This is a genomic window from Pseudothermotoga sp. U03pept, assembly GCF_051235805.1.
In the GTDB taxonomy this organism is placed as follows: domain Bacteria; phylum Thermotogota; class Thermotogae; order Thermotogales; family DSM-5069; genus Pseudothermotoga_B.
This window is the reverse complement of the sequence record NZ_JBPNXV010000001.1, coordinates 1,844,317-2,035,185: the sequence shown is the minus strand read 5'-3', so window position 1 is coordinate 2,035,185 and position 190,869 is coordinate 1,844,317. Positions and strand designations below refer to the sequence as shown.

Below are 190,869 nucleotides of genomic sequence, written 5' to 3'. Positions count from 1 at the left end.
CAGCCTTCTCTACTACATTCACCGTCTCGTTCGTCGCTACACTCGCCTGCTGTGCCCCTTGTTGTATCTGATTCAAGATCTGCCCTATCTTGTCTGTTGCCTTTTTACTCTCCTCTGCAAGCTTTCTTATCTCGTCTGCTACTACAGCAAAGCCTCTTCCTGCTTCTCCTGCTCTCGCTGCCTCTATCGCCGCGTTCAACGCCAATAGATTCGTCTGCTCTGCTATAGAGTTTATCGTCTGTACTATCTCTCCTATGTTCTTTGCCCTCTCACTCAGTTCTTTGACTGCCTTCTCTGTCTGCTGTGACTTTTCCTTCGTCTGTGCGATTATCTGTACTATCGACTGTACTGCCTTTTCCCCTTCTTTCGCTGCGTTGTTCACCTGTGAAGCTTTCTCTGTCAATTCTTGTGCAGACTTTGATACATTCTGTGCACTGGCTGCAACTTCTTCTATACCACTGGTTACCTCTTGTATCGATGCAGATGCGTTCTGTGCAGATTTGTTCACCTCTTCCATCTGTGAGGCAAGTTCTTCACTCGTAGCGCTGACTTCTTCTGCTGTGCTTGCAAGATTTTCTGCAGAAGCGTGTATCTGGTTTGAACCTTCTGTTATTGCCTTCATTGACTCTTTCAATGACTCAGCCATCTGTTCGAGTGCCTGCGCCATCTGGGCTACTTCGTCTTTGCCTTTCGCTTCGAACTTCACAGTCAAATCTCCTTTGCCAAATTCTACTGCACTTTTCGCAAGTGCCTTGATCGATCTAGAAATCGAAGAACTGAAGAAAAAGATCAAAATCGAGAGACCAATAAAGGCTGGAATAGTAACTAAAAGGTAGTTTAAGAACTCTTTTACAAAAGATCGTTGAATGTCATCGATATAGACACCACTTCCTATGATCCAGCCCCAGGGCTTAAACTTCTTGACAAAGGACAATTTTGGATAGAGCTCTTTTGACACCGTACCGTCTTTCAAAACCTTTGTCCACAAGTACAGTACATAACCACCATTTGGATCTGCGTTTGCAACCTCTACGAAAGCCTGGAACAGGTTCTTCTTTCCATCGGTCTTAGTAATCTTTCGATCGCTCACAGTTTCCATGGATGTTGCACAGTTGTACTTGGGATCATCCAGTACCTTTCCCTCTAAGGTAGGTGTGGTGGCATGCATTATCATCTTTGGATAAGGCAGAGTATCATCGTTGATCCAGAAGTACTCTGTGCCTTCGTAACGTAAGAACCTGATGATCTCCTTGACAGTGTCTTTCGCTTGCTCCTCTGTCATGGCTCCTTGCTGAGAGAGTTTGTAGTATCTTTCAATAACAGAATATGCCGTCTCTACAACATGCTTCTGTTTCAGTTTTCTTTCTTCATCAATAGTTGTTCTAACGAGAGTTGAGCCGTAAAAAACCAAGAAGGCAAGCACGACAAATATTGGCAGAGCTACAAGAAGCAACAATTTGCTTCGCACTGTCTTCACAGTAGCACCCCCGCAGAAGCAGATTTACTTATGAGTTTACACAAAAGTCTCGATATTGTCAAATCGGAAGTAATTTTCATCTTTAGTTTTCAATTCTCTTTTAGGATTAAAAATATCTCTAATATATTTTCATCTGAATGACAAAGTATCGATTAACTATCCAGAAAGTCATTAATAAGATGCAGTTTCTCTGATTCTTGTGCATTAGATAAATGTAAACTAATCATCGTTTTGAACTTGAGAACAAGACAAAGACAATGGTATCGGCAGTGCGCAGAAAATTATGAGTTTTTTCACCGACAATGATTAAATCCCGTAACTCAGAAAGGCTGTGTGGAATATTGTTATCCTGATGGAAAAATAAAGTTGAAAATGAACCTATCCAATGGAGTTAGAAAAAGTGAGAAGAGTAGAGACGCAACAGATCTCTACTCTTTGAAACTAAGAGGTTAGACACTGAGGTATTTTCTAATCTCCCAATCTGTCACAGATATGCTGAAATCTCTGTACTCTCTTCTTTTGAGCTCTATGAATTTTCTAAAGACGTGTTCACCAAGGACTTCTTTAACGAGATCTGATTTTCTCGCTTCATCGAGAGCTTCTTTGAGTGAACCTGGAAGAGATTCGATCTTAAATTCTGCACGTTTTTCTTCAGACATAGAGTAGATGTTTTCTTCGATAGGTAGTGGAGGTTCGATCTTCTTTTCAATTCCATCCAAGCCAGCTGCTAATACTGCCGCAAAGGCAAGATAGGCATTGCATGAAGGATCTGGTGCACGATATTCAATTCTTGTCGATTTACCACGAGCCGCAGGAACTCTTATTAAAGCAGACCTGTTTGCCTTTGACCAAGCGATGTTTACAGGTGCTTCATAACCTGGCACGAGCCTTTTGTAACTGTTCACCGTTGGATTAGTCACTGCCGTTATCTCGCGTGCATGAGACAATACTCCAGCCACAAAACAACGCAGAACATTCGAAAGACCATCAGGTGAAGCGGCATCGTAAAAGGCATTTTCGCCGTTCTTGAAAAGACTCATGTGCGTGTGCATACCAGAACCATTTATACCGAAAAATGGCTTAGGCATGAAAGTCACATGGAGTTTGTGTTTCACGGCGATGGTTTTAAGAACAAGCTTTACAGTTTGAGTGTTGTCTGCTGCTTTGAGAATATCAGCGTAGCGGAAATCTACCTCGTGTTGCGAAGGTGCCACTTCATGATGAGATGCTTCGACATCTATACCCATAGTTTTCAAAGCCACAGCAACTTCACTTCTGAGAGACTCAACTTCGTCAAGAGGTAAAAGATCAAAGTAACTTCCGAAATCTAAGAGTTCAGGTTTCGGGAAGCCTTTTTCATCCTTTGGAAGAACGAAAAACTCAATCTCAGGACCAGCAAAGGCTTCGAATCCCATTTTCTTTGCTTTCTCAACAACAAGTTTCAGACGGTAACGTGGATCTCCCTCAAAAGGAGTTCCGTCTGGTTTGTAGACATCGCATATTATTCTGGCACTCTTTGTTCCATTTGTCGACCATGGAAGGATCGCAAAGGTGGAAAGATCTGGCTTCAAGTACATATCAGACTCTTCGATTCTGACAAAGCCTTCAACTGAGGAACCATCGAACATGATGCCTCTGTTGAATGCCCTTTCGAGTTCGGCGGAAGGAATCTCAACGTTTTTCAAATTTCCGTTGATATCAGAGAATTGAAGACGTACAAACAAAACCTGTTCCTTGGCTACCAGATCAAAGATCTCCTCTTGGTTCATCAAAATCCCCCCAGTCACGAGAATTTTATATGCATATATGATAAAGAGTTCATACTGACAACAGGTAATAGAAGGGTTAAGATCCAAGAAAAAGAAGATTTCAACTTTTTTGATGACAGGTTTTCTCGTGTTATTGAATAACCTGAAGCCTGTCTACTCTATATATTGGGTGGTAGAAAACTTCACACAAGATATTGTATGGGTGGTAGAAAACTTCTTAAATTGGCTCTACGAAAGAAAAACAAGGTGGTAGATATCTGTAAATTGGCATAGAATCAAGAAAGAGATGAGCTTATGCAATTTAGATAATTTCTCTCCGATATGAGAATTTTACTGTATACAACGGTAACACACGATTTCTACCACCTTGAATTCCTCTTTAGAAAAGCTTTTTGGAAGTTTTCTACCACTTATCTACCACCTATCTACCAGGTTATCTACCACCCCCCTCGAAGGCGGAAACGCTTACCAGAAAAGAAATTTCGATCGTAATGTTACAGAATCTACCACCCCTATTACTACTACTAATACTATATAGATAGATATAACTTATAGTAGTATATAGTGTCGGTACACTCTTGCGAAACAGTGTAATACTGCACTTTATTCAAATTCAGCCTTTTGAGGTATGATTGAAATGAAATACTTAGAAACAAGAAGGAGGCGAGAGCATGTTTGCGGCAAATTGGATGAACACAGACTTTCCCAAAGTCAAAGTAAGCGCTACAGTTCAGGAAACCTTATCAACGATGAGAAAGTATAGAGTTGACTACTGCGTGGTGACAGATGAAGAAGACAAATTCGAAGGTTTAGTCTACAAAAACAGCTTGGCAAACCTGCAACTTGAAAGTACAGTAGGTGAATATGTGGTCTTTCCAGACTTCTACGTTTTTGAAGACAGCTACATCGAAGAAGCGGCACTGACCTTCAGAGAATCTCAAGAAGCAAGTTTGGCAGTTGTCGACAAAGATCTCAATGTAAGAGGAGTCATAACTCTCACAGAGATACTTGAAGCCTTTGTTGCAATCACGGCAATGGATGAACCGGGTTCGAGAATTCTCCTGAAGTTAGAGGATAGACCAGGCCAGCTGAAAAGAATCTTCGATGTACTCGCCCAAAACAAGATGAATGTTCTTGCTGTGAACACCGTTAAGGAAGATAAATACAGAAGAGTCTCGATCAAAGTTGATCTTTTGGACACTCAGGAAGTTGCCAAAGTCTTAGATATGTACAGCATAAAGTACGACAAAATAGCGAGGGAGGAAGGTTTTTGAACAACGTACTTCTTGCTATCACCCAGGGAATCACCGAGTTTCTCCCTGTTTCAAGCTCTGGGCATCTTGTTTTCTTAGGTGAATTGCTTGGCATTAAAGCAGAACTGCCTTTTGCCGCAATGCTTCATCTTGGAACACTTTTAGCAGTCTTTCTCTTTGCTGTTAACTCACTACTGAGGGCTTTGAAAAACGTGAAAGTGGTTCTCAATCTTGTGGTTTCAACGATTCCTGCAGTTGTAGTTGGATTCACCATGAACGAGAAAGTTGAGGAGATCTTCAGCAATACGAAAGTGCTGCCAATATTCTTTTGTATAACCAGCTTTTTGCTGTTAATTTCGTCCTTTAGAGATGGAAACAAAATTCTTGAAGAAATGAAGTTTTCTGACGCATTGATAATAGGCCTTTTCCAAGCATTGGCGATCTTGCCGGGTGTATCGAGAAGCGGCGCGACTTTGGCTGGTGCTCTGCTACTTGGTTTCAAAAAGGATGATGCCCTCTCCTACTCATTTCTGTTAGCGATACCGGTGATTGGTGGTGCAGGACTTTTGGAATTTTCACAGATGGATCCAAGTTGGTTCTATTTGGGCGTTATCTCTTTCGTAGTTGGCCTCGGCTCACTCTTTGTGCTCAAAAAGATTGTTCTTTCCCAAAAACTCAGAATTTTTGCTGACTACTGTCTTTTGATCGCCGTAATCTCTTTCTTTTTGGGGTGATTTCTATGAAATTTGAGGTCTTGGTCATAGGTGGAGTTCTAAGGGCAATGCCTTATGTGATGGCTCCGTATTCTACCGTATCTATGCTGTACGATGAAAATGCAAAAATACTCATAGATCCTGGGAGCTTTGTAACCTGGGAAGCCCTTGAAAAGAAACTATCAGAGATGAAACTACCAACAGACGAAGTAACAGACATTATTCTAACGCATGTTCACATGGACCACATCTTTTCGTCGATCTTTTTCAAACATGCGACTTTTCATGTACATGAGAAGTATGCAGAAAGGGACTACTCATCTTTCGGGAATCTTTCGGGTCAACTGTACAGCATGGTTGTTTCAAGCTGGAAGAATGTTCAGAGACTAAAAGGCAGTGAAAGATTATTTGATTGTATTGATGTTTTCTACACACCCTACCATTCCTCTGATCATATTTCGCTGGTGATTGAAACACAAAACATGGGCAGAATATTGATGCCAGGAGATATATGTTACACAAAAGTTGAATACTATGAGGCAGTCAAAGGTTACAAGAACGATGAGGCAGCGCGGTTCGTCAGAGAGACTTCCAAGAAGTGTGATTGGGTGATTTTCACTCACGATGAACCTTTACGGATTTCGAGGTGATTGAATTGATCGAAGAATTCATTGATTATAGAGCAAGGTTGAACAAACTGATAAACGAAAAGGGTAATCTGCACACAAAGAGATTCATGAATTTGGATTCTCAGGTCTACGAAGAGCATGCTTTGAGTACGAAGACAAAAGAGATGCTTGGTCTTGTGGCGTCTATGGTTTTAAGGTGCAATGATTGTATTACCTACCACATGATAAGGTTATTTCAACTTGGCACGACAGATGAAGAGTTTTTCGAGATCTTCAACGTTGCACTCGTTGTTGGTGGATCGATAGTCATACCGCATTTGAGGAAGGCAGTTGAAGCCCTTGAAGAACTCAGAAAGAAGGAGAGAGATGGCGAGACTGTTTCTCTTTGATGGTACTGGAATTGCCTACAGAGCTTATTATGCAGTGGACCAGTCCCTTTCGACCAGCTCTGGTATTCCCACAAATGCCACATATGGTGTTTTGAGGATGTTGATAAGGTTCCTTAAGGACCACATAAAACCTGGTGATTGTGTTGCTTTTGCTATGGACAAGAAAACCAGAACCTACAGGCATGAATTGCTTGAAGAGTACAAAGCCCAAAGACCTCAAGCGCCAGATGCTATGATACAACAACTGCCGTATATAAGAAAGGGAGTTCAAGCGCTTGGAGTAAGGGTACTGGAATACGAAGGCTGCGAAGCAGATGATGTGATAGCAACTCTCGCGAAAAAGGGTGAAGAGGTCTTTGAAGAGATTTTCATCGTCACTGGCGATAAGGACATGCTTCAGCTTGTAGGATCAAAGGTCAAGGTGTGGCGTCCCACAAAGGGTATCAGTGATTTGGAACTGTATGACCCAGCTAAAGTCAAAGAAAAATTTCAGGTTGATCCATCTCAGATAGTCGATTTGCTCGCTCTTGCAGGTGACACCGCCGACAATGTTCCTGGTGTAAAAGGCATAGGAATGAAAACAGCTGTTGAATTGATTCAGAGATATGGTGATCTCGAAAAGATTTATGAAAGGATCGACAAAAACACCAGAGTAGGAAAGCTTTTGCTTGAAGGACAGACAGAAGCTTTCAAGAGCAAACAATTGGTTACCCTGATGAAAGATATAGAACTTGGAATAGAATGGAAGGATTTGGAATATCACGGATACAAAGAAAGTGAATTGGTTCAGTTCCTTAAAGAAATGGAATTCTCGAGTATAATGAAGGAACTTGGATTATACACTCAACAGAGCTCTCAGAGTCCTTATGTGTGTGTGAATGACGAAAGAACTTTGATAGATTTGATGCAAAAGATGAAGAGAAGTCAGTATGTCGTGATAGATCTCGAGACAGATTCTTTGTCCCCCTTGGATGCCAACATAATAGGCTTTTCCGTCTCTTTACCTGATAAGACCAGCTACTATGTTCCATTGGCTCACAAGAATGGTCCGAATGTGAACTCAAGTCAGGTTTTGACTTATCTGAAGGAAATACTCGAAACCCCGAACACTAAGATCGTTGGGCAGAATCTCAAATACGACTACAGTGTTTTCAAGGTGCACGGGATAAATCCAGTTAAACCAACCTTTGATACGATGATAGGTGCATATCTTCTGAATCCAGATGAGAAGAGGTTTAATCTCGACGAGTTGGCGATGAAGTTTCTAAACTATAAGATGATCAGCTTCGAAGAACTCATCAAGAATAACTCACCTTTGTTCAGTTCACAGACCTTCGCCGATCTTTCAGTAGAGGACGCAACAAGGTATTCTGCTGAAGATGCAGACATAACTCGTAGATTGTATGAAATGCTCAATTTGAAGCTGCACGAAGCTAATTTGTTGGATGTATTAGAAAAAATCGAGATGCCGCTAATACCAGTTTTGGTTGATATGGAACTAACAGGTGTTTACATGAACACTGAGTATTTGAAAGAGCTATCTGTGAAATACTCTGTCAAGATGGATGAGCTTTCCCGCCGGATCTTCGATTACACAAAAGAGCCTTTCAATTTGAACTCTCCTAAGCAAGTGGCTAACGTACTGTTCGAAAAGTTGAAGATACAAGGATCGAAGAGGACTTCTACAGGTGAGTTTTCAACGAGAGCTGATGTTCTCGAAGAATTGTCAGACAAACACCCTGTTGTTCCTTTGATACTCGAGTACAGAAAGTATCAAAAGCTCAAATCTACCTACCTGGACGTGCTCCCAAGACTTGTTCACCCTAAGACTGGAAGAATACACTCTTCGTTCCATCAAACAGGTACTGCTACGGGAAGATTGAGCAGCAGCGAGCCAAACCTTCAGAATCTGCCAACAAAACAGGAAGAAGGAAGGGAGATAAGAAAGGCAGTAGTTCCACAAAGATCTGGCTGGAAGATTGTGAGTGCAGACTACTCGCAGATAGAATTGAGAGTCTTGGCTCACTTGAGCGCAGATCAAAGACTCATAGAGGCGTTCCAAAAGGAAGAAGACATACATACATTTACTGCAAGCAAGATCTTTCAGGTTTCACAAGATCAGGTGACACCACAGATGAGGTCTGTGGGAAAGATGGTGAACTTCTCTGTAATTTATGGTGTTTCACCGTTTGGATTGTCCCAGCGAACTGGGCTAACATACGATCAGGCACAGCGCTTTATAAACGAGTACTTCTCCCTATATCCATCTGTGAGAGAATATTTCGCGCGTGTGATAGCCTATGCCAAGACCTATGGACATGTCAAAACGATCTTTGGGAGAAAAAGAGAGATTCCTCAACTTAGATCGAAAGACGCAACTGTAAGGCAAGAAGGAGAAAGAATTGCTATAAACACACCCATACAGGGTACTGCTGCAGATATAATGAAACTTGCCATGGTAGATTTGCACGAAAAGATGAGGAAAGCACAGATGCGATCCAAAATGGTATTACAGGTTCACGATGAACTCGTTTTTGAGGTGCCAGACGAGGAAGTTGAAAAGATCTCAGCTATGATTAGAGGATCCATGGAGGGCGTGGTAAAATTATCAGTACCGTTGAAGGTAGATCTGGTAGTTTCGGAAAACTGGGACTAAGGAGGGATTATCATGGATGCAAGGGTTTTGAATGCGTTAATTGCCGCCATTGTTAACACTCTTGAAGTTCTGCTTGGGAGAAAACCAGAGATTGGGAAACCTGGTGTGTTGAAAGAGATAAAGCCGAAATTCGACTTAGTGACGGTCATAGGTTTTACTGGAGGTGTCGAAGGAAATTTGATATATTCCTTCAATCCAGGGACGGCTTTGGACGTAGTTTCGAAGATGATGAACATGCCGTACGAAGCTCTTGATGAACTTGCAATGAGTGCTATTGGTGAACTTGGAAATATGATTGCAGGTGCGCTTGCCATGAATCTTGAAAAGATCGGATGCAAGATAAATATCACTCCACCAACTGTGGTAATTGGTAAGGATATGAGAATAACCGTCGATGGGCTTGCTTTACAGTTGCCAGTTGGTATCAAAAACGAAGGGGATGTAGAGACGATTCTCTCGGTGAAAGGAACGGTTAAGTGCACCAAGGCTTAGGTAAGTACAGTATTGTACTGAATTTCGGTGTGACCGTTCTTTCAAACATAGCGGTTGGTGCTTTTCTTGGTTATTACATCGACAAATGGACGTTCAAGAACGGCGTATTTTTCATAGTTTTTATGCTGCTCGGTGTAGCGTCTGGTTTGTACAACGGTTTTAAATATCTGTTGAAAGAAGCCGATAAATATGATAAACATGATAAAAAAAATGCTGATAAGCATAACAATACTGGGCACAACTGAGCTGGTGGTATTTTGGTTTCTTTTTGGATACAGAAGTGCATTAGGTGTGTTATTGGGCACAACTGGGGCAATCATAAATGTGTTGAGTCTTTGGCGAGATGTTGAAAAGTGCGTTGCGAGAAAGAAAAAGATGTCGGTGATTGGGTATCTGTCGCGGTATACTTTTAGTGGAGCAATTATGGCTTTGGCTGCAATTTTGTCTGTTCAGGCAGTTTTTGGAGCATTTTTTGGTCTTTTGAACGAAAAGCTCGCAGCCTTTTTGTCATGGAGGTGACTCGGTGAAGCTGAGTCTTGACAGAAGAACGAAGATATTACTGGTTGTCTTCTTGGCAATTTATGTAGTCGTGGGTGTCTTGAATGCAATATATCTTTCTAAGCAAAGCATGAGTGAGGCTTTCAAGAATGTTGCAAACAGATGGGTTGTAAAACTTCCTTTTGGAGAGGGTATGTTTTCGCGAGTTAATCCTTTGACTATCTTCATGACTTGGGGCATAATGCTGATCATAATCGTTATCGCTTTGAGATTCAGAAAGCCACAGATAATACCGGATAGAAAGCAGTCTGCTTTGGAATCTCTTATGGACTTTGTTTACCAGATGGTAGAGGAAGCAATACCAGATCAACGTTTTGTCAGACCGACTTTTTACTTAGCCTGTACCTTGTTCATATTCATCGTGTTCTCAAACATCTTAGGTGGAGCAATTCCAGGAATTTCTGTTGAAGCCAACGCTCAAGGAAATGTGGAAAAGGTGTATTTGTTCTCTGACACGTGGTTTTCACCCACCGCAGACATTAACACGAACGCATTTTTGGCAGTTTTTGTTTTCGTGATAAGTCAAATATTCGCGATCAAATCAAAAGGTTTCAAAGCATGGGGTAAATCGTGGTTTGAGCCCATTCCATTTATGTTTCCAATGAATGTCATTGGAGAGCTCTCAAAACCCATATCCCACTCTTTGAGGCTTTTTGGAAACATCGCAGGTGGAGCGCTGCTGACATACTTACTGGCGTATATGGCAAAGTACTTTTTCTTGCCTGTAATCCTCTGGGGATTTTTCGGTCTCTTTGTGGGAGTCATTCAAGCTTTGGTTTTCACCGTGCTTGCAATTGCTTACATATCATCAGCTCTGTCGTAAAGAGGAGGGATTTTTGTGGAGAACGGACCAACTCTTGCTGAGGCTTTGATTCAGATGGGTAAGTTCATAGGAGCAGGTATTTGCATGGGTGCAGGAGCCATTGGACCAGGTATTGGTGAAGGTCATGTCGGTGATGGTGCCATGCAGGCAATGGCTCGTCAACCAGAACTGATTGGAGTTCTGACCACAAGAATGTTACTTTCACAGGCTGTGTGTGAAACCACTGGTTTGTACTCTTTGCTCATCTCCATACTGATGCTCTTTGTTCTCTGAGGAGGACGGGCCATGGGATTTGTCGAACTTAACCTCACGGGCATAATACAGCTGCTGAATTTTCTAATATTGCTTTTTGCCCTTTATAAACTACTCTACAAACCATTCACACAGATAATGGACAAGAGGCGTGAGAAAATTGAAGCTGATCTTGCACAAGCTGAAAGGGAGCGAAAAGAAGCGTTGGAGATGAAAAAGGAAGCTGAACAGATCCTGGCTAATGCAAGACAGCTTGCAGAGAAAATCTTATCAGATGCAAAGCAGAGAAGTGATGAATTGATAAACCAGGCGAGAAATCAAGCCCGTGAGGAAGCAGACAGAACAATTGCATCAGCACGTGCTGAGATTGAGAGAGAGAAACAACAAGCTATGGATGAAGTTGAGAAGAGAGCAGGAGAACTTGCCATAGCACTTTCTATGAAAATTCTTCAGGGTATTCTTGATGAAAAGGCGAAAAAAGAGTATCTCATCAATGTACTGAAGAAGGAGCAGGCAAAATGAGGCATTCTCATATTGCTCCAAAGTATGCCAGGGCACTGCTGAACGTCGCACTGGAGCTCGGTAAGGAAGAGGAATATGGGCAGTTGTTGACTTTGGTTGTCACACTCTATGAAAGTGCCAAGTTGTTCTTTGATGACCCAACACAGAACTCAGCAAATCAGGTCGAAAAAATCGTCAAATTTTTGAACAGCGCAGGTGCTGTCGTTGACACACCATTCTGGGTCTTTTTGAAGATTGTTTTCGAGAAAAAAAGGCAAATGGCTCTTTCAACGATCTTGGAATACTACAGAAACATGAAGATAGAAGCTCAGATGAAAGTACCTGTTCATCTGACTGTGCCATATGATCTGACAGACGATGAACTGAAGACAATCTCGGATTTTGTAAGACGTTTCACAAAGAGGGAACCAGTTTTCGATATAAAGAATGACCAATCATTGATAGCTGGTGCAGTCATAGAATGCGAAGGCAGAACCTTCGATGTGTCGGTATCTGGAAGGGTTAGGAGTATCGCTCGTGCTGTTTTCCAAAAGGGGTGATGTAGTTGCGAATTAGTCCTGGTGAGATAACAAAGGTTCTGGAAGAACGGATAAAGGAATTCAAAGAAGAAATAGATCTTCAAGAAACAGGAAGAGTTATACAGGTTGGAGATGGTATAGCTCGAGTCTATGGTTTGAACAATGTTATGGCGAACGAGTTGGTTGAGTTTGTTGAAACAGGTGTAAAGGGTTTGGCTTTCAACTTGGAAGAAGATAATGTCGGTGTGATATTGCTTGGTTCATATTCTAAGATCAAGGAAGGACATATAGTTCGCAGGTTAAAACACATCATAGAAGTTCCGGTTGGAGAAGAGCTTCTCGGTAGAGTCGTCAATCCTTTGGGAGAGCCACTCGATGGACTTGGTCCAATAAATGCGAAAAATGCCAGGAGGGTCGAGATAAAAGCACCTGGAGTCATATACAGAAGACCGGTTAACACGCCTCTTCAAACTGGTATCAAGGCTATCGATGCGATGATACCAATCGGACGTGGTCAGCGTGAATTGATAATAGGTGACAGGCAAACGGGGAAAACAGCCATAGCAATAGACACTATAATCAACCAAAAGGGAAAGGATGTATACTGCATCTACGTGGCTATTGGGCAGAAAATTGCCGCTGTGGCTCGCATAGTCGATAAATTACGTGAATTTGGAGCAATGGATTACACAACGGTTGTTGTTGCTTCCGCATCTGATCCTGCTCCTATACAATACCTTGCGCCTTATGCGGGATGCGCTATGGGTGAATACTTCATGTACAGCTCAAGAGACGCGTTAGTGATATACGATGATTTGTCAAAACACGCTGCCGCATACAGGCAGCTATCACTGTTGCTCAGAAGACCACCGGGAAGAGAGGCATACCCTGGCGACATATTCTATCTGCATTCCAGACTCCTCGAAAGAGCCGCAAGGCTTGATGAAAAAATGGGTGGAGGTTCTCTAACGGCTCTGCCGATAGTCGAAACTCAAGCAAATGATGTCTCTGCGTACATTCCAACGAATGTGATATCGATAACCGACGGTCAGATATATCTTGAACCCAGTTTGTTCTACTCGGGATTTCGACCTGCAATAAATGTGGGACTCTCTGTATCACGTGTGGGTGGTTCTGCGCAGATAAAGGCGATGAAACAAGTAGCTGGAATGTTGAGGATAGACCTTGCACAATTTAGAGAATTGGAAACCTTTGCCCAGTTTGCTTCTGAGCTTGATTCTGCAACAAGGGCTCAGATTGTCAGAGGTCAGAGACTTCAAGAGTTGCTAAAACAAGATCAGTATAGCCCGATGCCTGTTGAGGAACAAGTAGTCGTTTTGTATGCTGGTATCAGAGGATACTTAGATGATCTTGCGGTAGAGTCTGTGAAACGCTTTGAGACTGAATTCTTGAAGTACATGCGTACGGCACATAGCCTGTTATTGAAGGCAATAGCGGAGAAAAGAGAGTTGACTCAAGAAATAGAAAACGAGTTAAAAGAAGCCATTCAGGAGTTTTTGAAGGGATGGCATGAGTAATGAGTAGAGGGAAGCTCAGATCGGTCAAAGCACGTATTCAATCTACATCTTCGTTGATGAAAATAACTCGCGCGATGGAAATGGTAGCGCGCGCAAGAGTCAGAAAACTTGAAGAATCTTTTTCGCGAGTCAAGAAATTCGCAGCTGCCGTTGAAGCCATACGTGAGCATGTTGATTTCTCTTCTTGTGAACATCCGTTTGTGACTGGAAAAGGCGATCCTATTCTGATCGTGATAACTTCTGATATGGGTTTGTGTGGTGCTTTCAATGCTGAGATACTCAGAGAAGCAGAACGCAGATTGAAAGATTTCAGTGGCCTAATAACTATAGGTAGCAAAGCAACGGCGCATTTTTCAAAGAATAAGAAACTCATAAGATCGTATCAAAGAATGTACGATGTGCCGTCACTTAATCTTGCTGGAACTTTGATGGAAGACGTTCTCAAAATCACTGGTAATATTCATGTTATATATGCAAAGTTCATCAACAGACTCGTTCAAAGGCCTGTCCTCTTGCAACTGGCTCCAATCACGCTTGGTAAAAAGATAGAAAGGTATGAGTACGAGCCAGAATCAGAAAAACTTGCAGCGAACTTCGTGAGTTTTTATGTTGCAACAAAGCTGTACTCTCTGTTGTTTGAGACGAAAGTCAGTGAGATGTATGCTCGGCAAAACGCTATGAGAAACGCTACTGAAAATGCTAAAGAGATGATAAGAATTCTAACTCTGGATTACAACAAAGCAAGACAGGCATCGATCACTCAAGAATTAATAGAGATAGTCACTGGCGCAGAAGCGTTGAAAGAACAATGAGGAGGCGATCTTCTTGGCTGGCAAAGGTTACATAGTCAGGGTTATAGGACCTGTTGTCGACGTGAAGTTCAGCGAAAATGAGCTGCCTGACATATACAACGCGTTGGAAGTAGTGAACCCACAAACAAGTGAAAAGCTGGTATTGGAAGCCGAACAACTGATAGGTGATAACATAGTCCGTGCAATAGCGCTTGATTCTACAGATGGCTTAACAAGGGGATTAGAAGTTGTTGATACAGGCAAGCCAATAGTTGCGCCAGTTGGACGAAGCGTTTTGGGAAGAATGCTCAACGTCGTTGGCAAACCAATTGACGAAAACGGTGAAATAACAGCGCAAGATTATTGGCCCATACACAGACCGGCACCGAAGATCACCGAGCAGAAAACGCAGATAGAGATTCTTGAAACCGGTATAAAGGTCATTGATTTGCTTGCCCCGTTTCCGAAAGGTGGAAAGATAGGATTCTTCGGTGGAGCTGGCGTTGGGAAGACCGTGCTCGTCATGGAACTCATAAGAAACATTGCGATCGAACAGAAAGGTTTTTCGGTCTTTGCGGGTGTTGGAGAGCGAACAAGAGAGGGTAACGATCTTTGGCTTGAGATGCAAGAAGCAGGCGTATTGAACAACACGGTTTTGATCTTTGGTCAAATGAATGAGCCACCAGGAGCAAGATTCAGAGTTGGTCTAACAGCGTTGACGATTGCTGAATACTTCAGAGACGTTGAGGGAAGAGATGTTTTGCTCTTTATTGATAATATCTTCAGATTTGTTCAAGCTGGTAGTGAGGTTTCTGCATTACTTGGCAGAATGCCTTCAGCGGTGGGATATCAGCCCACTCTTGCAACAGACATGGGTGAGTTGCAGGAGAGAATCACTTCGACTCAAAAAGGTTCAATAACATCAGTTCAAGCTATCTATGTGCCTGCTGATGACATAACAGACCCAGCTCCTGCTACAACTTTTGCTCATTTGGATGCTTCAGTTGTGCTTTCAAGAAAGATTGCAGAGCTTGGAATCTACCCAGCTGTAGACCCGCTCGACTCTACCTCGAAGATACTCGATCCAAGTGTGGTTGGTTGGGAACATTACCAAGTTGCGAGAGGTGTTCAGGAGGTTCTGCAGAGATACAAAGATCTCCAAGACATAATAGCGATACTCGGAATGGAAGAACTCAGCGAGGAAGATAAGTTGATAGTCCAAAGGGCGAGGAAAATACAGCGCTTCTTGAGTCAGCCGTGTTTTGTCGCAGAGAGATTCACTGGTGCTCCTGGTAAGTACGTGCCCATTTCAGAGACAGTTCGAGGTTTCAAAGAGATACTCGAAGGTAAACATGACTCTTTACCAGAACAGGCATTTTTCATGGTTGGTACTATAGAAGAGGCTGTGAAAAAGGCTGAAAGGTTGAAAGGAAGTGTTGCATGATAGAGGTCGAGATCCTTTCACCCTCAACTGTTTGCTGGAGTGGTGAAGCAAAGTTAGTGAGCCTCAGGACAGTTGAAGGGTCCATGGGAATACTTCCAAAGAGAGCGCCTATAGTGACTCAGTTGGCGATAGATTACGTTCGCATTGTCACAGAAGATGGAGAAAAAAACTTTGCAACTTATGGTGGTTACATGCACTGCGATGGTAAAAAAATCACAGTAGTGGCAAGCATAGTTGTTCCTGCTGAGGAATTAGACCCTCATGTTTTCAAAGATGCACAAGAAAGAGCAAAAAGACTTTTGGAATTTCAAGATAGGCTTTTCAAGAACACAAAAGTTGAAGCCAATATCAAGGCAGGAAGATAGTGATGATTTACTGGCTCATGATAGGAGGACTGGGTTTGCTGGTCGTTTCCTTTTTGCTTTTCAGAAGGTTACGTGAAATCTCTATGAGTTCTGTCTTTATGATCTTGCTGTGTGTTGTGCTCTTCTTTGTGTCAGTTCTGGTATCATCGTTGTAAGGGGGGATATTTGTGGATAAGTATTTTATGCCTTTTGTGAGTGGTTCGAAGTTGCCATCGAGAGACTTTTTTTCATATGCTCTCATTTGTTTCTTCGTTTCGTGTGTTTTAGGACTGATCGCGTCAATAATCTCAGTTGCTGCTAACTTCCTTGTGGCGTTAACTTCCTTTCGCTTTCTCGGTTTCACAGAAGGTATTTGCCTTGTTTCAGGACTTGCGCTTGTATTCACGCTGGTGAGATGGCGTTCGGCTGTAAAAGAGCTCCATCGAAAGATTGCAGAAAAGTTTCCAAATTATGCCGCCGTTGCCTTGAAGATGGATGAAACAATGGTGAATCTTGGTGTTGCCATCGCAGCTGCTGGTCTTATCATCAATCTCTTTGTTGTGTTTGGTTTTATGGTAGTGGTAGTTGGACTTGCATTGGCATACCATTTCTTTTTCAAGTCAATGAAGGATTTTGAGGATGAAGAAGCGAAGTTCCTTTCTTCGATTGTCGATAAAGAGATGAGATCCTTCACTTTCTCATTGGACACGAACACACTTCTCTACATGATGATAACTCTGTTTGGTTACGCGATATTGCATCAGGAAGATTGGTTCAACGCAGTTGAAGATTATGTCAGAAAGAGAAAGGCTTTAGTTGAGGAGGTGACCAAGTGAACTACAAATTTGTTACAAGAGGTTTTGACTCAACCCCAGCCATGGAGGAATACCTTTCCAAGAGGCTCGAGAAGGTGGATAGAGTCCTCAAAGAAAATGATGTGATTTCTGCGGAAGTGAAAGCAGAGAAGGACGCTTTAAACTATGTTTTGAAAGCAAACGTGAACCTGAAAGGTAACATAGTCGTTGTTCAGGAAAAGGATCCAGATCTCTACACTGCAATCGACAAAATGTCAGATGCACTCGAAAAGAAAGTGAAGAAGATAAAATCGACGATACGTGAGAAACACAGAACGGCAAGCGAAAAGGTCCCTCAGATCAATCCATCACTACTTGAAGATGAATCGGAGATATCTGAGACAAAAAGACTGACATTATCGGTTATGCCTTTGGAAGAGGCCATACTACAGTTCAAGACGATGAACAGACAGTTCTTTGTCTATCGGAACTCTGAAACCAACGAGATAAACTTGCTCTACCTTCGCAAAGACGGTAAGATAGGTTTACTCGAATTCGTTGATTAGCTGGTGAAAATTCTGTGTCTGGTCAGCTTGTCATAAATGTACAAGAAAACAGAGTGAACGGGGCTATACTGATTGACGGAGTTCTACAAGAACTCTTTACAGAAGAGAACGAGTTTATATCTGGAAATATCTATGTTGGGCGTGTTCAAAAGATCGTTTCAGGTCTCAATGCGGCATTTGTAGACATTGGGGAGAACAAAAACGCTTTCTTGAAGTTAGGAGACCTTCCCAAGAAGTATCTGAAAGAAATCATTGGTGCAGAGAATATCAAAGAAGGAAGCAAGGTTTTGGTTCAGGTGAAGCACGATGCCATAGGTACTAAGGGGCCGCAGGTGACCGGCAAGCTTTCGTTTGCCGGAAGATTTTTGGTTTATTTTCCCCTCTCGCGTGCGAGAGGTGTTTCCAAGAAGGTACACGATTCAAAAGAACGTGAGAGACTGAAAAAACTCATCAAAGACCTTTTGAAAAACGAAGGGATAGTCGTCAGGACTGCAGCTGAGTTTGTTCCTGAAGAGTTCATCGTTGAAGAATTTAGAGAACTTCAAAAAGAATGGTATGGAATACTCACATCGTTCAAAAGAGCAAAAAAACCTAAACTCATACGCTGTGAACCTACAGCTGCAGAGTACATCATAAGGGAACGTTTGAATAAAGAAATCGATGAGGTTTACGTCAATGATGAACTACTCTACGAGAAGATAAAAGAAGTCTCCAAAAAACTCAGTAAGAAACCCTTTATCCACTTCGAAAAAGAAGATCTATTTGACAAACTTGGTGTCTACAATCAATTGGGTCAATTGCAGAACAGAGTTATTGACTTGCCAAGTGGAGGCTATGTCGCATTGGACACGACAGAAGCTATGACTGTTTTCGATGTAAATTCCGCGAGTTTTGTGGCTGAGAAGAGCCATGCCGAGCTTGCTTTCAAGATAAATGTTGAAGCTGCCCGTGAAATTGCAAGACAACTGCGACTGAGAAATATCGGTGGAATCATAGTGATCGACTTCATAGACATGCCATCAAAGGATTACTACGACAGGCTCATGAGAGAGTTTCAGAACGTGATGAAAAATGATTCAGCTCATGTTGAGTTGATGGGGTTCACAAAACTTGGTTTGCTCGAGATGACGAGAAAGAGAAAATCACCATCTGTAGACCAATTGTTGTTCACCTCTTGTCCTGTGTGCAAAGGCACAGGCAAAGTAGTTTCTCCACTTGTTGTTGTTAAGAGAGTTATAAATGAACTCTCAAAGATAGGGAATACCAACGAGTACACTTCTGTAAAAGTCGTGCTTCATCAGAGATTGTCTGGTTACATAGAGAAAATAAAGCAGTCTCTTCCCACAACACTGTTGAAAAAAGTGAACTTCACTTTTGAAGGCGCGAATCCAGGAGATTTCACCGTGATCCTGAGCAAGAAAACCTCTTAAGAACTACTCTTAGTTGATATATTGGAAAGGTAAGTGCTCATAGATTGCATCTTCGCAACAGCTTCTTCCATAGCTGAAAATTTCGTCCAGAGATCTTGTTCCTTCTTCTGAATTCTTTTGATCCAATCAGTCAGTTGTTGTGCAAGCACTCGCTTTTCTCTGTTCAGACTACCGTTCAAGCCAACAACGGAATCTATTTGTCCGCCGATTTTAGTCAAATCTCTTATGTACTGCTGAAGCTGTTGTGCCAATCCCTGAGTGCTTGTGTCTGTACTACCAAAAAATGCCCATACAGCCTCTGGGTTCTCGGTCAGCTTAGCTCTGAGCTTGTCTTCGTCGATCTCGAGTGCTCCAGAGATCATATTCTGATAACCGTAAGAACCAGTGGTTATTCCCAACTCCCACAAATACTTCACATCGCCAGAAACACTTGTCGTTATGAAACTCCTCATTTTTTCAAATATTCTTCTGAGCAAAGAGTCATTTTTAAGAATTCCCTGCATCCTCTCTTCGTCGGTCATTTCACTTTCTTCTTTACCAGTAACTGCGCTCTCGGTGAGTTTTGTACGCATGTATTTCATAACTTCATTCCATTGGTTTACAAACTCTTTGATCTGCTCAACTATCGCATCTGTGTCATTGGTGACATTCACAACTTGAGTTGAAGTAGAAAGGTCTTTAACAGTTATTGTTAAACCACTGTAGCTGAAGGTATTGGACGACGAATATAGATCTGTCCAGTTCACTCCGTCGTTGCTCACCTGAATATGAGCAGAACTACCAACATTGAAAGTACCTATATCAAGTCCAAGGAGTTGTGATAGCCCAGTGCCATTGTCTTCAACAGATATGGTGTTCGAACCAGTTGAAGTAGAGGTGAGAATGATTTTATCGGAGTTTTCATCGTACCGCGCAGTGACTCCCGCCGCACTTTTGTTTATGGCGTCTATAAGCTGCTTCAAGGTTGTCGAGTCGGTGAAAGATATACTCACATCGTTTATCTTCAGTTCGCCGCTGCTCACGCTCAGTCCACGGTACGACGCGATTTCAGACAAACTTTTGCTTGTAGATATTGCACCAACGTGAGCTGTGCTTTGAATCGAATATGTTGAACCATTCTGAGTTATCGGCGCATCTGAGAGGTTGAATACTCGCATAAAAGTGCCGCTCGTTTCTCTTATTGCGAAGGCTTCATTACTATCAATTTTGAGCTTTCCTTGAGTGAAGGTTACATTGCCCGATCCAAAGACAGTTTCAAGCTTTGAGATTATATCGTTTATGGTATCGCTGGTACTAATAGATATTGTTTGTGTAGTTGAGCCTTTCTGAATCCTCAATTGTGAATCTTGCGCCACATACCTGTAGTTTAGGGTTCCAAAGGTGGTCGAACCATCTATGTTGTCTGGTCCAATGGTTCTGCCGCTTACAAGAGAACTGTTCGTTGCCGTTGAGAGTGTCTTGATATAGTACGTTCCATTGATAGAACTTGCATTTGCAGAAACAGATAAAATTTGTGAGTCTGTGCTCACCTTTTTGGCTAACAGAGTCGACTGTAGTTTAAAAGTGCTCAGAAAACTCATGAAGCTCTCAAGTTTGTCATCCAGTTCTTGGTACGCTTTTTGCTTTAAGTCGAGTTTCTTGTACTTGGTATTTAAAACTTCTGCCCGTTCTACTTCTTTCGAGAGTAGTGCATCGATGATAGAAGCTGTGTCAAGACCAGAAAAGATACCACCGAATTGAATCTTACTCGATGTGCTTTGGTATTTGTAATTTATAGTATTTGCTATTGAAGACAGATCCATTTATCTCACGCCCTTTCGTCAAACAAAACACCTATCAACTCCTGCAGATTCTTGGCTATCTTCACGGCGACTTCTGGCGGTATCTGTCTTATGATTTCTCCTGTGTCAACATTCTTGATTTTGATTATAATCATGTTTAACTCCCTATCTATGGTGAATTGTGCCTCGGCTCTCAGAAAGTTTCTGATCTTCTCGAGCGACTTCTTCAGATCGTCAAGTGTTTCTTCTATTTTCTTGTTTTCGGGAGCTCCCTCATCTTCATTAACATGGTTTTGGACACGCACAATTTGAGGCTTTGCTGAAGAAAGCTTCTGGGTGCTCTCTATTGGATTGATCCGATCCGTCGGATCGATTCTCATTAAGATCACCTCCGAACATCCTTGTCTCTATATTATTAATCGTCCATCCTGCTAAATCCTTTAAGATGATATAATTAAACCATGAGAAGAACTCTGATAGCCTTGTTCTTTGTGTTGTTTTCTTTGTTTAACTTTGCGGCAGTTGGTTTGAAGATCAACATCTTAGGTTCAGAAAATTCGAAAAAACTGATCGACGATCTTACTCGGTCGTTGATCTCTCTTTTGCCGAGTGAAGTTTACATGGAACTGACCACCGACGGTTTGATTGTCTTTGCTTCTCCTGTGACGCTGAATGTGGAAGAATCATATGAGTTGTTCTTCAACGTGACTTATGATGCAACCCAAGAAAGGTTTGATGCTTCTTGGGTTGAGAATAACCAAATTGTCTATTCGTGTTCTTATTCAAAAAAAGATCAAAGACCATATTCTGAGTTTGTGAGGGAATGTACGCATTACCCTCTTGAAAAGGCTTCCATGTGGCTTTTGAAAAACAACAAATTCGACAGTTATCTAAGGATTACCTATCATCCCTCGGTCGATGAATATGCCACCTTCAGCCCTGATGGCAGATATTTCGCTTTTATAACAGACAGGCTCTCGGGAAACAGAAATATAGCACTGCTTGAACTGAACGAAGGAAAAATGAGTATTTTGCCTGTTGCTGGTAGTAGTGAATATTTTCCGAGATTTTCACCAGATGGAAAGCGTCTTGCCTTTCAAGGTTCTTTGCATGGTTTCTGGAATGTTTATGTTATGCCGATTGAAAATTACTCAAGGAATATCTCTTTGATCTCTGCGGGTAACAATCCAGCTTATTGTCCAAATTGGTACGATGAAAACACCGTTGTGTACGTGCAAGATGCAGAAAGGTCCAATGCACTCTATTCGGCAACTCTTGCCAAGAAAAGGACTAAATTGAACATACCTTCAGAGTTCGACATGGTCTTTTCTCCTACTGTGTACAAGGGAACTATTTACTTTGTTGGCTTGAAGGATTCTGATTTCGGCATCTACGCTCTCACACCGAATGGAAGTGTCGTAACGATAGAGAACAGTTTTTTCAACGAACATGATCCAGCGATCTCACCAGATGGTAGATATCTTGCTTATTCTTGCAATTCAACAGGCTATTACACTATTTGGGTAAAAGACTTGTACACAGAAGAAAAATGGTGCGTCACGAAGGATATTCCTCATGACGCTTTTTACCCTGCTTTTTCACCTGATGGCAAGCTCATAGCATTCAGCGTCTACGAAGGTAGCTATGAGCCAGACATATGGATCTTGAGGTTCACGCCAGCTTCGTCAAACCTTGAAGCTCAATCTGCTCCTGGGTCGTGAGTAACTCTTTGGCGTTCAGAATGATCAGAAGGTCTTGATCGAGCTTGGCGATTCCAAGGAGAATATTTGTTTTTGACTTGCCGAGGTCTGCTGGGGCTTGTTCGATTTGTTTGTCTGTGATCGTCAGCACTTCGTGAACTTGATCAACAAGTAGACCAACTTTTCTGTCGTCCAAATTGATCACGATGATCTTCGAAGAAGGTTTTCTTTCAGTGTCTCTCATTTTGAACTTCTTCTTGAGATTTATCACTGGTATCACAGTTCCTCTGAGATTCATGATGCCTTCGACATAGTCATTCGACTCTGGTATCCTTACTATCTTACCCAGTTCGACTATGCTGTCAACGTTCATGATGTCTAAAGCGAATTTTTCTTCACCCAACATGAAGCTAACCACCTTCAGTTCCACAAGGGTCACCTCACTCTATGATCAGAAGTGTTTGTTGTGTTTCAACGTTGTCTCCTTGCTTTACAAGTATCTTTGAGACTTTTCCATCGTGTTCAGAGAGAATGTCATTCTCCATCTTCATCGCTTCGAGCACCACCAATTTCTGGCCGCGCGTTACGCGTTGTCCTTCACTCACATGGACCTTGACTATCAATCCAGCCATTGGTGATTTGACCTCAATTCCTGTTGTTGAAACGGGTGATTTGGAAAAAGTCTGTGCTTGAGGCTGCTCAACTACCTTTGGCTTTTCAACTGGTTTTTCCACCTTCGGTTGTTCCATTAAGGGCTTCTCAGCCGGAAGGCTGACGGGCTGGGAACTTTGAGCGTTTGTTGTTCCACCAAGCTCTTCTACCTCGACGATGTATTCTTTTTGATTCACTACCACCCTGAACTTGCGCGCCATCCTCTCGCTCCTTTCCAACCACTTTTTCTCCATGTCGTTGTTCTATCTTCTAAGTCATAATTTCTTGATTGATAGACCTTTTTCACCAACACGGGTTTTCCCAAGATCTCAGTGATCACGGCACTTATGATGGCTATGTGGGTATCATCTTGATGGTTCTCAGCTTGTTGTGGCATTTGCGGTGGTGTGGGGACCTCTTTCTTTCTCGACCCCTTGTCACGAAAGACTAAGCTCATCAAGATGAAAATGATATACAGGATGACAAATATGGAAAAGACTGCCAAGATACCTGTCAAGACGAAAGAACTTATAGACAATCAAATCACCTCACAGAGGTATGTTACCATGCTTTTTCTTTGGTTGGGATCGTACCTTCGTCTTACAGATGTCCAGTGATTGTGCGATCCATTGACGCGTTTGCCTTGGATCAATTACAGCGTCTATGTAACCTCTCGATGCTGCAACGTATGGATTTGCGAAGGTGTCTCGGTACTGCTGAACCAATTCCTTTCTTTTTTCTTCCGGGTTCGGTGCACTTTCGATCTCCTTCTTGAAGATGATGTTTGCAGCACCTTCTGGTCCCATAACCGCAATTTCTGCCGTGGGCCAAGCAGCGACAAAATCGGCTTCAAGGTGTTTACTGCCCATAGCTATATATGCTCCACCATATGCCTTTCTCAGAATTATCGTTATCTTTGGTGTGGTTGCTTCACTGTAAGCATACAACAGCTTTGCACCGTGTCTTATAATGCCGCCGTGCTCTTGTTGCACACCTGGTAGATAACCAGGCGTATCGACAAAAGTCACGATTGGCATATTAAAGGCGTCAAGGAATCTGATGAATCTTGCGGCTTTGTCAGAAGAATCTATATCGAGAGAACCAGCCAAGACAGATGGTTGATTTGCCACGATTCCCACACTCATACCAGCAATTCTCGCAAATCCAACGACAATGTTTCTCGCATAATGTTTGTGCACTTCGAAGAAGCTTCCTTCATCTACTACCAGCTTTATGACATTCCTCACGTCATATCCTTTGTTCGGTTCCACGGGCACGATTGAGAGTATTTCTTCGCCAGTTGAAAGATTGTACTCTCCAGGTATGTGCTGTGGCTCTTCAAGGTTGTTTTGCGGTATGTACGAAAGGAGAGTTTTTATTAAAGTTGCCGCTTCTTCTTCGCTTTCTGCCAAGAAGTGTGCGTTGCCGCTCTTGGTATTGTGAACGTATGCACCACCAAGATCTTCCTGATTTATATCTTCACCGGTCACCGCTTTGATGACGTTGGGACCTGTTATGAACATCTTTGCCGATTTGTCTATCATCACAACGAAGTCAGTTATCGCTGGCGAATAGACAGCACCACCAGCGCAAGGACCTGCGATGAGTGTTATCTGGGGTATCAAACCAGAGGCAACGGTGTTTCTGTAGAAAATTCCTCCATAACCATAGAGCGAATCTACTCCTTCTTGAATTCTCGCTCCGCCTGAGTCGTTGATACCTATCAACGGTATGCCGAGCTCCATTGCCAGATCCATCACCTTCATAATCTTTTTCGCGTGCATTTCACCGAGTGAGCCACCCATAACGGTGAAATCTTGTGAGAAAATTGCAACAGGCCTACCTGCGATCTTTCCAATTCCTGTTATGACTCCATCGCACGGCAGATCTTCTTTGTCCATGCCGAGAAGTGTAGATCTGTGTTTTACGAATTTGTCAATCTCAAGGAAAGTACCCTCATCTACCAACAATTGGATTCTCTCACGAGCTGTCAACTTATTTTGTGAGTGCTGTTTCTCTATTTTCTCTGCACCGCCACCTTGTTCAATCTTCTCGTTCATTTGCTGCAATTTCATTATGAGTTCGTCCATCCTCATTCCCCCTCAGTGAATACCTTCAACGAGCTCAACCAGAACCCCACCGGTTGTCTTTGGGTGCAGGAACAAAACTTTTGTGTTGCCTGCACCAGGCTTTGGGGAATCCGATAGGGCTTGCAGACCATATTTCTTGGCAAGATCTACTGCTTGGTCGATTCCTTCAACTGTGAAGGCTATGTGGTGAATTCCCTCACCTTTACTTTCGAGAAATTTACTGATCTCAGATTGCTCGTTCATGGGTTCAAGCAATTCTATCTTACTCTCCCCAATCTTTATCATGTAAACCTTGATACCACGCTGTGGGAGCTCTTCAACGTGTATATCGCTTATACCGAGAAAATCTCTGTACAGCGAGAGTCTTGTAGAAGCATCCCTTACTGCTATTCCTATGTGGTCTATCTTTTTGGTGATCAAGGTATCACCTCCTGCTCAGAAAAAATCTGGGGCAGTATGCCCCTTCATGCCACTTTTTCAGATTCCGACTTAGATTCAGCTGGTTTCGAGCCGTTCTTGTTGTCTGTACAGTAAAAGCCACTTCCTTTGAAGACGATTCCCACTCTTGAAATACCGCGTTTCATCTTTTCACCACAGTGCTCACATGTGATCGCAGGATTCTCATTGATTGAATGAAATACTGTTTTTTGTGCGCCGCAATTGTTACACACATACCTGTAGAATGGCATATCATCACCTCCTGCGTCTGTCTGCGCCTCACAATTGATATCTTAACCTTTGAAGGTTGCGAAACTGTTAAAAATGGTCAAAATGCGCGTTTGATTACCTGTAAAAGATCCTCTTCACCGAGTTTTTTCGGTGATTTTGTAACCACTCCTTTCATTGTGTTAAAGGCAACATGGGCAATCTTCTCAAGATCCTCTTCCTTGAACCCCAAAGTTGAGAGTTTTGGATTCAACTTGAAGTTCTCCTGAAATTCGTAGAGCTTTTCTATGAAAAGCCTTGCAGATTTTCTCACGTCAAATTCTTGAATGTTGAAGATCTCTCTTGCCAGTGTGGACAATCTTTCGTAACACTCATCGAACATGTATTCAAGCAGATATGGACCAGTTATGCACAAACCTAAACCATGGGCAAGTTGTGGGTTGAAACCGCTCAGTCCATGCTCGATAGCGTGGTTAGCTATGACACCTGTCAGTGTTTCGGTTATGCCAGCCTCTGTACTCGCCCATGCAAGGTTTGTACGGGCATACATGTTGTCTGGATGATCAAAAGCGGTTTGAAGATTTGCCACTATCCTTTTCATTGAATCGATTGCAAGTATGTCTGAATAGACATTCGCGTCGATGTTAAGGAAGGCTTCCAATGAATGGTAGAAAGCGTCCATAGAGGTATATGCCGTTTGATCCTTTGGAAGAGTTGTCATGAGGGCTGGATCTACTATCGAAAACTTTGGAAAGATCACATCGTAACCTATTCCAACCTTTTCATTTGTTCTGGGATTAGTTATCACGGCAAAAGGATCTGCCTCAGTACCTGTGCCATGTGTAGTTGGTATCGCAATAACAGGTAGGGCTTTGGTTGGTTTTTTACCACCACCCACTGGCACATACTCCCAAAACTTTCCACCCATTGCTGCAGTTATCGCTATTGCTTTTGCCGAGTCAATAGCACTTCCTCCGCCCAATCCGACCACAAATTCTACTCTTTCTCTAATGGCGATCTGTGCTGCTTCATCAACATCGTCGTTGATCGGGTTCGGCTGGATTTTGTCATAGACTATTGATTCGATACCCACACGCTTGAGCAAATCTATTACGCGGTCGAGTAAACCTGTTTTCTTCGTACTCTTTTTGCCTGTTACCAGTAAAGCCTTTGTGCCCAAGTTTTTTGCCAATGATGAGAGTTTTTCGATACTACCCTCTCCAAAAACAATTTTTGTTGGTAAGAAGGCACTGAACATAAACACACCTCCTCAAATGAGAACGAGTTGTTTTTCAAGATAAGTTTTCACAAGCAGTAGCATCTGTCCCCAACCATAGGCACAACCAAAAGCTATGGGAAGCTCAGAGAAATCTGCTGTAAATACTCTGTCCTGTACCTTCACCCAGGTGCCTTTTTCTCCGTCTGCCTGAAAGGTCATCAGAACGTGTGATCTAAAACCATCTTCGTATTCATACCACCAGAACTCCCATTTCTTGTATGGTTCAAGAGTTATTGTAACGCCCTTATCCTCTACTGTTTCACCTTGGGTTAATCTAACCCAGCGGAAAAATATTCTTCCACCTTCTTCAACTTCCATCTTCATACCATCGGTAAACCACGGATCCCAACCATTCGGGTTGATGAAAGTCTTCCAGACAATTTCAACCGGTTTATTGATATATTCTATGAATTCCATTGGCGGTATCTCGAGCAACCTTGAATCACCTCATCATTTTTGCTGTTCGTACTCAAGATAATTCTACAATATCAACGACGAATAAGATGCTCATCTCGTTTGTAGTGGAATTTGATTTGTTTTGTACAGAACTTCTTAGATGAAACGGTCATCTTCATCAGCAAAGTTCTTGCTTTATGTACAAGAACTTGAATGATTTGAATCCTCGACTTGGTTCAAAATACTGCAAGGATTTAGAAGCATAGGATCAATCTTGATAGATCGAGGCAATACTCGGAAGGTTCTCTTTCTTTAGCCTCTGTGAAGACATCTTGTGGTTGGAAAGAGTTGGATTTGCCACATGGAACTGCAATTGAAAAAGAAAGAGGCAAATAGCTCAACTGTGAGATGCGAGCAGAATTTTCACAGCGATTATAAGGAATTTGTGGTATAACAAAAAAGTCATGGGGGGCTGAAAATTTTGGCTTGACAATTTTTCTTTTTGTGGTATAATATACTAAGCAGGGTCTAACCCTGCTTTTTTGTTATTTTTTCCGTGAGGTTAGATTTTCTCAGTATACCAAACTACTTGGGGAGGTGTGGTTGGTGGAAGGCAGCTTTTGGTCGGTTTTACCACCACTTGTCGCTATTGTTCTGTGTTTTGTGACCAAGAACGTCCTTCTTTCGCTTTTCCTTGGCATTTTCACAGGTGGTTTGCTTCTGAATGGTTTCAATCCGATTGCTGGGGTTGGTTATTCTCTTGAAAAGATCATCGGCTCGATGGCAGATGAGTGGGACGCAAAACTGCTCTTGTTCAACTTATTTATGGGTGCAGGTATAGCTTTTATATGGAAACTCGGTGGCAGCAAAGCGCTTGCAGATTGGGCAAGAACAAAGATCAAAACCCGAAGATCTGCAAACATATGGGCATGGCTCTTGGGTGTTATCGTTTTTTTCAACGATTATATCAACGCAGCGATTGTTGGAAATGTCACAAGGGATATCTTTGAGCAACACAAGATTTCTAAGGAGAAACTCTCTTACATACTCGACTCCACATCTGCTCCTGTGGCTACTTTTTTCATATCTGATTGGATAGCTTACCAGTTAGCGATGATTCAAAAAGGTATGGAGGGTGCAGGTATAACAGGCATTTCTCCTTTGTCCGCCTTTCTGGGAAGTATTCCATTCAACTTTTATTGTATCTTCACTGTGATCTTCGTTGGAATCATAGCTATTACGAACTGGGATTTTGGGTCGATGTTGAAGGCAGAGATGAGAGCGCAGAAGGAAGGTAAGACTTCCAGAGATGGTGCATCTCCGATGCTGAATGTTGATTTTGAACTCGGCAAGCCTATAGAAAAGCGACCGATGATAATTACTTTTGTTCTGCCAATCTTAGCGCTGGTTGTTGTTACGATATTTGGATTTTATTATACTGGCGCAAAGGTGGGTGGGGAAACTCTTATCGAAAAACTTGGTAATGCTGATGCTGCAACAGCTCTTTTGTGGGGCGCCTTTGCGATGACGTTGACTGGTATAGTAATTGCTCTTGGCTTCAAGCTTATGACCGTCTCAGAAACCATGAAGACGATTTTGGAAGGTTTCAAACTCATGCTTCTTGCGTGTGCGATCTTGGTACTCGCTTGGTCTATTGGTACCGTTACAAAAGATATGGACCTTGCGGGTTATGTGGTGTCAATGGTTGGAGAGAATGTTTCTTTCGCTTTGGTACCAACTATCATCTTTGCTGTTGGAATGATGATCTCTTTCGCTACGGGCACCTCTTGGGGAACCATGGCAATTCTCACACCGATTGCGATACCCATAGCTTACAAAATCACCGGTAATGCATGGATTTCTGTGACAGTCATGGCTGGGACTGTCTTCGCTGGTGCGATCTTCGGCGATCATTGTTCACCGATTTCTGATACGACCGTTCTGGCTTCGATCTTTTCTGGAAGTGACCATTTGGATCACGTAAATACACAAATACCTTATGCACTTACCTGTGCTTTCGTTTCTATCATCATGTATCTGTTGTACGGCTTCTTGAAAGCGACCCCCTTACTCCTTTTACCTATCGGCATACTCTTGCTGATTGTTATTGCGAGATCTTTCAACAAGCTCTCTGCTAAGCAATATGCTTAAAAGGTGGGCACTTGCCCACCTTTCATTCCTTCAGATCGAAGGATTTCTTGCAGCTCTGACAGTACAACACTTCTTTTGAACGAACCTTCTTGTAATAAAGACTTTCTGAGCAGTCAGGACATTTTTCATCTGATGGCTCAAGCCAACTGATGAAGTCACAGTTTTCATTTGTACATTTGAAGAAGGCTTTCTTTTTCTTGCTCATCTTTCTCTCGACTACAGAAGAACACTTTGGACATTTTCCTCTGGCAAAAGCCGTGTAAGTTCTACCACATTTCTTGCATTTGAAGTACCTTCCAAACTTGCCGTCCATTGCCTCCAGTTGGTCACCACAGGCTGGACAATTTATCTGTAATGAATCTTGTTTGTCCATTTGAAGATACAGTTTGTCATCGAGTACAGCTGGAGTATCAAGTGCTATCGATGAAGTTTTCGAGCATTTCGAACACGATAGATATAGGCCATATCTCCCAACTCTTAACTGATAATCACCACCACAATCACATTTCAGACTTGTTGGGATGTCTATCGAAAGCCATTGTCTTTGGGCATCCTCTAAGTATTTAGAGAACTGTTCGTAGAACTCCTTGAGCAGTTCTTTGTAATCCTTCTTACCTTGTTCCACTTCGTCTAAACCTTCTTCCATGTGAGCGGTGAATTGCAGATCTATTATTTGTGGGAACCTTTTTTCCATATAATGGTTGACCACAAAACCCATGACTGTTGGAACGAGTTCTTGAGAGTTCTTGACAACGTACTTTCTCTCAAGGAGCGTTGAGATAATAGTCGCATAAGTACTTGGCCTGCCAATGCCTCTGTTTTCAAGCGCACGTACCATTGTGGCTTCTGTGTAGCGTGAGGGAGGTTTTGTCTCATCTTCTTCTATTTGCCATTTACTTACCAAGACTTCACCAGATGGAATTCGAAGCTCTTGTTCCTTTTCTTTCTTGAACAACACCTCAAAGCCATCGAAGATTCTGCGCTCGATTTTGGATTCAAAGGTATACCGTCCAGATTCAAAGATTACTGTGGTCTCCTCGTAGACAGCTTCACTCATCTGTGAAGCGAGAAATCTTTCCCAGATGAGTTTGTAAAGTTTCGAGTGATCTTTCGAAAGCTCTTTTTCAGCTTCACTCGGTGTGAGATTCACTTCAACTGGTCTGATAGCCTCATGTGCATCTTGAACATTCTGTCCTTTCTTTTGTGAAACTGCCTGCTTTGAGAGGTATTTCTTGCCGTAGTTGTTCATTATGTAATCCTTAGCCATCTCTTTGGCGAAATCTGATACTCTTGTTGAATCGGTTCTCATGTAGGTTATGAAAGCTCTGTGCCCATTTGGAGTGTCTATTCCTTCGTAGAGCTGTTGTGCGATTTGCATTGTTTTTCCTACGGTGAAGCCCAATCTGTTTGATGCTTCTTGTTGTAGTGTACTGGTTATGAAAGGCAAGGGAGGCTTCTTATGAACCTCTCTCTTCTTGATCTGCTTGACCTTCAGGGTCTTGACGTTTTTTTCGATCTCTTGAGCTACTTCCTTGGTGACGTCTTGCATCTCTATTCTTTTTCCATCTATGTGCGTGAGATAGAATCTCAGTGAGTTCACATAACCTTGAATCTTCCAAAACTTTCTTGGTACGAACCTGTGCCTTTGAACTTCTCTTTCGCAGATGATCTTCAATGCTGCTGACTGGACTCTTCCAGCACTCAGGTTCGCCTTGAGCATCTTCCAAAGTAATGGACTTATCTTGTATCCAACGATACGATCGAGTATGCGTCTTGCTAATTGTGCCTGAACCTTTTTCATGTCTATGTGCTTTGGAGATTTCACCGCACTCTGTATTGCTTTTGGGGTGATCTCACTGAACACAATTCTGTTTTTCTTGCCCAGAACTCCAAGAATGTCTGCAAGGTGCCAGGCGATCGCTTCACCTTCTCTGTCCATATCAGATGCGAGTAAGATTTCTTTACCTTTTGCCTTTTCAGAGAGTTCTTGAACTACTCTTTCTTTTCCATCGATGATCTTGAACTGTGGTTCGAAGTCATTCTCTATGTCGACTCCGAACTCCTTTTCTGGCAAGTCGCGCACATGTCCCTTTGAAGAGATGACATCATATTCACCTTTGAGTATCTCTTTTATAGTCTTTGCCTTTGCTGGTGATTCGACGATTATGATCTTCTTCATCTTTTCCCTTCCTATCTACTCAGCTTACGAATCGCTGTGATCATACTTTGCAAAGTTGAAGTATCTTTCGCCTCAAGGTATATCCTCACTACGGGTTCTGTCCCCGAAGCTCTCGCGAGCATCCATGCCCCTGGTCTGTCAAAGAAATATCTCATACCATCAACGGAGTCTTGATCAGTTATCTGAATGCCAGACAAGTAATCCTTTATGTTTTTGAACTTCGTCAGAAGTTCTTGTTTTTCTTTTTCATCCTTCAGTTCAAAATCTATTCTCGTGTTGAAAAACTCACCATAATTTCTTCTGAACTCTTCCCTTATCTCAGACAAAGCCTTCTTTTCGTAAGCCATCATCTCCAAAATCAACAAACAAGCTAATATCCCATCTTTCTCTGGTGTGTGGTTTTGTATGGTAAGACCTCCACTCTCTTCTCCGGCGATGACCACGTTTTCACTCAAAAGTGTGGCTGCAAGAAATTTAAAGCCCACAGGTGTCTCTATGACTTTCTCATTGAAGGTATGTGCAACTGCATCAAGTGCATGTGAGGTGGCAACGGTCCTTGCAACAGGTCCTTTAAGGTTTTTGTTCTTGTACAGATGGTGTGCTAAGAGAGCAATTACTTCATTGGGCTTCACAAAATCACCTGTGTCGTCAACGATCCCAAATCTATCTGCATCGCCATCTGTTGCAACTACTACATCCCATCCACGATTCTTAACTCTCTCGGCGAACTCTCTTAGGCGCGTTTCATCTGGTTCAGGTCGTCCTCCTCCAAAATATGGATTTCTGTAGTTGTGGAATACCTCAAAGTCACCACAAATCGATTTACACAGATCGTCTAAATATCCTGCTGCGGTTCCGTACAGAAGGTCGGCGATAACCTTCAAACCAGCCGACTTGATCCTTTCAAGATCAACCTTCTTTGCAATTGCTTTCATATAGTCGGCTCTTGGCTCAAAGATCTCGAACAATTCCTTTGCGCTCGCTTCGCGAATACTCATCATAGGTACTTTGCTTTCGTCTATCTTTTCAATCAAACTCTCTATTTGTTTTGTAATCTCGGGTGATGCTGGCGAACCATCAGCTGGATTGAATTTTATACCGCAGTATTCAGGTGGATTGTGCGAAGCTGTAATGTTTATTCCACCAGACAAACCGTAATGTCTTATAGCAAAGGATACGACTGGTGTGGGTGTCGGATTCTCTGGCATCAAAACCTTTATGCCATTTGCAGCCAATACTTGAGCCACCAACTGTGCGTAGTGTTCAGTCATGAACCGGGTATCGCGTGCGACAATCAGAGTCTTTCCACCCATTTTCTTCACGTATTCGGCTATGGCTTGGCTCACTATTTTCACGTTGCTGAAGGTGAACTGGTCACTGATCACTGCTCGCCATCCTGATGTGCCGAATCTGATCTTCATCAGTCAATCCCTCCAAGCCAAAGACGTCTTTGTAAATGCCTATCATATTCACTCCACATCTTGTCTGTGCCATTTCTTTTTTCCTTTTCTCCAATTGCTCTAAACCGCGCCAATTTCGCATCCATATTTTCGAGCATGTGAATCACAAAAGCCTCTGCTGTCTTGGGAACAACTGGTGAACCCCATTCGAGTTCTCCATGATGGGAAAGAATGATGTGTTCAAGTTGCATCGACTTGCTTTTGCTCAACGCCACTTTCTTTGCTTGTTCTAAAAACATCTCTGTGCCGAGTACTATATGACCTATCAATTCGCCTTCATCTGTGACCTCAAAGCCTTTCTGAGTCACCCTGTATTCTTTTACCTTTCCAATATCGTGTAAGATTGCTCCGCAGATTAGAATATCTCTGTTGATGAACTGCTCATAGACAGTAGAGAGTGCTTTGCACAGAGAAGCTACATCTAAGGTGTGTTCCAGTAGACCTCCCAGGTATGCATGATGAACGTTTACGCCAGCAGGAATTTGAAGAAACTGCTTAACGAACTGAGAGTCTTCAACGAATAGACTTTCCAAAAGTATTCTCAGTTCATCGTCTAAGATGTCTTTTATCAGTGCCTTTAGATCGTTGTACATCTTGTCTATATCGCGAGTGGCTACATCGACGAACCTTCGAAAATCGTACTCAGAATCTTTCAAGGGTTTGACAGATTCTGGATCCTTGTCTAAATTCAGTTGCACGTGATCTTCGAAGTAAACGACGCGACCTCTTGCCAAAACGACATCACCTTCGTTGATCTTACCAAAGTTTCTATCTGCATTGTGCCAATCGACAGCTCTTATACTTCCTGTTTTATCTGAGAGGGTCATCAGCAGAAACCTCTTTTGATCTTTTGCTTCTTGAAGTTTTCTGCTCAAGACTTTTGCTACAATCTCAACATTCTCATTTACCTTTTGGTTCAGTTGCTGAATGAATGGAAGAACTGAGAAAGTACTCGCTTCGAGCTCGTTGAAGATGTCTCTGGGTATCTTGTCACCGAGTTTCACAGAATCACTCCTCTCACTTGCACAATAATTTTACAACATGTTTTTGGTGTTGAACAATTTGATGACCTTGCAATCATCTACACCAGCTGTGGTAAAATAAAATTGCAAGTGAATACCATGCAGGGGAGCTTCTAATCCGAGGCTGAGAGGAGGGCGGAAACCCTCGACCCTTGAACCTGATCCGGGTAATGCCGGCGTAGGGAGCAAAAAGGTGATAAATTACCCCGCCGGTGGCGGGGTTTTAACTTTGGGGAGGTGGTGTATATGAGAAAGTTGTTATTTATTGTAGCACTAATTCTCGTAGTGTCAAGCTTTTCTCAAGAACTGGTCGTTTACACTTACAGCAGCTTCGCTTCGGGCATTGCGCAGAAGACGATACCGATCTTTGAGAAGCAGTACAATGTCAAAGTGAAGATCTTGTCATTTGGCGATGCAGGCAACGTCCTATCACGCATGATCTTGGAAAAGGACCAACCCAAGGCAGATGTGGTTGTCGGATTAGATCAACCGTTATTACGGAGAGCGATTTCGGAAGGACTTCTGATGCAGTTTGTTCCTGAGAATATTTCAAAGGTGAAAGACCGTAGCCTACTCGATACACAAGGTTATGGTACACCATATGATTTTGGCGCAATTGCTTTGGTGTACAACACCGAGAAGATAGCAAATCCACCGAAGTCGTTCAAAGATCTGCTCGATAAGAGATTCGCAAAGGAATTGGTCGTTCAAGATCCTCGTACATCGAGCACAGGACTTTCGTTCTTACTTTGGACAATAGCAGTCTTCGGTGAAGACGGTTTCTTGGATTACTGGAAAAACTTGAGGAACAGTATACTCACAATCACACCTGGTTGGGATGAAGCCTTCAGCATGTTGGAAACTGGTGAGGCTGACATAATGGTGAGCTATGCAACCGATGGTGCGTACAGCTATCACGAGTATGGGAGTTTGAAGTACTTACCTGTGGTGATGGAGGAAGGTGCTTTTGTTCAAATCGAATATGCAGCCATCGTAAAGGGCACCAAGAATCTCGAGATGGCTAAGAAGTTCATAGAGTTTCTCCTTTCGGAGAGTTTTCAATCTGAAGTGCCTTTGAATCAGTGGATGTACCCGGTGATCGAAATAGAACTTCCTGAGGCTTACAAGCATGCCAGCAAGATCGAAAAAGTCTTACCATTTGATTATGAGCTCTTCGACAGAAATGGAAAGAAATGGCTCGAAGAATGGGCAAAGGTAATGATAGCTAAATGAGAAAACCTTTCTTGCTGTCGTTGGTGCCGACGGTTTTCGTCGGCACTTTTCTGATATACCCACTGATCTTGTTGGTTGTGAGATTTCCACAGATAGATCTTGTGAGAGTACTATCACTGAACTCATCTGTTGTGAGATTCACGGCCTTTCAAGCACTTCTCTCGGCGTTGTTGACGATGCTCCTGGGCATACCGGGCGCTCATTTAATGGCAAGGACAAAACTCCCGACAGCGGTCAAGAGTCTCATGAAATCTGCGAGTATGGTTCCATTTGTTCTTCCAGGAATATCTATGGCAGTGGGATTCTTACTAACCTTTGGTAACAACGGCTTACTCAACGCATTTCTATCGGTTTTCAACATCAAAGTTAGGATACTGTATACCTTTACTGCCGTTCTCATCGGACATGTTTTCTATAACTTTCCATTGTTCATAAGAATAGTCGGTGATGCGTTTGAAAGAATAGACAAAGCCATATTGGAGATGGCAAACTTAGAGGGCGCTTCAAGATTCAGACGCTTTTGGTACATCGAACTCCCCTTGGCTCTACCTGCTATAGGATCAGCGTTCGCACTTTCCTTTTTGTATTGCTTCACAAGTTTTGCCGTTGTCTTGATTTTGGGAGGCATAAAGTACTCGACGATTGAGGTTAATATCTACATGTACTTGAAAGTTTTACTAGATTTTGAGAGTGCACTTTCTCTGACCCTTATTCAGATGGTCTTTGTCGCACTTGCGAGTTTCATATTTCTGGTTTTGTCCACAAGGACCGGGGAGTTTTCTGGTGAGACACTCAAAGAGGACCTTCCAAAATGGACTTATCTGTACGTGTTTGTAGTTGTTTTGTTTGTCTTTCTTCCTCTGTTCATGTCCTCACTCGGAGGATTCCTCAGATATGGTGGCACTTTCACCTTCCAAAACTTCAAAGGATTGTTCAGTCAGACCGTTGAATGGATAGTAGGAGCCGATGTCAAATCCATACTCTTTTTCAGTCTCGTTTTGAGTGCATTAGCTTCTGTCACTGTTTGCGTAATAGGTTTGATGACCTCTTACATTTCGGTCAGATACAACAATCTTATTTCTGTGATGATAAACCTACCAATATCGATATCACCAGCCACGATGGCTTTTGGCATGATTCTAATGACCTTACTACCATTACCCGTCAAACTTGGTGCAATCTATGCTCTCATATCTCTTCCGTTGGCGCACAGTTCACTGCAGAATTTGTGGAGAAACCTTCCAAGAGAGATCGAGGAAGCAGGTAAAATCGATGGATGTGGAGCTTTGCAAAGTCTCTTTTTCATTACACTGCCTATCTTCAAAAAAGAGCTGCTTGGAATCTTCACTTTCTCTATGGCAATTGCGCTTGGCGAGATCACGGCAACTGTGATTCTTTCAGAAGGCAGATTCACTACCGTTTCAGTCGCAACTTACAAACTGTTCAGCACACGTCACATCGGCGAAGCACAGGCACTCAATTCTATCTTGATGTGGATTGTTCTTCTTTTGTTTTTTGTAGCTGAGCATTTCACTGAAACACCTTCAAGGTAGTACCCAGCTAAAACTTGCAAAATACTGTGCTGGCAAGAAAGGTAATTCAAAGTTGGGGTAGAATAAATTTGTAGGTGGTAGTTTGCCGGATTATCCAGTACAGTATAACAACCCTGGTCCTGAAACTGAGTTAAAAGCCAAGAGAGGTTATCCGAGGCTTGGTGCAACACCAGATGATACAGGTGTAAATTTCGGTATTTTCACCCGAAATGGACGCAGAGTAATACTGGAACTCTATCAAAATCACTACGATGAGAAACCATCCCACAGATTTGTGCTCGATCCTGTTCACAACAGAACAGGCGATATCTGGCACGTATATGTTTACGGCATCGGACATGGACAGTACTATGGTTGGAGAATCGATGGGGAATATGACCCTTTGAATGGCAAGAGATTCAACGTTTACAAACTGTTGAGTGATCCTTACGCTAAGGCGATATCTGGATCGTACGAGTGGGATGAAGACAGCGTCTATGGATACAACAGGAACTCGCCATTGAAGGATCTTTCTTTTTCTAACATCGATTCTGCGCAAAGTCCTACGAAATCGATAGTAATAGATGATTCCAAATACGATTGGACGTCAGATAAAAGACCAATGATTCCATGGAAAGACACGATTATCTACGAAATGCATGTGAGATTTTTCACCGTGAGCCCTACATCGAAGGCGAGCTTTCCAGGGACCTTTCTTGGAATACTCGAAAAACTCGATCATTTGAGAGAACTTGGCGTAACGACTGTCGAACTGATGCCGATCTTTGAATTCTGTGCCAACGCCAATAGAAACATCAACCCCTACACGGGCAGGACACTCAAAGACATGTGGGGATACAACCCACTGGGTTTTTTTGCTGTAACAGGCAACTACTCTCTGGGAATGAAACTTGGAGAACAGGTCTTTCTTTTCAAGGACTTTGTCAAAGAAATGCACAGAAATGGTTTTGAGGTGATTCTCGACGTTGTTTACAACCACACGGGTGAAGGCAATGAAATGGGTCCAACGCTTTCTTTCAGAGGTATAGACAACGAGATATACTACATTCTGAATCCATCGAACAAGAGATTTTACATGAACTACTCCGGTTGCGGCAATACACTCAATTGCAATCATCCTGTTGTCAAAGAGATGATAATAGACAGTCTTAGATATTGGGCAACAGAGATGCATGTAGATGGCTTTCGCTTTGATCTTGCATCTATTCTTGGCAGAACACCCGATGGGAGATGGATTGGTGACTTCTCGCTCTTGAAGGATATTTCAGAAGATGCCATACTGCATGACTTGAAGCTCATAGCAGAAGGTTGGGATGCCGCGGGAGGGTATTTTCTGGGTCAGTTTCCACAAGGCTGGGCTGAATGGAATGGAAGATATAGAGACACTGTCAGGAGATTTGTTCGTGGCGATGAAGGTACGGTGCAAGATCTTGCTATGCGAATAGCCGGAAGTCAGGATCTCTATGGTACTCGTTCTCCTCATGCAAGCATAAACTTTGTTACCTGCCATGACGGCTTTACACTCAGAGATTTAGTGAGCTATCGCTACAAACACAATGAAGCGAATGGTGAAGATAACAGGGATGGCAGTGATGAGAACTATAGCTGTAATTGTGGGATAGAAGGTGAAACAGATGATCCGCAGATAGTTCGTTTGAGAAAGCAACAGGTGAAGAACTTCGTGGCTATTCTAATGGTGTCTCATGGCACACCGATGGTCTTGATGGGCGATGAGATCTATCGAACTCAAAAGGGAAACAACAACGCTTACTGTCATGACGACGAGACCACATGGCTTGATTGGTCGCTGAAAGAAAGGTACGAAGATATCTTCAGATTTTTCAAAAAGATGATTCACTTTCGAAAATCACATCCTGCTCTGAGAAAACCGCATTTCTTCAGTGGTTTACCAACGAGCGCGGGGCTTCCAGACCTAACGTGGCATGGTGTCAAGCCTTTTGAACCTGACTTTTCACATTATTCTCATTCATTGGCTTTCATGATAAGTGGTGAAGCAACTACGCAGGAACACGACAAAGACATATACGTCATTTTGAATCAATGGAGAGAACCTCTTAGATTTGTTCTACCATATATACACGGCAAGAGTTGGTACAGGGTTGTTGATACTTCGAAAGATTCTCCTGAGGATTTTCTGGACAACCCTGAAAAAGCTGGTTACGTTTATATTGCGCAACCGAAAAGCACTGTGATTTTCGTTGGAATGTGAATTGCCCTTGGCTTTTACAATAAACTTGCACATCTCTTAGGGGGTGTCAGAATTGAGCTTTATAATGATTGTTGTCAGCATCATTGGAGTTTTCTTTTTGTGGTTGAAGTTGTTCTGGTGGCAATATGTTGTATCGATCTGCTTTTTTTCTGTTATCTTGATCTGTCTTCTTCAAAAGATTAGGTCAAAAAGACAGTTCAAGCTCGAAAGCCAACAGGATCGGGAGAAACATATCGATGATCTGTTTCGTGAGCTTTTTGTTTCTTCAACTTCGTTGAAAAGAGATGCAGAAGCTCTCACGAACGCGTCTGAAAAGATGAAAGAGAGTTCAAACCAACTGAGCCAGAGATCTAAAAGGATATCAGAGTTAGTTCAGTCTCTGACTGCATCTCTTGAAGAAAGTAGTTCTGGAGCAAGCGAAATAGCCAACAACGCGCAGGTCGTAGGACGCAACGCAGACCAACTTCGAAGTAAATTTGAACAACTCGACCAAAATGTCTCAACGCTGAGGACAAAGATCGGTGACTTACAAAACGAGAACATAGCGGCGCAGGCAAAATTGACCGATCTGGTTCAAACCATGGACAAGCTCGGTGAGGTCTCCGAAGGTATAAGAGAGATGGTGCAGACTATCCAGCAAATATCCCAGCAAACCAACCTCCTGGCACTGAATGCGGCAATCGAAGCGGCAAGAGCCGGTGAGCACGGAAGAGGCTTTGCCGTTGTTGCGGATGAGGTTAGAAAGCTCGCCGAACAATCACAGCAATCTGCCGAGAAAATAGCACAGCAAGTTGGCAATATTGAAGTGAGAATCAAAGATTCGGTTCAGAAAGGTAATGCAGTCGCACTATCTGTGGAGAGAACCATCAAAGTCAACGAAGACTTCGCTGTGAGTTTGGTCAGTCTAAGAGAAAGTGTTAGCCAATTCCAAAAGATGGTCGATGAGATCTCAATTTCGATACAATCCCAAATACAGTCGACAAAAGAGATAGAGTCGGCTGTAAATAGCAACACAACAGCCGCATCGGAGATTTTGAATTTTGTCCAAGAGACAGACGAGGCTGTAAAGACCTTGAGCACGATTTCTACAAAACTGTTGCAAGATGGTCAGGTACTTGCTCTGAAGTCTCTAAAGTTGAGAAGTCTTACTGGGGCAAGGGAATGGCTTTCCCAGCAGATCAAAGATTTGAACGAGCTGTTACAACTTCCAGAGTGCCAAAGTCTAAATTGGCAGGCATTTGAACCACATGCGAAGGAATTTCTCAAGGCACATGGTGACACATACGAACTTCTCTTCATGGCTGACGCAAATGGCAACTTCATAACTACTACTGGTGCAAAAGGGAATATCGGAGACAGAGATTATTTTTTGTATTTGAAGCAAAACAACCATGTTCAGTGGACAATTTCGGATCCTTTACAATCTCGCGTTACTGGAAAGATGACCTTAAGGTTGGCCTTTGCCATAAGAGAAGGCAGTGTTTTTAAGGGAATCTTTGCTGCAACACTGATGCTCAAAAAACTTGAAGAAGAGCTGGAGAAAGAAAAAGCATAGCCGATAGATAATTTGACTGATTAAAAAGTCCAAGGGAGGGATGTTCATGAAAAAGGTTGTTTTGTTAGTCAGTTTGCTGGTATGTGTTTACCTTTTTGCTTATGTTCCAGCTACCTCAGATTACGTACTGTTGTTGAGAGATCTTGAGACTGTCAACTCATTCTTACCACCAATCAGTCGTTTCCAGAGCACCACAAAAGGATTTGTCTGCTTTTTCGGTAAACTTTCACTGAACTTATCCAGCCTTGTGGGTCTTTTTGAAACAGAGGAGTTTGGAGAAGTACAAGATTTACTCAGTGTCTCCATAGTGACCGATGATCCAAATTGGGTGAAGACAAACCTCTCAGAGCTCGTTGAAAGCCACGAACTCATTCAAAGTGGAGATCTTTACTATTTTGTCACACCATCAATGTTAGAAGACGTTAGAGCGATGATTGACGGAGAAATACCTGCCTTTGAGCTGCCAGAAACTCAAAGTATTTATGTAAAGATCCGCACCATCCCAATCTTTGGTATCATTTTCCACTTGCTTGGCTTCAACGAAGGTGTACCCGTTGAGGACGAGATAAGCGTAAATCTTGAATCAGAAACGGCAGTGATTCTCATTAAAGCTGTCAAGGAGGGTAAGTTCGATTGGGAGATCAAAAAGATTCGCTACAGCTCTGTTCCTGACGGGCTCAAAGTCCTAAGAGATGCGCAGTTCTCATTGATCATGCCGACCACACTGCTCAAACAACTACCGACTGAGATATTGGAAGAACTCGAGATAGATTTTGAAGAACTTGACTTCATCTTCTCGAAAGCAACGAGCATCGCTTTAAGCTTTTCTGAAGAGATGTCAAAGTTTGCAGTATTCTTTGATCTCAAAAATGAATTTCTCGATGATCTTTTAGAAAAATTCAAAGAATGGGGTGTTTCAGTAAAAACGACAGAAGATTTTGTTTACGTAGAACTCGATGAACTGACTGCGGTACTTCCTACCAAAGGAGGTATTGCGCAGATTCTCTCTTCCAACGTTGCTGAGAAAGACCTCGTGAAGATCGAAGGTGGCATGATTGGGAAGATCTCCTTCAAGGAAGCAGATATGTTTGTTGACCTTTCACTTTCAAGAGAAGGTTGTTCGGTGATCGTGAATGCTACGGTCTCAAAGAACGTGATCTCGGAACTCTTGAAGCAAATACTGTCAGAGTTTTTACCCAAGCTACCTGAGATGAAACTGATCATAGATATAATTCAACACATCGATGAAATGACCGACTACATGTACTTGGATCCACCAGAGACTATTGAAGAACTTGCAGACATAATACCAGCAGAATTTGTAGACAGGTTAAGTTATGAGAGAAAGGAAGAAGATGGAAAGTGGGTCGTCTCAATAGGTGTGAAGAGTGATCTTGTGGATTATCTTACAGAAAATGATGTAATGGAGGTTCTTAGCTACTACAGCTACGTCGATTCTGTTCGATTTGATCTCGATAATAAGATCATCTATGTGACAAAGACCTATAAAAAAGCAGAACCGTTCCCTCTGTACAATTTAGTGGAGGATCTTGTAACAGGCATAAGTTGGTACTACGAAGACTTTGGATCAATGCCAGAGAATTTGAAAGACTTAGTCTACTGGTACTTCGATTCCCCAGAGTGGTTATTTGATTCGGTTACGTACGATCATACAACAGATGGTGAAACAATAACTGTAAGACTTGAAATCACCACAGACCAAGAAACGGATTTGGAAGAACTTATTCAAGATCTCGATCTGAAGGAAGCATTTTACGAGAATGGTAAACTCATAGTGATCTTTGAAATCCCTTGAAGGATCCAGAAGGCGGGAGATATTCCCGCCTTCTCATTTGTGAAGATGAACTTCAATGCCCAGATATCTTTCCATTGCTTCCTTAATTGCCTTTGCCACTTGAGAGAGATTTATTGCAACATGATGTTCAAAGCCTTCGAGACAAATGTTTTTCATCAATTCTTCAAGATTACTTATCTTCGCAATGGCTCTTGATCCAAAGGTCTTTGGATCTTGTGAAAGTATTTCTCCTTCTCCAACATAGCCTCTAAGCTTCCCGCTAATATCATCGGTCGAGAGCCTGAAGAAGGTGAAAGGTCCACTCTTTATCTTTCCTGCACAGGCGCCGTATGCGTTTTGATTGCCAACAGTTGTTCCAATCACATCGGCATAGCGTATCTCTGCCGTTTCGTACACCGAGCGCGGGAAATTGCCACAGTGGAACAAAATGCATTCGTCTTCTGCTCTGTAATTGTTGTTCCAGTCGACAAGTGCTGATGGCTTGCCAGAAGCGCTCTGCAAAGCGTACATAGACAGAGCACCCATTACATCAACTTCGCATGCACTCGGTCTGAGCTCTTCACTCATCATACTCATCACAGTGCACGGTGTGATGTGCAACCTTCTTTCCATTATTGTCCAACACTGAATAGCCGTGGCATTCAGATCGTTTTCTCTTATCCATTCTTCTATGACAACAGCCAATTTTGCCATCGTGACAAGTGCCTCGTTGGGGACTATCTGAACGAGATAGTTTTTCATGATCTTTTCGATTTTGTTCCTCACCCTATCATCTTCATCGCGGATCTCATTGATCTTTGACATGATCTCTGAAAGATCTATTGTCTCAACGCTCACCTTCATTCTTTCAAGTATCTTTTCAGAAAACCTCACTGTGTTGAAAGCGTTTGGTCTCGCACCGATAGCACCTATTCTCACCTTCTTGAGATCCTTGACTACTTGACAGACGGCGGCAAACCACTCCAGATCCTTGCCGAAAGTCTGTGAATCAACTTCTTCAATATGGTGTGTGGTGAGAGAAAAGTTTATTCCAAACTGCTTCAGGTTATTACAAACCGAGATCTTCCCGCAAAAGCTGTCTCGACGGTGTAAAAGATCGAGTTTATCTGGCTCATCTGGAAATGCGTGGATCAATACTGGAACTTGTAATTCACTCATTCTGATGGCTTGAGCAACAGCTTTTTCATCGCCAAAGTTTGGTAGTGTCACAATGATTCCATCTATTCGATCGGCGTTTTCTTTGAAGAGATTGGCGCACTTTTTTGCGTCCGATAGAGTTTCCACAGCTCCAAGTTTTGTTTGAGACGGCTCGAGACAAACTGTTTCATAACCAAGGCTTTCAAGAATCTTCAATATCTCTTTTCTGCCCTCTTCAACGAGACTATCCGGGAAGAAATCTCTGTTTCCCACTATTAAGCCAAAACACAGCTTTTTCATCTTATCACCTCGGTTTCTCAATGTAGAATTGCACGTTTTACAGCCATTCGCCAGCCATTGATGTACTCTTCTCTGAGTTGTTGATCTATATTTGGTATGTACTTCGTGTAATGCATAGAGATCTGTTCTTCGTCCAGAATACCGATCGACTTTGCTGCTATAAGGGCAACTCCACGCGCAGAACATTCTTCTATGTTATTCACATAGATAGGTAAGTCCAATATGTCTGCCTGGAACTGCATTAGAAATCTGTTCTTGGTTGCACCACCGTCTGCCTTCAGTTCATCTGGTCTCATGCCCGTTTCCCTTACAAGTGCTGAGAACAAATCGTAAACTTGGTAAGCTATCGATTCCAGAGCTGCTCTGACAATGTGTGCCCTTGTGGTACGCTTAGTCATACCACACATGAGAGCCTGGGCATCACTGTCCCAGTACGGAGCGCCAAGCCCATAGAAGGCAGGTACAAAATAGACTCCACAACTGTCTGAGACACTCGCAGCGAGATCTTCTAATTCTTCAATGCTGTTTACCAGTTGAAGTTGTTCGACAACCCATTTCAACGTGTCAGCAGAGCTGTGGATATTACCCTCTGCAACGTAAGTGATCTTCTTGTCAGTGACCCAACCAATAGAAAGCACACCACTAACAAGTTCTGCCTTCTTTTCGCCTAAGTTGATCATCATAGAAGTTCCCGTACCATAGGTCGCTTTGGCATCTTTGGGATGAAACCCCATCTGCCCATAAAGTGCGGCACTTGAATCTCCCATCACACCAATCACTGGAAGCCTTCTCGGTAGTAGACCGTTTAGATCTGTATAACCAAATATCTCATCTGAGCAAAGCAGTTTCGGAAGGATCTTGGATGGTATATTGAACAGATCAAGTAGTTCCTCATCCCATCTCAGTGAGTGAATGTTCAAAAGCAGTGTGCGGCTTGCGTTCGAGTAGTCTGTAACATGAGGATGACCCTCACAGAGGTTCCAAATTAACCATGAGTCTATTGTACCGAAAGATATCTCTCCATTTTCTGCATTTTTCCTGATATCCTCTACATTTTCAAGCAGCCAATTTATTTTGCTCGCGGAGAAATATGGATCAATCAAGAGACCGGTTTTCTCTCTAACCATTCGTTCGTAGCCGTCTCTTTTCAATTTCTCACAAAGATCTTTACCACGTTGGCACTGCCAGACTATCGCGTTGTAAACGGGCTTGCCACTTTTGTCCCATAATACGGCTGTTTCTCGCTGATTGGTGACAGAAACTGCAATGATCGAATATGGATCTATGCGATCGATCACTCTTCGACATGCAGTAAGTGTTTTATCAAGAATCTCCTTTGGATCGTGTTCGACCCAACCGGACTTTGGGTAATACTGTTTGTGATATTCTGTGGTACGTTTCACGACGTTCAACGTTGAATCGAACAAGACAGCCTTTGTCCCTGTTGTGCTCTGATCGATCGCCAGGATGTACTTTTCCAAGATCAATACCTCCTCAAAAACTCTTGTGCTCTCTTAGCGATTCCGGCAAAATCGAGACCATAATGAGAATAGACTTGACTTTGATTACCAGTAACTGGATATTCATCTGGAAATGCGATGATTTCGACTGGAACAGGATGAGATCTACACAGTAAGCTGCATATGGCTTCACCAAGACCTCCGTGGATGCTGTGTTCTTCAGCTACTAAGATCCTTTTTGTGGCACGTGCTATCTGCAGTACCAAATCTTCGTCAAGAGGTTTCACACAAGGTAGATCCACTACAGTTGCATTGATTCCAGAGGAGGTGAGAATCTTAGCTGCTTCAAGTGCATGCCAAACAACCTCACCGGTAGCAAAAATCGCTATGTCTTTTCCCTCTTTCAAGACATTCCCTTTTCCAAATTTGAAGGAGTCGTTTTCACTGCTGTAAACAAAAGGCACTGGATTTCTCCCAGTGCGCACATAGACAGGTTGGTTCGTCTCTACAATCTGGTCGACCATTGCCGCGGCTTGGTATGCATCGGATGGAAGTATCACAGCGATATTAGGTATAGCCCTATAAACAGCCACATCGTGTAGGGAATGATGGGTACTCCCGAGAGGCCCATAGCTCACTCCACCGCTCACCGCTATGATCTTCACATTTGCCCCACTGTATGCGATATCGTTCTTCACTTGTTCCAGACTTCGTGCAGAATAGAAACATGCAGGTCCAAAGAGAAAGACTTTCTTATTCGAAAAAGCCAGACCAGCAGAGATTCCCGTGGCTGTTTGTTCAGCTATTCCCGTCTCAATTGATCTGTCTGGAAAGGTTTCGAAAAATTTCTCTATAGCTGCCGAACCTCTTGCATCCGAAGTTACAACAACGATCTGTGGATCCTTCCAAGCAAGTTGCAAAACCCTTTCGGCTATCGCTACTCTGACTGGCATCTTATCAGGCATCATTTCTCAGCTCCTGTAGAGTTTTATCAAGCTCTTCCATAGCCTTTCGAAGTTCTTCTTCGCTGGGAACATGGTGGTGCCATTCCTTTTTGTTCTCTATGAAAGAAACCCCCTTGCCTTTGACTGTGTGCGCAATGACGATATGAGGAAGGTATGGAGCCGTTGGTATGCTCTTGAACACGTCGATCAAACCGTCAATGTCATGGCCGTCAACCTGCAACACCTTCCAGCCAAAAGACTCCCACTTTTTCTCCAGATTTTCAAGTCTCACTACTTCTTCAGTAAATCCGCTTATCTGTAGCTTGTTTCTATCCACAATGGCGATCAGGTTATCAAGTTTATAGTGTGCCGCTACCTGAGCAGCTTCCCACACAGAACCTTCATCGAGCTCTCCGTCGCCCATCAAGACATAGACTTTGTAGTTCTTCTTATCGATCTTCCCTGCCAAAGCCATTCCAACTCCAACAGCCAGACCGTGTCCCAGCGCTCCAGTATTGACTTCGACTCCCGGTACCTTTGTTGTGGGATGCCCAGTCAAACGAGAATTGAACGCGCAGTAAGTTCCCAATTCGTCTTCGCTGAAAAATCCAGCTTGTGCAAGTACTGCGTACAGAGCTTCGACGCTGTGCCCCTTGCTCATGACAAAACGATCTCTGTCGGGCAGATGTGGGTTTTTTGGATCAATTCGCATTACTCCGAAATAGAGACTCACCAAGATGTCTACGCAGGAGAGAGAGCCACCTGTGTGTCCTGTTTTGGCTTGGTAGATCATCTGCAGGAGTTTCTTTCTTATTTGTGCTGCTTTTATCTTCAGACTCAGTAGATCATACATTTCAACCACGCCCTTTACCAATCCTTTCAGCCACAACAGCGGCTATGATTATGAACCCTTTTGCAACCTGTTGCCAAAATGGTGAAACACCTGTGAGCACCAAGCCATTGTTCAGAACACCAATGATTAGAGCACCTATGAGTGTACCTTCTATTGCGCCCTTACCGCCAGAAAGCGAAGCGCCACCGATTACAGTAGCAGCAATGGCATCGAGTTCATACATTAGACCTGCATTTGGCTGAGCGGAGTCAAGTCTCGAAGTGATGATCAATCCTGCAACTGCAGCCAAAGTACCCGAGACCATGTAGGTTATCAGTTTGGTCAGTCTTGCATTCACACCAGATAAGATTGCAGCCTTTTCATTTCCACCCACCGCATAGACGTATCTACCAAAGCGTGTTAATCTGAGAAATATTGAACCAAGGGTTGTCACAATCGCGGCGATCCAGACCGGTACGGGGATTCCCAGCAGCCAACCTGAACCAATCGTATTGAATGTCTCACCCAGTTTGGTGATCGGATAGCCTTTGGTCCAAAGCATTATAAAACCTCTGACTGCAGTCATAGTGCCAAGGGTTGCTACAAAAGGCGGCACATTGAAAAATGTTATGATGGCTCCATTCAACCAACCGATTGCCAAGCCAACGAGTATTCCAATGAGAGAAGCACCAACGACACCAAACTGAAGTACGACACCAAAGATCGCGAAAGTAAAACCGTATTTCAACAGTCTTGCTGTCACTGCTCCGGCAAAACCTAAGATGGAACCGACCGACAGGTCTATGCCACCTGCAAGAATGACATAGGTCATGCCTACTGCTATGCACAAATTAACAGCTGTTTGGCGCAAGATTGTCCACAGATTGCCAACCGTTAAAAAGCGATTGCTCAGGAGTGCAAAGAGTAAGAAAAGACCAAACAAGATGATCAAAGACTGGTATTTCGCAAGAGTTCTCAAGCCCATCTTTTGTTTCTTTTCCTCTTTCAAAAGATGTGTACTCTGTGTGATCTCAACGTTCTGAGTGCCTTTCTCATTCTCTGGATGTGCAGTCATCTATTGTTCACTCCTTCCGCATTTGTCTTCACCGGTCTGAAACTTTTCGGAATTGCCGCTTTAAGGAGTTTTTCCTCTGTGACATCTTCACGCAAGAATTCAGCGGTCTTTTTTCCTTCGGACATCACGAGTATCCTGTCAGACATCGCCATGACCTCTGGGAGCTCAGATGAAACTAAGACTACCCCTACACCCGATTTTGCGAGATCATTTATTAAACCGTAAATCTCTGCCTTCGCATTGACGTCTATTCCTCGTGTTGGCTCGTCCAGCAGAATTACTTTTGGTTTGAGAGACAACCATTTTGCCAAGACAACTTTTTGTTGATTTCCACCACTCAGGTTTTCCACGATTTGATTGACCGAGGGTGTTTTTATGTTGAGTTTTCTCACATAATCAGTTGCCATGTTCTTTTCAGCTGTACGATTTATAAATCCCAGCTTTGAGGCGTATCTCAGACCTGGTAAACTCATATTGTGAAGAACAGTCATTTGAAGGATCAACCCAGAGAGCTTTCTATCCTCGGGCACGTATCCAAGACCTGACTTTATCGCGTCTGAAGTCTTTTTAATCGATACTAATCTGCCGTCGATGAAAATCCTTCCTGTCACGCGTGCTTGAGAATAAAACCCGAACAGAGCCTCCATGGTCTCTGTTCTACCAGCACCGATCAGTCCATAGATCCCCAAGATTTCGCCTTTGCGAACAGAAAAAGAGACGTTGTCAACGATAGTCTTACCTCTCTCATCTACTGCGGAGAGATTCTCCACTCTGAGAATCTCATCACCTATCTGACACTTTTCCCGTACGAAGAATTTGTCGATGCTTCTTCCAACCATCAATCTGACCACGTCATCATAACTGAATTGGTCTGTCCTACCTTCTGCCACCACTTTGCCGTCTCGCATTACTACAATTCTTTGAGCGATTGAAAATACCTCGTCCAGTTTGTGCGATATGTAGAGAATCGAGGTACCGTTACTCTGAAGATCTCTGATTATCTCAAAAAGATTTTCTATTTCTTTCTCACTTATTGCTGAAGTAGGTTCATCCATTATGATGATCTTCGCTTTGCTCAAAAAAGATTTTGCTATGGCAACCAATTGTTGTTGTCCCGTGCTGAGTTCTTCTACCTTTTTCTTTGGGTCCACATTGAGTCGGACTCTCGTTAAGACGTTCTTTGATTCTCTAAAGAGCTTTTTGTAGTCAACGAAACCCCAGAAATTCAGCGGCTCTCTACCAAGCCATATGTTCTCAGCGATTGTGAGATTTGGCACTAAATCGAGCTCTTGCGGGATCAAGAATATGCTGGAATCAATTGCTTCACGTGGATTTTTAAAACGAACCTCTCTGCCTTCGAGAAGAACCTTCCCCGTGTAATCAGAGTAAACTCCGGCAAAGATTTTCATAAGGGTTGATTTACCTGCACCGTTTTCCCCAACTATTGCTGTGACCATTCCTCTCTGAATCGACAATGAAACATCGTTTACCGCTATGACACCTGGAAAAACCTTGGTCAGATTCTTTGCTTCAAGAACAGGGGTGTTTTCACTCATTCAGTAACCTCCTTGACTCAACTCAAGCTTCAATGGAATGACTGATATTGGATATCTGACTGGGTCATCACGAAGAAGATTGAAAAGTCCTATGAATTTGACCATCAAATCAGAGGTGCTGGCTTTTTCTCTCATAGATTCGATAAAAGGTGTCGCAACTTCCTCGCTCACTATGTCGTTGAGAGCCGTAGAGACAAGGTTAAAGTCCATTATTCTGTCAAAATCCTCCATTTTGATTATTCCTGTGGCCATCACTATTGTGTTACCAAAGACACGCCTTGTTATGTAAAACTCAGGTTGTTTTGCCTCTTCTCTTATTTGTATAAGTATTCCATCTTCGTTGAATGAAACGACACGACCTGAACCTTCAACGATGTAGTATCTATAGTTGGAGATACCCACAATCTTGGCATATTTCTGGTGAGCTTCCTCTGGATTTAAGTTCAGCAGCTCAAGTACTTCGTAGGAGTCGGCTTTTGAGAGGTTCGCGAGTTGAGTCTGAAGTTTAAGCCAGACATTTTGTGCATAGCTTTTAGGATCAAATGTCTTTCTAACTTGGTCTATAGGAACAATCTTACAAGATCTGTTGATCAGCACCGCTACGATGACTGCAAGTGACAAAAGGATAATCTTTTTTCGCACGTAGATGCCTCCCCAAAGCCCCGGGCAAAGAGCCCGGGGAAAAAAGATCACTTACGACCATACGGTGCGTACTTATCGATGTTTTCTCGGCTCACCAATTCAACGGTGACAGGAACAATCTCTGGAAATTGTCTTTCGCCTCTCAGATACTGGTCTGCCCATTCTGCGGCAAGCCTGGACATCAATTTCGGGAATTGCATCACTGTCGCAACGATCAGTCTTCCTTCGTTGATCGCATAGATAACATCTTCTGCGCCGTCAAAACCAAATATGAAGATATCTTTTCTGCCCGCAGCTTCAACAGCCATCAGAGCACCAAGTGCCATCGCATCGTTTCCACACCATATTGCTTTAATCTCTGGATGACCTTGCAGTATTTGTTCTGTGACCTTGAACCCGGTGTCTCTGTCGAATTCTGCAGACTGCTGGGCTACCATGGTGAACTCTTTGTATTTGTCAACAACTGAGTGGAAACCATTTGACCTGTCCCAAGTAGGTTGTGCACTGAGTATACCAAGCAGTTCAGCGTAAGGTATTTTGTCTGCTTTGACCTTTTCTTTCATGAACTTAACGAAATACTCGCCCATGAGAACTCCACCATAGTAGTTGTCAGAGTAGATCTGCGAGACAGCAATACCTCTTGCGTTGATGCCTCTGTCGATGCAAAAAACTGGTATGCCTGCATCTTTTGCGCGGCGTACGTTCGCAATTGATCCATCGGCGTCTGTCGGGTTGAAGAGTATAGCCTTAAAACCTGCGGCTATTATCGTGTCGAAGTGTGATGATTCTTTGGCTGTATCGTTCTGAGAGTCAAAAACGGTGACTTCATAACCCAGCTCTTGAGCCCTCAGTTTGGCGGCATCTGCAAGCACAACAAACCACGGATTGTTGAGGGTGGAAATCACAACTGCGATCTTCCCCTTTGTTTCGGCAAAAACAGTGAATCCAACTACGAGAATTGCCACAGCAACCACAACAGTGAGAAACTTTCTCATAAAACCACCTCCACCTTGAGTTTTAACCCCTCCTGGGGTTAATTGTTCCTTGGCTTAGCAGTTTCTCTCAAAACTATATCTGTCTGAAGTATCGTAGAGTGTTTCCTGACACTGCCTTTAGTGAGAATTTGGTATAGTATCTTACCGGCAGTGTATCCCATTTGATATATGGGTTGTCTCACCGTCGTCAAAGCAGGTTTGGAATACTTACTGTAAAACATGTCATCGAAACCAACCACGCTGACATCTTCTGGAACAGAATGTCCCATTTCCGTGAGTGCCTCGATGGCACCAAGCGCGACCAAATCGTTACCACCGACTACTGCCTGAGGAATTTTCTTGAGCCTTTTCACAAGTTCGTACCCACTCTCAAAGGTAAATTTTCCATACAGTACCTGAAAATCTTCTATACGGTGCTTTTTAACGCTGTTTATGAAACCGCGTAGTCTTTCCTTAGCGCTCGAAGTATTTCGTTCACCGCTCAGATAAACAAGCGATCTGTGCCCGGTCTCAATCAAATAATCTGTGATCCTTTCCACACCAGCCGTGTTATCGACACCTACGTATGGAACGTTCAAATCTTCGTAACGTCGATCCATGAAGACCAGTTTTATCTTTGTGGAATTTACTAATCGTGAAAAATCTGAGTTCTGCCCACCAGAACAAGTGACGATCATTGCGTCAACATTTTGGGATAGAAGTGCTTTAAGCAATTTGATTTCCTCACGGACGTTGTGATCTGTTCCACACACCATGAAGGTGTAACCTTTTCTTTTCAAGAAATCCTCCGCACCTTTCACCATCATTAGAAAAGCGGGGTTTGTTATGTCTGGAATGATAAAGCCTATCAATCTTGTCGAACCAGTCCTCAAACTACGAGCAACTTGGTTGGGTTGATATCCAAGCTCCTGAATCGCTCTTCTCACCCTATTTCTCAGTTCTTCACTCACACTTTCTGGTTTGTTTATGACCCTTGAAACCGTAGAGATGGAAACACCAGCTATCTGAGCAACGCTTTTGATATTTGATGAGCCGTTTTCCAGCTTATTTTTCAAGATTTTTAGCACTCCCTTTTTGAAAACGTTTTTGAAAACGTTTTCAAACCTGATACAATCTTGCACTTAGATGCCAACAGAGTCAATATCGAACTTTCCGTAAAGATCGTCCTGAGAATTGATTCTTAGGCATTAGGCTTGAGAATAATACTGATTCTCAATTTATCTCTTGTTTTTTGCAATTATCTTCCCTTATCTTTTGTTTTCATTTCTGAATCCCCCTGGTTCGATTTTCGTTAACACACAGACTGTGAAACCACCAGGAGGTTTACATACTTTTGAAAGTATCACTGTTTGCACGAGTAACTGTTTGAATGCATTCACAGTTCGCTTCACAGTTTTGTTGAGATCTGATAATATTCTCAGTGAATATGTTTCTGCCGACAACTGTTGAAGAAGTTGAAAGACTTGGTTGGAAAGAACTCGATGTGATACTCGTTACAGGTGATGCTTATGTTGATCACCCATCTTTTGGTGTCGCGCTGATAGGGCACTATTTACTCTCGAAAGGTTACAGAGTCGGTGTCATAGCACAGCCTGATTGGCATAGTGGTGAAGATATCACACGTTTGGGAAGACCAAGGCTATTTTTTGGTATCAGTGGTGGCAACGTTGATTCAATGGTTGCCAACTACACAGCTTCAATGAAGAAAAGAAAGACAGATGACTACTCACCTGGAGGTATTGGAGGTAAGAGACCAGACCGAGCTGTGATAGTCTACTCGAATTTAGTACGAAGATTTTTCCCAAAAGTCCCGATTGTCTTGGGTGGTCTTGAGGCGAGCTTAAGACGATTTGCACAGTACGATTGGTGGTCTGACACGCTCAGAAAGTCTATCTTGCTCGACGCCAAAGCCGATCTTCTCGTCTACGGTATGGCAGAGAAAGCTGTTCTTCAAATCGCGCAAACTTTGGAGAAAACAAAAGATATTACCTCTTGCCATGGCATTCCGGGCACGGTATTTTGGACATCGCAGAGACCAGAAAATGGCATAGAGCTACCAAGTTTTGAAGAAATATCGCAAGATAAAAGCAAGTATGCTAAAGCAACAGCGCTCTTACAGTTTTGGACTGATCCGTATCGAAATGTTTTGATCTATCAGAAACAGGACAATCGCTATGTAGTTCAAAATCCACCACAATTGCCACTTGAGCAGGAAGAACTCGACAGACTTTACTTACTGGACTTTGAAAGAAGAACTCACCCATACTACGCAAGAATGGGAACTGTCCCTGCATTAGAGATGATTCAATTTTCCATCACTGCTGTGAGAGGTTGTTATGGAATGTGTAGTTTCTGTGCACTCACACACCATCAAACGACACATGTACTTTCACGAAGCATCGATTCAATCATTGAGGAAGCAAAAATGCTCACGAAACACCCTGACTTTCGCGGAACCATCTCAGATGTCGGTGGACCAACGGCGAATATGTACAATTCAAAGTGCCAAAGAAGAGAAACCCAAGGGCAGTGTAAGAAGTTCTGTCTTCACCCAGCGGTGTGTGAAAACGCTAAGGTAACTCACGAAGATTACCTTGAACTGCTTGAAAAGGTCAAATCTGTAGAAGGTGTGAAGCATTTGTTTGTTTCATCCGGTATAAGACACGATTTGATCTTGATGGACAAAGATGCAGACAGAATCATAAAAAAACTGGTCGATTTCACACCAGGACAACTGAAACTTGCTCCAGAACACGCACATCCCAAGGTGCTCAAACTGATGAGAAAGCCTCCTGCTGAACTTTTTCTTGAGTTCAAACGAAGGTTCGAAAGTCTTTCGAAGACTTTGAGCAAGAAAAGGTATGTGATAGGTTATTTCATTGTCGCACACCCCGGTGAGTCGATGCACGAGAACGATTACCTTAAAAAGTTCATTCAAAGAAATCTTGGCTATCACCCACAGCAGATTCAAATCTTCACACCTTCTCCTGGTACGCTGAGCACTGCGATGTATTATACTGGCATAGACCCAATCACCGGTGAAGAAGTCTTTGTAGAAAGATCTCTCAAGCACAGAAACAAGATGAAGCAGAATGTGAATACGAACGGCTGAAGAACATACGTACCGATGTAGTCAACAAGGTATGTTCGATTTTGTACAGATACAGTGCAGTGGAGTATACTACCAAGACGACAACATATCTGGTTGGCACAGCAAAAATTTTCAAAATCTTTGAACTCCAGCGTTTATGTTGGATAGATACATACTAACATCCAGAACATGCTTAGCTTGTAGGTACAAGCATGAAGGGTTAACACTATACGACAGGGCGTAGAAATGTCCTGTTTGTGGTAATCAAATGGACAGAGATTTAAACTCAGCGATTAATACCGCTGTCGCAATTCTGGGAGGCAATATCCATGCTGCGATAAGTTTCCTCCGATGAAGCGTGGAGCCTGACTTTTTCTTACAAATTTGGTTCTACTTGCGCACCAACCCATTATTTCAAATCTATCGGGTTCTAACATGTCTGAAACCATCCCGATAAAAAACATTGATATATCTCAGGTTTCGTACAAAGTCTTCAAGGAAGAGAACTCTTTTCTCTGGATGACGTTTGAAGGTTAGGTCCGGGTTTCTAAGGGTTGATTGTTTGTCATTATGGAAGGATTGGAAATCTCTTTGTTGCTTTTGGAAAGAAAGAACGATTCACACTGGAGGATATAGTTAACGTTTTCAAAATCCTGCCTAAAGGTTATGGCTTTCTACGGACTTTCTGGATTGCCAAAGTCTTGAAATCAACCGGATTCAGAAGCATTTGGAAATCACGGCATAAATCGCTGTACGTGGTGTCTTTCTTGTCCCCCTTAGATTCTTCATGTACATGGTATCCAATCATGCGGGCTATAAAGGAATTGGAAATTTGGCGCTTTTCGCTTAAAAAATATGTGCAAAGCTGAAGCGAAACTGATGTAATATTTTCTTTCCCTTAGTCACATTGCTTTTCGAGAAAACAACGGACAATTCATCTACAAATTCAGGTTCAACAACAATACCATCCCGTGCGATAACTTCCGAAATACGATATCCCATACGTATACTCGAAAGATATCTGTGTTGTAGAGTGAGTTTACAACTGCAACCTTGACAAGTATTGATTAAAGGGCCGAATCTGGAAAAGAATTTTTCGCCTTATTAAGCATCTGCTCAATGTCTTTAAAATATTGAACGAATTCGCAACTTTGTAGAACAACATCAACCTGCCCTTGAAAATACTTAGCATTTCAAATCGCATCTTTTTGAAATTATCCGCTACTATTTAGTCTTTCAATTTCTTCACGAATTTGCTTTAGTACATTTTCTTCATCGTGAATTATCTTTCTTCCATTTTTATCCTTGTATGAAAATATAACAAAAACTTTACCACCGTATTTCTTATGGAACTTTTCATGCGAGTCTGAAAGCCACTGAAGCCATTTATGTATTTCTGGTGTATGTTCGTAGCTTATGGGTTTGATTTGCAAGCCAATATATTTGTTTCCAACTTGAATGTAGAAGTCAACGTTATAAGTTCTATCCCATTGATCAGGCGCTGGCAAGATTTTAATGTTTAGCTTCTTGTCCAAATGTTCGAATATTGTTTCCTTTTCGGTTAAGTAACCTTTGAAAGTCCTGCTGAGAACTAATTCTTTGATATATTGTATACAGTCTTCATCACTAACTTCGCAAATCTCAGCTTTAATCACTTCACTTATCTTTACATAAAGTTTTCTTCCTAAGTTCTCTAAGTAGTCTTGAGGATTTTCAAATGGTAGCTTTTTCGGCTCGAGGATTTCTTCCTTAAGTTTATTATAATAATACTTCTCCCAATCACGAATGGTTTTTGGTGCAGCTTCTCTAATCCACTTTGCAACAGGTCCCACTTTGTCCTTTTTATTTAATCCCCAGCGGTTTGTTGCCATGTTCAAAATCCATTCTTTGCTCATTTTCAAGCCTCCGCTTCCAATTTTTCAAACTCTTTTCTATACTTGTGTACTCTCGTCTTATCTGCAGATGCTAATCCGCTTTTTATCAAGTACCGATTAATAAAGATTTTGTTTTTCAAATATACATAAGCTTCCACGGCGTTTTCCTTAACTCGGGAAGATGTATCATAATTTAGAAGAACTTCTTTGTTCAAAACATATTTTTTTAAATACTCGATTACGTCACTTTCTTTATCTTTTTTAATTTTTACCCCAAGAAACTTGACGATTAAGCCATTGCTCAGAACAAGAGTGTCTGGGGATATAATCTCAGAAGCTTTTAAGCACTGGTTTTTGGATGTCTCAACTAATTTTGGTTCTATGACAGGAGCTGCATCTTTTATTCTTGGCTTATAGGGAACATCTTGAGCATCTTGGTCAATTGATTCATCTTGTCTTACCACAATTTTGATCTCGTGGAACAGCGAGCTGTTAACACCACTTATCTTCTTTTTTATAAGATCCAAGAATTTGGGATTAATTTCATATCCTATACAGTTTCTATTAAGGTTCAAAGCTACTTTCATGGTTGTTCCGCTTCCAAGAAACGGATCCAAAACAGTATCCTGGGTAAATGAAAACATCCTGATAAGTCTGTATGGAAGTTCTTCAGGGAACATAGCTTCGTGATCGGTTTGTTTTTCGCCTTTGAAATACCAATGACCACTGAAGTATTCTTTCCATTCATCCTTGGTGAGTATAGAACTTTCTTTGTTCTCAGGGGCTGTTTGTATTGAATTTCCAGGTTTTTTAAATATGAGAATGTATTCGTAGTCGATCTCTATCATTCCATTTGGTGGATATGGATAAGAGCCCATTACATTTGCACCACCACTGGTGTTCATGGTTGTCTTTTTCTGCCATATGATTGCTCCCATATAATCAAATCCGATATCCTCACACTGAGCTATAATTTCAGCGTGTAAGGGAATGATTTTGTATCTCCCGTATACTATTGAACGTGCAAATTGATCTCCGATATTAATGCATAGTCTACGTCCCTTTTTCAGTACTCTAAAACTTTCTTTCCATACGCGATAAAGATCTTTTAGATACTCATGCAGTGTCTGTCCATAGCCTATCTGATTTTTCACACCATAGTCCTTTATATGCCAATAAGGTGGTGACGTAACTATTAAATCCATTGACTCTTCAATTAATTCAGACATATTTCTGCTATCACCGATAATAATTTTTCCAAACATGTTAATAAATGCACTCCTTTTCAGTTTGTTGGATGCTATTGACGACTACTTAATTATTTCTTCCCGCGCTTTGTTGTAGAGGTCAATATCCTTCCCAAGGTAGTCGATTATCTCGCAATTTGAAAGTTCTTAAAGTATAAACTGGTTCAACTTCTTTGTACTTAGCAGCTCCTGCTATAGGAGATGGAATCATCAAATAACCGGATATCTTTGCAGCGATTTCCGATCTTATTATGAAATCGAGAAAATTGTACGCAACTTCTTTGTTATTGGCATCTTTTAGTATAAACATACTATTGTATTCTTCATTCAAATTCTTTAATTACTTCTTCAGGTATGTAATCTACCCATTTGCAAATATGGAGGCTGTATTGACTGTTATACCCACCTAAAAGCGTAATCAAGAACAAAAATACTCCACTAATAGTAACAGCTTGACTATATGGTTTGTAACCTTCTTCTTAGTCTCCTCCTCCTTCTTTCTGATTTGGCATATTCGTCAAACAATTATATCATGGGAAACCTGCAGCGAAAATTCATATCTTGATGCTTTAAATGCATCATCCAGAAAGTTCCACGAACAAGACGTGCGCATTTTTAGATATCATAAAGACTGCGAGCGATAAACATGTACAAAAGATATCTTGGACAAGTTCAGGCGGAAGTTCGATTGGCACCAGCTGGAGGTGTGAATTACAAGGCGCACCTCTGTAGCCATAGAGTAAGTGCTTTTTATGGAAGTTAGCCTTGGGCTACTGAGAATTCCATCCCGTTCAGGAGATTGTCAGGAATGGAGCATAGACACACATTAAAGTAGATATGGGCGGTATAATATAGCTGTGTTTAGTTGATTAAACATACGGTGATACGATCGGAAAAAGTACAAGTAGTTCGAGAGAAAATCCTGGAAACTGAGCATCGAAAATAAAACCAAATACCTGTCGTATTCGAGCTCAAAATTTCATCGATCAGCCTATCAGATTCAATGAAAAACAAGCTACTCTCCTTGTTCAACCAAGACAACTAGTTCTATAACTTCATAATCAACGACCAGAGCCTTAGGAGCAAACCAGATACCGAAAGATTGCGAGATAGCCAAAGCAGAGATTGTAAGAAAACCGAGCGGTATATACCTACACGTAACTTGCTACATAGATAAAGGTTCGTCTATTAAAGTTTTGCAAACAAGAAAAGACAAACACGGGAATCTAAAGCATCGAAGTTACAATGCATTCAATAATCCAGTTGGTATAGATTTCAAACCGAATGGATTAGTATTATCCAGTAGTATCAAAACCAAGTGGAGGATAGAAGAAAGTGACCATTGAAGAAAATCCAGCGTAAGATGTCCAAAAAGAAGACAGACTCGAGCAAGTATAGAAAGCTACAACGGAAGCTGAAGCGTCAACCACCTACGACTGAAGTCGTAGGCTTGCACCTAACCACAGAGGCTGGTGCTTCAGGGCATGTTGACTGATGCCCATCAAGTAGCGTGTTCAAATACACCTGCTTGTTGTTGACTGCGGCAACTATATCTGCATTGGATGCATAACCACAGGATTTACACCTAAACAAGTGCCCCTTACGATTCTTACTTGAAACCAATCCGCATCTGGGACAGCGCTGACTCGTATGCTTGGGATCCACATTAGATGTAGTCGCAAGATTATATATCCCATGATCTACACCAATCACGTTACCTGTTAGTAGAGGAATGGGAGCTTCACGATTAACTACGATGCTTATGTAAAACTCTCTAGTTCTCTTGCTGTAGCATAGTGTAACAGATGTAGGTTTTTATCCTGAAAGAAGTCCCCTCTGAAAGTTCCCGGTATCAAGTTTAAGTTTTAATCTGCCAGCTATGGTAGAGATGTATACCTCCTCTTTCTTTTCAATGAAACAGAAAGTTTCAGCATCAAGGCTCATAGTGGAACAACTCAGATACTCTTGCAATTGCTCGTATAACGAGATTCGCCTGAAGTCCATATTTCTTTCTGATCGTCCGATAACACAAGTGCATAACTAATGTCTACTGGATATTAATTGGCTTTCCATCACGAATAAATTCGTGGGCTTCCAGCCAGAGAGTTCTCGTGAAGACTCAAACAAACAGAAAAACAGCAATAAACACAGCAGACAAGAACTGCACTCAAGACAACCTTGGCATCTTATTCGGCAAAGTTCATCATGCTGTCAAATGAAGGGGTTCTATTTTATTTCTTCTTTGAGCTAAAGAGTTTCACCATTTCAAACAACGGGATAATCATAGCTGCAGCTAAGAAACTCACCACAAGTTGGTGACCAGCTAAGGTTGTTGTTCCAAAGACTTTCTGAAGTGCCGGAATGTATACGACTCCCAACAACATCACGAAAGAGACCACGCTTGCCAAGATCAGTCTTGGGTTGTTTGTAATTCCCACTTTGAACAAGGAGTGTTTCAAAGATTTCGAGTTCAGTGCGTGGAACAACTGTCCAGTACAGAGCGTGAAAAAGACCATCGTTCTGAGGAGTTCTATGTTATCATGTTCCAGCAGAGCCCAACCGTAGACAAAGAGTGTCAAGACAGATAGAAATAGCCCACCAATGAATATGCGCTTCATCACGAATGGGCTCATTATTCCTTCTTTTGGATCTCTCGGAGGTCTTTGCATCACATCTGGTTCTGCCGGTTCAACACCGAGTGCGAGGGCTGGTAAACCATCGGTCACCAAGTTCATCCAAAGAATTTGAACCGGTATAAGGGGTAATGGAAGCCTCAGCAGAATGGAGATGAAAATCGTGGCGACCTCACTGATGTTGCAAGATAAAAGATAATAGACAACCTTTCTGATGTTGTCAAAGATCTTTCTTCCCTCTTCGACTGCAGATACGATGCTTGCAAAATTGTCGTCTGTAAGAACCATGTCCGAGGCGTCCTTTGACACGTCCGTTCCAGTGATGCCCATTGCTACACCTATGTCAGCCTTCTTGAGCGCTGGTGCATCGTTGACACCATCACCAGTCATGGCAACGATTCTTCCTCTCTTTTTGAGGGCTTCTACAATCTTGAGTTTGTCACTGGGTGAAACCCTTGCGTACACTTCTACACTTTCAACAACCTCAACCAGTTTTTCAACGTCCATCTCGATCAGTTCACTACCTGTCAAGACTAAGCCCTTTTGATCCAAGATACTTAACTCTTTTGCAATCGTTTGAGCGGTTACCTTGTGATCACCGGTGATCATGATGACCTTTATGCCCGCACTGCGACATTTCTCCAGAGCATCTTTCACCTCGGGTCTGGGTGGGTCGATCATCCCCATCAATCCCAGAAAGACCATGTCGTTCTCCAAATCAGCGAAGTTTTCATCTCGTAGTTCTTTGTAAGCAACCGCGAGTACCCTTAGTCCTTCTTGTGCCATTTGGGTGTTAAAGGACAAGATCTCTTCTTTGTCCTTTTCAGAAAGCGGTTTTGTCTGTCCATCCTTAGTAAAGTATTTTGTACAGTTTTTCACCACTATATCAGGAGCACCTTTTGTGAAGGACAAGATCGTGTTTTGGTCTCTGTGAACTGTTGTCATCATCTTTCTGTCTGAGTCAAACGGTATTTCGTGAATGCGCGGCATCTTTTCCTCGAGCTTTTCTTTTTCAATTCCAAAGTCAAAAGCCGCAACAGCGAGGGCTATTTCTGTTGGATCTCCCGATGTAACTCTCTTGCCGTCTTTTGAGGTGATGAAAGCATCGTTACAAAGAGTTGCACCTGTCAGAAGAAGGTTCATACTTTTAGAGTAGTTTTGCTTTGCTTTCTCGTGTTCAAAGAACTCAGATGGATGTAAGTAGTATTTCACAACTGTCATTTCGTTTTTCGTCAGTGTACCAGTTTTATCAGAACATATCACATTGACTGAACCAAGTGCTTCAACGGCTTGAAGTCTTCTTATCACTGCATGACGCTTTACCATGTTGTACATGCCCAGCGCCAAGACTATGGTAACTACCGCTGGAAGTCCTTCTGGAACTGCGGCGACAGCCAAACTCACCGCCGTGAGAAACATCTCAAGAAGTGGATTTCCTTCGAGTATTCCAACGACGAAGACTATCGCACAGATAGCAAGGACTATCACACCGATTTGTTTTCCGAGTTTTTCTAAATTTTTCTGTAAAGGTGTTTCTTCTTCTTCCATCTCTGAGAGCATCTTCGCTATCTTGCCAAGTTCCGTTTCATTGCCTGTAGATGTCACTACTGCCTTTCCTCTGCCTCTGCTAACGATCGTTCCTGAGTAAACCATGTTGATCCTATCGCCTATGGGTAGTTTATCTTTGTCGATGACATCGGTGATCTTCTCCACTGGTTGAGATTCACCTGTCAAAGCCGCTTCGCTCAAGGAAAGATTCACAGCTTCTATTAATCTTGCATCTGCAGGTACGTAATTACCTGTCTCGAGTAAAACGATGTCCCCAGGTACAATCTCCCTCGACGAGATTGTTTGAACGATGCCATCGCGTATCACCTTTGCCATAGGCGCTGCCATCTTCTTGAGCAACTGTAGAGATTTTTCAGCCTTCGATTCTTGTATAGTGCTCAGTGTGGCGTTGAGAACAACTATGATCATTATGAGGATTGCATCGACTCCTTCACCGACCAGGATCGAAACAGCAGCAGCGGCGAGCAAGATTATTATCAAAAAATCGGTGAACTGAGAGAAAAACATCTGCCAAATCGTTCTTCTCTTTCGCTGGGCAAGTTCATTCGGTCCATACTTCTCAAATCTTTGTTTGGCTTCTTGGGTTGTCAAACCGTTTTGAATATCCGTTTGAAGTTCTTTGCAAAGATCCTCAGCCTTCATTCTGTAAAAATCTTTCAACACGATCACCCCTTGTGCAGAGTTGCTAAATCATATTGACCATAAAAGACCCACGCGCATCTACCAAGATTACTCCTTGCACAACATCTCTGCTGTGAGCGATAAGAAAGCTGGTCATATTCACACAACTGCAGGCGTGGTTAGGTATTATCTGAACTTTATCGCCTATCTTGAGTGAACTTTTTCCAAGGATTCTTATCTTTCCAACCTCTTCAGACAGCGATTCGACGATAAGTTCAGGATGATCTTTGATAATGCCATAACCGTTCATCAAAGTCACACCGTGAGCGCCCTTGTCCAAACCAAGTGATTTGCTTCCAACATCGATTATATACAAATCCTCACGCGGGTGAGAAAGTATCGTTCCCAAGACTGTGAGTGCGCATCTTTCAACAGTAACAACCCCCAAAGCTACTTGTGTTGCATCGTAAAAAACATAGTTCCCAGGTCTGAATGTGTTTATATCTCTGCACGATACGATTAATCTAACTGTGGGTGTGCAGCCAGTCGCGACTATCTGTGATTCATAGCCATTGGCTTGAAGATTTTCTCTTGCGTCTTGCATTGATCTGCACTCTTGCTTTGCCACCTCTTTGAGCTCTTCTATATTTCTTTTGGTGTATGCATGACCAGGGTGTGTGGCAATACCTCTGAAGAGGAAATTTCTGAATCTGTGCAAACGATCGACTAACTTTGCAGACTCGAGTGGCGGAACACCAAATCTGTGCAAGCCGCTGTCGATCTTAACCAAGTACTCCAGTTCAATACCTTTACAAAGCTTGTTCACCAGCTCTGCAGAATCATAGCTATCGAAACACAATACAATTCTTGCCTTCTTCGCCAGTGAGATAACTCGTTCGATGTTTCTTGGGTTTGCTAAAGGATAGGCGATCATGATCTTTTCAAAACCGTTTTCGACCAATCTTTCTGCCTCGTAAACTGTACCAACCAAAAAGCCCTTCGCGCCGTGTTCGTGTTGAATCTTTGCAATGGCAACACTTTTGTGAGTTTTTACCATGGGCCAGAGTTCTTTGCCGTTTTGCTCACAAAGTTTTGCCATTTCTTTTATGTTTTGGAGCATCACATCGACATCAACGAGAAAAGCTGGTGTTGGCAGATCGTAGATGTTCTTCATTCACACCACTTTGAAAGAACCTCACACAGCTGGTTTTCTTCTTTGTTCACATCTATACAGACTATGTCGAGTTCTCTTTTCAGTCTTTCCACCACCTGAGAGATGTCCAGTTTTGCAAGTTCGTAGCCTTCAACGCGACGCTCTGGGTAACATGGGTTTACCGTAACGCAAATCAACTGTGGTTTTCGAATTACCGCTATGTCCATCTCTTCTAAAAGCTGTTCTAATTTCTTGTAATCGTCTGCGAGAATCAGATGGATTGGTGATTCCACCAATACAGAGTCGCGGGAATGCATCCTTAGTCTGTCGATGGTGATCATTCCAGAGAGGTTGATTCTACCGTTGCTGCTTTCTCTTGGCAGTCGGAAGGCTTTAACCATGACCTTTGCTTCAAGAACAAGTTCGTCCAAATTTGTTGTTCTTGCCGCACCAGTTGCGATGATTATACGATCTACAAATTGAAAGGGAACCATTCTGTTTATTGCACCATCTACTATCAACAGGTCAATTTTATATTGTTGAACTCTTTTTATGACGTCAAAGAGGTCATCACTTGAATTCGGACCAACAAGCACAACCGTACCGAGCTGCTTTACTCTGTAAACAGAAATCTTTCCCAAAGGAGTTTTCAAAGGAAGTTCTTCTAACAGTTCAAGCTTTGCAGTTGAGTGATGAGCTGCCTGCGTACTGGTTATCACCAATGTTCCTTCATCGACAACTACCTTAGGTTTTGGTAGACCGGTCACATGATCGAGGTCTTCTCCATCAAAGCCTATGCTCGTTAGTGCAAGCTCTTTGTTGCTCAAACACTTGATGACAGCATTCAAAGCTGTAGTTTTGCCGGTGTTTTTTGCTGTTCCAAGGATGCCAATCGTCAGCATTTTCTCACCGTACCTCTGCCAGCCCTACCAGGGTTTGCTCCTTCTTCTTTTGTACCAAAGAGACCTTCATACAGAGAAGCGACAAAATCACCACGTTCAGCAACTCTCTGCAGAGTTTGATAGATTCCTTCTTTTATCATCTTAGCGTATTCATAGGCTTGTTTTGTTGGTTCTATCTTCGCTTTGCCAAAGAATCTGAAAGCATCAGCAATCGCTCTAAGGCTGTCTATTCTTGCAGAGGTTGTTATTGCACCTCTCGCATAGGCTTCGTCGGTTGAAGAAACGGTTACTGCATCCAGTTCCAGTGATTTTCCCAATGCAGCGTGAAGTGCGGTTGTCATAGCAGATTGAACTCTGTCTTCTGTGTGAGTCATGAATCCTATGGGTTCTCCGGGCCATATGGGTGCATCGATTATCTCTCTCAAGGCGATGACTTTACCCACATTGTAATCTATGTAGTTGTCTTCCATGTATTTGTTTATGATTGCATCGGGTGAATAACAGAACAAAGGCTTTAAGATCGGTTTTGCCCCTAACTTGACTCCCAAATAAGCAACAGCGATCATTCCTGCAAATGCCTTGTGTGCTGGAACTCCTCCAAGCTCTTCGTTAGTCGGTAGATCAAAAGGCATCTTGAACTTTGCTGCAAGTTTTATTGCGTAGACGCCGTCGACAGCCAATCTTTCTGGATCGCTACCACCGTTGAGAGATCCATAGACCATGTTTATCTTTGTCAGATCTGCCCCAGCCTCGTGTGCGAGTAAGACGATCTCAGGTGTGTTGACTCCTCTGTGCGCACGTACACACCAAAGAGTTGATTCGTTGAGAGCAGATTTTATTAGTTTTAGGTTTTCCAGTGTTATGATCGAGCCGTCTTCTTCGTGTGCGAGTAATCCTTCCAGCAAGCCCTCACACCTTGCGCCCCACGAAGGATCAAAGTGCAGAACACCGTCTGCCCCCCAAGCTTCGCTGACTTTTATGTGCATCGCATCCATGAAAGGACAACCTGTACCGTACTGAACAAAAACTAAGGGTTTGTCTGTTGAATGCCTCAGAATTCTTGGTGAGTAAGAACTCCTGTTCAGAAGTTCTTTTAGTCTTTTGATTTCTTCTTGTGTTATCAACCTAACATGTTTGGGGACGACTTTCTCATTGTAGTAAGAGCGAACCAGATCATCACAGAGCTTTGTGTATTCATCAAGAAGATCTTCACCTTTTAGAATTCTTTCTCTGATCTTTGCTCTTTCGATACCTGGACTTGTTCTTTCATTTGCCCACTCTATTATCTGGTCGGCTATTTTTTCAAGAAGCTCTCTGAAGGCGCTGTCTTTGATCCTATAACTGTAACCCTGTGTGATATCTTGTTTGGATTTCTTTACCATTTCACCCTCTGCCGAGAGTTCTCTATTTTCGACGAAGGCGATAACCTCTTCCCAGCGAGTCTTTTCACCAAAGCCGGCATCATAGCCGAGTTCTGCGGCAAGTTCCTTAGTGATCGCCTTGCCTCCAACGACAACCTTGCACTTTCTTCGCAGTCCCGCTGCATCTATCAGGTCTATGAATCTTCCCAACAACTCAGCCGCATTGTATCCAAGTGTTCTACTGACCATTATGTAATCTGGCATCTCCTTCTGACATACGTGAACTATTTCTTCCATCTTCATGTCTGGTGGCAACAAGATAGTCTGATGACCTCTTTGAGAGAACTCTCTGCTGAGCATCTTTACGGCAACGTCGTGGACAGGATCGAGTGGCACCAAGAGTATCTTCATCTCTCATCACCTACGCTTGCCCAGCTGTATTTGTCGCCTGGTCTGTAAACGTAGGCTCTGAGTCTTATTCTTGCTGCAAAACCGTTGTGTTCCACGAAGACTACATCGACGTCTTTGAAGCCAAAGGATTTCATCATGCCAACTCCAATTTCTCGAGCCTTTTGCTCACTTTCAGCAAGCAAAGTTGTTTCAAGATCAACTGCGTCTATTATGTGTTTTTCCAACATCAGATCACCTCACTCCTTCATTGCGTCTGGCAATATATAACCTTGTGCAACAACGCGGGCATCACCTTGTAGATAAATATCCTTCACATCACCACCAATTTTTTCAAAGCCAACCTTCAAAGTTCCACCTTTTGCATGAACTACTACTGGAACTTCAAGCCCAAAGATTATCGATGAAACAACAGACGAAGCTATCGATCCTGTTCCGCAGGCAAGAGTTTCGTCTTCCACACCTCTTTCGTAAGTTCTAATAACTATCCTGTTTTTGTCAATGACTTTCACCAAATTCACATTCGTTCCCCTTGGAAAGAGATCTAAGCAATACCTCACCTTTCTTCCAAACTCTCTTATGGTACTACTGTCGAGCGTCTCGACATCTTCTCTATAGATAACTGTGTGTGGCACACCCACTGTCACATAATGGTATTCAATCGTACCAAAACCAAAGTCGTGATGCTGATGCAATCTGAATTCATCTGTCTTCAGATCTGGAAAGTTTACTTTCACATCTTCATTTACTATTTGTGCTCTGTGTATACCAGAGAGAGTTTCAAATTCCATTTCCTCTTTTGACACTCCCAAAAGATGAGCAAACTTTGCAATGCATCTGGCGCCGTTGCCACACATTTCACCTTCGCTGCCATCTGAGTTGAAGTATCTCATCTTGAAATCTGCCTTTTCTGAACGTTCCAGAAGCATCAAACCATCTGCACCGATCGATTTTCTTCTTCTACAAACCATCTTCACAAAGTGGTTCAAATCGTAAGCAGCCAGGATGTTTTCCCTGTTGTCTATGATTATGAAATCATTACCAGCTCCGTTCATTTTGTAAAAGGGTACCTTCACGGTTGACCTCCAACTCTACAGCAGTTTGCACAAAAGTTCACGTTTGTCACCAGCGATGAAGTCCAAGATTGGAATCTCCAAGAGCGTGTAGCAACCTGGTTTTTGCCTCACGGTGGCTCTTGCTGCAGCAACCATCACCTGTGCCGTTGCAGCCGGATTATTCACCCACATGTGAAACTCCATTCTTTGATTACATGCTCTGCCTGAAGTGCCTTTTCGTTCGATCTTGACACTGTGCCCCATATCGACCAGTTTTTGCACGTTGTCGATTTGATTTATATAAAGTTCATCGTGGCAAAAGTAAGGATCTTCTGCTATCCTTTTTGCAACGTCTGCAAAATCATATCCATCTTGTAATTGAACATAAACAACCCTTGAGTGCATACCCATACCTTTTGGACAGGTTATCGAGATCGCATCTTTCACACCAGGTATACGTTTAACTGCGACTGTGTGTCCCATGCTCATGCCAGGTCCAAAGTTTGTCCATGTGATACCCTTTGGTGCTATTACTTCAAAGATCGCTCTAACAAGTGAATCGGTACCAGGATCCCAACCTGCTGAAATGATCGAGACAGTCTTGTGTTCCTTTGCTATCTTTTCAAGGTCTTCTTTAAGTTTCAGTGCGCCTTCAGCACCATGTATATCGTATGCATCGACTGTGTTTATTCCATTTCTTAGATATATGGGTGCTACACTTGGCACCATTCTGCTGTCTATCGCCAAGATAGCCACATCGGGTTTATCAATTTTCTCAACATCGTCTGCAACAGGAATTTCTTTGAACTCTTTCTTAACAGCTTCAATTCTCTGTGAAACTTCAATTATACCAACCAGCTGCATGTCTTCACTTTGACAAACGGCATCAAAGACAGCATGACCAACATTGCCCATACCGACGATCACAACTTTAATCTTCTTCATCATGACTCTCCCTTCGAAAAGACCTTCAGCTGATTCAGACGCTGCAATTACTTAGGTGAAAGAGGGGGTATTAACCCCCTCCTTTTTACATGAGTATCATTGCCACTATCGTTGCACCGACAAAACCAAGAATGACTGGTACAAAGTTCTTCCTTGCGATCTCTTCAGGTTTTGTCTTACACACCGCCGCAACAGCGATGAGTGCCCAAGGAACAATTGTTCCTCCACCGGTGTTCACCGCGGTCAGCTGTCCCAGCGCTGCCATCACAGAAGTCTTCACACTGGCAGCTGTACCAAGACCACCAGCGAGAGTACCCATCAATGGCAATCCAGAAAATCCAGAACCATCGAGCCCCGTTATTGCACCGATGATCGCCTGCATTGGCGCAACTGCAAATCTGTTCAGTGGAACCTTCGCAGCCAGAGCGTTGCTAAGATCAAACAACAATGGTTTGCCAGCACTTCCAAAGATCTGTGTTGCAGGACCGCCACCCATGTAGAAAAGTGCGGCAATCACGAAAACAGGTGCAAAGATCTTCACGCCAAACATGAACCCTTCTCTGAGAAAATCGACGCCAACTTCAAGACCTTCAGACTTGTACTGCAAAAGTGTGAAGACTAACAGAAGTAATGCTGCAGTACCACCGAGCAGAGCTGTTGCGTCACCACCGCGCAGTTTCAAAGCAAGCATCAGAATTATGTCGACGAGAAAAGCTAAGCTTACGATGACAGCCTCTGCCTTTGCAAAGGAGCTGTGCTTAATATCTTTGCTGTGCACGACGCTTTCTCCAAAGATCTCGATATCTTTCTTTGGATCGTATCCCTTATTTGCCTTCATTGTGAAGTAATAAGTTAGTGGAATAGCAATGACCGCCCAAGTGATTATTAATGGAACCATCGAACTCATAACAGCTCCAACCGGCAAACCTGCTGCTTTAGCCGTCAGTGTAGGAGCACCTTGAATCACAAAGTCTGTGCTGAGTGATATTCCATAGGCAAATATTGCAATTGACACACCAGCTCCCACAGGCGATAATCCTGCACTAACAGCAACTGGAACAAGCAAGCTACCTATCAAAGCAACGGCAGGAGTGGGCCATATGAAAAGGGCAAGAATTGCTGTGATTATCCCAACGAACCAGAAGGCGGAAGCTGGTCCTTTGATGGGCTTTCCGAGGGTTCTTATCAAAACAGCAGCCGCTCCACTCTTTTCCATCTGCTTTGAAAGAGCAACCATCAAAGAGATGACCACAACGATACCCATCAACTCAATTGCTGTTACTACTATCGCGTTGAAAACAGACTGAACTGCACCCAGGAAGGACCCCGTCACTGCCCAACCAACACACAGAGCACCTATGAGACAGATCAGTGGTGTGTCTTTTCGAAGAAACATAGTCACGACGACTGCGATCACAAAAAACAGATACAGCCAGTGAGCCAACGTGAGTTGTACTGCCATGACCCCACCTCCCTCACAGAATTGTGGTACTGAAAATGGATTTCAGATTGGCTTTTTTCACTTTTTCTTTTATTTCTCTAATGTCTGTTGTGTACAAGTTCTTGTCCTTCATTCTCTTGAAGTACACCGAACCAGAGAAGGTGTACTTGTATTGGCGTCCTTCTTCTTTTTTCATTTCGCCTATCACATAATTTACAAAATCTCCAACCGCAAGTTCATTCGGTAACGTCAAGAGTTTCTCTTTGAGAATCTTTCGAACTGCATTGTGCCCAGCGAGAGTACCCGTCACTATTGCCTCTGTGTGCCCAACCATTGCACCGGCTTTTTCACCAGCACAAAAGAGATTCTCGACAGGTCCTATGGCTTGGAGCTCTGGTGTACAATTTGCAAAACCAAAGTAGCGCATAGAGTTTCCTTTTCCTCCGGCGATTGGATCTTCGTACCTTGCTCTTTCCATCCCTGGTATCTTTCTGAGTCTTTCAAGTGGGAAAAATGGGGTCATCAATTTCACAGGACCTGTGTCGAGCAGCACCAGATTTTCGATGAATTCCTCCAGTGCATATTGCTGGCAAGCTTTCATGCTCAAGAGTTTTTCTTCCTCACGAACTTCGATTGGTACAGGAACAAGTGCAGATCCCTTTTCTTCCAGTTCTTTCACAATGGCTGGGTCTATGGAGTCTTTGCACAATTTGCAAGAACCACTCATCGCTCCTATGCTACCATCTGGCTTTTTGCCAACCCATTCTTCAACTCCGACCTTTGTTGTGATACTAACCCTTGGTCCAAAACTATGACACCTGAGTATGCACATTGCACAGCCGTTACCATACTTAGTGCAGTTGCCTGGTACGGCAGAGGTGCCAGTAGCGTCAACGAAGGCGTCTGCCTTGATTGGTTCTAATCCCTCAACTACAACACAGGAAATCTTTCCTTGCTCTCTTGCCACGTCTATGACCCGAGCTTTTGTAAAGATCTGTACACCAAGGTTAGTCAAGTACTCTTTGATTGCTGGTTCAATTTTGTAAACGTTGTACAAGCTGGCATGTTTGTGACCTGGAAATTCAACATTTGTATGAGTAACACAGTTGTCCATGACGGAAAAGATATCTGCACCCATTTCGAGCATTTCTTCTGCGGCTGTGAAACGACCATTGTTTCTGAAAATTCCTCCAACTAACCCAGTGCCGAGCAACATATCTGCTCTCTCAAGCAGTACGACCTCTGCTCCTGCTTTCGCAGCGGCTGCTGCAGCAGCGCAGCCACCCCAACCTCCTCCAACGACTACAACCTTTGGTCTTTGCATATGAATCAGCCCTCCTTTCTGCTCTCTTCTTGTGTCACAATACCCATTGGTAAGGGCTTCGTTGGTGGTCTGAATACACCCGCATCAAGCTGCTCTATGGGTATCTTTGTGAACTGTGATATCTCTCGCAGGATGATTTCTCTGCAACCACGTCCTTGGCACGGTCCCATTGTTACACGGAGCAATCTTTTCAGTTCACCAATGCTCGTGTGTCCTGATTTTATTGCCTCTCTTATCTCTTTTAGCGTCACTTCTTCACATCTGCAGATTATTGTCTCTTCATCCATTTTCGATCACCTTCACGGCTCTGATTTTCATCACGAGATCTTTCGGTACAGCTACATGTACGACAGTTGTCTTGTCTTTTTTCGGTTCTTGAACTCTTATGACCTTTCCTGTTGTGAGCAGCTCGCCTTTTCTGTCCAGACAAAGAACCTCTTGTCCAATCTGTGGACTTGGAAGCATTTCATAGGGTATTTTCAAGATCGCCGTCTTTTCACTGTGAGTCAGATCTGCAACAAAACAAGCCAAACCAGGACATGAAGCCACACACAACGCACAGCCAGAACACTTTGAATAATCTATCTTCGGTATATCGTTTATGTTGCTGAATGGTAAGATCGCACCTGTGGGGCAGTTTGTGTGACAGGGATCACATGGTATGGATTGAGGGCACTCGATTATTACCAATCCACCTTTCTTGTGTTTCCACAGTTCGTGAGGTGGAGCGAAAGATTCAACGATACATTCTGGCAAAACGCCGCTGTTAAAATCAGGATCTGTCGAAAGTTGTGAGGTGCAATCACTCACTTTTGTGTTATTTTCGAATTCAAGAAATTGATTCTGGGAGTTTTTCGATAGCACCTTTTCGATGCCAACTCTCACTCTTTTTGCAGTTTCACCGCCTCGAAGCAACCCGAGCTCTTTCCAATAATTTGCAAGTTTTTGAGTGAAAGTCGCATCGTCAACTCTTGAAAGCGAATAGGCTACCGACAAACCTGCAATCTTACCTTCGATCATCGCACTCGAAGCCTCTTCTATACCAGAAGCATCGCCAGCAACCCAAATGTCTGGATTAGTAGTGCGCATCGTCTCGTCTCTCTTTGGTACATAACCAGAGAGTTCTGGTACGAATCTCATCTCACAACCCGCTTGCCACAGCAGTTCACAACTGGGGCTCAAACCCACAGCCAAGCAAATGACATCGCAATCAATTTGCTTTTCTTCACCGCACCATTCACCTTTTTCATTTATTGCTTGAATTACAGCACCTTCAACATGATTCTTTCCCAGAGCTCTCTTGACTGTATGACGCAGATATATGGGTACACCGAGTCGGCGAACCTTCGCGGCGTGGACCCAGTAGCCACCAATCTTTGGAGCAAACTCGACGATCCCCGCAACTTGAACCCCCGCTTGCAACAACTGGTAGCTAACGATCAATCCTATGTTGCCCGCTCCCACCATTAAGACACGTTCACCCGGCACAACACCGTAGACGTTCATCAAGGTTTGAACTGCGCCTGCACCGTAGACACCTGGTAGATCGTTCCCTGGAAATGGAATCAATTTTTCAAGTGCTCCAGTTGCTACCACTATTTTCTCTGGTTCTACTGAAAAGAATTTTTCTTCATTGGTCATGCAGGCAATCTTCTTTTCCTCTGCGTAATAACCAATCGCAGTTGTGTTCAAGAAGACTGCGATCTGACCATCTTTTTTATTTACCTCTTCTATTAAGAATTTGGCAATCTCTATGCCGCGAGTACCAGCAAATTCAACACTTGAGCCGAAGAATTTGTGAGTCTGTTTTATCAGTTGTCCTCCTAAGGATAATGATTCATCAACCAAGACAACCCTACAGCCGAATGAAGAAGCCTCAAGAGCAGCACAAAGACCCGCAGGTCCACCCCCGATAACGAGCAGATCAGTCTTCATCTTCTTGCACCTCCTGTCTGAAGGCTCCTCTACCGTGTTGGGTTTCTACGATCATGCCTTCCTTCAAGGGGGTGATACAAGATCGAATGTTGGGTATTCCATTAACGATGACAAAGCACGAGGAACATTTACCGATCGCACAGAAAAACCCTCGAGGTCTTTTGTGCTTTTCTGTGTAACTCAAGATTCTTACTCCATTGGCATGTAGAGCGGCAGCGATTGGCTCTCCTTCGAAACCTTCCATCTCTCTGCCGTCGAAAGTGAACTTAACTCTTCTGCCATGAGAGAACTGCAATATCGGATGCTGCTTGATCAGTTTCATCTCTATCACCTCAGTACCGCCTTAGTGAAGAATGCACTGCACGATAAACCAAATTCACAAGACCAACAACATCAAAGACAGGCAGACCAGTTGCTTGTTTTATGTCCTCAGAAAATGGTGGCATGTTGGTACACTCCAATACGATCGCTCCAACAGACCGATCTTCTGTCAGAGTGATAGCTTTTCTGAGCATCTCTTCTCTTGCGAGATCAAAATCAATTTCACACTGATCGTAAAGGAGTGCTCTTCCAAGATTTGTGTCTTCAATTCCCACAACCCTGACAGGTATGTTATCTGCACCGACAGATTGAAGATGTTTTGTTGTTAAAGCTTGGCTGTTCGCAGTCACTATGCCAACCTTTTTGTTTAAACCAATCATTTTGTACACCAAAGGTACTAACATCAGTGCAGAGCTTATGAATGGTATTCTGAGTTCAGTTGCAATTTTTTCCTGAAACAAAGACAGAAAGCCACACGAAGTAGCTATCAAAGACACACCAGCTTCCTCAAGTTCTTTTGCTGTGAGGACGAATTTTTCCACAAGAGGCATAGGGTTGTCTTCAATGATCTTCTTCGGGTTAGCATCTTTCACAACTTTGTACAGCACAGGGAACTCCCAGGTTTGTGCATTGCCTATGTCGCCAGGGACCCTGGGAAAATGCGTTTCGAGCATTATAACACCAAGTACAAATCCATAGAAGTTTCTGCCGCCTTTGATCTTTAACACCCCAGACCTCCTCAAAGATCATGCTTCTTTCTTACGTGCAATTGTTTTGTTGAAGAGAAAGTAAATTGCAGCCAAGATTACTACGACGAGCGCGACAATCTCTTTTGGGAATCTGGACGAAGTGGTAACCCACACAGACAGTGCAAGCAAGAAAAGTACAGCGATTCTTTCAAAGTTTTGCAGCTTTCTTTTCAGATATCCTGCTACTGCTATTGCCAAAAGGTAGCTGATCAGGGTCATGAGTACAATGACTGTAAGAATCTGTGTCAGTGAACCGCGCATCAGTAAAGCGTCGTTGAAAATGAATATGTAACCAACCAAATAACCTGTGAAACCAAGCTTCCAGCTCTCAAAACCTACTTTCATTGGATCTGCCTTTGCGATTGAAGCACCACAGTATGAAGCTACACACACGGGCGGTGTTACTTCCGAAAGTTTTGCAAAATACAGAGCAAACAAATGTGCTTTCAAGACGTCCACACCCATCTTCAGAAGTGCAGGTGCTGCTATGGTCACAGCGATGATGTAAGCCGGTGTTGTGGGCAGTCCCATACCGAGTATCAAACAAGTTATCATCACCATAAGCAAAGCGAGAATCAGATTACCACCAGAAAGACTCGTGATAACAGAAGCCAATCCCAAACCCAGTCCTGTGTAAGTGAGAACGCTTATAACAATACCAGCACCAGCACAAGCCAATGCAACTATGATCATGTTTTTTCCACTCGATTCGAGTGTTGACAATATTCTCTTTGGTGTCATCATAGTCTCTTTTTTGAAAAAGCTAATAGCTATAGAGATCCAGACCGAATAATACGCTGCCATGAATGGTGAATAACCTTTAACCAAGAAATAAACCAGACCAACCGCAGGCGCGAGCAAATATGTTTCTTTGAGTATCTTCTTCCAAGATGGAAGTTCTTCTTTTGGCAGTCCTTTTAGCCCATCCCTCAGTGCGACCAAATGAACAGTGATGCCAAGGGCTACATAATAGAAGATAGCGCCGAGCAAAGCTGCCCAACAAATCTTGATGTATGGAATGTTGGTCAGTTCTGCCATGATGAATGCGGCAGCACCCATGACAGGCGGCATGAAGATGCCTCCAGTGGAAGCCACAGCCTCAACGGCACCTGCAAATTCAGGCTTGTAGCCCATTTTCTTCATCATGGGGATAGTAAAGCTTCCGGTTGCGTAGACATTGCTCGCTGCAATTCCGCTTATAGAACCAAAGAGACCGCTACCAACAACCGCTATCTTTGCCGGTCCGCCAGGACCTCTTCCTGCAATTCTCGCGGCAACCATCGTCAGATAGTTTCCGACACCGGTGGCTTCCAAAAAGGAACCAAATATCACAAACAAGGCAACCACGGTGGCAGATATTCCCGTGATGCTACCGTAGATTCCACTGTCTGTAATCAAATAGAACATCTCTACAAACCTGCCGAGTTTCATCGGTTTGTTGTAAAATATGCCAGGCAGGTAAGGAGCTATGTAGACATAGCCCATCATGGCAATCAAAAGAATTGCCATGGCTGGCACAACTGCCCGCCTTATTGCCTCTAAGAGCAAGACTATAACAATGATTCCAAAGACTATTTGAGTAGTCGTTAAAGGATCAACACGCTCGAATCTCATGTTCAGCGAATTGTTGTAAATGATCAGGTACACCGATGGAACTGTCGACAGAACAGCCAAGATAGCGTCAAAGATCGTGAATCTGTCTTTCGGAGATTTTTTTGTTGCAGGATACAACAAAAATGCCATTGGAAGAAGCAACAGAAGGTGAGTACCCCTCTGTAACCTTGGCTGGAGTATTCCAACAGTTGCAGTGTACAAGTGAAACAGGGCGGTGGCTACAAGCCACGCACCCACAAACCACCTCTGCCATCCTCTGAGTTCTCTCATTTCGACATCAGCTCTTTCATCATTTCAGATATCCTGCTTCTCTGTAGTATCTTTCAGCACCTGGATGAAGGGGAACAGCAACATTGCGTGCACCAGACTTCGGGTCAAAGGTCTTGTTGGCAGGATGAACCGTCCAAAGCTCTTGCAAGTTTTCGCAGAGGATCTTCGTTATTGTGTACACAACGATCTCTGGCACATCGGCATTCACCAGTAGTTCGCCAGCCGTTGTGACTGTTGGAGTGTCGTAATCCTGACCTTGGTATGTTCCAGATGGAATTACACACAGACCTGTTTCGCGCGGGACTGTACCAAGTTCTCTCGACATTGCGTCTATGCAGTCTTCTGATACCGACAGCAGTATTGATTTTCTCGATATGAACATCTCTGAAACAGCTGCGGCTGGTATTGAGAGATGGGTGATGACAAAATCGATGTGTCTATCTTTGTACAGGCTTATCATGTCTGCGTAAACAGCGTGGAAATATTCACCACCAGCTTTTTTGATATCTTCGAGTGTGATGCCATAATAGCCCAAGATCTTTTCTACAATCGGCAAATCTGATGTGCCTTTCATTGGTACTGCGATTCTGACGGATTTTCCTGCCTTCACCAATTCTGCCAGCTCTTTGACAGTCTTGATGCCAGTTTCCGCAGCAGCGACGAAGTGAATCTGGTAATAGCCAAAGTAGCCACCTATCGCTCGAACCTTTGGATTTGGTTTGCTGTAAAGCGGCGGAACGCCCATCAAAGCCATCTTATCAACGAAGGTTATTCCCCAACCAAGGTCTGCATCACCCGAAGAGACTTGTACAGGATTGGTGACTCCGCCACCTGGTACAACCTTTATCGAGATCTTTGGTTCTTTTTGATTGATAAGTGCTGCAATGGCACCAGCTTGTGCATACCATCCTCCACCTACGCCACCGGCGACCCACGTTAAAGTGACTGGTTTGAGCTCAGCTCCAAGTGCCATAGTACCAAGTAACAAACTAAAAAGGACACTCAAAACAACTAACCTTCTCATCCTGATCCCTCCCTGTGTGAGATGGCGCTCAATTTCTTTGTGCAACTTCAGAAGCAACACGAAAACGCGCTGGACTAATTGCATCAATCTCGAGAGTAGTTCTTTCACCGCAAATTAGTTGTGAGATCAACTTTCCTGTGATTGGTGCAAGTGCTATACCGTCACCTTCGTGTCCGGTCGCAATGAAGAAACCTGGATTTGCAGGATCTTCTCCGATAATGTACTTACCATCATCGCAGGCAGGTCTAAGTCCAGCGAATGACCTTATGATTCTGACTTTGTCGAAAACTGGGAAGAGTTCCACAGCCCTATTCGTTATGGCTTTCAATGCTTCGTAGGTTGTGCTTCTGTTAAAGCCTACATACTCTCTGGTGCTGCCGATTAGGTAATTGCCGCTGTGAGTTCTTGACATCGCAAAACCAAGCCCGAGTCTCTTGGAGGTTTCATCACGCTCAAAGTTAGATAGGTGCTTTGAGATGATGTAGTTTGCGTCCCATGCGTCAGTTTCGCCTATCTCCTCTATCGGCTCTGTCACGATTATTTGCCCCCTCTTTGGGCGTATTGGTAGATTTAGACCCACATAGGACGCTATTTCACCAGACCACACCCCGGCAGCGTTCACAACAACTTGAGCAGAATAAACTTCTCCTGCAGTTGTTCTCACCTCCCAATACTCTGATTTGCGTTTAATCTCTGTAACAGCGGCGTACCTTAGTAGCTTTACACCAATCCTTGAGCTTGCTTGATACAGTGCAAACAAAACTTTGAACGGATTCACTTGAGAGTCTTCGGGTGAATAAGTTGAAGCTATTACATGATCACTCACCCAAGGCTGTTTTTTCTTCAAATACTTTTTCTCGAGTATCTCCACGTTTAGTCCTATCGATTTCTGCTTTTTCACAAAGTCTTCCATCACTGGCATGTGATCTTTCTTATCTATCAAAATCATTCCACCGCGTGTCGCAAATTCTATGTCTTCTTGCAACTCACTTTGCCATTCACGGTAGATCTCAAGGCTTTCCATAGCAAGTCTGAGTGGGAGTCCAGGTGCCTTTGATTGAAGCAGTATCATGTGGTCACACGCACCAGATGTGCCACAGCCAACATCTCCTCGTTCCAAAACCAGTACAGTTTTTCTTGCCTTCGCAAGTTGGTAAGCACAAGAAAGACCTATTATGCCAGCACCAATTACGATGCAGTCATAAGCATTTTGCACGCTGAACTCCCCCTCGTCTGTTTGGATTAGATCAATCCTGAGTACTTTGCCACTATCTCAATGAGTCTTACCAAACCTCTCAGTGCAAGTCTTGCTTTGTCTTCAATTATGTCACCGTTTTCATCGGTTGTGCCGAGTCCAGGTGAGACAAATATATTCGCATCGTATGCAACCGTTTGTATGATTCCCATCACATCTGTTCCAGATTGGAGAATGTTTGTTCCAGCGTACATGTCTTCGATCGAGAAGATTGGGAATGAAACTCCTTTTTCCCAGCAGTCATCGTAGTTTATTTCGACGGCGCCCGAGTTGTAGCTCTTGGAAATCTTGAATATGTGCCTAATCTTAGAATCGAGCTTAGAGAACTCTTCAACGGTTATTTCATATAGTTTATCGATACTTGCTTTGAACTTGTCAGCCTTTTGCCTGAGTGCCTTTAATGCGGCTATTGCGCCAGCCAGAGATTCCTTGCCTGGATCAAAGGTCACATAAGCCGCTTTTCCATAAGAGGACCATGTTCCACTTCTATCACCGTGGGTTCCCATGGCACGTCTGATTGGAACCATTGCATCTTCACGACCAATTATCAAACCGCAGGTGGGAGCACCGGCTGCTTTGTCCATGCTGTATGTCATAACCCATGCACCAGTTTTCCTTGGGTCTGTTCCTATGAATGGCACACCCCAAGCGTTGTCAACGATATACGGCACGTTGTAATACTGGGCAAGTTCGCCGATTTTCTTTTGAAGTACAGGGGTACCATCTTCATCTTTTTCTCCATAACCATACCCAACTGTGTCATATCCGAGTGAAGAAAATCCCGCCAACGTGTCGGCATATCTTTCGGCGTACTCTTTGATCCTTGCTGCCGTGCCTTTGGCATCAACTTTACTCAGCAAGATGACTGGATGATATTTAATACCGTGAACTGAATAGCGACCTCCTGCCATTGGTACTATGACCACATCGACATTTTCAAGTCTTTTTCCATAGAAACCGAGTTCTCCTGCAGTACAACCTCTGTCTGCGAAGATGTCTTTGTAGTGAGGTGGAATAGGTCTTCCATAACCGCCATGGTGGTGAAGGTGTCTTTCATAGGGTATGATGTACCTGCTTCTGTACTTGTCACCTCTTCCTGTGAATGGCGGTGAAACAAGGACATCGAAACTCAACCAGAGCGCGGCTTCACATGTACTTACAAGCAGTGCGTCGTAGTCGTCACCGTAATAATCTTTAACGATGTCTCTTATTTCATCAGCAAAAACCTTGTTTGGTATGACCTCTCTTGAAACCTTGCTTATGGCTTCATCGACTTCTTTTGTGATGAGCCCGTGACAGCCAGATATTGCGCCAGTCAGACCAAACTTGCCACGCCACTCTTGCGGAATTCCAATCTCATCTGCTGCCTTCTTTGCCTCTTCAAAGATCTTTGGCATTGACTGTTTCAAGTGCCTGTAAAGATGATACTTATTCTTGAACATGCAAAATCCCTCCCTTTCAATCTCGTGTGAAATAGATCAAGTCATTTAGATTCAAATTCATTTCCTCACCAGTGATAAGATCATCTGTTAGAATTACAATGTTCTGGTGGTTTGGCATATGTGTTTCATCAAAACCTGCGAGTGTTCCTAAGCACTTGCCACTCGACAGTTTGACTTTGTCTTTGAAAACGATCACACCGGGATTCACAATTTCCACGAAGGCTAAGTATGCTACTGTATTGACATTCTTACCCGGCGCTGCTTCTTTTTCGTTAGTCAGAAGTAACTCGTGAATTTCACCATTTCTCAGTGCCCTTGACCATGGAGAGATCAAGGAAAGATTTCTGTTCTGAACTTTCCCACGCAGTACCGCTACTACCCTTCCAACAACGGTGGATTTTTTTGCATATGGGTCGTTCTTGACCATTCCAGCGGCGTACGGATCTGTCATCTCATTCACTCCTTGGTGGCTATTACTTCGATTTCAACCTCTGCACCCTTTGGAAGTGCGGAGACTTCTACGAAAGATCTTGCTGGTTTGTGTTCACCAAAGTACTGGCTATAGATTTCATTGATAGCGGCGAAGTTCTTTAGGTCAGTGACAAAAACAGTTGCCTTCACAACATTTTTCAGGTCACATCCACAGGCTTTGAGAATTCCCCTGATGTTTTCGAAAACTCTTGTTGCTTGCTTTTTGATGTCGCCGTTTACCAAATCACCCGTGACTGGGTCCAATGGGATCTGTCCTGAAACGAAAACAAGACCGTTTACTTCGACTGCCTGTGAATAAGGTCCTATTGCTTTTGGTGCATCGTTTGTACTGATGATCTTCATCCACATACCTCCTTCTTTCTAAACAAGGTTATTTGATCTGTTTCTTGCTTCTCTCAGATACGCATAGATGGTGAATTTTGAATTTCCCATTTCTTTTGCGAGAAAGTCTACGGCGCCTTTGAGTAAAAAGAAGCCTTTCTCATCAAGTTTCTTAAGAACACTTATTTTTTCTTCTTTGGTGGCATATCTTAAAGGCTTCCCCGCCAAGGATTTCACACTCTGAATTGCTTCATTCAAGAGTTCTTCAACTTTGCTCACGAATCTTTCGTGGTTTGTCCCAGCCATGTCTTCAAGGTTTTGAAAGGTCAAGTGTTGTTCTATCACTTGCTTGAAGATAGAGATCTTTGTCGTGTCATAGTTGATGCACAGGAAACCTATAATCTTTCCATTCTCGTCACGAATGAAGATTGTTGTCGAGCGCAGGATTCTACCATCAGAAGTGGTTGTCATGTAGTTTGGTACAACATCAACGTCTTTAAATTTCTCTGATCTCAAGATGTACAATCCCAAATCTGTCAAGGGGGCTCCAACTTTTCTGCCCGTCACATGTCCGTTTTCAATGGCTATGACCGACTGTTCTGGATCAGATATGTCGTGGAGGACTATTTCGTAGTCAGGTCCGAGCATTTGACCCAACCCACGAGTAACAGGTATGAAAGCTCTCAAAATGGGATTAATCTTTTTCACACTATCAACCCTCCTCTATGATACAAAAAATTGTACTCATATACAATACATTGTTGGATGAGATACAAGAATTTGTACATAGCAACAAGAAGAATCCGATTTCTTTTCACCATTATTTTAGTTTTTTGAAAGTATTTCAACGAAATTGGTCATTTTTGGGTGAAAGTTAACAGTTTGGTGTCCTTCAATTAGCTGCGTGTGAGATAATATATTAGAGGTGATTTAGTTGAGAGAAGAGCTTTACAAATTCAAATACAAAACCTTGTGCGAGAGACTCAAGCCAGTACTTGAGAAGAAATCTTACCAAGTGTACATCGTAGAAAATGCCCAGCAAGCTAAGGAATTGATTGAAAGGTTGATACCTGAAGGTTCGGTCGTTAGTTCTGGTGGGTCTTTGACCTTGAGTGATTCTGGTATACTTGCCCTGCTCAGGAGTGGCAAGTACAGATTTCTCGATCGCTACAACTCTCCCGACAGGCGGAAAACAGAGATAGAAGCCTTCGACAGCGACTACTATCTGTGTAGCGCCAACGCCATCACGATGAACGGTGAACTGGTTTTCATGGATGGTTTTGGTAACAGAGTAGCAGCGGTGACCTTTGGACCAAAGAACGTGATACTGGTCGTGAGCGCAAACAAAATAGTGAAAGATTTGGAAGCAGCGAGAGAAAGAATCAGATACATCTCACCTATGAATGCAAAAAGACTTTCTCTGTCGACCCCATGTGCGGTGACTGGTTTGTGTCAAGACTGCGATTCACCTGAAAGGATCTGCAGGCATTTTCACGTCATAAACGATTCGCGCAATCAGCCTGGCAGAATAAAGATCGTTTTTGTACTTGAAGAGCTTGGATTGTGAGGTGCTAAGATGCAGGAAAGATGGTTGAACCTTTACAAAGAACTGGTCAACACCGATACAGGCTTTGATATAGATCTTCAGACAAAACTTTCCAGGACATCTTTCATTGCTCAAGAGTTGAAGCAGATGGGCTTTTCAGTTTTCCAAGAAGAAGCAGCACATGTTGGTTTAATTGGTGATGGACCATACCTCACGCTCATAGGTCACCTGGATACAGTTTTCAAAGAAGGAGAGGCTCAGAAAAGACCATTTAGAATTGAAAACGATGTTGTTCGCGGACCTGGTGTGGCAGATATGAAAGGTGGAGTAATCACGCTTCTTGCTACAGTAGAGAAAGCGCTGAAGGATGGAATTGAGAGTTTGTGCGTCATACTGAACGTCGATGAAGAACTTGGTTCGAAAACCAGCAAGACTACCTTCGAGAAGTATGCAACGCAAAGTCTTTGCTGTCTGTCTTTTGAGCCTGGTGGAATCAATGGTGAGATCGTCAGTAGCAGAAAAGGTATTGCCTCGATGAGCCTTGTTGTAAAAGGAAAGAAAGGTCATGCTTCAAGACTTGAAGAAGGTGCAAACGCCGTTGTTGAAGCGTGCCGAAAGATAGATGCCATTTACAGTTTGAATGGGAAGATTGGTAGCTTAACGATCAATCCTACGATAATAAATGCAGGTGAAAAATCGAATGTCACTCCCGATTTGTGTAACACCTATTTCGATGTGAGATTTTCAACACAACAAGAATTTGAACAGTGCAGAGAGGTGTTATCAGAACTTTGTTCTAAACCTTCTATAAATGGGACAAGTTGCGAACTATCAATACAAGTTCGTAGACCTTCTATGGAATTTCACTCAGAGATGAAAAAGGCTGTTGAACAAGCTTTTGAGAGAGTTAGTGTTAGGTTTGATTACCAACATTCAAGTGGAGGGGCAGACAGTGCTTTCTTCTATCAATTTGGTGTCCCAACGATCGATGGACTTGGAATCACAGGCGTTAGATTTCACTCCGAAGAAGAATACGCACTTCTGAGCAGTTTTGAAACAAGAGTGGCTCTTTCGCTTGAGATCTTGAGATATTTCAATTCAAACAGAGGTGAGTAAGGTGAAATTTGTTGATACAACACTGAGAGATGGTCATCAATCGTTGATCGCGACCAGAATGTCAACGAAAGACATGTTGCCGGTTCTTGAAGTGATGGATAAAGTTGGTTTCTACTCTATGGAAGTCTGGGGCGGCGCCACCTTTGACGTAGCTGTGAGGTTTCTGAATGAAGATCCATGGGAGAGACTGAAGAAGATTAGAGAGAAAATCAAGAACACGAAACTTCAGATGTTGCTCCGTGGACAGAACCTGGTTGGTTATCGACATTATGCAGATGATACTGTCAGACTCTTTGTCAGAAAGATGGTCGAAAGTGGAATAGATATAATCAGGATCTTTGATGCTCTGAACGACGAAAGAAACCTAATCGTGGCGATAGACGAAGCGAAGAAGATGAAAGCACACGTTCAAGGGGCTATTTCATACACCGTCAGTCCCGTACACACTTTGGAATATTACTTGGGCTATGCAAGGAAACTGGTTGAACTTGGGGTAGATTCGCTCTGCATAAAAGATATGGCTGGCTTGCTCACCCCTAAGGAAGCCTTTGATCTTGTCACTGCGTTGAAAAAAGAGTTCTCTTTGCCAGTGGATGTTCATTCACACTGCACCTGTGGACTTGCTGATGCGAGTTATCAAGCCGCCATCGATGCTGGGGCTGACATTGTTGACACCGCGCTGTCACCTTTTGCACTGGGTACTTCACAACCACCTTTTGAGCCATTTTATTATTCTCTGAGCAAACAAGGTTTAGTTCCTCCACCTGATTGGGAAACTTTGAATTACTTGATAGAGCATTTCACAAAAGTTAGGGAAAAATACTCTTCATACGATGTGAAGATGACCACGATTGACCCAAAGATACTCCATGCTCAAGTGCCTGGTGGAATGTACTCCAATATGGTGAAGCAACTTCAAGAGCAGAAGATGGCTCATAAGATGAAAGAGGTGCTCGAAGAGATACCAAGAGTTCAAAAAGATCTTGGCTACCCACCTTTAGTGACTCCCACGAGTCAGATAGTCGGTGTTCAGGCAATTTTGAATGTCATGACCAAAGAGAGGTATGCAAAGGTAACTAAGGAAGTGAAAGAATATGTCAAAGGCTTTTACGGTAAACCGCCGGCACCTATCGATCCCGATTTGACCAAGAAGATACTCGGTGATGAGAAACCAATAGATCTTCGTCCAGGTGAACTCATTCCGCCGGAACTTGAAAGAGCAAAAAAAGAGCTCGGGTTACTCGCAAAAACTGATGAAGATCTTCTGATATACGTCATACTCGGAGAAGTTGGCAAAAAATATCTTCAAAAGCGCTATCTTGATCAACTGAAGGTTGATTTCGACTTGGTGCAAGAGTTCGAGGCACCTGTTTACCCTGTATGATAATGGGAATAGGTACCGATATACTTAGAATCGATAGAGTAAGTGAATCCATAAGTCGAAGAATACTTGGTGAGCGCGAAGCAAAGGAATTTGAGACAGTAAAAGACAAGAAAACGTATCTGGCAGCTCGTTTCGCGGCGAAAGAAGCGTTCTTCAAAGCTTTGGGCACGGGACTGAGAGATTATTCCTTTAAAGCCATCGAAGTAATTCACAACAAGCTCAAGAAACCATTGTTTCTGTTTCATACCGATTTTTCTTTCAATTTTGCTCACCTTACAATCACGCACGACTATTTTGCTTGTGCGGACGTAGTTCTTGAAAAACGGGTTGGTCAGGTTTACATCGGTATTGGTTCTAACCTTGGCAGCAGATTGAGAAATATCCAAAGGTCATGTGATCTACTGGAACTTTCAGGTTTGAAAATCATCAGAACGTCCTCCGTTTATGAGACGCTTCCCTATGGTGTGACTGAACAACCAAAGTTCTACAATTGCGTTGTCGAAGTAGATACAAAACAAAAGCCACAAGAATTGTTACAAACTCTGTTGCACGTGGAACAGACTATGGGCAGGTCAAGAGAAAAGAGATGGGGTCCAAGAATCATCGATTTGGATATACTCCTTTTCGGCAACATAATCTACGAGTCAACCAATTTGGTGATACCACATTATGATATACTCAACAGACAATTTGTGATCTTTCCTCTCTTGGAGTTGGGTGTCTTTGAACACCCATTAGAAGGCGATTTTCGGTGTATGAGGAAAGAAGGCGAAGAATGCATTTTAGTGACGAAGAATTGGTAAAGGAAGTGAAGACGATAGAACAACAGATAGATCTTCTGATAGAAAATCAACAATATGAAGAGTTGTTGCCTCTTTTGGAAAGGCGTGAACAAATACTCAAATCTTTTGCAAAGATAGATTCACACCTTGCAGATGAAATCTTAAAAGCAGATGCAAAGAGGATCGAGAAGATCAAGTCACAAATGCAACAACTCAGTGAAAATGCCTTGCAGATGAAAAAATCTGAGGCAGCGATCAAAAGTTATAAAGATATAACTCAAGCATGCGGGACAAGATTTGACAAAAAGATGTGAGTAAAAAGGGCGCGAAAGCGCCCTTTTTTCATGGATAGATGCCTCTCAGTCTTACCGCTTGTGCAACTCTTTCGATTGCGACTATGTAAGCCGCTGTTCTGAAATCTACATTGTATTTCTCCTTAGTCTTTGCAACTTCGGCAAATGCAGCTTTCATCATCTTTGTCAGCTTTGATCTTATGTCGTCGAGATCCCAGAAGAATGATTGCAAATCTTGCACCCATTCAAAGTAAGAGACTGTTACTCCACCAGCATTCGCGAGTATATCAGGAATAATAGTAACTCCCTTTGAAAGAAGTATTTTGTCTGCCTCTGGTGTTACAGGTCCATTTGCTCCCTCAACAATGAATTTTGCTCTGATTTTGTCGGCATTTTTCTGAGTGATGGCGTTCTCCAGAGCTGCAGGAACCAATATGTCTACGTCGAGTTCGAGCAGTTCTTCGTGAGATATTTTCTTTCCCTTTGGATATCCCTCGATGAAGCCTTTGTTGCTGTCTCTGTAGGTGATCAAATCATTTATATCCAAGCCGTTTGGATCATAATAAGCTGCAGACACATCACTTACAGCAACAACTTTTGCCTTGTAATCTTCGTACAGAATTTTCGCAGAGAAAGATCCAACGTTTCCAAATCCTTGAACTGCTACGGTTGCCTTTGAAATATCTTTGCCAAGCAACTTGCAAGCCTCGGCAGCAGTCACCGCAACACCACGACCAGTTGCTTCGTTTCTACCAACTGAACCACCGATTTCTACAGGTTTTCCAGTCACAACACCAAGTGCCGGATAACCAGCATGCATAGTGTAGGTATCGACATACCAAGCCATTACCTGAGCGTTTGTGTTCACATCAGGGGCAGGGATGTCTCTCTTTTCGCCAATGAAATTGGCTATCTCGTAGAAGAATCTTCGTGAAAGCCTCTCCAGTTCGTGTTTTGAAAGTTTGCTTGGATCGACCTTGACTCCACCTTTACCTCCGCCATAGGGTAGATTCAGCAAAGAACACTTCCAAGTCATCCAGAACGCCAAGGTCTGTACTTCATCGAGTGTGACATCAGGGTGATACCTTATTCCACCCTTTGCAGGACCTCGGGCTGTGTTGTGCTGACAACGATACCCTGTGAACATCTCTACTCTGCCATCATCCATCACAACTGGAAATTCAACAACTAAGGTGCGCTGAGGCCTTTCGAGGAATTTTCTGATATTTGGATCAAGTTTCATTACATCAGCAGCATACCCGAAAACCTCGAGCGCTTGTTCATACAACGATTTAGCCATGAAAAATCCTCCCTTCACGTAGGTTAGAAATAACCTTCCATCGGGTCAAAGAATTAGTGAACCACTTCACATTTCTCATTTTAGCATCTGATTCTATGGAAAGAAAAGGTAGCAAAGACGAGTTTTCTGGGTTCAAAAACCAACTAAATGCAAAGAAATGTGGTTTGCTCATTTATACACACTAAATCACAAGTATGCACAAGTATGCACTTGAAAAACAAAAGCCCACCTCAATGGTGGGCTTTCAGTTGATCTTGAAATTCATTCGAGCACAAATCGAATGATTCTATCAAGTTCTTCATCTTGTATAAAGTTTTTCAACACGATTCCATATCTTTTGACTCTGATGAGTATCTCTTCTATCTGTGAATCAGTAGCACTCAAGCCCTTCTGCTTTAGGTAGTATTTGATGAAAGCACGGCCACTCTTTTTTCCCGCTACATACCTCAACTGTCTTCCAATATTCTCTGGATTGTATGGGAACATAGAATACTTTAGACCCGTGGCTCTGTACATCTTCTCATTGGCATCGATTACTATACCAGATTCGCTATGGAATATTTTTTCCCCAACTATAGGTTTATTTGGTGACACCTGTACCTTAGATATCTCCTGTATCAGTTTTGAAATCCTGTACAATTCAGAACAATCTATGCCTGTCTTGATTCCAAGGATCATCTCAATGCCCATAATTACTTCTTCTGTCGCTGCATTTCCCGTTCTCTCGCCAAGGCAGTTGAAGGATGTCTCAACTGCTTCTGCTCCAGATGCCACTGCCATGAGTGCTGTCGCTGTAGCCAGTCCATAATCATTGTGCACGTGTATAGCGAGTGGAACGTTTGGGAACCATTCTTTCATCTTCCTCACCAGGAAATTCACAGTGAAAGGATGGGCTTGACCAAGTGTATCAGATATACCTATTTGGTCAACTTCTGCATTTCTGAGCAGTTCTGTGTAGACAGTTTTGATCCACTCGAGATTGTTTATTCTAAAGGTATCCCAACCACAGAATTCAACGAATAATCCTAATTCTTTCGCAAGCTTTGCACCTCTGATTATCCTGTTAATGAATTCTTTTGAATCAAGACCAAGAACGTACTTTACGAAGTACGGATTAACACTTGTTTCATAAAACAAACCATCGGCACCGCACTCTGCTGCGAGTTTTACATCTTCTTCACTGATTCTCGCCAAGGCAATTTTCTTGGCTTTTAGATTCATCTTTGAAAGTCTCTTGAAGGCTCTTTGGTCTTCCTCGGAAACGGCTGGTGTTCCTATTTCTATCATCGGAATACCTATCTTGTCTAATTCTTGTGCTATGAAAACTTTTTCATCCTCTGTAAAGACTACACCAGCCATCTGTTCACCATCTCTGAGAGTCACATCGTGTACTAATACTCTGTTGGGTAAATTCATCTTCTCTCTTACTTCTGAACAATAGTTGAGCGGTGAAACCCAACTACCGTTCATTGTAAAAGGCTTGCATCCTTCAATTTCTTCAAATTCCATGTTTGACCATCTCCTTGTACTTTGAAAGCAACTGGGAACCCTTTTCAGTAATACCAACTGTTCTCCTCCATATTCCCCCTTCCTTGATGTAACCCCTTCTCGCAAGTGAACTCACAACAGTCGCCAAAGCCATCGTGTTCAATCCAGTTTCTTTTGAAATATCATCGGAGAGAATCTGCCCCTTTCCACTTATGTGTTCGAGTACTTTAATACTTGTTTTATCGATGCCTTCAAAAACTTCGTCCTTGGATATCTTTGTTGGAAGTGTTTTGCCGAAATCAGTGATTTTGAACATGTAGAAACCAGAACCACGGTTTGACAATCTCTCGATTGCACCTGCCTTTTCAAGAGACAGGATTAAATCAGCTGTTTTGAAAGAATCAATGTCCAAAAGATCTGTTATTTCTGCCATCGTGTTGTAACCTTTTCTGATTATGTCCAGCACAGTGATTTCTTCTTCACTGAGTTTAGATCTTTTTTGCACCACAAAATCGTATTTTGATTTACCAAAGAAGTTCGCGATCAGAGCTGAGACGACTGAAACTACGACTCCAGGAATAACCATGTGCCCAAACTTGGTGGTGAGTGGGTATATCTTGGTCAAATCGAGTAGGGTCCAGATAGACATAAAGATTAGTCCTGTTAGTCCTCCTACGAAAGCTCCTGTGCTGGAGAATTTCCTTGTGTAGAGCCCCAGGATAACCATGACAGCCGTCGGAGCAAGCCAAGCGGTTGCGAAGGCAAACAGGTACACAGGACCTCCAGGGAAAAAGCACAGAATCAAAGCAGTTACACCGAAAAGAGCATTGACTATCATCGAGGGTTTTACGAGTTGCTCTGGCTTTGCGTTTGGTTTGAAGAATCTTTGGTATATATCTCTCACGATAACAGAGCTTCCCGCCATGTAGTATGTCGTGGCTGTTGAAACTGAAGCAGCCACCGTTGTCAGCAAGAAGTAGGCAGCCAGCGCAGCTGGAGTTTCCCTCAGGAAAATACCAAACGCGGCTGCTGGTGCAGCAGTTCCCTTTGGGGCAAACATTTCTGGATGCGCGGAGCCAACATAAGCACCCAACAAGGGATACATGAATCCATTAGCCAAGAAAAGTATTACCGCAGCCCACAAGTATGAGAGTTTTGCAACTCTTTCACTTCTCACAGAGCTAACCCTTATCCAGTAGCTGTTCGACCCCCACACAAGTGCCATGCCATACAGGAAGAAAGCTACTAAGACACTTGGGTAGAACATTGAAAACCAGGGAAAGGTCTTACCGGATATACCAGTTGTCCAGACATTACCGCCAGGCCAATTCTGAGTCAAAAAGCTCATTCCTCCGTATTTCACTAACAAGAAGATTATCAGTGTTGGGATCGCAACTGTGCACAGAACGCCTTGTATGAAATCAGTGAGTGTTACTGCCCACATACCTCCAAGGATTGTAAAGAAGAGGAAAATCAAGAAAACTAAGAGTATGGTTGAGGGTATAGACCATTTGGTGAATCCTGAAATAATCGTTGCCATAGATAGAATGTTATTGGCAGTTATACCAAGCATTGCAACTACTGTTACAAGTGTGATCACAAATCTGACTCTCTTGTCAAATCTCATTTCGAGCCATTCCGGAAGAGTGTGCGCTCCCGTTCTTCTCGCGGCTGGTGCTATCAAGAGTGCGTAAGAGATAATCCCAGTTAGTGAGTAAGCAACGCCAAGCATAAAGATACTCTTCGTCAAACCACCCATCAATGTGAAAGCTGGTGCCAAAGTTAGCGTGGTTCCGGCATAACCAATGGCTGCAACTCCCAAAATATTCACAATCAGGTTTATCTGCCTTCCTGCCACCAGATAGTCCGTGCTTCTACCTATCCACTTTCTTGTGATCCACCCAACAAGGATCATCACAAAGCCGAAGATTGCAAAGAAAACGGTAAAGATTGCCACAGTACCCATTTTCCACCCTCCTTTTCCTACTCTTCAACAATTGCGACTGCCCTTACCCATCCCGCACTGGCTTTGAATATTTTTACTGGAAATACTGCTACCTTGAATCCAAAAGGTTTGGGGATCTTATCGAGGTTAGCCAATTTTTCGATGTGACAATATTCCTTTTCAATTGCTGCAAAGTGAGCTGGCCATATGTATGAACCATCCTTTGTTTGTTGATAGTCCTTAGACATGTTCATGAAGGGTCGATCCCAAGTGTAAGCATCGATGCCAGTTATCTTGACTCCTTGTTCTAACAGCCAAAGTGTTGCTTCACGACTCATCCCTGGCTGTAGAAAATATTCCTTTGTTCCCATTCTTTTGTCTGCACCTGTCATTATCAGAACGATATCGAGTGGTTTGATTGAATAACGAATTCTTTCGAGTTCCACTTTCAAATCTTCAACGGTGATGAATTCACCAAAGTTTTTGTGGCGCATGTCGAGTACTACGCCATCAGAATAACACCATTCAAGAGGCACTTCATCAATTGTTTTGGCGAGTTTTCCTTCAACTATTGGATGAAAATGCCATGGTGCATCCAGGTGCGTACCGGTATGAGTCATAGCATCGATGAATTCATAAGACCAACCCAATCCACCAGAAAAAACCAAGTCCTTTGGATCCACACCGAAGCGTTCTCTCATCTCCTGTGTCCCTGCTCTGTGGTCTAAATAAGTTACTTTGGCCGGCCAGGGTTCAGAAGGTGAGTTTGGTACGATTGTCTCACTGAGATCAATTAACTTCATGCCCAAAGAGATCACCCCCTCTTCTCGATTATCGATAATACATAATAGCTCAAATGAAAAACAAGAACCAAAAATCAGCAAATTGTGGAAAAGTCGAACGAAATGTGGGTAGAAATTTCAAAAAAGTGCTTCTATCTTATTCTGTTTTACTTTTTCGAGGTTTTTCTTTATACCTCGATACCATATCATGATAACGCTCTTTGATTACCTTGGCACTGAATTGGATGTATTCCGTTATCAAATCTGCTGACTTTTGCGCATTTCTAGCTTCTAAAGCGTATGCAATTTCGGTGAAGTACTGTGATGATATTCTCAGATTGTCGTCATATATAAGGCTCAGATATCTATATCTTTTTGCTTGATCTTCCGTTGAGTCGAGTAAAGATGCCAACTTCTTCGAACCACATCCCTCGAGTACCACATCTGTTAGAGCGAAGTTTGCTTCAAAAGCCTTGTCGATGTCGTTCTCCAGATACGCATCTCGAAACTCCTTCACACAGGATTTTGCCTTTTTAATCTGTTCATCCGTTGCTCGCTCCGCAAACCAAGCGAATGCCAATGCCCAAAGTCTTTCTTTGATCTTCCAAATGTCCAATAGCTCTGAGAGATTGAGCTGTGTCACAATGTATCCCTTGTGTGGTAGTTCAGTAACAAGGTCAGACTTCTCCAACACCTTGAGTGCTTCTCTCACCGAAGTTTGGCTTACTCCGAATCGTTTCGCTATATCTAAGATCTTGATCCTTTGGCCCGGAGCATAGACGCCTTTTATGATCTCGTCTTTCAGTTTTTGCGCTACACTCTGTGAAATCTTGAGTGGTCTTTGATATGTCTCCACTTTTCATTCCCTCCATCACATGATTGTATTGTGTCGATAATAATTATACTATTGCTGTTGATGTCGATCATCAAATGGTGATTCAACCGATGAGTTATATATATTTTCAGATGTTTTCTCTCTGAAATCTATCTGTGGTAAACTTGAGTTTATGGTGATCTTCCTATGGCAAACATACTCGTGGTAGATGATGAAAGAAATGTGAGGAGTCTCATAAAGAGAATTCTTGAGGAACGAAATCACACAGTCACAGCGGTTGCAACGGCTGAGGAAGCACTTGTAGAAATGCGTCGACAATCTTTTGATCTAATGACGCTGGATTTGAGATTACCAGGTATATCTGGCATTGAGTTGCTCAAGAGGATGCAACAAGAAGGACGTGAGATGCCGATTTTGATAATTTCTGCAATCACGAATGCCATACCTGTTGTCGAGGCGATGAAAAGTGGCGCTTCTGATTATCTGTCAAAACCTTTCCCTGCGCAAGATTTGGTAAAAAAAGTTGAAGAACTCCTGAATCAAGAAGAAATCACCTTTGAAAAACTTGAAAGAAGGATCGAAGAAAAGCTGAATCAAGATAGGTCTGACGTCGCGGAACGTATGGCGAGACAATTGTTCGCAATCAATCCATCTGCTGATGCACACTTCATCTATGCTATGGTTATGGAAAAACTTGGCAACCCCGTGCTCGCTTTGAAGCATCTAAAAGCGGCGCTTGTCTTGGATCCAGATCACAAGAAAGCACTCAGGGAGCTTCAACGCTATGAGAAAGCGGACTGAAGGTCTGTACACGATAATCGTTGGTTGTGGAAGAATAGGTTCTATAGTGGCTTCTCATATGTCTGCCACCGGTAACAATGTTGTTGTGATAGACAACAGAGAGATGGCTTTTGACAATCTTTCAGAGGAGTTCACCGGGTTTAAAGTCTTAGGCGATGCAACAGAGATCGTTCATCTGAAAGAAGCAAAGATCGAAAGAGCAGATGTGGTCCTGGCATTGACCGGCGATGACAACACGAATTTTATGATATCAACGGTTGCAAAACAGTATTTTGGTGTCAAAGAGGTCATTGCAAGGGTGAATGATCCTGATAATGAAGAGATATTCAAAGAATTTGACATAAAAGTGGTTTCACCAACAGCTCTTGTTGCCAACAAGATCATAGAAGAGGTCGAGACGGGGGGACAGAGTTGAAGATAGTGATAATAGGTGGGTATCGTATTGCCTATCATTTGGCACGATCTATGATTTCAAAGGGCTATCATGTTTATATTGTTAACAAAGATCCGCAGGTGTGTCAAGAGTTAGCAAAAAAACTCTCCGCAGTGATAATCAACGGAGACGGCAGCAGAAAGAACATACTCGATCAGATTGAGTTTTCCCGGGATGATATTGTTGTCATACTGACAAACACCGATCGCGATAGTTTGATAATCTCTCAGATGATAAAAAGATACTACGGTATTGAGAGGATTGTCACACTCGTCAATGATCCAGAAAACATAGAGATCTTCAACAGACTCGGTGTGCGGGTTGCCGTCAGCCCGACTTCTCTGCTCAGTCAAACGATACAAGGTCTTCTGCTCGTTGAAGAAATGGAGGAGTTTTTCCCGGTCGAAGAGGGGAAATTAGTTTTTCTGAAACTGGAGATACCTGATAGTTCTCCCTCTATTGGCAAAAAGCTCAAAGAGATAAACCTCCCTAACGAATGTATCATCGGTGGGATATTGCGCCAAAACAATGTTGTGATTCCGAGAGGAGAGACAGAGCTGTTGCCAAAGGATCGTGTTTTTATCATCTGCGAACCAAATGTCCAAACGCAGGTGATCAGAAGCTTGGTGGGTGAATGAAATGTTTTCGCATCTTCGAACAAGCTACGCAACAGTCTTTAAGGTGATGAGTAGTCTTTTGATGCTCTTCTCTTTCATATTCCTGATTCCTTTGCCGTTTTCTTTGATCTACCGAGAACTCTCCGCTGTTCCTGCATTTCTCATAGTTTCTGGTCTTTCCTTATTGCTTTCGCGATTGTTCTGTATCAAGTGCCGTTTCGCAACCATGGAAGTGATCACCTCGAAAGAAGGAGCAGTAATAGTGTTGTTTTCGTGGCTTTTGATCATTTTTCTTTCGTCGTTACCGTATGTCTTCTTACGAGTTCTCGGTTTCTCACGCGCGATATTCGAGTCTACAAGTGGGTGGACTACTACAGGGTTGACTGTCATTTCAGATGTTGAGATAGTACCTAAAACAATACTCGTCTGGCGAAGTCTTACACAATTCTTGGGTGGTGCAGGCTTTGCGATAATAGTCATGGGAGCGGTAATCGGTCCAACGGGCCTTGGTTTGTATCAGGCTGAAGGCAGGGTTGACAACATAGCACCAAACATCAGATATTCAGCAAGGACTATCCTAATAGTTTACGTGGCTTATGCTCTTGTCGGCGCAATAGCTTTGAGAGCCGCTGGTATGAATCTATTCGATGCCTTCAACCATTCTCTTACAGCACTTGCAACAGGGGGCTTTTCCACGAAGAACAGTAGCATAGGCTTTTACAACAACTTCTCCGTTGAGCTTGTGAGCATAGTCTTGATGTGGCTTGGAGCGACTGGATTTGGAATTCACTATGCCTTTTGGCAGAGAAATTGGCAGGCGTTGAGAAAAAATCCTGAACCAAAACAGATGTTTTTACTGACAGCGGTTTCTGTTGTAATACTTTCCTCAGCTGGTGTAGGAAAGATATTTCCAACCGTTCATAGTGGGATGAGACAAGCACTTTTCCAAGTTGTATCTGCTTTAACGGGTACAGGATTTTCAACGTCAGACCTTCGAAAATGGATTAGCTTTCCCCTTGGCATATTCATCCTTTCTGTTTTGATGTTGATGGGTGGTTGTATGGACTCAACCTCGGGTGGTATAAAGCAGTATCGACTGACTGTGATGGGCAAAGCACTTCTGTTTTCTGTTAGAAGATTTCTCCTGCCCAGAAGTGCTGTGGTACAAGTTGAAATATGGAAAGGTAACAACAAGAGATATCTCGATGATTCGCTCATTAGAGAAGCCTTTCTTGTTTCAGGACTTTATATCCTTTCTTTTATTGTTGGTGTTGTTGTCTTACTACTTTGTGGCTATGGGTTATCTGAGTCGATCTTTGAGTTTGCTTCTGCAGTTGCTGGTGTCGGTCTTTCAGTTGGTGTGACTAATTACTCGATGCCAGATGGAGCTCTTTGGACGTTAATCACAGGTATGTTTCTCGGTAGGCTCGAGTTTCTCGTAGTCTTGTACGCTTTTGCCAAGGTGTTCAGAGATTTTTCGTCAGCGGTTCACCGATAAAAGACTGCTGTGTGATTGGTCCTTCAAATACATAGCCCATCCTGTCGCCGGCTTGTCGTCGACGGAGTAGAGTATCAGCCGGTCATTCGAGATGACATAGACAGTGCCATCTTCTGCCATCGTTGGATGTACTGTAGGAGGGTAAGGCAATTTTTCACTGCTGAGTGTTTTGAGATTCTGATCGATCAATGCAACCTCTGTCTGTGTGAAGACAAGTGCTCTAGAATTTTTGGTCAGAATGATGCTGAAAAGGTTCTCAAATTTTCTCGAGGAAAGCAACTTTCCTGAGTGATCAAGCGCATACAACTCTCCTGATTGAGAGTAGCACATAACGATTTTGTTGTCGCAGACAACATGGTTCACCACAGAGCTTGTTTGTGAAAATGTCCACAGTACTTTACCAGATGAGAGTTCTATACAGTAAAGCTTACCGTTGTTCACCACGAAGGCCTTTTCTTCAGATAAAGCGATGGCCCCTTGATTACTGAACTCTAAGTAGGTTGCCCAGACCAAATTGCCGGAAAAATCGATCAGTCTTAGTATGCCTAGCCAATCGAGTGTGAGAATTCCAAAATGTTCATGTACTGCAGCAGGACAGACAAGCCAGTTGCCCAAACTGAATTTCCAAATTTCGTTTCCAATATTATCGAAATGTGAGAGTACTCCATCGTCATCTGCGACTACAAATCCTTTAGGTGTTATCGAACTGGCAAGACTTACATTTGAACCTATTCTGAGTTTTACTGGCTTGTTTCTTACGATATAGACGCTTTTGTCCCAAGAGCCCATTATCAATGTGCCGTCATTCGTCAAAGCAAGATCGCTTGTGGTGATGAAAGAGATCTTCGATGAAGAGCTTCTCTTTGTTTCTGTGTTGAAATTGATCAATTCACCATACATCGATGTTGAATAAAGATCTTTATTAGAGACAACACAAGAGGTATTTGCTGGCATCGGTAACTTTGCCTCGTAGATCAGCTCAATTTGTTTCTTTTCAATCTTTGGAGGTTCCACAAGCAACTGTGTAGGTTTTTCTGGTTCGACTGTTTTTGGTTTTGTTGAGATGGGAATCGTTCTCGAGAATAAAGCATTCGTCGAAAAACTGTGCAGCAATTTCATTGAGGAGAACAAAACATTCACAACTCTTATCTTGCCATCTTTTGTGGTTGTGTATATGTAATCTCCATAGGCACTCATTGATTTGGCGTTAACACTTATGGTTTCCACAATCTTGAAGCCTTGCAATGGAACTAACCTCAATACACCGTTAGAATCAAGCAAAACCAAGCTATCTCTAACTCTGATCACTTGAATAAAATTGCCAGTAAAATTGCCTTCTTTTTCGTAAACAGGATAGCCTTCGTTCATCTTGAACATGTAGAATCTATTCTTTGTCCAGACAAAGAGACTGTCCTCTATGGTTTGCATTCCCAAAAATGGGTCTGGACCGGACAAATCCCACAGTTTATTCATTGATTTTGTATAGCAGACAATCTTTCCCGATGAATGCAGTATTAGTATGTTGCTACCATGTGCGTCGACCTTCATGGCTTTCTCTGCAAATGTGTAATTGCGGAGAGGCAGAAGAGTTTTGCTGTAGACTGAGAGTTTGTAATCCGAGAACAGATACAATTCGTCGATGAGCAAAGCGTCAGAAAACTTTTCAGTGAGCTTGGTGGCCGAGATTCTGTTCAAAGAGGAATCGTATAGTTCTATCTGTGATTCACAAAGGACGTATATCCTTTCTGACTCGTACAATGCCTTCAAAGGAGCAGTAGTTTCTGTAACTGCTATTCTTGTTGGGACAAGGGGTATCGAGATATCATACAACTCAAGGCTGTTGCTGGTTAGAACAAGCAAAGACTCTGCCAAAATCGTGATCGTAAGAATACAAAGAAACAAGACGATTATCCTCATACTGACACCTCAAAGAACTGATTTCCTTATGAATTATACAGTATTGATATCAGAGCGAAGATCTAACTTTTTGTGTAATGAATATGTGATTATGGCATTCAGTAGGTAAAAAGTCATACTCAGCAAGAGCAGTTTGGTGTAATCAGAATTGCCCTTGACTATGTATCCATACAGAAGAGCGGCAACAGCACGAGAAGAGTTGTTCAGCAAGTTGCCAATTCCATTCGTGATAGAAAGATATTGGATTGGTAGATTTGAAAACACCAGCACAGAGAAGATGGGGCTTACCATGTTCATGAACATAAACCTCAATACGTACATCACAGAGAAGACAACAGGATTTCTCACGAAAGCCAGAAAGATCATCAATGGTATAACGGCAGTATAGCAGAAGAGTAAGACCTTTGTTGGACTGAAGCGCTTTTCAAGCAAATAGTTCATAGCTCCTCCGATAGCGGTAGCTATCTGAGTCAAAGCCATCACCAAACCAATCAAGGTTGTCGACATGGCAAAAAGATCGCTCAAGATCAAGTTTCCGAAGCTTATAAACAACCCCGCACCAAAACCTACAAGCAAGTTAGAGAGTAGATAGTACCAAAGAATGCCTTTCTGCAATGGGTTGAAAACAACCTTTTCAAGAACCTGGCGATCTTTGACTGGTAATTTCTTGACGATCAGTAGATTTGTGCTGTAAATTGAGGCGGCAAGAAACATTGTAGATCTAAAGCCCACTTGGTCGGCTACAAATCCGCCAGTTAAGTTACCAAGGACGCTCATGATCATCGAGATAGAGAAATTTGAACCAAAGAGAATCATTCTGTTCTTAGACGGTGTTGATAGTATCATTGAAGCAGAAATGATTATTGACACCGCTGAAGAGGCTGCACCGGCTGTGAAATTCAATACAATCTGCCACTGACTGCTCAACAATATGGCTCTGAGAAACTGTGTGAGTATTTGGAGGCAGACGAGAGATTTCAAAAACCTTCTTTTCTCGACTTTATCGGCAAGAAATGCAAAAAAAGTACCCAGCACGGCAGAACCCCAAAGGGCTGCTGAGGTAATCTTGCCTATCTCAAGGTTTGTCAAACCATTTTGTCTCAGAAACAGATTGAAGATCACACCGTAAATCTGACCTGCAAAGCTGGTTATCGCTGTGAATATGTAGAACTGTATTGTAAACACCTCTCTACTGCAAGGAAATTATAGACACAAAAAGCGTACGCGTTGATTTCAAAATGATGAGCTTGTCTTTGCGATGAAATTGGGGATCGATGTATACTTAGTTGTAGGAGTTGGTAAGTTGCAGGATCGTTATGGACGTTCAATAGACTATTTGAGGTTTTCAATAACCGATCGATGTAACCACAGGTGTTTCTACTGTATGTCGCCTGGCACAAAATTCTTGCCGACTGCTGATTTACTTACTTTTCAAGAAATGAAATTTCTGGTAGATGTCTTCAAACAACTTGAAATAAAGCAAATTCGTATCACTGGTGGAGAACCTCTCATAAGAGAGGATGTTGTGCAAATCGTCGAGTCTCTGTCGAAACACTTTTACCTTTCGATGACTACGAACGGCAGCATGCTCAAAAAACTCGTTAAAGATCTGAAAACAGCGGGGCTTTCTTCCATCAATGTTAGTCTAAACAGCCTGGATGAAGAGAACTTTCGAGCAATAACCTTTGGAGAGCTCAGACCTGTGCTCGAAGGTATCGACGAAGCAGTAGAACAAAGTTTATTCGTCAAACTCAACGTGGTAGTAAGCCAAAAGAACTTTGATGAACTACCAGAACTTTTGAAATATGCCTCCAGTAGAGGTGTTCCCATAAGATTCATAGAGATGATGCCAGTTGGTAGGAAAAACGAAGGCACTGTCTTTGAAAAACAGATCTTGGAGAAATTATCGAGTTATCAACTGAAGCCTGTCCACGCAAGATTTGGTTATGGTCCAGCGAAGTACTTTGTTACGAAGGAAGGCTCTTATGTTGGCATCATCTCGGCTATGAGCAACTCTTTTTGTGAAAGTTGCAACAAACTGCGACTGTCCTGCGATGGGAAACTCTACCCATGCCTTGGCTCAACATTTCACGTCAACCTAATGCGAGCAATTAGATCTGGCCAATCGACTCAACAAATTTCGGAACTTGTAAGAACGGCTGTCAATAACAAACCTTTCAGCCATAATATGAATCACGGCAAGATTGATAACGCGATGAACAGGTTGGGAGGTTAAAGATGGATTGGAAGCTTTCTCACATCGACGAAAGCGGGAATGTTCACATGGTGGACATAACACAAAAACAAGACACCGAAAGAACAGCAGTTGCACACGCCAAAATAAGAATGAACAAAGAGACCCTCGATGCCATAACTCAAAAGACAGTTAAGAAGGGTGATGTTTTTTCTGTCGCAAAGATAGCTGGAATAATGGCGGCTAAGAAAACTTCAGAGTTGGTACCTTTGTGTCACAATTTGAATCTTACTAACGTTGATCTTGAGTTCAAAGTAAATGAGCAAGAAAACGGTGTGGAGATAACAGCGACTGTCAAATGTGTTGGTAAAACTGGTGCGGAAATGGAAGCACTCACTGCCGTTGCCATTGCGGCTCTGACGATATACGATATGTGCAAAGCCATGGACAAGGGCATGATCATAGAACAGATATACCTTGTTGAAAAGTCAGGAGGTAAGTCTGGTGAGTACAAGAGAGAACAAACTTGAGGGGAAGATCCTTTCTGTGAACATTTCGAAAGTGAAAGGCGTGAAAAAGACACCCGTTGAAGAAATCGAATTGATAGAGAACTATGGTGTGAAAGATGACGCTCATGCCGGTAACTGGCACAGACAGGTCTCGATGCTTTCGTTGAGCAGTATAGAAAAGGCGAGAAGCTGGGGTATCGAAGTGAACTATGGAGATTTTGCAGAGAACATTACAGTGGATGGTGTTGATGTGTACAGATTATCTGTGGGTACGAAGGCTTACATAAACGATCTTGTTGAATTGGAAGTGACTCAAATAGGCAAGGAGTGCCATGATAGGTGTGCGATAGCAAAGACTGTTGGTAAATGCGTAATGCCCACTGAGGGAATATTCCTGAGAGTTCTAAGAGGTGGAAAAGTTAAGGCTGGCGATAGGGTGCTCTTTATCCGATGAGGGGTAAGATTTGTGTTTAAAGAAACCAGCAAGAAAAGATTCAAGATTCTACTGAAGTATCTCTTGCTCGTACTTACCTTTTTTCTTGTTTTCACCGATTTTGGTCTCTCGCTTTTAATAGTTTCCATCGTCAACATACCGTTGATTCGCAAAGCCGTCTTTGGCAGATTGGTTCTTGACAAGGTGAGCAAACCTTGGGCAAAAGTTGAGACATTTGAGTATATGCCAAAAAGGCACTTAGACATATTTTACCCGAACACTGAGTCTTTCAAAGGCGTCATTCTCTTTGCCCACGGTGGTGGTTGGATCAGCGGATACAGACGACAACCAAACAACATGTCTTGGTATAGATTCTTGGTGTCCCAGGGCTTCGTTGTTGCTGCAATAGATTACAGTAGAGGTTACATATCGACTATAGAGAATTTGGTCGAGGAATTAACTGAGGCTGTAAGATTCATGAAGAGAAAATTCGCCAATCTGTGCGACGTAAAACTCTCTTTGATGGGTCTATCTGCTGGTGGTCATCTCGCTCTACTGACTGGTCTGAGAAATCCAAAGCTTGTTGACAAAATCGTGGCGTACTACGCACCGTGTGATTTGATGGATATCTGGGAATCTGAATCGATCTTTGCGCGATTTTCAGTGATGGCAACGATTAAAAGGCTGCCGATCAAATCTAAAGAACTTTACGAAAAGTACTCTCCGATAAATCATGTGAGTTCTCTATGCCCTAAGGTTTTATTAGTTCATGGAATGAAAGATTCCGTAGTTCCATACGCTGCCTCTGCAAAAATGTTTGTGAAGCTGAAACAAAGCAAATGCACCGTGAAACTGCTTCTGCATCCGAAAGGAGATCACGGGTTCGAGTTTGTTCTCAAAGACAAAAAGACCATCGAGATACTTCAAAGAACAGTAGACTTTCTCCAAAGTTGATTCGACAGAAGATTCGTCGATTACCGCTTTCTTTCTCCACGCAACTTTGCTCGCACAATGTGAGTGTTCTGTTCCTTTCAGCACACGAAACAATAATGAAATGGAAAATATAGGACGCTTCGAGGCAGAAAGGTGAAGAAACCAGAAGATATTCGGCGGAAAAAGAAGAAAGAGAATCATAACAGCCTGCCCAGGGTTCTTTTCTATCCAATTTACGTCAGAGTCAAAGTTGATTCGTTCATATTAGATCTAGTATAGTAAAAGAAACTGACTACAAAATGATCGTTTATGATCGAAAGGGGGATTGTTGATGGGACGTCAAGAACGACTGAAGGCGATTTTGAGTACCCTGAGACAGTCCGGTCGAATATCAATAAACGATATCTGTGATTCTTTTGGCGTATCTTTGATAACAGCCCGGCGAGACCTTGAGATCTTGGAGTCTCAAGGACTGGTTGAAAGAACGCGTGGTGGGGCAATTATCAAGAGCATAACAGGCGACTCACCGTTCTTCAAGAACTTAGACCTTCGAAAGGAACAGAAGGAACGAATCGCGAAGAAAGCTATCGAGTTGCTGAACAATGGTCAGGTAGTTGCTGCTGGTGGGGGCACAACTGTTTATTATGCAATGAAAGCACTCGAGAGCAGTTCAATACACGCGCTGACGATTGTAACAAATTCAATCACAACTGCGTGGGCAGTCATCAACCTATCCAAGCCATTCAGCTTGATACATTCTGGTGGAACAGTGAGGCAAGGATCCTTTGAGTGTGTTGGTGAATACTCATCAATGTTGTTTGAACGTATGTATTTCGACTGCTACATTCTTGGGGCAAGTGGTGTGAGCAGTGCATATGGTGTAACGGTCGCTGATTTCGAGGAAAGAAACTTGGCGGAATTGATAATCAAGAGGTCAAAGACTGTGATCTTGCTGGCAGACAGCACGAAGATTGAGCAATCGGCTCCGTACAAGATATGTGATTTGGGAAAAATAGATATTCTCGTAACAGACACCCACGCTACTCCGAGTCAAATAGAAGTCCTCAGATCGTTTGGAATCAGTGTTATTTCTGTCTGACATCGAGGTGATGATCCAGATGTTCACTGAACAGGAGATACACACTCAACCTGATGATTTCGAGAGACTGTTAGCATTTCTGAATGATTTATGCGTTGAAGATTTTGCGCACTGCCTTTTCGGGAGTGATATCGTGTACTTTGTTGGCTGCGGCTCATCTTACTACTTGGCTGTGTCGGCATCCAAATATTTCTCACGAGTCACTGGAATTGATGCAAAGCCTCTGCAAAGTGGAGAGGTTGTCTTTGCTAGCAGTTTTGTTCTTGGTTCAAGAGATCTCAAGAGATCTGCTGTTCTGATCTCACGTTCAGGTGATACAACTGAGACTGTTCAAGCTGTAAGGAAGTTCGATCAGATGGGAATTAAGACCTTCGGAATAACACTTGGTGAGAAGAGCGAATTGCGAAGGACATGTCAGTCATCTCTGGTTCTTCCCTTAGAGGAGAGGTCTGTCGTAATGACGAAATCATTCAGCTCTATGTTGCTCAGTTTATTTTATTTGATCGATAGAATGTCAAAGATTGCCAGTGACTATGATCGACTGGTCGGACTATCAAGAAAGTTTCTGCGTGAGTCAGAAAAATCAATTGAAAGTCGAGGAATTGACGGCGCAAAACATTACGTTTTTCTCGGCACGGGTGTTTACGAAGGTATTGCGAAAGAGTCGGCTCTGAAGCTTCAAGAAATGTCTCTCACATTTGCAGAAGCCTACTCAACACTCGAGTACAGACATGGACCGAAATCACTTGTAACAGATCAGACTGTTGTAGTACTCTATGCAAGCGACCAAAACCCAGAAGAAGTTACACTTCTGGGTGAAATGCAAAGATTGGGAGCTTCAACCGTTTTACGAACACCAATGGCAGAGAATGGACAAGACGCGTTTCTTCAGGTTCTTTTCGGTCAATTACTGGGACTAACCATTGCGAAGAAAAAAGGTTTGAATCCAGATCAACCAAGAAATCTCTCGAGAGTAGTGTTTCTGGGAGATGGGAGCAGATGAAATCATCGACCTTTAGACAATCGTAGGTAATGTAGAGGAGGTGGAACGCACATGAAGAAGTTGGCATTGTTAGTCATGATGGTAAGTTTAGTGATTGTGTCAGCAGGTTGTTTCGTAGTCAAACATCTTGAGAGTTCTGAAGATCAACTCAGTGGTGATGATGTGTTGCTTATCGCGGCGGCAATTTCTGAGTGTGTTGATTCAACGCAGAGATTACCTGAAGAGTGTGAAAGAGTTTGGCAACCTAAGGGAAAATCGACAAATCTACGTGCTGTGAAGTTAAACGATGCTGCGTATCTGATGTCGAAATTCTTTATAGAGTTTTGTAGTTCCAAACAAAAGCCTGCATCAGTGAAATCCGTTCAGACTTATCTTCCTGCAAGTCTTGAATCTGGAGACTTCGAGCCAGCAGAAACGTGCACAATATCGGATTTTTATAAATCAGCGCTGTACTTTGTTGCAGAAACGGAGAAGAATGGGGTTTTACCAAGAGTCATCCCAGTCAATGTGAACGGAGTACAGCGAAAGATGTCTATAGACGTTTTCATACCAACTTTGGCTAAGATTTTATACTGCATTGAAAACACGGGCAATATATGTGAGGAAATAGAGTTGCACAAAGCTTTGTTGCCTCTTTCATGGCCTGCAAAAATAAAATCCGTCTGGGTTTGGGGAAGCACGCTCGCCAACTCAGGAGTCGAACAAACATTGGATAAAATAAAGGACCTTGGTGTGACAGATATTCTCCTACTAGTCAAGGGTACGAGTGGGACTGTGAATTGGCCATCAAATGTTGCTTTGGGATTCGCATCAGATACAACAGTTCTACCAAGAGTGGCACAGTACTGTAAGACTAATGGTCTTAGATATCATGTGTGGTTTGTGTGTAATCAGGATGAGAAGTTTACTACCACATATCCAGAAAGCAAAATGTATGGTATTCCCAAAACACAAGGTGCAGATCCCCAGAGAGCCGGAAAGTCAGTTGATTTTGTCGGATACAGTGCTTACAGGGAATACATGAAATCGCTTATTAGTGAGGTCATACGAAACTATGACCCAGATGGTCTGCATTTTGACTATATAAGGTATCCAACCGGTGCATGGGGTTGGGGTCCATCTGAACTTAATAAGGCTCGAGAGAACGGCCTAAGCGATTCGGATATCGATTATCTACAACAACTGGCAATACAAACCTGGGGCAGCAATGGAGACGGACAGTCATTTGTGAATGCTCATCTCTCCGGTGATGCCACCGTTACGAAGTGGGTGGAACTGAGATCTGCGAATGTTCTTGAATTCTTGAGTGATTTGGTTGACTGCGCAAAGCAGATAAAACCAAGCATTGTGATCAGTGCTTCTGTGATGCCGGAACCTGGAAGCTCTGATCTATCTGAAAGAGCGTTTGGATTGGTCCATTATGGTCAAGACTACAAGCTTTTTGGACAAAAATGTGAACTGATAATTCCCATGGCATACCACAAAGACTATGGAAAAGATATATCCTGGATAACAAGCATCATTCTCGGTGGAACCAAGCAACAGGTTCGAAGTGAACAAACAAAGATTGTTATGGGTCTTCAAGGGTATCCTCCAGTGACTGGTACAGAACTTGCAGAAGCTGTTGCTGACAGCCTCATTGAAGGTGCTGATGGAGTATGTGTCTTTAGAGCCGGAACAATATTGGGTAGTGACCGTGAAGAAGTACTGAAGGATATCCTAAAGCAATTCAAATGAAAGACGTTTCTGGCTTATTCCAATTGAATTTTTGACAAAAATCTTGCCAATTTTTAAGGAGGGATTCTTAGAAAATGCTCAGAGCTGGTTCTGAAGATTGTGGATCAAGTTTTTCGAGAAGATATCGTCAGATGATTGAAAGTACGATTGAAAAGATCATCGAGCAAGAAGAGCAAAGGATCAAAGATCTGGCAGAAAGGATATACAGATCAGTGAACGATGGCGGTCTTATTTACGCGTTTGGTACTGGGCATTCTCACATGTTGGTTGAAGAGATTTTCTACCGAGCAGGGGGTATAGCGTCTGTGTATCCAGTTCTCCTCAGTTCACTGATGCTTCACGAGAGAGCGGTTCTCAGTTCAAAGCTGGAACGAATAGATGGGATAGGAGAAGCTATAATTTCCGATTTACCAATCTCTTCAAAAGATGTAGTAATTGTTTTCTCGAATTCTGGATCTAACGCTGCAGTTGTCACATTTGCGGACCGGGCAAGAAAAAGGGGGGCTTACGTTTGTGCAATCACTTCGATTGAGCATTCGACAAGCGTGGAACCACGAAACAAACTGGGTAAGAAACTCTTTGAAGTTGTAGATTTGACTATCGACAACCACGTTCCTTATGGAGATGCCTGTGTGAAGGTAGACGAGATAACAGTAGGACCGCTTTCGACTGTTTGTGGTGCTTTCATCATAAATTCTATCATCGGCGAAGTTGTGGCGTGTTTTTTGAGAAATGGGAAAAATCCCCCAGTGTTCTTGAGTTCAAACATACCGAATGGAGACGAAAAGAATATGTCGTTAGTGTCGAAGTATCGTCACCTGATTCCATTTCTGTGAGGTGTCACAAAGTGGTGAGAGATTTTGAGAAGAAATTCTATATGATGCCAAAGCCGATATGTGGTGTATGGGCTTGGGGTTCGTCTCTATCAGAGTACGGAGTGGAAAAAGCTTTGAGAGATATGAAGGAAATAGGGATAACCGATCTATTTCTCCTTGTGAAAGGGACTACGGGAAAGGTGTGCTGGCCTTCAAAGATTGCGCTGGCATTTTCTCAGGATACAACTGTGCTACCACGGAGTCGTGAGGGTTGCGAGAAAAATAACATCAGGTTGCACGCTTGGTTCATTGTCTCACAGGACAAGAGTTATCTGCAGAGGAATCCTGGTTCTGGCATGTGGGGAATTCCACTGGAACTTGAGACTCATGAATATAGACTTGGCGAACATAGTTGTTTCAGAATCTCCACCGCGGCCGTTGATTTTGTAGCTGATGTCAACTACAGAGAGTACATACTCTCCTTGGTCTCAGAGGTACTTGGTACTTACGAGCCGAGTGGAATTCATTTGGATTATATCAGATATCCAAACGGGGCTTGGGGATGGGGACCAGTTCAGCAACAGAGAGCAATGATGGCTGGACTGAATGTCAATTTGCTCGTTGCGAAAGCCGTGGGAACCTGGGGAAATCAGGGTGACAATATAAGCTTCATAGATGCTTTCATTGCAGGTGATCCCAACGTTGTTGCATGGTCAAACATGAGGAAGGACGACGTTACAGACTTCGCGAGACAGATCGGCCACACGGTGAAGAACAAGAGACCTTCTACAATTTTGAGTGCTGCTCTCATTCCGGAAGGTGGTGATATCGACCTCAAGGAGAGAATCTTTGCTCTGGTACAGTTTGGTCAAAACTACTCGGATCTTTCAGAGATCTGCGATGTTGTTGTACCTATGGCATATCACCATGACTTTCGCAAGCCCATTTCATGGGTTTCAGACGTACTTTTGGGTACTCAGCAAGCAGTGTCCGAAAGATCTTCAGTCATTGTTGGTATTCAGGCACATGGTGACGTACCTGCAGCTGAGGTAATTGAGGCTATCAGAGTCTCGAAGTTGTCTAAAGCGGATGGAGTTTGCCTTTTTGCATTTCACGAGATTTTCAGGAAAAGTGAAATGCAAGAACTTCTGCAAAGGGCTATGAAAACTGTGTAAAAGGAATTAAGGGGTCTTGAAAACTAGAAAGGGAGGGATTTACTGATGAGAAGAGTTCTTGGTCTAGTTGTATTTCTTTGTGCTTTGGCTGTCTCGCTGTTCGGTGCTGAGGTGACATTTTGGTTTGCAGGAGGAGATCCACAACTTGACCTACCAGTTGTAAAGAAACAGGTAAAGGCATTTGAGGATGCTACAGGAATCAAAGTAAATCTGGTGGTTATTCCTTGGGCAGAGGATCCACACACAAAACTCGATGTTGCGATCATGTCTGGGAAAGCCCCAGATCTTGCCAAGGTGGGCTCACCAAGGGAGCATGCTCTTGCTTGGTCAAAAGCCATTGAACCTATGGATAAGTACCTACCACAGGATTTCTTGAAGAATTTTTCACAGTCAGTTCTGTTGGGAAGTACTTACAAGATGGACAAACCCAAGGAAATGAGCGGTAAGATTGTGGGAATTCCTTATTTCTGTCATACACGTGTCGTACTTTATCGAAAAGACATTCTTGCTGAAAGGGGTCTTCCAGAACCATCGATAAGCTGGACATGGAACGATTTTCTCGAGTATGCAAGGCGCCTCACTTTTGATAGAAATGGTGATGGGCAGGTTGATGTTTACGGTTTTGGTGCGTCAGCTCAGTATGCTTATCAGCTCATGATTTGGGTGTGGCAGGCTGGAGGTCGAATGATCGACGAGAAGGGAACCCCGACAATCAACACTGAATTGTTCCACACAGGTGCGAAATTCTTTGTAGATTTGTTCAAGACTTATAAGGTTGTTCAACCTGGAGGAATAAATGCGAACTTGGCTGACGTTCGAAGACAACTTGTGGCAGGTCAGGTCGCAATGTACATTGACACTGGAGATGCTGGACCAGCACTGAAAAAGGAACTCGGTGACAAAGTTGGTGCCGTACCACTACCAATAAATCCTGAAACTGGCAAAAGAACGTCGTATTATGGTGCTGACGTCTTTGTCATACCTTCAAATGCGAAAAACAAAGAAGGTGCTGCCAAACTTTTGATGTGGTTGTGCAGCAAAGAGAATATGCTTGAATACTGTAATGTAGCAGGATTTGTACCATCGAGAGTAGATGCGGCGCAAGAGTATGTTGGCGAAGATCAGATCATGAACGCGTTCGCCCAACAAATGTCTGATTCAAATCCCTGGGTTGAACACCCGGAGTACTCGGCATTCACCAGGATAATAAGGGCTGCAATTCAAGATGTACTGTCAGACAAACTATCACTGGCTGATGGTTTGAAAAGAGCTCAACAGGAGTTGGAAACACACTTGAAAGAAAAGGGATTTGTATGGTGAATCTAAAGGGGAAGGTAGAACCTTCCCCATTTCTAGTCATTAGTTCCTTTGAGGTGGTGGAAAGGTGAAGAAGCGCCTGAAGGAAAACTTAATTGCATATGCATTTTGCGCACCTGCATATATTATTTTCACGATATTTCTTTTCATCCCAATCGTTTGGGTCATCTTTCTGAGTCTGAAAGACTTCAGTATCGTGACACTCTATTCTGCCAAGTTTGTGGGTTTGAAAAACTATTTGAGGCTCGCAAAAGATGAGGTTTTCCTGAGATCGATCCTCAACACTGTTTACTTCACAGTCCTCTATGTTCCTGGTAACACCATTCTTGGTCTTGTTTTTGCTCTTTTGTTGAACAGACCATTCAAGGGCAGAAATTTCTTCAGACTCGCACTTTTCGTTCCAAATGTAATCTCGATGGTTGTCGTGAGTATAATTTGGTCTTTGATATTTTCTTCAAGTACGACCGGGATTGCAAATCGATTATTGCTTGTATTGCATTTGAAACCGATTCAGTGGTTGAGTGACTATAGATACGCACTACTTGCCGTCGGGATAGTCCTAATTTGGAGTGGTTTTGGGTACAGAATGCTGATTTTCTTAGCAGGACTTCAAAACATACCAGAGGAGTTGTATGAAGCTGCTTCACTTGATGGTGCAACAAAATGGCAAGTTACACTCAAGATAACACTGCCTTTGTTGAGACCAACAACCTTCTTTGTTATAACCACGTCGTTGATCAATTCATTTCAGGTCTTCACTCCAATTTACATTATGACCGGTGGAGGACCAGGATATTCAACAACAACGATAGTCAATTATCTGTACACAAAAGGTTTTAGCGAGTTTCAGATGGGTTATGCATCTGCTATCAGTGTTATATTGCTCCTCATAATCCTTGTTCTCACCTTCGTTCAAAGAAAGATTGGTAAAGAAGACGTCACTTTTTAGGGGTGAAACAGAGTATGAGATCACAAAACCGTTGGTCAATTTTCATAAAATACCTGTTGATTGTGCCTGCGTGTGCTTTCACTCTCCTACCGCTCATATGGGTGGTGGTGAGGTCAATAGAACCGGATACAGGAATAGAGTCTTATTCATTGTTGCCAAAGTCGGTGACCTTCGACAACTATTTGCTGGCGTGGAATTACCCAAGTGTCATTGATGAGAAGGTCACGCTTGGAACAATGTTGTTCAACAGCCTACTTGTGGCGAGTGTCGTGACTTTTGTGAGTATCATTTTCGATTCAATGGCTGGATATGCGCTGGCACGAAAAAATTTCGTTGGAAAGAAACTCCTGTTTTGGTTGGCGTTGTCAACTTTGATGATACCTTTTTATGCCATTGCTATACCGATGTACATAATAGTGATTCGGATGGGCATGTACGACAGTTTGCTTTCACTCATCATTCCGTTCACTGCAAGTGGATTTGGAGTGTTCATGTTCAGACAGAGTTTTCTCTCCATCCCATCTGACTTCGAGCAAGCCGCCAGAGCTGATGGTGCGAACGATTTCTACATATATTGGAGAATCATGCTTCCTATGGTGAAACCGACAGTCGCAACTATGATAGTCTTCAAGGTTTTGTGGTCGTGGGGCCAATTCTTCTGGCCACTCTTAGTGATACAAGATTATTCAAAAATGCCAATTAACCTTGGACTTGCAATGTTCAGGGGACACAACATTACCAGATGGGGACTTCTGTGCGCGGGTATGGTTGTGGCAACGATTCCCATTCTTGTTCTCTTTCTCACTTGCCAAAAGTGGTATGTCGAAGGTTTAAGCGGAGGTTTAAAGGGATAAGAGTTTCTGAGCTTTTGGAGAGTGATAGAGGAATGAAAGTTGGTTTTTCAAGTGTAATTTTGTCTTTTCCAACAGGGTTGGAAATGGCTGGTTATGTCCTCAGAAAAGGGGTTTCCATTGGTTGTCATGATCCACTTGAGTTGTTCTGTGTTTACCTCAGTGACGATGAGATAGAAGTTGCTTTGGTGGTTTTTGATTTGCTTTCAGTACCAGAAAGGCTTCCAAATCAAGTGAATGGTGTGAATTTGATCCCAATTGCCACTCATACCCACTCTGCACCGAAACCGAACCTGGTTGCAGAAATTATTGAATCCTGCACAAAAGAATCTTTGATCGAAGCCAAAAAGAAAGCCACTGAAATCGAGGAAATCGTTGTAAGGAAAGGAAAGATATCAGGTGTATGTGATCTCAGAAACAAACCAGGTAGTGAACAAATACCGGTAAATCACATCCACTTTAGAACAGCAATGGAAAGTTTCTCGATTCTGCTCTTTTCCTGTCATCCAACCGTACTCGGTCCTGAGAACTTACTCTATTCAGCTGATTTGGCTGGAGGCATTCGCAGAAAGTTATCACTTAGAGAAGGTCGTCCAGTCTTGTTCATGAATTCCTGTTGTGGCAATGTGAGTACTCACAGAACACGACGGAATAGATCTTTTGCCGAGATAGAGAGACTGACAGAGATTTTCACAGATCACTTGCATCTTGAAGAAGCATATCGAATACCATATCCTCGCAGTCTTGTTCTCAAGAATGTTGATTTCGTAGTTAACTTCGTTACTAAGAATTTGAGCAATCTCTCATTGAACGATAGAGACACACCGGGAGCAATGTTGGCAAGACAGCGCGGAGTTCTTCCAACGACAGAAAAGGTTAGAATCTCCTTCCTCACTATAGAATCTCTGAAATTTGTGTTTGTCCCGTTCGAATTGTTTATCGAGTTCAGTACTCAGCAAGTGTTTGCTGAAAAACCGGTCTTCATTGTGTGCTACGCGAACTCTGCCGCATCGTATGTTGTACCAAAGGATGTGCATTCAGGTTATGAATGGGTGGTATCCCCTTACTCTGATGAGACTGAGGAAAGACTTCTTGGGCTTATAGATAGAGAATTGTTTAACCCATAAATACAGGGCTATTAGGAGGTATCTGAGAAAATGAGATTTCTCGGTGTGGATGCTGGTGGTACAAAAACAAGAGTTGCTCTGTGTGATGAAAGAGGAGAAGTTCTTTCTAAGACGCTTGGAGGTCCAGCAAACCATCTGGATATTGGAATTGGCAAATTGAAAAGGACACTTCAGGATTGTCTAAATGAGATCAACGAGGATATTGCGGAAGTTGATCTTTGTGTTCTTGGACTTTCGGGGGCTGGCTTCTCACAGAAAAGTTGCGATAGATTACGTGATCTAATGGCACCAGTGGTGCCTTCCAAGAGGCTGATAGTTGTCAACGATTGTATCTTAGCCCTAAGGGGTGCCTTGGGTACGTCGAGAAAATCAGGAACAATTGTTGTCGCTGGTACTGGTTCCATGGTTATAGGCGTTGACGTCAATGGCAATTTCCACAGAACAGGAGGATGGGGACATATCATAGGCGATTCTTGGAGTGCTTATGGATTGGCTTTTGACTCTATTAAGGAAGTCATGAAATATTGGGAAGGAAGAGGCAAACCAACCTCTCTTGTTTGTCATGTAGAAAAAGTTTTTGATCTGCATTCAATTGATGATGTGCTCAGGTACTTCTACGTTGAAAAACATCCAAAGAGTCACTTAGCTTCTTTTGCACCTTTTGTTCTGAGGTGCGCCGAAGAAGGTGACGAAGTCGCACAGACGGTCGTAAAGCGATGCATTGCTGAACTCGTTGATGCTGTCGAACCGGTATTGAAAAGAGTTGGTAGTGATTTTCTCTCGTACACTGGAGGGTTATTCAACAACTCTTATTTCTTGAGAACTGTTGAAAATTCTCTGCAGGATCTGAATGTGAATTTTACCGAACCGTCTCTGCCTCCACTGGGAGGTGCGCTGTTAATGGCGATGGAACAGTTTTTCACAGTGAAAGAAGAGGTCGAAGAGAACCTAAAGCGTCAACTCAGTGAAGAAGGTGTACATTGAGTTTTCCACAGTAGGTGACTTGAAGCAGGTGACTTGATGGAGGGTGATTGAATAAATGCTTCCACAACCAAGAAGATTGGTCATGTTGGATGGAGAATGTGAACTGCCACTGTGTGGGAAAATTCTTACGAATTATGATTCATTCACAATTGCCTCATTACTCAAAAGCGAATTGGCAAAGTACGGGAGAAATTTCTCATTCACTGGTTTTGGTGGTAGCGATGCTGTCATAAAATTGATAATCGAACCGAGCACTGTGTCGAGTTCACAGGGATACAAGATAAAGATCACTCGAGATAATGTTGTGATAATTGCGAAAACAAATCGAGGCTTGTTCTATGGTTTGCAAACCTTTAAACAACTGGTGAGAGAGTACGGCTGCAAGATACCAGCGATGGTCATTGAAGACGAACCAGATTTTAAAAACCGCGGGTTTATGCTCGATGTCAGCAGAGACAGAATACCAAATATGCAGACTCTGAAAGCACTGATAGATCTTTTAGCTGAGTTGAAGTACAACGAATTTCAGCTTTATTTTGAACACACCTTTGCTTACGAAGGCCATGAAAGAGTATGGAAAGGATACAGCCCGTTCACCGCGCAGGAAATACTAGAGCTTGACAGGTATTGCAAAGATAGATTCATTGAGCTTGTACCGAATCAGAACTCTTTTGGACACCTTGGCAAATGGCTCAAACATGAGGAATACAAGTACCTTGCTGAATGTCCAGAGGGTTTTACGACTCCCTGGGGAGAAAAGTATGGCTCGTTCTCACTTTGCCCCACTGTGCCGGAATCTATAACATTCCTGGAAAGTCTTTTCGATCAACTCTTGCCCAATTTCACCAGTGCAAAGGTAAACATAGGTGGTGATGAAACATATGACTTGGGACTTGGTCGTTCAAAGGAAATCTGTGAAAGACTTGGGAAGGGTAAAGTCTACCTGGATTTTCTACTTCGGATATACAAATTACTTAAGAGGCGCGGAAAAACTATGATGTTTTGGGGTGATATCATAAAAAATTACCCTGAACTCGTTGTAAACTTACCAGATGATCTCATTGCGCTCATATGGGGCTACGAGAGCAATCATCCTTATGAACACGAATGCAGACTGTTTTCAGAAAGAGGTGTTACATTTTATGTGTGCCCTGGCACTTCAAGTTGGAACTCCTTTGTTGGTAGAAGTGATAATGCGATTGCTAATATCAGCAGTGCTCTACTAAATGGTAGCAAATATGGCGCGATTGGTTTTCTCCTGACCGATTGGGGTGATAATGGTCATCCTCAGCACTTACCGTTTTCGATGATACCTCTTGGATATGCCTCCACGATAGGCTGGAACATATCGTCAGAGATAACGATAGGTGATCTACTGAGACAGGTTGATATACATCTTTTCAAAACCAATTTACCCTTAGCTGAGGATATTTACATGCTTGGTACTCTATACAAAAGTACCAACATTCAATTTCATAACATGAGCCCGTATTTCATGTCACTTGTATGTCCACACAAGATGTTTGAACATCTTAAAGAGTTCGATAAAGAAGACACAAGTAATATTCGTAAAGCTGTGAGTGAAGCAGAAAATGTGATCAAGAGACTTCTGGGTTCTGATGTGCAAACGGATCTCCAACAAGCGATTGCCCAAGTGATTAACAACACACAGATGTTGATTCTTGGAATGCGTGCTTTCATTTTTGAAAAAGAATACAATTCACTTGAAAAAATACCAGATCAAATCTGGCATTCTTTCAAAGAAGAATTAAACAAAATTTCTCAAGACTACACACAAATTTGGCTGAATGTGAACAGGCCAGGTGGATTAAATCAAAGTCTTGAGAAACTGACGAGAATACTCAAAATGCGAGTCTGATTATTCACTGGACATCACCTGATCTATATATCGTTGCAAAAGTCACAGGTTGTTAGTATTGCGAAAACTGTTCACATTCTGCCTGAACTGTTCAACAACTTTATTTTGTGCTTTACCATCTCTGTCACGGCGATGGATGCTTCTTGGAGCAACTTAATCTGGTCTTTGAGCTGTGGTTGTTCTTGTAATATTTTTCGAATTCTATCGACGTAAACTGTTTTGAGCACTGTACCGATGTTTATCTTTCCAAATCTCATCTTGCTGATTTTTGTCAAATCCTCATCTGGTACTCCGCTGGAACCATGGAGGACCAATGGTACATCGACTACATTCTGAATCTGTTGAACCCTTTCGAAGTTGATCTGTGCTTCTTGCTTTTGCATGGCATGGGCTGTACCGACAGCGATAGCCAGTGCATCGACCTGTGTGAGTTCAAAAAACCTACTTGCTACATCAGGTTCTGTCAAGATCTGGCTAACTTCTTCACCTTCTTCAGATTTTCCGACTCTGCCTATTTCCGCCTCTACAGATACACCAAAAGCCCTTGCAACTTTCACAACCAGCTTTGTGTTCTGGACATTTTCTTCGAAACTCAAGTTTGACCCATCGTACATAACAGAAGAAAACCCTGCCTTCATAGCCTTGAAGATGATATCAAGATCCGTTGCATGATCTAAGTGTGATACAACTGGTATCCCAGCATTCTGGGCAAGTTCGTTCATGATACATGCTGCGACTTTTATACCCAAGTGTTTAACCGCACTTGGAGAAGCCATCAGTATGACGGGAGATTTCATTTCTTCTGCACCTTTTACGATCGCTACGGCGTCTTCATAGGTGTGAATGTTGAAAGCAGGTACTGCGTAGTCAGATTTGTACGCAAGCTGGACCAACTCTTTCAATGTCACAAGCATCTCACTAACCTCCTCATCTCTTCAATAATCTCTCGTATTGTCCATTGATTTTGTGATAAAGCATATTCATCTGCACTACATCTTCATCCAACGGCTCGAATTTTCGAAAAGTGATTTTCTCTCTGAGTGACAAAAGTGTTTCTTCATCTCTTGCTCCCCTGATAGCTGCAACCGATGCACCGAGGGCTGTCAGTTCGGTTGTGTCCAGATAGTAGAGTGTCTCGCCGAGCATCGAAGCTTTGTAATTCATGAAAACATCGTTTCCAACCAATGCGCCGCCAACAACTACTGGTAATCTTCCAAGCAGTCGCCAAAGGTTTTCAACGGTTATTCTGCTTGTGTAGCACAAGTACAGATAAACATTCTGCAGAATCTGTTCTTGGGAGCAATCAGGTGGAATCTGGACAAAGTTCACACCGTCTGCCTTTTCTCCCACGATATTGTCACCATTTGTGTAGATGCAGAAAATGTAATCTTTTGGTATCTTTGAGATCGAACTGTTCAATTTTTTAAATCTTTTTGAGGAAACTCTCAAGCCAAGGAATTTCAAAACCAATTCGATCAACTTGCCGTGGAATCTTATGCCTGAAGCGAAATAGTACTGTTTGTCCTGAAAAGCTATGCCTATGTTTCCACCCGTCTTCATGAACGGACTATCTAAGTGAAACTCATTTTCCTTCTCAGTTGCAACGCCGACTATGTACGATGCCGTGCCCATTGAATCGAAGATCAGTTCGCTGCCGAACAACGAGATCAGCCCATAAGTTCCAGTCAGGTGGTCATGACCTGCGAGGAAAACTGGGATATTGTCATAGTACCCAACAAAGGAAGAAGTGTAGTCGAGTTTTCCAAGTTGCTGAACTGGTATCTTGAAGGCGTTGAGCAGTTGTTCATTCCAACATCTTTGATGAATATCAACCATGTGACTGCGGTACGCCTGGGTCATATCCCACACAGCATTGCCAGTCAATCTATAAGCGATGTAGGAAGACACCGGAAGCCAATACTCTACGTCGTTTAGCTTGACCATACCTTTTCTTTGCATGAACAAGATCTTATAAAGCGAGTAATAGTAAATATCTCGAGAACCAGAGATTCTGTAAGGTGCGAGCTGGTTCACCAGATTTTCATACTCTTCTTGCAGCGCCTTTGTACATGTGTCGTACCAAACGATGGGATCTTGCAACTTTCTCCCCGATGCAACCGGTACGACAGATTCTCCTACACTCGTGCACGCGATACCTGCGACTTGATAAGACTCTCGTATCATGTTAATGGTACTTCTCAGGTTTCTCTCTATCTTGTCCAAGTCGAAGAACTCAACACCGTCCATTAGTTTTTTAGCAGTTTGAAGTTTGTGGATCTTTTCTATACCGTTTCTGGTTACAACGATGACCTTGGTGTTTGTTGTTCCAACATCTATGCCAATGTATGCCTTCATAATCTTTCCTCCACAAGTTCTACAAGTGATAGTTGCTGGTACAAATCTTTCAGATCGAAGATCGCCGCGCCGTATTTCAGAGTGTTCGCCATACCGCACGCTGTGGCAAAGACAAGTCTTTCCTCTATGGGCTTACCCATCGCTTCCTGGTAGAGATATCCTGCGAAAAAGGAATCGCCAGACCCAACGGAGAAATCTGAGTAAACAACCTTTGGTTTGGCACGAAACACCTTGTCTTGTACGAGGGTTATGGAACCTTCTTTGCCAATAGTCACACACAAAACCTTTATGTCGTACATTTTCTTGATCTGAAAGAGTTCTTTCAAATCCAAATCGTGAAGATTGAAAACGATCTTGAGTTCGTCAGCGTTCACTTTAACCATCTCGGGCTCAAAATTCACCAACTCCTTGAGCCATTCTCCTGCAATGTCGATCATGAGTCTACAAGATCTTCTTGTTGCGATTTCTGCAATTCTTGCCATGTTCTTTGTGCCAAATCCTCTTGGTGCACTTCCTGAGATTACCAAAGTGCTTTTTTCTTCAACAACGGAATCAAGATAATTTATGAGTCCTTCGATCTCATCTGGTTGTATGATTGGTCCTGGTTCGTTGATCATGAGCATCTTCTTTTCGTATTCATAGACAACTGCCGTATTGATTCTGTTCTCGTCGTTTATCCAGAATTCTGTAGTCTTTATACCCTCTTCTCGACACTTTGCCGAGATTATCTTTCCCACATCACCACCAAGCACATTAACACAAAGATAATCCTGAAAACCAAGCATGTTGAAAACTCTTGCAATATTCAATCCCTTTCCATCGACGAGTTTCACAACATAGTCGCCTCTCAAAACATTTGGGGTTCTCGGAACACTTGAGATGATCACCCAATGATCATAACAAGGATTTAGATTGAGTATTTGAATGCTCAAGAGCGCCACTACCTCCAATCCTTCTCGGACACGAACTCGATCACATTACGCGCTGTGTTTGTGTCCGTTATCAGTACATCTGCGAGCTTCCCTTTCAGAAGACCAACTATACTCTCTATCTTGTGAAAACCACCTGCGACTACTATCTTTTTTTTGGCTTTCATGTACTGGTCCATTGTTATGTTGTTGATCTTTTGCATGAACTCCAAGTCGTGCACCCTGCCGTTGATATCAAAGTAATGTGTCAGAATATCGCCAACGATGCCGAGTTTCTCGAGTTTGTCGAGTGTGGAACCATCGAAAACGTTTTGGCGAAAGAGTGGAGATCTCGATATGGAATAACCAACGCTGCAGATAACCACATCGAGATTGTTCCAAAGTGAGTTTATGTAGGCAAACTCTTCGGTACTCTGCAGTTGTTGTCTTTGCTGACTGTTGTCCATCAAGAATGGAAAGTAAACAGGTATCGTTCTTGTATTCAAGCGATCTGCAAAGTTCTGGGCGATGAAATTAGAATCAAAGTGCCTGTCTGAAAGTTTGAAGGTTCCACCTGAAAGTGGTACTACTCTCCAGTTGGGGCGATTCAATGTGAAATTGTAAGTTGCCACTGTGAACATCGTGGTGCCCCAGCCTATTCCAATGTTCAATGCATTTTCCGAAAGTTCTGATATAAATTCCCAAGCCCTGCGTGCCAGAGACTGTAACAAGAGTTGGTTGTTACTGTGCCCCGTTGTCAGGAACAATTCATCAAATCCGAACCTTTCTTTGAACAGCTTTCTGTACTCTTGTTCCAGCTGTGTGGATATCTTTGGCGGCACTATCTCTATTCGGACTATCTTCCTCTCCTCTGCCATCTTCAAATACTTACTAACCTGAACCCTCGAAACACCCAGTTTTTTGGCTATATCTTTTTGAAGCATCTTCTTCACGTAATAATCAAATGCAACTTCGAAGAGTAGATCATCGCTTATAGTCATTCTTTCACCGCCCCACTCACGAGCCCAGAGATGAAATATCTCTGAAGCAGTATAAATACAACCAACGGAGGCAATGTTGCGAAGACCGATCCTGCGAACAAAGGTCCCCATCGAGTTTGGTACTGCCCAACGAAGACCGAAAGAAAGGTTGGGATAGTTTGCAAACTCTTACTTGTGAGCAAAGACATTGAGTACAATAATTCGCTCCATGCAAAGAGAAAGGCATATACACCTACTGCAGCGATGCCAGGGAGTGTCACTGGAAAAATTATCCTGACAAAAGCCTTCGTTCTCGTGCAACCGTCTATGAGTGCAGCCTCTTCAAGAGATTTTGGAACAGACAGAAAGAAACTTCTCAGAAAAACTATCGTTATCGGAGTGGTGAATGGGATGTATGCAAGAATCAGTCCAAGATGCGTGTCAAGAAGTTTTATCCAGTCCAGAAATTTGAATATAGGCACCAAAAAGACTATCATCGGAAACATTTGAAAGATCAGCACACTCACGAGCAGCATACCTTTGCCTCTGAAGGAATATCGAGAAAAGGCATAGGCAGGAAAAATGCCGATGAGTAGAGAGAAAACCATAGTTCCGCTGCCAACGATTACGCTGTTGAAAAAATAGCTCTTGAAATCGAGACTCGATATCTTTTGATAATGTTCAACGGTCCAACTTTTTGGCAGATATATTATCGGATAACTGTATATCTCTTGGTATGTTTTGAAAGAGGTTAAAATGAGCCAGATGAATGGAAAGGCAACGACGATGGCGATGAAAAACAAGAGTATATATGAAAGGCTTTTCATTGTTTTTCGTTTTGTACTTCGTTTCATCAGGCAGCCACTTCCCTTGCCATCTTTCTTGTGAAAAGATATGCTATGGTGAAGACCAATAAGAACAGAACATTTGACAGAGCAGCCGCTTTATTGTATTCGAGAAATCTGAAGCTGAGTCTGTAGATGTAAGTGACAATGGTTTCTGTACCATAATTTGGTCCACCGCCTGTCATCACGTAGATCAGTGGAAAGTAATTTATTGTCCATATTATCGTGAGCATCAATGTCGTGGTCAAAACTGGCTTGAGTTGAGGTATTGTGATATTCCAAAACCGTCCAAAGGCATTGGCACCATCTATTTCTGCTGCTTCATAGAGTTCTTGAGGAATAGTCTGAATACCTGCTAAGAAGAACATTCCGCTCAGACAAAAACCTTTCCAGATATTCGCAATGATCACCGCCAGCATAGCCATCTTTGGTGTGGCAAGCCATGGTACGTAGTCTTTGAACAATCCCATTTTCACCAAGATATCATTCAGCACACCGTACATGTCGTTGTACATCCATTTCCACATCACACCTGCAACTATATCGAGCGTTGCCCAAGGCAGTATCAGAATGACACTTCGAAAGAAAATCTGTCCTCGAGTGATTTGATTGAGCAGTAAGGCTACACACAGACCCAAGAGAATCTGTCCTGAAACACTTCCAAAGACCCAGATAGATGTATTAAGGATGGTTTTGTAGAAAACACTGTCTTTGAAAATGAAACTGTAATTTTCCAAGGTCAATTCGCCTTTGCTGTTTGTAAAACTCATCACAATGTTCGAGATCAACAGAAAGACAACAAAAGCTATTATCACAAGGACATAAGGCATAACCATTTTCAGGGCAATTTTCTCTTCTCTCAATTCACTCACTCCTGATATGGGCGGGCATTGCCCGCCCTCACATCTATAGTTTACTTCGCTCCGAGTATTTTGTTCACATTTTCTGCTGCAACCTTTATTGCTTCCTCAGGCGTGAGTTCGTTCAGCAAGACTCTCTGTACCATGATCTGTATCTGTTCAGAGATTTGGGGATACTGTGGAATAGGTGGTCTTGCAACTGCGTATGGGAATGTTTTGAATATCACTTGCCATTTTGGATCGTTCGCAAGCATTGATTTTGTGCAAACATCCATCCTTGTCGGCATTGGACCACCTTTCTCCTCGACCCACTTCATCCATACATCGAAGCTGGTCAAATATGCAGCAAGCTTCCATGCATCTTCTTTGTTTGGACTGCTTTTCGGTATAACCAAAGCCCATCCTCCAAGCACACTTGCAGGCTGCGAGTCGTACGGATGCAATGCAACAGAATACTTTCCAACTATATTTGGATTGGCGGCTTCAATGAGTGGGAACGACCAAGGTCCACCGATTGACATCGCAACTCTGTTCTGAGCCATCATGTTTCTGTAATCATCTTCGTGGTACTGAATCGCGTTTGGACTCACAGCGTAATTCTTTGCAAGGTCTGTGTAGAATTTCAGAGCCTTCAAGCCTTCAGGTGTGTTAAAGGCTGCCCTCGAATAGTCATCTGTCAAGAGTTTTCCACCGGCTGCGTAGAGGAACATCATGTAACCAAGAGTAGTGTGTTCGGTTTTCGTACCACTCACACCGTAGCCGTAAACTCTGTTCTTTGCATCGGTGATCTTCTGTGCCGCAGCCAAAAGCTCACTCCAGGTCTTTGGTGGGTTGTTCGGATCAAGACCAGCCTGCTCAAACATTGCCTTGTTGTAGAGTAAGAGTCTGCAATCGGTGTACCATGGAAGACCGTACCTAACTCCTTTGTACGTAACTGTGGGCCAAAGATTGGGCCATATCTGCGGTGTACCTTCCCAGTTCTTGATCTGTTCTTCCATTGGCTCAAGCCAGCCTTTTTCTGCAAAGGTTGGGACCCAACCACCCAAGTCTGCGAAAGCAAGATCAGGTCCTTTTCCTGCTTGAAGTGCTGTGACAAGCTTGTCGTAGTAAGTGTCGAAACCAAATAGTTGTACCTCCACTTTAATGCCGTACTTCTGCTCGAACCCCTTGATGACTGAGTTCCAAGTCTCGTCAAGCTCTGCAACCTGTCCACCAACCCAGATCGTCAAAGTTTTGCCAAAACTGAGTACTGCAATAACAATTAGGACGATGCTCAAAACTGACTTCTTCACAATCACACCTCCTCTTGTGGTTACATATGTAACTTACCTATGTAACCTACCAAGAAGAAATATACCAGCTTTAACAAAAATAGACAACCAAACTATTTTAGTGAGAATGAAAGAACAGAAGAGGATGAAAGAGAAAAAAGAAGAAAATGACTATTCTCCAGCCAATTGTTGATCAATCTGAAGGATTTCAATGAAAACCTTTGTACCTGCACCAATCTTAGAGTGGATAGCCCAGCATATACCCATTCTTCGAAGTATGTGCTTGACGATAGCAAGTCCTAAGCCGGCTCCAGAGAAGGTTCTTGCATTCGCTGCCCTGTAAAAACGGGCTGTTATATTCTTCAGTTCTGTCTCTGGTATACCTATTCCCTCATCTTGAATCACCAAGAATCTTTTCTGTGAAAAGATTTTGATGGTGCCGCCGTCTGGAGAGTACTTGATTGCATTTGATATCAGGTTTCTCAAGACTATTTTGAAAGCCTCTTGGTCTGTCTTGATCGAGGCTTTCAGACTCACAACCACAGAGATCTTTTTTTGCTCTATTTTATGCTGATATTCATTTAGAATATCTTTGATTAACTTTCTCAAGCTAATTTGTACTGTTTCAGGGCAGTATTGTTCTTGTTCGATCTTGGATAGCAAGACGAGTTGTTCGACAATTCTTTGCATTCTGACAAGGTGTTTTTCGATCTTGCACAGAGTTTCCCGAACATTCTCCTCTTCCTTTGCTATTTCTACTAAACCTATCATTGCGGTGATCGGTGTGAAAAGTTCGTGTGCAACTGCGTTGACAAAAAATGTCTTTGAGTCTGTCAGGATTTGCTGCTTCTTGTAAGTATCACCGTCTGCTGGGTAAAAAACGATTTGGTCTGGTTTGAGCAGTAAGAGAGGCTTGTACGTTTCGATGATCTCATGCCAATTTGTATCCAACACCGTGCACAGTCACCAACCTTTCTTTGCTCAGTTTTTTCCTGAGCATACTCATATAGACGTCTACTATTCTCTCTGATCTTTCTTCTCCTTGCCAAACTGCATCGAGTATTTCGAGTCTTGTGAAAACCTTTTTTGGATTCTCAAACATGAGCAGCAATATCTCAAATTCTCTACTGGAAAGCTGTATAACTTCATCGCCAATCATCAATATTCTCTCGTGAACAATCAGTTTCATGTCTTTGTGAATCAATTCGCGTTCCAAGAAGGCGTTCTTTCTCCTCAGTACAGCTCTAACCCTCGCTGACAGTTCTCTTGGATTGAAAGGTTTAGTCACATAATCATCTGCTCCCATTTCTAAACCCAAGATTTTGTTTCTATCTTCTCTTAAAGCAGTCAAAACGATTATGAACGTTTTGGGGCACATCATTCTGATCGTCGGAATTTCGTCCATAGCGTCACCATCTGGGAGCAGAAGATCAAGTACAATCAGATCAAAACATCCTCTCTCGAGTTGATCGTACATTTCTTCTATGCTACCAGCAGTTTTCACATCGTGTGACTCAACTTTCAAGTACTTGACCACAACATCACTGACGTCTTTTTCGTCTTCAACAATCAATATTGAAGCCATTCAATCCCTCCAAAGAAATCATGCCAGAAAGTTGTTAAAAAACTTTTATATTTTTTCATTACTGGTAGAACTCCAAGAGGCATAAACAAAGTGAAAACTGAGGGAGGTGTGAGAATGAAGAAGACTTTGGTATTGGTGACGGTGGCTTTTCTTGCAACTTTATTGATGGCTGAGACTTTGATTATCAAAGGATCAAACACCGTTTACCCGATCGCTCAACTTTGGGTGGAAGAGTTTCAGAAGCTATATCCAAATGTAACTGTTACGCTCGAAGGTGCAGGATCGACAACTGGAATAACAGGGCTCTTCAATCAAACGGCAGACATTGCCAACTCAAGTAGATTCTTGAAAGCCAGTGAAGTTGAACAGATGCACAAAACTGGGAAATACTTGGTGCCAATCGTTGTAGCATACGACGGCATAGCTGCAATAGTCAATCCAAGTCTTGGCATTGACAACATTTCTCTGGAAACTCTCAAGAAGATCTACACCGGAGAGATCACCGAGTGGAACCAAGTTGACCCGAAACTTCCAAGCAGACCAATCGTGGTGTATTCAAGAAACACAGCCTCTGGAACCTTCGAGACATGGGTCGAGAAGGTCTTGCATGGTGCAAAGCTCAGCCCAAGGGTTCAGATGCTCGAATCATCTCAGGCAGAAATCGAGAGTGTGGCAAAGAATCAATTTGCAATCGCCTACACAGGAATGGGCTACGTGACAGACAAAGTAAAAGCATTAAAAGTTGAAGGAGTAGAACCCACGGTGCAAAATGTTTTGCGCGGGGTATATCCCATCAGCAGACCTTTGTATGTCTTCATAGATCTGAGCAGATTTGGCAACCTGTGGCCAGAGAAGGGCGTTGTAGCAGATTACATCAAGTTAATTCTCTCGCCAGTAGGGCAAAGGTTGGTAAGGCAAGCTGGATACATTCCTGCGTACGGGACTGGTGATTGATGAAAGATTCTCTTACGATTTTCTTTGTTTTTGTTGTTTCCGTGGCTGCCATGACAGTGGCAGCTGCACTCTTTGGTATAGTTTTTTTCCTATCTCTTGAGTCTACTACTGCAATAAAAGAAGTGGGGCTGAAACTGTTTTCCCCTAACTGGTATCCTGTCTGGAGTGAACCAGAGTTTGGTATCAGAACAATGCTTTTGAATACTCTACTGCTCACTCTTTGGACAAGTCTTTGGGTGTGGTTTATTGGAATAATCTGCGCCTTTTATTTACATCGATTTGCAAAAGGTAAAGAGAAGGAATTTATGCTTAGAATCCTCGAATATGTGAGCAGTATACCATCTGTGGTTCTTGGATTTTTCGGTGTCGTAGTGGTTGGTTCGATGCTTTTGAAATTTGGTTCGTGGACAGCTCAGAACTTTCTCAATGCTTCAATAATGTTAGCTGTTTTGACCTTACCTTTCATGATCAGTTTGGCTTATCAGTCCTTTGAAAAGGTGCCAAGAGAGGTTATCGAAGGGTGTGTCTCACTTGGTGCAAAGGATTTGCATTTGATGTATGTTGAGATAAGACACGCTTTGCCTGGTATTGTGAACGCGATGATGGTAGTTTTCAATAGAATCTTCGGTGAAACGATGATAGTTTTAATGGTGGCTGGAGGTGCAAATATACTGCCGAAATCTTTTCTCGATCCTGTTCGTCCTCTGACGGCGGCACTTGGAAGTGAGATAGGAGAGGTTGAAGTTGGTAGCCTTCACTACAGTTCATTGTTTTTCATTGGCTTTTTGTTATTGATAGGTTCGCTCCTGCTCAATTTGCTCACCAACTATTTCGTGAGAAAGACTGAAAGATGGATTAAGGGGTGAAACGGTGAAGTGGTTCTTTAGAATCGTAGCTTATACGGTCTTTGTAGCACTCGTGATTGTGATTGTAACGATAGTTTTTTCTGGTGTCGGGTATTTGTTCAAACCAGGTTTTTTCACACAGTTTCCAAGATCTGGTATGAGCGAAGGAGGTATCTTTCCTTCACTGGTAGGTTCCTTATTGCTCATCATTGTGGTCTTTCTAATAACGATACCAGTTGGACTTTTTGGCACGATATTCATCAGTGAATTCGCACCAAGAAGGTTTTCGATTCTTCTTCAATCTCTTGTTGCAACGATGAACAGCATACCGTCAATAGTCTATGGTTTGTTCGGTTTGAGTTTCTTCTGTGTAAAACTTGGTTTCGGCACATCTCTGATCTCAGCTTCGTTGACTCTTTCTACAATGGCTATTCCTTTTTTCATGAACAGTGCAGTTGAGTTCACCAGGGCTGTACCAAGAGAGTTGAGAGAAGGCGTAATCGCATTGGGAGCAAACAAGATTCAGTCGACTCTCATGGTCTTGAGGGCTTCGAAGAGTGGATTACTGACAGCTGTGATATTAACACTGGGTAGAGCTTTCAGTGAAACTGCCCCAATACTTGTTACTGGTGCGGTCTTCTATGCCACAAAGTTGCCGAGTAAAATCACAGACCCTGTTATGACTTTGCCAACGAGTATCTACGCGATAGTTATGAACCTTGGCGAAAAGGCTCAATGGATGGCAAAAGGAATGGCAAGTCTCATGGTGCTGATAATGATAGCCATCTATTCTGTGGTTCAGATCTTAAGGAGGAACAAAGATGAATGACGTCGTTTTTGAAATCACAGATTTGCAGGTTTACTATGGAGATCACAAGGTGCTGGATAGGATAAATGCCAAGATAAAACAAAAGTGTATAACTGCTATCATGGGACCGTCTGGCTGTGGAAAGAGTACGCTCTTGAGATGTCTGAACAGGTTGAACGACCTCGTTCAAAGCTTCTCGATGAAGGGAAGTATATTCTTCGAAGGTCAAGATATATACAAAATGAAAGATCTCAACCAGTACAGAAGAAAGGTAACGATGGTCTTCCAAAGACCGAATGTCTTTCCAATGTCGATCTTTGATAATGTGGCATACGGTTTGAAGATAGGAGGTATAAAGAAGAAAGAGATTCTCAAGGAAAGAGTTGAGATAGCACTGAGGAAGGCATTCTTATGGGATGAGGTGAAAGACAAACTCAAGAAACCGGCAGTCCAACTCTCGGGAGGTCAACAGCAGAGGCTGTGCATAGCGAGGGCGCTTGCGATAGAACCAGAGGTGATACTGCTTGACGAACCAACCTCTGCGCTCGATCCGATTGCGACAACCAACATAGAAAGATTGCTTGAAACCATAGCACAGCAGTACACTGTCGTTATAGTGACTCACAGCATGGGACAAGCTTTAAGAATAAGTGACCAGGTGATGTTTTTGTATCAAGGACGTTTGATAGAATATGGTGTAACCTCTGAAGTGGTTAAGGCACCGAACCATGAAATGACAAGACAATTCTTGACAGGAAAGATAGGTTGAAGGTGAGAAAATGACGCGAAGGACAATTCATTACGAGAAAGAGATGGAATTCCTAAATGAGAAGTTAATGGAATTTCTAACCGGAGTAGACAGTCTGTTCGAAAAGACGCTCTTTGCTATCCAATCTTCCAGTGAATATGCCATCAGAGAGATTGAAGAATTAGACGATTACTTTGATCAACTCGATTTGACGATTCAGACAACTGCCTTCGATGTAATTGCAAAATATCAACCACTGGCAGATGATTTGAGATTTGTAGTAGCTATGATTGGTCTTTCGATAGATCTTGAAAGGATCGCTGACGAATGTGTCAACATAGCACAGCTGAGCAGACATCTTCAGCGTGGAATAGAGAGTTTCAACTCCTGGAAGACTCTCAACGAAATGACAAAGATCATTTTGGTGATGCTCAAACAGACCGTTGAGGCTGTTACAAACAAAGATCTCAATCTTGCGGTGAAGGTGTGGAAAAAAGACGACGAAGTCGACAGGTTGCACAACGAAGGACACGAGAATCTCATAGAGCTTGCTTGTCGTGAGAGTAATCCAAGGATGATGAGAGTCTATCTGGAGGAAGCCTTCTTGATAAGACACCTTGAGAGGATCGCAGACCATCTGACAAACGTTTCTGAAAGACTTTACTTCATGGAAACTGGTAAACAACTCAAAGACTTATTCAAAGCCGAGAAAGACCTTGGCAAGACTGAAACAAGTCAGTAGGTCAGCTGTTCTTCAACTTCGAATGATCTTTCGGCTTTGGGTCTTTTCATTCTAAATTCTCTGTTCAATAATCATCAATTTGTTCGTCAAATTATTGCCTCAAAATTGTACTAAGCTTGTGATTGTAAAGATTTTGAAGGAGAAGGATAAATGAAAAGATCCAAAGCAGTTACTTACATGGTTTTCGCAGCAACCTTATGGAGTCTTGCAGGCATACTCATAAAATTGGTTCATTGGCATCCACTGGCGATCGCTGGTACAAGGAGTGCTATCTCTGCCCTGGTCATTTTGGCTTATGTTAGAAAGCCAAAATTCACCTTCAGGACAGATCAACTGCTGGCTGCATTGTTTTATGCTGCCACAGTCTTGCTGTTTGTCTCAGCCAACAAATACACAACTGCAGCTAATGCAATCCTCTTACAGTATGGTTCACCAGTCTATGTTGCGATCTTTGGTTCTCTCATTTTGAAAGAAAAAACAAAGACTGCCGACTGGGTAACGATTGTCCTTGTGATATCTGGCATCTTTCTTTTCTTTTTGGACAAACTTGGTCCGTCGAGTTTTGCTGGCAACGTGATGGGTGTTTTGAGCGGTATTGCATTTGCTTTTCTCATCATCTTTCTACGCAAGCAGAAAGATGCTTCACCGATAGAATCGACAATCATGGGTAACATATTGACGGCGCTCATAGGTTTGCCGTTCATGTTCAAAGGTAGTCCAGATCCAATCGGTTGGGTTGGACTCATTCTGCTGGGTGTCTTCCAATTGGGCTTGTCTTACATATTTTATTCGATTGCCATAAAGCACGTTACTGCTCTCGAAGCGATACTGATCTCGGTAGTTGAGCCAATTCTCAATCCAGTTTGGGTTTTCTTGGCGACCGGCGAAAAACCGAGTGTTTGGGCGTTCATAGGAGGAACGATAATACTTTCCTCTGTGACCTTGAGGTATGCTTTACCCAACCTGATCGCGAAGAGACAAAAGGTGAGTTTCTGATCAATCTGGGAAGATCTTACCCGGGTTGAGAATATTGTTTGGATCGAATGCCTTTTTGATCTTTTTCATCAGTTCGATCTCTGACTTATTCATGAAGATGGGTAGAAAATCTTTTCTCTTCAAGCCCACACCGTGTTCACCTGTCATAGTGCCATCAAGATCAACGGTTACTTGGTAGAGTTCTGTTAGAGATCTATGCATCGATTTTTCCCAATCTTCATCGCTCATCCCATCGGGTTTTAGAAAGGTCACATGGACATTCCCATCGCCTACGTGCCCAAAGTTGAGTACTTCCACACCATTTTTCTTGGCTATTTCGTAGCTGGCTTTGATCAAAGTTGGTATGGTTTTTATAGGTACGCTCACATCTTCCATGCAGTGTTTCGGTCTAAAGGCTATGATGCCCTCGGCTATTGCCTTTCTGAACTTCCAGATCTTCATCTTTTGATGTCTGTTGTCTGCGATGTAAACCTCTAACGCACCCATTTGCTGAAGCTTCTCACCAAGAGAGATGTACGCTCTGGTCAGACTTTCTCTGTCAAGGCTGTCTATTTCAAAGATCAGATGACAATCGGCTCCCTGCTGTGGTATCGTCTCATTCAAGAACTTTGAAGATATTTCGACAGAATATCTATCCATCAGCTCGATAGAGGTTGGCAATATTCCCGATTCACATAGAACCTTCGGTACACAAGCCACAGCGGTCTGCATATCTTTGAAAGGCGTTAGTAGCACAGCTGAATATTTCGGCTTTGGTATCAACCTGAGTATGATCTTCGTCACAATCCCTAATGTGCCCTCACTGCCAACAAAGAGTCTTACCATGTCATAACCCATGACATTCTTCATCATCTTTCCACCAAAGTTGACGATCTCACCTGTTGCAAGTACAACTTCGATTCCCAAAACATGAAAACCAGTTGGTCCATACTTCAAGACTTTCACGCCACCAGCATTTTCTGCCAGATTACCACCTATCGACGAACTCTCACTACTCGCTGGATCTCCCGCATAGAAAAAACCATTCTCTTCTGCAAGTTTTTGTATTTCGTCTGTTATCACACCAGGCTCGACGACGACTGCCATGTTTTCCAGATCCAGTTCAACAATATGATTCATCTTTTCAAGCGAAAGAACTATGCCATTTTCTTTGGGTATTGCGCCTCCTGAAAGACCTGTTCCTGCACCCCTTGGTGTAACAGGGATGCTATACTGATTTGCCAATTTCATTATTTCACTCACTTGTTCCGTGTTCGTTGGGAACACAACGGCGAGAGGCAAAGACTCCTTCACAGAACTTGTTTCATCTTTCGCATACTTTTCAATCTCATCACGATCGACTTTTACATTTTCACAGCCCACAATGTTTTCTATCCTCTTTATGATCTCATTCATTTTCTTCATCCTCCAGCAGCTTTGCGATTTGTTCGAGGGTACTGTACGCATCTGCCACCAATCCAATGTCTGCGACTTTGAAAATAGGTGCATATCTGTCTTTGTTGATGGCTATTACAATCTCTGAAGTCTGCATTCCTGCTATATGTTGCACGGCACCAGAGATGCCCGCTGCGATGTACACCTTTGGTTTCACAGTCTTACCGCTCAAGCCAACTTGGTGGTCGTGGGAAAACCATTTCACATCGACAACCGCTCTTGTTGCTCCCACGGCACCGTTCAAAAGCTTCGCCAAGCTTTCTGCTATCTGTGTGTTCTCCTTTCGTCTCAAGCCCTTTCCAACCGATATTACTACTTGTGCTTCCTCGATCTTCGCCGTTGTCTCTCTTTTTTCTATACCGATGAGTTCACAGTTGTCTTGAACGAAGATCGGCTCTTCAAAGATGATTTTTCCTTTCTTCTTTGGATCTTCGATCGAAAAAGATTTCGGTCGAACGGTCGCCATCTGTGGACGATGATTCGGTGTAATGATCGTTGCCATGACATTCCCACCGATCGCAGGTCTTGTTTGCAGAAGATTACCATCTGTATCAACATCGAGATCTGTACAATCAGCAGTTAGACCCGTTCTAAGTCTTGCTGCGAGCGCAGGCATTATCGTTCTGCCAAAGGTGGTCGCTGGAGCAAGAAGAATGTTTGGTTTGTATTTGAGAACGACGGCTTCGAGATTTATCAAAAACGGATACAATGAGAATCTTTCAAAGATTTCCGACAACAACAAAACAGTTATATCTGCATAGTCAGATGCCAAATCTGCCTCCGGGGATCTATCTGTGATCAAAAAAAGGGCAACTTGAGTGTTGATCTTTTGAGCCATCTGGTCTGCCTTGCTCAAAAGTTCAAGGGCATTTTTGTCCAATCGATCGTTGATAACACCGATCATCTTACCACGCTTCCTTTGTATTCCTTGAGAATTTCAACAACCTTTTTAATGCCTTCGTTCAGTTCTTTTCCGGCATAAACTTTGCAATTTCTGGAAAGTTTCGTGTTGTAGACCTTTACAACCCTTGTTGGAGAACCTTTGAGACCTGTTTGATCACTCGGTATTTCCAAATCTTTGGCAGTGTAGATTTCTATTCTTTTCGACAAAGCCTCTTTCTTTCCTGAAAGCGTTGGAAGTCTTGGCTCGCTGACACTCCTCAAAACGGCTATCAAAGCAGGAAGCTTGACTTTCCAAGTTTCGTATGCGTCTTCTGTTGCTCGTTGAACAACTATATACTCGCCATCTGAGGATAAAAACTTTGAAACGTATGTCAAAACGGGAATGTTCAAAAGCACACCGAGTTCAACACCAACTTGACCTGTCTCTCCGTCTGTGGCTTTTTCACCACAGAGCACGAGATCGTATTCTATCTTCAACTTTTCGATGGCTTTACACAGCGTATAACTGGTTGCCCAGGTGTCTGAACCAGCAAAAGAAGGATCAGAGAGTAAAATAGCTCTGTCAGCCCCAAGTGCGAGTGCATCACGCAAGACTATCTCTGTACTCATCGGTCCCATGCTCAAAACCGTTATGTGAGCTCTGTGAGTTTCTTTCAGCTGAATTGCCAACTCGAGTGCGTGTAGATCAAGGGGGTTTATGACAACATCGAGTCCCTCTCGGATCATCGTGCCTGTCAATGGGTCTATCTTCACTCTGTCGGTGTCTGGAACCTGTTTGATCAGCACCAAGACCTTCATGAACACTCTCCTCTCAGCTGTACATATCTTATACCATGAATGACCATAATGTAAAGACATATTGCCACAGTATCTGATATAATATCTATCAACGAGGAGGAGAGCAATGCGTTTAGAAGAGATGGTTAGCAATCTTTTCATGGTAGGACTTCCGGGCAAGGAGCTTGACACAGACACAATCAAAGTTCTTGAACAGATCAAACCGGGCTTTGTGATACTGTTTGCCAGGAACATCGAGTCTGCCTCACAGGTGCGTGATTTTCTGAAAGGGGTTCTAAAGATCGTCAAAAAACCTGTTGTTTTTGCCATAGATCAAGAAGGTGGAATCGTTACAAGGCTCAGAGATGGTTTTGCAGTATCGTGCGGTGCCATGGCGCTTGCGGCCACAGATGACGAGAACAACGCATACGTTGCTGGGAAGATACTCGCACAAGAGATGAAGGCTTTGGGTATAACTTGGAACCTCGCACCAGTTGTCGATATAAACGACAATCCAAGCAACCCAGGGATCGGCGTTAGGAGTTTTGGCGACACCCCACAGAAGGTTGTGAGGTTTTCCAAAGCCTTTTACGCGGGTCTGAAGGAAATGAAGGTCGCTGCTTGCGCAAAACATTTTCCAGGCAAGGGTAGTGTGAACGTCGATGCACACATCGATATGCCTACTCTTGAGAAAGATTTGTCTGATCTGCAGAGATGGGAACTGGTTCCATTCGTTGAGTTGATGAAAGAGGGCATTGAATCTGTTATGCCATCTCACATACACTTGCCAAAGTTGCAGAGCCAGAGAGTGCCAGCCACAGTCAGCAGAGAGATAGTGACAGATCTTCTAAGAAAAAGGTTGAAATACAGTGGCATAGCCATAGCCGATGATTTGTTGATGGGTGGCGTTATCAAGAAAATGTCCGTCGAAGAAGCGGTGATTGAATCATTTAAAGCGGGTATGGATGTACTGACTGTCTGTCACGAACCTGCGGCTCAACTTTCTGCCTTCAAAACTTTGACGAAGGCTGTGGAAGAATCCAAGGAACTTGAAAATCGCCTCGCAGAGTCATTACAAAGGGTGCAGAGGTTCAAAGATACATTTGCACTGAAAGAGTTTTCTGACGAACCGAATTTCGATCTTGTAGAAGACCAGAAGATCATGGAGTCAATAGCAGAAAAGTCTATAACTCTTATTGCTGATAACGATCAGATGATACCTGTTTTTCTCTCCAAAGATGATTGGGTGGTGACTGTGAAGACCAGCAGACTGGTGCAGGTACAAGAGATAGAGCCTAACATACCGTGGGTTGCCGATAAACTCTCTAAGCGATTTGGTTCAAGATTTTTCGTACTTGAGAAAGACAAAGAATTCGATCTTTCTGCAGATCGATGTGTTTTCTTCACCGAAAATGCTCATCTCTCTGATTGGCAGAGATCGGCACTTGAAAAGGCGAGAAAGAATTTCAAGAAACTCTTGGTTGTTGCTTTGAGAAATCCATATGATTGTTTTGTTGTAGAATCATCTTCAATATGTTCTTATGGATATGAGATGGTATCTCAGAAAGCATTACTCAAAGTATTGCTCGGTGAGGTAAAACCAGTTGGGAAGTTACCAGTGGAGGTGCGAAGATGAATTTGTCGAATCTACCAACAGAGATGCCAAACCTCAAATCAAAGGACCTGGACACGAAAGACACGATCGAAATACTCAAGATCATAAACGAAGAAGATGCCGTGGTAACCTTGGCGATACGCGAAGTTCTCGAAGAAATCAACGAAGTTGTCCAGATTTGTTTGGATGCTCTGAAAAGCGGTGGAAGAGTCTTTTATGTGGGAGCAGGTACGAGTGGAAGAGTGGCTTTCATCGATGCAGTTGAATTGGTACCGACCTACAGTCTTGCAAGTGGTATCTTTATTCCCATCATAGCTGGTGGTAGTAATGCACTTGCCCAGTCTGTTGAAGGAGTTGAAGATGACGAAGAAGGCGCCATGAAAGATCTCTCGGTATACAATCCGCAAAACAACGATGTCGTCATTGGTATTGCCGCCAGTGGGAGAACTCCGTACGTTGCTGGTGCCCTCAGATATGCAAGAAAGTGTGGGTGCAAGACTGCACTGATCTGCAACGTGAAAAATCCATCTCTTGCCCCCCTTGCCGATGTTGTTGTGAGTGCAGAAACAGGTCCAGAGGTTGTGGCTGGGAGTACAAGAATGAAGGCTGGTTCTGCGCAGAAGATGATCTTGAATATGATCAGTACCACTGTGATGGTCAAGATGGGAAAGGTCTTCGATAATCTCATGGTTGATGTGATGGTGTTGAACGAAAAACTGAAAGAAAGGGCACGCAACATAGTTGCACAGATCACGAAAGTCAAGAAAGAAGTTGCATCAGAGTACTTGGTAAAATCTAATTACAATGTGAAGTTGGCTATTCTGATGATCATGAGTGGCAAAAGTCTTCAAGAGTGTCAGATGATAATGCAGAAATATCCAAATCTGAGAGAAGCGTTAAGATCTGTAGGTGAAGATGCTTTTCAAGGATCTTGATCCTTAGTGAAAGAGGGGATAGAGATGGATAAGGAGTACCCGGTGCCGCTCTACTATCGTGTTTATAGAAATTTGAAACAAAAGATCGTAGATGGTTTTTACAAACCTGGGGATCGTATACCACCAGAATCTGAGTTGGTGCAAATCTACAACGTCAGCAGGCTAACAGTTAGAAGGGCTCTCGAAGAGCTCAGATCTGAAGGTTTCATAAGCAGAGCCAAAGGTAAGGGAACTTTCATCACTGGAAGAAAAGAAGAAGAACAGATGAATGTGCTCAAAGGCTTCACAGACAAGGCTAAGGAAGAAGGATTCTCCGTCAAATCTGCTGTGCTCGAGAACAAATTGGTTGAGGTTCCTTTGGAGCTCGCCGAGGTCTTTGGTGTTGAACAGGGTACAATGGTGATCCTGCTGAAACGTATCCGGTACATGAATGAAGATCCTGTCGCAATCGAAAGTGCTTATCTCAACACTGCAGTGGATGTAAAACTTTTGAACATTCTCAAAAAAGACATGTCCAAAGAATCGCTATATGACTTTCTCAGAACAGAGCTCAAGCTTCCTCTGATACGTGCCTATGAAGTTCTTGAGGTGACAGAGATCTCAGGGCCAGATGCAAAACATCTAAACGTTCCTGCTGGAAGTTGTGCTTTGCTTCGAAAGCGTTACACTTACACGTCAGAAAACAAATGCGTTGAGTTCGTCAGATCGATCTACAGAGGAGACAAATACAGATTCAAGATTGAACTCAAAACGACTGGTGTTTTTGAAAAGTAAAAAAACCTAAAGGGGGTGTTTTTGTGAAAAAGTTTTTGGTGGTTCTTTTGGCTACGGTCTTAGTTGCAGTGCTCTTTGCGCAGAAGTCGGGCGGAAGATTGATCATCGCCATGGAGACAGAACCAGTTGGACTAGATCCACATCTTGTCACGGCATTTGCATCTCACAGGGTGCTCGAGAATATCTACGACGGTTTACTTCGTTACGGTGAGAACATGAAATTGATACCAAACATCGCCGAGGAAGCTCAAGCAGTAGATCCTTACACGATCGTCTTCAAGATCAGAGAAGGTGTAAAATTCCACGATGGAACACCCTTGACCGTTGAAGACGTTCTTTTCACCTTTGAAAGGATATTGAATCCAGACACCAAGTCCCCTGCTGCAGCTTATTATCAAGATGTTGAGTCCATCAAGGCAATTGGTGGTAACAAGATCGAATTCAAATTGAAAAAACCTATGGCGAGCGCGCTTCTGCCAAACTTTGCTGGTGTGAACAGCTCGATAGTGAGTAAGAAGTTCCTCGAATCTGGTAAAAACCCGCAACTTGAGACCAACGGAACTGGTCCCTTCTATTTGGCAGAGTACGTGCAGGGTAATTACATGATTTTGAAAAAGAACCCCTACTATTTTGTGAAAGATCAGCCTTATCTGGATGAAATCAAAATTGTCTTTATGCCCGAGGAAGTTTCCAGGGTAGCGGCTCTGAGAAATGGCGATGTGGACATAGCAAAGGTCAATGAGCCACTTAACTTGAAACAGTTTCCTGAAGGCAAATTCAAGGTATACAGATCACCAGTGCTCAGTTATTATCTGATAGGCATCAACACCACGAGAAAACCATTGAATGATCCAAAGGTCAGAAATGCTCTCAGTTATGCCATTAACAGAGAAGCCATCATAAAGGTAGTTGCTTTCTCTGAAGGAGTTGTCACTGGTCCACTGAATCCGGCAGTACAACCTTGGGCACTTCAACCAAAAGACTTTGAAGAATACAAGTACAACCCCGCAAAGGCAAAGGAGCTCTTAGCACAAGCGGGTTACCCAAATGGCTTTGAATTTGAAATAGTGACTTCCCAGAGATACAACTTCGATAAAGTTGCAGAAGTGATTCAGGCTCAGCTCGCAGAGATTGGAGTTAAGGTGAAGATCAACTTAGTTGAATGGGGCATATTCATAAAGAGGTGGCGTGAGAGCGATTTCGATGCCTTCATCTCTATGAACAGCGGTTCCATCGAACCTGATATCCAATTCTACAGAACCTTCCACACAGGTGGCTCGACAAATGTGTTCTTGTATTCTAACCCGCGAGTGGACGAACTTCTTGAATTGGGTAGAAGCACCGTTGATGTCATGAAGAGAAAGGAAGTATACGACGAACTTCAAAGAATATTGGTCAAAGAATCTCCTATCATTTTCCTGTACAGTGCTAATCAAATCTTTGTGAGCAATACTTCTATCGATGGTTTCAAACTACTTCCGAACGAAAGTCTTGTCTTTCTGAGGGAGACGTACAAAAAATGAGTTTTAGCTATCTCCTGAGACGTGTTATCACGTCGGTGCCGACTGTGTTCTTCGTAGTTTTTGTAGTATTCATAGCAATACACCTGGTTCCAGGCGATGTCGTTGATATGATGCTTGGAACCCAAAACTACCTAACGCAAGAGCAGATAAATCAGCTTTACAAACAGTACGGCTTGGACAAGCCATTGATAGTTCAGTTCGGTGTGTGGTTGAAGAATCTGTTTGCTTTAGACTTTGGTACATCTTTGAGGACTGGCAAGAAAGTGATAGATTTGATCTTCGATCGATTCCCTGTAACACTTGAACTGTCTATTCTGTCGATGGTTTTTGCGAGTGCGATCGGAATACCTTTAGGTATCGTTGCAGCTATCAAGAAGAACTCCTTTATCGATGGCTTAGTGAGAATCGTTGGTTTGATAGGACTTTCGTCCCCATCCTTTTGGGTGGGGGCGATTTTGATTGTGATCTTTTCCGGTACTTTCAAAGGTTTCAATATCTTTGGTTACGTGCACATCGGTGAAGATTTTCTGAGAAACCTTCAGGTTATGTTTCTACCAGCTCTAACCCTTGGGCTCATGTTGGCAGCACAGATCATGAGAATGGCAAGATCGTCGATGCTCGATGTACTGCAACAAGAGTACATAAGAACTGCAAAGGCAAAAGGCGTGAGCTACTCGAAACTGATAGGAAAACACGCACTCAAGAATGCACTGATACCAATTGTGACACTTTCGGGAATTCAACTTGGTTATCTCTTAGCGGGAACAGTTGTCATAGAGAACATGTTTGCCTTGCCAGGTCTTGGAAGACTTCTTTTGCAGGCAGTCAACGAAAGGGATTACCCGGTAATTCAATTTGTAGTGATGTTCATAGCGATTTTAATAGTGATATTGAATATTCTGGTTGACTTCATCTACACGCTGATCGATCCTCGTGTCGAACTGAAGTGAGGTTTTTTTATGAACAGAACTTTGAAGAAATTCCTCAGAAGACCTCTGAATATCATATCGATCGTTTTGATAACACTAATCGTTGTTGTAGCAGTCTTTCCGAGCAGATTTACCCCTCTCAATCCTTATTCGATGGATTACGATGCATTTCTTGAAGGACCGTCTTTAAAACACATCTTTGGTACCGATCAGTTTGGTAGAGATATATTTTCAAGGTGCCTTTATGGACTTCAGAAGAGCGTCATAATAGCCTTCAGTTCAATTCTACTGGCTTCAAGTATTGGAACGATTCTTGGACTAATCGCAGGTTATTACGGTGGGCTTTGGGATTTGATCATCATGAGAATCTGTGACGGTTTTTTTGCTTTTCCTTCTTTGATATTGGCGTTGTTCATCGTGGCACTTTTTGGCTCAAGCTTGCTCAATTTGATAATCGCTATAGGCGTGGTCTATGTCCCCATCTTTGCGAGGACTGTACGCGGTGCAGCTCTTTCGGTGAGAGAAAGTCTTTTTGTAAAAGCGTCAAAGGTCATTGGGAAAAGTAGTTTGAAGATTATGCTCAGCGATGTGCTACTCAATCTTTCGTCTGTGATGATAGTCACCTTTACAACAAATCTTTCTACTGCGTTTTTGACGGAAGCTTCTCTGGGATTCTTAGGTTTAAGCGTTCCTCCACCAGAACCGACGCTTGGTGGGCTTGTAGGACAGGGTACAGCTTTCTTGATGAGTGCGCCGTGGATAGCTCTCTTTCCCGGCCTTGTTATAGCCGTTGTCGTACTCACTCTCAATATCCTCGGTGATGGATTGAGAGATGTTTTGGATCCGAAGAACAGATGATCGCAGTTCATCATATATGTCTTGTTGAATTCAAGATCAATCGAGCAGACTCTTCGCCGTGGAAAGACTTGTTATTAACCCTGAAACCCACCCACCTTTCAACGCGGCTTTGAGTGGTAATACTTTTTCTCTGCCAGCAGCCATGACCACGAATATCGGTATCCTCTGAATGGCGTTCCAGTCTATGGAGACTATTCTGTCATCAAGAGGGGTTTGAACAGGTCTTCCTTGTTCGTCGAAAAATCTCATCAAAACTTCTCCAACACAGTTTTGCTTTTCAAGCTCTCTCAACATTTCTTCAGAAACCAATTTTGTCTTCAAAAGCGTACTTTCTTGACCCATACATCCCATGCCAACGAAGGCTATATCGACCTCGGAAGCCTCTTTTAGGGCTTTTTTTATAGAAGGTTCTTGTTTTATCGAAGGATTTTCGACAAGTACAGGCACTGCCAAAGGAACGTATTGAGCACAGACTGCTTCAGCTAACATCCAACTTATACTGTATGGGTTTCTTTGACCCACGAAACTACCTGTCAGATCGTAGACACAACATTTGTGAGAAACTTGCATGCTTTTTTTGTTCAAATATGGAGCCATGGAACTAACAGTTGTGCTCCATCCAAGTCCAACCTTTGAAGGTTTGTGTTCACTTATGAACCTCAACAAAGATTCAGCGCCGAAGAGCCCAAGTAGATCTCTGTCCTCTGGCGCCACGACGGCTATTTTCAATTTAAAGCGCCTCTTCAGTTCTTTTTCAACAACATAATACTCAGGAAGAGATTGCGCTATTCGAATCTGTACTATTCCGCGCTCTTTGGCTGCAGAGAGTAACCTGCTCACCTTTGTTCTTGTTATACCAAGTTCCTCAGCTATTTCTTGTTGTGTGTATTCGTCCATGTAATACATCCAAGCGACTATGGTCAGTAAATCTTCATAATTTTGAAAACCGAGCATCGAAGATTCTCTCCTTCAGAGATCACTCAATCATAGTTTATTCTTTTTGCGAACATGGAGATTGACAGATCTTTTCAATCTGTTTTCTGAAAGCTTTAACGTTTTCTGTGAGATCTGAACTCATCTTGTGCAGAGCGCCTCCTATCAGAAGTACTACATCTTGCCCATAAAAAGAAATCATATCACCAGCGAGGCTAACATTCATCCCTCCGGCGGGTGACGGGAAAGCCTTTTCAAAACGACCAAAAGGTTTTTTCAGTCCTTGGTCTATTTTGCGGCAATCTTCTTGCGAAAAGGTAAAACGTCCACCATAGTTCGGGAATATCACCACATCTGATCCCAACATGCGCTGTACACTCCCAAAGAGTATACCGAAGTCCATAACAGATAGATATCCACCCATGAATGCCGGGTGACTCAGGATGGGGAGTTCAACAGCTTGTCTCAGCGATGCAAGACTGCTGAAACCACAGAGAGCAGGTGCCACAAGTAAAGCTCCGCTTCCGATCTTCTCGACAAACTCTGCTCGTGCTAACATAATCTTTTCACTGGTCGTTATATTTGGAGCATAGATCGTGTGAAAGCCTGTCTCTCTGTTTGCTCTGTGAACTGCCTTTGTCACCTTCACAACTCTTTCTTCGAATTTGGAAAAAGATTGATCAGCAAGGCCATGGTCGTCTTTTATGATATCTATGCCCCCAAGCGCTATTCGATACGCCATTTCGGCGAGTTCATCAGCCGAAAGACTCATCGGTTTAATAGCCGTTGCAAGCAATGGTCTATCGTGTACAGACAAAAGTTTTCTCAATCCTGTAATGCCATATCGTGGTCCTGGGAAGATTTTCTCCACAGATATCGAAAGTTGCAGATCAACTATTTTCAAATCTGGGAACAAACTACAGTTTCCCATTATTACGTTGAAAAACTGACTCGATTCCTCTCCTACAACTTCGACGGGATAACTTATTGTAACGACCGTAGAGTCTTGACTTTCAGAGATTTCTTCAATCTTCCCTAAGACGTTTTTTCTGATTGACTCTCCGGTGAGTTCTACAGGAAACTCTATAGTCTGTTCAACGCAGATTGCCTCGGCAATCTCCTTGGCTCTATCAATACTTTGTGCTATCTGATACACAACTCTGAATCGTTCATGACTGAAATGGTACTTGGTTTCGTACTTTATCATTTAGTTCACCTACCGTATCACAAATCTTCTGACTTTACCAACTGCTCGATTTCGTCGATCTGTGGTTCAATGAGATCTTGCTCTGTGATATTCAATTTCTGCCCTATGAGGTCTTCGATAGTTTTTACCAAACTCATCGCATCGATTTCGTAATATTTCATCAGATACTCTTTACTGCCGCCATGCGCATAGGTATCCTTCAAACCTATTCTCACAAGTCGCTTACCCAAGCCTCGCTCGCTCATGAGCTCTGAAACTGAACTGCCAAGTCCCCCAATAACGGTGTGATTTTCCATCGTGATGACACCATACTTTGCCTTTTCAATCGCGTTGAGTATATTTTCATCGGTAAAGGGCTTGTGTGTTGAGATGTGCAGATGTTCTATCGAAACACCCTTTTTCTTCAGTACTGGTATAACCTTCAGCGCTTCTTCAGTCATGATGCCACTTGTCAGTAGAACAAGATCGTCTCCTTTGCTCAAGACTCTGCTCTTGCCAAGCTTCATTGGTTCTTTGAACAGTCTTGGTATCTGTCCCCTCAGCTGTCGAATATAAACAGGTCCATCGACTGATTGCGCCACGTCCAAAACACTCTCGACTTCAGTTGCATCGCCGGTCTCGAGTATGGTCATATTCGGGACGGTTCTCAGAATTCCAATATCGTTTATCGCTTGGTGGGAGGCACCTCCTGGTGTGGTTATACCGGGAAGGAACCCGAATATTCTCACCTTCAAATTTGGGTACGCTATGCTCATTTCTATTTGGTCTAAGGCTCTTCTGTACATAAAAACCGCAAAAGTGTGTACAAAAGGAGTGAATCCTTCTCTTGCCATACCACCTGCTGCGCTCATCATGTTCTGTTCGGTCATCCCAAAGGAGTAAAATCTATCGGGATATGTCTCTTTGAACAACCCTATCTCTGTTGAATTGGTTAAGTCTGCTGAAAAGACGACCACTTCTGGTTTATCTGCCGCCCATTTCACGAGATTCTTTTCGTGAACTCTTGCTTCTAATCTCATAGATTCACACCCCCAAACTTCTCTCGAAGAAAGCGCTGAAGTTCACTCTTTTCTTCTTCGTTGTTTATTCTTACAAAATGAAGCTTAGGTGCCCTTTTGTTCAATACTTCGATTTCTTGGCAGGGATTGGTTCGAGCAATGATGAAGAGGGGTTTTCCTTCGTGTGGAGTGTTTGCCGCGTTGATGAGTTGTTGTATATCATGACCGTTTATCTCAACAGCGACTGCTCCAAAGGACTCTAATCTTTGCTTCAGTGGTTCTATTTGATTCACAGTACCGATCTTCCCATCTGCCGATTGACCGTTTGCGTCTATGATCACCTTCACCGTATCGATTTTGTAAAAAGACAACGTCTCGACGGCTTCCCAAGTTTGTCCTATCATGAATTCGCCATCGGACATCACAACCCAGTTCTTACCAGTCTCACCTTTTCTTTTTCTCGCCATCGCAATTCCCAAAACTTGTGACAAGGTCTGTCCAAGGGAACCAGACATCAGCTCATGACCAGGGGAATGATCAGCACCGATCATTTCGACGGTACTACCATCTCTGTTGAACATTTCCAGTCCTTCGGCATCCATGCGTCCCGTTTCAACAAGGGTTGCGTACAACACTAGTGCATAGTGCACAGGGCTCAGGAAAAATCTATCAAGATGAGGTTCTTTTGGACCATTATAGAGATATCCAGAAAAGTAGCTCTTGTTGTTCTTTGAAGGTACTCCACAGAAAGCGGGTGGGATCTTTGGGGCTAATGATGGTCCGATGTTCATTAATTCAGTGTAAAGGGTGGCAAAGATCTCTGCGCTCGAGCAAGCTTGTGATAAATAGCCCCCTCCGTTTCTTATCGTGAACTCAAGTACTCTCCGCCTTATTCCATTCGCTATTCTTTTCACACTGTCGATATCCATTTGCTTCACCTCCGAAGCTACGTTGACTCAAAGAGTTTACTGAGATTCTCCTCAAAAGGTGGATAAACGATTCCCTTTTCCGTGATGATACCGCTGATCAACTGTGCAGGAGTTACGTCGAAAGCTGGGTTGAAAACCGAGCTTTCTTGTGGTGCAACCAAAGTACTACCTACGCGGCGTACTTCGTCGGCACTTCTCTCCTCTATCGGAATATCTTCACCTGTAGGTGTTTTGAGATCGATCGTACTGGTTGGTGCAACGACATAGAAAGGCACATTGTGATATTTGGCAACTATAGCGAGGTTATAGGTTCCAATCTTGTTTGCAGTATCGCCATTTGCCGCTATTCTGTCTGCGCCAACAAGAACCAGGTCAACTTTGAATTTCTTCATGACCAGACCACTTGCCCCGTCGACGATTATCGTGTGAGGAATGCCGAGTTCTTTGAGTTCCCAAGCAGATAATCGAGCACCCTGTAGTCTGGGCCTTGTTTCGTCCAGAAAAACGTGTATTTTCTTACCGATTTCATGTGCATAACGTATAACACCAAGTGCGGTACCATAGTCAACAGTCGCTAATGACCCCGTATTGCAGTGATGAATAATCTTTGCACCGAATGGGACCAACTGTGCACCGTTCTTGGCGATCTGTTTGTTCATTTCCACATCTTCATTTTCAATTTTGATCGCCTCTTTTTCCAAAAGAATCTTCAACTCCTCCAAAGAACCGTTGAATTGATCCCAAATTCTCTTCATTCTGTCCAAAGCCCAAAAGAGGTTCACGGCTGTGGGCCTTGAAGAACGAAGAATCTCGTCGGCTTCTCTAAGTCTTTCAAGTGGATTATCATCCTTGGAGAGTTTCCGAGCACAGAGAACTATTCCGTAGGCTGCGGCTACTCCAATTGCCGGAGCTCCTCTAACGATCATCTGACTTATTGCCTTGGCAACCTCTTCAGCTGTTTTCAGCTCGAGGTAGGCTGTCTGTTCAGGTAGATTTCTTTGATCCAAGAGTACCAATCTGTCGCCTTTCCATTCTATGGATCTGAATGTACTCAAATTATTTCCCCCTTTCAGATGAGTGGTTTTGATTGGTTGACGATCTGCGATAAATCCTCAATCTTCTCGAATTCCTTCCACGAGTAGATCCATTTAATAGCGACATCCAGAGCTATACTCTCTGCCTTCGCTCTGCTGTTTTCATCCGCTATTGTCCAGAAATCGTGAACGTGTGCCATTCCTATGGTTCTTCTGAATATCTCAGCAGCACCGAATCCAGCCGATTCTTTCAATAATCTCCGCATGTAATCTTTTTTATAACTCTCAGAGGGCCATTCACCATTTGAGTCACTTTCCCATATTCTTTCAAATTCCTGCTGAAAGACCTTCCAAGTTTCATCGAAAGAGCTGAGTATCCACTGTCTGTATGAGTGTCTTGTTGATTCTGTTCTATGAGCCTCCTGAGCCGCATAAGCGATCACCAAGTTTGCGAAATACGTTCCTATATCATGCGCCATGGGACCATAGAAGGCGAACTCTGGATCGATCACCTTGGTTCTTGTTTCATCAAGCATAACTGATCCAGTGTGTAGATCGTTGTGAATCAGTGCCTGTGCTTTGGTCATGTAGAGTTCTTTGAAGTAGAATATTTCACCCCTGATTCTGTCATCCTGGTGAATTTGTCTCACTATATCACCGAGTGGCTTACTCCATTTGTTGTTGGGGTGATCTATATAGGGTTGTGTGAAAACCAGGTCTTCTTGAACTTTGCACAGAACGGGGTTTGTAAAGTTGATCACCATTTCTTTCTTTTTTCCCGAAGAAAGATGAAGATCAGAAGTGTAGAACAATGTCCTTGCCATGAAGATTCCTATGTGTTTTGCAACCATTGGAAAGACTTTACCTTCTATTAGAGCTTCACGCATCACTTTCAGCTCTTTGAGGTCCTCTATGACCAAGACATGTGTCTTGTCATCGTAAAAGTAGATCTTTGGTACCTGTTCTGGTACGTACTGCGATTCTATTTTGAGAGTTTCGTATTCTATTCTTTGTCTATCAACTGGCATTTTGAAATCTGGATAACGCCAAGCATACGGCAGAGCCTGTTTTAATATAACGGAATTTCCATTGTCGGAGTTTCGAATGCGGAATATCAAATTGACGTTGCCTTCGGAAATCAGTTCAGGTGATAAGTTCCCTCGCCCCAAAACTGTTTCTCGCAGGTTGGTTCTTTCTACATATTCCAAAACACTTTTCTCATTCAGTGGCTCCATTTTTCGATACCTCCTCATGTTAACGTGATTCTTTACGTATCGCAAAACTGATTCCCAAAGCCGATACCAACACCAATCCTTTGATGAAATCTTGTATATACCAGGGTGTATTGAGCATGGTTAGACCGTTCAGCATGATCCCCACGAAGACCGCACCCAAGAAGGTTCCCCAAACATTTGGTCTTCTTACACCGAGCACGGCAAAACCAAAGTAAGTCGATGCGACTGCATCCAGAAGATATGGATCTCCCGCTTTGACAGCTCCTGACCCAATGCGAGAAGCCAAGACAAGACCACCGAGCGTTGCGAGTGAAGCACTGATGACATAAGCCGCTGTTCTGTACTTTCTCACTGGTATGCCAGCCAATCTGGCTGCTTCGATATTTCCACCTACGGCATAAAAGGCTCTGCCAAATCTCGTAAACTCGAGCAGAAACCATGTTGAAAAGACCACACACAGCATTATGATGACCGGTACTGGTATACCTCGAAAACTTTCAGTTCTGAGTACAAAACCTTGCCCTATAGTTAAAAACTCCTTCGGTATGAATCCCTTTGTGACCTCACGCAAAGGGCTCCACGGGTTTGTCATACCTCTGTAGACAGCATCGCCTTTTGTAATCCACATCTGCAGACCTTGGACCAAGTACAGTGTTCCGAGTGTGGCAAGCAAATCTGGTATTCGTAATCTCAAAATCAGAAAGGAATTGAGCAAGCCAATGCCTACACCGATTAACAGCGAACCCATGACTGCCAAGTACCAAGGTATCTGCCAAATTACCATCATTGCTGTAGAAAAGATCACCGCAAGACCTGTTACAGCACCTACAGAGACATCCATGCCGTTCACAACGACTGAGAAGGTTACACCTATAGCCACAATAGTTAAGATCGAAACGGCTCTGAGGATATCAAAAAAGTTATCCAAACTGAAAAACGCCCTCGTACTCAACGAAAAAAAGACTACCAGTATAACCAGAGCAGTTATCACACCATACTTGAGTAAGAAATTCGTCATTCGCTCTGTAAAACTGTTCTTCACGGTTTCACCCCCGCTGCATAACTCATTATCACTTTCGTATCAGCGTTTTCAGAGTTCAACTCCAAAACGATTCTTCCATCCCTTATAACGAGTATTCTATCGGCTATTCCGGCAGCTTCGTTGATCTCGCTGGTTGCAAGGATTACAGCAGACTCTTTTGCAATTTGCATTATGAGCTGATAAATCTCTCTTTTTGCTCCGACATCTACTCCCTGGGTTGGCTCATCAAGCAGGAGTATTTTTGGCTTTCCTCCAAGCCATCTGCTCACTACTATCTTCTGTTGGTTTCCCCCAGAGAAATACTGTGCCTGTCGTTCTACGTCAAACGGTACTAAACGTACTTTTTCAGCCAAAGTTTTGGCATGATAAGATTCATTTTTCTTGAGTACCCTACCTAAGAATCCACAGAAATTTCTCAAAAAAGGTATGCTTATATTCTCTCTTGCAGGCTTGTCGAGAATCAAGCCCTCTTTTCTTCTTTCTTCAGGTACGAGATAGATACCATTCTCGATGGCATCAACAGGACTTTTTATTCTCACGGGCTTTCCATCCAAGAAGATCTTTCCATGACTGGTTGGCAAAGCACCAAAGATCATCTTCAGGATTTCTGTTTTTCCTGCTCCCGTCAAGCCTGTTATCGCCAATATCTCACCTTTTCTGACGCCAAAGCTGACGTTGTTCACTTTGTTTTTGTAAGTGAGGTTTTCAACCCTCAAGATCTCTTCTTCAAAATCCTTTTGCTCTCTCTTTGGAAAAAGATCGCCTTGAGGGGTATCGAGCATGGCTTCAATTATCGCCGAAAGAGATGGTATGCGATCAAAGTGTGCAGCCTTTTTGCCATTTCTGAGGACCGTAACTTCATCTGCCACTAACTGTATCTCGTCAAGTCTTTGACTTATGTAAAGGATTCCCACATCTCGCATCTTCAATTTTCTGACAAGATCGAAGAGTTTTTCTGCCTCGAGCAAACTCAAAGAGGAAGTAGGTTCATCTAAGATCAGAAATTTGACCTTGTGGAGTAAAGCTCTCGCTATCACCAGTTGTTGTTTCTCGTGTAAAGACAGATTCTCTACCTTTTCAGAAACCGGCAGAGGAAAGCCAATATCTTTCAGATCTTTCTCAGCGTCCCTCTTCAGATGACTCGTGAAAACCATTACGCCGTTCTTATTTGTGGCGAAGTTTTCAAGATAGAGGTTTTCAGCCACCGTAAGAGTTGGAACCAACTGTGTGTCAACTTCTTGGTGAACTACTTCTATTCCGTTGAGCAGGGCATCTGATGGTGTTCTCAAAACAACTTCTTTGCCGTCTATTGTGATTGTACCGTTGTAGTTATCGTAGTATCCAGTCAAAATCTTAACGAGTGTGCTTTTTCCAGCACCATTTGCTCCAACAAGTGCGTGTACTTTACCTGATTCAATCTGTATATCCACATTGCTGAGAGCCACTACACCGGGAAATTCTTTGCCTATATTCTCTCCCCTGAGTACAGCCATAAGGTTGAAGGCAGGGCATTACGCCCTGCCTATTTCCCCCTTCCTATTTCTTGTTTTTCTCTACCAAAGCCTTTATCCAATCTGGCCAAACCAAATTGCTCTCGCCCAAGCCTGGAAGTGCCTTGACGAGTTCATCCATGTTGGTGATATTGTTGTTTATAAGAAATTCTCGTGTGATCAATTGTGGCTCTACCAACAGGTACTTAGGTAATTTTTCACCACCCACGAGTGCTGCTGCAGCTCTCACTGCAAGTCGACCGACTGCGTATGAATCGGTTCCGACCGTTGCGACCCATGGACTATCTTTCTGGATCATCATCTGTATGTCCTCAGTCGTAACATCTACTGAGTACACCTTAAACTGGCTGCTCTTGCCAGCTTGCATGATCGCTCTCACTGCACCTTTAGCGAACTCATCCCACATCGCGAGTACAGCATTGGCTTCTGGTTTCTCCTTCATAGCTGCTTCCATTCTTGTTTGAGTATCTGCTGCCGTCGAGCCTGTTACGGCACCTATCTTGGCGAGTTCTTTGACGCCAGGGAAACGCCACTTGATTATCTGCCACATTCTGTCTCTTTTGTCCAGTGGGGCGAATCCACCAACATTCACGTAGATGACATTTGCTTTCCCTGCAAAGTCAACTGCCAATTGCTTGCTGATGAGATAGCCTATCAGCAAATCATCTTGTTCGATTTCAGGAACTCTATCGTCATCGACAACTAAGTCAAAGGTCACTACTTTGATTCCTTTGTCCAAAGCTTCTTTAATCTTGGGCATCAGTGGGTCTGGTCTTCCGTGGTCGATTATGATCGCATCGACTCTCTGGGCTATGAAATTTTCGACCATGGTAACCATTCTCGCCATATCTCCGTGTGCCGTCGCTTCGAGCAGTGTTATACCGAGTTCTCTTGCCATAGACTGTGCACCTGCGAGATAGCGCTCAAAGAAACTACCCTCTCCGACCTCTCTGACCAAAGCTATACGCACGTTCTTGGGGTTCTCAAATTTCTTAGGAAGCTGAGCTTGTGCGAAAACCGAGAGCGTTAACAGTAATGCCATTGCAAAAACCAAGAACTTCAAGTTTCTCATACCAAATCACCTCCGGGAAAGTATCTTGCACATTTGTGCATTATTGCACTTTTGTGCAATTTCAGTATACCACGACCACTTGAGAAGAAAACAAGGCAATTCAACCGTCAGGTAAGGGCGAAAAATTCAGTAAAGATCGTACTTTTAAGATGATTCTCCGGTGATTTTTCCCCTATCATCTATTGTTAACAGAAACAAGAAGACACCCAAATACACAAAGATGTCCCCAGGGCTTATCAAGAACCTCCTGCCCCACGGCAATATGACTGGGATCCAGTCTCCGAACAAGAGTTTTAAGCTGAACGAGTCAACAAAGGTGTGTTTGATCGTCAAATCTAAACCCAATGACCTTGCAAACGGCTCATAAACAGGCATTCTACCGCTGTTCAACAGTATCACAGAGGCGTTCATCAAAGAACCAACTGCTATCAGCTTGAAACCCCTGAGATGCGTGTTGAGTAACACAATCAAGAAGAGTATTCCGTAGGAAATTGCCATCAAGACTCCGCGGTGAGCGAATGGAAGCAGCTGAATGACAAATGGTATGGGAAACAGATAGAGCATTTTCACGTGAACCTGATGAAGGTGATAGATTCTCTTTTTGAAGATAACAGAGAGCACAACAGCGACTACAAATACATCTAAGATCAAATCAACTTTCTCCCAAGATTGTGTTGTCTATCAATCGGGCTTTGCCAACCCAGACAGCGAGTGCCACAATAGCCTTTCTCTGGATTTTTTCTATCGGTTCTAAGGTCTCTTCGTCTACTACCTCCACATAATCGATCTTCAATTTCTCGAAAGATGAGAGATACTCGGTGATCTTTTCGGTGATTCTTGAAGCACTTCTTTCGCCCGAGTTATAGAGATTCTCTGCCAATTTCAAAGACTTGCTCAACGCAACTGCCTGAGCTCTCTCTTCAAATGAAAGATAGACGTTTCTTGAACTCATTGCAAGTCCGTCAGGCTCTCTTACGATGGGACATTCTACAACCTCTACATCGATGTTCAGATCTCTGACCATTCTCCTTATAACACGAAACTGCTGAGCATCTTTTTGACCAAAGTATGCTCGGTGAGGTTTGACGATGTTGAAAAGTTTCGCAACAACGGTGCAGACACCCCTGAAATGCCCAGGTCGGGATTTACCGCAAAGATACCTGGAAAGTCTTTCTTCATTGATATATGTCGAGTAATCCTTTGGGTACATCTCTTCTACTTCTGGTGCGAAAACAAAATCTACATTTTCTTTTTCGAGCATTGACAGATCTCTCTTCAAATCTCTTGGATAGCTTGTGTAATCTTCATTTGGACCAAACTGTGTCGGGTTGACAAAGATACTCACCACGGTCACATCGTTTTCACTTTTCGACCGTTTTACGAGTGAGAGATGCCCTTGGTGAAGATAACCCATCGTTGGTACAAAACCTATGCTCTTTTCCTTTCTCAGTTCTTCTGCAAGGTTTTTCATCTCTGACACAGTCTTGATGACTTGCATTATTACCACCCCACAAAACCTGGCGGAGGCGGTGGGACTCGAACCCACAAGGGCTTGAAAAGCCCACCGATTTTCGAGACCGGCTCCTTAGCCTATTCGGACACGCCTCCAACCTGAACTGATTATATCAAAAGATCTGCCTAGTTCTCAGAGATCGAGAACTGAATTTGACGCCACTTTCACAATATATTCGCCTTCGAGATCAAAATGTCTTTGAACATACTTTCTGACTATCCATTGTGCCAACTGTTCTTGATTTAAAGTTTTCGCTTTGTTGAAGCTGACAAAACAGATTATGCTGTTCACGCCGCTCTCTATGATGGCAAGATCTCCATCGATCGTATCCAAGTTTACCAGAGAGGCAGGTTCTTTGGAGAAATTTTTGACAAAATCCAGCTCTTCAAGTCTATCCGTTTTACTGAAATCTGCCCCAGAATTCACCAGGTGATCTAAAACATTTTCACCATGCAAAACGAGTAGAACTGACAGAGAAGGATATTCCTCGTTGTCGTCCACGGCATACACTGTGATGTGTACCTTGCCAGAGTATTCGTTATTTCCCATCTTCAGAGGTTTGCCGAGTTCTACTTCGAGTTTTTGCACCGTTTCATAGACTTTCTTCGCCTCATCGCTGTTCTGAAAATACTCAACTGTGAATTCGTCAAGCTGCCGCATCTTTCACCTCATCCGTATCTTTTCAAAAAGAGTTCGTAGAGTTTTCTGTTTTCTCTTACAATCTCTAAAGCAAATCTTGCGTGATCTTTTGCATAACCATTTCCGATTATCATATCAACATCTTTGCCTATACCTTCAGCACCAAGGGCGGCCTTTGTGAAACTGGTCGCCATCGAGAAGAAATAAACCTTTCCCTGTTCTTTGCAGCACATCACAGAAGTCATCTCTGTGTCAGGAACATTCACAACATTTATGACAACATCAGCCAGTTCATTTTGGTTCAGTTCCATGAACTTTCTGTAAGTTCCAACCGCATCTTGTGCATCTGCCACCATAACTTTATCGACTATTCCGAGACCTTCGAGTTCGGCTATCGATCTCTCTGAGTGAACCAAGCCAATCACCTTACCAGTTGGTCCTGCATACTTCTTTGCTACATAACAACATAAAACTCCTGATTTGCCGCCAGCACCTATCACCAGAACGGTGTCTGAAGGTGAAACTAATCTTGCGGTCTGTATTGGTGCACCAGCCACATCGAGAATGGCAAGAGCCACCGACTCAGGCATATCTTCAGGCAGTTTTGCGAAAACACCTGTTTCAAACAATATAGCTTCTGCCTCAACATCGACCTGTTCTTTGTCAAGGTGAACCTTTATGATCTTCTTCAAGTTAAGAGGTGTTAGGCTCAAGGAAACAAGTGTGGCTATCTTATCTCCTTCTTTTATATCCACCTTTAGATCTTTTCCAATCTTCTTGACTCTTCCTATGAGCATTCCACCAGAACCAGTCACCGGGTTGTGCATCTTGCCACGATCTTTCACTATCTGCATGATTTTCTCAGCCACTTTCGATTCATCTTTTCCAACTTCACTCTTGATCTGTGTGAATGAAGCCGCATCTATGTTCAGTTTGATCACGTCTATCAGAATTTCGTTGTCGTACAACTTTGATGTGTCGTTGTCTAATCTCCACGCTGGTTGTGGCAACTTGCCCTTTGGTTCTATAACTCTGTGAATGCCGAATGGATCCCCGCGCACAAAGTCACCTCCAGATGAAAAAGGGGGACAAGCCCCCTTCCGTGTTACAGCCCTTCTTTTTGAAGCTCTCTTGTTATCTCCTGTTCAGCCCACTTCAGTCCTTCGGCTATTGTTTTCTTGCCAAACAGAACATCGTTAACCATGTTTCCAACGATTGTTCTGATCTCTGCCCATACACCGAGTTGTGGATCAAACACACCATTTGGCAGCTGTTGAAGTGGTACCTCCGCTGCTGGATCCTCTGCGACGAACTTCTTCCAGATCTGTGTTTCAGTTGCACTCTTTCTCACAGGCAGATATCCAGTCTTTGTTGCCCAGTATGCCGTTATCTCTGGCGAAATAAGGAATTTCATGAACTCCCAAGCGGCTTTTTTCTCTTCATCTTTCGCTGTGCTGAACATGATCACATCTGTTCCTGCAAACAGAGCGTTTTGGGTCTTCCATAAAGGCAGAGGTGCCCAAGTCCAGCCGTGTTTTCCAGCAGATGAGCTTGCTACGTAAGGCTTGCTCGCAACAGTCTCTATGAACATCGCGATCTTGCCTTCGCCAAATGGTCCATCGAGATATCCTCCTTGGACCAACGCATATTTGTCTTTGAGATCGAGCATGAGTTGAAGGACTTCTCTTGACTCTTCACTGTTTATAGTGACCTTCCACTTTCCGTCTGATCCCTTTTGCAGAATAGAACCACCATTCAGAGCAAGAAAAACTTGGAAATGGTCAACTGTTGAACGAAAGCCAAATCCATATTGATCGATAGTACCATCGCCGTTGAAATCTTCCGTCATAAGAATTGCAGCCTTCTTGAGTTCACCAATTGACTCAGGGACCTTCAACCCAGCGAGCGTTAAAGCATCTGTGTTCAAATACAGAACGTAGATACTCTTGTTGAACGGCAGTGCGTAGACTGTTTTGTCCCAAGTGCAGTTCAACCTCATGGGTTCCCAAATATCCTGCCACTCAGTTGGTGTGAAACCTATCTTTGGATCTGTTATGAACTTGTTCAATGGTTCAACAATCTTTGAGTAGATCAGTTTAGCTGTCCAGTTTGAATATGCTTGAGAAATCGTTGGAAGTCCTCCAGCTTGAGCTGCTGCTAATAACTTCTGCTGAAGTGTGCTGTAGTTTCCGATGTAAATTGCTTCGACTTCAATATCTGGATGTTGCTGGTTGAAGAAATTCACAATCTCTTGCAACGTCTGACCGTGTCCACCGCCCATGGCATGCCAAAAAGTTACCTTTACCTTGGCAAAGCTCAAAGTTACCGCAACCATCAACAGTGCCACCAAGAAAAATCTCCTCATAATTACACCTCCCCAGGTTATCCGTACAACTTTGATTTTATCACTCGAGTGTAAAAACTCTTTATCTTTTCGCATAGGGAATCGAGATCTGAATCGTTTTCTATAACCGTTCCACATTCAGGTATGTCCTGCTGTGCTGACAATCTTTTATTGATCTCCTCTTCGGACAGCCCTTTGTCTCTCAGCCTTTGAATGATTTTCTCAAAAGGGGCAACTATCGTCACAACAAGATCACAGAGTTCATCGAGTCCAAGTCTGTGTAAAATGGCAGCATCGATTATTATGAGTCCGTCGAGTAGGTCTATCTGTTTTTTCACGCGCTCTCTTATCAAAGGATGAACAACTCTTTCCAAGAGCTGAAGTTCAGTGCTGTTTGAAAAAGCTCTTGAGGCAAGCTTTTTGCGGTTGATTTCCAAGCCATCAAAGATCTCATCGCCAAAGATTTTTCTCAGCGAGTTCTTTACTTCTTGCATTTGCAGAACCTCATGACCAATTCGATCGACGTCTATCACGTGTGCCCCGAGCTCTTTGAAGATCTCAGCAGCTGTACTCTTACCAGAACCAATCCTGCCAGTTAGACCTACTACCACTTTCAATACAACTTTTCTCCTTTTTCGTTCAAGAGTGGCTCGAAGCTTTTGTACTCCTCGGGTGTCAAAACAACTATGGCTATTTCACCTGCTTTTTGGTAGAGTTCAGACATCTTTTTGTTCACATCTTTTGTCTCGTTCATCACAACGATATAGACATCTTCACCGAATGGACTTTCCTTGAGAAAATAGACCGACAGCGGTTGAAGGATTTTCACTATTTGTTCTGTCAATCTATCACAACCTTTTTGACTGGCTCTGGAAACTTCAGCACTTCGAAACCCTTTCTACCCATCAGCGAATAGGTTATCCTCTTGCCAAGTTCAACACCTGGCTGATCATAAGGATTTATCTGCAGAAGATCACCCATCAACGCCGTTGTGAACTCGTAGTACATGAAGAACTGCCCCATATCATAGGCATTTATCGTTGGAAATGTGACTCTCATGCTTGGTCTACCATTCATTGCAAGAGATCTCTCTGTCCCTGTTAATTCACTTTTCAACAGATCTGCGAGCTTCTTCCCGCCGAGATAGGCGATGTCTTCTTGATGATGAACTGCGGGTATGAGTACATCCCGATCAAAACTCTCTACCTCGAGAAAGGTTATTGTCTTGTCATCAGGTCCTTCGTTGTAGAGTTGTATCTGTGAATGCTGATCAACAACTCCAAGTGCTTTTATCGGCGTCAAGCCTTCGTTGATCACCTTTCCATCAAGTGAATATTTCTTTCCAAGGCTTTCTGCCCAAAGCTGACGGAACCAATCGGCGAGAGAAAAGAGTTTGTTTGAATATGGCATCATAACACTGATCGTCCTACCCTTTTCTTTGTGCAGATAATGACACGCAGCCATCATAGCGGCTGGGTTTTTCTCTATGTTAAGGTCTGCGCATTTCAGATAAGCATCCTTTGCACCATCTATCAGTGCCTTTATATCTACGCCACATGCCATTGCAGGTAGAAGACCAACAGGTGATAACACACTGAACCTACCGCCGAGATCTTGAGGTATGTCCAAAGCCAGTATCTTTTCATCCCGTGAGATCTGTCTGAGAAATCCTTTCCTTGGGTCTGTTGTGAAAACGATGTGCTCCGACGGTTTTAGTCCCCTGATCTGCAGCAAGCCGCGTATCACTTGATAATGTGCAAGGCACTCTGCCGTAGATCCAGATTTTGATATCACGTTGAAAAGTGTTTCACGTGGATCTACCTCGTCCAAAACTGCTGCCGCTTGATCTGGATCTACATTTTCAAGGAAAAAGATTCTCAGATATCCACTTCGTTCCTGTTTTGACAGGTAATTCCAGTCTGGTGGTGTCAGTGCGTTTGCAAGTGCCACCGCTCCAAGGCTTGAGCCACCTATACCCACGACTACCAGATTGTCAAAGGACAAAACCCACTGTCTGATATCCTCCACCGAGTCCATGTAGATTCTGTCGAAAAGAACGTTGACAAAACCAGGTCTGCTTTTCACGGTTTTCTCTACAGACTGAACAATGCGCTCTTTTATAGAACAAAGCTCTTCGTCGGTTATACCTCCTGGTGTGTTCGGTTCAAACATGAAACTGAAATCGAACCGAAGCATAAAATTCCCCCTCTCAGTATGAGATAACCGTTTTCACTGGGTATTCTTCGAGTTTCTTTCTCGGCTCGAGGTATGTCAATTCTATGAGAAAGCACATACCTATTACATCCCCACCAATCTTTTTCACAAGCTTGGCGATTGCACTGGCTGTTCCACCGGTTGCGAGGACATCGTCAACGACGATCACTTTCTGCCCTTTTTCGATTGAGTCTGAGTGCATCTGAAGCTGGGCTGTACCGTACTCAAGATCGTATTCAATTGAAGTGGTTTCAAAGGGCAACTTTCCAGGTTTTCTTATTGGCACAAAACCTTTCTGAAGTTTGTAAGCAAGTGTTGCACCGAAGATGAATCCTCTTGCTTCTGGAGAAACGATCAAATCAAAATCCCAGTCTAAAATAGTTTTTGCCATTTCGTCGATCGCGGTGTGGAATGCTTTTGGGTTTTTCAACAGAGGTGTGACATCTCTGAAGATAATGCCTTCAATTGGGAAATTTGGGATGTCCCTTATAAAATTTCTCAAATCCATCTCTTTTTCACCATCCTTTTTGAGAAATAGCACAGAAAGATTTTATCAAATGAAGAGGTGGTTGTGAACTACCCATGACTAAAGTCGCGGGCTTCCTGCTTCATCGACCGAGTTTGCTGCTGAAAAGATAAGCTTTGACTTTTCAGCAGTAGAGACCCAATCTCCACAGGCATTGCCATTAGGCTCGGATCGTCCCAACCCTACGCGTTTGCTCATATGATCAGCAGAAATACCTAATTGCATTAATCCGTGTTTGAGTAGATTCTTTGCAGCATTGTGGTCTCTATTGTGCAAAACTCCGCAGTTAGGACATTGCCAAATCCTAACACTTAAGTCTCTTACAGCCTCGTTTTTGTATCCGCATTTGCTGCATAGCTGTGATGATGGAAAGTTTGGTGAAAGTTGTACAAAGACTCTGTTATGCCGCTTCGCTTTGTATCCAAGCATGCTTATAAACTGCGACCAAGAAACGTCGAGAATGCTTTTGGCAAGTCGATTGTTTTGCACCATGTTTTTGATTCTCAAGTCCTCACAGATAATAACTTGGTTTTCGTTGATTACCTTTGAGGACTGTTTTTCTATAAAGTCCTTTCTGATGTTTGATATCCTTTGGTACAATTTAGCGAGCCTTACTCTGGCTTTTGCAAAACTCTTACTCCCTACAACCTTTCGTGATAGATTTCTCTGCAACTTCTTTAGCCTTCTTTCATATTTGAAAAGCACTTTTGGAGCCTTAACACAAGTACCGTTACTGTCGACGTAGAAGTCTTTAATTCCCAAGTCCAGTGCAACTACAAAGTTTGCTGGTACTGTATTTGTGTTTTGATAAACTGACTCGTTGTGTTCTACAGATAAACATACGTAATATTCGCCACTTGGCAGCATCTTTACTGTTGCTGTTTTGATTCTCCCAACGAAGGTTCTGTGAATTCTTGCCTTCACCCAGCCAAGTTTTGGCAACTTTATCTTGCCCCAACAGCGGTTTTTGTTTGATTGTGCCGCAAGAATACCAAAATCGATTTCGATATTGTTGCCAGTGAAGTACGTTGTGTATGAGAACCTATGTGCTTTCTTTGTCTTAAAGTGCGGTTTTCCTCCCTGATGTCTGAAGAACCTCTTATACGCATTATCAAGGTTTATCAATGCATTCTCCAGTGCAAATTTGTCCACTTCTCTGAGCCATGGGTATTGCTGCTTTAAAATGTTATTCAGATGTTTTCGACATTCCGACTCGGTCGTTGAGAGTTTTTGTTCTTTGTACCTTTGCTCTCTCCAAGAAAGAAAATAGTTCCACACAAACCTTGTGCAGCCAAATGTCTTAGCAAGTTGTATTCTCTGCTTCTTGTTCGGATATATTCTGTATCTATACGTGGTGATCAACTTAACTTTGCTCCTTTTGAGACATGATGTACTCTTTGACCTTGTCCTCTACATTACTACCAACAGTCGCAACGAAATAACTTGGGTTCCATAGATGTCCACCCCAGAGTTGCGATTTTAGTTCTGGAAAGGCTTGAAACAATCTTCTTGCGCTTACACCTTTCAGAGCCTTCACAAGATTTGGGATATACACCTGAGGTGAGGTATCGACTAACAGATGCACATGGTCTAAATTTGCTTGCAAAGCTAATATACTACTGCCTAGCTCTTTTGCAATTCCGTTGAGAACATCGATTAGTTTATGTTCTACTGCACCATAAAGGATTTTGTGCCTGTACTTAACACACCATACGATATGATATTGGATAGAGTAGACATAACCTCTTCCTCTGTGGAGATGTGCCATCACTGACGCTCCTTTGACTGTGAATTAACATGGTACATATAACATATGCTGTGCAGAAAACCAAGTGGCAAGATAATTATACTGTAGTTGATTGCTAACATCTTGTGAGTTACTCTTGTCTAAAGACACAAGAATGGTGTTACGTTTCAACAAAGGTGGGAAAATAAAAAGCGCGGATTGCTCCGCGCATCAGAATGTTGCTACCTTTTTGACCTTACCTGCCTTGAGGCATTTTGTACAGACCTTGACTGTTCTGATCGTTCCATCTTCCATAACTGCGCGAACCTTTTGCAAGTTGGGTCTGAACATCCGTGGAGTATGTCTGTTTGAATGACTCACATTTTTACCTGCTACGGGTTCCTTACCGCATATCTCACATCTCTTTGCCATCTCGCATACCCCTTTCTGCCTGTCCAAACAATATTACCAAAAGCACTGAGAAATTTCAAGTTCTTCTGGATGATGAAACAATTCTTTCAAGCAAAAGCTTCAATCTCATGGAGTTTGGGAACTCTCTGAGAAATTTCTTCAAAGTCTCGTAGTCCAGCAGAGAAAAGACTGGGGAAAAAGTCAAGCGATGAAAAAGCGTTGGTCCAAGTGATTTAAGTTGTGTGATATGTTCGAGTGTACAGTACCCTTTGTGCTTTGAAAAGCCATATCCTGGGTAGACTTTGTCATAAGCCACCATAATCTTGTCACGTATTACTTTAGCCACTATTGAAGCGGCAGCTATAGAAGCGCTCTTTGCATCGCCTTTGACAATACAAGTGCCTTGCTTTGACAGATTCAAAGATTTTCCATCTATCAGGAGAAAACCTTCTTCATTCAACATCTTCAATGCTCTGTTCATAGCCAATTTCGTGGCGTTGAAGATATTGTACAGGTCTATCTCTTCGGCACTCGCAAGTCCTATACCGACATTTGAACAAGTCAATATCTCCCTGAAGATCTTCTCTCTTTGCGTTGGTGTGAGCTGTTTTGAATCATTCACATCAACTTTGTTGTGCAGAATCACAGCAGCCGCAACAACTGGACCCGCCAAAGATCCTCTGCCTGCTTCGTCTACACCTATGACTGTCCCAAAGGACTTTCTGTAAAATTCGTCAAAGCTATAGAGCTCTTCGTGCATTTCTGTGGCACCTTTCGATTTTCTGATCTCACTGTTTACAGCTGAGATTATAAACCTTCCATGATAGAACGAGACACGAAAAATATCACAGTTGAAGGGGTGTTTTTTCAAGAAGACACAGCCTGAACGATTTTTCCCTGTGCGAAAGATAAAAAGAGCAAAGGATCTTCAAGAGACTCTTTTCTTCGCACTATCTAAGATCTTGTATATGAGCTCTTCGTATGAATATCCAGCAGCTTGTGCCATTTTGATGATGTCTGAATAATTCGGTGTGAGCATCGGCAGAGAGTTAACCTCCAAGAAATATATCTGGTCATCTTTGACTCTCAGATCGATTCGTGCATAATCTCTCAATCCCAAGATTTTGAATGTCTTTAGCGCGTAGTCTTTGATCTGTTTTTCAAGATCTCTGTCTATCTGCGCAGGACAGATATACCTCGTCTGTTCGCCGTATTCGTGTTTCACTCTGTGGGAATAGAATTTCTCTAATTCTGGTGGCAAAGAGGAGAAATCTATCTCTAAAATCGGCAGAACCTCATTTTCTAAGATGCCGACGCTGAACTCTCTTCCATCTATGAATCGTTCAACAAGTGCCGTTTCTCTGAACTGCTGGTGGATCTCTTGAACCTTTTTGCGAAGAGAATCATAATCATTAACGACTGAATCTTTGCTCAAACCCTTTGCACTGCCTTCACGTGAAGGCTTCACTATGGCTGGATAAAAATCGATCTGTGGTACCAACTCATTTGGCTCTATGGCGACAAAAGGTGCAGTTGGTACACCGCATTGAGAAAGTATTATCTTGGTCTTCACTTTGTCTATGCAGATCGCATGTGCCAGTGGATCTGAACCTGTGTACGGTATCTTCAAAAGCTCGAGCACTGCAGGAACATGCAGTTGTCTTGACGCAGTAGATAGATTGAAAACAAAATCGAATCTATTGATTCTTTCGAAAAATCTATCCTCGAAAGCGAGCAGTTCCACATCGTATTTTTTTGAGAGTGCTTCGTAAACAGAAAAAACCATTACCTCTCTTGATCTTTCTAAATTTGATCTGTCGTAAACTACAGCGATCTTCACTTTTGTCAACCTCCTAAGATCTTTTTCAGCCTATCTCTTTCCGAAAGGACTTTTCCATTGTCATCGATGGCTCTACAGAGTCCATCGATGATCTGTGTCTTCACATTTCCTTTTGCCACCGAAAAACCTTTCAAAGCCGGCGCATCTAATATGCCCAATTCAACAGCTTTGTACAAAACATCAGGATCGAGCAAATCTTCATCTTTGCCGTTCTTCAAACTCTTGATCTTTTCAATGATCAAAAGTGCTTCTTCTTTTATTCTTTCTTTCTCTCCTATGATCCAGTCATCTTTGACAGGATCAGGCATTCCTCTCATGGCAAGATTCACTGCCCTTCTTGCCATTTTCACACTCTCTATTATCTCTTTCGAAGTAGCTCTTTTCATAGACTCACAGTATGCAACGACGTGAATTATGTGTGGCTTCAATGCCCAACCATAGAACATAGACACACTCAGCTGCCCCATCGCGGCGTGTGGATCGGCAGGCACAGACATCAAGCCCGTGCGTATCATTCTGTAAACTTTGAAGTTCTCATCTTTCAGAGATTCTATGAGTTCAATCTTTGCAAGCATCTTTGCAAGATCTCCCCGAGCCGACAAGCCTGATGGTGTCTCGAGCATGAGCTGTTGAACGTAATCTTTCACACCCAATTTCTTTGCAGCAAAAGCCGCGAGGTAGGCAGTGGCAACTTCAACGGCATCGTGTGACAACCGTAATGCCCACTGATGTGAGTCTGTCACCTCAACTGGAACGTTGTTTCGTGCGTTCCATTCTATGGCTGACATATTTTCCTCTATCGCTTCCTTCAGAGGTCTTTCAGATCTTCTATCCAGGTCGCTGTACCACATGAGTGGTATTGCAGCCCAGGCGTTGTTGATCGTTTCTTTCAATAGTTTTGAAAATTCAACCATGTGGCTTGTGCCCGCATAGCATCTCACAAGAGGATAATTGCCACATCTTGTAGCTTTGTAAAGTCTGATGAAATCTTCAGAAGATCTTATCGGTGCTCCTCCTGCACCATCCTGTGAGTGATCCATCTTCTCTGGTTCGAAAAAATACTGCTGGCAGTTTTGATCTGGTGCGATCGATATGATATCCAATAACTCCGATCGTGCGAGTTTTTCGATTTCCTCAGTTGTTTCTTTCAAGGTTTGCAAACCTATATGATGCCTGACGAGTGGAAAAGGTGCTTTGAAGTTGACTCTTTCTCTGAGTGTTTGTGGGAAGATCTGTACATCTTCTTTCTCCCTTGCCTTCCCGCGCAGAAACAGAACTATTTCGTCTATCTCTTCGCTACCGTCAAAAACTTTCTTGATGAAGGTGAATTTTCTGGCTACTTCTGCTGTTTCAAAGGTTCCGCCGAAGATATAGGTTTTTTTCAAAAGGCCTTCTTTTTCAAGTAATTCTTGGAGTTCTGCCAAGAGATTTTTCAAAGATTCAGCACTCAATCTATAACTCATAGCCACAATCTGTGGATCGCTTCTCTTAATTTGTTCAACCAGTCTGTCTATTGGTATAGCTGTTCCAATATATATTGATTCGTATCCATTTTCTTCGGCGATCTTCAGAAAGTTGAGTAATCCAACATTGTGTACACAGCTACCTATGGAGGCACCCAAAATTTTCATCATTCTCCCACCTCCATGATCTGTTTAACCTGTTGAACTGTCTTTCCTTCTAAGTGGAGTCTTTTGAAATTCCTGCCCTCTTCAAAAAAGTCAACGCCGATCATCAAAGAAGCAATGCGAATGATGGAGTCGATGATAGGAGTTTTCACACCAACCAGTTTTCCAAAGGCAGAGATTGGAACCAAACTTGTGGGAACATCTTCTAAGATGTACCTGTTCTCCAAGCTCGTTGGAGCCTGTATGCCTCTGTAACCTTCGTTGTTGTGAATCGCATCGTACAAGTTTGAACCTCTCACATCATAAGCGTATGAAAGCCACTGAACTGCCGTCATCGGTTCTATTCCAAATTTGCGCGCTACTTCACATCTTTCTGCGTCTATCGCTTCGAGTACCTTCGCAACCGATTGGCTGATTCCTTCGAAGTAGAACTCAAACTTTCCAAAGGTTGTCTCTACCCAGCCGGTGTTCAAGATGATAGTCGCTGGGTGAAAAACCGCGCCTATGTTGTTGAAACTCGTATAAAGTGTGTTTGGTGCGATTTCAAACTCAGGCATGGCCTTCAAGAGAGTCTTTTCAAGTTCAGCGTTTTTGCTCGACGGCAGTGCGGCAACTGGAACCGCGTTCTTTATTCTGAATATCTTCACGACACCGGGATTCGATGCGCGGGATGCGAAGATAAAAGTTTGTGCCTCGGCTATGACAACATCTCTTTTCACGTCTTCTTCTTTGAGTGCGTTGTAAAACTCAAGTGCTCCTGCTGTTCTACCTGGATTCAAGACGACAACTTGTCCATCCTCCAAGAATGGTGCCATCTTCTTAGCGATTTCTCTGTGTGCAAACGCTGGCAAGACAACCATTAGAAGTTGCCTACCTTCCATTGCCTTTTGCAAATTGGTCGTTGCAAAGGAGATCTCTGCTGTTGAGTTGATCTCGCCCTCTACTTTGATTTTGTGTGACTTGATTATAGGTGCTATTCTCCATTCGCTGCGATTGTACAAACAGACATCAAAACCCCTCAAGGCAAGAAATGCAGCGAGAGCTTGTCCACCATTTCCAGCACCAATTACGCATATTTTCATTCAAAAACACCCCCAATACATTTTGCGCTTTCGCTCTTACTGTCTAAGTAATCCTGATTGCTTTGCTAAAATTTTACCATCATATTTCTTTCATGTCAAACTAAAATCCAGTTAGCAGAAAGACTTTCTTCATTAATATAACTTAGTTATACTTTTTTACAGTATCTTCATTCGAACTATAGCAGGTTGCTGGTGGGTATAATTCCCATAGAGGTGAGGGGCATAGAAGAGTCCGCTGTGTGCGTACCGGTTCTTTACATCGAACAGGAGCCCTATCTGATATTGATAAGAAGATCTCGAAAACTGCGACGCCATCCAGGGCAAATAAGTTTCCCAGGTGGTTTGATCGAGAAAGATGAAGGTCCATTGGAGGCTGCTGTGAGAGAGATGAAAGAAGAGATAGGCATAAAGGATGGCTGTTTTCAGGTACTTGGACAGTTGTCAGGCACCGTGACGATAAACTCAAGGGTCAGAATAACTCCATTTCTCGTTCTTCTGAGATGTAAGGAATTTCACCTGAGCAGAGAAGAGGTAGAAGAGATATACTTCGTTGCACTTGAAAGCTTCAAAAGCACCAAATGTGTTGAGATCGTCATGCCCAATGGAAATGTGACATGCCGCTATCCTTTGAAAGATCTCGTTGTCTGGGGAGCAACGGCAAGGATCATAAGTCAATCACTTTCTCAGATAGAGCAGATGCTCAAAGAGGTGAGAGCATGAGTGATTTTGTTGTTTCAAAGGTGGAGAATCCTTTAAGTCTTCTTCAAAGTGTGGGAGTTGATCCAGCTTCTATTCCGATCTTTCAGAGAAAAGGCACCTTCGTTAGCCTTATGATCTACGATGTACCTGTGATAGCGGCAAATGTGATAAAGCAAGAGATGCTTGCCGCTGGTGGGGATGCCGCTGTACACAAACATGCGATCACTCACAAAGTTGAAAAGACCAACGTTCTCACTATGGGAACAATTGCCCAGCACCAAAGAGTCGTTGAGAAACTTTCGATGATGCACTACTGGCAGTTGGACGAAATTGCAAAACAGATCGAAAGGTGCCTTTTTCAGCAGAGGATAAAGCAGATTGAGTTACCTTCGGGAAAGAAGTTGGTCTTTGACAGAACTTTGATCATGGGTATCGTCAACCTCACTCCAGATTCTTTTTACAAAGGCAGCAGAGTTGATGGAGAAAGAGTCGTGGATTTTGTTGCCAAGATGATCAAAGAAGGCGTAGACATCGTCGATCTTGGTGGTGAATCGACAAGGCCTGGCTCTGAAAGGATTACCGAAGAAGAAGAGCTCAATAGAGTAATACCAGCCGTTGAGCTGATAAAGAAGAACTTCGATGTGATCATCTCTGTGGACACTTACAGAGCTCCTGTTGCTCAAGAGGCGCTGAAGATCGGCGCTGATATCATAAACGACATCAGTGCACTGAGGTTTGATGAAAGAATGGCTCAGGTTCTTCTTGAATACAAACCTGCAATCGTCTTGATGCACATGAAAGGAGAGCCAAAGACGATGCAGGAAAACCCTCATTACGATGACGTGATAAAAGAGCTTTTGTTCTTTTTCAAAGAAAGACTTGAATTAATGAAAAAACTGAATCTCGCTGACAGGGTGATCATTGACCCAGGCATTGGTTTTGGCAAAAGACTCGAAGACAATCTTGAGATCCTCAGGAGAATCGATGAGTTCAAATCCTTCAAGGTACCAGTTCTGGTTGGTGCATCGAGAAAATCCTTCATTGGTGCCATTTTGAATAACATACCTCCCGAAGAAAGACTCTACGGCACACTTGCAGTAACGGCGTACTGTGTTTCAAGAAAGGTCGATATCGTCAGAGTACATGATGTTCTTGCAAATTCGCATGTGGCAAAGCTCATTTCCGCTTTGATCAATAGGTGATGATAACCTTTTGAGAAACGGCACGAATGAACCTTGAGAATCTTTCGTGCTGTTTGTTGTCATCCGAACATGATGACGATATATCAAGTAATCTTAATTTAATAAGCACACCTTGACGTCTAAATATCCGTTTCGGAAAGTATACTTAAAAACTATGTAACGGAAAATGGATCTAATATAAGTATGAAAAGAGCCTACGTTCGAGAAATCAACTTATATTTTTGGAGATACGATCAAGATGCACAAAATACTTTTTCTTAGCAGAAATGCCTTCAAGTTTCGCCATAGTGATTTTCTTAATGATGATCATAGATACACTACGGTAGATATTGCGCTTGATACAGCCATTGCTCAGAGGTTGTTGCTAAGAAACAGTACCTTCTACAGCTCGATTGTTATAGACTACCGTGAGCTTTCTCAAGATGATCTATATGAATTCATTTCATTTGTGAGAGAAAAAATATCTCCAGTTCTTCCAAAGATTGTTGTCACAAACTGCACATTGGTAGAAAAGAACTTGATTCACTTTGGTGTTGACCAAATCATAGATGGCGATGTGAAAGACTGGGACTTTGAAGCTTATCCAGAGCTGAGTGAGATTTCCTCAATGGCTTATATCGAGTTCCTCATCCAGATCATCAGAACAAAAGACAAAGCACTCTACGATCACATGAAAGGGGTTAAGACATTTACCACACTCTTGACAAAGTTGTGTTTCCAAGAGAACTTGATAGACTTCAAAACTCTTGAAGACACTGTTTTCGCATCTTTTTTTCATGACATCGGCAAGCTCTTTATACCTGAAAGCATTCTACACAAACCATCGAGCCTCACCAAAGACGAATTCGAGTTCATGAAACAGCACACCACATTAGGCGCAAGCCTTTTTGAAAAGATTCTGCGAACGAACTCCAAAAACAGAACTTTCACAACGCTATATCATGTGACAAAGTATCACCACGAAAGATACGATGGTAAGGGTTATCCGTGTGGTTTGGCAGGCGACCAGATACCAGTTGCCGCTCGAATCGTGGCTATAACCGATGTTTTTCAAGCACTCACGTCGAACAGATCGTATCGAGATGCGTATGATTTTGAGAAGGCTTTACAGATCATCGAAGAAGATGAAGGGCATTTCGATCCACAGATTTGCCAAGTATTCCTCGAAAACATAAATCTCTTCAAACTATAGGTCCTGGATCATCTTCTCTTCCAACTGCATTATCTTTTGTTCTATCTCTTCCATTTCTTCGAGCGCTGCGAGTACCTTGTGTTCCAAATCTTCTTTTTCTTGGCTCAATCTCATGATCTTCTGATAGTCGTTGGTTGCAAGCAGTTGATTTCCCAACCACTCGATTTTTTCAGTCGCAGATTTTTCGAAATCTTTCAGCTCTTCAAGTCTTCTCTTCAAACTCTTTATCTGGTTTTTCAACCTCTTTTTTTCGTCAAAACTCGTGTTTTCTTTCTTTTCAGTCGGTTGGTTCTTCTCGGTTTTGAAGAACAAGGGTTCATCCACTTCGATCACTTTACCGTCTTTGATGGTGAGAAATCTATTGCAGATGTTCTTTATCAGTTCTATATCGTGTGAGACTATGAGCAAACTGCCTTGATACTCTTTCAAAGCGCTCTCAAGGGCTTCGACTGTCAACAAATCCATGTGGTTTGTCGGTTCATCTAAGAGCAGGAGATTTGGCCTTCTCAAGAGCACCATTGCGAGTGCAAGAATCTGTCTTTCGCCACCACTCATCTGCGAAACAAACTTGAAGGCATCTTCTCCTTTGAAGCCAAACCTTCCCAGATAAGCCCTTATCACATAATCTGGTTCTTCTGGCATCTCTTCGAAGATTTCATCAAAGGCGCTGCTGTCCTGATCGAGTTGCTCCACAAATTGGTCTAAATAGACCATTTTGACGTTGTGCCCAATCTTCACAGTTCCTTCGAAACTCAACAAGCCAGCGATGATCTTCAAGAGAGTGCTTTTTCCAGAGCCGTTTGGACCAATCAAAGCGATCTTGTCTTTCGAATACATAGTAAAAGTCGCATCGCTTATCAACGAATTGAAGGAAAGATCTTTGAGCTGGAGTGCAATATATCCACTGCTCTCTGGTTCTGGAATCTTTATGTGTCTTTCTTGTTCTTCCAAGTATTGATTTGGCATCTTTTCGAGTTCTTCGAGCATTCTATCGAGCATCTTCTGTCTGCTTTTCGCCTGCTTGACTGCCTTGTCTCTGCCCCACTTCCTGTATTGATCTATGATCTTTTTCAATCTTTCGATCTCTCTCTGTGCATTCGCAAGTTGTCTTTCTTGTGTTTGGATGATCAACTCTCTCTGGGAGCGATAGCCATCGAAATCTGTATCGAAGACCCATACACGTTCATTGTTTATCTCCCAGAATTTGTTGCACACATTGCGCAAGAAATCTCTGTCATGTGATACTACTATGTAACCACCTCTGAATTTCTTCAGAAGATTTTTCAAAAGTTCAATACCTTCTATGTCCAGAAAGTTCGTAGGCTCGTCGAGCAGAAGAAAATCTGGTTGCTGGATGAAAAGTCTTCCAAGTTGCAGTTTTGTTCTTTCCCCACCACTGAAGGTAGAAATATCTCTGTGCCAATCTTTTTCGTCAAAACCAAAGCCCTTCAAGATACCGCGTACGTTTTTTTGTTTCTCAGGTGTATCTGCAACTTGAGAGTAGTATTCAAAAGGTGTCACAGCGTCAAAAGATCTGTACTGATCAAGATAAACGACCGCGCCCTTGACAGATATCTCTCCTGCGTAGTCGTCGAACAAGCCAGCTATCGCCTTCAAGAGCGTTGTCTTGCCACTGCCATTCTTACCAATCAGACCTATTCGGTCGCCTTTGGCTACAAAGACGCTGAACTGTGAAAACAATGTTTTTTCGGCAAAGGATATCGAAAGATCTTTTATCGTTATCATTACAAAACTCCTCGATGAAGATTCGATCTATAACCTTTCAATTATATCAGCTGACTTGAGATTCCTTCCAGTTGATCAACCATATCTCTAAAGTCTTCACAGGCTGTGACGATATAGATATTGGATTCCCATAGGGCCCTGTGGGTGAAGGTAACTGCCAGGAAGGCAGTGAAGAAAACAAGGAGGTGTGGCTTAATGAGGATTAATCACAACATCAGTGCGTTGAACGCCTGGAGAAGCATGAGTGAAACACAGTATACGATGGGCAAGACGTTGGAGAAACTTTCATCTGGCTTGAGAATCAACAGAGCAGGAGACGACGCAGCAGGTTTGGCAATCAGTGAAAAGATGCGCGGCCAGATCAAAGGCCTTGACATGGCCGTCAAGAACGCTCAGGACGCAATATCCTTGATACAGACAGCAGAAGGCGCTCTCACAGAGGTTCACTCGATCCTGCAGAGAATGAGAGAACTTGCAGTACAAGCAGCATCTGACACCAACACAAATGTCGATAGAAACCAGATTCAAGCAGAACTCGATCAGTTGCGCGAAGAGATCGACAGAATTGCAAGAACAACTGAGTTCAACACGATGAAACTGCTCGATGGAAAGATAGAGAGCTTTAGACCACAGGCTGACCTGAAGGTAGTCACAGGTGGGAACTTCGATTTGAAAGCATCACAATCTGAGGACATAAAAGGCTTGCAACTTGCGGCGGGTAGTAACGTCACTGCTAATGCGTCAGTTAATCTTACCATCGCAGGTAGGACGCTGGGTACTCTGTCGCTGAGTGTATCAGGCGCCACCGTGGCTGTACTTGCTGGAGGAGCAACTGTAACCGAGTTCACCGTAAGTGATCAGGTTAACTTGTCAACATACATGACTGTTGCCGGTGGTCTAAGGTTTGAATTCGTTGTTTCAGATGCCAGTGCAGCAATAGGAGGTACCTCGATAGCAGCCTTAGTGAACTCGTTCAAGATCTCACTCGCAACGTCGGTAAAGTTAACTTTTGGTGATGTAAACGAAGGTTCGTACGTTGTCGAAGTTGGTCAGTTTGCTGGAACTGGTACCAGTGCACTTGATGTGAGGGTTAATTACTTCAACGAAACAGGTCTTGCAAGTGCACCTATTACTGATTTTAATGTCGGTAAGGCTTTATATGGAACAATTACTGGAGCCATTACTTTTGATACTACAAGCTCGGCTTTTGTCTTCGATATTACAGCAGGTGAAAAAGGTATTGTGTTTACCTGGTCTACAGCTGTCTACAACATCAACTCCTTCGGCGGTGCTTTGCCAGATGAAGAAATAGTCGACAGCGGTGTTGTAAGAGCAGAGGAAAGATGGTATCTAGATACTTCGCTCATCTTCCAGATTGGTGCTAACGAAGGCCACAACATGGTAGCGGGTCTTGACGATATGAGAGCAGCTGCACTTGGCTTGACGACAGAATCTTTGAAGGTTACAGACCAGAATGTTGCTGAAAGAACGATCATGGTTGTAGACGCAGCCATTCACAAGGTGAGCAGTGCAAGGGCCAAACTCGGTGCTGTACAGAACAGGCTCGAACACACCATAAGCAACCTTGGTGTAGCGGCCGAGAACTTGACGGCAGCAGAGTCCCGAATCAGAGACGCAGATATGGCAAAAGAGATGATGCAGTTCACAAGACAGCAGATCTTGATACAATCGAGCATGGCGATGTTGGCTCAGGCGAACACTCAACCACAGACGGTCTTGCAGTTGATGAGATAATCGATCTTTTGAACCACAAAGGCGGGTCTTTACCCGCCTTTTATTTTTGAAGGAATCTTCTTTTGAAGGTAGAAAAATTCATACGAGGGGTGTGAGGATGGAAGAACTTTTCAAAGAAATAAACGATTGTCTGAGCTTGGGAGATTTTTCAAAAGCAAGAGAGCTTGCAGAAAAGATTGAATCAGAATCAATCAAACACAACGCTCTTGGCATGATCTTTTACCAAGAAGGTGAACTGGACAAAGCATTAGAGCAGTTCAAAAGCGCGTTGACTTTAGACCCAACGAACGACGATCTTTTGTTCAATTTCTCGAAGTTGTTGTTCGAAGAAAAGAATTTCATTGACTCCTGGCGCTATCTCACGAGGATCAAAAACAAAGACTGGCAGGTTTACGATCTTTTGGGAGACACTCAGCTTGCCCAGAACAACGTCGCGATGACATTACACTACTATTCCAAAGCCGCTCAGTTGAGCAATTTGCCCGAAATGAAAGAAAAGTTCGAGCAAGCAAGAATGAAATTCAAAAGATCTGAAAAGCTTGCGATCTTCTGCTTACCTGGTTTGGACAACTTCATAAAAGACATAGCGCAGGTGCTTTCGAACCTTTTCGACGTGAAGTTGGTTGTCACGACGGATGCAAACCAGATAGTGCAAGCCTACAAGTGGGCAGACATCGTATGGCTCGAATGGGCAAACGAGATGGCAGTGGAAATAACGAACAAGCTCGAGAAGATGGGGAAGAGGATTTTCTGTAGACTTCACGGTTATGAAGCTCTTAGAAATGATTTTCTGAAATCGATAAGATGGGAGAAAATTGACAAAGTAATTTTCGTTGCCCAAAATGTGTTGGATACAGCTGTTCAAAATTGCGAACTTTTGAGGATGAAGCAAAAAGTCCTGATTCACAACGGTTTGGATTTGAGCAAATACACCTTCAGCGAAAGGTTTAAAGGTCCAAATATTGCATTTGCTGGTCACTTCAACTACAAGAAAAATCCAGTTTTGGCAGTACAAATCTTGAAGAAACTCATCCTGATAAATGAACGATACAACTTATACTGGGCTGGGACGATGCAAGACGAGCGAATGTACAGATACATTGGCTACATTCTTGAGAAGATGGGCATAAAAGAGAAATTTCATTTCGTGGGATGGAAGAATGATATTAACTCGTTCCTGGAGGACAAGGACATCTTTCTGTCGACCAGCATACATGAAGGTTATGGAGTAGCCATTTTGGAAGCCATGGCGAAGGGCATCAAGCCGGTTATACACAACTTCTACGTTGCAGAGGAGTTTTATCCAAGAGAATGGATCTTTAACACCATAGATGAAGCCATTGAGATGATCACATCTGACGATTACCGTTCAGACAATTATAGAAAATTCGTTGAAGACAAATGTTCCTTGGAGAGGCAAATATTCGAGATCTGTCAAGTTTTGGTCCAAACCGATTCTTCTTTTATATCTTTAAAAGAGAGTAATTTTTTGAAAACATCCTTTAGTGTCTTTAATCCGATTCAACAAGGCATCACAGTGAATCTTCACAGCTATGAAGATGAACTCGAAACAAAACTTGCTGAAGCTAAGGCATTCGTGAATCAAGTTCCGACAGATCTCCTCATTAACAATGTCATACCTGTGATGATTGATTTCCTGGAAGAATTCATTGTAAGAGGTACACCACCTCAAAGAACCGTTTATTACGCCTTCTTAAAGGATGTTTATGAAAAAGGCTACTACACAAGCCCACCTGAACCAATTATTGCAAGGTATGTCGAACTCTTTGAATCTATCAGAAGTTCGAAACGAATATTAAAGCCTATAGTTGCTTTCTACAACGACGGGAGACTCATGGGTTTCGATCCCTTGAAACGAGAACCAATAAGAATCCCTGATGATATTGCCTTTTTGGTTGCGTCTGGGCGTCACAGGGTTGCGATTGCAAAATTCTTTGGTATGGAAACGGTGCCAACTTACATTGTGCTGAACCAGTTTGCCTGTGAAAATGGAGCGCAAAGCATTCTCACAGCATACTGGCAGCCATACGTGGAGAAACTTTTTCCGACCTACGCGAAACAATCCCAAGATATGTACACAGGAGCATTTGATGGAAATTATCAAAACACAATCGATCCGGTGAAAAAGAAACTCATAGAGCAACTTGTTCTCAAACTTAAGCCTAAGAGTTTGATAGATGTTGGTTGCAACAGAGGTGAGCTTTCTTATCACTTAACAAAATTGGGCATAGAAGTCCTCGGTGTCGATATTTCTCCAAGAGAAAAACTCCGTCCCCCGTCAGATTATAATTTCATGCAGTTAGACATAGTCAAGGAGGACCTTCCAAGAACAGCAGATGTGATATTGTTCTTAAGCGTCTATCACCATATATTCTACAATTACGGGAAAGATAAAGCAGATGAGGTTTTCTATAAGCTCCTCAAGAAGTGTCGCTTCTTGGTTTTTGATTCGGGGCATCCAGAGGAATTGGGACTGTACAGGCAAGGTTGGATAAATGAAATGAGAAAGTATTTCAAGACAGAGCAGGAGTTATTAGATCATTTTGGTCTAACCTACTTTGTGTTGGGGCGGTGGAGAACGACTCAAGGGAGTAAAAGAACAGTAGTTGTTTTCGAAAACGAAGGATTCAAATGAATATTCTGACGTTTGGATTGTGATTCCTGCTTTGTTGCAAGACAGTTAATTTCTTTGAATCTGCATTAAGCATCACAAATCATTATTAAGTGATAGAATAACATTTTCGATGGAAGAAATCTGTTGGCTGCACTTGTTTTCATACAGTCTTGATTTACTTAAGGCATTACCGCTTTTCTTCATTAGCGTTTTTCAAATGTTTTGTTCACGAGCAATTCGAAAGAACCACTAAGAACCCTTTCTCTTTCGAAAACTAATGCTAAGGCAACTACTTCGGTAGGTGAATGGTGAATCTGTTTACACCGTTGTATGAGTACTGTACCTTTCCGTGGTGTAGGTCTACGATTGCCTTCACCACTGCAAGTCCAAGTCCAAGCCCTTCGTTTTTTGCATTTTTTGCTCTGTAGAATCTTTCAAAGATCTTTTCTCTCTCTTCCTTGGCAACTGGTTCACCGTGATTTGAAACACTGAAGATTACTGCAGCATCTTGTTGTTTCAAAGATATCTCTACAGATTTGCCCTCTTCGGTGTATTTGCAGGCGTTTTCAACCAAGTTTAAGAAGGCGTGTGAAAGAAGTCCAGAGACACATCTTGCCTTTATTTCGGCAGGCACATCGAGAACAAAATCAATCTGTGGAAATCTTTGCATAACCTGTTCTACGCTCTCTAAGACTATTACAGAGAGATCTTCTTCTTGAAAACTGTCCTCACGCTGATGCTGAGCTCGAGCTATCAACAACAATCCCGATGTGATCTGAACCATCCTGTTGATGTTCTTCATGACCGACAGAAGTTCCATCTTTGTTTCTTCACTTTTGGCTTCCTTGAGCATCACTTCGATCTGTGCCCTTGCACTCGCCAGTGGGTTTCTAAGCTGATGAGACAGACTCGAAGCAAACTCTCTGAGTTCTTCCATCGTGTTGTGCAGTCTTGTAAGTGCATCGTTTATCTGTTCTTGCAAGATGTGTGCTTCCTGACTTGTCGGCTCTATCTGTATCTGTTTTGCAAGACCTCTGGAAACATCGTCCATCTGTTTGCCGATCTCTTCTATAGGTTGAATCATCCTGCTGGTCAGTTTCAAGCCAAATCTGTGAATCAAAATGCTCAAGATCAAGATGATACTTCCCAGAACCAGACTCAAGGTTACAATCAGTATGAAGTGATCTTTTATATTCTTCGCAACGATCACTCTGTAAGTTCCCGATGTTGTAGCGTAAATTCTTTTGTAATCATCTATTGCAAAACCTTCGTGACCCGCTGGCAGTTTGTCTGTGACATTGTAACTTGCATAGGTTTTCCCGTTTTCTATCACTTGAAAAGAGTAATCTTTTTTGCCAAAGATGGCGATTAATTCTCCAGACGGGTTCTCCAAGAACTGTATCAAATCATTTGCAAATGCGTACAGGTCTTGGTCTATTTGATTCATCGTTAGTCTCTCAACGGTGACCAGAAAGACAACTGCCATCGCACACATCGAAAGGATGAATATCGAAAGATAATATCTCTCAATAGCTCTCCTGAGCGATTTCATTTTCATCATTCCCTGTGAAATCTGTAGCCAAGTCCAGGGACGGTCTCTATGTGTCTGTCGTATCCGTGAGGTTTTAGCTTGTTTCTCAAATACAGTACATACACATCGACCACATTGCTTCTGATCTCTTTTTCGTTCTCCCACGCTCGCTCTATGATCTCATCTCTTGAAAAGGTGATCTCTGGATTTCTCAAAAAAAGCTCAAGCAGATCGAATTCTCTTCTGCTGAGCTTTAGTTCCTTGCCTTTAACGGTTACCTGCCTTGATCTGCTGTTCAGTTTGAGATCTTTAAAGCTTAGTTCTTCACCTCTTGTCATGTTGTTTCTTCTTATGAGACTCTTGAGGCGTGCGAGTAACTCCCTGAAGTCGAAAGGTTTCGTCAGGTAGTCGTCTGCACCGCTGGAAAGTCCTTTAATTTTGTCGTCTACCGCATCCAGTGCTGTGAGCATCAAAACGGGTGTGTCGATCTCACATTCTCTTAGAGTTTGAACGAACTCAAAACCGTCTGTGCCTGGCAGCATCACATCCAAGATGATGCAATCATAACGTCTTTCAAGAGCCATATCCAGTCCGTCATCGCCGTTGGTGGCACTATCGACGGTGTATCCTTCCTTTTGTAAGAGCTTGACGACAGATGTGAGCAAATCTCTGTTGTCTTCGACGATCAGTATCTTCATTTTGATCACCACCCGAATTACCTGTTCTTTATTTCTCTTTTCTGTACCGATATCACGGCTGGCGTCTTTGTGCTCACCAATGCTAACTGATCCTTTGAACCAACAGCCCATGTGTTCTCGTCCTGCAAATACGCAAAAAAGATACTTTTGCCGATAGAAACAAATGCAAGTGATATTGCATCCTTTAAAGACACAGATTGATTGGCAAAGATGTAATTGAACTGCTCGGTCGAGATGATCTTTCCAGTCATAGGATCTATCTGTATCTTCTTTCCCTGTGAATACACAACCCACAACGGTTTTTTGTTGACAAGGTCAAGATAAACCGATACGATGTTTTTTTCCTTTGAAGCGGCTATGGCATCCAGAATTGGAACCTTCAAAGTGCCAAGGTCAAAAGCAAGATAAAAGTTGGTCAGTTCGTCGATTCTTTTCAAAATGTTCTTCAGAGGATCTTCTTGAGTAAAGACAAACAGCGTGAGTAAGAGGAGCAAGAACGATATGGCTTTTCTCATCTGACCACCACCAACAAATTTTATCCACCTCAGGTTAAAAAATTATTAGATTCACCTACCCTGAAAAGTATACTATGAAAAGCTATGGTGAGGTATTTAACTTTTGTTCTGAGAAGATCGTGAAGAAGGCCAACAACTTGGTATATTTTATTAATTGGCGTTGTTTTATACATAAGTAACGCATCAATACCGTATAATAAACAGTTGAGGTGATAAAATGAAACAAATCTTTTTGGTTATTGCCGTTTCGGTGGTGCTGTTGACAGCCAGCTGCATGAATTTGTCTGGCTCAAAAGCCACTTTGACGGTCTATCTCACAGACGCCGTTTTGCCAATCGAACAAGTGGGCAGAATAGACGTAAAGATTGATCGGATTCTTCTAATGAGCGATGAAGCCTCGGTAGTTGTAACAGATGAAGCTACAACTGTGAATTTGTTAGACCTTGTTGGCTCTGAGATAAGTTTTTCAACGATTCAAACCCCAGGTACCTACAACCAGCTCAGATTAGAGATCAGCCAGGCAACTATAACTGTGAATGGAACAGAATATGATCTGAGAGTTGTCTCTAACTCGGTGAAGTATCCTTTCACACAGCCGCTGGTGATAGACTCAGATACAGTCTTGGTGTTGGATTTTGACCTTTCAAGATCTATAAAGGTTACTGGCTCTAACGAAGGCTCATCACAGGGACAAAATCCAACTGAGTACCATATGACACCTGTTGTTCACCTCAGACATGGACAGCTCTACGACATACACGGCAGTGTTGTTGACAGCAGTAATGATGGTATCTCTCATGCGTTGGTTGCTTTGTATGATACAGATCAAGCCACTGTGGTGACAGCTACCTTGACACACAAAGGATCAGGGGCATGGCAGGAAGGAGAGTTCAAACTCTCGAAAGTCAAACCCGGCGAGTATGAGATTAGGGTATTTAAAAAAGAAAGTTGGCAAAACCTTCAAGAACCAGAAGAAATATTCAGTCTTACACCAGACGCCACAGAAGATGTTCTTGTAGATAACCAAGATCTCAACAATGTGGTGTTGGTTGTTCAGTAAGCTACAGCTCTTTGAGGCTAAGTCTAAAGATTACGTTGTACAATGTAGGTATGAAAGAAAAACTCGAAAGAATCGTACAGTTCATAAAGAGTTTCTTGAATCAAAACAACTATAAAGGTGTTGTTGTAGGCATCAGCGGTGGGATCGATTCTGCTGTTGTAGCAGCTCTTTGTGTGAAAGCTCTTGATAGAGAGCAAGTCTTTGGTTTGCTTCTTCCAGAGAGAGATTCTTCAAAAGACTCTCTAACAGATGGTGTTCTTTTGTGTGAAACTCTTGGAATAGCTTATAAGATTAAACCTATCACTTCAGTACTCAGAAAGCTTGGCATCTACAAACTCTTTCCACCAGCTTTTCTTTTTCCAAGGTCTATTCAAGAAAGATACGTGATCGGCAAATGGCAGACTTTGTCAAAAGATCCCTTCATAGATGATCTACTCGATCAGGGAAACAGAGAGTTTCTTAAAGGGCTTGCTTATTACAGAGCAAAACATAGAATAAGAATGTGCACTCTTTATTTTGAAGCAGAAAAAAGAGGTTATGCCGTTGCTGGGACGACCAACAGAACAGAGCTTTTGACAGGACTCTACGTGAAGTGGGGTGATGATTCCGCAGATTTTGAACCCATAGCACATCTCTACAAATCAGAGGTATTTGAGCTGGCAAAAGAACTGAATTTACCAAAAAGGCTCATTGAAAAACCACCTTCACCAGACCTGATACCTGGTATAAAGGATGAGTTCGCTTTTGGAATGAACTATGAAGAATTAGACAGAATTTTGCAAAAAATCGAAAAAAAGGAAGATCTGTCAAATGAAGACCCGCAGAAAGTTGCGCGGGTCTTGAAGATAATCGAGGCATCTGAAAAGAGAAAGATAAAATCAGTTTGCCTTAAAGACTGATTGTCACAATTCTATTTTTTCAAAGTTGTGTTTCGGCTACCAGGTTTTACAAGTGGAATATTCTGGGCGCACAGAGGGCAATCTTCTGGTTCATAGATCGGTAGTTCGATTTTCGTCAGTGAATAAAAGGGTACTGTGAAAGGTAAAGATTGTGTTGATCTATCTACAATACTCGCTATGCAACAAATCTTGCCACCCAACTGTTCAACTACCTGCGCGACCTCCAAAACAGATTTACCGGTCGTTGTGACATCTTCTACAATGGCAATCCTTTCATTTTTATCTATGTGAAAATCTCTTCTGAGTTTCATCATTCCATCTTCTCTCTCGGTGTACAGAGCCCTTGCCTTCAATGGACGGGCAACCACATATGCCAAAATTATGCCACCTATCGCAGGTCCTATCACTACATCTGGTTTGTGAATCGAAATTCTTTCAGCGATCATCTGTCCAATTCGATCTCCATTTTCTGGATCTTCAAAGATCTTTGCACACTGTATGTACTTTGATGAATGCTTCCCCGACGAGAGAAGAAAATGTCCATCGAGCACAGCACCAATCTTTGAGAGAAATTCAAGCATAGACGATCCTCCTTATACTTTCCATAGCAGCCTTTGGATCTTCACTTCTGTAAACCTCTCTGCCGATCACTGCAAAGTCGGCGATGCCTTTTATCTCCTCGACGCTCACCACATCCTTTTGGTCATCGGCTTGTCTCTTCATTCTCACACCCGGTACAAGTATCTTTGCCGGTATCTGGTGTCTGAGCCTTATCGCCCAGCTTCCTGGTAGCACGAAGGATGATCCCAAACGTCTGAGAAGATTTATCTGCTGCAGATAGTCTTCTAATTCACCTTCGATTGAGGTTAATTTGACTACTGCGAAGATGATTTTGTTTGTGCTTTCGAGGGCTGATTTTATCGCATCTGCACCGGCTGCGGCATGAACTGTGAAGCCGACTACAGACGGATGATCCCATGATTTGATCGATCGAGCCATCGTTGAGGGAATATCAACGAATTTCAAATCGACGATAACCTTTAACTGTCTTTTCTCGAACTCTTTCAAGACATCTTTCCCAAAAATTGCAACGTTGTGACCTATCTTGACATATTCGAAGCTTCCGTACTTTGAGATGAAATCAAAAGGATTTTCCATATCCAAGCTCAAAACGGGTATCATTCTCAACACCTCCATATGTGTTTTGCTATTCTTTCAACGATCTGTGGGTCTTTATAGATCGCCGTACCAACACTCACTGCATCAGCACCGACCTTGAAAAAGTCTTCTGCATCATCTTCGTTCATGATTCCGCCACAAGCGATTGTGTAAAGATCAGGTACCTTGTTTTTGATTTCATAGATTGCCCTCATGGCGATTGGTTTCAGTACTGGTCCTGAGATACCGCCTTTGAAGACTTTGCCATCGATCAACTGGAGTGCCCTGAGGGTGTTTGTCACGGTGACACCGTTCCAGTCAAATTGCTTCACCAACTTTGAGGCTTCTTCTACAAAAGCTCCTTCGATTGAAAGCTTTGCTATCAGAAAACCACTCAGTATTTTTCTAATCGATCTTAGTAGCTGCTTGAAAGCCTCATAGTCAGAGATCAAGCTCAAACCACCTTTTGCCACATTTGGACAAGAGAAGTTGAACTCGATCGCTTCGAAGATCTGCTCGTACTCTTTGATCTTCTGCGCCACCAGTAAGTATTGTTCTAAATCATCTCCTCCAAGACTTGCAATGACCTTTGTCTTTGCAAAGATTTCTTCAAACTCACCGTCGGCTATCTTTTTCGTGAATGCCTCTATGCCAATGTTTTCAAGACCGATGTTGTTTATCAGATAATTGTTGGTTGCAAAAAGTCTCGGTGGTGGGTTGCCTTCTTTTGGGTGTAATGTGATCGTCTTGAGTGTGTAAGCACCTATATACTTTGCATCTATCAACTGTAGGTACTCACCCATACCGCCTACACCAGATGCAATCACCAAAGGAGGATTCAGTTTCACAGCAAATCACCTCTGAGAACTGGTCCGTCTGTGCAAAGGTGTTTGACGCCTTCCTTGGTCTTCACAGCACAACCTCTGCACGCACCAATGCCGCAAGCCATGTATTCATTCAATGACAGATAGACCTGCCCTTTTTCGTGCAATAGTTTATAGGCAATCCTTTCCATTTGATCAGAGCCCACTATTAAATACCAATCATAACCTTTCATCTTCTTCAAAGTTTCGACAAAGTCTTCATCACCGATGATCGTTTCGAAAGGCACTTCAAAATCGATCTTTCTTGAGCTCGCTATGAATACATCGCATGAATATCTTTTGTTTACGCTCACCGCCATCGGAAGGCAAGCCACAGTGGCTATCATCGCACCGTTGGAAGAGGGTGCAACAAAGCCCTTTCCCAGTGGACCATGGGCTTTGAGTTCTCTTTGTTGTACTATGTAAGCTGTGCCCTCTCCGATAACTTGAATACCTATGGCGAGGTCTTCCTGCCATCTGCCCAAAGCAAATGGTTTTCTCACAGTCGATTGTGTTTCGATCATTATGAACTGTGTTGGCTCAAAGTCGATCTTCTCATTGAAGGTAATCAAATAGTTGTCGGTGTCAATCTTCAAAAGATTCTTTCTTGTCAAAGAGAAATTCTCCATCCCAATACACCCACCTTCCTTTCAGTTTCACACCAACGATCTTTCCTTTGAGTTTTATGCCATCGAAGACGCAATTCTTTCCCTTGCTCACAAAGTTTTTAGAATCAACTACGAATTCAGCCTCTGGATCGATCACCGTTAGGTTATCAAAGTCAAAGGTTGTTTTCAGCCCAAGTATTTTTCTTGGAGAGATCGTCATCTTTTCGACGGTCTTTTCAAAATCTCCCAAAGTTGTGTAAAACGCGCTGAAGGCTATCTCTATGCCGCTTGTTCCGTACGGTGCTCTTTCAAAATCACTTGCTTTTTCATCGTGTGGCGCATGATCGGTCGCAAGAACGTCCACGATGTCTTTTTTCACACCCATGAGCAAGCTCTTTCTGTCTTCTTCACTGCCCAGAGGTGGATTTATCTTGAAGTTGGTATCTTTAATATCTTTCATCGAGAAGAATAAATGATGCGGTGTAACTTCGCAGCTCACTTTGGCGTACTTTCGCAAGATATCTATGGTTTGCAGCGAGAGTTTTGTGCTCACATGTTGAATGTGAAATCTTTCAAAGCCACATTCAAGCCCAAGCAAGACATTTCTGTAGATCGAGATCGCTTCACTGGAAAGTGGACGTTTCGAAAGATCCTTTTCAGTTCCTTCGTAGAAGATGCCGCCTACTTCGTAAAGCTGGCTGTGATCTAAGACAAGGTGTGGTTCTTTAGATCTGAATGCGTTGAGAATATCAAGAGTATCGTACTCTATTCCGTCGTTTGAATAGCACAGAACTCTTTCGTTGTCTGGTTGCAACTCACCAAAGAGCGAGCATGTCCAGTAAAAATCGACAACAGCGTTTTGTGCAAGTTCAATGTGCCTGTTTAAAACAGTCTTTGTAGACAACCGTGGATTTGTGTTTGGTTGAATCAGCGCTGCACCATACCCACCTTTGATGGCTGCCCTTTGAAGTGATTCATAGTCTTCTTGTCCATTCAGGCGCACGTGGGTGTGCATATCGAAGAAGGGTGGACATGCCACCAATCCAGCTGGATTTTGTGGTGTATCGATCTCAAAGTCTTGCCATCGTGAGTTGTCTGGATTGTACACTCTCAAGGTTTGACACTCCCATAGCAAGCTCAAGCACAGCCATTCTTGAGTAAAGACCGTTCTTTACCTGTTCTAAGATCTTTGATCTTTCAGAGTAGACTATCTCGTCTGATACTTCTATGTTTCTGTTGAATGGTCCTGGGTGCATCAAAACGGCGTGCCTGGGAGCCATCTTCATTGTGTTGCTGTTTATCTGCATCTTTGTGAAGAACTCGTCTATATTCTCGTAGCTCTTTTCAAGCCTTTCTTTTTGTACTCTCAGTGCATAGATTACATCGGCATCCTCTATGGCTTCTTTCAGATCGTTTGTGATAAGCTCAACACCATCAAAATTGGTTGGAACAAAGTCCTTTGGACCGCAGAATCTCACCGTTGCGTCGAATTTGTTCAATAGTTCTGTCAAAGAGCGAGCAACTCTTGAGTGGTTGATATCACCTACTACAGCCACGTTCAGTTTCAAAGTTCCGAAAGATTCGTAGATCGTCACCGCGTCGAGCAGTGCTTGAGTTGGATGTTCGTTTGTTCCATCGCCAGCGTTTATGACAGGGACCTTTAGATACTTCGAAAATTCGGCTGGAGCATTATTTCGTCTGATTCTTATGACAAAGGCGTCAAATTCCATCGCATCTAAAGTGAGAATCGTGTCAAGATCTGTTTCGCCTTTTTGAAGAGAAGAACTCTCGGGGGTAAAATCGATAACCGCTGCACCGAGTGTCATGGCTGCCTTTTGGAAAGAAATCTTCGTACGAGTTGATGGCTCAAAAAAGGCTGTTAGTACATACTTTTCATCGAGTGTTTTTTGAATTTTCTTCTGAGCTTTCAGCTGAAGTGCTCTTTTGATTATCCATTCGATCTCTTCTTTCGAAAGATCTTTGATGTCAAGAATGTGCCGCACAACCCTCGCCTCCTTCTATGACAAAATAAAAGGGGCTTAACGCCCCTTCGTTTTCAAAAAAGATATCCCGACCAGACAAAATAAAAGGGGCTTTTTCAAGCCCCTTTGTAAAACACCTACAGTGTATGTAATCTCAAGCAAATGCAATTTTACTCCACACTGAATAAACATCCGAACACCTCCGGGTTCTTGATTTAAGAGGTTATCACCGACTGTTTGCGCGCATTTTGCTGAAAAGTAAATTCACTGCTACATCAGTTAAGTAACAGGCTCGATATTAGTTTTTCCTATATAAGAGGAGATGATATAATGTAAGTACAAAATCTCTATCGATGGGGAGGCGAAGGTGATGAAAAGGCTCATTCCATTGCTTTTTCTGGTCTTACTCAGTGTAACTCTCTTAGCGGTTTCCACAGGTCAAGTCATGATGTCGAAGAACGGCATGGTTGCGGCAGCAAACCCATATGCTGCTGCAGCGGGGGCAGAGATTTTGGAAAAAGGTGGTAATGCAGTGGATGCTGCAGTGGCAGTAGCCTTTGCGTTAGGTGTTGTAGAACCGTATGCAAGTGGTCTTGGTGGAGAAGGTGTGATGATCATCCACATGGTTGATGGCAAGAGTGTAGCCATCGATTACAAATCTGCCGCTCCAATAGACCTTTCCAAGTATACAAAATCTCCGAGCAACTATAGTTCAGGACCACTTTCAGTGTGCGTTCCAGGAGTAGTTGATGGTTTGATTATGGCGTTGTCAGAGTGGGGAACGATGAGTCTCAAAGAGGTTATGGAACCGGCGATCAGGTTGGCAAGAGAAGGTTTCGTTCTCAACGAAACTTATGTTGGTGTTCTGTCCGACAATTATGAAAAACTTCTTAAAGACCCTGGTGAAGGTGCCAAGATCTATCTAAAAGATGACCTTTTGTATGAACCCGGCGATGTCTTCAAAAATCCCGTTTTAGCAGAGACACTTGAACTCATCGCTGAAAAAGGAAGAGATGCTTTCTATCGTGGAGAAATAGCCGACAAAATAGTTAAGTTCATGCAAGAAAACGGAGGCGCGATTACTAAAGAGGATCTCGAAAAATATCATGCTATCGTCAAAGATCCAGTCGTTGGGACATACAGAGGTTACAAAATAATCACCGCACCACAACCTGTTGGAGGTACTACTCTGGTGGAAATACTCAACATACTTGAAAGATTTAACATCTCTGATCTTTCGTGGGATGACCCACTCTATATTCATTTACTTTCGGAGGCTCTCTATCTTGCCACAATCGACATGAGAGTTTATTGTGGTGATGACCCTAACGTTCCTGTTGAAGCCCTGATCAGCAAGGAATATGCAAAGAGCAGATTCGAAATGATACCTCTTTCAAAGGCAATTGCGAGATCCAGTAATGCTGCTGAGCGTCAGAAACTGGCTGGAGATCCTTTCAAGTACCTCAATGGCAAGAGCTTTTTCGAAAAGATATTAGAAGACCTTGGAGAAAAAACAAAAGTCGAGAGTCCATCAACAACTCATGCCAGCGTAGTCGACAAATGGGGAAATGCCGTTGCTTTCACTCAGACACTCAGCTCTTTCTTTGGATCTGGCAATGTTGTTCCTGGGACAGGGATTATTCTGAACAACGAGATGGCGAACTTCTCGACCTCTGGTCCAAACGCACTTGCCCCGGGCAGAAGACCGCGCACAACAATAGCACCTACTGTTGTTTTGACACCGGATGATGATCTTTTAATGATTGTTGGCACTCCGGGAGCATCGAGAATTCTATCCACGTTGTCTCAATTGATAGTGAATGTGATTGATTTTGGATACTCAATCGATCAAGCGATGAAACTTCCGAAGTTCTGTTCCTATGATACTTACACAGATCTAAAGATCGAAGGCGGATTTCCTGAGGAAACGATTAAGATCCTTGAGAAATACTATGGGTATAAACTCGAGTTGTACCCTGAGCTGGATCTTTTCTTTGGAGGACCCAATTGCGTTTACAAACAAGAAGATGGCACTTACGTAGGCGTTGGATCATTCAGGAGACAGGGTGCAGCAGCGATACCAGAAAAGTGAGGCGATATCTGTGAGAAAGTATCTTTCAATGTTGGGTACTCTGTTTATTCTTTGTACAGTTTTTGCTCAACAGCTGGCCTTTCAACAACCTGTGCTCATAACCTCCGCAGGCCAGAGCGCAGGTGTTACGATGATGAAAGTTCTGGCAACGAGAGCCAAACTTCAGTTTACCCTTGATCCACTTGCCAGAGTGGATTTGTTAAGTGGAGGTTTTAAGTCAATCATAATAGTTGTCGGAGCGAGTTCAAAAGGGCTTGGAGCAGCCGGCATAGACATTCAGCAAGAAACTCAGAGAGTTACAGAGCTTCTGAACAAAGCCAAGGAAATGGGAATAAAGATCGTGGTTGCGCACATAGAGGGTCAATCAAGGCGTGGAAAGACGAGTGATCAGTTGAACGAATTGGTTGTACCGTTTGCTGATCTTGTGATCGTCACAAAAGCGGGGAATGAAGATAGTTTCTTCACAAACCTGTGTGAAAGCCAGCAGAAAAAACTGATCGTTGTTGACAGCACAAGTGCCGTTCAAAGTGTTCTGGAACAGTATTTTGAAGTTGGTGATCAATGATGTTCAGAAGAGTGCTGACCATAATTTTTGTAACAGTTGCCGCGGTGCTCTGCATCGCGGCTCCGCTTTTTCACGATGTACGACCCGGTTATGGTGTTACTCAGATAAAATGGTTGAGTGATTATCACCTACCTTTGAAAAACAGTTGGGGTGACACCAGAGTTTACGTGCTTGAGGGTGAAGAACCTGGAGCGAATGTGCTTTTGCTCTCTGGCACACATACGAACGAGATTGCTGGCATATTCACTTCGTTGATTTTCATTGAAAGAGTCACCGTGAAGAAGGGTAGGTTATTCGTTATTCCTTGGGCAAACAACAGTGCCGCTACTTGGGGAACTGTTTCTTATGATCAGCGCGAAGAAACTGTGATTCCTCCCAGTTATATAAATTTTGTGACATCAAGCGGTCCAAGGAGTGTCGTTGTTGGTTCAAGAAGGACGAACCCATACCATCAACCCTCTGATCCAGCAACTTACACACATCTTTCTGGTTTACAGTTTCCCGGATACGAGTCAAGAAATTTGGATAGAGTTCATCCTGGTAGAGCAGATGGAACTCTGACGGAACAGATAAGTTTCGCTTTATTCGAACTTGTGCGAAAAGAAAAGATAGATATGGTAGTTGATCTTCACGAAGCTGGGACCTCTTCAAGATTAGCAAATATGATTATATGCAACCCAAAAAACCTGGACATGGGAGCAATGGCAGTTCTAGATCTCGAATTTGAAGGTGTTTATATGAAACTCGAACAATCAAGCGAAGAGTTCAGAGGGTTAAGTCACAGAGAATTTGGGGATCACACGAATGCACTTGCTTTCTTGATAGAAACGCCAAATCCATCTCAAGACCAAGGTTCCAGGTCTGTTTACACTCTCGATCACGGTCAATTTCCTTTGTGGAAGAGGGTTTACACACATCTCAGAACATTTGTGAAATTGTGTGAATACTTGAACGACTTCATACATCGAAGTATCGTCTTTGAAGGGATTCCAGAACAAAAATCATTTGAGAGTGCCCAAAAGTTTTTCATGATCTACAACTGAATCTGAGGAGAGGGACTTAAAGTTGGAGATCGTCCTTTTTGTGATAATAGTAACTGGTTTCTTGATTTTGACATTCCTTAAGGTTCAACGAGGTGTTTCGTTTTTTATAATTTCAGCAACTGTTTTGTTCATAGTTGAAAGAAGATTTGATGCCTGCATCTTGATCGATGGTGCATTCGGATACTTTGATGCCGTGTTAACAGTACTATCAGCAATGATTTTCATTGTTGCGATAGAAAAATCTGGTTTGCTGAATCACCTTGCAAGTTTTTTGACGTGCAAATTCTCTTCAAAGCCAAGGCTTCTTCTGCTATTGTCTACACTCCTCGTTATGAGCGGTGGGATGATAACAGGTTCTTCATCAGCGTCTGTACTCACAACGGGTGCTGTAGCCTTTCCAGTTTTCAAAGCTATAGGTTTGGACAACAAGAAATCGGGAACGTTGATCGCGATATCGTCTGTGCTCGGTATGATAGCGCCACCTGTGAACATCCAAGCTATGGTGATCTGTGAAGGAGTAGACATGCCATATGTTGGTTTCACCTATCCACTGCTTTGGTTAACAGTTCCAATTGCACTCTTATCAGCTTTGGTGATCGCTGGCAAAGGGATTAAAAAACCAGGACTTGAGCAGAAGGCAGTATTCTCGATCGAAGATATTATTCTGTACATTCCTTTGCTGATCTTCGTTGTTCTCTCCATTCTTGATGGAATCGGGGTAATACAGTTGGGCTTGGTACTCATCTTCTTTTTGAGTGCGGTATCAGCTGTCTTTTGTAGTCGGAAGAGAATCAATTTTATTGAAATTTCGTTGAATGCCATGGAACAATCTTTACCGATCTTGTCGATACTCGTTGGTGTAGGCATGCTGATTCAAGTTATGACACTCAGCGGTGTTAGAGGATTTATAGTTGCAAAGATGCTCTTTTTCCCGTACAGCGTTTTATTCCTGACCGTTGGGATTGGTGTACCAGCCTTTGGTGCGATATCTTCTTACGGAGCTGCATCTGTCTTAGGGGTGCCGTTTCTTTTGGCATTTCGTGGAGGGAATGACGTGCTGATAGCATCTGCGATATCTCTCTTATCAGGACTTGGAGATATGTTACCTCCAACGGCATTGGCGAGTACTGTTAGCGCACAGGTTGTTGGTATAGATTCCTACTTTCAAATTTTCAAGAGGTCCATACCATTTCTCATAATCATTGGGGTTGTATCGGTTACTAATGTGATCTTTTCTGTAGAGTTCGCTAAACTTTTCAGCAATCCCTTGTGGTTTTTTGTAGTCATTGGTCTGATATTTGGTATTTGCACTGTTCTTGATTTGAAGATCGAGAAGAGGTGATGTATTGATCACTTACATCTATATAGCGATACTCGTCTATTTTTCTTACATCTTAATCAGTTTGGTTTTCAAGAAACCACACAGCTGGAATTGGCTAATGGCCGCTATGGTTCTTGCGCCGTGGATTTTGAGAATATTTCTGATAAAGTGAGATGAAGTTGAAATGAGGATCATGAAAGTGCTTCTTTTTTCTGCGATAACTGTATTCATGGTAGTTACTTCTCTTAAGCCCTTCAACTCTCAACGCAGGCTCGAAAGTATAAACCCCGGACCAGGGGTTACCCAGATCAAGAAGTTGAGCGATTACTTTTCAGAACTTCGTGGAACATTTGGTGATACCGAGGTTTATGTACTTGAAGGAAAACAACAAGGTGGTTGCGCTTTAATTGTTGGTGGGACTCATCCAAATGAACCGGCTGGTTACGCAACAGCTCGAATTATTGTAGAGAATTTTACTTTGACGAAGGGGAAACTCATTGTCATACCAAGGGCAAATACAAGTGCTTTTTCACACACACAGCCCTTAGAAGCTACTCCAAGAATGATTAGATTCCTCTGGAATGGCAGAGAAATGACGATTGGCATAGGTTCAAGGCTGACCAACCCAATTGATCAATGGCCAGATCCAAGGCTTTACAGAACAGTTACTGGACAGGCTCTCAGTGGGTCCGAACAACGTAATTTGAACAGAGCGTATCCAGGGAACCCCAGAGGAACACTGACAGAGAAAATTGCTTACGCCATCATGCAGGTCATAAGAACAGAGAACCCCGAACTATCGATTGATTTACATGAAGCAGCACCTGAATATACTACAGTAAACGCTATTGTTGCTCATGACAGAGCGATTGATATCGCAGTCGAGGCAGCTATGATGCTTGAACTTGAGGGAATTGACATAGGTGTAGAAAGATCTCCTAAGGAGTTTCGCGGTCTGTCGCACAGAGAGTGGGGAGACAATTCTGAGACACTCGCGTTTCTGCTGGAGGTTGCAAATCCATCGCAAGGAAGGCTCAGAGGAAGGACTGACGAAAGACTGGTTGTGACTGGTCTTGACAAATTCTACTTAAAAGCCGCGAAAGCTGGCAGGCTCAACGTTCCCTATGACGAAAATGGACTGCCTCTGAAACTTAGGGTGTGGAGACATTTGAAGACCATTCAGATGATAATCGATACCTTTAATGCGTATAATCCCGACGACTCAATACTGTTAACTGGTCTCGAGTGAATTCACTCTGCTGCTGCAAATCGTTTTGCAAGGCGTTTGCATCTTTCCTCTGAAGCTCTTGGCAAAGGTATGGGATCCCATGGCAGACCGTATTTTGTGGTTAGTTTTCTCATGTTCAGCAAACTCAAAACAGGTACCTTGTTCTGAGCCATCAAACCCATCATCGATTCAGGATCTAAGATCTCTACGTTTTTTATTAAACCGGTTTGCATAGCTGCATCGGTGGACCTACCTATGTTGATCAGACTGCCTCCGATGTTCACAAAGGCAGCAATTCGTTTGTCACAGTTACTCAGATAACTCTGATAAAAGTTTTCGAGATCATCTTGGAATGTCACTCCTTCGTACAGTACGAACCCATACTCTTTGGCTCTGTGTCTCAGTTCGTTTCGAATATCTTCAGGGAAATCAGCTGCTTTGTTGTCTGAACCTCCATAAGAAAATAAAAGTGGTTTTTCGAACCCGGTCTCTGTCAGCCATTTGAAGAGGTCGAGAACGGTAAAGTCAATCTGATTCGCACCCCACTGCGATGCTCCTATTGAGCAGATTACCAAAGGTTTTGCTCCTATTGCCTTGCAAGCACTCATGGTGGCTACTATTAAACCAGGAAAGGAACCTGATGCACCGATTGCTACACAGTCTTCTCTTTTCACACCAATTCGAATCAGCAAATGACAAATTAGAGCTGCCATATCGGGATTTGTTGTGCTCCTCTTAGATTCGAGATCACCGGCTGTCGTTGTTAGCTCTGTGAGTTCATCACCTATCAAGCCTGTTGTGTTGGGGTCAAAACTGGGGTTAATTCTGTTCGATCTTTTTTGACTTATCACATTTATGCTTCTTTCCATAGTCAACGAAGCTTCGTAAAGTTGGTCTGTGTAAGGATATAACCCATGCGGCATGAACAACCAAAATGTGTAGGCAATCACAGAAACGATGAACCACACGATCGCTCTTTTCATAGTATCAAGACAGCCACCAATCTTATGGTCAAAGACACAGCAATCATGGAGATCAATGTGATCAAAATACCCTGACGCTCCATGGTATTTGCAAGGAGTCCTGGTACAATCCAACCGACAGTCTGCACTTCAATTGGTTGGAAATCTACTGAGAGGCTGAACTTTCTGAAGAGTGATGTGAAGACGACGGATAGAATTAACATCACTATGAAGCGCCTTCTTGAGTACAAAAAGAAGTATCTGCGTAGTATCTTGTAGACGAGGAGACAAGCTAATGAGAGCAGTACTGTACACAGGATTCTAAGAGGTTGATCCACATAGAATGAAAGCCAGACTGGTACGACTATACCGCCCGGGTAAAAACCAGTAAACTCAACAAAAAAAGCCGAGATTAGGATACCTATGGTTGCAGTTTCAAGCATCTTTCATTCTCCTGCAGTTGATCGATCAACCTCAGTCCTACACCTGCAATATTACCAAATCCGAAGACCACTGTTTGTGGTTCCAATCTTTCAATTTCATCCAATATGTCTTCCGCCCTGATTGGTACGCATCTTGAATCCTTAGCTCTTCTCACAAATAAGGCGTTGTCTGGTCCTGTCACATAAAGCTTCTCAAAAGGGAACCATATCTTGATTTGTTTTAGCCACTGAAGTGTTCTGTCAACTCTATCAGCCCTCAGATTCAAAATTCCTATGAACCTCCCACTTGACAACCCATTCCGCGCTAAGAATCCCCTTGCCATTTCAAAGACTCTAATCGTAGAATCTGGATCGTTTGCTGCAAAACCATTTACGAAGACCACATCGTTTTCGAGTTTCCAACACCTGAGCGCTCCTATATCACCCGACGCTTTCTCCAAGATGTCTTTTGTTATTTCCTTCAGTCCCAAGAACTCACCAACTGCCCGCGCCAAAGCCAAATTCTCATCGAACTCTATGTAATCGACAGGTTTGGGAGCATCATTTCGCGTTTCTACCTCGATCACTTTACATTTCTTCTTAAGTGTCTCTACTGATAGATCATCGAGGTTTCCCTTTAGGGTTATAACCGTTGATTTTGGATTGCACACCGAAATGATGTTTTTCTTGACTTGATCGATTGTACTTCCAAGTTCTTGCACATGATCTACAGAAAGGCGGGTTATTACTATGATGTGTGGTTTCAGAATATTTTGAATCTCACAGCGAAGGATCTCGGGACTTACACTCATTGTTTCACAGACAAGACCATCAACACCTTCTCTTTTAGCAGTTTTTAACAACACTCTGACCTGCTCTGTGACTGAGGGTTTTCCTCTTCTCTCGATGCTCTTTTCTTCACCGTTAGGGTATATGAGAACGGCTCTTGAACCGGTCACTTTGCCCAAAACCTTCATCCCGTTTTGCTTCAAAACAAAGGTTATGAGGCGCGTAACGCTCGATTTACCGCGCACACCCGTCACAGCTATTCTCAGTTTTATACGACTTCTCATAAAATGCGCGTACATTGCTTCAAATGTTAGAAAGCTTATGAAGATCACAAAACAAGTCAAAGTTACTAACACAATTGATCCCCTCAGAGTTCAGATCTGTTTTCACACATCCACCAATGCACCCAAAAACTGGCTTTTGTACAGCTGCGCGTAGAAGCCATTTTTGTCGAGTAATTCTTTGTGCTTGCCCTTTTCTATTATCTTGCCTTCGTTCATCACCAATATTAAGTCGGCATTTCTGATCGTCGACAGTCTATGAGCAATGATGAAGCTTGTTCTGTCTTTCATGAGTTCATCCATAGCCTTTTGAATGTAGATCTCTGTGAGTGTGTCGACGTTGCTTGTGGCTTCATCGAGTATCAAGATATCTGGGTTGGCTAAGAATGCCCTTGCGATTGTTATGAGCTGTTTCTCACCGTAAGATATATTTGTTGCCTCTTCATTTATGACTGTTTCATATCCATCTGGCAGAGCCATGATGAAGTGATGGGCTTGTGCCATCTTTGAGGCGTGCACGATCTCTTCAAAGGTAGCATTTTCTTTGCCGTATGCGATGTTTTCTTTAATCGTGCCGTTGAACAACCAAGTATCTTGTAGAACCATACCAAAACATCTTCTGAGGTTGTTCTTTTGAATATCTCTTATGTCAATACCATCGAGCTTAATGCTGCCTTTCTGTATTTCGTAAAATCTCATCAACAGATTCACCAGTGTAGTTTTACCTGCGCCGGTTGGTCCAACTATAGCTATTCTTTGTCCACTCTTCACTTCGATATTTAGATCTTCTATCAAAGGCTTTTCTGGAAGATAACTGAAATAGACCTTCTCAAAGTTGATATTACCTTTCACCTTTTCCACCTTGATGGCATCTTTCTTCTCTGGTTCTTCTTCTGGTTCATCGAGTATCTCAAAGATTCTCTCTGCTGCGGCGACAGTTGATTGTATCAAATTGGCTATGTTGGATATCTGAACGATTGGCTGTGTGAACTGCTGAGAGTACTGTATGAAAGCTTGGACATCTCCTATTGTTATAGCTCTCTTGGTGACGAGAATTCCACCTACTACAGAGACGATCACATACCCAAGGTTACCTATGAATCTCATCAATGGCATGATCATACCAGAAAGGAACTGTGCTTTGTGGCTCGCATCGTACAGCTGGTTGTTTATCTTTTCAAATTTCTCGATAGACTCTTTTTCTTTCTGGAAGGCTTTGACAATAACGTGACCTGCATAGACTTCTTCGGTGTGACCACTCAGTTCCCCCAGGTACTTTTGCTGTCTTGCAAAATATCTCTGAGAGTATTTTGCAATCAAAACAGTGGCTGCGATACTCAAAGGTAAGGTTAGAACCGTTACACCTGTCAAAAGAGGACTTATTGTGAGCATCATGATGGTGACACCAACTATTGAAATGATTCCTGAAACAAATTGGACCAAACTTTGTTGGAGTGTATTGCTTATTAGGTCGACGTCGTTTATCACGCGGCTGAGGATCTCTCCGTGCGTTTTTGAATCGTAAAATCTCAAAGGCAACCTCGCCAGCTTTTCAGACACGTCCTTTCTCATCTTCATCACGATCTTCTGCGAGACACCGGCCATGATGTACTGCTGGATGTAGTTTAACAGAGCACTCACAAT

At 42.9% G+C, this 190,869-nt stretch carries 182 protein-coding genes, 1 tRNA gene, 1 pseudogene and 1 riboswitch (1 of these 185 only partly in view); of the genes and pseudogenes, 77 read left to right on the top strand and 107 right to left on the bottom strand.

Annotated features, from left to right (window positions below; genetic code table 11):
• The coding region (locus ACSFC1_RS09945) for a methyl-accepting chemotaxis protein (protein WP_435565948.1) at window positions 1-1,477 on the bottom strand (1,477 nt) is incomplete at its 3' end.
• 449 nt (window positions 1,478-1,926) lie between these two features.
• Window positions 1,927-3,246 carry a type I glutamate--ammonia ligase gene (gene glnA, locus ACSFC1_RS09940; RefSeq protein ID WP_435565947.1) on the bottom strand — a complete coding sequence of 440 codons (1,320 nt, stop codon included), beginning with the start codon at window positions 3,244-3,246 and terminating at the stop codon, window positions 1,927-1,929.
• A gap of 671 nt (window positions 3,247-3,917) precedes the next feature.
• Between glnA and ACSFC1_RS09935 the strand changes: the two genes are divergently transcribed.
• The 19 genes from ACSFC1_RS09935 to ACSFC1_RS09845 all read left to right on the top strand — a co-directional run bounded on the left by ACSFC1_RS09935 (window position 3,918) and on the right by ACSFC1_RS09845 (window position 18,958).
• The gene (locus tag ACSFC1_RS09935; RefSeq protein ID WP_435565946.1) at window positions 3,918-4,520 is read left to right on the top strand and encodes a CBS domain-containing protein; all 603 of its coding nucleotides are present in this window, start codon (window positions 3,918-3,920) and stop codon (window positions 4,518-4,520) included.
• Window positions 4,517-5,233, top strand: a complete 717-nt coding sequence (locus tag ACSFC1_RS09930; protein WP_435565945.1) for an undecaprenyl-diphosphate phosphatase — start codon at window positions 4,517-4,519, stop codon at window positions 5,231-5,233. Before ACSFC1_RS09935 ends, ACSFC1_RS09930 begins: the two co-directional genes overlap by 4 nt.
• A 5-nt stretch (window positions 5,234-5,238) precedes the next feature.
• On the top strand, window positions 5,239-5,862 hold the full coding sequence (locus ACSFC1_RS09925; protein WP_435565944.1) for an MBL fold metallo-hydrolase: 624 nt from the start codon (window positions 5,239-5,241) through the stop codon (window positions 5,860-5,862).
• A gap of 5 nt (window positions 5,863-5,867) precedes the next feature.
• The gene (locus tag ACSFC1_RS09920) at window positions 5,868-6,230 is read left to right on the top strand and encodes a carboxymuconolactone decarboxylase family protein (protein WP_435565943.1); all 363 of its coding nucleotides are present in this window, start codon (window positions 5,868-5,870) and stop codon (window positions 6,228-6,230) included.
• Complete coding sequence (polA, locus tag ACSFC1_RS09915; RefSeq protein ID WP_435565942.1) at window positions 6,208-8,886, top strand: DNA polymerase I; 2,679 nt, start codon at window positions 6,208-6,210, stop codon at window positions 8,884-8,886. Before ACSFC1_RS09920 ends, polA begins: the two co-directional genes overlap by 23 nt.
• A 12-nt stretch (window positions 8,887-8,898) precedes the next feature.
• Entirely contained in the window at window positions 8,899-9,378 is a 480-nt protein-coding gene (locus tag ACSFC1_RS09910) for a chemotaxis protein CheX (protein ID WP_435565941.1), read from the top strand.
• Window positions 9,363-9,623, top strand: coding sequence for an AtpZ/AtpI family protein (locus tag ACSFC1_RS09905; RefSeq protein WP_435565940.1), 261 nt, complete (start codon window positions 9,363-9,365; stop codon window positions 9,621-9,623). The genes ACSFC1_RS09910 and ACSFC1_RS09905 overlap by 16 nt, the downstream gene beginning before the upstream one ends.
• 4 nt (window positions 9,624-9,627) lie before the next feature.
• Window positions 9,628-9,897 carry an ATP synthase subunit I gene (locus ACSFC1_RS09900; RefSeq protein WP_435565939.1) on the top strand — a complete coding sequence of 90 codons (270 nt, stop codon included), beginning with the start codon at window positions 9,628-9,630 and terminating at the stop codon, window positions 9,895-9,897.
• Window positions 9,898-9,901: 4 nt separating this feature from the next.
• Window positions 9,902-10,759 (top strand): F0F1 ATP synthase subunit A, encoded by an 858-nt coding sequence (gene atpB, locus ACSFC1_RS09895; protein ID WP_435565938.1) that lies wholly within the window; start codon window positions 9,902-9,904, stop codon window positions 10,757-10,759.
• A 15-nt stretch (window positions 10,760-10,774) separates the two neighbouring features.
• On the top strand, window positions 10,775-11,032 hold the full coding sequence (locus tag ACSFC1_RS09890) for a F0F1 ATP synthase subunit C (RefSeq protein ID WP_435565937.1): 258 nt from the start codon (window positions 10,775-10,777) through the stop codon (window positions 11,030-11,032).
• A 12-nt stretch (window positions 11,033-11,044) separates the two neighbouring features.
• Entirely contained in the window at window positions 11,045-11,533 is a 489-nt protein-coding gene (gene atpF, locus ACSFC1_RS09885; protein WP_435565936.1) for a F0F1 ATP synthase subunit B, read from the top strand.
• Entirely contained in the window at window positions 11,530-12,072 is a 543-nt protein-coding gene (locus ACSFC1_RS09880) for a F0F1 ATP synthase subunit delta (protein WP_435565935.1), read from the top strand. Before atpF ends, ACSFC1_RS09880 begins: the two co-directional genes overlap by 4 nt.
• A gap of 5 nt (window positions 12,073-12,077) precedes the next feature.
• Window positions 12,078-13,589 (top strand): F0F1 ATP synthase subunit alpha, encoded by a 1,512-nt coding sequence (gene atpA / locus ACSFC1_RS09875; RefSeq protein ID WP_435565934.1) that lies wholly within the window; start codon window positions 12,078-12,080, stop codon window positions 13,587-13,589.
• Window positions 13,589-14,401 (top strand): ATP synthase F1 subunit gamma, encoded by an 813-nt coding sequence (atpG, locus tag ACSFC1_RS09870; RefSeq protein WP_435565933.1) that lies wholly within the window; start codon window positions 13,589-13,591, stop codon window positions 14,399-14,401. The genes atpA and atpG overlap by 1 nt, the downstream gene beginning before the upstream one ends.
• Window positions 14,402-14,414: 13 nt before the next feature.
• Complete coding sequence (gene atpD / locus ACSFC1_RS09865) at window positions 14,415-15,824, top strand: F0F1 ATP synthase subunit beta (RefSeq protein ID WP_435565932.1); 1,410 nt, start codon at window positions 14,415-14,417, stop codon at window positions 15,822-15,824.
• Entirely contained in the window at window positions 15,821-16,189 is a 369-nt protein-coding gene (gene atpC / locus ACSFC1_RS09860) for an ATP synthase F1 subunit epsilon (protein WP_435565931.1), read from the top strand. Before atpD ends, atpC begins: the two co-directional genes overlap by 4 nt.
• A 167-nt stretch (window positions 16,190-16,356) precedes the next feature.
• Window positions 16,357-17,004, top strand: a complete 648-nt coding sequence (locus tag ACSFC1_RS09855) for a hypothetical protein (protein ID WP_435565930.1) — start codon at window positions 16,357-16,359, stop codon at window positions 17,002-17,004.
• Window positions 17,001-17,528, top strand: coding sequence for a ribosome hibernation-promoting factor, HPF/YfiA family (hpf, locus tag ACSFC1_RS09850; RefSeq protein ID WP_435565929.1), 528 nt, complete (start codon window positions 17,001-17,003; stop codon window positions 17,526-17,528). Before ACSFC1_RS09855 ends, hpf begins: the two co-directional genes overlap by 4 nt.
• Window positions 17,529-17,542: 14 nt before the next feature.
• Entirely contained in the window at window positions 17,543-18,958 is a 1,416-nt protein-coding gene (locus ACSFC1_RS09845) for an Rne/Rng family ribonuclease (protein ID WP_435565928.1), read from the top strand.
• Here ACSFC1_RS09845 and fliD read toward each other — a convergent pair.
• Window positions 18,955-20,760 carry a flagellar filament capping protein FliD gene (gene fliD, locus ACSFC1_RS09840; protein ID WP_435565927.1) on the bottom strand — a complete coding sequence of 602 codons (1,806 nt, stop codon included), beginning with the start codon at window positions 20,758-20,760 and terminating at the stop codon, window positions 18,955-18,957. The genes ACSFC1_RS09845 and fliD overlap by 4 nt on opposite strands.
• A 5-nt stretch (window positions 20,761-20,765) precedes the next feature.
• Window positions 20,766-21,119: a flagellar protein FlaG gene (locus ACSFC1_RS09835; RefSeq protein WP_435565926.1), complete on the bottom strand. Its 354-nt coding sequence runs from the start codon at window positions 21,117-21,119 to the stop codon at window positions 20,766-20,768.
• Between the two features lie 81 nt (window positions 21,120-21,200).
• Here ACSFC1_RS09835 and ACSFC1_RS09830 point away from each other — a divergent pair, with 81 nt between their 5' ends.
• The gene (locus ACSFC1_RS09830; protein WP_435565925.1) at window positions 21,201-22,460 is read left to right on the top strand and encodes a TolB family protein; all 1,260 of its coding nucleotides are present in this window, start codon (window positions 21,201-21,203) and stop codon (window positions 22,458-22,460) included.
• Here ACSFC1_RS09830 and ACSFC1_RS09825 read toward each other — a convergent pair.
• From ACSFC1_RS09825 to ACSFC1_RS09790, 8 genes are all read right to left on the bottom strand, one after another.
• Window positions 22,411-22,869, bottom strand: a complete 459-nt coding sequence (locus tag ACSFC1_RS09825; protein WP_435565924.1) for a chemotaxis protein CheW — start codon at window positions 22,867-22,869, stop codon at window positions 22,411-22,413. The two genes, ACSFC1_RS09830 and ACSFC1_RS09825, sit on opposite strands and share 50 nt — an antisense overlap.
• Before the next feature lie 10 nt (window positions 22,870-22,879).
• Window positions 22,880-23,311 (bottom strand): biotin/lipoyl-containing protein, encoded by a 432-nt coding sequence (locus ACSFC1_RS09820; RefSeq protein ID WP_435565923.1) that lies wholly within the window; start codon window positions 23,309-23,311, stop codon window positions 22,880-22,882.
• Entirely contained in the window at window positions 23,287-23,628 is a 342-nt protein-coding gene (locus ACSFC1_RS09815) for an OadG family protein (RefSeq protein ID WP_435565922.1), read from the bottom strand. Before ACSFC1_RS09815 ends, ACSFC1_RS09820 begins: the two co-directional genes overlap by 25 nt.
• A 10-nt stretch (window positions 23,629-23,638) precedes the next feature.
• Window positions 23,639-25,180: an acyl-CoA carboxylase subunit beta gene (locus ACSFC1_RS09810; protein ID WP_435565921.1), complete on the bottom strand. Its 1,542-nt coding sequence runs from the start codon at window positions 25,178-25,180 to the stop codon at window positions 23,639-23,641.
• A gap of 12 nt (window positions 25,181-25,192) precedes the next feature.
• Window positions 25,193-25,600 carry a methylmalonyl-CoA epimerase gene (mce, locus tag ACSFC1_RS09805; RefSeq protein WP_435565920.1) on the bottom strand — a complete coding sequence of 136 codons (408 nt, stop codon included), beginning with the start codon at window positions 25,598-25,600 and terminating at the stop codon, window positions 25,193-25,195.
• 44 nt (window positions 25,601-25,644) lie between these two features.
• Entirely contained in the window at window positions 25,645-25,869 is a 225-nt protein-coding gene (locus ACSFC1_RS09800) for an FmdB family zinc ribbon protein (protein ID WP_435565919.1), read from the bottom strand.
• Window positions 25,870-25,946: 77 nt separating this feature from the next.
• Complete coding sequence (locus tag ACSFC1_RS09795) at window positions 25,947-27,104, bottom strand: iron-containing alcohol dehydrogenase (protein WP_435565918.1); 1,158 nt, start codon at window positions 27,102-27,104, stop codon at window positions 25,947-25,949.
• Window positions 27,105-27,116: 12 nt separating this feature from the next.
• Window positions 27,117-27,560 carry an SRPBCC family protein gene (locus ACSFC1_RS09790; RefSeq protein ID WP_435565917.1) on the bottom strand — a complete coding sequence of 148 codons (444 nt, stop codon included), beginning with the start codon at window positions 27,558-27,560 and terminating at the stop codon, window positions 27,117-27,119.
• 567 nt (window positions 27,561-28,127) lie between these two features.
• On the opposite strand from ACSFC1_RS09790, the gene ACSFC1_RS09785 reads away from it, so the two are divergent.
• Window positions 28,128-29,672, top strand: a complete 1,545-nt coding sequence (locus tag ACSFC1_RS09785) for a Na+/H+ antiporter NhaC family protein (RefSeq protein ID WP_435565916.1) — start codon at window positions 28,128-28,130, stop codon at window positions 29,670-29,672.
• A 22-nt stretch (window positions 29,673-29,694) separates the two neighbouring features.
• Here ACSFC1_RS09785 and topA read toward each other — a convergent pair whose 3' ends face one another.
• The 3 genes from topA to ACSFC1_RS09770 are packed head-to-tail and all read right to left on the bottom strand — an operon-like array spanning window position 29,695 to window position 34,315.
• Window positions 29,695-31,851, bottom strand: coding sequence for a type I DNA topoisomerase (gene topA / locus ACSFC1_RS09780; protein WP_435565915.1), 2,157 nt, complete (start codon window positions 31,849-31,851; stop codon window positions 29,695-29,697).
• Between the two features lie 11 nt (window positions 31,852-31,862).
• The gene (locus ACSFC1_RS09775) at window positions 31,863-33,272 is read right to left on the bottom strand and encodes a phosphoglucomutase/phosphomannomutase family protein (protein WP_435565914.1); all 1,410 of its coding nucleotides are present in this window, start codon (window positions 33,270-33,272) and stop codon (window positions 31,863-31,865) included.
• The gene (locus ACSFC1_RS09770) at window positions 33,272-34,315 is read right to left on the bottom strand and encodes a 3'-5' exoribonuclease YhaM family protein (protein ID WP_435565913.1); all 1,044 of its coding nucleotides are present in this window, start codon (window positions 34,313-34,315) and stop codon (window positions 33,272-33,274) included. The genes ACSFC1_RS09775 and ACSFC1_RS09770 overlap by 1 nt, the downstream gene beginning before the upstream one ends.
• A 111-nt stretch (window positions 34,316-34,426) precedes the next feature.
• A riboswitch (TPP riboswitch) is annotated at window positions 34,427-34,535 on the top strand.
• 44 nt (window positions 34,536-34,579) lie between these two features.
• On the opposite strand from ACSFC1_RS09770, the gene ACSFC1_RS09765 reads away from it, so the two are divergent.
• From ACSFC1_RS09765 to ACSFC1_RS09745, 5 genes are all read left to right on the top strand, one after another.
• Complete coding sequence (locus tag ACSFC1_RS09765) at window positions 34,580-35,566, top strand: thiamine ABC transporter substrate-binding protein (RefSeq protein WP_435565912.1); 987 nt, start codon at window positions 34,580-34,582, stop codon at window positions 35,564-35,566.
• Window positions 35,563-37,119 (top strand): ABC transporter permease, encoded by a 1,557-nt coding sequence (locus ACSFC1_RS09760; protein WP_435565911.1) that lies wholly within the window; start codon window positions 35,563-35,565, stop codon window positions 37,117-37,119. Before ACSFC1_RS09765 ends, ACSFC1_RS09760 begins: the two co-directional genes overlap by 4 nt.
• An 82-nt stretch (window positions 37,120-37,201) precedes the next feature.
• Window positions 37,202-39,349: a glycogen debranching protein GlgX gene (glgX, locus tag ACSFC1_RS09755; RefSeq protein WP_435565910.1), complete on the top strand. Its 2,148-nt coding sequence runs from the start codon at window positions 37,202-37,204 to the stop codon at window positions 39,347-39,349.
• 52 nt (window positions 39,350-39,401) lie between these two features.
• A complete protein-coding gene (locus tag ACSFC1_RS09750; RefSeq protein WP_435565909.1) occupies window positions 39,402-40,904 on the top strand; it encodes a methyl-accepting chemotaxis protein in 1,503 nt (500 codons plus the stop codon).
• A gap of 46 nt (window positions 40,905-40,950) precedes the next feature.
• Window positions 40,951-42,720, top strand: a complete 1,770-nt coding sequence (locus tag ACSFC1_RS09745) for a hypothetical protein (protein WP_435565908.1) — start codon at window positions 40,951-40,953, stop codon at window positions 42,718-42,720.
• Between the two features lie 33 nt (window positions 42,721-42,753).
• Here the strand turns inward: ACSFC1_RS09745 and ACSFC1_RS09740 are convergent, their stop codons facing one another.
• From ACSFC1_RS09740 to ACSFC1_RS09700, 9 genes are read right to left on the bottom strand one after another with little or no spacing between them, the layout of a single operon-like run.
• A complete protein-coding gene (locus ACSFC1_RS09740) occupies window positions 42,754-44,157 on the bottom strand; it encodes an L-fucose/L-arabinose isomerase family protein (RefSeq protein ID WP_435565907.1) in 1,404 nt (467 codons plus the stop codon).
• Between the two features lie 17 nt (window positions 44,158-44,174).
• Entirely contained in the window at window positions 44,175-45,638 is a 1,464-nt protein-coding gene (locus tag ACSFC1_RS09735; RefSeq protein ID WP_435565906.1) for an FGGY-family carbohydrate kinase, read from the bottom strand.
• Window positions 45,639-45,640: 2 nt separating this feature from the next.
• Complete coding sequence (locus ACSFC1_RS09730; RefSeq protein WP_435565905.1) at window positions 45,641-46,582, bottom strand: transketolase family protein; 942 nt, start codon at window positions 46,580-46,582, stop codon at window positions 45,641-45,643.
• Window positions 46,575-47,414: a transketolase gene (locus tag ACSFC1_RS09725; protein ID WP_435566027.1), complete on the bottom strand. Its 840-nt coding sequence runs from the start codon at window positions 47,412-47,414 to the stop codon at window positions 46,575-46,577. The genes ACSFC1_RS09730 and ACSFC1_RS09725 overlap by 8 nt, the downstream gene beginning before the upstream one ends.
• 1 nt (window position 47,415) lies before the next feature.
• Window positions 47,416-48,468 carry an ABC transporter permease gene (locus ACSFC1_RS09720; RefSeq protein WP_435565904.1) on the bottom strand — a complete coding sequence of 351 codons (1,053 nt, stop codon included), beginning with the start codon at window positions 48,466-48,468 and terminating at the stop codon, window positions 47,416-47,418.
• The gene (locus ACSFC1_RS09715; protein WP_435565903.1) at window positions 48,465-50,024 is read right to left on the bottom strand and encodes a sugar ABC transporter ATP-binding protein; all 1,560 of its coding nucleotides are present in this window, start codon (window positions 50,022-50,024) and stop codon (window positions 48,465-48,467) included. The genes ACSFC1_RS09720 and ACSFC1_RS09715 overlap by 4 nt, the downstream gene beginning before the upstream one ends.
• Entirely contained in the window at window positions 50,025-50,666 is a 642-nt protein-coding gene (locus tag ACSFC1_RS09710) for a DUF2291 domain-containing protein (RefSeq protein ID WP_435565902.1), read from the bottom strand.
• A 47-nt stretch (window positions 50,667-50,713) separates the two neighbouring features.
• Window positions 50,714-51,661, bottom strand: coding sequence for a D-ribose ABC transporter substrate-binding protein (locus tag ACSFC1_RS09705; protein ID WP_435565901.1), 948 nt, complete (start codon window positions 51,659-51,661; stop codon window positions 50,714-50,716).
• A 38-nt stretch (window positions 51,662-51,699) separates the two neighbouring features.
• Complete coding sequence (locus ACSFC1_RS09700) at window positions 51,700-52,716, bottom strand: LacI family DNA-binding transcriptional regulator (RefSeq protein WP_435565900.1); 1,017 nt, start codon at window positions 52,714-52,716, stop codon at window positions 51,700-51,702.
• Window positions 52,717-53,087: 371 nt separating this feature from the next.
• On the opposite strand from ACSFC1_RS09700, the gene ACSFC1_RS09695 reads away from it, so the two are divergent.
• Window positions 53,088-54,773, top strand: a complete 1,686-nt coding sequence (locus ACSFC1_RS09695) for a YgiQ family radical SAM protein (RefSeq protein ID WP_435566026.1) — start codon at window positions 53,088-53,090, stop codon at window positions 54,771-54,773.
• Between the two features lie 1,193 nt (window positions 54,774-55,966).
• Here ACSFC1_RS09695 and ACSFC1_RS09690 read toward each other — a convergent pair.
• The 24 genes from ACSFC1_RS09690 to ACSFC1_RS09575 form a co-directional block, all read right to left on the bottom strand.
• Window positions 55,967-56,647, bottom strand: a complete 681-nt coding sequence (locus ACSFC1_RS09690; RefSeq protein ID WP_435565899.1) for an MjaI family restriction endonuclease — start codon at window positions 56,645-56,647, stop codon at window positions 55,967-55,969.
• 2 nt (window positions 56,648-56,649) lie between these two features.
• Window positions 56,650-57,891 (bottom strand): DNA methyltransferase, encoded by a 1,242-nt coding sequence (locus tag ACSFC1_RS09685; RefSeq protein ID WP_435565898.1) that lies wholly within the window; start codon window positions 57,889-57,891, stop codon window positions 56,650-56,652.
• Window positions 57,892-57,973: 82 nt separating this feature from the next.
• Complete coding sequence (locus tag ACSFC1_RS09680; protein ID WP_435565897.1) at window positions 57,974-58,183, bottom strand: hypothetical protein; 210 nt, start codon at window positions 58,181-58,183, stop codon at window positions 57,974-57,976.
• Between the two features lie 1,112 nt (window positions 58,184-59,295).
• Entirely contained in the window at window positions 59,296-59,538 is a 243-nt protein-coding gene (locus ACSFC1_RS09675; RefSeq protein WP_435566025.1) for a zinc ribbon domain-containing protein, read from the bottom strand.
• Between the two features lie 566 nt (window positions 59,539-60,104).
• Window positions 60,105-62,735 carry a calcium-transporting P-type ATPase, PMR1-type gene (locus ACSFC1_RS09670; RefSeq protein WP_435565896.1) on the bottom strand — a complete coding sequence of 877 codons (2,631 nt, stop codon included), beginning with the start codon at window positions 62,733-62,735 and terminating at the stop codon, window positions 60,105-60,107.
• Window positions 62,736-62,760: 25 nt separating this feature from the next.
• Complete coding sequence (locus tag ACSFC1_RS09665; protein ID WP_435565895.1) at window positions 62,761-63,870, bottom strand: alanine racemase; 1,110 nt, start codon at window positions 63,868-63,870, stop codon at window positions 62,761-62,763.
• The gene (locus ACSFC1_RS09660) at window positions 63,867-64,751 is read right to left on the bottom strand and encodes a hypothetical protein (protein WP_435565894.1); all 885 of its coding nucleotides are present in this window, start codon (window positions 64,749-64,751) and stop codon (window positions 63,867-63,869) included. The genes ACSFC1_RS09665 and ACSFC1_RS09660 overlap by 4 nt, the downstream gene beginning before the upstream one ends.
• Window positions 64,745-66,523: a cobalamin B12-binding domain-containing protein gene (locus ACSFC1_RS09655; RefSeq protein ID WP_435565893.1), complete on the bottom strand. Its 1,779-nt coding sequence runs from the start codon at window positions 66,521-66,523 to the stop codon at window positions 64,745-64,747. The genes ACSFC1_RS09660 and ACSFC1_RS09655 overlap by 7 nt, the downstream gene beginning before the upstream one ends.
• Complete coding sequence (locus tag ACSFC1_RS09650; protein WP_435565892.1) at window positions 66,520-66,750, bottom strand: hypothetical protein; 231 nt, start codon at window positions 66,748-66,750, stop codon at window positions 66,520-66,522. The genes ACSFC1_RS09655 and ACSFC1_RS09650 overlap by 4 nt, the downstream gene beginning before the upstream one ends.
• A gap of 9 nt (window positions 66,751-66,759) precedes the next feature.
• Window positions 66,760-67,596, bottom strand: a complete 837-nt coding sequence (dapF, locus tag ACSFC1_RS09645; protein ID WP_435565891.1) for a diaminopimelate epimerase — start codon at window positions 67,594-67,596, stop codon at window positions 66,760-66,762.
• 15 nt (window positions 67,597-67,611) lie between these two features.
• A complete protein-coding gene (locus ACSFC1_RS09640) occupies window positions 67,612-68,523 on the bottom strand; it encodes a diaminopimelate dehydrogenase (protein WP_435565890.1) in 912 nt (303 codons plus the stop codon).
• A gap of 82 nt (window positions 68,524-68,605) precedes the next feature.
• Window positions 68,606-69,982, bottom strand: a complete 1,377-nt coding sequence (locus tag ACSFC1_RS09635) for a hypothetical protein (protein ID WP_435565889.1) — start codon at window positions 69,980-69,982, stop codon at window positions 68,606-68,608.
• Window positions 69,983-69,995: 13 nt separating this feature from the next.
• Window positions 69,996-71,285 carry an FAD-dependent oxidoreductase gene (locus ACSFC1_RS09630; RefSeq protein ID WP_435565888.1) on the bottom strand — a complete coding sequence of 430 codons (1,290 nt, stop codon included), beginning with the start codon at window positions 71,283-71,285 and terminating at the stop codon, window positions 69,996-69,998.
• 5 nt (window positions 71,286-71,290) lie between these two features.
• The gene (locus ACSFC1_RS09625) at window positions 71,291-71,572 is read right to left on the bottom strand and encodes a (2Fe-2S)-binding protein (protein ID WP_435565887.1); all 282 of its coding nucleotides are present in this window, start codon (window positions 71,570-71,572) and stop codon (window positions 71,291-71,293) included.
• Window positions 71,565-73,220 (bottom strand): FAD-dependent oxidoreductase, encoded by a 1,656-nt coding sequence (locus tag ACSFC1_RS09620; RefSeq protein WP_435565886.1) that lies wholly within the window; start codon window positions 73,218-73,220, stop codon window positions 71,565-71,567. Before ACSFC1_RS09620 ends, ACSFC1_RS09625 begins: the two co-directional genes overlap by 8 nt.
• Window positions 73,210-73,542, bottom strand: a complete 333-nt coding sequence (locus ACSFC1_RS09615) for a (2Fe-2S)-binding protein (RefSeq protein WP_435565885.1) — start codon at window positions 73,540-73,542, stop codon at window positions 73,210-73,212. Before ACSFC1_RS09615 ends, ACSFC1_RS09620 begins: the two co-directional genes overlap by 11 nt.
• A gap of 10 nt (window positions 73,543-73,552) precedes the next feature.
• Window positions 73,553-74,269, bottom strand: a complete 717-nt coding sequence (locus tag ACSFC1_RS09610; protein ID WP_435565884.1) for an aspartate/glutamate racemase family protein — start codon at window positions 74,267-74,269, stop codon at window positions 73,553-73,555.
• A gap of 18 nt (window positions 74,270-74,287) precedes the next feature.
• Entirely contained in the window at window positions 74,288-76,174 is a 1,887-nt protein-coding gene (locus tag ACSFC1_RS09605) for a TRAP transporter permease (protein WP_435565883.1), read from the bottom strand.
• A 19-nt stretch (window positions 76,175-76,193) separates the two neighbouring features.
• Window positions 76,194-77,198 (bottom strand): TAXI family TRAP transporter solute-binding subunit, encoded by a 1,005-nt coding sequence (locus ACSFC1_RS09600; RefSeq protein WP_435565882.1) that lies wholly within the window; start codon window positions 77,196-77,198, stop codon window positions 76,194-76,196.
• 28 nt (window positions 77,199-77,226) lie between these two features.
• Window positions 77,227-78,414 carry an NAD(P)/FAD-dependent oxidoreductase gene (locus ACSFC1_RS09595; RefSeq protein WP_435565881.1) on the bottom strand — a complete coding sequence of 396 codons (1,188 nt, stop codon included), beginning with the start codon at window positions 78,412-78,414 and terminating at the stop codon, window positions 77,227-77,229.
• Between the two features lie 26 nt (window positions 78,415-78,440).
• Window positions 78,441-79,895 carry a hypothetical protein gene (locus tag ACSFC1_RS09590; RefSeq protein WP_435565880.1) on the bottom strand — a complete coding sequence of 485 codons (1,455 nt, stop codon included), beginning with the start codon at window positions 79,893-79,895 and terminating at the stop codon, window positions 78,441-78,443.
• A 16-nt stretch (window positions 79,896-79,911) separates the two neighbouring features.
• Entirely contained in the window at window positions 79,912-80,346 is a 435-nt protein-coding gene (locus tag ACSFC1_RS09585; RefSeq protein ID WP_435565879.1) for a DUF6917 domain-containing protein, read from the bottom strand.
• A 5-nt stretch (window positions 80,347-80,351) separates the two neighbouring features.
• On the bottom strand, window positions 80,352-80,729 hold the full coding sequence (locus tag ACSFC1_RS09580; protein ID WP_435565878.1) for a RidA family protein: 378 nt from the start codon (window positions 80,727-80,729) through the stop codon (window positions 80,352-80,354).
• Window positions 80,730-80,747: 18 nt separating this feature from the next.
• Complete coding sequence (locus ACSFC1_RS09575) at window positions 80,748-81,416, bottom strand: helix-turn-helix transcriptional regulator (protein WP_435565877.1); 669 nt, start codon at window positions 81,414-81,416, stop codon at window positions 80,748-80,750.
• A gap of 226 nt (window positions 81,417-81,642) precedes the next feature.
• Between ACSFC1_RS09575 and ACSFC1_RS09570 the strand changes: the two genes are divergently transcribed.
• The 5 genes from ACSFC1_RS09570 to ACSFC1_RS09550 are packed head-to-tail and all read left to right on the top strand — an operon-like array spanning window position 81,643 to window position 85,850.
• On the top strand, window positions 81,643-82,275 hold the full coding sequence (locus ACSFC1_RS09570; protein WP_435565876.1) for a lactate utilization protein: 633 nt from the start codon (window positions 81,643-81,645) through the stop codon (window positions 82,273-82,275).
• A 9-nt stretch (window positions 82,276-82,284) separates the two neighbouring features.
• Entirely contained in the window at window positions 82,285-83,370 is a 1,086-nt protein-coding gene (locus ACSFC1_RS09565; protein WP_435565875.1) for a M20/M25/M40 family metallo-hydrolase, read from the top strand.
• A gap of 1 nt (window position 83,371) precedes the next feature.
• Window positions 83,372-84,754, top strand: a complete 1,383-nt coding sequence (locus tag ACSFC1_RS09560) for a pyruvate carboxylase subunit B (protein ID WP_435565874.1) — start codon at window positions 83,372-83,374, stop codon at window positions 84,752-84,754.
• Window positions 84,751-85,557, top strand: a complete 807-nt coding sequence (gene folK, locus ACSFC1_RS09555; RefSeq protein WP_435565873.1) for a 2-amino-4-hydroxy-6-hydroxymethyldihydropteridine diphosphokinase — start codon at window positions 84,751-84,753, stop codon at window positions 85,555-85,557. Before ACSFC1_RS09560 ends, folK begins: the two co-directional genes overlap by 4 nt.
• The gene (locus ACSFC1_RS09550; protein WP_435565872.1) at window positions 85,530-85,850 is read left to right on the top strand and encodes a hypothetical protein; all 321 of its coding nucleotides are present in this window, start codon (window positions 85,530-85,532) and stop codon (window positions 85,848-85,850) included. The genes folK and ACSFC1_RS09550 overlap by 28 nt, the downstream gene beginning before the upstream one ends.
• Before the next feature lie 28 nt (window positions 85,851-85,878).
• On the opposite strand, the gene ACSFC1_RS09545 is transcribed toward ACSFC1_RS09550, so the two are convergent.
• The 5 genes from ACSFC1_RS09545 to ACSFC1_RS09525 form a co-directional block, all read right to left on the bottom strand.
• Window positions 85,879-87,129 (bottom strand): Glu/Leu/Phe/Val family dehydrogenase, encoded by a 1,251-nt coding sequence (locus tag ACSFC1_RS09545; protein ID WP_435565871.1) that lies wholly within the window; start codon window positions 87,127-87,129, stop codon window positions 85,879-85,881.
• Window positions 87,130-87,390: 261 nt separating this feature from the next.
• Window positions 87,391-88,638, bottom strand: a complete 1,248-nt coding sequence (locus ACSFC1_RS09540; RefSeq protein ID WP_435565870.1) for a LeuA family protein — start codon at window positions 88,636-88,638, stop codon at window positions 87,391-87,393.
• Window positions 88,628-90,583, bottom strand: coding sequence for a sodium:solute symporter family transporter (locus ACSFC1_RS09535; RefSeq protein WP_435565869.1), 1,956 nt, complete (start codon window positions 90,581-90,583; stop codon window positions 88,628-88,630). Before ACSFC1_RS09535 ends, ACSFC1_RS09540 begins: the two co-directional genes overlap by 11 nt.
• A gap of 17 nt (window positions 90,584-90,600) precedes the next feature.
• The gene (locus ACSFC1_RS09530; RefSeq protein WP_435565868.1) at window positions 90,601-91,365 is read right to left on the bottom strand and encodes a cyclase family protein; all 765 of its coding nucleotides are present in this window, start codon (window positions 91,363-91,365) and stop codon (window positions 90,601-90,603) included.
• 136 nt (window positions 91,366-91,501) lie between these two features.
• Window positions 91,502-92,200 carry a GntR family transcriptional regulator gene (locus ACSFC1_RS09525; protein WP_435565867.1) on the bottom strand — a complete coding sequence of 233 codons (699 nt, stop codon included), beginning with the start codon at window positions 92,198-92,200 and terminating at the stop codon, window positions 91,502-91,504.
• Between the two features lie 165 nt (window positions 92,201-92,365).
• Between ACSFC1_RS09525 and ACSFC1_RS09520 the strand changes: the two genes are divergently transcribed.
• From ACSFC1_RS09520 to ACSFC1_RS09505, 4 genes are read left to right on the top strand one after another with little or no spacing between them, the layout of a single operon-like run.
• Entirely contained in the window at window positions 92,366-92,980 is a 615-nt protein-coding gene (locus ACSFC1_RS09520) for a response regulator (protein WP_435565866.1), read from the top strand.
• Window positions 92,964-93,395, top strand: a complete 432-nt coding sequence (locus ACSFC1_RS09515; RefSeq protein ID WP_435565865.1) for a potassium channel family protein — start codon at window positions 92,964-92,966, stop codon at window positions 93,393-93,395. Before ACSFC1_RS09520 ends, ACSFC1_RS09515 begins: the two co-directional genes overlap by 17 nt.
• Window positions 93,396-93,400: 5 nt before the next feature.
• Window positions 93,401-94,051: an NAD-binding protein gene (locus ACSFC1_RS09510; RefSeq protein ID WP_435566024.1), complete on the top strand. Its 651-nt coding sequence runs from the start codon at window positions 93,401-93,403 to the stop codon at window positions 94,049-94,051.
• 1 nt (window position 94,052) lies between these two features.
• Complete coding sequence (locus ACSFC1_RS09505; RefSeq protein WP_435565864.1) at window positions 94,053-95,528, top strand: TrkH family potassium uptake protein; 1,476 nt, start codon at window positions 94,053-94,055, stop codon at window positions 95,526-95,528.
• Here the strand turns inward: ACSFC1_RS09505 and ACSFC1_RS09500 are convergent.
• Window positions 95,511-97,445 carry a PQQ-binding-like beta-propeller repeat protein gene (locus ACSFC1_RS09500; RefSeq protein WP_435565863.1) on the bottom strand — a complete coding sequence of 645 codons (1,935 nt, stop codon included), beginning with the start codon at window positions 97,443-97,445 and terminating at the stop codon, window positions 95,511-95,513. The genes ACSFC1_RS09505 and ACSFC1_RS09500 overlap by 18 nt on opposite strands.
• Window positions 97,446-97,478: 33 nt before the next feature.
• Entirely contained in the window at window positions 97,479-98,630 is a 1,152-nt protein-coding gene (locus ACSFC1_RS09495; RefSeq protein WP_435565862.1) for an MFS transporter, read from the bottom strand.
• A gap of 118 nt (window positions 98,631-98,748) precedes the next feature.
• On the opposite strand from ACSFC1_RS09495, the gene moaA reads away from it, so the two are divergent.
• The 15 genes from moaA (at window position 98,749) to ACSFC1_RS09420 (ending at window position 114,450) form a co-directional block, all read left to right on the top strand.
• Window positions 98,749-99,681: a GTP 3',8-cyclase MoaA gene (gene moaA, locus ACSFC1_RS09490; RefSeq protein ID WP_435565861.1), complete on the top strand. Its 933-nt coding sequence runs from the start codon at window positions 98,749-98,751 to the stop codon at window positions 99,679-99,681.
• 2 nt (window positions 99,682-99,683) lie between these two features.
• Entirely contained in the window at window positions 99,684-100,169 is a 486-nt protein-coding gene (gene moaC / locus ACSFC1_RS09485; RefSeq protein WP_435565860.1) for a cyclic pyranopterin monophosphate synthase MoaC, read from the top strand.
• Window positions 100,144-100,602, top strand: coding sequence for an MOSC domain-containing protein (locus ACSFC1_RS09480; protein ID WP_435565859.1), 459 nt, complete (start codon window positions 100,144-100,146; stop codon window positions 100,600-100,602). The genes moaC and ACSFC1_RS09480 overlap by 26 nt, the downstream gene beginning before the upstream one ends.
• 12 nt (window positions 100,603-100,614) lie before the next feature.
• The gene (locus ACSFC1_RS09475; protein ID WP_435565858.1) at window positions 100,615-101,535 is read left to right on the top strand and encodes an alpha/beta hydrolase family protein; all 921 of its coding nucleotides are present in this window, start codon (window positions 100,615-100,617) and stop codon (window positions 101,533-101,535) included.
• A gap of 310 nt (window positions 101,536-101,845) precedes the next feature.
• Window positions 101,846-102,613, top strand: a complete 768-nt coding sequence (locus tag ACSFC1_RS09470) for a DeoR/GlpR family DNA-binding transcription regulator (RefSeq protein WP_435565857.1) — start codon at window positions 101,846-101,848, stop codon at window positions 102,611-102,613.
• Window positions 102,614-102,632: 19 nt separating this feature from the next.
• Window positions 102,633-103,616 carry an SIS domain-containing protein gene (locus ACSFC1_RS09465; protein ID WP_435565856.1) on the top strand — a complete coding sequence of 328 codons (984 nt, stop codon included), beginning with the start codon at window positions 102,633-102,635 and terminating at the stop codon, window positions 103,614-103,616.
• Window positions 103,617-103,667: 51 nt separating this feature from the next.
• A complete protein-coding gene (locus tag ACSFC1_RS09460; protein WP_435565855.1) occupies window positions 103,668-105,353 on the top strand; it encodes a family 10 glycosylhydrolase in 1,686 nt (561 codons plus the stop codon).
• Between the two features lie 74 nt (window positions 105,354-105,427).
• Entirely contained in the window at window positions 105,428-106,189 is a 762-nt protein-coding gene (locus tag ACSFC1_RS09455; protein ID WP_435565854.1) for an SIS domain-containing protein, read from the top strand.
• 14 nt (window positions 106,190-106,203) lie between these two features.
• Window positions 106,204-107,343: a hypothetical protein gene (locus ACSFC1_RS09450; protein WP_435565853.1), complete on the top strand. Its 1,140-nt coding sequence runs from the start codon at window positions 106,204-106,206 to the stop codon at window positions 107,341-107,343.
• Window positions 107,344-107,388: 45 nt separating this feature from the next.
• The gene (locus ACSFC1_RS09445; protein ID WP_435565852.1) at window positions 107,389-108,663 is read left to right on the top strand and encodes an ABC transporter substrate-binding protein; all 1,275 of its coding nucleotides are present in this window, start codon (window positions 107,389-107,391) and stop codon (window positions 108,661-108,663) included.
• A gap of 64 nt (window positions 108,664-108,727) precedes the next feature.
• A complete protein-coding gene (locus ACSFC1_RS09440) occupies window positions 108,728-109,609 on the top strand; it encodes a carbohydrate ABC transporter permease (protein WP_435565851.1) in 882 nt (293 codons plus the stop codon).
• Between the two features lie 107 nt (window positions 109,610-109,716).
• The gene (locus tag ACSFC1_RS09435; RefSeq protein WP_435565850.1) at window positions 109,717-110,463 is read left to right on the top strand and encodes a carbohydrate ABC transporter permease; all 747 of its coding nucleotides are present in this window, start codon (window positions 109,717-109,719) and stop codon (window positions 110,461-110,463) included.
• A gap of 32 nt (window positions 110,464-110,495) precedes the next feature.
• Window positions 110,496-111,587: a hypothetical protein gene (locus ACSFC1_RS09430; protein WP_435565849.1), complete on the top strand. Its 1,092-nt coding sequence runs from the start codon at window positions 110,496-110,498 to the stop codon at window positions 111,585-111,587.
• Window positions 111,588-111,617: 30 nt separating this feature from the next.
• On the top strand, window positions 111,618-112,571 hold the full coding sequence (locus ACSFC1_RS09425; protein WP_435565848.1) for an N-acetylglucosamine kinase: 954 nt from the start codon (window positions 111,618-111,620) through the stop codon (window positions 112,569-112,571).
• 55 nt (window positions 112,572-112,626) lie between these two features.
• On the top strand, window positions 112,627-114,450 hold the full coding sequence (locus ACSFC1_RS09420; protein ID WP_435565847.1) for a beta-N-acetylhexosaminidase: 1,824 nt from the start codon (window positions 112,627-112,629) through the stop codon (window positions 114,448-114,450).
• A 71-nt stretch (window positions 114,451-114,521) separates the two neighbouring features.
• Here the strand turns inward: ACSFC1_RS09420 and ACSFC1_RS09415 are convergent, their stop codons facing one another.
• The 9 genes from ACSFC1_RS09415 to ACSFC1_RS09375 all read right to left on the bottom strand — a co-directional run bounded on the left by ACSFC1_RS09415 (window position 114,522) and on the right by ACSFC1_RS09375 (window position 123,254).
• Window positions 114,522-115,364, bottom strand: a complete 843-nt coding sequence (locus ACSFC1_RS09415) for a class II fructose-bisphosphate aldolase (protein ID WP_435565846.1) — start codon at window positions 115,362-115,364, stop codon at window positions 114,522-114,524.
• A gap of 13 nt (window positions 115,365-115,377) precedes the next feature.
• The gene (locus ACSFC1_RS09410; RefSeq protein WP_435565845.1) at window positions 115,378-116,805 is read right to left on the bottom strand and encodes an FGGY-family carbohydrate kinase; all 1,428 of its coding nucleotides are present in this window, start codon (window positions 116,803-116,805) and stop codon (window positions 115,378-115,380) included.
• Window positions 116,802-117,746, bottom strand: a complete 945-nt coding sequence (locus ACSFC1_RS09405; RefSeq protein WP_435565844.1) for a 1-phosphofructokinase family hexose kinase — start codon at window positions 117,744-117,746, stop codon at window positions 116,802-116,804. The genes ACSFC1_RS09410 and ACSFC1_RS09405 overlap by 4 nt, the downstream gene beginning before the upstream one ends.
• Window positions 117,746-118,714 carry a sugar-binding transcriptional regulator gene (locus ACSFC1_RS09400; RefSeq protein WP_435565843.1) on the bottom strand — a complete coding sequence of 323 codons (969 nt, stop codon included), beginning with the start codon at window positions 118,712-118,714 and terminating at the stop codon, window positions 117,746-117,748. Before ACSFC1_RS09400 ends, ACSFC1_RS09405 begins: the two co-directional genes overlap by 1 nt.
• The gene (locus ACSFC1_RS09395; RefSeq protein WP_435565842.1) at window positions 118,711-119,547 is read right to left on the bottom strand and encodes a carbohydrate ABC transporter permease; all 837 of its coding nucleotides are present in this window, start codon (window positions 119,545-119,547) and stop codon (window positions 118,711-118,713) included. Before ACSFC1_RS09395 ends, ACSFC1_RS09400 begins: the two co-directional genes overlap by 4 nt.
• Window positions 119,547-120,410, bottom strand: a complete 864-nt coding sequence (locus tag ACSFC1_RS09390) for a carbohydrate ABC transporter permease (RefSeq protein ID WP_435565841.1) — start codon at window positions 120,408-120,410, stop codon at window positions 119,547-119,549. Before ACSFC1_RS09390 ends, ACSFC1_RS09395 begins: the two co-directional genes overlap by 1 nt.
• A 41-nt stretch (window positions 120,411-120,451) precedes the next feature.
• Window positions 120,452-121,690, bottom strand: a complete 1,239-nt coding sequence (locus tag ACSFC1_RS09385) for an ABC transporter substrate-binding protein (RefSeq protein WP_435565840.1) — start codon at window positions 121,688-121,690, stop codon at window positions 120,452-120,454.
• A 150-nt stretch (window positions 121,691-121,840) separates the two neighbouring features.
• Window positions 121,841-122,623, bottom strand: a complete 783-nt coding sequence (locus ACSFC1_RS09380; RefSeq protein WP_435565839.1) for a sensor histidine kinase — start codon at window positions 122,621-122,623, stop codon at window positions 121,841-121,843.
• Window positions 122,601-123,254: a response regulator transcription factor gene (locus ACSFC1_RS09375; protein WP_435565838.1), complete on the bottom strand. Its 654-nt coding sequence runs from the start codon at window positions 123,252-123,254 to the stop codon at window positions 122,601-122,603. Before ACSFC1_RS09375 ends, ACSFC1_RS09380 begins: the two co-directional genes overlap by 23 nt.
• A gap of 114 nt (window positions 123,255-123,368) precedes the next feature.
• Between ACSFC1_RS09375 and ACSFC1_RS09370 the strand changes: the two genes are divergently transcribed.
• The 6 genes from ACSFC1_RS09370 (at window position 123,369) to ACSFC1_RS09345 (ending at window position 128,347) form a co-directional block, all read left to right on the top strand.
• Complete coding sequence (locus ACSFC1_RS09370; RefSeq protein WP_435565837.1) at window positions 123,369-124,208, top strand: phosphate ABC transporter substrate-binding protein PstS family protein; 840 nt, start codon at window positions 123,369-123,371, stop codon at window positions 124,206-124,208.
• A complete protein-coding gene (locus ACSFC1_RS09365; protein WP_435565836.1) occupies window positions 124,208-125,074 on the top strand; it encodes a PstC family ABC transporter permease in 867 nt (288 codons plus the stop codon). Before ACSFC1_RS09370 ends, ACSFC1_RS09365 begins: the two co-directional genes overlap by 1 nt.
• Window positions 125,075-125,078: 4 nt before the next feature.
• On the top strand, window positions 125,079-125,882 hold the full coding sequence (locus ACSFC1_RS09360; protein WP_435565835.1) for a PstA family ABC transporter permease: 804 nt from the start codon (window positions 125,079-125,081) through the stop codon (window positions 125,880-125,882).
• Window positions 125,875-126,630: a phosphate ABC transporter ATP-binding protein PstB gene (pstB, locus tag ACSFC1_RS09355; RefSeq protein WP_435565834.1), complete on the top strand. Its 756-nt coding sequence runs from the start codon at window positions 125,875-125,877 to the stop codon at window positions 126,628-126,630. The genes ACSFC1_RS09360 and pstB overlap by 8 nt, the downstream gene beginning before the upstream one ends.
• Before the next feature lie 10 nt (window positions 126,631-126,640).
• Complete coding sequence (gene phoU, locus ACSFC1_RS09350) at window positions 126,641-127,351, top strand: phosphate signaling complex protein PhoU (RefSeq protein ID WP_435565833.1); 711 nt, start codon at window positions 126,641-126,643, stop codon at window positions 127,349-127,351.
• A 150-nt stretch (window positions 127,352-127,501) separates the two neighbouring features.
• A complete protein-coding gene (locus tag ACSFC1_RS09345; protein WP_435565832.1) occupies window positions 127,502-128,347 on the top strand; it encodes a DMT family transporter in 846 nt (281 codons plus the stop codon).
• Here ACSFC1_RS09345 and ACSFC1_RS09340 read toward each other — a convergent pair whose 3' ends face one another.
• Genes ACSFC1_RS09340 through ACSFC1_RS09330 form a run of 3 tightly spaced genes read right to left on the bottom strand, consistent with a single transcriptional unit; the run spans window position 128,348 to window position 131,482 of the window.
• A complete protein-coding gene (locus ACSFC1_RS09340; RefSeq protein ID WP_435565831.1) occupies window positions 128,348-129,742 on the bottom strand; it encodes an FAD-binding oxidoreductase in 1,395 nt (464 codons plus the stop codon).
• Window positions 129,735-130,685: an electron transfer flavoprotein subunit alpha/FixB family protein gene (locus ACSFC1_RS09335; RefSeq protein ID WP_435565830.1), complete on the bottom strand. Its 951-nt coding sequence runs from the start codon at window positions 130,683-130,685 to the stop codon at window positions 129,735-129,737. Before ACSFC1_RS09335 ends, ACSFC1_RS09340 begins: the two co-directional genes overlap by 8 nt.
• Window positions 130,682-131,482, bottom strand: coding sequence for an electron transfer flavoprotein subunit beta/FixA family protein (locus ACSFC1_RS09330; protein ID WP_435565829.1), 801 nt, complete (start codon window positions 131,480-131,482; stop codon window positions 130,682-130,684). Before ACSFC1_RS09330 ends, ACSFC1_RS09335 begins: the two co-directional genes overlap by 4 nt.
• Window positions 131,483-131,588: 106 nt before the next feature.
• Between ACSFC1_RS09330 and nagZ the strand changes: the two genes are divergently transcribed.
• From nagZ to ACSFC1_RS09300, 6 genes are read left to right on the top strand one after another with little or no spacing between them, the layout of a single operon-like run.
• Window positions 131,589-133,097: a beta-N-acetylhexosaminidase gene (gene nagZ, locus ACSFC1_RS09325; protein ID WP_435565828.1), complete on the top strand. Its 1,509-nt coding sequence runs from the start codon at window positions 131,589-131,591 to the stop codon at window positions 133,095-133,097.
• Entirely contained in the window at window positions 133,094-134,011 is a 918-nt protein-coding gene (gene murQ / locus ACSFC1_RS09320; protein WP_435565827.1) for an N-acetylmuramic acid 6-phosphate etherase, read from the top strand. The genes nagZ and murQ overlap by 4 nt, the downstream gene beginning before the upstream one ends.
• A gap of 24 nt (window positions 134,012-134,035) precedes the next feature.
• Window positions 134,036-134,785 carry a GntR family transcriptional regulator gene (locus ACSFC1_RS09315; protein WP_435565826.1) on the top strand — a complete coding sequence of 250 codons (750 nt, stop codon included), beginning with the start codon at window positions 134,036-134,038 and terminating at the stop codon, window positions 134,783-134,785.
• A 23-nt stretch (window positions 134,786-134,808) separates the two neighbouring features.
• Window positions 134,809-136,308, top strand: coding sequence for an ABC transporter substrate-binding protein (locus tag ACSFC1_RS09310; RefSeq protein ID WP_435565825.1), 1,500 nt, complete (start codon window positions 134,809-134,811; stop codon window positions 136,306-136,308).
• Window positions 136,305-137,258: an ABC transporter permease gene (locus tag ACSFC1_RS09305; protein ID WP_435565824.1), complete on the top strand. Its 954-nt coding sequence runs from the start codon at window positions 136,305-136,307 to the stop codon at window positions 137,256-137,258. Before ACSFC1_RS09310 ends, ACSFC1_RS09305 begins: the two co-directional genes overlap by 4 nt.
• Window positions 137,259-137,267: 9 nt before the next feature.
• On the top strand, window positions 137,268-138,095 hold the full coding sequence (locus ACSFC1_RS09300; protein WP_435565823.1) for an ABC transporter permease: 828 nt from the start codon (window positions 137,268-137,270) through the stop codon (window positions 138,093-138,095).
• A gap of 36 nt (window positions 138,096-138,131) precedes the next feature.
• Here ACSFC1_RS09300 and ACSFC1_RS09295 read toward each other — a convergent pair whose 3' ends face one another.
• The 26 genes from ACSFC1_RS09295 to ACSFC1_RS09170 all read right to left on the bottom strand — a co-directional run bounded on the left by ACSFC1_RS09295 (window position 138,132) and on the right by ACSFC1_RS09170 (window position 161,979).
• Window positions 138,132-139,049, bottom strand: coding sequence for a sugar-binding transcriptional regulator (locus ACSFC1_RS09295; RefSeq protein ID WP_435565822.1), 918 nt, complete (start codon window positions 139,047-139,049; stop codon window positions 138,132-138,134).
• A 37-nt stretch (window positions 139,050-139,086) separates the two neighbouring features.
• Window positions 139,087-140,235 carry a RuBisCO large subunit C-terminal-like domain-containing protein gene (locus ACSFC1_RS09290; RefSeq protein WP_435565821.1) on the bottom strand — a complete coding sequence of 383 codons (1,149 nt, stop codon included), beginning with the start codon at window positions 140,233-140,235 and terminating at the stop codon, window positions 139,087-139,089.
• Between the two features lie 17 nt (window positions 140,236-140,252).
• Entirely contained in the window at window positions 140,253-141,254 is a 1,002-nt protein-coding gene (locus ACSFC1_RS09285) for a transketolase family protein (RefSeq protein WP_435565820.1), read from the bottom strand.
• The gene (locus tag ACSFC1_RS09280; protein WP_435565819.1) at window positions 141,251-142,162 is read right to left on the bottom strand and encodes a transketolase; all 912 of its coding nucleotides are present in this window, start codon (window positions 142,160-142,162) and stop codon (window positions 141,251-141,253) included. The genes ACSFC1_RS09285 and ACSFC1_RS09280 overlap by 4 nt, the downstream gene beginning before the upstream one ends.
• A 17-nt stretch (window positions 142,163-142,179) precedes the next feature.
• A complete protein-coding gene (mtnA, locus tag ACSFC1_RS09275; RefSeq protein ID WP_435565818.1) occupies window positions 142,180-143,217 on the bottom strand; it encodes an S-methyl-5-thioribose-1-phosphate isomerase in 1,038 nt (345 codons plus the stop codon).
• Between the two features lie 14 nt (window positions 143,218-143,231).
• Window positions 143,232-144,431: an S-methyl-5-thioribose kinase gene (mtnK, locus tag ACSFC1_RS09270; RefSeq protein ID WP_435565817.1), complete on the bottom strand. Its 1,200-nt coding sequence runs from the start codon at window positions 144,429-144,431 to the stop codon at window positions 143,232-143,234.
• A gap of 19 nt (window positions 144,432-144,450) precedes the next feature.
• A complete protein-coding gene (locus ACSFC1_RS09265; RefSeq protein WP_435565816.1) occupies window positions 144,451-145,473 on the bottom strand; it encodes an ABC transporter permease in 1,023 nt (340 codons plus the stop codon).
• Window positions 145,470-146,966, bottom strand: coding sequence for a sugar ABC transporter ATP-binding protein (locus tag ACSFC1_RS09260; RefSeq protein ID WP_435565815.1), 1,497 nt, complete (start codon window positions 146,964-146,966; stop codon window positions 145,470-145,472). The genes ACSFC1_RS09265 and ACSFC1_RS09260 overlap by 4 nt, the downstream gene beginning before the upstream one ends.
• A gap of 43 nt (window positions 146,967-147,009) precedes the next feature.
• On the bottom strand, window positions 147,010-148,056 hold the full coding sequence (locus tag ACSFC1_RS09255; protein ID WP_435565814.1) for a sugar ABC transporter substrate-binding protein: 1,047 nt from the start codon (window positions 148,054-148,056) through the stop codon (window positions 147,010-147,012).
• A gap of 144 nt (window positions 148,057-148,200) precedes the next feature.
• Entirely contained in the window at window positions 148,201-148,707 is a 507-nt protein-coding gene (locus ACSFC1_RS09250) for a DUF5317 domain-containing protein (protein WP_435565813.1), read from the bottom strand.
• 1 nt (window position 148,708) lies between these two features.
• Complete coding sequence (gene panC / locus ACSFC1_RS09245) at window positions 148,709-149,554, bottom strand: pantoate--beta-alanine ligase (protein ID WP_435565812.1); 846 nt, start codon at window positions 149,552-149,554, stop codon at window positions 148,709-148,711.
• 20 nt (window positions 149,555-149,574) lie between these two features.
• Window positions 149,575-149,664, bottom strand: a tRNA-Ser gene (locus ACSFC1_RS09240).
• A 37-nt stretch (window positions 149,665-149,701) separates the two neighbouring features.
• Window positions 149,702-150,229, bottom strand: a complete 528-nt coding sequence (locus tag ACSFC1_RS09235) for a hypothetical protein (protein ID WP_435565811.1) — start codon at window positions 150,227-150,229, stop codon at window positions 149,702-149,704.
• Window positions 150,230-150,237: 8 nt separating this feature from the next.
• Window positions 150,238-151,269, bottom strand: a complete 1,032-nt coding sequence (locus ACSFC1_RS09230; RefSeq protein ID WP_435565810.1) for an L-erythro-3,5-diaminohexanoate dehydrogenase — start codon at window positions 151,267-151,269, stop codon at window positions 150,238-150,240.
• A gap of 44 nt (window positions 151,270-151,313) precedes the next feature.
• On the bottom strand, window positions 151,314-152,573 hold the full coding sequence (locus tag ACSFC1_RS09225; RefSeq protein ID WP_435565809.1) for an ABC transporter substrate-binding protein: 1,260 nt from the start codon (window positions 152,571-152,573) through the stop codon (window positions 151,314-151,316).
• Between the two features lie 17 nt (window positions 152,574-152,590).
• Window positions 152,591-153,163: a dephospho-CoA kinase gene (gene coaE, locus ACSFC1_RS09220; protein ID WP_435566023.1), complete on the bottom strand. Its 573-nt coding sequence runs from the start codon at window positions 153,161-153,163 to the stop codon at window positions 152,591-152,593.
• A 2-nt stretch (window positions 153,164-153,165) separates the two neighbouring features.
• Window positions 153,166-153,396: a hypothetical protein gene (locus ACSFC1_RS09215; protein WP_435565808.1), complete on the bottom strand. Its 231-nt coding sequence runs from the start codon at window positions 153,394-153,396 to the stop codon at window positions 153,166-153,168.
• Window positions 153,393-154,748 carry a glucose-6-phosphate isomerase gene (locus ACSFC1_RS09210; protein WP_435565807.1) on the bottom strand — a complete coding sequence of 452 codons (1,356 nt, stop codon included), beginning with the start codon at window positions 154,746-154,748 and terminating at the stop codon, window positions 153,393-153,395. Before ACSFC1_RS09210 ends, ACSFC1_RS09215 begins: the two co-directional genes overlap by 4 nt.
• Before the next feature lie 13 nt (window positions 154,749-154,761).
• The gene (locus ACSFC1_RS09205; protein WP_435565806.1) at window positions 154,762-155,274 is read right to left on the bottom strand and encodes an adenine phosphoribosyltransferase; all 513 of its coding nucleotides are present in this window, start codon (window positions 155,272-155,274) and stop codon (window positions 154,762-154,764) included.
• Window positions 155,275-155,352: 78 nt separating this feature from the next.
• Window positions 155,353-156,654 carry an IS200/IS605 family element RNA-guided endonuclease TnpB gene (gene tnpB, locus ACSFC1_RS09200; RefSeq protein ID WP_435565805.1) on the bottom strand — a complete coding sequence of 434 codons (1,302 nt, stop codon included), beginning with the start codon at window positions 156,652-156,654 and terminating at the stop codon, window positions 155,353-155,355.
• A 1-nt stretch (window position 156,655) separates the two neighbouring features.
• The gene (gene tnpA, locus ACSFC1_RS09195; protein ID WP_435565804.1) at window positions 156,656-157,060 is read right to left on the bottom strand and encodes an IS200/IS605 family transposase; all 405 of its coding nucleotides are present in this window, start codon (window positions 157,058-157,060) and stop codon (window positions 156,656-156,658) included.
• A 189-nt stretch (window positions 157,061-157,249) separates the two neighbouring features.
• Window positions 157,250-157,450 carry a 50S ribosomal protein L28 gene (gene rpmB, locus ACSFC1_RS09190; RefSeq protein WP_435565803.1) on the bottom strand — a complete coding sequence of 67 codons (201 nt, stop codon included), beginning with the start codon at window positions 157,448-157,450 and terminating at the stop codon, window positions 157,250-157,252.
• 55 nt (window positions 157,451-157,505) lie between these two features.
• Complete coding sequence (locus tag ACSFC1_RS09185; protein ID WP_435565802.1) at window positions 157,506-158,189, bottom strand: ribonuclease HII; 684 nt, start codon at window positions 158,187-158,189, stop codon at window positions 157,506-157,508.
• Between the two features lie 168 nt (window positions 158,190-158,357).
• Window positions 158,358-159,269 carry a D-alanine--D-alanine ligase family protein gene (locus ACSFC1_RS09180; RefSeq protein WP_435565801.1) on the bottom strand — a complete coding sequence of 304 codons (912 nt, stop codon included), beginning with the start codon at window positions 159,267-159,269 and terminating at the stop codon, window positions 158,358-158,360.
• Window positions 159,270-159,274: 5 nt separating this feature from the next.
• Window positions 159,275-160,903 (bottom strand): cobalamin-dependent protein, encoded by a 1,629-nt coding sequence (locus ACSFC1_RS09175; protein ID WP_435565800.1) that lies wholly within the window; start codon window positions 160,901-160,903, stop codon window positions 159,275-159,277.
• The gene (locus ACSFC1_RS09170) at window positions 160,900-161,979 is read right to left on the bottom strand and encodes an NAD/NADP octopine/nopaline dehydrogenase family protein (protein ID WP_435565799.1); all 1,080 of its coding nucleotides are present in this window, start codon (window positions 161,977-161,979) and stop codon (window positions 160,900-160,902) included. Before ACSFC1_RS09170 ends, ACSFC1_RS09175 begins: the two co-directional genes overlap by 4 nt.
• A 192-nt stretch (window positions 161,980-162,171) precedes the next feature.
• Between ACSFC1_RS09170 and ACSFC1_RS09165 the strand changes: the two genes are divergently transcribed.
• The 3 genes from ACSFC1_RS09165 to ACSFC1_RS09155 all read left to right on the top strand — a co-directional run bounded on the left by ACSFC1_RS09165 (window position 162,172) and on the right by ACSFC1_RS09155 (window position 165,072).
• Complete coding sequence (locus tag ACSFC1_RS09165; RefSeq protein ID WP_435565798.1) at window positions 162,172-162,699, top strand: NUDIX hydrolase; 528 nt, start codon at window positions 162,172-162,174, stop codon at window positions 162,697-162,699.
• A complete protein-coding gene (folP, locus tag ACSFC1_RS09160) occupies window positions 162,696-163,880 on the top strand; it encodes a dihydropteroate synthase (RefSeq protein ID WP_435565797.1) in 1,185 nt (394 codons plus the stop codon). The genes ACSFC1_RS09165 and folP overlap by 4 nt, the downstream gene beginning before the upstream one ends.
• Window positions 163,881-164,118: 238 nt before the next feature.
• Window positions 164,119-165,072, top strand: coding sequence for an HD-GYP domain-containing protein (locus tag ACSFC1_RS09155; RefSeq protein WP_435565796.1), 954 nt, complete (start codon window positions 164,119-164,121; stop codon window positions 165,070-165,072).
• On the opposite strand, the gene abc-f is transcribed toward ACSFC1_RS09155, so the two are convergent.
• Entirely contained in the window at window positions 165,067-166,818 is a 1,752-nt protein-coding gene (gene abc-f / locus ACSFC1_RS09150; protein ID WP_435565795.1) for a ribosomal protection-like ABC-F family protein, read from the bottom strand. The two genes, ACSFC1_RS09155 and abc-f, sit on opposite strands and share 6 nt — an antisense overlap.
• Before the next feature lie 195 nt (window positions 166,819-167,013).
• Here abc-f and ACSFC1_RS09145 point away from each other — a divergent pair.
• From ACSFC1_RS09145 to ACSFC1_RS09135, 3 genes and pseudogenes are all read left to right on the top strand, one after another.
• Window positions 167,014-167,485 (top strand): annotated as a pseudogene (locus ACSFC1_RS09145) (flagellin); the annotation flags it as partial.
• Window positions 167,486-167,697: 212 nt separating this feature from the next.
• Entirely contained in the window at window positions 167,698-168,573 is an 876-nt protein-coding gene (locus tag ACSFC1_RS09140) for a flagellin (RefSeq protein WP_435566022.1), read from the top strand.
• Between the two features lie 97 nt (window positions 168,574-168,670).
• Window positions 168,671-171,229: a glycosyltransferase gene (locus ACSFC1_RS09135; protein ID WP_435565794.1), complete on the top strand. Its 2,559-nt coding sequence runs from the start codon at window positions 168,671-168,673 to the stop codon at window positions 171,227-171,229.
• 268 nt (window positions 171,230-171,497) lie between these two features.
• Here ACSFC1_RS09135 and ACSFC1_RS09130 read toward each other — a convergent pair whose 3' ends face one another.
• From ACSFC1_RS09130 to ACSFC1_RS09120, 3 genes are read right to left on the bottom strand one after another with little or no spacing between them, the layout of a single operon-like run.
• The gene (locus ACSFC1_RS09130) at window positions 171,498-172,760 is read right to left on the bottom strand and encodes a sensor histidine kinase (RefSeq protein WP_435565793.1); all 1,263 of its coding nucleotides are present in this window, start codon (window positions 172,758-172,760) and stop codon (window positions 171,498-171,500) included.
• Between the two features lie 5 nt (window positions 172,761-172,765).
• Window positions 172,766-173,437, bottom strand: a complete 672-nt coding sequence (locus ACSFC1_RS09125; RefSeq protein WP_435565792.1) for a response regulator transcription factor — start codon at window positions 173,435-173,437, stop codon at window positions 172,766-172,768.
• 17 nt (window positions 173,438-173,454) lie between these two features.
• Window positions 173,455-173,952, bottom strand: coding sequence for a hypothetical protein (locus tag ACSFC1_RS09120; protein ID WP_435565791.1), 498 nt, complete (start codon window positions 173,950-173,952; stop codon window positions 173,455-173,457).
• Between the two features lie 217 nt (window positions 173,953-174,169).
• Between ACSFC1_RS09120 and ACSFC1_RS09115 the strand changes: the two genes are divergently transcribed.
• Together ACSFC1_RS09115 and nadE are read left to right on the top strand one after the other, a co-directional pair.
• Window positions 174,170-175,012 carry a DUF4382 domain-containing protein gene (locus ACSFC1_RS09115; RefSeq protein WP_435565790.1) on the top strand — a complete coding sequence of 281 codons (843 nt, stop codon included), beginning with the start codon at window positions 174,170-174,172 and terminating at the stop codon, window positions 175,010-175,012.
• 50 nt (window positions 175,013-175,062) lie between these two features.
• Entirely contained in the window at window positions 175,063-175,911 is an 849-nt protein-coding gene (nadE, locus tag ACSFC1_RS09110; RefSeq protein WP_435565789.1) for an NAD(+) synthase, read from the top strand.
• Between the two features lie 11 nt (window positions 175,912-175,922).
• On the opposite strand, the gene pyrE is transcribed toward nadE, so the two are convergent.
• The 6 genes from pyrE to ACSFC1_RS09080 are packed head-to-tail and all read right to left on the bottom strand — an operon-like array spanning window position 175,923 to window position 180,543.
• Entirely contained in the window at window positions 175,923-176,492 is a 570-nt protein-coding gene (pyrE, locus tag ACSFC1_RS09105) for an orotate phosphoribosyltransferase (protein WP_435565788.1), read from the bottom strand.
• Entirely contained in the window at window positions 176,485-177,093 is a 609-nt protein-coding gene (pyrF, locus tag ACSFC1_RS09100) for an orotidine-5'-phosphate decarboxylase (protein ID WP_435565787.1), read from the bottom strand. The genes pyrE and pyrF overlap by 8 nt, the downstream gene beginning before the upstream one ends.
• A 2-nt stretch (window positions 177,094-177,095) precedes the next feature.
• Complete coding sequence (locus ACSFC1_RS09095; protein WP_435565786.1) at window positions 177,096-177,917, bottom strand: dihydroorotate dehydrogenase; 822 nt, start codon at window positions 177,915-177,917, stop codon at window positions 177,096-177,098.
• Window positions 177,914-178,546 (bottom strand): oxidoreductase, encoded by a 633-nt coding sequence (locus tag ACSFC1_RS09090; protein WP_435565785.1) that lies wholly within the window; start codon window positions 178,544-178,546, stop codon window positions 177,914-177,916. The genes ACSFC1_RS09095 and ACSFC1_RS09090 overlap by 4 nt, the downstream gene beginning before the upstream one ends.
• Window positions 178,518-179,654 carry a dihydroorotase gene (locus ACSFC1_RS09085; RefSeq protein WP_435565784.1) on the bottom strand — a complete coding sequence of 379 codons (1,137 nt, stop codon included), beginning with the start codon at window positions 179,652-179,654 and terminating at the stop codon, window positions 178,518-178,520. Before ACSFC1_RS09085 ends, ACSFC1_RS09090 begins: the two co-directional genes overlap by 29 nt.
• A complete protein-coding gene (locus ACSFC1_RS09080) occupies window positions 179,611-180,543 on the bottom strand; it encodes an aspartate carbamoyltransferase catalytic subunit (protein ID WP_435565783.1) in 933 nt (310 codons plus the stop codon). The genes ACSFC1_RS09085 and ACSFC1_RS09080 overlap by 44 nt, the downstream gene beginning before the upstream one ends.
• Before the next feature lie 349 nt (window positions 180,544-180,892).
• Between ACSFC1_RS09080 and ggt the strand changes: the two genes are divergently transcribed.
• Genes ggt through ACSFC1_RS09050 form a run of 6 tightly spaced genes read left to right on the top strand, consistent with a single transcriptional unit; the run spans window position 180,893 to window position 186,792 of the window.
• Window positions 180,893-182,614: a gamma-glutamyltransferase gene (gene ggt, locus ACSFC1_RS09075; protein WP_435565782.1), complete on the top strand. Its 1,722-nt coding sequence runs from the start codon at window positions 180,893-180,895 to the stop codon at window positions 182,612-182,614.
• 10 nt (window positions 182,615-182,624) lie between these two features.
• The gene (locus tag ACSFC1_RS09070; RefSeq protein WP_435565781.1) at window positions 182,625-183,179 is read left to right on the top strand and encodes a DUF6305 family protein; all 555 of its coding nucleotides are present in this window, start codon (window positions 182,625-182,627) and stop codon (window positions 183,177-183,179) included.
• Window positions 183,179-184,222, top strand: a complete 1,044-nt coding sequence (locus tag ACSFC1_RS09065; protein WP_435565780.1) for a hypothetical protein — start codon at window positions 183,179-183,181, stop codon at window positions 184,220-184,222. Before ACSFC1_RS09070 ends, ACSFC1_RS09065 begins: the two co-directional genes overlap by 1 nt.
• Window positions 184,223-184,244: 22 nt before the next feature.
• Window positions 184,245-185,564 (top strand): TRAP transporter large permease subunit, encoded by a 1,320-nt coding sequence (locus ACSFC1_RS09060; protein WP_435565779.1) that lies wholly within the window; start codon window positions 184,245-184,247, stop codon window positions 185,562-185,564.
• A gap of 4 nt (window positions 185,565-185,568) precedes the next feature.
• A complete protein-coding gene (locus tag ACSFC1_RS09055) occupies window positions 185,569-185,715 on the top strand; it encodes a hypothetical protein (RefSeq protein ID WP_435565778.1) in 147 nt (48 codons plus the stop codon).
• 21 nt (window positions 185,716-185,736) lie between these two features.
• Window positions 185,737-186,792: a succinylglutamate desuccinylase/aspartoacylase family protein gene (locus tag ACSFC1_RS09050; protein WP_435565777.1), complete on the top strand. Its 1,056-nt coding sequence runs from the start codon at window positions 185,737-185,739 to the stop codon at window positions 186,790-186,792.
• A 2-nt stretch (window positions 186,793-186,794) separates the two neighbouring features.
• On the opposite strand, the gene pgsW is transcribed toward ACSFC1_RS09050, so the two are convergent.
• The 4 genes in view from pgsW to ACSFC1_RS09030 are tightly spaced (at most 30 nt apart) and all read right to left on the bottom strand, a layout consistent with a single transcriptional unit that may run on beyond the window.
• Window positions 186,795-187,754 carry a poly-gamma-glutamate system protein gene (gene pgsW / locus ACSFC1_RS09045; protein ID WP_435565776.1) on the bottom strand — a complete coding sequence of 320 codons (960 nt, stop codon included), beginning with the start codon at window positions 187,752-187,754 and terminating at the stop codon, window positions 186,795-186,797.
• Window positions 187,751-188,176 (bottom strand): poly-gamma-glutamate biosynthesis protein PgsC, encoded by a 426-nt coding sequence (gene pgsC, locus ACSFC1_RS09040; protein WP_435565775.1) that lies wholly within the window; start codon window positions 188,174-188,176, stop codon window positions 187,751-187,753. Before pgsC ends, pgsW begins: the two co-directional genes overlap by 4 nt.
• A complete protein-coding gene (pgsB, locus tag ACSFC1_RS09035; protein ID WP_435565774.1) occupies window positions 188,155-189,300 on the bottom strand; it encodes a poly-gamma-glutamate synthase PgsB in 1,146 nt (381 codons plus the stop codon). The genes pgsC and pgsB overlap by 22 nt, the downstream gene beginning before the upstream one ends.
• Window positions 189,301-189,330: 30 nt before the next feature.
• On the bottom strand, window positions 189,331-190,869 hold the 3' portion of the coding sequence (locus ACSFC1_RS09030; protein ID WP_435565773.1) for an ABC transporter ATP-binding protein. Its footprint extends 342 nt past the window's final position; 1,539 of the gene's 1,881 nt are visible here — the last part of the coding sequence; its start codon lies off the right edge, out of view — the gene reads right to left on this strand; its stop codon occupies window positions 189,331-189,333.

What these genes read in the sequence shown, in the direction of transcription:
- glnA (WP_435565947.1), bottom strand. Translation starts at nt 3,246, where the DNA reads ATGAACCAAGAGGAGATCTTTGATCTGGTAGCCAAGGAACAGGTTTTG.
- ACSFC1_RS09935 (WP_435565946.1), top strand. Translation starts at nt 3,918, where the DNA reads ATGTTTGCGGCAAATTGGATGAACACAGACTTTCCCAAAGTCAAAGTA.
- ACSFC1_RS09925 (WP_435565944.1), top strand. Translation starts at nt 5,239, where the DNA reads ATGAAATTTGAGGTCTTGGTCATAGGTGGAGTTCTAAGGGCAATGCCT.
- polA (WP_435565942.1), top strand. Translation starts at nt 6,208, where the DNA reads ATGGCGAGACTGTTTCTCTTTGATGGTACTGGAATTGCCTACAGAGCT.
- ACSFC1_RS09910 (WP_435565941.1), top strand. Translation starts at nt 8,899, where the DNA reads ATGGATGCAAGGGTTTTGAATGCGTTAATTGCCGCCATTGTTAACACT.
- atpF (WP_435565936.1), top strand. Translation starts at nt 11,045, where the DNA reads ATGGGATTTGTCGAACTTAACCTCACGGGCATAATACAGCTGCTGAAT.
- ACSFC1_RS09880 (WP_435565935.1), top strand. Translation starts at nt 11,530, where the DNA reads ATGAGGCATTCTCATATTGCTCCAAAGTATGCCAGGGCACTGCTGAAC.
- atpG (WP_435565933.1), top strand. Translation starts at nt 13,589, where the DNA reads ATGAGTAGAGGGAAGCTCAGATCGGTCAAAGCACGTATTCAATCTACA.
- atpC (WP_435565931.1), top strand. Translation starts at nt 15,821, where the DNA reads ATGATAGAGGTCGAGATCCTTTCACCCTCAACTGTTTGCTGGAGTGGT.
- fliD (WP_435565927.1), bottom strand. Translation starts at nt 20,760, where the DNA reads ATGGATCTGTCTTCAATAGCAAATACTATAAATTACAAATACCAAAGC.
- ACSFC1_RS09835 (WP_435565926.1), bottom strand. Translation starts at nt 21,119, where the DNA reads ATGAGAATCGATCCGACGGATCGGATCAATCCAATAGAGAGCACCCAG.
- ACSFC1_RS09830 (WP_435565925.1), top strand. Translation starts at nt 21,201, where the DNA reads ATGAGAAGAACTCTGATAGCCTTGTTCTTTGTGTTGTTTTCTTTGTTT.
- ACSFC1_RS09820 (WP_435565923.1), bottom strand. Translation starts at nt 23,311, where the DNA reads ATGGCGCGCAAGTTCAGGGTGGTAGTGAATCAAAAAGAATACATCGTC.
- ACSFC1_RS09810 (WP_435565921.1), bottom strand. Translation starts at nt 25,180, where the DNA reads ATGGACGAACTCATAATGAAATTGCAGCAAATGAACGAGAAGATTGAA.
- ACSFC1_RS09800 (WP_435565919.1), bottom strand. Translation starts at nt 25,869, where the DNA reads ATGCCATTCTACAGGTATGTGTGTAACAATTGCGGCGCACAAAAAACA.
- ACSFC1_RS09795 (WP_435565918.1), bottom strand. Translation starts at nt 27,104, where the DNA reads ATGTTCAGTGCCTTCTTACCAACAAAAATTGTTTTTGGAGAGGGTAGT.
- topA (WP_435565915.1), bottom strand. Translation starts at nt 31,851, where the DNA reads ATGAAGAAGATCATAATCGTCGAATCACCAGCAAAGGCAAAGACTATA.
- ACSFC1_RS09775 (WP_435565914.1), bottom strand. Translation starts at nt 33,272, where the DNA reads ATGAAGATCAGATTCGGCACATCAGGATGGCGAGCAGTGATCAGTGAC.
- ACSFC1_RS09765 (WP_435565912.1), top strand. Translation starts at nt 34,580, where the DNA reads ATGAGAAAGTTGTTATTTATTGTAGCACTAATTCTCGTAGTGTCAAGC.
- ACSFC1_RS09760 (WP_435565911.1), top strand. Translation starts at nt 35,563, where the DNA reads ATGAGAAAACCTTTCTTGCTGTCGTTGGTGCCGACGGTTTTCGTCGGC.
- ACSFC1_RS09745 (WP_435565908.1), top strand. Translation starts at nt 40,951, where the DNA reads ATGAAAAAGGTTGTTTTGTTAGTCAGTTTGCTGGTATGTGTTTACCTT.
- ACSFC1_RS09740 (WP_435565907.1), bottom strand. Translation starts at nt 44,157, where the DNA reads ATGAAAAAGCTGTGTTTTGGCTTAATAGTGGGAAACAGAGATTTCTTC.
- ACSFC1_RS09730 (WP_435565905.1), bottom strand. Translation starts at nt 46,582, where the DNA reads ATGCCTGATAAGATGCCAGTCAGAGTAGCGATAGCCGAAAGGGTTTTG.
- ACSFC1_RS09725 (WP_435566027.1), bottom strand. Translation starts at nt 47,414, where the DNA reads ATGTATGATCTACTGAGTCTGAAGATAAAAGCAGCACAAATAAGAAAG.
- ACSFC1_RS09720 (WP_435565904.1), bottom strand. Translation starts at nt 48,468, where the DNA reads ATGACTGCACATCCAGAGAATGAGAAAGGCACTCAGAACGTTGAGATC.
- ACSFC1_RS09715 (WP_435565903.1), bottom strand. Translation starts at nt 50,024, where the DNA reads ATGAGTGAAAACACCCCTGTTCTTGAAGCAAAGAATCTGACCAAGGTT.
- ACSFC1_RS09705 (WP_435565901.1), bottom strand. Translation starts at nt 51,661, where the DNA reads ATGAGAAAGTTTCTCACTGTTGTGGTTGCTGTGGCAATTCTCGTAGTT.
- ACSFC1_RS09695 (WP_435566026.1), top strand. Translation starts at nt 53,088, where the DNA reads ATGTTTCTGCCGACAACTGTTGAAGAAGTTGAAAGACTTGGTTGGAAA.
- ACSFC1_RS09690 (WP_435565899.1), bottom strand. Translation starts at nt 56,647, where the DNA reads ATGAGCAAAGAATGGATTTTGAACATGGCAACAAACCGCTGGGGATTA.
- ACSFC1_RS09685 (WP_435565898.1), bottom strand. Translation starts at nt 57,891, where the DNA reads ATGTTTGGAAAAATTATTATCGGTGATAGCAGAAATATGTCTGAATTA.
- ACSFC1_RS09680 (WP_435565897.1), bottom strand. Translation starts at nt 58,183, where the DNA reads ATGTTTATACTAAAAGATGCCAATAACAAAGAAGTTGCGTACAATTTT.
- ACSFC1_RS09665 (WP_435565895.1), bottom strand. Translation starts at nt 63,870, where the DNA reads ATGAAGAACATCTACGATCTGCCAACACCAGCTTTTCTCGTTGATGTC.
- ACSFC1_RS09660 (WP_435565894.1), bottom strand. Translation starts at nt 64,751, where the DNA reads ATGCTGACGATTGGCATCCTTGGAACAGCAAAAAACACCGGCAAAACT.
- ACSFC1_RS09655 (WP_435565893.1), bottom strand. Translation starts at nt 66,523, where the DNA reads ATGAAGATACTCTTGGTGCCACTCGATCCTGTCCACGACGTTGCCGTA.
- ACSFC1_RS09650 (WP_435565892.1), bottom strand. Translation starts at nt 66,750, where the DNA reads ATGTTGGAAAAACACATAATAGACGCAGTTGATCTTGAAACAACTTTG.
- ACSFC1_RS09640 (WP_435565890.1), bottom strand. Translation starts at nt 68,523, where the DNA reads ATGATGAAGAAGATTAAAGTTGTGATCGTCGGTATGGGCAATGTTGGT.
- ACSFC1_RS09635 (WP_435565889.1), bottom strand. Translation starts at nt 69,982, where the DNA reads ATGGCAGTACAACTCACGTTGGCTCACTGGCTGTATCTGTTTTTTGTG.
- ACSFC1_RS09630 (WP_435565888.1), bottom strand. Translation starts at nt 71,285, where the DNA reads ATGCAAAGACCAAAGGTTGTAGTCGTTGGAGGAGGTTGGGGTGGCTGC.
- ACSFC1_RS09625 (WP_435565887.1), bottom strand. Translation starts at nt 71,572, where the DNA reads ATGGATGAAGAGACAATAATCTGCAGATGTGAAGAAGTGACGCTAAAA.
- ACSFC1_RS09620 (WP_435565886.1), bottom strand. Translation starts at nt 73,220, where the DNA reads ATGAAGACTGATCTGCTCGTTATCGGGGGTGGACCTGCGGGTCTTTGT.
- ACSFC1_RS09615 (WP_435565885.1), bottom strand. Translation starts at nt 73,542, where the DNA reads ATGAAACTGATCAAGCAGCATCCGATATTGCAGTTCTCTCATGGCAGA.
- ACSFC1_RS09605 (WP_435565883.1), bottom strand. Translation starts at nt 76,174, where the DNA reads ATGAGAGAACTCAGAGGATGGCAGAGGTGGTTTGTGGGTGCGTGGCTT.
- ACSFC1_RS09600 (WP_435565882.1), bottom strand. Translation starts at nt 77,198, where the DNA reads ATGAGAAGGTTAGTTGTTTTGAGTGTCCTTTTTAGTTTGTTACTTGGT.
- ACSFC1_RS09590 (WP_435565880.1), bottom strand. Translation starts at nt 79,895, where the DNA reads ATGTTCAAGAATAAGTATCATCTTTACAGGCACTTGAAACAGTCAATG.
- ACSFC1_RS09585 (WP_435565879.1), bottom strand. Translation starts at nt 80,346, where the DNA reads ATGACAGATCCGTACGCCGCTGGAATGGTCAAGAACGACCCATATGCA.
- ACSFC1_RS09580 (WP_435565878.1), bottom strand. Translation starts at nt 80,729, where the DNA reads ATGAAGATCATCAGTACAAACGATGCACCAAAAGCAATAGGACCTTAT.
- ACSFC1_RS09565 (WP_435565875.1), top strand. Translation starts at nt 82,285, where the DNA reads ATGCAGGAAAGATGGTTGAACCTTTACAAAGAACTGGTCAACACCGAT.
- folK (WP_435565873.1), top strand. Translation starts at nt 84,751, where the DNA reads ATGATAATGGGAATAGGTACCGATATACTTAGAATCGATAGAGTAAGT.
- ACSFC1_RS09550 (WP_435565872.1), top strand. Translation starts at nt 85,530, where the DNA reads ATGCATTTTAGTGACGAAGAATTGGTAAAGGAAGTGAAGACGATAGAA.
- ACSFC1_RS09545 (WP_435565871.1), bottom strand. Translation starts at nt 87,129, where the DNA reads ATGGCTAAATCGTTGTATGAACAAGCGCTCGAGGTTTTCGGGTATGCT.
- ACSFC1_RS09540 (WP_435565870.1), bottom strand. Translation starts at nt 88,638, where the DNA reads ATGGAATTTGAAGAAATTGAAGGATGCAAGCCTTTTACAATGAACGGT.
- ACSFC1_RS09535 (WP_435565869.1), bottom strand. Translation starts at nt 90,583, where the DNA reads ATGGGTACTGTGGCAATCTTTACCGTTTTCTTTGCAATCTTCGGCTTT.
- ACSFC1_RS09530 (WP_435565868.1), bottom strand. Translation starts at nt 91,365, where the DNA reads ATGAAGTTAATTGATCTCAGTGAGACAATCGTACCAAACTCACCTTCT.
- ACSFC1_RS09520 (WP_435565866.1), top strand. Translation starts at nt 92,366, where the DNA reads ATGGCAAACATACTCGTGGTAGATGATGAAAGAAATGTGAGGAGTCTC.
- ACSFC1_RS09515 (WP_435565865.1), top strand. Translation starts at nt 92,964, where the DNA reads ATGAGAAAGCGGACTGAAGGTCTGTACACGATAATCGTTGGTTGTGGA.
- ACSFC1_RS09505 (WP_435565864.1), top strand. Translation starts at nt 94,053, where the DNA reads ATGTTTTCGCATCTTCGAACAAGCTACGCAACAGTCTTTAAGGTGATG.
- ACSFC1_RS09500 (WP_435565863.1), bottom strand. Translation starts at nt 97,445, where the DNA reads ATGAGGATAATCGTCTTGTTTCTTTGTATTCTTACGATCACGATTTTG.
- moaC (WP_435565860.1), top strand. Translation starts at nt 99,684, where the DNA reads ATGGATTGGAAGCTTTCTCACATCGACGAAAGCGGGAATGTTCACATG.
- ACSFC1_RS09470 (WP_435565857.1), top strand. Translation starts at nt 101,846, where the DNA reads ATGGGACGTCAAGAACGACTGAAGGCGATTTTGAGTACCCTGAGACAG.
- ACSFC1_RS09465 (WP_435565856.1), top strand. Translation starts at nt 102,633, where the DNA reads ATGTTCACTGAACAGGAGATACACACTCAACCTGATGATTTCGAGAGA.
- ACSFC1_RS09460 (WP_435565855.1), top strand. Translation starts at nt 103,668, where the DNA reads ATGAAGAAGTTGGCATTGTTAGTCATGATGGTAAGTTTAGTGATTGTG.
- ACSFC1_RS09455 (WP_435565854.1), top strand. Translation starts at nt 105,428, where the DNA reads ATGCTCAGAGCTGGTTCTGAAGATTGTGGATCAAGTTTTTCGAGAAGA.
- ACSFC1_RS09445 (WP_435565852.1), top strand. Translation starts at nt 107,389, where the DNA reads ATGAGAAGAGTTCTTGGTCTAGTTGTATTTCTTTGTGCTTTGGCTGTC.
- ACSFC1_RS09430 (WP_435565849.1), top strand. Translation starts at nt 110,496, where the DNA reads ATGAAAGTTGGTTTTTCAAGTGTAATTTTGTCTTTTCCAACAGGGTTG.
- ACSFC1_RS09425 (WP_435565848.1), top strand. Translation starts at nt 111,618, where the DNA reads ATGAGATTTCTCGGTGTGGATGCTGGTGGTACAAAAACAAGAGTTGCT.
- ACSFC1_RS09420 (WP_435565847.1), top strand. Translation starts at nt 112,627, where the DNA reads ATGCTTCCACAACCAAGAAGATTGGTCATGTTGGATGGAGAATGTGAA.
- ACSFC1_RS09415 (WP_435565846.1), bottom strand. Translation starts at nt 115,364, where the DNA reads ATGCTTGTGACATTGAAAGAGTTGGTCCAGCTTGCGTACAAATCTGAC.
- ACSFC1_RS09410 (WP_435565845.1), bottom strand. Translation starts at nt 116,805, where the DNA reads ATGAAGGCATACATTGGCATAGATGTTGGAACAACAAACACCAAGGTC.
- ACSFC1_RS09400 (WP_435565843.1), bottom strand. Translation starts at nt 118,714, where the DNA reads ATGACTATAAGCGATGATCTACTCTTCGAAGTTGCATTTGATTATTAC.
- ACSFC1_RS09395 (WP_435565842.1), bottom strand. Translation starts at nt 119,547, where the DNA reads ATGAAACGAAGTACAAAACGAAAAACAATGAAAAGCCTTTCATATATA.
- ACSFC1_RS09375 (WP_435565838.1), bottom strand. Translation starts at nt 123,254, where the DNA reads ATGGCTTCAATATTGATTGTTGAAGACGAAAAAGACGTCAGTGATGTT.
- ACSFC1_RS09370 (WP_435565837.1), top strand. Translation starts at nt 123,369, where the DNA reads ATGAAGAAGACTTTGGTATTGGTGACGGTGGCTTTTCTTGCAACTTTA.
- ACSFC1_RS09365 (WP_435565836.1), top strand. Translation starts at nt 124,208, where the DNA reads ATGAAAGATTCTCTTACGATTTTCTTTGTTTTTGTTGTTTCCGTGGCT.
- pstB (WP_435565834.1), top strand. Translation starts at nt 125,875, where the DNA reads ATGAATGACGTCGTTTTTGAAATCACAGATTTGCAGGTTTACTATGGA.
- phoU (WP_435565833.1), top strand. Translation starts at nt 126,641, where the DNA reads ATGACGCGAAGGACAATTCATTACGAGAAAGAGATGGAATTCCTAAAT.
- ACSFC1_RS09345 (WP_435565832.1), top strand. Translation starts at nt 127,502, where the DNA reads ATGAAAAGATCCAAAGCAGTTACTTACATGGTTTTCGCAGCAACCTTA.
- ACSFC1_RS09340 (WP_435565831.1), bottom strand. Translation starts at nt 129,742, where the DNA reads ATGAATGAGATCATAAAGAGGATAGAAAACATTGTGGGCTGTGAAAAT.
- ACSFC1_RS09335 (WP_435565830.1), bottom strand. Translation starts at nt 130,685, where the DNA reads ATGATCGGTGTTATCAACGATCGATTGGACAAAAATGCCCTTGAACTT.
- ACSFC1_RS09330 (WP_435565829.1), bottom strand. Translation starts at nt 131,482, where the DNA reads ATGAAGGTCTTGGTGCTGATCAAACAGGTTCCAGACACCGACAGAGTG.
- nagZ (WP_435565828.1), top strand. Translation starts at nt 131,589, where the DNA reads ATGCGTTTAGAAGAGATGGTTAGCAATCTTTTCATGGTAGGACTTCCG.
- murQ (WP_435565827.1), top strand. Translation starts at nt 133,094, where the DNA reads ATGAATTTGTCGAATCTACCAACAGAGATGCCAAACCTCAAATCAAAG.
- ACSFC1_RS09315 (WP_435565826.1), top strand. Translation starts at nt 134,036, where the DNA reads ATGGATAAGGAGTACCCGGTGCCGCTCTACTATCGTGTTTATAGAAAT.
- ACSFC1_RS09305 (WP_435565824.1), top strand. Translation starts at nt 136,305, where the DNA reads ATGAGTTTTAGCTATCTCCTGAGACGTGTTATCACGTCGGTGCCGACT.
- ACSFC1_RS09300 (WP_435565823.1), top strand. Translation starts at nt 137,268, where the DNA reads ATGAACAGAACTTTGAAGAAATTCCTCAGAAGACCTCTGAATATCATA.
- ACSFC1_RS09295 (WP_435565822.1), bottom strand. Translation starts at nt 139,049, where the DNA reads ATGCTCGGTTTTCAAAATTATGAAGATTTACTGACCATAGTCGCTTGG.
- ACSFC1_RS09290 (WP_435565821.1), bottom strand. Translation starts at nt 140,235, where the DNA reads ATGATAAAGTACGAAACCAAGTACCATTTCAGTCATGAACGATTCAGA.
- ACSFC1_RS09285 (WP_435565820.1), bottom strand. Translation starts at nt 141,254, where the DNA reads ATGAGATTAGAAGCAAGAGTTCACGAAAAGAATCTCGTGAAATGGGCG.
- ACSFC1_RS09280 (WP_435565819.1), bottom strand. Translation starts at nt 142,162, where the DNA reads ATGGATATCGACAGTGTGAAAAGAATAGCGAATGGAATAAGGCGGAGA.
- mtnK (WP_435565817.1), bottom strand. Translation starts at nt 144,431, where the DNA reads ATGGAGCCACTGAATGAGAAAAGTGTTTTGGAATATGTAGAAAGAACC.
- ACSFC1_RS09260 (WP_435565815.1), bottom strand. Translation starts at nt 146,966, where the DNA reads ATGGCTGTACTCAGGGGAGAGAATATAGGCAAAGAATTTCCCGGTGTA.
- ACSFC1_RS09255 (WP_435565814.1), bottom strand. Translation starts at nt 148,056, where the DNA reads ATGAGAAACTTGAAGTTCTTGGTTTTTGCAATGGCATTACTGTTAACG.
- panC (WP_435565812.1), bottom strand. Translation starts at nt 149,554, where the DNA reads ATGCAAGTCATCAAGACTGTGTCAGAGATGAAAAACCTTGCAGAAGAA.
- ACSFC1_RS09235 (WP_435565811.1), bottom strand. Translation starts at nt 150,229, where the DNA reads ATGCGGCAGCTTGACGAATTCACAGTTGAGTATTTTCAGAACAGCGAT.
- ACSFC1_RS09225 (WP_435565809.1), bottom strand. Translation starts at nt 152,573, where the DNA reads ATGAGGAGATTTTTCTTGGTGGCACTGTTGATGGTTGCGGTAACTTTG.
- ACSFC1_RS09210 (WP_435565807.1), bottom strand. Translation starts at nt 154,748, where the DNA reads ATGCTTCGGTTCGATTTCAGTTTCATGTTTGAACCGAACACACCAGGA.
- ACSFC1_RS09205 (WP_435565806.1), bottom strand. Translation starts at nt 155,274, where the DNA reads ATGGATTTGAGAAATTTTATAAGGGACATCCCAAATTTCCCAATTGAA.
- tnpA (WP_435565804.1), bottom strand. Translation starts at nt 157,060, where the DNA reads ATGGCACATCTCCACAGAGGAAGAGGTTATGTCTACTCTATCCAATAT.
- rpmB (WP_435565803.1), bottom strand. Translation starts at nt 157,450, where the DNA reads ATGGCAAAGAGATGTGAGATATGCGGTAAGGAACCCGTAGCAGGTAAA.
- ACSFC1_RS09185 (WP_435565802.1), bottom strand. Translation starts at nt 158,189, where the DNA reads ATGCACGAAGAGCTCTATAGCTTTGACGAATTTTACAGAAAGTCCTTT.
- ACSFC1_RS09175 (WP_435565800.1), bottom strand. Translation starts at nt 160,903, where the DNA reads ATGATGAAAATTTTGGGTGCCTCCATAGGTAGCTGTGTACACAATGTT.
- ACSFC1_RS09170 (WP_435565799.1), bottom strand. Translation starts at nt 161,979, where the DNA reads ATGAAAATATGCGTAATTGGTGCTGGAAATGGTGGACAAGCTCTCGCT.
- folP (WP_435565797.1), top strand. Translation starts at nt 162,696, where the DNA reads ATGAGTGATTTTGTTGTTTCAAAGGTGGAGAATCCTTTAAGTCTTCTT.
- ACSFC1_RS09155 (WP_435565796.1), top strand. Translation starts at nt 164,119, where the DNA reads ATGCACAAAATACTTTTTCTTAGCAGAAATGCCTTCAAGTTTCGCCAT.
- abc-f (WP_435565795.1), bottom strand. Translation starts at nt 166,818, where the DNA reads ATGATAACGATAAAAGATCTTTCGATATCCTTTGCCGAAAAAACATTG.
- ACSFC1_RS09140 (WP_435566022.1), top strand. Translation starts at nt 167,698, where the DNA reads ATGACTGTTGCCGGTGGTCTAAGGTTTGAATTCGTTGTTTCAGATGCC.
- ACSFC1_RS09135 (WP_435565794.1), top strand. Translation starts at nt 168,671, where the DNA reads ATGGAAGAACTTTTCAAAGAAATAAACGATTGTCTGAGCTTGGGAGAT.
- ACSFC1_RS09130 (WP_435565793.1), bottom strand. Translation starts at nt 172,760, where the DNA reads ATGAAATCGCTCAGGAGAGCTATTGAGAGATATTATCTTTCGATATTC.
- ACSFC1_RS09125 (WP_435565792.1), bottom strand. Translation starts at nt 173,437, where the DNA reads ATGAAGATACTGATCGTCGAAGACAACAGAGATTTGCTCACATCTGTC.
- ACSFC1_RS09120 (WP_435565791.1), bottom strand. Translation starts at nt 173,952, where the DNA reads ATGAGAAAAGCCATATCGTTCTTGCTCCTCTTACTCACGCTGTTTGTC.
- ACSFC1_RS09115 (WP_435565790.1), top strand. Translation starts at nt 174,170, where the DNA reads ATGAAACAAATCTTTTTGGTTATTGCCGTTTCGGTGGTGCTGTTGACA.
- nadE (WP_435565789.1), top strand. Translation starts at nt 175,063, where the DNA reads ATGAAAGAAAAACTCGAAAGAATCGTACAGTTCATAAAGAGTTTCTTG.
- pyrE (WP_435565788.1), bottom strand. Translation starts at nt 176,492, where the DNA reads ATGCTTGAATTTCTCTCAAAGATTGGTGCTGTGCTCGATGGACATTTT.
- pyrF (WP_435565787.1), bottom strand. Translation starts at nt 177,093, where the DNA reads ATGATACCCGTTTTGAGCTTGGATATGGAAAATCCTTTTGATTTCATC.
- ggt (WP_435565782.1), top strand. Translation starts at nt 180,893, where the DNA reads ATGAAAAGGCTCATTCCATTGCTTTTTCTGGTCTTACTCAGTGTAACT.
- ACSFC1_RS09065 (WP_435565780.1), top strand. Translation starts at nt 183,179, where the DNA reads ATGTTCAGAAGAGTGCTGACCATAATTTTTGTAACAGTTGCCGCGGTG.
- ACSFC1_RS09050 (WP_435565777.1), top strand. Translation starts at nt 185,737, where the DNA reads ATGAAAGTGCTTCTTTTTTCTGCGATAACTGTATTCATGGTAGTTACT.
- pgsW (WP_435565776.1), bottom strand. Translation starts at nt 187,754, where the DNA reads ATGAAAAGAGCGATCGTGTGGTTCATCGTTTCTGTGATTGCCTACACA.
- pgsC (WP_435565775.1), bottom strand. Translation starts at nt 188,176, where the DNA reads ATGCTTGAAACTGCAACCATAGGTATCCTAATCTCGGCTTTTTTTGTT.